We start from the raw sequence: 230,686 nt of genomic DNA, 5'->3' as shown, positions 1-230,686 counted from the left end.
AAGCTCCTCGAGATGGCGCGGGCGCTCATGAGCGATCCGACGCTGGTCATGCTCGACGAGCCCATGGCCGGCGTCAACCCGGCGCTGACCGAGTCGCTCCTCGACCACATCCTCGACCTCAAGGACCTCGGCATGACCGTGCTCTTCGTCGAGCACGACATGCACATGGTGCGCCATATCGCGGACTGGGTCGTCGTCATGGCCGAGGGCCGCGTCGTGGCTGAGGGTCCGCCCGAGACCGTCATGAACGACAAGGCCGTCATCGACGCCTACCTCGGCAGCCACCAGGACGTCGACCTCGGCGTCGTGACCGGCCGCGTCGCGGGCGAGCTCGACACCTCCGCGGTCGAACTGCTGGAGGAGATCAAGGAAGCCGAGGAAGCGGCGATCGCCGACGCCGAGGAGGAGAACAAGTGAGCAGTGCTTCGACAGCGGGCACCCCGTCGACCACGGGTGCAGGATCCGTCGAGGACGCGCGCACCGACCGCGTCGTCGTCGAGATCAACGACCTCTACGCGGGCTACCTCCCCGGCATCAACATCATCAACGGTGCGAACCTCATCGCCCGCAAGGGCGAGCTCATCGGCATCATCGGCCCGAACGGCGCCGGCAAGTCGACGCTGCTCAAGTCGATCTTCGGCATGGTGAAGGTGCGCTCGGGCGAGGTCAACGTCAATGGAGACAGCGTGATCGGGCTCAAGTCCGACAAGCTCGTCACCAAGGGCGTGGGATTCGTCCCGCAGACGAACAACGTCTTCCCCTCGCTCACCATCGAGGAGAACCTGCAGATGGGGCTGTACCAGGCTCCCAAGCAGTACGCCGAGCGTCTGGACTTCGTCACCGGCATCTTCGCCGAGCTGGGCAAGCGCCTCAAGCAGCGCGCCGGGTCGCTCTCGGGCGGCGAGCGCCAGATGGTCGCGATGTCGCGTGCGCTGATGATGGACCCCGCCGTGCTGCTGCTCGACGAGCCGTCGGCCGGGCTCAGCCCGGTCCGTCAGGACGACGCCTTCATCCGCGTCTCCGACATCAACAAGGCCGGCGTGACGATCATCATGGTCGAGCAGAACGCCCGTCGTTGCCTCCAGATCTGCGACCGCGGCTATGTCCTCGACCAGGGCCGCGACGCCTATGAGGGCAGCGGGCGCGATCTGCTCAACGACCCCAAGGTCGTGGGCCTGTACCTGGGCACCCTCGGCACTGAAGGAAACTGACCTCAGGCGCGACAGCGCCGCCGGAAAGGGATGAGCGGATGCCTCGGCATCCGCTCATCCCTTTCCTCGTTCCTGCGGGCCCGGCGGCGGCCGGAGAGAGCCGGCGGGGCAACGGGAAAGGGCCCCGGATCGCTCCGGGGCCCTTCCTGTCAGAACTCGACTCAGATGTCGATGCGGGTGAAGTTGTTGTCCGCACCGTACTCGAAGACACCGACGGTGGCTTCGGTCGGGTCGCCGTTCTCATCGAACGTGATCGGGCCCGAGAAGCCGTCGTAGTCGGCGACGCCGCCCTCGAGGATGATCGTGGCGCAGTCGGCGTAGTTGTCGCACTTCTCGCCCTCACCGCTGCCACCCGAGACCTCGGCGAGCTTGCCGGCGATGTCGGCAGCCTCGGTCGAGTTGGCCGCGAGCGACGCGAGCGCGAGCAGGATGACCGCGTCGTACGACTCGTTGGCGTACGAGAAGTCGGTCAGGTCGGAGTTGCCCTCGCCCGTCCACCAGTCGTTGAGCTCGGTCTGGAAGTCCTCCGGCGTCGCGGGGCCGGCGGGCGTGGTGCCCTTGGCGCCTTCGAGGCTGAGGTCGGCCGGCCACTTGTCGTCGGCGCCGAAGTTCTTCAGGTTGCCGTCGACGAAGTACAGGTCCTCGGCGGGGTAGCCCGCGGAGAGGAGTGCCGGACCGATCGTGAAGATCTCGTCGAACGTGATCAGCACGATGGCGTCGGGGTTGGAGGCAAGCAGCGAGCTGATCTGCGCATCGAACGAGGTGTCACCCGTGTTGTAGGACTGCTCCTCGACGATCGAGCCGCCGGCGCCGGTGAAGGTCTCCTGGAAGACCTCGTTCAGGCCGGTGCCGTACGAGTCGTTGAGGTACAGGACCGCGACGTTCTCGTGGCCGTCTTCGGCGACGACGTTGCCGAGGACCTCGCCCTGGAGCACGTCCGAGGGGGCGGTGCGCCAGTAGAGGCCGTTGTCGTCCCACGACGTGAAGTCGAGGGAGGTGTTGGCCGGCGAGAAGGTGATGATGCCCGCGGCGACGGCGTCGTCGAGGAAGAGCTTCGTGACACCCGACGACGCGGCGCCGATGGCGGCCGAGACACCCTCGGAGATGAGGGTCTGGATCGTGGTCGCGTAGGCCTTGTTGTCGGTGTCGCCCGAGTCGCCCCAGACGATGTCGTCGATCGTCAGGCCGGTGTCGGCAGCGGCGTCGTTGACGTGCTGCGCGGCGAGGCCGACGCCTGCTTCCTCAGGCGGGCCGAGGAACGACAGGCTGCCCGTCTGGGGCAGGATCGTTCCGATCTTGAGGGTGAGGTCGCGCTCCTCGGTGGGGGGCGCGGCCGTCTCGCCGCCCGTGCCGCCGCCGGCGCAGCCGGCGAGGACGAGGGCGCTGGCGCCGGCGAGCGCAACGACGCCGAGGACGGCGGTCTTGCGCGAGCGGGTGAAGACGCTCATGGTGCTCCTTGCTGTGAAATGAAAACGGGAACGGCTCGGGGACCGACCCAGTTCCCCTAACCTAACCGCGCGGAGAGTCACGGAGTGTTGCCATTCGTTAACGATGTGTAACGCATGACAGCGCTTGCCGATCATCCGTCGCCCTCCCTCCGTCTTGCGAAGGCCGGAATACCCCGCAAGGGTATAAAGTTGAACCCGGTGTACCCCTCTGGGGTATATCCGCTTCAGCTTCAGAAAGGGCAGACGCCATGACTCAGTCCACCGAATACAAGGTCACCGGAATGAGCTGCGGCCACTGCGAGGCCTCGGTGCGCGGCGCGGTCTCGAAGATCGCCGGTGTCGAGGAGATCACCGTCGACGCCAAATCCGGACAGCTGATCGTCGGCTCGAGCGTCCCGCTCGCCGACGACGACGTCCTCGCCGCCGTCGATGAGGCGGGCTACGAGGCGGTGCGGATCTGATGGACTCCCCCGCAGTGTCGCCGGCCGGAGCGCGCATCGAACTCGAGATCGGCGGAATGACGTGCGCCTCGTGCGCCTCGCGCATCGAGAAACGGCTCAATCGGATGGACGGAGTCGCGGCATCCGTCAACTACGCCACCGAGAAGGCGACGGTCACCGCGCCGCACGACTTCGACCCGAACGAACTGATCGCGGAGGTCGAGAAGACCGGGTACACCGCGGCGCTCCCCCAGCCCCCGGCGCCGTCCGGCCATGAGCACGATCACGACCTGACCGACCACGAGCTGGTCGGACTCCGCCAGCGGCTCATCGGATCGGTCGTGCTCGGCATCCCGGTCATCCTCCTCGCGATGATCCCGGCGCTGCAGTTCACCTACTGGCAGTGGGCCTCTCTCGCCCTCGCCGCCCCCGTCGTCATCTGGGGGGCGTGGCCCTTCCACCGCGCCGCGTGGATCAACCTGCGCCACGGCGCGGCGACCATGGACACGCTGATCTCGCTCGGCGTCTCGGCGGCCTTCCTCTGGTCGCTGTACGCCCTGTTCTTCGGGCACGCCGGCATGCCCGGCATGACCCACGCCTTCGAGTGGTCGGTGCAGCCCGGCGACGGAGCGGGCGACATCTACCTCGAGGTCGCCGCCGGCGTGACGATGTTCGTGCTGGCCGGCCGCTACTTCGAGGTGCGCTCGAAGCGACGTGCCGGAGCCGCCCTCCGCGCCCTGCTCGAGATCGGGGCGAAGGATGTCGCCGTCCTCCGCACCGGCGCCGGTGGCGCGATCGTCGAGACGCGCGTCCCCGTCGCGGAGCTGCGGGTCGGCGAGGAGTTCGTGGTGCGGCCGGGCGAGAAGATCGCCACCGACGGGCTGGTGGTGTCGGGCACCTCGGCGGTGGACGCCTCGATGGTCACGGGCGAGTCGGTGCCCGTCGAGGTCGGTCAGGGTGACGGCGTCATCGGCGCCACGGTCAACGCCGGCGGCCGCCTCGTGGTCCGAGCGACCCGCGTGGGCGACGACACCCAGCTCGCCCAGATGGCGCGGCTGGTCGAAGAGGCCCAGTCGGGCAAGGCCGACGTGCAGCGCCTGGCCGACCGCATCTCCGGCATCTTCGTGCCGATCGTGCTCGTCATCGCGGTCGCCACACTGGTGACCTGGCTCGCCCTCGGCTTCGACCCGGCCATGGCGTTCACCGCAGCGGTCGCCGTCCTGATCATCGCCTGCCCGTGCGCCCTCGGACTCGCCACGCCCACCGCGCTCCTCGTCGGCACGGGGCGCGGCGCACAGCTCGGCATCCTCATCAAGGGTCCCGAGGTGCTGGAATCCACCCGCACCGTCGACACGATCGTGCTCGACAAGACCGGGACCGTCACCACGGGACGCATGGCGCTGGTCGACGCGATCACCGCCACGGGAACGTCGCGCGACGAGCTGCTCCGTCTCGCCGGCGCTCTCGAGCACGCTTCGGAGCACCCGATCGCCCGAGCGATCTCGCAGGCCGCGGTGGCCGAGACCGGCGACCTGCCCGTCGTCGAGTCGTTCCAGAACGTCCCCGGCAAGGGCGTGTCGGGGGTCGTCGACGGCCACGCCGTGATCGCCGGACGCGCCTCGCTCCTCGCCGACTGGGCGCTCCAGCTCCCCGCCGAGCTCGCCGTCGCGCAGGAGGCGGCCGAAGCGGCCGGACGCACGGCCGTGCTCGTCGCGTGGGACGGTGAGGCGCGTGGAGTGCTCGTCGTCGCCGATCAGGTCAAGCCGACCAGCGCCGAGGCCGTGACCCAGCTGCGCGCCCTCGGGCTGAAGACGGTGCTGCTGACGGGCGACAACACCGCGGTCGCACGCACCGTGGCACGCGAGGTCGGCATCGACCGCGTGATCGCCGAGGTCCTCCCCCAGGACAAGGTCGCCGTGATCAAGGACCTGCAGTCCGAGGGCCGCGTGGTCGCCATGGTCGGCGACGGCGTGAACGACGCCGCCGCCCTCGCGCAGGCCGATCTGGGGCTGGCGATGGGGACGGGAACGGATGCCGCGATCGAGGCATCCGACATCACCCTGGTGCGCGGCGACCTGCGCAGCGCCGCCGACGCCATCCGCCTGTCGCGGTCGACGCTCGGCACGATCAAGGTGAACCTGTTCTGGGCCTTCGCGTACAACGTCGCGGCGATCCCGCTGGCCGCCCTCGGCCTGCTCAATCCGATGATCGCAGGCGCGGCCATGGCGCTGTCCAGCGTCTTCGTCGTCGGCAACAGCCTGCGACTCCGGTCGTTCCGCAGCCGGGCGGGCGCGTCATCCGTCCCTGCCTCGGCGTCCGCACCCCGCGAGGCACTGGCCGCTCCGGCCGCCCCCGTGCACCACGAGCACCACTGACAGTGAGGACGATGGCATGACCGACACCCTGATCGACGCCGACCACAGCCACCACGGCTACATCACCGACAAGGACAAGTACCTCAACCGCCTCAAGCGGATCGAGGGCCAGGCCCGCGGCATCCACAAGATGGTCGAGGACGAGAAGTACTGCATCGACATCCTCACCCAGATCAGTGCCCTCACCAGTGCGCTCGAGGCGGTCGCGGTGGGCCTGCTCGACGACCACCTGCGTCACTGCGTCGTGGACGCGGCTCGGCTCGGCGGACCCGAGGCCGACGCGAAGATCACCGAGGCCACGCAGGCCATCGCCCGCCTGGTGCGCTGATCGTCAGGACGCCGCAGCGCTTGTGGCGTCGCGAGCGTCGGAGATTCGCGTCGACGTCGGAGGATTCCCCGCAGATCCTCCGACGTCCGCGTCATTCTCCGACGGGACGGGGGATCGAACGCCTCATCCGGTGACGGTCAGGACGCCGCCGCCACGTGCGCGCGGCGCGCGTGCACCAGCGAGTCGACGGTGAGGATGATCAGCGCCACCCAGACGAGCCCGAACCCGATCCAGCGCTCGAGGGGCATCGCCTCGCCGAGCAGCCAGACGCCGATGACGAACTGCAGGATCGGCGCCACGAACTGCAGCAGTCCGATGAGGGTGAGCGAGGCGCGGCGGGCGCCGGCGGCGAAGAACAGCAGCGGGACGGCGGTGACCGCGCCGACGAGGCTGATGAGCACGAGATGCCAGGGGCCGGACACCCCCATCGTGAGGCCCGTGGTCGCGTTCACGACGACGAGCAGCACGCCGGCGACCGGGACGAGCCACAGCGACTCGAGCGTGAGGCCGCTCACGGCGTCGACCACCGGCCCGACGCGCTTCTTGACGAGACCGTAGAGGCTGAACGTCGCCGCGAGCGTGAGCGCGATCCAGGGGAACGACCCGTACCCGACGATGATCACCAGCACCGCGAGGGCGGCGATGCCGATCGCGACCCACTGGGTCGGACGCAGCCGCTCCCGCAGCACGAGCACGGCGAGCAGCACCGTCGCGATGGGGTTGATGAAGTAGCCGAGGCTCGTCTCGACCACGTGCCCGGTGAGGGCGCCCAGCATGAAGACCTGCCAGTTGATGTAGATGAGGCCCCCCGCGAGCACGGTGAGCCACACCACCTTCGGCCGCTGGAAGATCGCCGCGAGGCGCGACCACGAGCGCGTGACAGTCAGGAGGAACGCGCAGAAGACGAGCGACAGCAGAATGCGCCAGGCGACGAGCTCGAACGGACCGGTGGGAGCGAGCGCCAGGAAGTACAGCGGCAGGAAGCCCCACAGCAGGTAGGCCGAGAACGCGTAGACCCCGCCGAGCGTCTGCTGGCGCGAGAGATCGGCTTCGCCGCCCGCCCGAGCGGATGCCGGAGGCAGCGCGATCCCGGCGGTCGATGTCGCCGCGGCGCCGAGGTCGGAGAGACCGGCGGAGGCCGGAGGGGAGGCAGGGGACACGTCGCGGCTCACCTTTCCAGCCTAGGAGAGGCAGCGGTCCTCACGGTCGAGGCAGCCTTCCGCGGCCATCGCCGGACTGCCGACCATGGCGTGATCTCTGCCACCGGACGCGAAGAGAGGGCCGGATGACGAAGCATCCGACCCTCTCTTCGCGGATTACGCGAAATCAGCGAACGACGACTGCGAGGACGTCGCGAGCCGACAGCACGAGGAACTCGTCTGCGCCGAACTTGACCTCGGTCCCGCCGTACTTGCTGTACAGCACGCGGTCGCCCACGGCGACGTCGAGCGGGACACGGTTGCCGTTGTCGTCGATGCGGCCGGGGCCGACGGCGACGACTTCACCCTCCTGGGGCTTCTCCTTGGCGGTGTCGGGGATGACGAGGCCACTCGCGGTGGTCTGCTCGGCCTCGACCTGCTTGATGACGATGCGGTCCTCGAGCGGCTTGATGGAAACCGACACGGTTTACCTCTTCTTTCTTGAGACTGAAGACTCGTTAGCACCCGCACACTGAGAGTGCTAACTCAAGTCTAGAGAAGCGCTGGCACTCATGCAACGTGAGTGCCAGCCACGTGACGCTCCGCGGCACGGCCGTAGGCTGGGCCGGTGGAGATGGCCGAGCTGACAGCACTGCTGACCCCCGAAGGGCTGCGTCTGCTGGACGCGCTCCCCGCGATGGAGTCGGCGGGCGACGTCGCCCGTACCGTCACGCGGCTGCGCAAGGACGGCCACGCGCCCGACCTCGTCGCGGCGGTCGTCACCCAGGCCAGACTGCGAGCCCGTGCGGTCACGAAGTTCGGCCCCTTCGCCGAACGGATGCTGTTCACCCGCGCCGGACTGGAGCAGGCCACCCGCCTGTCCATCGCGGGCCGCCACGCCGCCCGGTTCCGCGACGCCGGGCTCGCGCGGGTCGCCGATCTGGGCTGCGGGATCGGCGGCGACGCCCTCGGACTCGCGGGTCTGGGCCTCCAGGTCGCCGCGGTCGACGCCGACGAGCTCACGGCGGCGATCGCCGCGTACAACCTCGCGCCGTTCGGCGACGCGGTGACGGTGCGCCACGGCACGGCGGAGGACGCCGACCTGAGCGAGGTGGACGCGGTCTGGCTCGACCCCGCACGCCGCACGGCCGGGCACTCCGAGACCACACGGACGCGGCCGGAGGACTGGTCTCCGTCGCTCGACTGGGCGTTCTCTCTGGCGGAACGCCTGCCGACCGGGATCAAGCTCGGCCCGGGCCTCGACCGCGATCTCATCCCCGGAGACGTGGAGGCGCAATGGGTCAGCGCAGACGGCTCGACCGTCGAGCTCGTGCTGTGGTCGAGATCGCTGGCCCGCGACGGGGTGCGGCGGGCGGCACTCGTCATCCGGGGCGACGCGGCGCACGAACTGACTGCGCCGGCGGATGCCGAGGACGAGCCGGTGCGTGAGCTCGGGGCCTTCCTGCACGAGCCCGACGGCGCCGTCATCCGCGCACGGCTGATCGGTGAGGTGGCTCGGTCGCTCCAGGCGGGCATGCTCGACGAGCACATCGCGTACCTGACCTCGGACGCCGCCCTCACCAGCCCGTTCGTCTCGTCGTTCCGCGTGCAGGAGTCGATGCCGGCGAAGGTGCCGACCATCAACGCGGCACTGCGTGCGCGGGGGATAGGACGCCTGGAGATCAAGAAGCGCGGAGTCGACGTCGACCCGGCGCAGTTCCGACGCAAGCTCGTGCTCGGCGGGACCGAGGAGGCGACGCTGATCCTGACGCGCCTCGGCACGCGGCGGATCGCGATCCTGGCGGAACGCGTCAGCCGCTGACGGTGATCCGGCCCGCGGCGTAGAGGAGCCAGCCGGCGCTGTACAGCAGCGAGACCGCCCCCACGACGAGCGCCCAGACCGCGACGGCGCGGCTCTCGAGAGGGCGTCGCAGCGCGAGGATGGCCGAGACCACGCCCACGAGGCCGATGGGGAAGCCCCAGCCCACGAAGAGCGACACGGCGAGACCGGCGATGGAGAAGGCCAGCGCCCACCCCGCCAGACCGCGGTAGGGCTCCGCCGGCGCGGGCATGAGCCACTGCGCGGTCGGGGTGGGCGCCTCGTCCTCCGTGCCCGGCTCGGCGGGCGCGGACTGCGAGGTCACGGGGACCGGCGCCGTCGGAAGGCGGAGGAAGCCTCCGCGGTGCGCCCCCGGAAGAGGCGAGGGCTCGTCGGCGAGCGCGACATCGGGCGACGGCGGTTCGACGGCCGGCGACGGCGGCCCAGACGGGCGCGGATCGGGCAGCGGCGGCTGCGGCATCCGCTCGTCCTCGCTCATCCGGCCTCCTCGGCGACCTGGATCTCGGTCACGGGGAGAGTCGAGTCGGCGCCGAACGCGAGGGTCGACGGCGGGCGGCCCGACATGACGAGCTCGGAAGCCAGGGCGGCGATCATGGCGCCGTTGTCGGTGCAGAGGGACAGCGGGGGGATGCGCACCGTGACGCCCTCCGCCGCGGCCCGCTCGAGCGCCACCTCGCGCAGCCGACGGTTCGCGATGACACCGCCGCCGAGCAGCAGGCGCGGCACGCCGTGCTCGCGGCAGGCGGCGAGGGCCTTGGTGACGAGCACGTCGATCACGGCCTCGCGGAAGCTCGCGGCGACGTCGGCGACGGGCACGGGCTCGCCGGCCGCCTCGCGCTGCTCGACCCATCGGGCGACGGCGGTCTTGAGCCCCGAGAACGAGAAGTCGTAGCGGTGCGCGGCCATGTCGCTCGCGCGCGACAGCCCGCGCGGGAACGGGATGGCCTTCGGATCCCCCGCGGCCGCGGCACGGTCGATCTCGGGCCCGCCGGGGTAGGGCAGACCGAGCAGCCGCGCCACCTTGTCGAACGCCTCGCCGGCAGCATCGTCCATCGTCTCGCCCAGGAGCTCGACGTCGGTCGTGAGGTCGCGCACCAGGAGGAGCGACGTGTGGCCGCCCGACACCAGCAGGGCCACAGTGGGGTATTCGAGCGGGGGCGCATCCGGATCGAGGATGTCGGCGGCGATGTGCCCGACGAGGTGGTTGACCGCGTACAGCGGCGTGCCCAGTGACACCGCGAGAGCCTTGGCTGCGCCGACGCCCACCATGAGCGCGCCGGCGAGCCCGGGGCCGGACGTGACGGCGACGGCGTCGATGTCGGCGAGCGTGACTCCGGACTCGGCGAGCGCGGCCTCGATCGCCGGCTCCAGCGCCTCGAGGTGCGCGCGGGCGGCGATCTCGGGCACCACTCCGCCGTAGCGGGAGTGCTCGTCCATCGAGCTCGCGATGGTGTTCGACAGCAGCGTTCGACCGCGCACGATTCCGATCCCGGTCTCGTCGCAGCTCGTCTCGATGCCGAGGATCAGGGGGTCGGTCCGGTTCACGTGCACACTCCCGCGTCCTCGGGCGACGCCGACGCGTGCGCCGACCAGCCTCGGAGGTCGAGCTTCATGACCACGGCGTCCACGCCGTCGGGCTGGTAGTACCGTGCACGGCGGCCGACCTCGAGGAAGCCCTCCGACGCGTACAGCGCCTGGGCGACGGGGTTGTCGGCCCGGACCTCGAGGAACACCTGGCGCACGCCGCGCCGGGCCGCCTCACTCAGCAGCGCCGACAGCAGGGTGCGCCCGCGACCCCGGCCGCGCGAGGCCTCCGCGATGGCGATCGTCTGGATGTCGGCATCCGTCGCCCCGCGCACCGCGCGCAGGCCGGCATAGCCCACGATGCGCCCGGCCTCGTCGTCGACCACGTAGAACCCGTGCGCCGAGGCGAGCTCCTCGCGCATCATGGCGTCGGACCACGCATCGGTCGGGAACGAGGCGCGCTCGAGCGACATGATCGCACCGAGGTCATCGGTCGTCACGGCGCGCAGGCTCATGCGCCGACCTTCTTCGGACCCGCCGGCAGGGTCACATCGGGCGAGCGGAGATAGAGCGCCTCGGCCGGACCGATCTCCCGGCCCGACCACAGCCCCCGCGCCGCCACGATGGCGAGGAGCCCGGCGGGGATCCGGTCGGCATCCTGCCGGGCGATCCCCCCGGCCTGCAGCAGTGCGTCGAGCTCGTCCCGAGGGGAGAGAGCCGGTTCGGCCTGACGGATGGGGAGCCCGTCGTCGTCGAGTCCCCGGTACACGGTGAAGGCGAACTCACGGCGACGCGCGTCGGTCACGACCGCGAACGGCCGATCGTCACCCTCGTCGAAGCCGCCGGTCAGCGAGTCGTGGAGGAGCAGCTCCAGCGCCACGGCATCGTGGCTCACGACGGGAAGCACCGGGATGCCGCGACCCAGCGCGAAGGTCCGCGCGGCGGCGATCCCGACCCGCAGCCCCGTGAAGGGTCCGGGACCCATGCCCGCAGCGACATGCGTGATGTCGGCGGGAGTGACGGATGCCTCGGCCAGCGCCCGCTCGATCAGGATGCCGATCACCTCGGCGTGGCCACGGGGGTCGCTGCTCTCGACCTGCGACCGCACGACCCCATCCGGTTCGACGACCGCGACGGCGGAGCCGAGAGAGGTGTCGATGCCGAGGATCACCCTCCCAGGGTAGTCGCGCGACGGTGTCGGGCGGTCTGGGACCGGGGGCGGACCGCTCTGTGAGGACCCTCAGGGGTGGCGGGAGACGGTGACCAGCCGGGGGGTGTCGGCGTCGAGCGCCTCGGTCGCGCGCGAGTACGTGCCGCACGCGGTGTCGACGCCGCGTCCGTGCCACTCGCGCTCGAGCTCGATCTCCCACCAGTGATCGCGGAGCCCGTCCACCATGCCCCGACCCCACTCCACGACCACCGCGGACGCCTCGAAGTCGATGTCGAGGTCGTCGAGCTCGGCCGGAGACCCGAGCCGGTACGCGTCGACGTGCACGAGCGGCGTCCCCCCGACGAGCGAGGGGTGCGTGCGGGCGATGACGAACGTCGGGCTCTGGACCGGACCGCGCACGCCGAGCCCGCCCGCGATGCCCCGGGTGAGGGTGGTCTTCCCGGCGCCGAGCGGACCGGTGAGCACCACGAGGTCCCCGGGGCGCAGCATCCGGCCGATCTGCTCTCCGAGCGCCTCCATGTCGTGCGGCGAGCCGATCTCGCGAGCGCCGACGAGGCTGTCGAGTCCTTCGAGCGTGTCCACGTCCGGGTCAACGCCCGACTCGTCGCGAGGCTTCCCGCTCATGCCGGGACCTCGTGGCGCGGCACGCGCCGGCCGATGCGCGTGACGATCTCGTAGTTGATGGTCCCCGCAGCGTCGCCCCACTCGCCCGCGGCCGGGGCGCCGAGCGTCGGGTCGCCGAACAGCACGACCTCGTCGCCGACCGCCACCGGGTGGTCGCCGACGTCGACGACGAACTGATCCATCGCGATGCGCCCCGACACGGTGAACCGCCGACCGCCGATGACCACGGGGCCGGCACCGGAGGCCTGGCGGGGCACGCCGTCGGCGTAGCCCAGGGGAACGAGCGCGAGCGTGGAGTCGGCGTCCGCGCGATAGTCGTAGCCGTACGAGACGCCCTGACCCGCCGGCACGCGGCGGACGGCGGCGACCGCGGCGCGCAGCGTCATGGCGGGCCGCAGACCCAGGTCGGACGAGCTGCGGTCGTCGAAGGGCGACAGACCGTAGATGCCGATCCCGATCCGCACGCAGCCGAGCCGCGTCTCGGGCAGCGCGATCGCGGCGTGGGTCGCCGCGAGATGGCGCAGCGGCGGTGCGAGACCGAGCGAGGCGGCGACGGCCACGCCCTCCTCGAACGCGCGCAGCGCCGCGAGGTCGTCCTCCGCCGAGGCGTTGGAGAGGTGGCTGAAGAGGGCGATGACGCGCACGCGGCCGATCCGCTCCAGGCGGGCGGCCTCGGCGAAGACGATGCGCTGATCGGCCGGGGCGATGCCGTTGCGCGACAGCCCCGTCTCGAGCTTGAGATGCACGGCGACGGGCCGCTCGCCGGATGCCGCGGCCGCAGCCTGCAGCAGCTGATCGAGGCTCGAGATGCCCAGCTCGATGCCGAGCGAAGCCGCCTCCGCGAACGAGGCGCCGGGAGCGTGGAGCCACGCGACGATCGGGGCGTCGATCCCGGCCCTCCGCAGGGCGATCGCCTCGCCGATGTCGGCCACGCCGAGCCGGGACGCGCCGCCGGCGAGCGCCGCGACCGCGGACCGCACGGCACCGTGGCCGTAGCCGTCGGCCTTGACCACGGCGATCACCTCGGAGCCGGTGAGACGCCGCAAGTGGCGGACGTTGTCCTCGATCGCGGCGACGTCGATGGTCGCCTCGCGCATCGCGCCCGCAGGGAGCCCGCTCACCGAGGCTCCCCCGTCAGGGGCGAGTCCGACGCCTCGGCGATGACGTACGCCGTGGCGAACCCGGCGTCATGCGACATAGACAGATGGATGGCGCTGATCCCCCGCGCCGCGACCACCTCGGCCGTCGATCCGCACAGCGTGAACCAGGGGCGGCCGGATGCCTCGGGCGTGATCTCGATCTCGGTCCAGTGGACGCCGTCCGAGCCGCCGAGCGCCTTGATGAGCGCTTCCTTCGCGGCATACCGCGCGGCGAGCGAGCGCGGTTTGAGAGTCCGCTCGGCGGGTGAGAAGAGCCGCTCCAGCAGACGCGGCGTGCGCTCGAGCGTGCGCTCGAAGCGGGGGATGTCGACGAGGTCGACGCCGATCCCGACGATCACGAAGCTCTCCCGTCACGCCGCCAGGTCCGTGAGCCCGTCATGGGCGCGGCATCCGCCACCCTACTCGCGGGCACCGGCTCTACTCGACCGTCACCGACTTGGCGAGGTTGCGGGGCTGATCGACGTCGAGACCCTTCGCCGTCGCCAGGCCCATCGCGAAGATATGCAGCGGGACCACGGCGAGGAGCGGCTCGAACAGGGGTCCGGCGAGAGGGATGCGCAGCACCTGGTCGGCCTTCGGCAGCACCGCGGCATCGCCCTCCTCGGCGATCGCGATGACGCGCGCGCCGCGCGCGCGGATCTCCTCGATGCTGGAGACGACCTTCTTGTGCATCTCGGCGGACTTGCTCGGCGACGGCACGATCACGAACACCGGCTGGCCCGGCTCGATGAGCGCGATGGGTCCGTGCTTCAGCTCGCCGGCGGCGAAGCCCTCGGCGTGGATGTACGCGAGCTCCTTGAGCTTGAGGGCGCCCTCGAGCGCGATCGGGTACCCCACGTGGCGACCGAGGAAGAGCACGGATCGGGTGTCGGCCATCCAGCCGGCGAACTGCTCGATGCGGGGCTGCTCGCGCTCGAGGATCTGCGAGATCTTGCCGGGGATGGCCTCGAGCTCGGCGACGTGCGCGGCCGACTGCTCGGCCGAGACGGTGCCCCGCACCCGGCCGATGTGGAGGGCCATGAGGTAGAGCGCGGTGATCTGGGCGACGAACGCCTTGGTCGATGCCACCGCGACCTCGGGACCCGCGTGGGTGTAGACGATCGCGTCGGACTCGCGGGGGATCGTCGCGCCCTGGGTGTTGCAGATGGACAGCGTGCGGGCGCCGCGCTCACGGGCGTACTTGACGGCCATGAGCGTGTCCATCGTCTCGCCCGACTGGCTGATCGAGACGACGAGCGTGTCGGCGCCGATCACCGGGTCGCGGTACCGGAATTCGTGGGCGAGCTCCACGTCGACGGGGACGCGGGTCCACTGCTCGATGGCGTACTTGCCGACCTGGCCGGCGTATGCCGCGGTGCCGCACGCGATGATGACGATGCGGGAGATGCCGGCGAACAGCTCGTCCATGCCGTCGAGCTCGGGGATGACGACCTCGCCGTCGCGGATGCGTCCGCGCAGGGTGTTCGCGACGGCCTCGGGCTCTTCCGAGACCTCCTTGGCCATGAACGAGGACCAGCCGCCCTTGTCGGCGGCCGAGGCATCCCACGTCACTTCGAAGGGCTCGACCTCGACCGCGTTGCCGGCGAAGTCGATGACCTCGACGCCCGACGGCGTGATCGTGACGATCTGGTCCTGGCCGATCGCAAGCGCGTTGCGCGTGTGCTCGACGAAGGCGGCGACGTCGGAGCCGAGGAAGTTCTCGCCCTCGCCCAGGCCGATGACGAGCGGCGAGTTGCGGCGGGCTCCCACCACGACACCCGGCTGATCCTGGTGCATCGCGAGGAGGGTGAAGGCACCCTCCAGGCGCGACACGACGGCGCGGAACGCCTCGACGAGGTCGCCCTTGGCGCGGTACTCGCGACCGAGGAGCACGGCGGCCACCTCGGTGTCGGTCTCGCTCAGGAACGTGTAGCCGTCGGCGAGCAGCTCTTCCTTGAGCTCGGAGAAGTTCTCGATGATGCCGTTGTGGATGACGGCGAGCTTGTCGTCGTCGGCCAGGTGCGGGTGCGCGTTGTCGTCGGTCGGCGCCCCGTGGGTCGCCCACCGGGTGTGGCCGATGCCGGTCGTGCCGTCCGCCAGGGGCGTCGAGACGAGGTCATCGCGGAGGACGGCGAGCTTGCCGGCGCGCTTGCGCATCTCCAGATCGCCGGCGCCGTCGATGACGGCGATCCCGGCCGAGTCGTATCCGCGGTACTCGAGCCGCGCCAGGCCGGCGAGAAGGATGGCCTGGCTCTGCCGCGGGCCCACGTATCCGACGATTCCACACATGCCTCCAATGGTAGGCGCGGGGTTATGCACGGAGCCTGAACGAAAGCCGATTGCCTGATCAGGGCGGGTTACAGCGTCGGCCCACCGGATTCAGGAAACGCGCCGCAGCGCCGCGTCCGGCGAGCTCGATCAGCGGCGTGTCTCCTGAATCTGTGACGCGCAGCCTGGCTGGCAGTGGTCGAGCGGCGTCAGAGCTTGCGGAGGAGGACGCGTTCCACCTTGTGGTCTGCGGCCTTCTGCAGCACGAGGCTCGCCCGATGCCGCGTCGGCAGCACGTTCTCCATGAGGTTGGGCAGGTTGATGTCGTTCCAGTAGCCGAGCGCGGTCTTCACGGCCTCTTCGTCGCTGAGGTGCGAGAACACGTTGAAGAACGAGCTGGGGTTGGCGAACGCGCCTGACTTGAGCGCCATGAACCGGTCGACGTACCACTGCGTGATGTGGGCCGGGTCGGCGTCGACGTACACGGAGAAGTCGAACAGGTCGCTCACGGCCACCTCACGGGGGGCGGGCGGCGGCTGCAGGACGTTGAGCCCCTCGACGATCACGACATCGGGCCGGCGCACCGTGGTGTGGGCGTCGGGGACGATGTCGTAGCGCATGTGCGAGTAGAACGGGGCCCGGACCTCGGGGGCGCCGCTCTTGACCTCGGTGAGGAATGAGACGAGGGCTCGGCGGTCGTACGACTCGGGGAACCCCTTGCGATCCATGATCCCGCGCCGCTCGAGCTCGGCGTTCGGGTAGAGGAAGCCGTCGGTGGTCACGAGCTCCACCCGCGGGGTGTCGGGCCAGCGACTCATGAGCTCGCGCAGCAGGCGGGCGATCGTGGACTTCCCCACGGCCACCGAGCCGGCGACGGCGACCACGAACGGCGTCGTGGAGTCGGCATCCCCGAGGAACGCGCTCGTCTCGGCGCCGAGCCGCTTGGTCGACTTCGCGTACAGCGACAGCAGCCGGGACAGCGGCAGGTACACCTGCGAGACCTCGTCCATGTCGAGCCGGTCACCGAGACCCCTGATCTGCACGATCTCCGTCTCGGACAGCGGCTGCGCCATCCCGGCGGCCAGCCGCGCCCAGTCATCGCGGTCGATCTCTCGGTAGAGCGAGAGAGACGGAGACAGGAGGGCGGCGTCGTCTGCGGACATCCCGATCATCGTATCGGGTGGCGGATGCCTCGGCCCCGCGGCCGGCTCCGCGCACGGAGACGGCCCGTCCCCCGGAGGGAACGGGCCGTCCGCAGACCGACCGGTTTCAGTCGGCGGTGCTGTGCCCGTGGTCGGGGTGGAGACCGCCGCCGCCGCCTGCCCACGTGCCCTCGGCCCCTGCGGGCTCGGACGGCAGCACAAGGCCGCCTGGCACGTCGACGCCGACGACGCCGTTGACCAGTTCGGTCGAGTACGCGTACGCGAGCACGGCCAGCGCGATGGCGTCGGAGTTGATCTCGAGCGCCTCCAGGCTGAGGTTGTCGATGTCGTCGCACGCCTGGTGGTAGCACGGGTCGAGCCACTCGCCGGCCTCGCCGCCCCAGATCTCGGCCTGCTCCGGCGTCTTCTCGTCCTCGGCGCCCGTGAAGAGGCCACCTGCCGGAATGCCGGCGAGGATGAACGCCTCATAGTCGCTGCGTCCACTGAACTCGGCGTCGTCATACGGCTGCCCGATGCTGGTGAAGTAGCGCTCGAACAGATCCTCGATCTCGATCGAGCCTTCCGGCACCACGACCGGCGCTTCGAAGGTCGACTCGTCACCGTCGTACACCATGTAGATGAAGTTCGGCGAGGCGATCATGTCGAAGTTCAGGTACAGCGCGATGCGGTCCTTCTCCGCCTGGGTGAGTCCGTCGACATAGGCCTGCGATCCGACGAGGCCGACCTCCTCGGCCGCCCACCATGCGAGTCGCACCGTGTTCTGCGGCTTGACCTTCGACATGTTCTGGGCGAGCTCCAGCAGCGCCGCAGATCCGGAGCCGTTGTCGTTGATGCCCGGACCCGCCGGAACCGAGTCGAGGTGCGCGCCGGCCATCACCACGTTGTCGGCGTTGCGGCCCGGCAGCTCGGCGATGACGTTCCGCTGCGGGTGGTTCTCGATGAACATGGAGACCGTGGCGGTCGAGCCGGGCTGTGCGAGCGCCGAGCCGGACGCGAACGACGTGTTCACCACGGGGATGTCGAGCGCGGTCGGGTTCATACCGATCAGCGTCACGTTCGTGATCACACCCGAGCGCTCCGGGGTGTTGCCCTGGTTCATGATGACCACGGCTTCGGCGCCGGCGTTCTGCGCGTTGCGCGCCTTGACGCCGAACTCGCAGACGCCGCGCTGCACGAGAGCGATGTCGGCCGTGCCCGAGAAGTCGAGCCCCGCGAAGTCGGCGACCTCGCAGCCGCTGGTGCTGGCCGCCGGGTTCGCGATCGCGAGATCGACGGGGATGACCTTGCCCGTGACCGTGCCCTCGGCCGATCCCTCGCTGAAGAAGCCCGCTGCGTGCGTGGTGTTCTGTGGCGTCAGCTGCTGGATCGTCGGGACGGGAACGAGATAGTCGAACTCGTCGATGGACACCTCCCAGCCGGCAGCCTCGAGGGTCTCGACGACGTAGTCGACGCTCGCGTCGTATCCGGACGTGTCCGCTGCGCGGTTGCCGCCGTTGGCTTCGGCGATGTCCTGGAACGCCTGCAGGTGCTCCAGAGTGCCGCCCGCCGAAACGCATTCGAGCAGCTTGTCGATCGTGTTGTTGTTCCGGCTGTCGCATTTGGCGGCGGGTGCTGCCGTCGCCGCGGTCGCAGGCGCGATCGCGAGCGCCAGCGCCGTCGCCCCGGCCGCCGCGAGCGCAAGTGCGCTCCGGGCGGTGATGCGGGATCGATTCATGTTCTCTCCTTCACGAGGGCGCTCCTCGTCGAGCGCCGTGCGCGCGGGCCTCCCCCTGAGGGGTCCGTGCGCGGGGACGGATGCCGGGTCGGCATCCTGCGCTGAGGCTAGACGGCGACCCCGGTCGGCGGTAGGGGGTGGCGCGAGTTCTCATTCGGCGCTCATACTGTGCGTCGACACGTGCCGACGCCGGGCCGGGAGCACCGGTACTGTCGAGCCGTGCGCCTGGGAGTCCTCGACATCGGTTCGAACACCGTCCACCTGCTCGTCGCCGACGTCAGGCCGGGAGGACGACCCCTCGCCGCCACCAGCCAGCGGACCGTGCTGCGGCTCATGCGCTACCTCGATGCCGACGGGGCGATCACTCCCGAGGGCGTGAAGGCCCTCGTCGACGCGGTGACCGAGGCGCGCAGGGTGGCGGCATCCGAGAGGGTCGACGAGCTGCTCGCGACCGCGACGTCGGCCGTGCGCGAGGCGGCGAACGGACCGGAGGTGATCGCGCTCATCGAGGACGCCCTGGGGCAGCCGCTCCAGGTCCTCGGCGGCGAGACCGAGGCTCGGTACACCTTCCTTGCGGTCCGTCGATGGTTCGGCTGGGCCGCAGGCCAGATCCTGCTGTTCGACATCGGCGGGGGCTCGCTCGAGATCGCGGCCGGAGCGGACGAACTGCCGGAGGCCGCGGCATCCGTCCCCCTCGGCGCCGGGCGGATGACGATCCAGTTCCTGCCCGACGACCCGCCGGGCGAGCGCGCCGTGGAGAAGCTGCGCGACCACGCGCGGGCGACGCTCGCTCCGATCGCGAAGCAGTTCGGCGCGCTCGACCGTCCCGACCACGTCGTCGGGTCGTCCAAGGCCATTCGATCGCTCGCGAAGCTCGTCGGGTATCCGGTGCCGGGCTGGTCGGGGATCGAGCGGATGCTGCTTCCCCGCGCCTCACTGAGCTCGTGGATCCCGCGCCTGGCCCGCATCCCGGCGTCGGCGCGGCAGGAGCTGCCCGGCATCACGCCCGACCGCACGTTCCAGATCGTCGCGGGTGCCGTCGTGCTGCATGAGGCGATGCGCGCCCTCGACGTCGACGAGCTCGAGGTCTCGCCGTGGGCGCTGCGCGAGGGAGTGCTGCTGCGCTACATCGAGTCGCTGCAGTGGAGCGCCGCCTCCGCGTGAGTTGTGCGCGGACGTTTACGTCTGCATGCCCCGTGCGTAACACCCCCGTCGAACGGCGCTGTTAGCGTCGCCGTCACGGAAGGGCGACGTCGCTTGGGAAGACGTCGCCCTTCCGTTCGCGGCGGCAGGGTCGTCGCGAATCGTCTACTGCTGCTGGGAGCACGTATGAAGATCCGCACGCCTCTGTCCATCGCTGCCGTCACGCTGGCGATCACCGCCGGAGGCCTGGTGGCCGCACCGGCATTCGCCGAGGGCGAGGCCATCACCGGTTCGGCGACCGTGACCCTCGACTTCTCCGTCGCCGGCCAGATCGACGTCACCGTGACGGGCCACAACACCTCGGCGGTCCCTGCCTACGGCTCGGCCGTGATCTCCGCTCCCGACGGTGCCGCGTACCTGTTCGGTCCGCGGCTGTACCAGGCAGGCGAGATCTGGACGTACGAGAAGACGCTCCTCGGCTACTCGTGCGCGGACCTCGGCCGCACGACGGCGATCGCCTACGGCGCCTCAACGACCACCCTCGCAGTACCCGAGTGGACGAGCGGCGTCGTCTCGCATCCCGATCCTCGCGTGATCGTGATCGGCTGTGTGACCGCGACGCCCACGCCGGTGACTCAGACGCCCACGCCGACCGTGCCGCCGGCACCGCCGACCCCCACGGTCACCGTCACGCCGGCGCCTGCCGCCGAGACGCCGACGCCGTCGACGTCTGCGACACCGGCGCCCGCCGCCGTTGTCGGCTCGGAGGGGACGGGTTCGGCCGACCCTCTGGCGAACGGAGAGCTTCCCGCCACGGGCTCCGAGACGGAGTGGCTCTTCGCCCTGGGCGTCGGCGCGCTCATCGCCGTGATGGCCGGATCGATGATCGTGATGAGCCGGCGCCGGGCCTGAACGACGGCGGGTGCGTCACGGCCGGACGCACCCGCCTCGGACTATGCCGAGGCGCGCGTCTGCTCCCAGGCCGCAGTCAACCGGAGCGGGCTGCGATGCCCCTAGAGCGCCAGGCGCTCCCGCACCACCGCGGCGAGCCGCTCGGCGTGCTCGCGCGCGTCTTCGGCGGACGCCGCCTCGACCATCACGCGGACCAGCTGCTCGGTGCCCGAGGGGCGCAGCAGCACGCGTCCGGAGTCCCCGAGCTGCGCTGCCGCCGCGGCCACGGCATCCGACACGCCCTCGTCGCTGTTCGCGCGCGAACGGTCGACGTCCGTGACGTTCAGAAGCACCTGCGGATACACCGTCATGATCGATGCGAGCTCGCTGAGGGGCTTCTTCTGCCGGGCCATCTCGCCCACGAGGTGGAGGCCCGTGAGCAGCCCGTCGCCGGTGGTCGCGAATTCGCTCATGATGACGTGACCGGACTGCTCGCCGCCGAGCGAGAAGCCGCCCTCGTTCATGCGCTCGAGGACATAGCGGTCGCCGACGGCGGTCTGCTCGACGTGGATGCCGTGATCGGCCATCGCCCGGTGCAGCCCGAGGTTGCTCATGACCGTGGCGACGAGCGTGTCCTTGACCAGGTGGCCGCGCTCCTTCATCGCCACCGCGATGATCGCCATGATCTGGTCGCCGTCGACGATGCGTCCGTCGGCGTCGACGGCGAGGCAGCGGTCGGCGTCGCCGTCATGCGCGATGCCCACGTCGGCACCGTGCGCGAGGACGGCCTCGGCGAGCTTGTCGAGGTGCGTCGAGCCGACCCCGTCGTTGATGTTGAGGCCGTCGGGATCGGCGCCGATGACGGTCACCCGGGCGCCCGCGTCGCGGAACGTCTCGGGAGAGACTCCGGATGCCGCGCCGTGAGCGCAGTCGAGCACGACGTGGATGCCGTCGAGCCGGTTCTGGAGCGAGGCCAGGAGGTGCACGACGTACCGGTCCTCGGCGTCGGCGAAGCGCCGGATCCGCCCGACGGCCGCGCCGGTGGGCTGGAGCTTCGGGCCCGCCATGGCCTCTTCGATGCGCTTCTCGACGACGTCGGGGAGCTTGACGCCGCCCCGCGCGAAGATCTTGATCCCGTTGTCGGGAGCGGGGTTGTGGGATGCCGACACCATGACGCCGAAGTCGGCGTCCATGTCGGCGATCAGGTACGCGGTCGCGGGCGTGGGCAGCACGCCGGCGTCGTACACATCGACGCCAGACGAGGCCAGACCGGCCTCGACGGCCGCGGAGAGGAACTCTCCCGAGACGCGCGGGTCACGCGCGACGACGGCGGAGAGACGCTTGCCGGCGGCGCGACGCGCCTCGGCGGTACGGCCCTGGCCCAGGACGACGGCGGTCGCCTGGGCCAGGGACAGTGCGAGATCGGCGGTGAGGGGGCCGTTGGCCAGCCCCCGCACCCCGTCCGTGCCGAACAATGGCATCGGATCGAGCTCGGTTTAGCGCTTCGAGTACTGAGGCGCCTTGCGGGCCTTCTTGAGACCGGCCTTCTTGCGCTCGATGACGCGGGCGTCGCGCGAGAGGAAGCCGGCCTTCTTGAGGGTCGGGCGGTTGTTCTCTTCGTCGATCTGGTTCAGCGCACGGGCGATGCCGAGGCGGAGCGCGCCGGCCTGGCCCGAGGGGCCACCACCCGAGATGCGGACGATGACGTCGTACGCGCCGGTGAGGTTGAGCACCGTGAACGGGTCGGTGATCAGCTGCTGGTGCAGCTTGTTCGGGAAGTAGTCCTCGAACTCACGACCGTTGACGGTGATGGTGCCGGAGCCCGGGATCAGACGCACGCGGGCGATGGCCTGCTTGCGACGACCGACGGCTGCGCCGGGAACCGAGAGCACGGGACGCTCGACGACGGCTGCCGTCTCGTCGGCCGGGGTCTCGGTCGAGTAGTTGGATTCGGTGGTTTCTTCGATGTTCGCCACGAGTATGTCCTTAAATCTGTACGGCGCTTACTGGGCGACCTGGTCGAGGGTGAACGTCTTGGGCTGCTGCGCGGCGTGGGGGTGCTCGGCGCCGCGGTAGACCTTGAGCTTCGACAGCTGCTGGGCACCCAGGCTGTTCTTGGGGAGCATCCCGCGGATCGCCTTCTCGACGGCGCGCTCCGGGTTCTTGGTGAGGAACTCGTCGTACGTGATCGACTTCAGGCCGCCCGGGTAGCCGGAGTGGCGGTAGGCCTTCTTCTTCTCGAGCTTCTGCCCGGTCAGAGCGACCTTCTCCGCGTTGATGATGATGACGAAGTCACCGACGTCGACGTGGTTCGCGAAGGTGGGCTTGTGCTTGCCGCGGAGGAGGACCGCGGCCTGCGAGGCGAGGCGACCGAGAACGACGTCGGTCGCGTCGATGACCAGCCACTCGCGCTGGATCTCGCCAGGCTTGGGGGTGTAAGTGCGCGTCACAATAGTGCTGCTTTCTTGATTCGAACGGAGAGGTTCGTGAATCCCACTCCGGGGTGGTTCCCCTGCCGAAAGCAGAAGGAACACGCCAGTGGAGGGCTCACGTTCGTGATGCCGGGTCAGCAGAGCCGGACACCAAAGATCGAGTCTACGGCATTCGGATGCCGCGTCCAAACGCGCGAGCAGCGAGACCCGCACCACGCCCGCAACAGCTCCGTCGCCCGGCGTTCACGCGAACGAAACGCCCTGTCGGTAGCGTCCCACCCATGGCCCGAGGCGCCGCCCGCAGACTCCGTGATTCCGTCGTTCAGCGCGCCCTCGGCTGGGAGGTCTGGGCCCGCCGATCCGGCGTCACCATCGGCTCCGGATGCCGCATCCTCTCGAACGTCGCGACGTCCGAACCGTGGCTCGTCTCCATCGGAGACCGGGTCACCGTCAGCAGCCGGGTGACGCTGATCACGCACGACGGGTCGGGCTGGCTGTGCAAGGACGAGCGCGGCCGGCGCTATCGGTACGCCCCGGTGCGCATCGGGTCGGATGTGTTCATCGGCGCCGGAGCCACGATCATGCCCGGTGTCGAGATCGGAGATCGCGTCGTCGTGGGCGCGGGATCGGTCGTCACCCGATCGGTGCCCAGCGAGACGATCGTCGCGGGGGTCCCGGCCCGTGCCGTCTCGACGTGGGACGAGTTCATGGACCGCGTCCGCGGATGGAGATCAGCCGACGACATGCAGGGGCAGACGTACCGCGAGCGCGTCGACTCGATCGTCAGCCCGCTGCTTCCGATGGTTCCCGGCGCGATGGAATCAACTCGGTCCCGTTGAGACGGCCCGTGCGCCCCGAGGCTCGGGGCGCCGAGGCATCCGCTCTCACAGGGGACGGCCCCCGGCCGGCTTTTGGGGAGGGAGCGCCTGGGGGAGCGCCCGACCGGGGACCTGTCCTGGTGCGCGCCGTTGCGACAATCCGAACCTAGGGCGCTCGGCTCCCGGCACCGTCACGAGCGTGTAAACGATGCGTGAAGCTCGGTGGCACCACGGAACGCCCGGCCCTGGATGTTCTCGCGCCGGGGGCGAGTCGCAAACCATCCGTAACTGTCCGGAAACCTCCGCGCGCTAGCGTCGGGCGTCTACGGACCGAACGAAGTGGTGACCGGTCCTCCATCGTCACGGAATGAGGCGAGATGGCAGCGCCAACGGTCACCAAGTCCAGAGTCACGAGCTTCGACGTGTCGAGAGGCTTCGCGATCACCTTCATGGTGATCGGCCACTCCGTCGTCGCGGTCTCGAACGGGCCCCTCGGCGAACACCCCTTCTTCTCGGTGTTCAACGACGTGTTCCACACCGTCCGGATGCCGCTGTTCTTCTTCCTCGCCGGGGTCTTCCTCATCCAGACGCTGCAGAAGCTCGGCTACCGCGGCTGGGTGGTCGACAAGGCGCAGTATCTGCTCTATCCCTGGCTGATCTGGTCGCTCTTCCCCGGCCTGCTCGAAGTCGCGCTGTACAGCGCCGGCATCGGCGCGCACATCACGGTGCCCGAGGTCATCTACGGCATCGTCTGGGATCCGAGGTTCTGGTACCTGCCGGCGCTCTTCGTCTCGTTCGTCGTCGTCGGGGGCGCGTACCGGCTGAGCCGGGGCTGGAGATGGTGGTGGGTCGCCGCGCTCGGCGCCATCCTGCTGCTGAACGTCGTCACGTATCTTCCGTGGTGGCCGCCGCTGCTGCACGTGCACCCCTTCACCGTCTACATGCTCGCCGGCGTCGTCCTGTACAAGGCGGCCCGCATGCTCGCGAACATGCCGCGCCTGCACGCACTCGGGCTCATGGTCGCCGCCGGAGCGGCCTTCGGCCTCGGCGTGTGGCTGCTCTGGCCGACCGGCCAGGTGGCCGACATGGGGACGCTCCCGTTCACCGTCTGCGCCATTCTCGGCGTCATCGCCCTGCTCGCCGCAGGACGGAGCATCGACGGCTTCCCCATCGGCCGGGCGATCGAGAAGCTCGGCACCTGGAGCCTGGTGATCTACGTCGCCCATGCGCTGCCGATGAGCGTCGTCCGCATCCTCATGATGAAGGCCGGCGTCACCGACTACACCGCACTCGTCCTGATCCCCGCGGCCTTCGGGGTGGCGGTGCCCGCACTGCTCGGCTGGATCATGGATCGCGGCCACGTCCGCTGGCTCGTCACCATGCCCGGCTATCGCCGCACAAAGAACACCCGACTGCCATGACCCCCTCGGTCGACAGAGAGAAGCACCAATGACGCACGGCATCCAGGAAGTCGTCGGCCGGGGCATGTGCGTCGGCTGCGGCTCCTGCAGCGCGCGCACGTCCGGCGCCATCCCCGTGACCATCGGGCGCTACGGCGTCTACCAGGCGTCGCTCGAGGGCGCGAGCGCGACCGACCTGGCCGCCGGATCACGTGTCTGCCCGTTCTCGGACGATTCCAAGAACGAGGACGAGCTCGCCGACTCGCGCTTCGCGCACCTCCCCCATGACGAGCGCGTCGGACGCTTCCACAGCATCTTCGCCGGCCGCCTCACCGACGACTCGCGGCTCATGGGGAGCAGCTCCGGCGGGATGACCTCCTTCCTGCTCGCGGAGCTGCTGCGCACCGGCCGCGTCGACGGCGTCGTACACGTCGGACGCGGCGACGACGATGCGATGTTCGAGTACATGGTGTCGACCACCCCCGAGCAGATCATCGAGAACCGCAAGTCCGCGTACTACGCCACCACGATCGCCGACATCGTCGAGCGGATCAGCGGCGACGGCCGCCGCTACGCCGTGGTCGGGGTCCCGTGCTTCGTGCGGGCCTTCCGCCTGCTCGCCGACGAGCTTCCCGCCCTTTCGGAGCAGCTGAGCCTGTACGTCGGGCTCGTCTGCGGGCACCTGAAGAGCAAGTTCTTCGCCGAGTCGCTCGCCTGGCAGGCGGGCGTGGCGCCCGACGACCTCGAGTCGATCGACTTCCGCGTCAAGAACCCGACGCGCCGCTCGTCCGACTACGACTACGCGGCCACCGCGAAAGCGCACAGCGAGCCCGCCGTGCGCGCCACCAAGAGCGCCATCGACGGCAGCTGGGGCTACGGCGCCTTCCAGCCCGAGGCCTGCAACTTCTGCGACGACATCTTCGCCGAGACGGCCGACGTGGTCTTCGCGGACGCCTGGCTCCCCCAGTACCTCGACGACTGGTCCGGGACCAACATCGTGCTGGTCCGGGATGCCGAGATCCGCGCGCTGTTCGACGCCGCGCGCGAGCGCGGGGAGATCACGATCGACGAGCTGACGGCCGACGACGCGGCGCGCTCGCAGGGCGGCAACTTCCGCCACCGCCGGGTGGGCCTCCGGGTGCGCCTCGCGGACGACATCAAGGCAGGGCTGAGCGTGCCGCGCAAGCGCGTGGAGCCGGGATACGACGGCGTGCCGCGCAAGCGCCTCGCGCTGATCCGCCAGCGCCGGAAGATGTCGGCGCTGTCACTGGAGACCTTCGCACGGGCGCGCGACGCAGGCAGGCTCTCGGTCTACACGACGCCGATGCGGCGAGCGATCCGCCGGTACGTCGTGCTCGACGGCTACGCGCGCGGGCTCGTCCCGCTTGCACGGGCCGTCGCGAAGGTGCTGCGCGGCAAGGCCTGAGCCCATGGCGTGGACGGCGGCTCTCACACGCCGGCGAGTCCGGGCGCTGAGCTGGACACTCGCCGGGGCGTTCACCGCGACGGTCGCACTCGCGGTCCTCGGGTACCCGCTGTACGTCGCGCCCCCGGTCGACGAGGTCACCGACGCCGACCTCATCTACGTCATCGGCCCGCCGAAGCCCGAACGCATCGCCGTCGAGCGAGCGCTGCGCGAGGGCGGCGTGGCCGACCTCTCCCTCTACTCCGTGGGGCTTCTCGGCATCTACACCGCCGACACCCTCGAGGTCTGCGATGAACCGGACGTGTTCTGCGTCCATCCCCGGCCCTTCACCACGAAGGGCGAGATCGCGTACCTCGAGGGCTTCGCGGAGGACCACGACGTCGAGCGCACCATCGTGCTCACATTCACGCCGCACGTGCTGCGCACGCGCTACATCCTCGACAAGTGCTACGACGGAGACGCCACCGTCATGGCGGTCGAGCAGGAGCTGAATCTGGGCGACTGGATCTACCAGTACGCCTATCAGTCCACCGCCCTCGTGAAGGCGTGGGCCACCCCGTGCGCCGAGCTGCGCACCGACTGAGGGCGGACCGGAAGTCGTCGCACAGGCGTTACGCGGACGACACCGCCGCGGAACGCCCCCCGCCTAGCCTGACGACATGCCGCACCACCACACGCTTCCGCGACGCCTGTCCACCGCCCTCGTCGCGACGACGGTCGCGGCCGTGCTCGCGCTGTCGGGCTGCACGGGCCAGCCACAGCCCCAGCCGACGAACGCGGGCGGGCTGACCGAGTCGAATCTGACCTACCGCGAAGTCGACGGCGAGAAGCTCGGCATGGACGCCTGCCTCCCCGCCGACGGCGACGGCGCCGCACCGGCGGTCATCCTCCTCCACGGCGGCGGATTCGTAGAGGGCAACCGCTCGAGCAGCGGCATGGACGACCTCTGCGTCTGGTTCGCCGAGCACGGCTACGCGGCGTTCCCCACCAGCTACCGGCTGGTCCCGGACTACACCTACCCCAGTCAGGTGGAGGACGTCGCCGCCGCTGTTCAGTACTTGCGGGACCCCGCCCAGGTGGAGGAGCTGGGCATCGACCCCGCTCGGATCGGAGTTCTCGGCTCGTCGGCCGGTGCGATCATCGCCCTGCAGGCCGCGATGGCAGGCGAGGGCGCGCTCGACCAGGGCTCTCGCCTCGGCGCCGTCGTCTCGCTGTCGGGCGTGGCGGATATGAGCGAGGACGCCGTCGACCTGGGTGAGCCGTCCCCCGAGGCGGTCTCGCTGATGCTGGCGTACCTCGGATGCCGCGCCATCACCTCCTGCGAGGGTGAGGCGGCGTCCCCGCTGACGCAGACAGACCCCACCGATCCGCCGGCACTGCTCGTCGCGTCGCAGCACGATCTCGTGCCCGTCGAGCAGGCGGAAGTCCTCGACTCCGCGCTGACCGCCGAAGGCGTCCCGCACGAGCTGATCGTGCTGCTCGGCAGCGGCCATGGCAGTCAGCTGCTGACCGAGAAGGTGCGCGGGTCGATCCTGACCTTCCTGTCCGACCACCTCTGACGCCGTCGCAATCCTGCTTGTCACTCGGCCGAAATCCCCCCTTCATCCGGCCTGGGTAGCGTCGGGGACATGACGAAAACCTCCATCAAGGCAGTGATCCCCGCGGCCGGCCTCGGCACGCGATTCCTCCCGGCGACGAAGGCGATGCCCAAAGAGATGCTCCCCGTGGTCGACAAGCCCGCGATCCAGTACGTCGTGGAAGAAGCGGTCGACGCAGGCATCGACGACATCCTCGTCATCATCGGACGGAACAAGAACGCGCTCGCCAACCACTTCGACCGCGTCACCGAGCTCGAGCACACGCTGGAGCAGAAGGGGGATGCCGCGAAGCTGGCGCGCGTCATGCACTCGAGCTCGCTCGCCGACATCCACTTCGTGCGGCAGGGAGATCCGAAGGGCCTCGGTCACGCGGTCCTGCGGGCCCGGAAGCACGTGGGCAACGAGACGTTCGCCGTCATGCTCGGCGACGACCTCATCGACGCACGCGACCCGCTGCTGTCGCGCATGATCGAGGTGTCGACGAGCCGCTCCGCCACCGTGGTCGCACTGATGGAGGTGGATCCGTCGCAGATCCATCTCTACGGCTGCGCCGATGTGGACCGCACGGACGAGTCGGACGTGGTGCGGATCAAGGCGCTCGTGGAGAAGCCGTCGGCCGAGGATGCCCCCAGCAACCTGGCGGTGATCGGCCGCTACGTCCTCAAGCCGGAGATCTTCGACGTGCTCGAGAACACCGCGCCCGGCAAGGGCGGCGAGATCCAGCTGACGGACGCGCTCGAGGAGCTGGCGGCGGACGAGGACATCGCGGGCCCCGTGCTCGGCGTCGTCTTCACCGGCCGGCGCTACGACACCGGCGACCGCCTGGACTACCTCAAGTCCAGCATCCAGCTCGCGCTCGACCGCGACGACCTCGGCCCCGAGCTCGCAGCCTGGATCAAGGAAGTCGCCCCCACCCTGGCCTGACCGCACATCGAGGCGCCCGCACGGACGATTCGTGCGGGCGTCTTCGCGTGCCCGACCGGCGGATGCGAGCGGGCCGTGGCGCCCGCATCCGCCCCGTCCCGCGGGCTGGTGCTGATAGAATCCCTACGCCAGCACGTCTCAGGGCGTCGCTGACAGCACTGGAAACCGCGCTCCACCGGACTCAATGGAGAGTCGCCTCGCCATGGATTCACCCGTCTTCGTCATCATCGCCATCGTGGCGGCCTGGCTCGTCCTCGCCGCTGTCGTCGCCGTCGTCATCGGCCGCACCGCGGCCGCCGGCGAGCACGCGCGCGAACTCGACATGATGCGACGTGAGCAGAGCGACGCGACCGTCCCGCCGGACGGTCAGCGGGTCCAGGTCAGTACGCGCCCTCGCTCTTGAGGACGGCCTTGACGGTCTTGAGAAGGATCGTCAGGTCGCCGGTCAGAGTCCAGTTCTCGACGTAGAAGAGGTCGAGTCGCACCGTCTCGTCCCAATCAAGGTCGCTGCGGCCGCTCACCTGCCAGAGCCCGGTGATGCCCGGCTTGACGAGGAAGCGGCGGTGCACGGCATCCGCGTACTGCTCGACCTCGCGCTCCAGCGGCGGCCGCGGGCCCACCAGCGACATGTCGCCGAGCAGCACGTTGAACAGCTGCGGGAGCTCGTCGATGCTGAAGCGCCGCAGGACCTTGCCCACGCCGGTCACACGGGGGTCGTCGCGCATCTTGAACATGATGTCGTTGCCGCGATTGGCCTGGGCGGCGAGCTCGGTGAGCCGGTCCTCCGCGTCGACGTACATGGAGCGGAACTTGAGCATGTGGAACCGCTCGCCGCCGAGTCCGATCCGCTCCTGCCGGAAGAAGACCGCACCGGGGCTCGAAGTGCGAACCGCGATGGCGACGCCGATGAGGACGGGAGCGAGCAGCAGGATCAGGATGCCGGCCGCCACGAGGTCGAAGGTGCGCTTGGCGTGCAGCTTGCCCCCGGTGTAGCGGGGCGTCTCGACGTGGACCAGCGGCAGGCCGGCGACCGGACGGGTGTGCAGCCGAGGGCCGCCGATGTCGGTCAGGCTGGGCGCGACGATGAGGTGGTGCCGGCCCGGCTCGAGCTGCCAGCTGAGCGACCGCACCATCGAGGGGCTGAGCTCGTTCGAGCTGCTGATGAGGACGGTGTCGGCGTCCACGCGCTGCAGCGCCTGGATCAGGTTGTCCACGGAACCGGAGACCGCGATGTCGGTGCCGGGGATGTAGTCCGCCACCCGGCCGGAGGGCGTGCACGCCCCGACGACGTGCAGGCCGGCGGCCGGGGTGCGCTTGAGGTCGCGGGCGGTGACGGCCACGGATTCCTCGGAGCCCACGAGGAGCACGCGGTTCGACATCGCACCCTGGCGCCGCTTGGCGACGAGCCAGCGCCGCCACAGCCAGCGCGAGGTGACCAGGCCCACCGTGACGGCGATCAGGCCGATGCCGAGGACGAACTCCAGACCGTCGACGTCGAGGATGTACGCCAGCAGCGCGGCGGACGTGAAGGCGAGGAAGGTGGACTGGACGATCGCCCGGTACTCCTGGCTGCCGACGCCCACCACGCGCGACGTCCGGCTGCCGGTGAGCGAGAGCAGCGCGAGCACCACGGCGCCCAGCACCACCACGACGGCCGAGATCGGCACCTCGGGGCCGAACGACTGCGCCTCGACGAGCTCAGGGTGGGGCACGCCCACGACCACGGCCGCCACGAGCGCGAAGACGACCGCGTTGTCGGAGATGACGAGGGTCCGCGCATAGCGCCGCGCCCACCTGGCCGACCGTGCCGGCGCGGGCGCCGCGACCTGCGGAACCGCCCTGTCGAGTCTGATCCGCTCGTTGTCGATCACCGTTGTCGCTGCCATCGCTCCACCACTTCCCAGTTCATCGGGTCTTGGAGAATGCGTCGAGAGGCGAAACAGGTCCGCCCCCCGTCGCACCCCAGAGACGGCCCCCGAGTTCATCTTGACGTTCTCATTCCAACTGCGGGTTACCGCAGTGTTACAGCAAAGGCAAACCTCGAGCCGCCGCGCCGGCGGATGCCGGCAACGGCCCGGAAAGACCCTCTTCCGGGCGTGCGAGGCCGTTCAGATTGCCCTGGGCGAGCTCGATCACGCGCGGCAGTGCTGCGCCGATCGCGGCCCGCGTCGGAGATCCGGCGGGGAGGATCGCCCTGAGCGCGGAGACGACCACGGCGCCGAACCCCGGCTCCGGGGCGACGCACAGCTCCGGAGCGGACATGAGCTCCATCAGCCCCTCCACCTTCCCCTGCGTCGCGAGGGTGATAGCGGGCGTGCCGTTCCACAGGCTCATGATCGCAAGGTGCATGCGTCCGGTGACGACGACGTCGGCGATCGCCGTCAGACCGCGCACCTGGGCGGGCGTGGGCAGCGTCGACGCCATGCGCACGCGCTCGGGACCCACCCGCTCGCGGACCGCCTGGCATGCCACAACATCGTCCGCGCTGGAGCGGGACACGTGCGGAAGGAGGAGGACCTCGTAGCCCCCGTCCCGCAGTTGGTCGATGATCTCCGCGTACTCCGCGGTCTGGTCGACCCCGTCGGAGATCAAGCCGCTGACGTTCACGATCGCGAGCGGGGCGGAGGTGGCGTACTCCTCGGCCCAGGTCGGGTCGACGGATGCCGCGGTGAAGACGATGTCGGCCACGAGGACCGCACCGGTGACGCCGTCGTTCTCGGCGCGCCGGAGCGAGACCGGGTCGCGCAGCAGCGGCACTGCGCCGCTTCGTGACGCTGCGACGAGCGCGCGCCGCGCCGGCGGACGGGCACTCCCGTTCCAGCTGAATCCGAGGATCCGGGTCGGGATGCCGGCCTCCGCTGCCGCTCCCGCGACCACCGACCGGTTGACGGAGGCGCGCAGCACGTAGCGGCCGTCCATGATGTCGGCGCCGACGATGGAGAAGTCGAAGGCCCGCGCGAGCAGTCGCGCGAGCTCGGCCACCTCCCGCCGGTGCGCGCCCCCCATGCCGTAGACGAGCTCGGGCATCGTGATGACCGTGATGCGGTCGGCATGAGCCGGAGGGATCGCGACGTCGTCGATCCGGCGTGCCACGACGGAGATGTGCCCGGTCGTCCCCTCGACGAAGGACTCGAAGAGCGCCTGGTCGCCGACGTTCCCCGCTCCGGGTGCCACCAGGAGCACATGGGTGTCCGCCGCAGCAGCCCCGGGGAACGCCCGCGCGAACGCCGCACGGTCTCGGGCTGCCGGGATGCCGCTGCGGATGACCAGGCTGCGCCAGGCCCAGCGGACGCGGGTCACGATCGAACTGCTCACGGATGCTCCTCCAACGGTCGTCATCACGCGGCGCACACGTCGGAGGCGCCGCTCCGTCGACGCATCTGGTCGACGGACAGGACGTCCACGGCCTGGCACCGAGTGTAGGCACCGCTCGATTTCCGCGACGTAAACAGTCGGTGCCGACCTCGTGAAGACGTCCGGGCGGCGAGCACGAGGTCGGTATCGTCGGCCACGGACAAGGTCGTCATTGCCCCAGCCCCTGATCCACGGAGAGCACACGATGACGACAACCGCCGCCCGTGATGCGCAGTCGATGCCCGCCGTCGACGAATCGGCCGCCAAGCTGGTCATCCAGCAGACGCTCGTCCCGCCCGACGGTCACACGAAGTTCGTCGACCAGATGGTCGGCATGGACAACCCCCGCGTCGAGCACCGCTTCTTCTCGTGGCCGCGCGCCATCCTCACCCGCTACGACGTGTTCCACGTCCACTGGCCCGAACTCACCATCCGAGCCAAGACGCCGACCAAGCGCTTCCTCCGCCGTCGATACCTGGACGTCTTCCTGCTCCGCGCGAAGATCCTGCGCACGCCGATCGTGCGCCACCTCCACAACGTGGAGCCGCACGAGCCGGGGAACGATGCGGAGCGCCGCTCGCTCGCACGGCTCGATCGGGCGACCGACCTCTACATCCGGCTGAACCCGACGACGGTGCCGCCTACGGACCGACCGGTGGTCACGGCCCTGCACGGGCACTATCGGCAGGCCTACGCCGCGCACCCGCTTCCGCCGGCCGAGCGCGGTCACCTGCTCTACTTCGGGATCATCCGGCCCTACAAGGGCGTCGATCATCTCGCTCGCGTCTTCTCGGAGATCCCGGACCCCGATCTCGACCTGCGGATCGTGGGATCCCCCAGCGTGGGGCAGCGCGAGATCGTCGAGGCGCACGTCGCCCGCGACCCGCGGATCTCCGCGCTGCTCCGCTACGTGTCCGACGCCGAGCTGACGCACGAGGTGGGCCGGGCCGAGCTCGCGATCCTGCCGTACCGCGAAATGCACAACTCCGGGGCCATCCTCGTCGCCATGTCGCTCGGCCGGCCGGTCCTCGCACCCCGGTCCCCCGCCAATTCGGCGCTCTCGGCCGAGGTCGGGCCGGGGTGGATCATCGAGTACGACGGCGACCTGACCCCCGCGACCATCCTGGACGCCCTCGCGGAGGTGCGCACCACTCAGCGGACCGCGCAGCCCGACCTCTCGGCGCGGGATTGGGATCACGTCGGGCGGATCATCGAGGGCGCGTACCGGACCGCCATCGCTCGAGCGCGCCGCCGATGACCGGAGGCACCACCACGGCGACGCTGGGCGAGTCCGCCTCGCGGGGAGCGGCCGTGACGATCGCCGGTCAAGTGATCCGGATCGTCGTGCAGCTCGGCGGCATCATGATCCTCGCGCGCCTGCTGACGCCCGCCGACTACGGGCTGCTGGCCATGGTCACCGCCATCATCGGGGTGGGCGAGCTGGTCCGCGACTTCGGGCTCAGCTCGGCGGCGATCCAGGTGAAGCACCTCACTGCCGGGCAGAAGAGCAACCTCTTCTGGATCAACAGCTCCATCGGAGCTGCGCTGATGCTGGTCACCATCGGCATGTCCTGGCTCATCGCCGCGTTCTACGGCGACGATCGCCTGCAGCCGATCGCCGCGGCGCTCTCGGTCACCTTCCTCCTCAACGGCCTCTCCACGCAGTTCCGCGCCGATCTGTCGCGATCGCTCCGCTTCGGCCGCCTGGTGGTCATCGAGACCTCGGCGCAGGTGATCGCGCTCGCGGCCGGGCTCGCGCTCGCCTTCGCCGGCGCCGGGTACTGGGCGCTCGTCGCCCAGCAGATCGCGCAGACCCTCGCGGCCATCGTGCTGCTCCTGATCCTCACTGGGTGGTTCCCCGGATGGGTCTCGCGGCGCGAGCAGATGCGCGGACTCCTCGCGTACGGGGTCAACATGTTCGGCACGCAGGTGCTGAACTACGCGAGCCGCAACGTCGACTCGATCGTGATCGGCGCGCGGTTCGGCGCCGCCGACCTAGGCCTCTACAACCGCGCCTTCCAGCTCATGATGCTGCCCCTCCAGCAGCTGAACGCGCCGTCCACCCGCGTCGCGCTGCCGGTGCTGTCGCGCATCCAGGACGATCGCGCGCGCTACGCCGCCTTCCTCACGTTCGGACAGTCGGCGCTGCTGACGGCGGTCGGGGCGCTGCTCGCGCTGCTGGGCGCACAGGCCGAGTCGGTCATCACCATCATGCTGGGCGACCAATGGCTCGAGACGATCCCGATCTTCCGCATCCTGCTGATCGCCGGCTTCTTCCAGGCCGCGGGCTACGCCGCGTACTGGGTCTTCCTGTCCAAGGGCCTGATGAGGCAGAACCTGCACTACGCGCTGGTGACACGACCGCTCATGATCGTCGCCATCATCGTCGGCTCGATCTGGGGCATGACGGGCGTCGCCATCGCCTATTCGGCATGCGCCGCGCTGATGTGGCCGCTCGTGCTCCTGTGGATCCATCGCACCTCCGACGCCCCGGCGGGCGCGCTCCTCGCCAACGGCGCCCGCGCCATCGTCGTGTACGGCACGGCGTGCATCGTCTCGTACTTCGCCACGATCGGCATCCCCTCCGGGCTGACCTGGATCCGGCTCCTCACGGGCACGGCGGTGCTGCTGGCATGGATGGCACTGGTCGCACTGATCTGGCCGCGATACCGCCGCGACCTCCTCTCCCTCCTCTCCGCCCGCAAGCTCCTCCGGCGTCGCTCCCGCACGGCGACGCCCGCCGAGCTCACGCAGCGCGAAGAGGACGTGGAGCGCGAGGACACCCTCGGCGCGCCGCACGGCATGGACCCGGGAGATGCTCCTCCACCCCCGGATGTACGTCCTGAAGGGACCGAAAGATGACTGAGAACCCCACACCCCCGCTCTCGCTGCTCTTCGTCGTGCCGTCGCTGCACGGCGGGGGTGCCGAGTTCGTCGCCCGGACCTGGATGGGATGGCTCGTCGAGCAGGGGCACACCGTGAGCGTGGTGACGACGGCCAAGGTCGCGGACGAGGCTCACCTCCCGGCGGGGGTCGCCGCGTACACCGTCCGCACCGCCAAGGGCCATCTGGCCAAGGCGCGGGCCGTGCAGGACCTCTTCGAAGTGACGGGGGCGGATCTCGCCGTCGGCCTCCAGGCTCACGCGAACCTCGTGCTGATCACGGCGGCCATGCTCGCTCGAGGCGCGGGGCCGCGCGTCATCATCAGCGAGCGCAACCTGGTGTCGCTGGGTCTTCCCGGCTCGAGCCGTGCTCACCGGGCCAAGGTGTGGATGGCGCGGCGACTGTACTCCCGCGCCGATCATGTCATCGCGATCTCGCACCCGGTGGGCGGCGAGCTGGTCGCCGGCTTCGGCGTGCGGGGTGACCGCATGACCGTCGTGGCGAATCCCGCCACGGCGAAGATCGGCGGGCGCGAGCGAGTGCCGCGGGAGACGGGCATCGAGAACGGCGTGCAGCTCGTCCTTCCGTGCCGGCTGGTGGAGCAGAAGCGACCGGAGCTGGCGATCGCGACGGCCGCCGAGCTCACCCGTCGCGGGATCCGGGCCGAGGTCGTCTCGTTCGGGGGCGGCCCGCTGCTGGACTCGATGGTCGCCGCGGCGAGCGCATCCGGCGTCACCTTCGTCAACCACGGGTGGGTGGAGGACTGGTTCGCGCACTTCGACGAGAACGCGGTCGTCCTGCTTCCGTCGGTGCGCGAAGGCTTCGGCAACGTCCTCGTCGAGGCGGCGGCCGTGGGCGTTCCCTCGGTCGCGGTCTCCGGCGCTCTCGGGGTCGCGGATGCCATCGTCCCCGGGATCACCGGGGAGCTGGCGCTCACGGAGCATCCCGCCGATCTGGCCGACGCGGTGATCCGGGCGAGCAAGCTCGAGGTCACCGGGATCGACGCCTGGCTCGACAGGTTCTCGGTCGAGTCGAGCGGACGCGATCTCAGTCGGGTCTTCGGTCTGGTGCTCGACCGGGCGGATGCCGCGTGACCGCGGGGTCGGGCATCGCCGGCGAGCGCGCGGTCTCCGTGATCGTGCCGTGCTTCAACGCCGAGGACTTCGTCGAGAGCGCGGTGGAGCGCCTCCTCCTGCAGAGCGACGTCGACATCCAGATCGTGATCGTCGACGACGGATCCTCCGATGGCACGGCGGCGATCGCCGCCCGCCTGGCTGAAGCCCATTCCGAGGTGGCTTTCGTGGCGCTCCCCCGGAACCAGGGAGTGGCGGCCGCTCGCCGGGCCGCGGTCACCGCGGCCAGCGCGGACTACGTCTGGTTCGTCGACGCCGACGACGAGTGGGCGCCCGACGCCGCCCGCGCGATGCTGACGGCGGCGATCGAGCACGACGCCGACGTGGTGTGCGCGAAGGCGACGGTGGTCGCCGAGCAGCGCGGCCCGAAGCCGGTCGGCGCGCTGCCGGCCGTGGCGACCACGTCGGGGGCGGCGGCCTTCCGGATGCTGCTCACGGGCGAGTTGACGGGACACCTGTGGAACAAGCTGTTCCGCCGGGACCTGCTCGACCGCATCGAGTTCACGCCGATCCGCCAGCACTCCGACCAGGCGATGGTGGCTCAGGCGCTCTCCCGTGCGACGACCGTGGCCTACCTCCCCAAGGAGGTGTACACCTACCGGCTTCGCACCGGCTCCATCATCCGTTCGGGGGCACGGCGCGCCGATTCGCTGCGCACCCTCGGGACGGTCGTCGGGCGGTGCATGGCCGCGATCGACGCGACGGCGCTGCGGAGTACGGAGTACCTGTACTACCGGGCGCGCTACGGCGCGCTGGCCCGGCTCAAGGACGCCACGAGCGGCGCGTACCTGGCCCGTGATGCCGAGGCACTCGTCCGCGAGGTGCGGGGCGACATGTCGATCGCGCAGTGGTGGGCGCTCGTCCGCCGCCGCGACGCGACTCGGATCGCCCTCTACACGCTGGGCTGGGCGAGCCCGAATGCGTACGCGCGCACGCTGGATCGCTTCGGAGGCCGGCTATGAGACCGACGCGCAAGCTTTCCGCGATCGTCGCTCATGCGTCATAGGCCAGAAACAGACGCCACCTACCTTTGGGACCACTGATCGCACGGACGATGACAGGCGACACCATGACCGAGACGACACGAACCCCGCTGATCACCAGCGATGTGCGCCCGAAGGCGTGGATGAACGTCGCCAAGGGTCTCGCCATGTTCCTCGTGGTGTTCTTCCACACGTATCTCTTCCTCGAGGCGGAAGGGATCACCGGGTTCCCCGGCCGGGCGAAGGCCGCGCTCGAGTCGTTCCCGATGCCGGCGTTCTTCCTCATCGCCGGGCTCTTCGCCGCGCGCGCCGGGAACTGGAGCTTCGTCGATTTGTGGAAGCGGCGTCTCGTTCCGATCCTCTGGCTCTACGTCGTGTGGTCCCTCATCAGGTTCGCGTTCTACGTCATCATCCCCGGCACGAACGGCGACCTGGGCGCCCTGGCCGCCACCGATCCCCTCAGCCTGCTCCTGCTCTTCGTGTGGCCGAGCAGCAGCTACTGGTTCCTCTACGCCCTGGTGTGGTTCACGTTCGGCGTGTGGGCGCTGAACCGGGTCCCGGTGTGGCTCAAGGTGTCGGCCGCGGCGCTGCTGTCGGCGGCGGTCACGTCGGGCTGGCTGAACTTCCACAACGTGGGCTGGAATCGGATCGCGGCGCTGTTCCTGTTCTTCCTCATCGGGGCGCTGTTCTCGCGCCAGATCCACGCCTTCATCGCGAACGCCCGGCCGTGGCAGCTGGGCGCCATCGCGACCGTCTACCTCGCGGGTGCGGCCCTCTTCGTGCTGCTGCCCGCCGTTCGCTCGGTGCCGTTCGCGGCCACCGTGATGCAGGTGCTCGCGGTCGCGGGCGGGTTCATCGCCTGCAAGTACCTCGCCCGCGTGCGACCGGTGGAGGGCGTGCTGTCCACCATCGGCGAGTGGAGCCTTCAGATCTACCTGATCCACCTGTTCCTCATCGGAACGATGGCCCTCATCATCGGCCTGCTCCTCCCGCCGGTCGACGGCGCGCTGGGCATGCTCATCACCGCCGGCTGCGCCGTCGCGGTCACCTACCTCTCGATCGTCCTCTCGAAGCTCACCACAAAGGTGCGGTGGCTGTACGTACCCCCCATGAGGAAGCGCTCGGCCACGCGGTCGCGCGCCGCGTCGAACTGACGCCCCTCCGGGATTCACGACATCCATCCCCTGAGCCGAAGCGAGAACCACCGTGAGCACCACCACCACCCGGTCCGATCGACGGCGCGGGGAGAACGCCCCGACCACTGACACCGCCTTCGCGACCGCGCCGCCGCGGCGACGCGCCCCGTACGGCGCTCGGCGCCCGGCGCCGATGGAGCGGCTCAACCGCCGTGGGACGGTCGTGCTCGGCGTGGGGATCGCCGCGCTCGTGGCGGGGGTCTCGCTGTCAGTCCTCGCTCCCCCGTCGATCCCGGATGCCGTGCTCGAGGCGCCGACGGAGACGGTCGCAGGAGTCGGCGTACCCGCCGGGGCCGCCACCCTCACGGCCACCCTCGATGGCCAGCAGGTGGTGCAGATCCTGCCCAGCGGCACCCCCGTCGGCGTGGCGGTGTTCTTCCACGGGCAGGGCGGCGACGCCGGATCGGCCGCCGAGACGGCGTGGATCGCACCGCTCGTCTCCGCAGGCTGGGTCGTGGCGACCGGCGATCTGCACGGTGACTCCTGGGGGTCGCCGACCGCGTCCAGCGATGTCATCGACATCGTCTCGTGGTTGACCGGTGAGACCGGGCTGGCGCCGCGCCTGCTCGTCTCGGAGGGGATGGGCGCGCTCGTCTCGCTCAACTCGCTGACACGCGGCGCCGTCGAGGCGGGCTGCTGGTACGGCGTCGAGGCGATGACCGACCTCACGGTGGCCTCGGACTATGCCGCCGCGACCGAGCTGATCGCCGACGCGTACCGCGGCCGACCGGGCGCGGCCGACAATCCCGTGGAGAGCACGGAAGTGCTCGGTGCCACCGGCAGCGCGTTCCGCTTCGTCGGGGCCGACGGCGAGGACACGTTCACCGCACGCAACTCCGGCGCTCTGGCCGAGGCGCTCACCGCCGCCGGCGCCTCGGTGTCCATGGGTGAAGTGGGCGTCGACGAGCTCGGCGCCGATCTGGTCGAGTTCGCGGGAGGGTGCGCGACGTGACCGGTGCGCGGAGCATCTCGCGTCGTACCTACGCGCTCCTCGGAGGCGCGGGGGTCGTGCTCACCGCGCTCGGCACCCTCGTGGCGATCCGGGCGGGCTTCGACGTCGTGTCGATCGTCGGCGCGACCTTCGCGCTCGGACTGGTCGTCACGCTGTTCCTCCTCCCGGTCCACTGGCTGCCGGCGACCTCGCTGCTGATCCTCGCCTTCGTCCCCAGCCGGTTCATCCCGAACGACGGCCCCTTCCGGGCGCTCACGCCGCTCACGCTGATCATCGTGATCTGGGTGTTCCGTCGCCTGGTGCTTCGCCAGGGGCCGCCTCCCGGCCGCTACGACCTGCCCGCGTTCGAGGGCCGCGGCATCCGCCTCTTCGTCTACATCCCGGCCGCCTTCGTCCTGCTCTGGGTGCTGTTCTCGCTGTCGACCACGATCGTCCCCTCCATCAGCATCAGCTGGAGCATGAGCTTCCTCACCGCGGTGATCGCCCCGATGCTCGTGCCGGATTCGAGAGCCGAGGGAATCCTGCTGCGCCGCGCGCTGGTGTGGTCGGGCGCGATCCTCGGCGGCTACGCGTTCATCGAGATGGTTCTGCAGAGCTCGCCGATCTACGGCACCCTGTACAACGCCATCGGCCGGCTGAACACCGAGCTCGACAGCTGGTCGGTCTATCGCGCGGTCGCGTCCTTCTCGCACCCGCTGTTCGCCGCCGCCTTCTTCACCATCCCCGCCTCGCTGTCGATCGCGGACTGGATGCGGTCCGGGCGGGTCCGAGACCTCGCCTTCGCCGGACTCGCGACGCTCGGAGTATTCGCCACGGTCTCGCGCGGCTCTCTGCTCGCCGTGGCGGCGGCGGCGGCCTTCGTGTTCGTCTGCTCGCTCTTCGACCGCGCGGTGCGGGTGCGCGCGCGCATGCTGGGGTTCGCGGTGATCGGCCTGCTGGGCGTCGTCTTCGCGGCCAACTTCGGCCCCCTGCAGGAGCGCGCCGACTCGATCGAGGCGGTCCGCTCCAGCGCGACGCGCGATCTCGGCGTCGTCATCGCGCTGAGGACCGCCGAGCACTTCGGCTGGCTCGGCTCCGGCCCGGGCACCTCGGGGATGGCGGCCGACATCTACGACGACGTCATCATCGAGAACTCGGCGCTGCAGCTGCTGGTCAGCCTCGGAGTACTGGGACTGCTCGCGATCGCGGCGCTCCTCGCCGGGCTGGTGGTCAACGCCCTGGGCCATCGCGACATCGGCGCCGGCGCGGCCACCATCGCCCTCACGGTCTCCTTCGTCGGATTCAACGTGATGGACGCCGTCTACTACCTGCATGCCCTCGTCGGCGTGATCGTGCTGCTGAGCGTGAGCTCGTACCGGCACCCCGACCCACTCGTTCCCCCGCCGGGCTCCGCCCTGCACCGCCCGGCCACCACACCGCTCTCGCCTGCTCTCGGCACCACCGGAGGATCACCATGGACCTGACACGCTTCTACCGCATGCTCAAGAAGAGCTGGCTCGTGCTGGCGGGGCTCGCCCTCGTCGGGGGCGCGATCGGCGCCGTCGCGGCCTACGCCACACCCGCGTCGTACACCGCGACGGCCCGCTTGTTCGTGTCGTTCGAGTCGCCCGCCACGGCGACGTCGGGCGACCTCGTCCAGGCCAACAACTTCGCCATCCAGAAGGTCTTCTCCTACGTCGAGGTGGTCGATTCGCCCGCCGTCCTCGGCCGCGTCGTGGAGGATCTTGGCCTCGCGGTGACCCCGGCCCAGCTGGCCATGAGCGTCAGCGCGACCGTGCCCATCAACAGCGTGGTGATCGAGCTGTCGGCGTCGGCGGCGAACCCCGCCGATGCGACCGAGCTGGTGACCGCGACGGCCGACAGCTTCACCGACTACGTCGTGAACACCCTCGAGTCCCCGGCGGGTGGGGGCCCCGGTCCTGTGAAGATCGTCGTACTGCAGCCCGCCGTCGATCCCCTCGCCCCCTCCAGCCCGAACCTGATCACCAACGTCGCGGTCGGCATCTTCGTCGGCCTGTTCGTGGCGCTTCTCATCGTGCTGCTGCTCACCCTCCGCGACAAGCGCCTGCACTCCCGAGCAGATGTGGAGCGGCTCGGGCTCGGGTACCTGGGTGGCGTGCCGGAGTTCGGCCGCGGCGCGGATGCCGACCACCTCGCTCTGCGAGATGCTCCGGACTCGCCGGAGGCAGAGGCCGTCCGGCGGCTGCGCACCCGGCTGGCGCTCACCGCGGACAGCGGGCGCACCGTGATCGGCGTCGTGTCGACCATCGGCGGAGAGGGCGCCTCGACACTGGCCGCGAACCTCGCCGCGTCGTTCGTGGAGAGCGGATCCTGCGTCGCCGTCCTCGACGCCGACGTGCAGTACGGCCGCCAGCGCGACCTGCTCGGCATCCCGACGCGCACCAGGGACGAGGCCCTCGTCGATGCCGGCGAGTCGAAGATCGTCCTCGTCGACGCCCTCGCCGACGCCCGCAGCGGCGACCTCGACCAGGAGGACTTCGCCCTCTCGGTCTCGGCGCTCGCGCAGGCGTTCGACGTGGTCATCGTGGACTCGCCGCCCGTTCTCCGGTCCGTCGATTCCCTGATCGCGGTGGTCGCTGTGGACCGCTGTCTGCTGGCCGTCGCCTCGGGACGCGTCGACACCGCCGAGGTCGCGTCCGCCGTGGAGACGCTTCGCGGCATCGGCGCGTCCCTCGAGGGCGCCGTCCTCACGCGCGTCCCGCGGGCGGGCATGGATGCCGACCCCGCGGTCGCCGTCACGCCGCACGCCCGCACGCTGACCTGACCTGACCACTCGTCGAGAGGACACGCCATGCCCCGCCCCCTCCCCCACCTGGCACCTGAGACGCCCCGGAAACTCCTCCTCGCCGCGTCGACGGGCGGACACATCGCCCAGCTGTCCCGTCTGGCCCCCGGCCTCGGGGCAGACGACGATTCGCTCTGGATCAGCTTCGACGCGCCACAGACCCGGTCGCTCCTCGCCGGGCGCCGCACGCTCATGGTCCCCTACATCCGGCCCCGCGACTGGCGCTCGACGGCCGAGGCGTTCCGCCTGATCAACGCGGCACTCGCGAGCGAGCGCTTCGATGCGGCCGTCAGCACAGGAGCCGCTCTCGCTCTTGCGGCGCTGCCCGCCGCTCGCATGCGCGGCATCCCCACCCTCTACATCGAGAGCGTGTCCCGGGTCCAGGGGCCGTCGCTCAGCGGACGGGCGCTGTACGCGCTGCGGACGACGGAGATGCGCACACAGCACCCCGGCTGGGCCCACGGCCGGTGGGGCGTTCACCCCAGCGTGCTGGAGACCTTCGACTCCGAGCCCCGTGGGACAGCTCCCGTGCAGCCGCTCAAGATCTTCGTCACGCTGGGAACCATCGAGGGATACCGGTTCGATTCGCTGGTCGACGCCGTTCTCGCCACCGGTCTGGCCGGCCCCGACACGACCTGGCAGCTCGGGTACACCCGACGAGACGACCTTCCGGGACGAGTCGTCCAGCAGATGGATGCCCAGGACTTCGAGATGACCGCCCGGGAAGCCGACCTCGTCGTCACGCATGCGGGGGTGGGGACCATCCTCGGTCTGCTCGAGATGGGGGTTTACCCCGTGGCGGCGGTGCGGCGCTCCGCCCGCAGCGAGCACGTGGACGACCACCAGGAGCAGATCGCGGCGCTCCTGCGCCAGATCGGCATCGGGTCTGCGCTGGAGGTCGAGGACCTCGACGCCGCGGTGCTGCTCGAGGCCGCGTCGCTGCGCATCGCGTCCGGCACGCAGACGCGCGATGAGGCGGGTGCCGGCCGGTGAGCGTGCTGACCAGCCGGGCGCGCCCTGTCGCGCCCGGCACCACGACGCCTCCGCAGGTGTGGCACGTCGGCCGTCGCGGTGAGGTGGCGGGCGGCATGACGCAGGTCGTCAACGCCTACCTCGATTGGCCGTTCGAGCACGTCGACGTCCGGCTCCTCCCCACGCGCAACGGCGGCATGGGGCCGGCCGCGCTCGCGCTCATGCTCGCGGCCGCGGTGCGGATGCCGTTCCTCGGGCGCCGCGACCGCACCGTCGTGGCGGTCCACCTGTCGCAGGGCGGCTCGTTCATCCGCGAGGGCCTGCTGCTGCGCTGGGCGTCGTGCCTGGGCTACGGGACGACGGCGCACCTGCACGGCAGCACCTTCGTCGACTTCGCCCAGCGCTCCCCGGCGCTCGTCGCCAAGACGCTGCGCCGCGCAGACGTCGTCGTCGCCCTCAGCCAGATCACGATCGCCGAGGTGACCCGTCTGGCACCGGACACGCGCGTCGAGTTCGTCCAGAACGCCGTGCCCGCCGGCGCGCCCTCGAGCAAGGAGCGGCTCGTCGTGTTCGCCGGCGCCGTCACCCGCCGCAAAGGCGTCGATGTGCTGCTGGAGGCCTGGCGGCGACGCGACCCGGCGAACGGCTGGACGCTGCATGTCGCCGGGCCCGCGGTGGAGCCCGAGCTGCTCGACGACCTGCCCGCGAACGTCGTGATCGCCGGGTCCCTGCCGCACAGCGAGCTGATGTCGCTGCTCGACAGGTCAGCGGTCGCCGTCCTCCCCTCCCGAGATGAGGCGATGCCCATGTTCATCCTGGAGGCCCTCGCGCGGCGCAACGCCGTCATCTCGACCACGGTGGGCGGGATTCCGGGGGTGCTCGGCGGCGGTGCCGGCGTCATGGTCTCGCCCGGCGACGTGGACGCCTTCGCGGCCGCGCTCGACGCCGTCACGGCGGACCCCGAGGGCCTCGAGCAGACCGCCGCGGCCGGTCACGCCCGTTACGTGAGCGAGTACGCGGCCGCGACGGTCTATCCGCGCGTCGAGGAGCTCTGGCTCAGCACACTCCGCGGAGCCTGATCGCTCACGGTCGGCATGTGACGTTCGACAGCGGGGTCGGCGAAACGACGGAGTTCGAGCAGTACACCGTCGGCGCGATGGCGGGCCAGGACGGCTTGTGCACCCAGATGCCGAGCGAGGGCGACCCGGTGATCGCGTTCCCGACGAAGACGTTGCCGTCGCCCGAGCCGTCCTCGCTGAAGATCACGGCCAAACCGTAGCCGCGGGCCGCCGCCACGCTGTTGTTGGAGGTGTACCACTCGTCTCCCTTCACCAGCACGACCCCCTTGGAGTACTCATCCATCCACGCACTGCCGCTCACCCGGTTGCCCGCGATGGTGCCTGAAGAGGTGCCCTCCTTGGCCTCGATCGGCTGTGCGCCGGTCTCCGAGATGCTGTTGTCGATGACGTGGACGCGTGTCGTGGTGTCGGTCTGGCAGGAGTTCTGGCTGCAGAGATTGTTCCCGGACGTTCCCACGTAGACGCCTTCGCCATAGCGCGGCTCCACCAGCCCGGCGCGCCGGATGGTGCTCCCGATGATGAACGAGTCGGCCGTCTGCGTGCGGAAGTGGACCGCCTCGTAGCCGACATCGGTCACGGTGATGTTGCGCAGGGTGATGCGCTTGCCGGTGATGACCATGACGCCCTTCTGCGAGTCGGCGAACGACAGTCCGTGGACGACCACGTTGGCATCGCCCGTCAGCATCAGCGCGGATCCGGTGTCCCTGGCGCCCGTCGTGAGGACGGCGGTGCTGGGACCGCAGATCCAGATGCGCTTGGCTCCACCGTCGACGCTTCGCAGCTTGAACTGGCCGACATAGCGTCCGGGTGCGAGCACGATGACGGCGCCGGGGGTCGCGTCGAGCAGCGCGGCGGTCAGTTGCGGGGCGGTCGAGACCCGGACCGTCGCAGCGGGGCAGCGCTCCGTCGCGGTGATCTCACTCGCCACGACGCCGCTGCTCGGAGCGCTGGCCGTCTCGGATGCCTGGGTCGTCATGGCGGACCGCGCCAGCCACGGCACCGCCGAGACACGGTACTCGTAGGGCTCTCCCACGACAGCGGTCTCGTCCCGGTACAGGGTGGTCGACAGCGGCACGGTCGCGACCACGGACGCCGCCCCGTCGGGGTCGACGCGCACGACGGAGTAGCCCGACGCGCTCGACGAGGTGATCGGATTCCACGAGACGGCATAGCCGCTGGCCAGCGCACTCACGCTGACGCGCGTGGGCTGCTCGCTCGTGCTCGAAGCGGTCGCACTCGAGGCGGTGGAGGTGTCGAACGAGGCGGTAGTGGTGTCGAACGAGGCGGTCACCGCGGTCGCGGCATCCGGATCCCCCTCGATCTGCCCGCGAGGCGCGGGAGACAGCGCGATGCTCGTCACCACGACGGCGACGACGGCAGCGCTTGCGGCGATCAGACCCAGGAGTTTTGGCGCGATGGGTGTCATGTGGCGAGCATTCCCTCTCGTCGACGTGCGTTCACTGATTGGTGCCATTGTGTCGGCGCGCGGGGTCGTGAGTGTAAATTCTCGGAGCCCGCTCTGTTAAGTCTTGTGGATCCGGCGCGATGACCGGCGGCCGCGCCGAGATAGTGGAAACGCGGCGGAACCCACTCCGTGGCCCGCGCGAATCACACGATTGGAGTCCAGTGGAATCTCAGGACAAGGACGGCCTCACCCGACGGCTCTTCCTCTCCGGCTCGGCGGCAGCGGCGCTCGGCGCGGCCACCGGAGCGCTCGGCGGCGGTGCGGCGGCGTCGGCTGCCGACTACTCGAAAATCCCCAAGCTCCCGGGCGAACTCACCCGGGCGGCCACCCTCTATACCCGGGCCGGCAACCCCTACGAGATGATCGACGTGGTCATCCAGGGCGACCGGACGCGGCTGTTCGTGCCCCACGCATCGAAGCCCAGCAGAACGGCGTGGGTGCCGGTCGTCTGGTTCTACCACTCCAACGGGAGCAGCTACTCCGCCCTCAACACGGCCTTCAACTCGGCCGCGGAGCCGACGGTGGACTTCGGCGCGATCTCGATCTGCCCGAACAACGGCGGCGCCTCGGCCTGGGTGTCGCCGGCCGCCATCGCCGCGCAGCGCAACGCCGTCGCGTACATCACGTCGCTCTGGCGCCCCTTCTACAACTTCCAGCGGGCGAACTCCGGGGGCGGCGCGCTGATGTCGTGGGCCTACTCGAACAGGATCATGGACCGGATGTCGGGCATGTACATGGCGAGTTCGGTCTACGACGTGTGGGACGCGTACGTCAGAGCCCCCGAGAAGGTCGGCCCCGCGTACGGCTACGACGAAGCCGTCATCCAGGCGACCAACCCCGCGAACCGTCCGCAGTCCTCGTGGACGGGCACGCGCATCCGTTGCTCGTACAATCCCGCCGACCAGGTGGTCCCGCCCGCGCAGAACGCTCTCGCGCTGATGAATCTCGCCGGCCCGGTGGCGACGGAGGTCTCGTCGTACATTCACGCGGGCGGGGAGACCACCGGCGGTCACGTCGTTCCGAGCGCGGTCGCCGGCGACATGCTGCTGACGTTCAAGCGATGGGCGGGCGTCTAGCCGCAGATCGACGCAGGAAGCCCCGGCTGCGCCGAGCAGCCGGGGCTTCCGCCGTCAGCGCGCCGCGCGCGCACCCATCCGCGACTTGAGCAGGAGCGCGGGCCGCTCGACGAGGAAGTAGCTGGCCGTCGAGAGCGCCAGGGTCCCCGCGAGGACGATCACCACGTTGGCCAGGAACGCGCCCAGGGTGTCGCCGGGAACCACCAGGCCGTGACGCAGCACGAGCCAGATCACGCTCATGTGCCAGAGGTACATACTGTACGAGACGAGGCCGGTGTACCGGATCGGGCCCCAGTCCAGCGCCCGGGCGAAGGCGCCGCCGGCTCCTGAGCGCGACGGGCAGGCCACGAAGAACAGGAGCGCTCCGCACGCGGCGGCGAAGACGGTGTCCTCGAACACGCCCAGGTCGAGGACGCGGGCGGTGATCGCGGCGGCGAGACCGCCCGCCAGGATGCCCCAGCGCCACGGCCGCAGGTGCGCCGGGGTCTCGTGGGTCTGCCGGAAGTACTCGAGCAGGACGGCGGCCGCCATGCCGAAGGCGAACTGGTCGGCGTGCATCAGGAAGCTCCGCGCGAGCACGGCGGACCAGGTGCCACCCCACCCGGCCACGAGCGCCTCGTCACCGGTCAGCCCGGCGTACAGCGGCGCGGACAGCGCTTTCGTCGTGACGCCGATCACGAGCATCACTCCCGCGGGGGCGAACGCCGCGAGCAGCCCTCCGCGGCGCCGGAGCGCCCAGACAGCCAGGAAGAGCAGCGGCATGACGACATAGAAGACGAGCTCGACCGTGAGGCTCCAGGCGACGCCGATGCCCGTCTGCACGCCGAATGGCACGAACGTCTGCAGCATCGTCGCGTTGAGCAGCAGCAGCAGGGGGTCGCCGAGATACCCGACCCGGTCGCCGCGGGCCGAGTCCGCCACCGTCAGCGGCGCGGTGTTGGCGGTGGCCAGCACGAGGGAGACGACGAGAAGCACCACGAGGTAGGCGGGGTAGATCCGAAGAGCGCGGTTGACCGCGTACTTCGCGAGGTCGGGCTTGCGGGTGCGGGTGAGGAGGGCCAGCGCGAAGGGCCGGTAGAGGAGGAATCCCGAGAGGGCGAAGAAGAGGGTCAGCCCGTAGGCGAGCAGCGGCAGAACCGGCGCGAGGGCGCCGAGGTCGGCATCCGCCGCCGTCAGACCCTTCACGTGGGATACCAGCACGGCCGTCGCGGCGATGCCGCGCAGCCCCTCGATCCCGACGATCCGCCGGCCCCACGAGGGCTCCACTTCGACGATGTCGAGGTGGCGCTGATTCGGATCGGTTCCGGCTGGCACGCTCCGCAGTCTAGGAAGGGCGCGTGTCGAGCATGTAACGCTCAGGGGCCGAGCGGTGAAACCTTTCGGCGACGCCACAACTACACCCGCAAGTAACCTCGCCGTAACAGCGGCTGGGTAGGAATGGACCTACTCAACGGGCGACGGCGCTCGGTCCCACTCACCCACTCTGAGGAGACCCATGCGTCTTTCTGTCATCGGCTGCGGATACCTGGGCGCCGTCCACGCCGCAGCAATGGCGTCGATCGGCCACGAGGTCGTCGGCATCGACGTCGACCAGCGCAAGATCGACGCGCTGTCGAAGGGGCTCGCACCGTTCTTCGAGCCGGGGCTGCAGGAGATCCTCACCGAGGGGATCGCCTCGGGCCGCCTGAGCTTCACGACGGACATGGGCGCCGCATCCGGCGCCCAGGTGCACTTCGTCGGCGTCGGCACGCCACAGCAGAAGGACGGGTACGCCGCCGACATGACCTACGTCAACGCGGCGGTCGACGAGCTGATCCCGCACCTCAGCCCGGGAGACATCGTCGCCGGCAAGTCGACCGTCCCCGTTGGCACGGCCGCCACGCTCGCCGAGCGGGTGACGCCCACCGGCGCGACGCTCGTCTGGAACCCCGAGTTCCTCCGCGAGGGCTGGGCGGTCCAGGACACCGTCGACCCCGACCGTCTCGTGGCGGGGGTCCCCGCTGGTCCGGACGGCGAGCGCGCCGCCGACATCCTGCGCGAGGTCTACCACCCCTCGGTGGCCAAGAACACGCCGTTCATCGTGACGGACTACGCCACCGCCGAGCTGGTCAAGGTGGCGGCCAACGCCTTCCTCGCGACCAAGATCTCGTTCATCAACGCGATGGCGGAGATCGCCGAGGTGACGGGTGCCGATGTGACGCAGCTCGCGGACGCGATCGGCCACGACGCCCGCATCGGACGTCGCTTCCTCGGAGCGGGGATCGGGTTCGGCGGAGGCTGCCTGCCCAAGGACATCCGCGCGTTCGCGGCCCGCGCCGAGGAGCTCGGGCGCGGCGAGTCGGTCGGCTTCCTGCGCGAGGTCGACGCGATCAACATGCGCCGCCGCGATCGGGCGGTCGAGCTCGTCGTGAACGCGATGGGCGGCTCGGTGTTCGAGAAGAAGGTCGCCGTCCTCGGTGCCGCCTTCAAGCCTCACAGCGACGACATCCGCGACTCCCCCGCCCTGGATGTCGCGGTGCGCCTGCACGGCCTCGGCGCCGATGTCATCGTGACCGACCCTGCCGCGATCGAGAACGCGCGCCGTATCCACCCTCAGCTGTCGTATGCCGAGGAGCGCGACGACGCCATCCGCGACGCCGACGCCGTCGTGCTGGTCACCGAATGGGACGAGTACCGCCGCGAGCTGCCGGCCGAGCACGCCTCCACGCTCACGACGGGACGCATCGTCGTCGACGGACGGAACGGGCTGGATGCCGACGCCTGGCGCGCCGCGGGCTGGACGTACTACGGCATGGGCCGTCCCTGACCGGGGCAGTGGTGCACAGCCCGATGTCGCGACGTCGAGCGGACCGATCCCGTGCAGCTTCTTGAAGCGATCCTCCTCGGCCTGGTGCAGGGGCTGACGGAGTTCCTCCCCATCTCGTCGAGCGCACATCTGCGGATCGTCGGGGAGTTCCTGCCGTCCGCGACCGACCCCGGGGCGACGTTCACCGCGATCACCCAGATCGGCACCGAGGTGGCGGTGCTCGTCTACTTCTGGAAGACGATCACCCGCATCGTCTCGACATGGTGGCGATCGCTGTTCGGGCGAGTGGACCGGGCGGACCCGGACGCGCGTCTCGGCTGGCTCATCATCATCGGGACGCTGCCGATCGTCATCCTGGGGTTCACGCTGCAGAGCGTCATCCGGGACGCCTTCCGCAACCTGTGGCTCACCGCGACGATGCTGATCGTCTTCGGACTCCTGCTCGGCGCCGCCGACCGGTGGGGCCGCCGCACCCGGGAGCTGACCCAGCTGACGTACCGCCACGGCATCGCCCTCGGGTTCGCGCAGGCGCTCGCGCTCATTCCCGGCGTGTCCCGCTCCGGGGCCACGACGACGCTCGGCCTCGCGCTCGGCTACACGCGCCCGGCGGCCGCGGAGTACGCGTTCCTGCTCGCGGTGCCGGCGGTCTTCGGCAGCGGGCTGTTCGAGCTGTGGAAGAGCTTCGAGGAGCCGGGCGGTCCCTACGGTCCGCTCGACACAGCGGTGGCGACCGTCGTGGCGTTCGGCGTCGGGCTCGCCGTGATCGCGTTCCTCATGTCGTACATCAAGAAGCGCAGCTTCCTGCCCTTCGTCATCTACCGCCTGGTCCTCGGCGGCGCACTGATCGTCCTGCTCGCGACCGGCGTCCTGCAGCCGCTCTGACCGGTCGGCGGAGCGCCCGCCGCCGCTGTCGCGCGGCGTCGCTATCGTGGCTGCATGGCGACCGCGGAATACACCACATCGCTCCAGCGCACCTATCGGTATCTCCGCATCGGCATCGCCGGCACGGTCGTGGTGATCTTCGTCTCCGCCGCCGTGGCGGCAGCATCCGTCGGCTGGCTCACCACGATCAGCGACTACTTCTACACCTCCGCGCGCAACGGCCTGGTCGGCGCTCTCGTCGCGGTCGCGCTCGCGCTGGTGGCCCTCTCCGGCAGCGGGGTGGAACGGGCGCTGCTCGACGCGGCCGCCCTCTTCGCGCCGCTCATCGCGTTCGTGCCGACGACCCTCGCACCCGGCAGCGTGCCCGGCGTGGCGGTGCCGTGCGCCACGCGCTGCTTCCCGCCGGAATTCGAAGCGGATGCCGCCAACGGCGTCATCACCTACCTCGTCGTGGGCGTGGTCACCGTGCTGATCGCGCTGCTGCTGGCCGCACTCCGGCAGATCTCGATCTCCGCGGTGGGCTTCTCGCTCCTCCTCACGTCCGTGGTGCTGGTCGCCGTCGGCGCGACGTGGCTGTTCGCCCGCGAGGCCTTCCTGCAGCAGGGGCACTTCGTCGCGACCATCGCCTTCTTCGGCCTGTTCGCGGCCGTGTCGGTGCTCAATGCGTTCCCTCGGCGCGGAGCCCCGCCCACGACGACCTTCCGCGTGCTCTACGTCGTGATCGCGGTCGGACTCGCGCTCGTGCTGGTCGTTTACGTGGTGCTGCTGCCCGGGGCGTCCGACCGCGAGTTCCCCGTCGTGCTGGTGGCCGAGGCCGCGGCGCTCACGCTGTTCTTCGCGTTCTGGGTCGTGCAGTGCGTCGAGAAGTGGAACGCCCCCGACCCGACACTGCGCGCCTGACGCCGCCGGGCGCGGGGGTTCGCGTCAGGACGCCTCGGCGTGCGACGCCCGAGCGCTGCGGCTCGTCGCCGGTGAGAGCCTTGCCGTCACGAGGATGGGCAGGTGGTCGCTGAGCCCCTGCGGAAGGGTGCGCACCCGGTCGATCTCGAACCCGACCGAAGTCGCGAAGTCGTAGTGGCCGCGGAAGAAGCGGTAGCGGGTGTAGGTCCGCGAGTCGCTGAGGTTGAGCTCGTACCCCTGCTCGCGCACCTTCTGCCCGAGGTGCTCTTTGAACACGGGGTAGTTGTAGTCGCCGACCATGAGCGCGGGCACGCCTTCGCCCAGGGTCTCGAGCTCGGTCAGGGCGGTGCGGATCTGGTGGCGTCGCAGCGAGTTGAGCGCCGTCAGCGGCGCGGCGTGGAACGACGCCACGATGAGGTCGCGCCCCTCGTCGATGTCGTGCAGCCGCACCCCGAGCAGTCGCTCCTCGGCGGGCTTGAGCACGCGGTCGTGCAGGGACTTCTTCAGCGCCAGCGCCCGGATGTCGAGGGCGCGATACGTGTTCTCGCGGTAGTACACCGCGAGCCCGAGGCGGTTGCGCTGCGTGGCGTCGGCCAGCCGCAGGCCGGAGATCGTCTCGGGGATGTCGGAGGTGTCGGCCTCCTGCAGGCACAGCACGTCGGCGCTGTGGGTCTCGACGAGGTGCGCGAGCTCGACGGCGGCGCGGTGCTTGCGCAGGTTGTAGGAGATCACCTTCATGAGGGCCCCAGCCTAGAGCCGGCCGGTTGCCCGGTGGTGTCCGTCGGATGGATCCTGCGCTCACTCACAGCAACCTCCTCATTCTTCGTCGGGGGACTCCGGATGCCGCGGATCCGGCACGCGGCGGGCCCGGGTCTGCTCCGCCCGGAGGGCCAGCAGGCCGTCGGCGGGATAGCCCACCTCCTGCAGCGTCAGCCCTCGCGCGGCGAGCACCTTGATCTCGGGAACGCGCTCGCGCGAGTCGCGGATCTCGACCACGTCCTCGACGTCGAGGCGACCGTCGCCGGCCGCGACACAGCCGCCGACGAGGGCCCGCACCATGCTGTGGCAGAAGGCATCCGCCTTGACGTTGGCGATGAGCACGCCGCCATGATCGCGGTGCCAGTCGAATTCAAGGAGAGTGCGGATCGTCGTGGACCCCTCGCGCGGCTTGCAGTAGGCGGCGAAGTCGTGAAGCCCGATGAGGGCGCGGGCTGCGGCATCCATCGTCCCCTCGTCCAGCGCCCCGCGGACCGTGGTGGTGCGATGGCGCTCGAGCGGGTCGTACCCCGAGACGGCGTCGGCCACGCGGTACTCGTACCGCCGCCACACCGCCGAGAAGCGGGCATCGAACCCCTCGGGAGCGACGGCGGAGCGGGTCACGACGACGTCGGAGTATGCCCCGAGCGTGCCGGTCAGGCGGGCGGCGAGCACCGACACCGGATCGGCGTCCGGAGCGCCGGCACGAGGGCGGCGGCCCAGCAGGCGCTCGCGCTGCGCGTCGTCGAGGTCGATGTGCGCGACCTGGCCCGTGGCGTGCACTCCGGCGTCGGTGCGGCCGGCCACCACCAGCCGCGGCTCGCCGCCGAGCACGCGTCCGAGGGCGCCCTCGACGGTCTCCTGCACCGTGCGGAGCCCTGGCTGACGCGCCCAGCCGCGGAAGTGCGTGCCGTCGTAGGCGATGTCGAGCCGGATGCGCACGGCCCCAGCCTATGCCCGCGGCCTCAGCCGAGAACGCTCCGCCCGTGGGGCAGGTACTCGCCCGCCGCCTGCAGCGCCATGCGCGCGAGGCGGCTGCGGTTCTCGCTCTCGCGCACGATCTCGCGCGCGACCACGGGGTGCATGCGCACGATCTCGTCGAGCACCGCCACCGGCAGCACGACGACATCGACCTCGCCCAGCGCGACCGACCGCGAGATGGTCTGCGACCGCGACAGCGCGGTGAGCCCGACGGCGTCGTCGGGTCCGAGCTTCGTGACCTGCACGAACCCCTCGTCGTCGGTGGGGATGCCCAGCATGACGTGACCGGCGAGGATGAACCGCGTCTCGGTCGGCACCATCCCGGGCTTGAGGATCGACTCCCCGGCGCAGTACCGCTCCAGCCGCGCGTGCGCGGCGAGTCCGTCGGCTTCGCCCGGCTTCAGGCTCAGCGTGGGCGAGATCTGCCGCAGCGCATCCTGGAGCCGGGCGGGGGTGCGCCAGTCGTCGGTCATGTCCCCGTCGAGGTGCAGCTCCGCCCGCCGCGCGGCGTACCAGACGCGGGTGGCGAAGGTGTCGAGCACCACGGCATGATCGCCGGGGTTGCGGAGCGGGATCGCGACGGCGTACATGCCTCCCGGGAGGGTGGCGGCGCTGGGCTCGCGGTCCGGCGCGACGAGGGGGATGTCACGCGCCGTCGCCACCAGCAGCTCGCGCACGCGCCCGGGAGGATCGTCGCTGCCGAACGACAGCTCGAGCACCGCCGCGTAGGGGTCGGGGCTGCGCGAGAGGTTGACGAACGACCCGCCGGCCAGTTCCGCCGTGGGCATCACGACGATGCCGTTGCCGGAGTCGAGGTGCACGGCACGCCAGTTGACCTCGACGATCTGCCCGCGCATCCCGCCCGTCTCGATCCAGTCGCCGAGCTCGAACGGCGCCTCGAACACCAGGAAGAGCCCCGACACGATCGAGCCCACGGCGTTCTGCAGCGCCAGGCCGACCACGATCGAGGTGATGCCGAGCGCGGCGAACACGCCCGCCACGTCCGCGTCCCACACCCACCAGAAGACCGCGGCGATGCCGAGGATGATGAACACGAACCGGATGAGATCGCTGAAGATCGTGGGGAAGCGGTCGCGCCACGAGCCCTTCTCCGCGCGGTGGAAGACGAGGTGGTTGACGGCGTTGATCGTGACGACGATCACGAGGAGCCCGAAGATCGTCCAGATGACGCGGGGCCAGGTGCCCTCGCCCTCCCAGGCCCCGGGCTGGCTGATGAGCACCAGGATGCCCGCCACCGGCACCAGGTAGTTGCGCACCATCAGCACGATCGGCGCGGCCCTGCTCCCCCGGCGCGCGAGCGCGTTGTGGAACTCGGTCAGGCCGATGAGCGCCAGCGGCAGCCCCACCGAGACGATGACGGCGGGCCAGAACCACGGCTGCGAGACGATGTCGGCCATCGGATGCCTCACCCCTCCACGATGATCGCGGGGGCCTCGACCTTCCACACGCGCTGGACGCCGCTCTGCGTGTCGACGTCTCCGGCCGGCATCACCGGGATCGAGTCCGGAAGGCGGTCCGCCACCCGCTGCGTGACGTAGATGCCCGGTTCGTCGGAGTCGCCCTGCACCCGGAAGGCGAGGTTCACGGCATCGCCCCACATGTCGTAGACGACGCGCGCCCGGCCGATGAGCCCGCTCGTGACCTTGCCCGAGTCCAGGCCCGCGCGAAGGCCGAGCTTGACGCCCTGCTGGGAGGAGTAGCGCTCGAGGATCGCGTCGAGCTCGAGTGCGAACTCCACCGCCCGACGGGCGTTGTCGACCCGCGGCGTCGCCAGGCCGCAGCTGGCCAGATAGCTCTGCCGCGTGGTGCGGACGCGCTCGACGCCGTGGCGCTCGGCGGCTTCGTCGAACGTGCGGATGAGGTCGTTGAGCCGAGCGATCGCCTCATCCGACGACATCGCCAGCGCCAGCTCCTCGAAGCCCACGATGTCGGCGAACACGACGGTGACGTCGTCGCTGTCCTGGGTGATGGCATCGTCGCCGTGCTTGTAGCGGTTCGCCATCCCCTCGGGCATGAACGAGAGGATCAGCTGCTCGTTGGCCTTCTCCTGCTCCTCGATGAGGTGCGACTTGATCTGGAGGCTGCGGCTCATGTCGTTGAACGCGTTCGCGACGTCGGCCAGCTCGTCGCTCGACCCCGCCTCTACCTGCACGCCCTCATCGCCGGCCGCGATGCGCTGCGCTGCCGCCTTCAGCCGCCGCAGCGGCCGGACGAACACCTGCGCGAGGACGAGCGAGAGCAGGCACACGAAGATGATCATCCCGGCGGTGGAGAGGATGAGGTTGCGCGTGAAGTCCTCGACCGGCACGAGAGCCTCGGCCGAGGTCTCCTGCGCCACGATGACCCAGTTCAGCCCGTCCACGTTGAGCGGCGCATAGGCGACGAGACTGTCGCGTCCGAGGTAGTCCCGCTCGAGCAGGGTGCCGGCCTCGCCGGAGAGGGCGAGGGCGACGGCCCCGCCCGAGATCGTCTGCTGCATCAGCGTGCTGCCGTTCTGCACACTCAGCGCCGCCGCCTCGGGCGCGAGTCCTGCGGCGACGGCGGCTCCCTCGTACGCGGCGGGGTCGTCCTGCAGCTGGCGCGAGATCGACCGCATCAGCTGGTCGCGGCCGACGAGGTAGGTCTCGCCCGTCCGGCCGAGGCCGTTCATGGCCCATTCGCCGCCGACCGTCATCACCTCGTCGATGCGATCGATGGGCAGCTCGATCGCGAGGGCCCCCACCACCTCGCCGTCATCCGCGATGGGCGTCACGGCCCACCCGGCCGGGTTCCCGAGGCTGGGGCTGTAGGGCGCGAAGTCGGCGATGACCACGTCGTCCACGATGTTGCGGTCCATGGCCTCGCGGTACGCGGCGGCGAGGTTGGACAGGCGATAGGGGCCGTCGAACAGATTCGTGCCGAGGTCGACGCCCTTGAACGCGCTGTAGACCACGTTGCCGTCGGTGTCGAGCATGAGGACGTCCTCGAAGCCCTGCAGCTCCGTCATCGTCCGGTAGTAGGGGTGGAAGCGCGCGTGGGCCGCCGACCACGCGCTGCCGTCCCCGGCGTCGTCGGAGACGATGGCCTCTTCCCAGTTCTCGTACGGAATGACGTAGTGGTACTGGAGGTAGCCCGCCGCACCGCCGTCGGGAGCGAACGCCGCGCCGTCGACGTCTTCGCCCGTCGCCTCGGAGAGATCGGCCGCGAAGGCGTCCCGGTAGTAGGCGTCGACCTGAGCGGATGCCGCGGCATCCGGCTCCTGCCGCTCGAGCTCGTCGAACCCCGCCGAGAACGCCCGCGCCGCCTGGGTGCTCGTCTCGTTCATGGCGCTGAGCCGCACCGCGTTCTCGATCGAGCCGAAGAGCTGCGCGACCTCGCGGCTGCGGTTCTCGCGGATCTCGACCAGTCGGTCGTAGGCGATGGTCCGGAGGGCCTCGGTGCCGTTGAGGTAGCCGATGACGCCGACGACGATGCTGGAGAGGACGCTGACCGACAGCAGCATGATCAGCAGGATCGAGTAGATCGAGAGCCCGGGGCGCTGCCGAGGGCGCGGTGTACCCACCCACTGCGTGGGTGCCGCCGTCGGCGTCGCCTGATCGGACACGTCGTCCCTCTCTGCGCCGCCATCGCGCAGGAAGTAACCCCAGTTCCCGGTGCCCCGGGATAGCGCCCACCCTAGCGCCCGGCCTCGCCCGGCCGGTAGAGGCGGGGTTGCCTCGCGGCGCAGTCGTCCGTCCGAGATTCAGGAGACACGCCGCAGTGCCCCTGCCCAGGGACCCGGGACTGCGCAGTCTTCCTGAATCTCGTCCGGGGGGCGTCTGCGGAGGCAGCGTTCAGCGGACCCCGCCCGGACGCAGCGAGACCCGCGGGCCCTGACGGGCACGCGGGTCTCGCGGTGCAAGGGTGGTCGGCGACCGGAGCCGCGACCTGCCGGGCGTGGCGCCCGGCGTTCCGATTACTCGGACTTCTCCTCGGCGGGGGCCTCGACGGCCTCCTCGGCTGCAGCCTCGGCGGCGGCGCCCTCTTCGGGCGACTCGGCGCCGGCGTCGGTCGCGTCCTCGGCCGGGGTCTCGTCGGCCTCGGTCTCGGCCGGCGCCTCGTCGGCAGCCGGAGCGGCCTTGGCCGCGGCGGACTTCTTCGCCGACTTCGGCTTCGGGGTCACGGGCTCGAGGACGAGCTCGATGACGGCCATGGGGGCATTGTCGCCCTTGCGGTTGCCGACCTTCGTGATGCGGGTGTAGCCGCCCTCACGCTCGGCGACGAGCGGCGCGATCTCGGTGAAAAGGACGTGCACGACTTCCTTGTCACCGATGACCGACAGCACCCGGCGACGGGCGTGCAGGTCGCCGCGCTTGGCGAACGTGATGAGCCGCTCGGCGAGCGGACGAAGGCGCTTGGCCTTGGTCTCGGTCGTCTTGATCGACTTGTGCGTGTAGAGGGCCGCTGCCAGGTTGGCAAGCATCAGGCGCTCGTGTGCGGGGCCGCCTCCGAGGCGGGGACCCTTGGTGGGCTTAGGCATTCTTGATTACTCCAGTGTGAAAGTCGATCGAGGGGGGATCAGACGGCTTCGTCGTCGTATCCGCCGTAGAAGTGCGCGCCGTCGAACCCGGGGACCGAGTCCTTCAGCGACAGGCCGAGGGAGACGAGCTTGTCGCGCACCTCGTCGACCGACTTCTGACCGAAGTTGCGGATGTTCATGAGCTGCGTCTCCGAGAGGGCGACGAGCTCGCTGACGGTGTTGATGCCCTCGCGCTTGAGGCAGTTGTACGAGCGCACGGACAGATCGAGGTCTTCGATCGGCATCGACAGCTCGTTGGAGAGGACGGTCTCGACCGGCGCGGGGCCGATCTCGATGCCCTCGGCCTCGACGTTGAGCTCGCGGGCCAGGCCGAAGAGCTCCGTCAGGGTGCGACCGGCCGAGGCGACGGCGTCGCGGGGGGCGATCGACGACTTGGACTCGACGTCCAGCACGAGCTTGTCGAAGTCGGTGCGCTCACCGGCGCGGGTGGCCTCGACGCGGTAGCTGACCTTGAGCACGGGCGAGTAGATCGAGTCGATCGGGATCTGACCGGCCTCGGCGTACTCGTTGCGGTTCTGGGTCGCCGAGACGTAGCCGCGGCCTCGCTCGATGGTGAGCTCGAGCTCGAACTTCGCCGTGTCGTTCAGCGTCGCGATGACGAGCTCGGGGTTGTGCACCTCGACACCGGCCGGAGCCGAGATGTCGGCGGCGGTGACCTCGCCCGAACCGGTCTTGCGCAGGTACGCCGTGATGGGCTCATCGCGCTCGCTGGAGACGACCAGCTGCTTGATGTTGAGGATGATCTCGGTGACATCCTCCTTGACACCCGGAATGGTGCTGAACTCGTGGAGGACGCCGTCGATGCGGATCGACGTGACGGCCGCGCCCGGGATGGACGAGAGGAGGCTGCGACGCAGCGCGTTGCCGATCGTGTAGCCGAAGCCGGGCTCCAGCGGCTCGATGACGAAGCGGCTGCGGAACTCCCCGACCTTCTCCTCGGTCAGAGTGGGACGCTGTGCGATGAGCACTATGTGTTCCTTTCGATCACGTGCCCGCTATATGACACGTGCGGTGAATGAGGTGTTGAGTTTTTCTCGGAGGATGCCTCGCGGCGAGGCATCCCGTGTCTATGGACGGCCGCTGCGCGGCCTACTCGACAACCGGACGGTTGGAGCAGGCCGCGCATCGGCGCGTGGAAACGTCAGACGCGGCGACGCTTGGGCGGACGGCAGCCGTTGTGGGCCTGCGGCGTCACGTCCTGGATCGATCCGACCTCGAGGCCGGCGGCCTGCAGCGAGCGGATCGCGGTCTCGCGGCCCGAGCCCGGGCCCTTCACGAAGACGTCGACCTTCTTGACGCCGTGCTCCTGCGCCTGGCGGGCGGCCGACTCGGCGGCCATGCCTGCGGCGTAGGGCGTCGACTTGCGCGAGCCTTTGAAGCCCACGCCGCCCGACGATGCCCAGCTGATGACCGCACCCGAGGGGTCGGTGATCGAGACGATGGTGTTGTTGAACGTCGACTTGATGTGGGCGTGGCCCAGCGCGATGTTCTTCTTCTCCTTGCGACGCGGCTTGCGCGCAGCACTCTTGGGGGTAGCCATGATTCTCCTAAACCTGAGCGCCGGCGGAGGCCTAGCGCGCCTTCTTCTTGCCGGCGACGGTGCGCTTGGGACCCTTGCGGGTACGCGCGTTGGTCTTCGTGCGCTGTCCGCGCACGGGGAGGCCACGACGGTGGCGGATGCCCTCGTAGGAGCCGATCTCGACCTTGCGGCGGATGTCGGCGGCCACCTCGCGGCGGAGGTCACCCTCCACCTTGAAGTTGGCCTCGATGTGGTCGCGGAGGGCGATCAGCTGGTCGTCGCTGAGGTCCTTCACGCGGATGTTCTCGTCGATCTCCGTCGCTGCGAGGATCTCGTTCGAGCGGGTGCGGCCGACACCGTAGATGTAGGTCAGGGCGATCACCACGCGCTTGTCGCGCGGGATGTCAACGCCGGCAAGACGTGCCATGCGGTTCTCCTAAGGAGTTGGTGGAGGTGTGGAACAGGATCGGTGCCCGGGCCCCCGCCCGAGGTGTCCCCCGCGAACGGGTTCTGATCCTGCTGTGATGTGTTCAGTTGTGGGGCTCGGATGCCGGCGGACCGGCATCCGGAAGCTCATTCAGCCCTGGCGCTGCTTGTGACGCGGGTTCGACTTGCAGATGACCATGACGCGACCGTGGCGGCGGATGACCTTGCAGTGGTCGCAGATGGGCTTGACGGAGGGATTGACCTTCATGATTTCCTGTTTCGCTGTCTTCACGACGGAGGGCACCTCTTCGGGCACCCGTCCGGGTGTTACTTCTCGACCGGTCTAGCGGTAGCGGTAGACGATGCGCCCACGGGTGAGGTCGTAGGGGCTCAGCTCGACGACCACGCGGTCCTCGGGGATGATGCGGATGTAGTTCTGCCGCATCTTGCCTGAGATCGTGGCGAGCACCTTGTGTCCGTTGCTCAGCTCAACGCGGAACATCGCGTTGGGCAGCGCCTCGGAGATCACGCCCTCGATCTCGATGACACCGTCTTTCTTCGCCATACGCTCGCTATCACTTTTGCGGACCAGTCGGTCTGCGGTGGATGGGATTGTGGTGCTCGGACACGCCGATAAAGGCGCAACGCACCAAAGATCAAGCATACGTGATATCGGATGCCTCGGCAAACCGACCTCGACCTGCTACTCGAAGAGCGTGGCGAGCTGTCCCGGCTCGGGGAGCGTGGAGTTCGCGATGACCTCGCCGTTCACGGCGATGGTCGGGGTGCCGATGCCGCCGGCGCCCGGCTGCACGGGAGTCTCCTCGGTCATCGCGGCGACGTAGTCCGCGTAGACCCCGTCGGTCACGCACGCGTCGACGTCGGTGACACCCACCGCGTCGGCGATGTCGAGGATCTGGTCGTCGGTGAGACCCGACGTGCCCTCGGCCGGCTGGTTCTGGAACATCGCGTTCATGAAGGGGACGGATGCCTCGGCATCCGCCACCGCCACGCAGTACATCGCGTTCGCCGCTCGCGTCGAGAACTCCGTGCCCTGCGACTGGTCGTCGAGGATCGCGATGGGGTGGATGCCGTGGGTGATCGCGCCGTCGTCGACCAGGCCATCGATCTCCGCGCCGAACACCTGCTCGAACTGATTGCAGATCGGGCACATGAAGTCGATGTAGGTGTCGAGCCGGTTCTCGCCGTCGCCGACGAGGATCGCGCCGGTCTCGGTCTCGATGTTCGAGGCCGATGGCGTCTGGCCCGGCTCGGGAGTCGCGGCGTTGTTGTTGAGCGACACCACGAGCCATGCGACGAGCACGAGCGCGACGACCACGCCCACGCTCACCCAGATCGGGAACCAGTTGACCCTGCGCGAACCCTCAGCCATGCCGTCTTCTCCTACGCGATCGCTGCCGGCGTCACTCCGAAGGGCGCGAGCCCCGCGGCGCCGCCGTCGGGTGCGGTGAGCACCCAGATGCCGCCATCATGCACGGCGACGCTATGTTCCCAATGTGAGCCGGCGGTGCCGTCGACGGTGGACACGGTCCAGCCGTCGTCTTCGACGAAGGTCTCCTGGTCGCCGATGACGACCATGGGCTCGATCGCCAGGACCAGCCCGGGGCGCACCTCCGGGCCGCGGTCGGACACGCGGTAGTTGAAGACCGACGGCGCCTCGTGCATCTTGCGCCCGATGCCGTGGCCCACGTACTCGCGCAGGATGCCGTAGCCCGCAGTGCCCGAGGACTCCGGCGAATTCGCCTCGATGTAGCCCTGCACGGTCTCACCGACCTCGCCGAGATGGGTGGCCTTCGCCAGCGCGGCGATCCCCGCCCACAGCGAGCCCTGCGTGACATCGGACAGGCGCTGCCGTTCGGCGACGACCTCGGGGCGCGACGGGTCCGCGAGCACGACGGAGAACGCGGAATCGCCGTTCCACCCGTTGTACTCCGCGCCCGAGTCCACCGAGATGATGTCCCCCGGAGCGAGCACGCGATCGCCCGGGATGCCATGGACGACCTGCTCGTTCACCGACGTGCAGATCGTGTGGCGATAGCCGCGCACCATCTGGAAGTTCGACTTCGCGCCGCGGGAGGTGATGAGGGCGGATGCCGCGGCATCCAGCTCGCCCGTGGTGACACCGGGCGCGATCAGCGTGCGGACGGCGTCGAGCGAGGCAGCGGTGATGAGGCCGGGCTCGACCATCGCCCGCAGCTGGGCGGGCGACTTGTAGATCGAGCGGCGCAGCGACACGGGCTCAGGCGGCGGCGGGCCGGATGAGCCCGCGCGCTTCGAGCGCCGCCACGATGCGGTCGGTGATCTCGTCGAGCGTGCCGATGCCGTCGATCTCGTCGACGATGCCGCGCGTGCGGTAGACGCCGAGGATCGGCGCCGTCTCGCGCTCGTAGATCGCCAGCCGGTTCGCGATGACCTCTTCGGTGTCGTCGGTGCGACCCTGCTCCTGCGCGCGCAGCGACAGGCGGGCGATGCTCTCGTCGCGGGGGACGCTGAGCTCGATCACCGCGTCGAGCGACTCGTCGCGGCCCTCGAGGAACTCGTCGAGATGCACGACCTGGCTCATGTTGCGGGGGTACCCGTCGAGGAGGAAGCCCCCCTGCGCGTCGGCGTGCGTCAGGCGATCGCGGACGACCGCGCTCGTCAGCTCGTCGGACACCAGGTCGCCGGCGGCGATGATCGCCTTGACCTGCTCGCCCAGCTCGCTGCCGGCCGCGACCGCGGCCCGGAACACGTCGCCGGTGGAGATGGCCGGGATGCCGAAGGCCTCGGCGATCCGCACCCCCTGGGTGCCCTTGCCGGAGCCCTGAGGCCCGATGATGAGCAGTCGCGTCGCCGCGCCCGGCTGGCCTTGCACCGCCGTCATCGCAGGAGCCCCTCGTAGTGGCGCTGCTGCAGTTGGGCGTCGATCTGCTTGACCGTCTCGAGACCGACACCGACGATGATCAGGATCGACGCGCCACCGAACGGGAAGTTCTGGTTGGCGCCGACCGCGGCCAGCGCGATGAGCGGCAGCAGGGCGATGAAGCCGAGGTAGAGCGAGCCGGGCAGCGTGATGCGCGTGAGCACGTAGTCGAGGTACTCGGCCGTCGGGCGACCCGCACGGATGCCGGGGATGAACCCGCCGTACTTCTTCATGTTGTCGGCGACCTCGACCGGGTTGAACGTGATCGCGACGTAGAAGTAGGTGAAGCCGACGATGAGGAGGAAGTACACCAGCATGTAGAACGGGTGGTCGCCGTTGGTGAAGTACTGCTGGATCCACGCGACCCAGCCCGGGATCTCGTTCTCTGCGTTCGGCTGCATGTTGAACTGCGCGATGAGGGCGGGGATGTACAGCAGCGACGAGGCGAAGATGACGGGCACGACGCCGGCCATGTTGACCTTGATGGGGATGTACGTGTTCGTTCCGCCGTAGGTGCGGCGGCCGACCATGCGCTTGGCGTACTGCACCGGGATGCGCCGCTGCGACTGCTCGACGTAGACGACCAGCGCCACGACGACGATGCCCACCGCCAGCACGAGGAGGAAGACCTCGAAGCCGCGCGACTGCGCGATCGCCCACATGGACGCGGGGAAGGCCGCGGCGATCGACGTGAAGATCAGCAGCGACATGCCGTTGCCGATGCCGCGCTCGGTGACGAGCTCGGCGAACCACATGATGAGGCCGGTGCCGGCGGTCATCGTGATGATCATGAGGAGCTGAGCCCACCACACGTCGTTGGTGAGGAGCTGCTCGCACTCGGGGATGCCCGTGGCGCCGAAGAGCTGACCGCTCCGGGCGACCGTCACGAGAGTCGTCGACTGCAGCAGTGCAAGCGCGATCGTGAGGTAGCGGGTGTACTGCGTCAGACGCGCCTGGCCCGACTGGCCCTCCTTGTAGAGGGTCTCGAAGTGCGGGATGACCACGCGCAGCAGCTGCACGATGATCGTCGCGGTGATGTACGGCATGACGCCGAGCGCGAAGATCGACAGCTGCAGCAGCGCGCCACCCGAGAACAGGTTGACGAGCGAGAGCAGTCCCTGCGTGCCGGCCGACTGCTGAAGGCAGGACTGCACGTTGGGGAAGTCGACGAACGGCGCCGGGATGTGCGCGCCGAGGCGATAGAGGGCGATGATCGCCAGGGTGAATGCGATCTTCCGCCGAAGGTCGGGAGTGCGGAAGACCCGCGCGATGGCGCTGAACAAGAGGATGCCTCCAGAGGGGATGCCGGCCGCACGGCGACGTGCCGACGTCCAGGGTAACCCAGTGGGGGCCGGAGCAAGCTCCGGCCCCCACTGTGCGGTATTACTTGACGGTGCCGCCCGCGGCGACGATCTTCTGCTCGGCGGAACCCGAGACCTTGTCGACCGCCACAGTGAGCTTCACCGAGATGTCTCCGGTGCCGAGCACCTTGACCTTCTCGTTCTTGCGAACCGCACCCTTGGCGACCAGGTCGACGATGGTGACGTCGCCTCCGGTCGGGTACAGCTCGGCGAGCTTGTCCAGGTTCACGACCTGGTACTCGACGCGGAACGGGTTCTTGAACCCGCGCAGCTTCGGGGTGCGCATGTGCAGCGGCATCTGCCCACCCTCGAAGCCGGCCTTGACCTGGTAACGGGCCTTCTGGCCCTTGGTGCCACGGCCGGCCGTCTTGCCCTTCGAGCCCTCACCGCGACCCACGCGGGTCTTGGCGGTGTTGGAGCCCGGGACCGGACGCAGGTGGTGCACCTTGAGGACACCGGGGCGCGATGCCGGGGCATCCGCCTTCGGGGCTGCCTTCTTGGCCGGAGCCTTCTTGGCGGCAGGAGCCTTCTCGGCCTTGTCCGCGACCTCGGCCTTGTCGGCCTTGGCAGCGGCGGCCTTCGCGGGCGCCTTCTTCTCGGCGGCCGGCTTCGCGGCGGCCTTCTTCTCGGCGGCCGGCTTGGCGGCGGCAGCCTTCTTCGCGGGAGCCTTCTTGGCGGGGGCCTTGGCCTCCGCCTCGACGGCGTCGTTCTTCTCGGCCTTGTCAGCCATTAGTCGATCTCCTCAACCTTCACGAGGTGCGCGACGGTCTTGACGTAGCCGCGCGTCTGCGCGTCGTCGGGACGGACGACCGAGTCGCCGATCCGCTTCAGACCGAGCGAACGCAGCGTGTCACGCTGGTTCTGCTTCTCGCTCACCTTGGACTTGACCTGGGTCACCTTCAGGCGCGCAGCCATCAGACACCTGCCTTCGCAGCCGCGGCCTCAGCCTCGGCACGGACCAGACGGGCGGGGGCGACCTGATCGAACTCGAGGCCACGACGTGCGGCGACCGCACGGGGCTCCTCGAGCTGCTTCAGGGCAGCCACCGTCGCGTGGACGATGTTGATCGTGTTCGACGAGCCGAGCGACTTCGACAGGACATCGTGGATGCCTGCGCACTCGAGCACGGCGCGAACCGGACCACCGGCGATGACACCGGTACCGGCACCGGCCGGACGAAGCAGCACCACACCGGCGGCCGCCTCACCCTGCACCGGGTGCGGGATTGTCGAGCCGGCACGGGGCACGCGGAAGAAGTTGCGCTTGGCCTCTTCGACACCCTTCGAGATCGCCAGGGGCACCTCGCGGGCCTTTCCGTAGCCGACGCCCACGACACCGTTGCCGTCGCCGACGACGACGAGCGCGGTGAAGCTGAAGCGACGACCGCCCTTGACGACCTTCGAGACGCGGTTGATGGTGACGACGCGCTCCAGGAACTGGCTCTTGTCGGCATCGCGCGACCCGCGGTCACGCTGGTTGGCGTTGCGCTCGCGACCGCCGCGACGCGGCTCGCGCTCACGCTCGGCGGGCGCCTCGGTGGTCGCAGCGGCAGCAGCCGGCTCGGTCACTTCGGTCTCCACGTTGTTGTTGTTCACTGATTCGCTCACAGGTTCAGACCTCCTTCGCGTGCGCCGTCGGCGATCGCCGCGACACGGCCCGCGTAGCGGTTGCCACCACGGTCGAACACGACGTCCTCGACGCCGGCGGCCTTCGCGCGCTCGGCGACCAGTTCGCCGACCTTGCGGGCCTTGGCGGTCTTGTCACCGTCGAACGTGCGGAGATCGGTCTCGAGGGTCGATGCCGAGGCCACGGTGTGGCCCTTGCTGTCATCCACGACCTGCACGAAGACGTGGCGGGCCGAGCGGGTGACGACGAGGCGCGGACGCAGCTCGGTGCCGACGACCTTCTTGCGAAGGCGGGCGTGACGACGCGAACGCGCCTGGGTCTTTGTCTTGACAGCCATGGTTACTTACCACTCTTTCCGGCCTTGCGACGAACGACCTCGCCGGCGTACCGCACACCCTTGCCCTTGTAGGGCTCGGGCTTGCGAATCTTGCGGATGTTGGCAGCCGCCTCACCGACGGCCTGCTTGTCGATGCCGCTCACGGTGACCTTGTTGTTGCCTTCGACCGTGAACGAGATGCCGGAGGGCGGCTCGACGAGCACGGGGTGCGAGAAGCCGAGGGCGAACTCGATGGAGCTGCCCTTCTGCGCGACGCGGTAGCCCGTGCCGACGACCTCGAGGCCCTTGGTGTAGCCCTGAGTAACGCCGATGATGTTGTTGTTGATGAGGGTGCGGGTCAGACCGTGGAGCGAACGCGAAGCGCGCTCGTCATCGGGACGGGTCACGACGACCTGGCCCTCTTCGATCTTGACCTCGATGGGGCGCGAAACGGTGAGCGCGAGCTCACCCTTGGGGCCCTTGACCGCGACATCCTGGCCGTCGACCGTGATGGTGACGCCGGAGGGGATGTCGATCGGGAGACGTCCGATACGCGACATGTCAGATCACCACACGTAGGCGAGGACTTCCCCACCCACGCCCTTCTGCTCGGCCTGACGGTCGGTGAGAAGACCGGAGGAGGTGGAAAGGATGGCGACGCCGAGGCCACCGAGAACGGTGGGGATCTCGGTCGACTTCGCGTAGACGCGAAGACCGGGCTTGGAGACGCGCTTGATGCCGGCGATCGACCGCTCGCGGTTCGGGCCGTACTTGAGCGTCAGCGTGAGGGTCTGGCCGACGCGAGCGTCGCTGACCTCCCACGATGCGATGTAGCCCTCCTGCTTGAGGATGGCGGCGATGTGCGTCTTGAGCTTCGAGTTCGGCAGCGACACGCTGTCGTGGTGCGCCGAATTCGCGTTGCGCAGACGGGTCAGCATGTCTGCGACCGGGTCTGTCATTGTCATTTGTTGATTCCTTTGTTCATGAGGTTTCGGCTGCCGTTACACGACAGACGACCTTCTATGAGTGCCCCGGGAGCCAGCGGCTCCCGGGGACTTCATCGGCTCAGGACTGAGCGTCCTCGTTGCGGAAGGGGAAGCCGAGGTGGCGCAGCAGCGCACGGCCTTCGGCATCCGTCTTCGCCGACGTCACCACGGTGATGTCGAACCCGCGGACGCGATCGATCTTGTCCTGGTTGATCTCGTGGAACACGGACTGCTCCTGGAGACCGAACGTGTAGTTGCCGTTCCCGTCGAACTGGGCGCCCGACAGGCCGCGGAAGTCGCGGATGCGGGGCAGCGCCAGGTTGACGAGGCGGTCCACGAACTCCCACGCGCGGTCGCCCCGGAGGGTGACGTGCGCGCCGATGGCCTGGCCCTCACGCAGCTTGAACTGCGCGATGGACTTACGGGCCTTCGTGACGATCGGCTTCTGACCGGTGATCTTGGTGAGGTCGTCGACCGCACCATCGATCACCTTGCTGTCGCGAGCTGCCTCGCCGACGCCGGTGTTCACGACGACCTTGACGAGACCGGGGATCTGCATGACGTTCGCGTAGCCGAACTCCTCCTGCAGGGCCTTCTTGATCTCGGAGTTGTACTTCTGCTTCAGGCGGGGCTGGATCTTGCCAGCCACCGCGGCAGTGGCGGTGCTCATATTCAGAGGTCCTTGCCTGACTTCTTGGCGAAGCGAACACGGACGGTGCGCTTGACGCCGTCCTTCGTCTGCTCCTCGACCCGGTGGCCGACCTTGGTCGGCTTCTTGGTCGAGGGGTCGACGAGCGCCACGTTGGAGATGTGGATGGGGGCTTCGAAGGTCTCGATGCCGCCCGTCTTGGTGCCGCGCTGGGTCTGGCCCACGCGGGTGTGCTTCGTGACGTAGTTCACGCCTTCGACGATCACGCGGTTCTGCTCGACAAGGATCTCGAGGACCTTGCCCTGCTTGCCGCGGTCTCCGCCGCGCTCGGGCTTGGCGCCCGAGATGACCTGAACGAGGTCACCCTTTTTGATCTTGGCCATGGGGTCAGATCACCTCCGGTGCGAGCGAGACGATCTTCATGAACTTCTTGTCACGAAGCTCACGACCGACCGGTCCGAAGATGCGGGTGCCGCGGGGCTCCCCGTCGCTCTTCAGGATGACGGCGGCGTTCTCGTCGAACTTGATGTAGGAACCGTCGGGACGACGGGTCGACTTGACGGTGCGGACGACGACGGCCTTGACCACGTCGCCCTTCTTGACGTTTCCGCCGGGAATTGCGTCCTTCACGGTCGCGACGATGATGTCACCGAGACCGGCGTACCGGCGGTGCGAGCCACCGAGCACGCGGATCGTGAGCAGCTCCTTGGCGCCGGTGTTGTCGGCCACCTTGATGCGGGATTCCTGCTGAATCATTAGTTACTCCTGGGGTTCCAAGCAGCCCGGGGGCTTACTTGGCCTTCTCGAGGATCTCGACCAGACGCCAGCGCTTGGTGGCGCTCAGCGGACGGGTCTCGTTGATGAGGACGAGGTCGCCGATGCCGGCGGTGTTGCCTTCATCGTGCGCCTTGACCTTCGACGTGCGACGGATGACCTTGCCGTAGAGCGGGTGCTTGACGCGGTCCTCGACCTCCACGACGATCGTCTTGTCCATCTTGTCGCTCACGACGTAGCCGCGACGCGACTTGCGGTAGCCACGGGCGTCGGCGTCACGGACGTCGTGCGCGGACGACTCGTGGCCGGCAGCCTGGACGTCGGCGGTCTCGGCGACCACGGCCTCAGCCTTGGGGGCTGCGGCCTTCTTCGCCGGAGCCTTCTTCTCGGTGGTCTCAGCCATCACTCGGCCTCTTCCTTCACGGCCTCGTCAGCGGCATCCGCCTTCTTGGCCTTCGTCTTCTTCGCCTTCGTCGTGGTCTCCAGCGGCGCGGGAGTGGCACGGATGCCGAGCTCGCGCTCACGGATCACGGTGTAGAGCCGCGCGATGTCGCGCTTGACCGCACGGATGCGGCCGTGGCTCTCGAGCTGGCCGGTGGCCGACTGGAAGCGCAGGTTGAACAGCTCTTCCTTGGCCTTGCGCAGCTCCTCGACGAGGCGCTGGTCTTCGAACGTATCGAGCTCGCTGGGAGCGAGCGTCTTGGTGCCGATCGCCATTACGCGTCGCCCTCCTCGCGCTTGATGATGCGTGCCTTGAGAGGCAGCTTGTGAATGGCACGGGTCAGTGCCTCGCGAGCGAGGCTCTCCTCGACGCCGGCGACCTCGAAGAGGACGCGACCCGGCTTGACGTTCGCGACCCACCACTCCGGCGAACCCTTACCGGAACCCATGCGGGTTTCGGCCGGCTTCTTCGTGAGCGGACGGTCGGGGTAGATGTTGATCCACACCTTGCCGCCACGCTTGATGTGACGGGTCATCGCGATACGAGCGGACTCGATCTGACGGTTCGTCACGTAAGCGGGCGTGATGGCCTGGATGCCGAACTCACCGAACGACACCTTGGTGCCACCGGTGGCCTGGCCCGAGCGACCCGGGTGGTGCTGCTTGCGGTACTTGACCTTGCGGGGAATAAGCATCAGGCAGACGCTCCTTCTGCGACGGGGGCGTCGTTGCGGGGGCCACGTCGACGGTCGCCACCACGGTCGTCACGACCGCGGGGTGCCTTCGGTGCGTTGGCCTGCTCGCGCGCCAGCTCCTTGTTGGTGAGGTCGCCCTTGTAGATCCAGACCTTCACGCCGATGCGGCCGAAGGTGGTCTTGGCCTCGTAGAACCCGTAGTCGATGTTCGCGCGCAGCGTGTGCAGCGGCACACGACCCTCGCGGTAGAACTCCGACCGGCTCATCTCGGCGCCGCCGAGGCGGCCGGAGACCTGGATGCGGACGCCCTTGGCGCCGGCACGCTGGGCGCCCTGCAGACCCTTGCGCATCGCGCGGCGGAAAGCCACACGAGCGCTGAGCTGCTCGGCGATACCCTGCGCGACGAGCTGAGCATCGGCCTCGGGGTTCTTGACCTCGAGGATGTTCAGCTGGATCTGCTTGCCGGTGAGCTTCTCGAGGTCGGCGCGGATGCGCTCGGCCTCGGCGCCGCGGCGGCCGATCACGATGCCCGGGCGGGCGGTGTGGATGTCGACGCGGACGCGGTCACGCGTGCGCTCGATCTCGATGTTGCTGACGCCGGCACGGTCGAGCGACGTCGTCAGCAGGCGACGGATCTTGATGTCCTCGGCCACGTAATCGGCGTAGCGCTGTCCGGGCTTCGTCGAGTCCGAGAACCAACGCGACACGTGGTCCGTGGTGATGCCGAGGCGGAAGCCGTACGGGTTGACCTTCTGGCCCATTACTTGCTCGCCTTCTTCGTCTTGGCAGCCGGGGCCGCCTCAGCGACCTCGGGAGTCGAGAGCACGACCGTGATGTGGCTCGTGCGCTTCTTGATCTGGAACGCGCGACCCTGAGCGCGGGGGCGGAAACGCTTGAGCGTCGTGCCCTCGTCGACGTACGCGTTGGCCACGTACAGGTCCTTCTCGTCCAGGAACTCGCCGTCCTTGTCGGCCTTCACGCGAGCGTTCGCGATCGCCGAGGCGACGAGCTTGTAGATCGGCTCGCTCGCACCCTGCGGCGCGAACTTGAGGATGGCCAGGGCCTCCTCGGCCTGCTTGCCCTTGACCAGGGCGACGACACGACGAGCCTTCTGAGGGGTCACGCGGATGTGTCGCACGCGTGCGATGGACTCCACCATTTCTCTCTCCTCTATCGTCCCCGCGTTAGCGGCGACGGCCCTTCTTGTCGTCCTTCACGTGGCCGCGGAAGGTGCGGGTGGGCGCGAATTCGCCCAGTTTGTGGCCGACCATGCTCTCGGTCACGAACACGGGGATGTGCTTGCGACCGTCGTGGACGGCGATGGTGTGACCGAGCATGACCGGAACGATCATGGAACGGCGCGACCAGGTCTTGATGACGTTCTTGGAGCCGGCTTCGTTCTGGACGACGACCTTGCGGAGCAAGTGCTCGTCGACGAAGGGGCCCTTCTTGAGACTGCGTGGCATCTTCCTCTACTCCTACTTGCGCTTCTTGCCGGCGTTGCGACGGCGAACGATGTACTTGTCGCTTTCCTTGTTCGCGTGACGGGTGCGGCCTTCGGCCTGGCCCCACGGCGAAACAGGGTGACGACCACCGGAGGTCTTGCCCTCGCCACCACCGTGCGGGTGGTCGACGGGGTTCATGGCGACACCACGGACGGTCGGGCGGATGCCCTTCCAGCGGTTGCGGCCGGCCTTGCCCCAGTTGATGTTGGACTGCTCGGCGTTGCCCACTTCGCCGATGGTCGCGCGGCAGCGCGCATCGACGTTGCGGATCTCGCCCGAGGGCAGACGCAGCTGGGCGTACGGGCCGTCCTTCGCCACGAGGCGAACCGACACACCGGCCGAACGCGCCATCTTCGCGCCGCCACCGGGACGGAGCTCGATCGCGTGGATCACGGTACCGGTGGGGATGTTGCGCAGCGGCAGGTTGTTGCCGGGCTTGATGTCGGCGCCGGGACCCGACTCGACGACATCGCCCTGCGACAGCTTGTTCGGCGCGATGATGTAGCGCTTCTCGCCGTCCGCGTAGTGCAGCAGCGCGATGCGCGCGGTGCGGTTGGGGTCGTACTCGATGTGAGCGACCTTGGCGTCGATGCCGTCCTTGTCGTTGCGACGGAAGTCGATGACGCGGTACTGGCGCTTGTGGCCACCGCCGATGTGGCGGGTGGTGATGCGACCCTGGTTGTTGCGACCACCGGTCTTGGACAGCGGGCGGAGGAGCGACTTCTCCGGCGTCGATCGGGTGATCTCGGCGAAGTCGGCCACCGACGAGCCGCGGCGACCCGGGGTCGTGGGCTTGTACTTGCGAATAGCCATATCTCTAGTCCTCTATCCCGACCGTCAGCCGACTGCCGTGAAGATGTCGATGGTGCCCGACTTCAGGGTCACGATCGCGCGCTTGGTGTCCTTGCGCTTGCCCGTGCCGAAGCGGGTGCGGCGGGCTTTGCCGACGCGGTTGAGCGTGTTGACCGCGGCCACCTTGACGCCGAAGATCTTCTCGATGGCGAGCTTGATCTCGGTCTTCGACGCACGGGGGTCCACGAGGAACGTGTACTTGCCCTCGTCGATGAGCCCGTAGCTCTTCTCGGAGACGACCGGCTTCAGGATGATGTCGCGCGGGTCCTTGTTGACGGCGGTCATGCCGAGACCTCCTCGGTGGCGCCGCTCTTCGACGCGACGAACGCGTCGTAGGCGGCCTTGGTGAAGACGATGTCGTCGGAGACGATCACGTCGTAGGCGTTCAGCTGGTCGACGTACAGCACGTGGACGTACGCGAGGTTGCGCACGCTCAGGATGCTGAGCTCGTCGTCACGCGTGATGACGACCATGACGTTCTTGGTCGGGGCGAGCGCGGCGAGAACCGCGGCAGCGGCCTTCGTCGAAGGCGCACCCTCGATGCCGAACGAGTCGACGATGTGCAGGCGGTCGCCCCGGGCGCGATCGCTGAGCGCACCGAGGAGCGCTGCGGCGATCATCTTCTTGGGGGTGCGCTGCGAGTAGTCGCGCGGCTTGGGGCCGTGGACGATGCCACCACCGGTCATGTGCGGCGCGCGGATGGAGCCCTGACGGGCGTTACCCGTGCCCTTCTGCTTGAAGGGCTTGCGGCCGGCGCCCGAGACCTCACCGCGACGCTTGGTCGAGTGGGTGCCCTGGCGAGCCGCCGCGCGCTGCGCGACGACGACCTGGTGGATCAGCGGGATGTTCGTCTTGACGTCGAACAGGGCGGCGGGCAGCTCGACCGAGCCGGCCTTCTTGCCGTCTGCCTTGAGGACGTCGAGCGCGAGAGTCGAGTCAGCCATGTGGTCAGGCCCCCTTCACTGCGTTGCGGACGTAGACGATGCGGCCACGTGCACCGGGGACGGCGCCCTTGACGAGCAGCAGACCCTTCTCGGCGTCGATGGCGTGCACCTTGAGGTTCAGGACGGTCACGCGCTCGCCACCCATACGGCCGGCCATGCGCATGCCCTTGAAGACGCGGCTCGGGGTCGATGACGCGCCGATCGAACCGGGCTTGCGGTGGTTGCGGTGCGCACCGTGCGAGGCGCCCATGCCCTTGAAGTTGTGACGCTTCATGACACCGGCGGTTCCCTTGCCCTTGCTGGTGCCGACGACGTCGATCAGCTGGCCGGCCTCGAAGACGCCGTCCACCGTGAGCTCCTGACCGAGCGAGTACTCGGCGGCATCCGCGGTGCGGATCTCGGTGAGGTGGCGACGGGGGGTCACGCCGGCGGCCTCGAAGTGGGCCGTGAGGGGCTGGTTGACCTTGCGCGGGTCGATCTGGCCGTAGGCGATCTGGACGGCCTTGTAGCCGTCCTTCTCGGGAGTGCGGACCTGGGTGACCACGTTGGGGGCCACCTCGATCACGGTGACGGGAACGAGCTTGCCGTTCTCATCCCATACCTGGGTCATGCCGAGCTTGGTGCCCAGCAGTCCCTTCGAAATCTTGTTGTTGATGTCAGCCATGTCGAACCTCAGAGCTTGATCTCGATGTTGACATCGGCCGGCAGGTCGAGACGCATCAGCGAGTCGACGGCCTTGGGCGTCGGGTCGATGATGTCGATCAGGCGCTTGTGGGTGCGCATCTCGAAGTGCTCGCGGCTGTCCTTGTACTTGTGGGGCGACCGGATGACGCACACGACGTTCTTCTCGGTCGGAAGGGGCACGGGGCCCACCACGGTCGCGCCGGCACGGGTCACGGTGTCGACGATCTTGCGCGCCGACGAGTCGAGCCCGGCGTGGTCGTACGACTTCAGGCGAATGCGGATCTTCTGTCCCGCCATTGTCTGCTCTCTCTCTTTACGCGTCTTACCGGCTCGAATTCTCCGAGGGCATTGGACGCACGATGGCGCTCTCGCGCCAGGGCACTTCTGCACTGCGTGCGCAGTGCGTTGCTGCACCGCTGTTCTGATGTCAATCCGGATGCCGCGCCGAAGCGCCGCTCCCGGCATCCGCCGCCGCCCGCGCACGAGAGCAGAACTCTCGATATGGAGGGGGTTTGAGATGTGGTGGTTCTGCTGCCTGCGGCCTAGGACCCTGCGCACTGTGGCGCCGCCTATGCACTGCCCTGGCAGTGATCCGGTGCCCACGCGAAGGCGGCCCCGGAATGTGGAACCTCACTAGTCTACGTGTCGCCCGGGCGTGTCGCAAACTCGGGCGTGTCGCGAGGCGACGATCCTCGGCGGCTTCCCAGGGGAGCGGATGCCCCGGCACCGCGAAGGGGCGACCGCGCTCGAGCGCGGCCGCCCCTTCTGCGAGCTGGCCCCTATTAAGAGGTGTGCACTCCACGGCGACGAGTGACGCCGAAGACCGTCAGTGCGATGCCGGCGAGCAGGGCTGCCGCACCGCCGCCGATCGCCCAGACCGGCACCGAGGAGCCGGTGACGGCAAGCGCGCCGGACTCCTCGCCCGCGGGGACGCCGGTGACCGGGTCCGTCGGGTCGCTGGGGTCGGTCGGGTCGGTCGGGTCGGTCGGGTCCTCGGGGTCCGCGAGCAGCGGGCTGGCGCACAGCGCGGTCGCCTGCGGGTACTCGATGACCGTCTCGTACGACGGGTTCACGTCGAAGCGGACCGTGACGCCCGCACGGGTCCACGCGAAGTTGCCGTCGGTGGGTACGTACTCGCCGTCGACGAGTGCCCAGCCGGGCCACATCTTCGGCTCGACCGCCGAGGCGCCCGGCCAGAGGATGCTGCCCGAGAGGGGCTGGTTCGCGATGACGAAGTCTTCACCGTCGGGGTTCACGAACGTGATCGTGACGGGGGTCGCGTTGTCCGCGATGTAGCCCTCGGGCAGGGTCACGCCGTAGGCGAGGTAGGGCACGTCGCCGACACAGGAGGACAGGATGCTGCCGGGCAGCATCGGGCACTCCGCGATCTCGGCCTGAGTCAGGTCACGCGTCTGCGTCTCGATCGCGACCGACGACTTCACCGTCGGGGTGGCCTGCTCGTCGTACTCGTAGACGGTCGTGGTGACCTCACGGGTCTGGGTGACCTGCGTGTCGCCGCACTTCCACTCGCCGTCGACCCAGCTGTCGTACTCGACCTTGGTGTCGGGAAGCGGGCAGTCCCGCTTCTCGGCCGCCGTCATCGGGCGCTCCGCTGTGGTGACGGTGTCGAAGGACTCACCGGCGACCCAGGACTTGCCGTCCCACACGTAGGGGATCGTCGTCGTGGTGGTCGTGGTGATCACGATGGTGGTCGCACAGTCGTTCTTGAACGACAGGACGCTGGTCTCGTCAGCCGGGGGCTGATCGGGGCGGCAGGCCTCGACGGCCGTGGTCAGTCGCTCCAGGCTCGGAACGGTCCACTGCGTCTGGACACCCTCGGCGAAGACGGTGCCGGCGAGCGGCTTGGCGGTCCACGTGGTGGAGCCGTTGGCGTTCAGGACGGAGGTCCACTCGACGCCGAGGCCCTTGATGAGCTCACCGGCTGCGAGGCAGGAGGGGACGCTGAACGTGAGCGTGGGAGTGACGACCGTCGGGGTCGCGGGCGTGGTGCCCTTGCAGACGATCCAGTGCGAGACCGTCGCCTGCTGGCCGCCGCCGTTCTCGGGCGATGCGTAGGCGACGCCGGCCGTCGGGTGCTGGATCACATTGTTGGTGTTGCCCGCCTTGATGATGAGGGCCTCCCAGTGATCACCGGGCCAGGAGTCCTGGTACGGCTTGAGCGTGATCGTCTTGCCGCCGTCGGTGACGGTGCCATGGCTCGAGCTGTTGGCGCCTTCGACCTTGTAGCAGTCGGCCTGGTGCTCCGCGAAGCGGGTCTCCCAGTACTCGACCGAGTTCTCGGTGGACGTCGCGGGCTCGAGCACGCCGACCGCGCCGATCAGCGTTGCGGCAGAGGCGCCGGTGGCGACCAGCGGAGCGACGACCAGCGACGCAGCGAGTGCCGCCCCAGCGATGGCCTTGAACATTGTCTTTTTCGTGCGCGCGTAAGGCACAGCGATTCCTTCCCCAGTTTTTCGGCGCGCGAGCGCACCGACCCAGCGGCGCGCTCGCGCACGCCGTACTCCCAGCGGCACGCTCCCGCGCGCCGTACTCCCAGCGGCACGCGCGAGGCGTGCCGTACTCCCTCGACGCAGAGCGTCGAACCCGTAGCCCCGGAGGGCATGTACGGTCTCCCAGCGTGCGGGTATCACGCGACCGAACCGCCGGCGCTTCGGGAAAGCGGGCGGACGACGGCGAACCGTCGTGTGTGCAAGCTACCAGGTGCGGCGCCATCCGAAAAATCGACAGGCCGACGCGCCGTCGGCGGACCGGGCACAGCGCTGAGGCCCCGCGCCCGGAAGGGCGTGGGGCCTCAGCGTCGCCTGATGTCGGCGAGGTGGGAGAGGGCGGGTCTTGGGGGCAACCCGCCCTCCCTCACGATCAGAGCGTCGGCTTCACCTCACCGCGGCGGCGGCGGACGATGAGCAGCGTGGTCGCTCCTGCGATCAGGGCCAGGAGGCCGAAGACCGCCAGCGGCCACGACTCACCGCCACCGGTGGCCGGCAGCTGCGACAGCGTCACCGTCGCGTCGTCCGAATCGCGGCCCGGGTCGTCGGGGTCACCGAAGGTGTGGTAATCGACGACCGCCACGTTGGTGATGACCGAGGACTTCGACGACGGGCTCACGGTCGCCGCCAGCGTGATGGTCGGGGCCGCGCTCACGGCACCTTCCAGCCCGGTCGGCTGAAGCGGTCCGAACAGTACGCACTCCAGGACTCCGCCGTAGCCGCCGCTGTCCTGACCGGACACGTCGCAGGTCTCCCAGTTCGGGAACACCGCGTCGTCATCCTCACCAGGCCACGAGACATCCGTGATCTTGATGTCGGCCGGGATCTCGTCCGTCACGACGACCGCCTCCGCGGCCGAGTCGTCGCTCACGTTCTCGACCGCGAGGTCATAGGTGAACGAGGCGCCCGGCTCGGTCTTCTCGACACTCGCCGTCTTCTCGATCTGCACCTCGCTGTGGCGAGCGACGAAGCACTCGGGCGAGGCCGGCGGGTACTCGAGCTCGAACACGAGCGTCGGGTTGACGGTGAAGGTCACCGTCGAACCGAGGCGCCACGAGTAGTCCAGCTCGCTCGGGTCGAGGATCAGCCCGTTGAAGACGAACTCCCGCTGCTGTTCGAGCGTCATGATGTCGGTCGTCCCTGGCAGGTAGTACTGCGTCGGGATCGATCCGCGCACGATGTCGCTCGCGACGATCTGCCGCCAGCCGGGGTAGTCGATCGAGACGCCGGACGGCGTGAACGCCGATCCCGGCCATTCGATCAGATCGCTCCACGTCGCCGTGCCACCCGGGTGGGTGATCGTGACGTTCGCCGGCACCGGGCTGACGCCCTCGATGGGGTCGGGCGTCCACACGAACTCGATCGGGTCGTCCAGCAGCGTGCCGGACTTGGAGATCGACCAGCCGAGCAGCGGAGCGTCACCCACGCACGACGTGTAGACGACCGCCGTGATCTCGCGGACCGGGATCTCGATCTCCGAGCAGTTGTTGTCGGGGTCCTCGTCGAGGAGCGCCTCCACGCACGCCTCGTTGACGAGTTCGTCGATCGCCGTCGGCGGTTCCTCCGCGCCCTCCACATACTCAGGGGCGAGGAACTCGACGCTGATCACGATCTCGACGGACTCGCCGACAGCCAACGACGGGATGCTGACGCTCACGACGTTGTCGCCGTCGACCAGGGCGGGGTCGTTGTCGTTGACCCATCCGGCCGGCAGCGAGATGCCCGTGACCTCGAGCCGCGCCGGGACCGGGTCGGTCACGACGACGTCCTCTGCGGGCCGGGTCCCGGTGTTCGTGACGGTCAGCACGTAGTCGAACGTGTCGCCGACCTCGACCGAGGGCTCCTCGCCCTCCGGGGCCTCCGGCAGGTTCGTCGCCGTCTTCACGACCGAGACGTCGTCGTAGTTGACCACGTTGCAGTCGCGAGCCTCCAGCTCCTGCTCGCCGTACACGAGGGCGACCGTGTTCCAGAGCGCGATGCCCTCGGTCTCCTCGTCCGTGCAGGGTTCAGGCGCCTCGGCAGCCGTCGCGGTGACTTGGACGTCGGCCCAGACCCGGAAGAGGTGGACGAGCTTCCCGGCCGAGCGATCGGCCGAGGAGAACACACCCAGATCCTTCAGGATCCAATCGCCTGTGCCATCCCACGTCGCCTGCGTGACAGCAGGCGCGTCGACGTTGAACGGCTCTGCGTGCCAGGTGCCGACGAGCTCCACGTTGTCAGGCAGCTCGTCGGGGCGCTCGATCAACGAGTAGAGGACGTTCGCGACCGGACCTGTGGCCGCTGCGCCAGGCGCCGTGACCGCGACGACGTACGAGACGCGCTGCAGGCCCGTCTCCGGATCGACGGTCGTCCCGGTGGCCACCTTGTCCACGTCGGCGTAGACCGGCGGGGCACAGGCCTCCACGACCTGAGGAGCGATGTCATCGGTGAACGAGAGTTCGGCCTTGTTGAAGAAGCCGAGTCCGCTCGTCTCGCCGACCCGGGTGCACCCGACGGTCCGCGTGCGGAGGTCGGTCGCATCCAGCGTCGCGACGACGGTCACCACGTAGGTGTGGATCGCGCCGGCCGCGATGGCCTTGCCCGTCGCGATGTCGGCGGACCATACGCCGCCGTCGACGTCGAACGGCACATCCGTCTGACCCTGGCCGCTCCACATGGCATCGACGACCTCGATGACGCCGTAGTCCAGCGTGTCGGAGAGGTTGTACTTGCTCGACAGGCCCTCCGGGTTGCCGGCACCGAGGCCGGCGAGCTCCACCTCGAGGGTGTACTCGATGGTCCACTCCTTGGTGGCGGCGTCGCGCGACAGGCCGCTGACGGTCTTGCGCACGACCGGGTAGACCTTCTCCGCGATCGGCATGCAGTCGCTGCTGGTCTGGACCACGTCGCCGACGGTGAGGATTCCGGTGTTGAAGAATCCGGTGTCGGCGCCCTCGCACTCCCGCTCGTCGGCGGGGATCTGGACGGGGACGCGCACCTGCCAGGTGACGCGGTACACGTGCTCCGTGTTGCCCTCGCCGCCGATCACGTCGGTGACGAACGGCGTGCCGTCCTGCGGAATGTCCTCGATCAGGGTTCCGGTCGTCGGCTCGATGCGCTGCGCCGTGCCCGACAGGATGTCCACGCCCGGTGCGAACGCCGGGTCGTCGCCGAGGTCGTACTCGCGCTCACCGTCGGTCAGCTTGACGGTGATGAGGTACGAGACGTTCCACACGTCGGGATCAGCCGACTGAACGGCCGACTCCTTGACCTTGAGGATCGTCGGAGAGCAGACCTCGACCGACGCCGAGTCCGACTTCGCCGACTCGAACGACGGGGTCACCGTCGCGGTGTTCGGGTAGGTCGTGCAGTCGCCCGCGGCGGTCGACAGGTCACGCGTGTAGGTGAACACCTTGGCGCCGTCGGCCGCGTTGAGAACGACGGGATCGCCGAACTCATCGGCCGTGTCGGACACCGTGGCGGTGGCATCCGTCGTCACCGGAGTCACCTGCGCGAAGTTCACCGTCGCCGCAGCGTCGGCCTCGCCGGAGGATCCCGGCAGCAGGTTCGCGTTCCAGGCGATGTCGACCTCGTTGGTCACCGACGTGGACGCCGTTGCCTGCGCCAGCGTGCACTCGTATGGGAAGACACTCGTCGACCCGCCTTCGATCGTGAGATCCCCGATGCCGCTGATGTCGCAGTCCCCACCGGGCAGCACGTCCACCAGCGTGATCGTGATGTCGATGTCGTTCGGGTTGGTGACCGTGATGCTGCCCGTGACCGTGAAGTTCGAATCCTGCGCCGCCGTCGGCGTCGCGGTCACGGTGTACTCGAAGGCCGACGAACCGCCGGGAACGATCGTCGTGGCGTCCTGGTCGACGTCCTTCGTGATGCTCCAGTCGTAGTCGCGATCGAACGCTCCGACAGCCGTCTTGCTCACCGTCAGATCCTGGTAGGCGCACACCTCGACGGTCTCTTCGGCGGACTGGTCCGTCTGCTCGATCCACGCGGTGTTGGTGTACTCCACGCATTCGCCCGGCGTGCCGTCGAGTTCGAGCGAGTACTCGAAGTCCTCCGTCGCGCCGTTGGCGGTCCAGGTGTGCTCACCCAACTCCACCTCCGAACCGGGGTTCGTCTTGTCGTCGAGCACCGTGATCGTCTTGGCGTTCAGATCCGTGATGACGGCGTTCGCGAAGGAGAACGCCTTAGAGCCCGATGCGGTGCCGCTGGTCCCGAGCAGCTCCTCCTCGTCCCACGTGACGCTCGCCACGTTGGTGCCGGACGTCGAGGATGTCGCGTTGGGAAGCGTGCAGGTGTAGTTGACCGTGAGCGTCCCGTCCGCCGGGACCTCGAGGTCGGCCGGCAGCACCAGCGCGCACGAGGTGTCGCCGATCTTGTCGGTGAGGGTGTCGAGCGGCACATCCACGGCGTTCGGGTTGGTCACCGTGATGACGCCCGAGACCTTGAAGTTGCTGTCCGTCGCCGCACCGTCGGTCACCGTCACCGTGTAGTTCGCGGTGGCCGTGCCGGTCTCCGCGTCGATGACGAGCTCGGTCTCTTCGGCGCTCTTGTCGATCGTGAACGCGTACCGGCGGTCGAAGGTCGGGTTGGCCGTCTTGGACACGGTCAGGTCGGCGTAGTCGCAGACGGTGACGGTGACCTCGTCGTCCTGACCGGTCTCGTAGATCGTGGCCGTGTTCGTGTAATCCACGCACTCACCGGGCGTTCCGTCGATCGTCACCGAGTAGGTGAACGTCTTCGGGCCGTCGGCCCAGTTCGCCGTGCCGAGGGTGACGGGGTTCGCCGGGTCGGTCTTGTCGTCGATCACGGTGATCGTGGCGTTGACCGGTGTCGTGTTCCACGTCGCCGCGGAGATCGCGACGGTGCTCTCGGCGCTGCCGGTCGGGCTGTACGCCGCATTCGCGTCCCACGTGACGGTCGCCTTGTTGGTCCCGCTGATGAAGGGGCCGGTGCCGGAGAACGTGCAGGTGTAGTCGAACACCTTCGAGGAGTTCGCGGGGATCGACGCGGCGATTCCGCCGGCGACGGTGCATTCCACCCCGGCGAACGACGGGAGGTCGGTGACGGTGGCGGCGACAGCCCAGTCGTTCGGGTTCTGAACGGTGATCTGACCGCTCATGACCCAGTTCGAGTCAGTCGGTGTGCGGGGGGTGACCTTGACGGTGTAGTCGAAGGTCGCCTCGCCGTTCTCGTCCACGGTGCGGACGGTGTCGTCGACGCTCTTCTCGATGTCCCACGCGTACGTGCGGGTCAGGCTCAGCATGACGTTCTTCTGAACGGTGAGATCGGCGCCGGTGCAGACCTGCACCTGCACGCTGTCAGAGAGCTTGCCCTGGTCGGTCGTCGCGGCGATCGACGCCGTGTTGTCGTACGTCTTGCACTCGCCGGCGGCGACGTCGGACCCGAGGCTGCGCGAGTACGTGAAGACCGTGGGACCGTCGAGCTTCGTGACCGTCTTCGGTCCGTTGAACGCCGCGGCTGTGTCGGACACAGTGACCGAGGCATCCGTCGTCGCCGACGGCGCCAGGCCCGCGAAGGTGAAGCCCGCAGTGGCCTGCGTGGATCCGGCCGGAATGGCCGTGTCGCCCCAGTTGACCGTGGCGGTGTTCGTTCCTGCCGTGCCCGACGGAAGCGTGCAGGTGTAGGCGATGTTCGCCGTTCCGCCGTTCTTCGGGACGACAGGCGTCGCGAGCCCGTTGATGACACAGGTCGCACCCGGAATCGAGTCCGTCACCGAGGTGACCGTGACATCGACGGGGTTCGTGTTCGTCACAGTGATGACACCGGTGACCTTGTGGCCCGTGTCCTGAGGTGCGAGGGGCGTGACGGTGACGGTGTAGTCGAATGTCGCGTTCTGACCCGGGCGCACCTTGGCGCTGGACTGCGCGACCGACTTGTCGATGCTCCAGTCATAGTCGCGGACGTACGACGGCGTGGCCGTCTTGGTGGCGGTGAGCGGAACACAGGTCGACGGCGGGGTGAGCGTGAGCGGGTCGACGAACCCCTTGAGGTTCTTCGACGTGCTGTCGATGTTGCCCGTGAAGCTGCGGATGTACGCCGTCGCGGCCGAGGGGGCGGGGCAGCCGGGCTTGACGACACCACCGGTCAGCTGTGTGACGTTCATGCCGACCTCGAAGAACTCTCCTGCCAGCACCTGCTCGCCGAAGGGGTTGGTGAGCACCTCGTTGCTGACGGCGCTGATGAAGCCGCCGCCGCCGTTGTACGGCGTGCAGGTGCCCGGGTAGTCGGCGATGCTGGTGTAGACGCACGTTGCACGGAGAACCGGTGCCGCACCTCCCTGCGTCGTGATGACGAAGAGGACGCCACCCTGCGTGCGGATGGGCTGCGGCGCCCCGTCCGGCCCGAACCTCGTTCCTGCGTTCGTGACCTCGATCAGGTATCCGCCTGTCCCGGCCTCCTGATTGCGCTCCCACCCGAAGTTGAGGTAGTAGTTCGCGCCGATCGTCTGGGCATAGGAGTACACGCGCTCGAAGTCGCCCTTGGGCGGCGTGCTGCCCGACTTGTCCCAGGCGATCGGGTCGGAGTCGTCCTTGTTGGCCGTGTTGTACGTTCCACCCTGCGTCTGTGAGCTGTAGGCGACGTTCGTCCAGTCCTTGTTGCCTCCGCAGTCGCCCGGCACATAGTTGCCGTCGATTTCGAAGCCGCCGTTGAGGCCGGCGCAGACCGCGGCGAGTGCCACGACCGCCTCGGACTCCTCCGGTGCCGCCACGCGGGCAGCGGGTGCATCGACGGATGCCTCCTCCGCGGGAGCGGCCTCCTCCTCAGCGGGAGCGGCCGGCTCTTCGGCGGGAGCCGCGGGCTCCTCGGCGGGAGCGGCCGGCTCTTCCGCGGGAGCCGCAGGCTCCTCGGCGGGAGCGGCCGGCTCTTCCGCGGGAGCCGCAGGCTCCTCCGCGGGCGCCGTCTCCTCTGCCGGAGCCGCGGTCTCCTCGGCGGTCGTCTCCGCCGTCACCGAGTCATCGGCGACAGCGGGCGACATGCCCGAGAAGACCAGCGCGGCTGCCACGACAGCGGACAGCGCACCGACGTGCCATCGCCGCTGGAGCGCGATCTTCCGCTCGCGATCACGTTCGTTCCGAATGCTTCGACGCAGTTCCCCAGATTTTGAAGCGCGCGCGAAAGTACGACCATCCATTGACTTCACCCTTGTCGTAATGACGTAGGGTGCCCCAAGTCGGAGCCCCTCCCAGCACGCGTCGACGCCGGTTCAGATAGTTCCCCAAGAGACGGGGCCGACACGTGTTCCCAGGAGAAAGGTAAGCCCGAGAACCGGTGCCGTCAAGTACCGGACAGATATCGGCCGGCGCGGCGGTGCGGCATCCTCGGGCGCTGCGGGGGCCGCGGGAGACATCCATGCGAGGCGGAAGTGACGTCCGGACAACGGAAAGAGGGCGGGTCCCCCTCGGGGAACCCGCCCTCTTTCACGATCAGATGGTCGGCTTCGGCTCCCCGCGTCGGCGGCGCATCACGACGACCGTCGTCACGCCGGCCAGCAGGGCGAGGAAGCTGAGCATCACCAGCGGCAGCGTCGGACCGCCTCCGGTCGCCGGCAGACCCGACAGCAGCACCGTCGCGTCGTCCGTGTCGCGGCCGGTGTCCTCCGGATCGTCGAACGTGTGGTAGTCCACGACCGCCGTGTTGGTGATGACGCTGGCCGTCGACGTCGGGTCGACCGTGGCCGCCAGCACGAGCGTCGGAGCCGACGTCGCCCCGCCGTTGTCGGAGTTCAGCGGCTGCAGCGGTCCCTGGAGCTCACAGGTGAGCGTCCCGCCGTAGCCGGCGGCATCCTCGCCCGTCACATCGCACGTCGTCCAGTTCGGGAACGTGTCGACGTCGCCCTTGCCGGGCCACGTGATGCTCGAGACCTTGATGTCACCGGGGATCGGGTCGGTCACGACCACGCCGTCGGCAGCCGAGTCCTCGCTCACGTTCGCCACCTCGATGGAGTACGTGAACGACTTGCCGGGCTCCGTCTTCTCGACGCTCGCGGTCTTCTGGACCTCGAGCTCGGTGTGACGTGCGACGAAGCACTCGGGGGTCGCCGCCGGGTACGAGGTCGAGAACGTCAGCTCGGGGTTGACGCTGAAGACCACCGTCGACGCACCACGCCAGGCGTAGTCGAGCTCGCTGTCATCCAGGATCAGACCGTTGAAGATGTTGTTCTGGACTTGGCCAGGCGTCATCACATCGGTCGTTCCGGGCATGTAGTAGCCACCGCCGGGCGCGTAGTCGCTCGCCTCGAGCGCCCGCCATCCCGGGTAGTCGATGCTGACACCCGACGGGCTGAAGGCAGCACCGGGCCACGGGATCAGGTCCGACCACTCCAGCTCACCGGCCGGCTGCGACATCTGCACGTTCGCGGGGACGGTCGTCGGCAGGGCGCCGTCGGGAGTCCACACGAAGCTCACCGGCTCGTCGCGGAGCGTCTCGGACTTCTTGATGATCCATCCGAGCAGCGGCGCGTCGTTCACGCAGCGCGTGTAGACGGTGGCCGTGATGTCGCGCGTCTCGATCGTCTCGTCGTCGCAGTTGTTCTCTGCGACGCTGTCGAGGTCGGCGTCGACGCACGCGGTGTTCTCGAGCGCCTCGAGCGGATCGGCGAACTCCGGCTCGCTGTCGCCCTCGAGGAGCGGCGGCGTGGCGGGCGTCTCGGCCGGCAGGAACCTGACTCGGATCGTCACGGTCGCCTCGCCATCGACCGCGAGCGGCTCGTTGATCGTGAGATCCACGTCGTTCCCGGTGTAGCCCGCACCCGTGAAGGTGAAGCCCGGCACCGAGACCGAGAGGATCTCGAGGCGGTCGTTGATCGTGTCGTCGGTCACCCGTACGTTCGTCGCTTCCCGCGTGCCGTTGTTGGTCACGGTCAGGACGTAGTCGAACTCGTCACCGGGCTCCACCGAATCCTGCTCGGCGGGCAGCACCGAGGTCTTCTCGAGGCTGACGTCGTCGTAGTCGACGTAGACGCACGCTTCGTCCTCGATCGACTGCTCGCCGATGCTGAGCGCCACCGTGTTCCACAGCGCGATGCCGTCGGAATCTCCTTCGTCACAGGCATCGGGCTGCTCCTCCGGGATCGACGAGACCTGCACGTCGGCCCACACGCGGTAGACGTGCACGAGCTTTCCTGCGAGGCGATCGGCCGCCGAGAATCCGGCGATGCCCTGGAGGTTCCAGTCGCCGATGCCGTTCCAGGTCGACGCGGACGGCTCGGGGGTGTCGGCCCCGACCTTCTCCGCGTGCCACTGACCCACGAGGCTCACGCCCGCCGGGAGCGCATCAGGCGACTCCTTGAGCGCGTAGATGACGTTCGTCACGGGCTGACCGTCGACCGGAGTCGGCGACACCACCGTCACGAAGTACTCGACGCGCTGCAGTCCCGTCTCCGGATCCTGCGTGACGGTGCCCGGCGTCTTCTCCATGGTCGGGTAGACCGGCGGGGTGCACGCGTCACGCACGACGGGCGGCAGATCCTCGTCGAAGCTCAGCGTCGCCCGGTTGAAGAACCCGACATCGCCGCCCTCCCCGAACGTCTGGCAGCCGATCGTCCGGCCTTCGATGTCGGCCCTGTCGATCCGGGCGTGCACGACCACGTTGTAGGTGTGGGTCGCACCCGCGGCGATGGCCTCGTCATCCGCCAGCGTCGCCATGGTGGCGCCGTCCGCGAAGTCACCCGAGTCGTGACCAGACCATGCGGCGTCGAGCACATCGATGCCGCCGAACTGGAACTGCTCGAGGAGGTCGTACTCCGACGCGAGGTTCTTCGGGTTGAGCGAGTTGCCCTCACCGTCCAGGTCCTCGCTGTCGCTGAGCGTGACGTCGATCTGGTAGGTGATCTCCCAGATCCTCGTCGCCGCGTCGCGGGAGAGTGCCACGACCTTCTTGGCCATGTCGGGGTAGACCTTGTCCTCGACCGGGATGCAGGCATCCGACGTCTGAGTCACGCCGCCGACCGTCAGCAGCGCCTGGTTGTCGAACCCGCCGCCCTGCTCGGTGCATTCGCGCAGCTCAGGAGGCAGGATGCGTCCTGGTACGTCCACGATCCACGTGACGACCCACTCATGCACCTCGGAGCCGCCGAGGGCGATGCCCTCAGCGAAGGGCACGGCGTCCTCGCCGTCGACCGGGAGCGGCACGATCACGGGGTCGCCTCCGTCGCGCGTCGCCGAGCCCGAGATCAGGTCGACGCCCTCGACGAAGTCCGGCACGTCGGCCAGGTCGTAGTAGGTGTCGGTGCCCTGACCGGTGACCGTCAGGTTGAAGGTCACAGCCCACCGGGACGGGTCGTCCTGCTGGACGGCTCCGCCGGCGGTCTTGTCGATCGTCGGCAGATTGGGCTCGGTGCAGCCGTGGTCGGTGTCGGACTCGCCGCCGGCCGTGGCCGTCGCCGCGTTCAGAAGACCGCCGTCGGCAGAGTCGTTCTGCTCCCAGCCGCGAGGGCAGGGCAGCGAGAGGATGTCGTCATCCCCCGCAGTCCAGGCCTCGGGGTCGACGGTCACCGCCACCTGCACGATGTAGTAGTCCACTCCTTCGTCGCCGACGTGCGGCAGGAGCGGCTTGTCGTTCGCGAGCGGGGTCGTGTCCGTCAGGTCGCCCTGTTCGAACTCGCCGGCCGCGTTGGACGGCGCCCACCGGACGGCATCCGCCGTCGCGTCGGAGCCGAACCGCGGAGCGTCCTCGAGGTCGTAGATCGCCACGAGCTCGCTGCTGTCGTTCGTGACCGAGACGAGGTACGTGACGGTCCACGTACCGTCCGCGTTCTGCGAGACGGACTGCGCGTCCTTCTCGACGGAGACCGTCGGGACATCGATCTCAGCACAGGCGTACGCATCCTCGGATGCCTCGCCCGACGAGACGATGACGCCGTTGATCAGGCCGCCCTCCTGCTCGCAGGGAGGGATCGGATCGGCGTCGGCGGCCGGCGTGAGCCGACCCGTCACCCAGTACGAGTAGTTGCTTCCGGCGGGGATCGCACCCGAGAAGATCTCGTGGGCGCCCGGCGCCAGCCGCAGCTCGAGCTCCGGCGTTCCCGCGCCATTCGTCAGCGCCCACTCGCCGCCGACCAGCGTCCAGCCGGCGGGGGCGGACGGGAGGTTCTCGGCCACGACGGTCTGCACCGCCGGGTCTCCTGCCTCCGCATCACCCGTGGTGGTGACGTCGATCTTGTAGGACACCGTCCAGTCGCCGGTGCCCATGTCCTGCGTGGGCGTCAGCGCGGTCTTGATGACACTCGGGAACTCCGGCTCGTCGCAGGCGTACGCCTCGACGGTCGAGCGACCGATCGTCAGCGCGGACTCGTTGAGGAATCCGCCCTGGTCCGAACCGAGCGGGGTCGCGCAGTCCTGCCACGTGGCCGAGTCGCCGGGGAACGCGTCGATGGTCGCCTCGACCGTGACGGTGTAGACGTGGCTGGCGTCGCCCTCCGCGTTCTGCGGCAGCGTCGCGCCGGTCGCGAGAGTCGTCGACCATGTGGCGGTGTCGGTGAAGCCCGTCGCTGCGCCGCCGCCCGGTCCGACCCACGACGCGCTCTGCACGTCGATGCCGGCGCCGAACTGCAGCTGGTCGGCGAGGTCGTAGGTCAGCGTCGAGGCCAGCGAGGTGTTGACGACCTCGATCTCGTAGACGATCGTCCACGTTCCGCCGGTGCCCTGCGAGATGCTCTTGACAGTCTTGACGTGTTCGCCCGTCGCCGGGATCGCGGTGTTGGTGATCTCGCACGTCACGTTCTGGCCGAGGCCGAGGGTGACGATGCCGGCGTTGACGACGCCTGCCGCGTCACACGTCCAGCCGCTGGCCTGGTACCCGTCGGGTCCGGTCTCGCTGAGCGTGTATGGAACGCCAGCAGTGACGGTCTGCGTTGCGGTGACCGAGGTCGCCGCTCCACCCGTCGTGTTCGGGTTCCACGGAGTTCCGCCGCCCGATGCGAACAGATCCCAGTCGGTGGCGGCGCTCGTGCCGCCGTTGGCGTTGACGACGTTCTTCTTCAGCGTGAGCTTCGGTGCGACGTCGTTGTTGGTGAACGTGCAGACCACGTCGGCACCGGCGGCGACCGTGACGGACGCCGGGTTCTGACCGGATGCCGGGGTCAGCGTGCCGCCCGTGCAGACGAGGCCCGTCAGCATGTAGCCGGAAGGACCGTTCGTCTCGGACAGGTTGTAGCTGCCGGTCGGCACGAACTTGTTCGTGACGTCGGCCGCGCCCTCGGCCCCGCTGATCGACACGATGCCGGCCGCGTTGAGCGTCCACGCCGTGTCGGCGGCCGTGCCGCCGTTGTCGTTCACCACGGTCTTCTCGAGCGTGATCTTGCCGCGGATGTTCGAGTTGGTGATCGTGCAGACCACATCGGCGTCAGGCATCGAGAGGGTGAAGCTCTTGTCCTGACCCGGCGTCGTGGCGACGGTCGGGGTGCAGGAGCTGCTCCAGCTGTATTCGCTCCCGCTCAGCGCCGACAGCGTCTCGGCGAGGAGCACCGAGTCGCCGACCCGCACGCTGGCGGTGGCCTTGTTGACGGTGTCGAGCCACGAGCCCGCGTTGCCGTTGGCCGTGCTGACGACGCCCGCACCGCCGTTGATGGCGAGGGTGGCCTTGTCGCCCTGGATGCCGTTGACCCACTGCTTCTGCAGCGTGATCACGTGGGTGCGTGCGGTGTTCTTGAACACGCACGTCACATCAGCCGTGGCCTTGAACGAGGGGATCTCGGTGCCGGTGGCGAGGCCCGCCGTGCCGCAGGCGTACTGAGAGTCATAGCGACCCTTGTTCGCGCCCGGCAGGGTCTCGGACACGACGACCTGGTCGCCGATCCGGACCTGCTTCACGACGACGCTTGTGTCGGTCTCGTTCGCCGCGCCGGCGTCGGAGGCCGCCGAGGTGCCGTTGACAGTGAGCGAGGCATCGTCACCGACGAACGCATCGACCCACTGCTTGTCCACCCGCACGCTGATCTTCTTGGGCGTGTTGGTCACAGTGCAGCTCAGGCCGCCCGCGGGAACGATGACGTTGCCCGTCGTGAGCGCGTTCGCGCCCGGCGCTGTGGCGCCGGTGCACGTCCAGCTCGTGCTGTACGAACCGGTGTTCGAGCCGCCGAGAGCCTCGGCGAGGTTCACCACGTCGCCGACCCGCACGGTGGCGTTGATCGTCTGCGAGGCCGGAGCCGTGGCCGTGGCCGACGCGAGAGACGATGCGCCGCGCGTGATCGTCAGTGCAGCGGTGTCACCGGCGAACGCATCGGAGGCCCAGTTCTTCGTGAGGGAGACCGTGACGGTGTTGGCGGTGTTCGTGTACGTGCAGGTGATGTCGGTCGCCGGCACGGTCAGCGTGTAGCTCTTGCCGCTGCCGGTCACGGAACCGCTCGTGCACGCGAAGGTCGTGCCGTAGGTTCCGGCGTTGCCGCCGGCGAGCGCCTCGGTGAGCGTGACCGTCGAGCCCTGCGCGACCGTCACGGACACCTGGTTGGCGGTGTCGATGAACTCCGGCGTGCCGTTCGCGACCGAGGTGTCGCTCGTGGAACCGGCCGTGATCGTGGCCTGATCACCCTGGATGGCGCCCACCCACTTCTTGACGAGCGTCACCTTGGCGGTCTTGACCGTGTTGGTGATCTGGCAGGTCACGTCGGCGCCCAGCGGCAGGGTGATCTTGCCGGCGGACACGGTGATGTTCGAGTCGCACGTCCAGCTGCTCGCGTCGTAGCCCGCCGGGCCCGACTCGGAGAGGGAGTACTCGGTGTTCGCCTTGACCGTCTGCTTGGCCGTGGAGGCCGTTGCCGCGGTACCCGTGGCCGTGCCGGACCAGCCCGCAGCGCCGCCGGCGGTCAGCGTCCACTCGGTGGCCCCGTGCGTGCCGATCCCGCCCTTGTTGTCGACGTTCTTCTTGAGTGTCAGCTTGGGCGCGACGGCGGTGTTCACGATCGTGCACGTGACGTCGTTGCCCGGGCTCAGCGTCGCTGACGTCGAGGTGCTCGAGAACGAGCCGACTCCCGTGTTCGCGCACGTCCATATGCCGTTCGTCGTATACCCGCTCGGACCACCGGACTCGGAGAGGTTGTACTGGCCGACCTTGACGACCTTCGCGGTCACCGCGGCCTGGCCCATCGTGCCCGTGACGCCGGACGTCTGGCTGCCCGAGTTCGGGCCGGCCGTCAGCGTCCACGCGGTGGGCTGCGCAGCGCCACCCGTCTGGCCGTTGTCGACCGTCTTCTTGAGCGTGATCTTCGGGTCGATGGCCGTGTTCTTGATCGTGCAGACGACGTTGGCGTCCTTGGCGACCGTCACCTTGCCGGCCGTCACGGTTCCGCCGGTGCACGTCCAGGCGCTCGCCGTGTAGCCGGCGGGGCCGGTCTCCGAGAGCGTGTACTCGCCCGTGAGGACCGTCTTGTTGGTGACGGCGGCGGATCCGGTGGCGCCGGAGACGCCCGCGGTGGGACCGGCGGCGGACAGGGTCCATGCGGTCGCTGCCGTGGTGGCGCCGGTGTTGCCGTTGTCGACCTGCTTCACCAGCGTGAGCTTGCCGGCCGTCTGCTTGTTGACGACCGTGCAGCTGATGATGGCGTTCTGGGTGACGTTGACCGAGAAGCTGGCGGCCGTGCCGGTCGCCTGGGCGCCGGTGCACGTGACGCTGTCGGGCGTGAACCCGCTCAGCACGGTCTCCGTCACGCTGAAGGTGCGCGACGTGACGCCGGAGAGATCGATCGGGAAGTTGACCGCACCCTCGTTGGTGCCGCTCGCCGGCGTGACGAGGGCGAGCGAGCTGACGTTGGACTGACCCTGGCGCTTGATCCACGCACCGGCGGTGGAACCCGTGAAGGTCCACCCGCCGGCGAGGTTGTCGATCGTCGTGCCGTTCGCGTCGACCGTCTTCTTCACGATGGTGACCGAGCCGCCGCAGTTCGCGAGAGCGATGTCGTGCAGCTTGGCGGAGAGGCCGGCGAAGTTGGTGGTGTAGAAGTCCTCGTTGGCGACGGGGCCGGAGATGGCCCGGAGGTTCAGATCCGAGTTGGCGGCGAGACCGATGCCGACCGCGACCACCTTGGTGCGGGAGCCCGCAGGTCCGTTCATGCTCTTGACGGCATTCGCGGAGAAGATGCCCTCCTCGAGGTTGCGGAAGCCGATGTCCGTCTCCTCGTTGGCGCCACCCGTGCCGCTCACCGTCGGGTCGCCGTCGGTGAGGAACAGGACGACGTCGTAGGCCTCGGTGCCGTTGAAGGCGACCTTGCGCATCGCGTCGTCCCAGTTGGTGAACCCGTCACCGCTGCTCGGAAGGGAGTTGATCGAGTTGTTCACCGCGGTCTGGCTCGCAGCGATCGACGTCAGGTTGAGCATCTTCGACGCGGTGGTGCCGAAGCGGTAGAGCGCGACCTGCGAGGGGGTGCCGCCGAGGCCGGCGCCTCCGACGAAGTTCAGCGCGGCGCTCTTCATGTCCGACATCTCGGTGGAATTGATCGACGTCGACGTGTCGAAGACGATGGCGATGCTCAGCCCGCAACTCGCCGGGAAGACCGGGTTCTCGCGGATGTTCGCGAAGCCGTTGTGCGCCGTCTTGGTGGTCGAGCTGGTTCCGCCGCCCACGTACGCCGTCGCGTCCTCAGGCATGAGGTGGATCGTCGTGTTTCCGCTGACACCGTTGGTGAACACGGAGTATGCCGTCGACGTCTTGCCCGACGCATAGTCGCCGAGGCCGAGGTTCCCTACCGGGTCCCATCCGGCGGGCGCAGCCGTTTCGTAGACCCAGTAGCCGTTGGTGTTCGCGTTGGTGCCGCCGGTGCGGTTCGGCACGATCAGCTCGCACTGTCCGGCTGCGTCGGTCACACAGGTGGCCGCCGGGGAACCGGTTCGTGCGCCGCCGCGCGTCGAGGCGTACGCCGCGAACGTCGCCCCGGCGAGCGGCTGCGGGACGCCGGCCGCCGTGCGGGCGCCGTATTTCTGCACCCGAAGGGTGGTGCTCCCGGCGGGAACCGGCGAGGGGTCGGGGATCGAGAGCGGCGCGATGGCCGCCTGCCGTGCCGCCTGCTTGCCGCCGGAGGTCGACTTCGTCTCGGACGGGGCAGGGGTCTCCTCCGCGGGAGCCTCCTCCGCGGGGACCTCCTCCGCGGGAGTCTCCTCCGCGGGAGTCTCCTCCGCGGGGGTCTCCTCGGCGGGCGCCTCCTCGGCCGGAGTCTCCTCCGCGGGGGTCTCCTCGGCCGGCGCCTCCTCGGTGGGAGTCTCCTCCGCGGGAGTCTCCGCCGCGGGAGTCTCGACGGCCGGAGCCGGTGTGACGACGTCGGCGACCGCGGGCGTGACGCCCGTGAACACCAGCGCGCCCGCCAGCATGGCCGCGACTCCGCCGACGTACCAGCGGTGCCGCATCATGATCCTGCTGTCGCGAGAACGCTCCTGCCGCAGCGTGCGGCGCAGTCCTGCGCGTGCCGAATCGTACTTTCCAGGGTCCCCAGACATCCCAGACATTTCCCCAACTTCGCTGAATCATGCAACGAGGGGACCCAGAGTTCTTTCGGGGCCCCCAAAGCATGTGCATTCCCAACCGATGCTCACTCCCCAGCTTGCATCGGACCGCACATAGCCCCACGCAGAACGTAGCCGCGCGCACAGGCTACGTCAAGTGCTCCGTTCCCCCGGGTGCAGGGTCGGCACTCAGCGGCCACGAACGACGAAGCGGCCCGGAGCATGCCCGGGCCGCTTCTGGACGGTGCTGCTACTCGTTGCCGACCGCCTTGTCGATGTGGTCGCGCGCCCCGTCGACGTGCTGGTCCACGCTGTCGGGAGCGACCTTCTTCACGAACTCCGCGGCCGCGTCGAGGACACTGTCGCTCACGCCCTCCGCCTGTTCGGACTTCACGGCGTCGTCGATCTTGTCCTTGTTCTGCTCGAGGAATTCCTTGCCCTGATTGACCAGGTCGTCGATACCCATCACACGCTCCTTCGCGCCCGCACCCGGGGCGGCTCGGGACCATTCAAGGGGCATCGCGAGGCATCCGTCAACCGCTCGCGGGAACGACGAAGGGGCCGGGCCCGAAGGCCCGACCCCTTGTCGGTGCGGATGCCGCGGCATCCGCTCAGAAGTGTCTTACTTCAGGATCTTCGTGACCGTGCCGGCGCCGACGGTGCGGCCACCCTCACGGATCGCGTAGCCGAGGCCCTCTTCCATGGCGATGGGCTGGATCAGCTCAACGGTCATGTCGGTGGTGTCGCCGGGCATGACCATCTCGGTGCCCTCGGGCAGCGAGATGACGCCGGTGACGTCGGTGGTGCGGAAGTAGAACTGCGGGCGGTAGTTCGTGAAGAACGGGTTGTGACGGCCACCCTCCTCCTTGGACAGGATGTACGCCGTGCCCTCGAAGTTGGTGTGGGGCGTGACCGAACCCGGCTTGACGACGACCTGGCCGCGCTCGACGTCGTCACGCTTGGTGCCGCGCAGGAGCAGACCACAGTTCTCGCCGGCCCAGGCCTCGTCGAGCTGCTTGTGGAACATCTCGATGCCGGTGACGATCGTCTTCTGCGTCGGGCGCAGACCCACGATCTCGACCTCGGAGTTGATCGCGAGGGTACCGCGCTCGGCGCGGCCCGTGACGACCGTGCCACGGCCGGTGATCGTGAAGACATCCTCGATGGGCATGAGGAACGGCTTGTCCTTGTCACGCACCGGGTCGGGGATCGAGGCGTCGACGGCCTCCATGAGCTCGACGATCTTCTCGGTCCACTCGGCGTCGCCCTCGAGCGCCTTGAGGCCCGAGACGCGGACGACCGGAGCGTTGTCGCCGTCGAAGTCCTGGCTGGAGAGCAGCTCGCGGACCTCGAGCTCGACGAGCTCCAGGATCTCCTCGTCGTCGACCATGTCGCTCTTGTTCAGCGCGACCAGCAGGTACGGCACGCCGACCTGCTTGGCGAGCAGCACGTGCTCACGCGTCTGAGCCATCGGGCCGTCGGTGGCGGCGACCACGAGGATCGCGCCGTCCATCTGAGCCGCACCGGTGATCATGTTCTTGATGTAGTCGGCGTGACCCGGGGCGTCGACGTGCGCGTAGTGGCGCTTCGGCGTCTCGTACTCGACGTGCGAGATGTTGATCGTGATGCCGCGCTGGCGCTCCTCGGGAGCGGAGTCGATCGACGCGAAGTCACGCTGCACGTTGGTGGCCGACGGGTACTTGTCGGCGAGCACCTTCGAGATGGCAGCGGTCAGCGTGGTCTTGCCGTGGTCGACGTGACCGATCGTTCCGATGTTTACGTGCGGCTTGGTCCGCTCGAACTTGGCCTTAGCCACTGGGTCCTCCTCAGGACGTTCATGTAGATACGCCGGGCACTGGTTTGCGACCGGGTCTCTACGGGGATTGGTTCCACTTTAGTGGAGAGAGGTAATGCGAGTCTGTGAAGTTGTGAGGTGATGGATGCCGCGACCGCAGTCGCGGCATCCATCAGGGCTACTCGCCCTTGGTCTTCTGGACGATCTCGTCCGCGACGTTGCGGGGAACCTCGGCGTAGCTGTCGAACTCCATGGAGTAGACGGCACGGCCCGAGGTCTTGGAGCGGAGGTCGCCGATGTAGCCGAACATCTCCGACAGCGGCACCAGAGCCCGGACGACCTTGACGCCCTGGGCATCCTCCATCGACTGGATCTGACCGCGACGCGAGTTCAGGTCGCCGATGACGTCGCCCATGTACTCCTCAGGAGTACGCACCTCGACCGACATGAGCGGCTCGAGGATGACGGGGTTCGCCTTGCGGACGGCCTCCTTGAAGCCCATGGAGCCGGCGATCTTGAACGCCATCTCGGACGAGTCGACGTCGTGCGACGCGCCGTCCAGGAGGATCGCCTTCACACCGACCATGGGGTAGCCGGCGAGCACGCCGACGTTCATGGCGTCCTGGAAGCCCTGGTCGACCGGCGCGATGTACTCGCGCGGGATACGACCACCGGTGACCTTGTTCTCGAACTCGTAGGTCTTGTCGGCCGTGACCTCGAGGGGCTCGAGCGCGAACTGGATCTTCGCGAACTGACCCGAGCCACCGGTCTGCTTCTTGTGCGTGTAGTCGTGACGGTCGACGTTCTTCTTGATCGTCTCGCGGTACGCGACCTGCGGCTTGCCGACGTTCGCCTCGACCTTGAACTCGCGCTTCATGCGGTCCACGAGGATGTCGAGGTGCAGCTCGCCCATGCCCTTGATGACGGTCTGACCGGTGTCCGAGTTCTGCTCGACGCGGAACGTCGGGTCCTCCTCGGCGAGCTTCTGGATCGCGAGACCCAGCTTCTCCTGGTCGGCCTTCGTCTTGGGCTCGATCGCGACCTCGATGACCGGCTCGGGGAACGTCATCGACTCGAGGACGACCTGGTTCGCGCTGTCGGACAGCGTGTCGCCGGTGGTGGTGTCCTTGAGGCCGATGACCGCGTAGATGTGACCTGCGGTGACCGAGCCGACCGGGTTCTCCTTGTTGGCGTACATCTGGAAGATCTTCCCGATGCGCTCCTTCTTGGACTTCGTCGAGTTGACGACCTGTCCGCCGGAGTCCAGGTGACCGGAGTACACGCGGATGTAGGTGAGGCGACCGAAGAACGGGTGCGTCACGATCTTGAACGCGAGAGCCGTGAAGGGCTCGTCACGGTCGGCGTGGCGCTCGATGACGATCTCTTCGTTCTTCGGGTCGTGCGCCTCGATGGCGGGCACGTCGAGCGGCGAGGGAAGGTAGTCCACGACCGCGTCGAGCATCGGCTGCACGCCGCGGTTCTTGAACGCCGAGCCGCACAGCACGGGGTAGATCTCCGAGTTGACCGTGAGCTTGCGGATCGCAGCCTTGATCTCGGCGACCGTGAGCTCTTCGCCGCCGAAGTGCTTCTCGAGGAGCTCTTCGTCGGTCTCGGCGACCGTCTCCAGAAGGATCTCGCGGTACTCGGCGGCCTTGTCGGCCATGTCGGCCGGGATCTCCTGGATCTCGTACTTGGCGCCCATGGTCACGTCGCCCTTGGCGTCGCCGGCCCACACGAGGGCGCGCATCTCGACGAGGTCGATGACGCCGACGAAGTCGTTCTCCGCGCCGATGGGCAACTGGATGACGAGCGGCTTGGCCTTCAGCTTGTTGACGATCGTGTCGACCGTGAAGTAGAAGTCCGCGCCGAGCTTGTCCATCTTGTTGACGAAGCAGATGCGGGGGACGTCGTACTTGTCGGCCTGACGCCACACGGTCTCGGACTGGGGCTCGACGCCCTCCTTGCCGTCGAAGACGGCGACGGCGCCGTCGAGGACGCGGAGCGAGCGCTCGACCTCGACGGTGAAGTCGACGTGACCGGGGGTGTCGATGATGTTGATCTGGTTCTTGTCCCAGAAGCACGTCACAGCAGCAGAGGTGATCGTGATGCCACGCTCCTGCTCCTGCTCCATCCAGTCGGTGGTCGAGGCGCCGTCGTGCGTCTCGCCGATCTTGTGGTTGGTTCCCGTGTAGAACAGGATGCGCTCGGTCGTCGTCGTCTTGCCGGCATCGATGTGCGCCATGATGCCGATGTTGCGGACCTTGGTCAGGTCGGTGAGCACGTCTTGTGCCACGGGGTGTCTTCCTTACGTTTCTGTCGGGATGTCGTTGGCCGATCGACAGGCCCAGGAACCCTGCTCAGGTGCCTGAGCCCGTCGATGCGGCGGTGCGCTGATTTACCAGCGGTAGTGCGCGAAGGCGCGGTTCGACTCGGCCATCTTGTGGGTGTCTTCGCGGCGCTTGACCGCGGCACCCAGGCCGTTCGAGGCATCCAGGATCTCGTTCTGGAGACGCTCGGTCATCGTCTTCTCACGACGACCCTTCGCGTAGCTCACGAGCCAGCGGAGCGCGAGCGTGTTGGCACGGTGAGGCTTGACCTCGACCGGCACCTGGTAGGTCGAGCCGCCGACGCGGCGCGACTTGACCTCGAGGGTCGGGCGCACGTTGTCGAGGGCCTTCTTGAGCGTGGCGACGGCGTCCTGGCCGTTCTTCGTCTCGACACCCTTGAGGGCGGTGTAGACGATCGACTCGGCGATCGACTTCTTGCCGTCGACGAGGATCTTGTTCACCAGCTGGCTGACGATCGGAGCGCCGTATACCGGGTCGTTGACGACGGGGCGCTTCGGGGCGGGTCCCTTGCGAGGCATCTAACTCAACCCTTCTTCGCGCCGTAGCGGCTGCGAGCCTGCTTACGGTTCTTGACGGCCTGGGTGTCCAGGGCGCCACGGACGATCTTGTAGCGGACACCGGGCAGGTCCTTGACGCGACCGCCGCGGACGAGCACGAGCGAGTGCTCCTGCAGGTTGTGGCCCTCGCCGGGGATGTACGCGGTGACCTCGGAGCCGTTGCGGAGCTTCACACGGGCGACCTTGCGCATCGCCGAGTTGGGCTTCTTGGGCGTGGTCGTGTACACGCGGGTGCACACGCCCGCCTGCTGCGGGTTCGACTTGAGCGCCGGCGCCTTGGTCTTGGTGACCTTGGGCGAGCGACCCTTGCGAACCAACTGCTGAATGGTTGGCACGTTCTCTCCTTCTCAGTGCTGCACGGTGACAGCATTCGTGTCTCCCCCGCTGGATCCGGATCTTTCGATTCGTGACGCGGCGGGCTCACATGTATCCACCGGCGCGCCATGATTGTGCCGCGCAGTTGTGTGGTGGATATGCCGTGGGGGTGGCCTGTTCGCAGGCCGTTCCCTGAGATGCGGCACCCGCGACCCTGCTCGGTGCCGAGGCACGTCGGAGGGCGCGCGCGAGCGCACACTGGATCAATGATACGCGGGATGCCGGGGCCCGGTCAAACGCGGGTGGATCAGCGACGCCCCGATCCCGGCAGTCGCCAGTTCATCGTGCTCATCATCAGGTCGCCGAGGGCCAGCAATCGCTCGGTCTCGGCGTCCGCTCCCGCGCCCGGCGTCACCAGCACGGTGAACTGGAAGCGAAGAGCGCGGCGCATCGCCGCCTCTTCGGGGACCGGCACGATGTAAGTGGATTCGCGGATGCCGAGCTCGACGCTGTCGTGGCGCAGCGTGTCGGAGCGCCGCCACACCCACATCCGGGTCTCGGTGAAGTCTGCCTCGTCCACGGCGTTCCCGCGGGCGAGCCGGACCAGCGCGGCATCCCAGTCGACGCCGGTGGGAAGGACCAGCGGGGAGACGAGCAGCGACGCCGGGATCATGACGCCGTCGACGAGCGGCGGCAGGTACATGTCGAACGCATTGAGGTCGCGGATCGAGCGGCGGTACTGCGAGAGCATCGTGCGCATCTCGAGGACGAGGTCCGCTCGACCCGCGCCTTTCATCGTGTCGAACAGCGCCTTGGACGTGTCCTCCTCCAGCAGCGCCGACGGAGCGACCCGCCGCCAGGCCGGCGGACACAGGATCGAGTACGGGGTGGGCGGCGGCACGCTCCCGCCGAGTTCCGCGCGCAGCGAGCTCATGCGCGGTCCTCGCGCCAGATGCTCCACGGCGGCACGGCGCCGGCGCCGGCCGCCTCGGCGCTGCTGATGGCGCCCTTCTCGTGCAGCACGGCGAGCGCCGAGGCGAACGCGGCCGAGACGTCGGACTTCTCCTCCGGCGTGAGCCAGGTCGGAGCCGCACGCCACCAGTCGTCCAGCGCGCGCCACAGGGCCGGCTGATCGTCGTCGACGACCAGGCGTGCGCCGGAGTCGACGCCGTGCAGGCCGAGCCGCTTGTCGACCGCACGCTCGCGCCGCCACAGCAGCAGGGCGCCGATCCCGGCGAGCACCATCAGCGCGATCCCGAGGAACGGGAGGAGCGGCTCGTACATGTCGATCTCGCCGCGGCGGAAGAGGAGGATCAGCGCGACGAGCCCCAGCCACAGGATGCCGAAGAACAGATACAGGCGCGACGGCACGTCGGTCACCGACCGCCCGGGCGAGCCGTGGCGGAAGCGTGCGAGCCACGCGAACAGTGCGACGGAGGCCAGTTCGAGCAGGCCGGTCCACAGCGCGCCGTCCTGCACGTCGAAGGCGTTGCGGCGCCCGCCCGCCACGCCCAGCACAAGGGCGGGGCCGGCGAGAGCCAGGAGCAGCGCGACGACGACCAGGACCTTCTGCAGCGTGCCGGGGACCTGTGGGCCGCCAACGGTGGCCGCGCGTTCCCGCAGCGATCCCTCGCGCGCGGCGTTGAGCTCGGTGATGGCCTGCTGCCGGATGAACTGGCGGCTGCGCTGGGCCTGGGGCACGGCGACGAGCAGCGCGACCCGGGCGGCATCCTCCACCGCCGCCTGCGACGACGCGTAGGGGCGCGACGCGGAGCGCTTCTCGAGGTGCCGACGCACATCCCTCTGGCCGGTGAAGGTCATGACACGCGCCGCGGGTCGAGCGTGCGGAAGAGCGCATCGGTGTCGGCGAGGCGGTCGTTCAGCCGCGCCACATCGTGGTCGCCCGAGACGGCGTAGCCGACCCAGCCGTCGCCCGCGCCGATCCACTCCGCCTTGGGCAGGAGCACCGGGTCGGCGTCGGCCTCCGGCAGGATCGCCGTCAGCGTGAGCCTGCGGACCGCGTCGCGGAAGACGTCGGAGGGAACCGGCTCGATCACCGGTTCGACCATCGTCATGCCGGGCTCAGGCAGCAGTTCGGCCGCCGGGGTCCCGTCGTCGTCGCGGGCCTCGACGTAGATGTCGACGAACCCGGCCGGAAAGCCGTCCACGGGGTAGTGCCAGAACCGGGCGCTGACGTGCTCGGCGGGAAAGAGCGCCGTCGCCATCGCCTGGTCGTGCACGAGCGGAGCGATCTCCTCGGCGTCCGCGCGTCCGCGCGTCGCCTCGTCGGCGATCCAGCGAGACCACTCCCCCGCGTCGGACCAGCTCGTGGCGAGGTAGTCCAGCGGAACGTGGATCCAGCGGTCGGGGTCGTACGGGATGCTGATGGGCGTAGCGGTCACGAGGTTCCTGGCTGACGTGGCGCGGGGCTGATCCCCGTCATCGACCGATCAAGAAGTCTACGTTCGGAAGGTGGTCCTGGAGGTCCGGTGCACCCGGGATGATCGGCTGCAGAACGCCGTCGTAGTTCCCGTACGCGGCGTTCCACACGTTCGCACCCTGGAAGACCGGCCCCGGCATGGCGCCGTTGAGCTGCATCCAGTTCTGCGAGCGCATCCCGGCGGTTCCGGCGCCCGGCCACGCGCCGGCCATGCGCTCGGACATGGTCCAGACCTGGCCGTCGACCCGGCCGCCGCCGCCGCGAATGGCGTTCCACGTGCCGCGCGCCCAGCTGCCGTTCACGCCGGACAGGAAGTTGTCGGCGATGCCGGGGGCGAGCGCCTCGCGCGCGGCCCGGTTGCCGCCGCGTCCGGCGCTGCTGATCGCGCGCATGTCGAGCGCGACGGCGTTCCGCCCGGCGGCGAGTGTGGAGCCCGACGCCGTGGCCGCACCGCTGGCGATGCGGAGCGAGCCGAGCGCGCCCTGACCGCCCTTGAGCGCCTTGCCGAAGGCCCCGAGGAACGGCACGACGCCCACGACGTCGAACAGGATGTCCCAGCCGCTGACGCGCCTCGATCCGGCGAAGGCCATGGTGAGATGCGCCACGAGGGCGACGATTGCGACGACCGTCGCGATCACGAGCGCGATGGCCGCGATCGGCCCGGTGACCACGAGTGCCACGACGATGGCGATCGCGCCGATGAAGGCCGCCACGTCGGCAAGCCCGTCCAGAGCGTCCTCCCACCAGGAGTCATTGATCCCCGAGGCGTCCAGCGCGCTCTGCACGCCGCTCACGGCGGCTTCGTAGGCGGTGTCCCAGACCCCGTAGCCGGACTCGAAGGATTCCCACAGGCTGGTGAGCGTGCCCTCGGCGGACGACTCGGCGCTCTCGGCACCCGAGAGCGCCTGGGCGGCGACCCGCTTCTCGGCGTCGGTCGCCTCGTCCTCCCACGGCCAGGTGCGGTCGAGGTCGTCGGCGTCGTTCTCGGCCTGACGACGAGCCTCGACGGCTTCCTGGTGCGCGGTGTGCGCGGCCTGGATCCGCGGCACATAGGGGTTGACGGTCGTGCGCTGGGCGAGTCGCAGCGCGGAGGCGTACGTGACGAGCACCGGGCCGGTCTTCTCGTAGCGCTCGGCGACCTTGTGAAGGTCGGCCTGGAGCTCTCGCGCGGATTCGCGGATCGCGTCGAGGCTCTCCGCCTTGTACTTCTCGTTGTTGCCGAGCCTCGCCAGCTCATCGGCCGTCGAGGTCATCTGCGCCCCGATGCTCTCGTAGGTGCGCCCGGCGGCCTCGATGGCTTCCGGGTCGCCCTCGAGCGGGCCGAGCGGGTAGTGCGCCTCCGGTGAGACGAGACCGTAGCCGGGGAAGCTCATGCCTCGCCGCCCTTCGCCATGTCGATGTCGGCCTGGCTGAAGCCCTCGATGACACCGGTGATGTGGTCGTGCACGTTCTGGAGCGACTCGAGCACCACCTCGCGGTTGCCGTCCCACCCCGATTCGAAGTCGCCGACCTTGTCGCGCAGCCGGCCGTCGCCGGCGGGCCGGCCGACGGCGTCCTGGACGCCGGAGGTGGTGTCTCCGATGTTCTCGAATTCGGTCACGAAGCGGCCGAGACTCTCGTTCATCACGAGAAGATCGGCGAGGTCGAGGTCGACGCCTGGCGCGCTCATTCAGTCATCCTTCATCGTCCGGGGCCGCACGCGGACCGCGGGTATCGACGAAGCCGAGCCGCCGTCATCGGCGACTCGGCTTCGTCATCCGTCAGTTGCCGGCGAGTGCCGAGTCGGTGTCCTTGATCGCCTGCTGCATCTTGCGCAGCGACTCGCCCATGTCGGAGATGCCCTCGATGGCCTTCTCCAGACCGGTGGTCAGCTCGGTGTAGCCCTCGCCGAACTTGCCCGACGCGTGCTGCGTCTTGAAGTCATCGCCCAGCAGACGGTCGACATCGCTCTTGAGGCGACGCAGCACATCGCCGATCTCCTCACGACCGGAGTCGAGCTTGCCCGACATCGCTTCCATCTCGCCGTAAGACGCCTTGAAATCCGCCATCACATCTCCTTCGTCAGGGGGCCGGGACCAACCCGGCACGAACAGGCTAACGCGACCTCGCACAGACTCCGATGGGGACTAATCCCCATGTGCTCCTACTCGGACACCAGCGGCAGCTGGACCGTGACGAACTGGCCGTTCTCCACGAACAGGCCGCGCCCGGCCGGGTACTCGTGCCGCTGCACCTTGGGGAACGCGACCTTGAACAGGGAGTCGCCGTCGTACGTCTCCGGACGAAGCGCGATCCCGTGCCGGCCGGCCTTGAGCTCGCCCACGAGACCGTAGCCGCTGCTCAGCTGCGCCACGTCGCCGTCGGCGATCAAGAAGTGGTCGCTGCGGTTGATGGCCTGGAACAGCTCCTTGAGCGGTCGCTCTGCGTCGGTGTCGCCGAACTCCGTGATGTTCTCCACCACCACCGCGATGCGCTTGCCGATCGACTCGTCGGCCACGATGTCCTTGAGCTCCCTGGCGAGGGTGCGCACGTCCTCGATGCCCGAGACCGCACGCCGCCACGGACGGAACTCACGCAGCGCCGCACGGCGCCCGCCGACGTGGAAGAGCTCGACCTCGGGGTCGAAGCGCTCGAGCGCCGAGATGATCGCCCGCACGGCCGTCGTCTTGCCGGACTGCGGCGGGCCGGCGACCACGAAGGTGCCGATGGGCTCGAAGCCCGTGGGGCCCAGGGTGTCGTCGCCGATGCCCAGCACCGGCAGCTCCCCCACGCGCGACGGCAGCTCGGCCGCGTCGAGCTCGGTGGGGAGTGCGCCGATGTTCTTCGCCTCGACGGCGCCGGCGGCCCGCAGCGCGTCCGCGAACGCCGCCGCGGCCGTGTTCTGCTCGGCCACGTTCGTCGTGCCGCCGATGACGGCGACCTGGGTCTCGAGCCCGTCGACGATGGCGCGTCCGGGGACGCTGCGCTCGTTGAGCACATCCTTGGCGACCCCGAGGATCGAGTAGGCCCCCTCGTCCGACATCCGCAGCACGATGCGCTTGGTGACGTTCGCGCTCACCGCCGTCGGGACGGCGCCGTAGCGGTCGGCCGTGGCCACGACATGCACGCCCAGCGGACGCCCCTCGCCGAGGAGCCGCATGAAGATGGCGTAGAAGGCCGAGCGGGTGGACGACGTCTCCCAGTCCTGCTTGAAGACGCCGAAGCCGTCGAGCAGGAGGAGGATGCGCGGCTCGGAGGTGTCGCCGGTGATCTGCCGGTACTCGGTGAGCGTGGCGGCGTTCGCGTTCGAGTAGCGCTTGGCACGGTCGTCGAGCACGCCGCGGAGCGTGCGGAACAGCCGCTGCACGCGCTCGACGTCGTCGCCGGAGACGACCGACCCGACGTGCGGCATGATCTCGAGCGAGCGCAGGGCGCCGGTGCCGAAGTCGATCCCGTACACGGCGACCCGGCCGAGGTCGGGCCGGGCGCCCGCGGCGATGCCGATGGTGCGCAGCGCCGCGCTCTTGCCGGCGCCGCTCGTGCCGTAGACGAGCATGTGGCCGTCGGTGTCGGGCTGGAACGTCACCGCTTCCTGCAGCTGGCGCTGGGGGATGTCGGCGAGCCCGATCGGGATGATGGCGTCGCCGGCGAGCGGCAGGTCGCGCAGGTCGATCGTCGTGGCGAGGTCGTCGAGCCAGGGCCGGCGAGGGCGCGGGATGCCGGCATCCGCCGATGCGCGCACGAGGTTCGCGACGAGCCGCTTCTGATCGTTGGGTCCGAGGTCCTCGTCGTGGGTGTCGGAGTCGTTGTCGCCCTCCGCCTCCCAGAGCGTGACCGAGCCGAAGCGCAGCTCGGCGACGCGCACCTCGGTGCGATCGGGCTCGTCCGAGGTCCAGCCTCCGGCGTAGCCCGACTGGAACGGCACCAGCCGGCCGGGGCCGGTCTTGGCGATCCCGCGACCGGGCACGGAGGGGTCGAAGGTGGAGGCCACCGTGTCGCCGACGACGTCGTTCGAGTCCGCGGCATCCGCCATGCGCAGCGCCACGCGCAGGTTCGTGTTGGCGCGCAGGTTGTCCTTGATGACGCCGGCGGGGCGCTGCGTGGCCATGATCAGGTGGATGCCGAGCGACCGGCCGCGCTGGGCGATGTCGACGACGCCGTCGACGAACTCGGGCACCTCGGTGGCGAGCGCGGCGAACTCGTCGATGACGAGCACGAGCGCGGGCGGGGTCTCGGGGTCCTGGCGCTTCTCGAGCTCGAGGAGATCCTTCGCCTTCTTGCGGTTGAACAGGTGCTCGCGGTGGTGCAGCTCGGCGCGCAGGCTCGTCAGCGCACGGCGCACGAGGTGCGGGCTCAGGTCGGTGACGAGACCCACGGTGTGCGGCAGCTCGACGCAGTCCGCGAAGGCGGAGCCGCCCTTGTAGTCCACGAACAGGAACGTGACGCGGTCGGGGCTGTACTCGGCGGCCATGCCGAGCACCCACGCCTGCAGGAACTCGGACTTGCCCGAGCCGGTGGTGCCGCCGACGAGCGCGTGCGGGCCCTGGGTGCGCAGATCGAGCGACATCGCGTCGGGGCTGCCCTGGCCGACATAGGCCTTGAGGGTCCCGGCGCGCTTGAGGCGGGCGCGGGGACCGCGGGTGCGGTCGATGATGGAGTTGTTCTGGCGCCACCGCTCGATCGCGGCCTGCGGCTCGGCGGCCATGTCAGAGCCGATGAGCCGCAGCAGCGACACGCTCGCGGGGAGGTCGGACGAGTCGGCGGCCACCGAGCTGGAGTCGACCACCGGGGCGAGTCGCTTGGCGAAGATCTCGGCGTACTCGCGCGAGACGCCCTCGATCGCGACGCTCTGGGCGCGATCGCCCGCGCGGACCCATCCGACCATGGCGTCGTCGAGGCCCTGGGTGACGTCGATGTACGTGCGGCAGGATGCCGGCAGCGACTCGACGGTGGGAGCCACGAAGATCGTGAAGACCCCGGCGTCCGGTCCGCGCTCGATCACCTGGGTGAGCCGGGGCCGGTCGACGGGCGCGTCGTGGGTGACGAACAGCACGAGCGAGACGTCGCCGACACCCGACGAGCCGCCTCCCGCCTGCTCGCCGACGAACTTGCCGAGCGTCATCGACACGTCCTTGGCCGCGAGCGGGCCGCGGTGGGCCGGCGAGCCCGACAGCCGCTCGAGGATCGCCTCCTCGAGCCCGTTGAGCAGAGCCGTCCCGGCCGACTGGCTGTCGGCGAGGGCCATCTCGGCGAACGGCGAGCGGGGGCTCGTGGTGTGCGGCAGCCACTTCATCCACTCCATGTCGCCGGTCCAGCCCGGGTCGACGATGGCGGCGGTGACGATCTCGTTCGGCGCGTGGAGCCCGAACAGCTGCACGCCGAGCCCGCGGACGACGTCGGCGGCGAGCTCGCGGGGGCCGGCGATGCCGATCGCTCCCGCCGACGGCAGCAGCTCGATGACGGGCACGTCGTCGATGCGCGCGAACCGGTCGCGCAGGCGGCGGACCTGCTGCGAGTACTGCGCGATGCCCCGCTGGTCGTTCGCCTCCTGGACGGTGTTGCGGCTCGCGCCGGCGCCCACTCCCAGCCGCAGCCCGAGGAAGTTCCAGTGCTCGGGCCGCCGGGTCCACAGCATCGGCCCGAGGGCCATGGCGTTCTCATAGACCGTGGCCGTCGCGGGCGCCTCGGCCCTGCGGCGTTCGCGCTCGACGGACTCCTCCGTCTGCAGCTGGTCCTCCAGCTCCTCGAGCTGGGTCTCGAAGGTCTCGATCTCGAGCTGCAGCTTCTTGCCCTGCTGCGTGCGCTGGCCGATGAAGTTGCCGAGCATCATGAGCGGCGCCATCGCGACGATGAGCAGCGACGTGGGCCGCTGCGTGACGGCGAACATGGCCAGGCCCAGCAGCACGGGGGCCATGATCATCGGCCACGGGAAGATCCGCGGGTCGGCCTCGTTCGGGATGATCGGATGCCGGAACTCCTGGCCCGCATAGCGGTCCTCGACGCGCGGCGAGCGGTTGAACATGAGAGCGCCGCCGCGCTCGAGCACGAGCGAGTCGTCGGTGATCACGCGCGGCACGAGCGAGAACGACACCTCCGTCGCGCCGATCGTGATCTTCTGCCCGGGGATCACGCGCACGCGCTGCACGAGGCCGCCGTCCACGACGAGTCCGTTGGCCGAGTTGAGGTCGACCAGCTCGATGCCCTGATCGATCTCGACGCGGGCGTGGCGCTTGGACACCAGCGGATCGTCGAGCACGACCTGGGCGGGCGCGACGCGGCCGATCACGCTCGTCCCGACCGGGAGCGGCACCGTGCGGCCGGCGTCCGGACCGCTGTGGATGCGCATGACGGCGGCCGTGACGGCGCCGTCGGCTCCCGCGCCGACCACCGCCGGGACGACGGAGGCGTCGAAGCCCGAGCCGATCGGGGCGTCCGCGATCGAGGCGGACGGGTCGAGGTGCACGGGCTGCCCCGCGGGCGAGGCCACCAGCAGCGTCGGCACGTCGCTCGCGTTCACCCCGCCGGGCGCCGCGAGGGCGTCGCCTTCGGCGAGTGCGCGCGCGACATCCTGTACGGTCGCCGTCGAGTCGGCGGTGACCAGCACGTCGACGGTCGAGCCCACGCCTCGGCGCAGTCCCAGCTTGAGCTTCACGAATCAGCACCTCTCGGAACGAGCTCGAACGTTCGGCCGCCGACCTGCACGGTCCATCCCAGGGGCACGCGCATGCGGTCGCCCACAGGCACATCCACCAGGTCGCCGCCCGGCGACAGGAGCTGCGTGCCGTTGCGCGAGCCGCGGTCGCTCACCCAGACGCCTTCGGCGTCCTGCCCGAAGGCCGCGTGGGTCTTCGACATGAGTCGCTGCGGATCCTCCAGACGCACGAGGGCGTCGGCGGTCTCGCCCGCAGCGGCGTCCGGGTCGCGGCCGATGAGAGCGAGCACCGGCACGCGCAGCACCGATCCGTCGTCGAAGCGCACCATCGCCTGCGCGCGGCGCAGGCCGGCTGCCGGCGCGGATCCCGCGGCCTGCACGACTTCGGCCGGCGGAGCGGCCGGGGCGGGAAGCGGGGCGACCCGAGGAGCCGCGGCGGGCGGCGCGGCGGGGGGTGCAGCGGACGGGGCGACGGCGGGCGGAGCGAACGCGGCGGAGACCGTCGCGAATCCCGCCTCGGAAGGGGCGAAGCCCGACGTCGGGGCCGGCGACGCGGGCGAGGGGCTCGCACCCGGCACCCCATCGATCACGCCGAGGTCCTGGGCGGAGTGCGAGCGCGCCCACTGCGCGCCCGTACCGCCCGGACCCACGACTCCGGCCCGGGAGCGGGCATCCGGAATCCGCAGCGCCGACTCGGCGTCCGCGCCGCTCGCCATCGAGGGCAGCGCCTCGGCGTCATCCGGCCGCCCGCGCAGGACGCGGCGCGCGTGGCGCAGCGCTTTGGCGTCGAAGGGGTCGAGGCCCGCGCGGGCATCGATCACCCAGCACCGGCCGGTGCGGTCCAGGATGCTGCGACCTCGCCGCTGCGGATCCCACCAGGCCGAGGCGAACAGCAGAGCCGGACCCACGACGACCAGCAGGATGGTGCTCGCCCAGAGCACGAGGATTCGCAGCACGACGCGCCAGAACCCGGGACGGCCGTAGTCGGAGACCCCGATGGAGCGGAGCCGCAGCGCGGCCTTGCCGACGGTGACACCGCGACGACCGTGGGTGATCAGCTGGATCAGGCCGAACACGGAGGCGAGAGCCCATCCGCCCACCATCAGCAGGACGGGCAGGAGGGAGGTGTCCCCGCTCACGGCCATCATCCCGCCGAGCACGACCGGCGAGGCGAGCAGCGCCCAGATCGAGAAGTCGATCGCGAAGGCGAGCGAGCGGAAGCCGGCGCTCGCGGGCACCATCCCGAGCCGAGCGGCCGAGACGGGGTCTGCGTCGTTCCAGTTCGCGGGGTCGTCCGCCCCCGGTGGGGTGGCGGCAGCGGCAGGGTCGGTCATCGTCATCCTCAAGTCACCGGTCGCTTCACGTCAGCAGGAGCACGAGCACGAAGGCGGCCGCCACGGCGACGACCACCGTGGAGAGCCCCACGATGAGCACCCGGCGTCGCTCGCGCCCACGGACAGCGCCCTCCAGACTCTCATGATCGGGCACGGCGGCCGAACGATCCGGGAGCGACGAGGGCGACGCCTGGGACGTGCGGACCACGGCGACGGTGGGCACGGCGCGCGGCGGGACCGGGACGCGGAGGGCCGCGGCATCCGGAACATGCGCGTCGCGCGCGGCGGTCGCCTGCTCCGCCGGCGCGGCCGGGGCGCCGATGGCCGGGCGCGAGGCCGGGGCGTTCGGACGCATGAGGGTGTCTTCGAGCTCGGGCACCGTGTCGGCCCCCGAGGGCGCGGGGCGACGCGAGAGGACGGTGTCGTCGGCGTCTTCCGCGAGCGCACGACGCCGGGGCGGCGCGATCACGGTGTCGGCGTTCACGTCGTCGGAGTGCTGGGGCTGACGGCGGGACGAGGGCGCCGTGTCGTCCGCCTCCGGCTCGAGCACCGGGCGCGGCCTGGTCGAGAGCGGGGTGACGTCATCGGCGGGCTCATCGACCCCGCGCCGGCGAGCGGAGAGCACGGTGGCTTCCTCGACGGGGGTCGCGCCTGCGTTCGCGCGAGGGCGGACCGAACGCGCGGTCTCCTCGTCGGGGAGATCAGCCGACGTCATCGGCTCGCATCGTCCGGCGCGAGCCGGAGTTCGGCGTCACCGATGAGGAAGCGTGCCGGCGCGCGGTGCGGAGCACCCGGCGGAATCTCGCGCTCGGCGCCGTCCGACGCGATCAGCACCGTGCCGTTCGTGGAATGCAGATCGGTGACCGACCACGCGTCTCCGTCGCGCTCCAGGCGCAGGTGGGTCTTGGACACCGTGCCGTCGTCGACCTCGACGAGCTGAGCGCTCGGATAGGCCGTGCTCGGCGCCGGGCGGCGGCCGACCAGCACCACGTCCGCGACGAGGTCGACGGGCGAGCCGGACGGCAGCGTGAGCGACCAGCGCGCCTTGCGGCGGTGTGCGATCACCGTCAGCTCGACGTCGTCGTCGGGGATCTCCGGCAGCACATGCTGAGCAGAGACCGACGAGCGGGCGGAGCGCGGGATGCCGGCATCCGGAGCACCGGCCACGGCGGACACCTCACCGGAGGCCTCCGGGAACGCGTCGGCCTCGGGCAGCGGCGACCGCGACGGCGCCCACGGCTCGGGCTCGGACGACGGCCGCGCGGCCGGGACGCGGGTGACGGCGGGCTGCGGCGCGGGCGCGTCGAGCTCCGGTTCCGCGGGCCCGGGCACCGCCGCGATGGGCTGCGGCGCTCCCTTCACCGCGGCGGTGACCTCGCCGGTCAGCTCGCCCACGGCGCCCAGGTCGAACCCGCCCCAGCGGTCGTCGGCGGCGGATGCGGCGCTCGGGCCGGCGGGGGCCGGCTCGGTGACCGGCACAGCGGCGCGCAGCGGCGAAGGAGCAGCGGGCGGTGCGGCGGAGGGAGAGAGCACCGGAACGAACGAGATCGGAGCCTCGGGGGCCACGGCTGCCGCCGGGGACTGCGCCGGGGCACCCGGAGGCATCGAGGGCATCGGCGGCACGGGGGGAAGCGCGGAAGCGGGAAGCGGAGCCGCCGAGGCCGTGGGCGCCCAGGCGCCCTGCGCCGACGAGACTGGAGCGGGGGACGGCGAGGGGCCGGGGGACGGCGAGGGCAGCGGCGGCGTGCCTGCGGCGGCGGCCGAGTAGCCAGGGAGCGGGACGTCGTCCTGGGACGAGCGGCGCACACCACCCGCGTGCTCGGCGCCGACCCAGCGCGACGAGCCGAAGCCGACGACGGTCGCCCAGACCGGGAACAGCACAGCCGCGAGCACGGTCATGCCCGCTCCGAAGCCGAACGCCAGGTTGATGCGGTAGCAGGCGATGACCTGAACGACCCACAGCGCGAGCGGGCCGAGGATGGGCACCAGCACGAGGAGGACGAGCCAGCCGGAGAGTCCGCCGAGCTGGAGCAGCGCGAAGACGTTGAGGACGGGAACCCACGCCTTCCACGCCTCCTCGCCCGACTTGCGGAACACGGCGGACAGCGCGATCGCCGTCCAGACGTAGAGGGCGGCGAACGCGATCAGTGAGAGCAGGATCGGTACAACGCTCGTGGAAGCATCGACTGTCATGGCATCGAACGCGCGGGCTGGGGGGCCCGGCGCTTCCCCCTCTCGGCGAAACGCGTGCGGGCACCCGAGGCGGGTGCCAGGTGTCGGACGAACGACCTCAACGATACGGTGACCGCGAGGCCCCGCCAGAACCCTCGCTCCCTCGCGAAGACCCGGCGCTGCACCTCGACCGCGCGCCAGTACTCCTCGGCATCGGTCGCCGTCACGTCTGTGGAAGAGAATACGGCCCTGTCGGCGGTCTCGGCGAGCGCGAGGCCGGCCTCCGACTCGAACGACGCGGCCAGCTCACGGCGGGTGTGCGTGCGCGGCGCTTCGCGGCGGGCGTCGACCGCGGCATCCACGAACTCGTCCCAGCCTCCGGCGATCCGCACGGCGGGGGCGCCGGCACGGCGTCGCGAGCGGCGCCTGGCGGCCTTCGCGCCGATGATGACCAGGAACGGACCGAACGCCAGCCCGAGCACCAGCACGACCACGCCGGCCGTCCGGAGCACCGGCCACAGCCACGCGAGGTCGGGTCCGACGGCGGCGTCGTCGGGCTCGCCCGCGGCGGAGTCCTCCTGCACGGGTTCGGGCGGCACGACCTCCTCGACCGAGTCGGGGCGCACCTCGGTGACGACCTCCGGGTCGCGCTGCTCGGTGACGTCCAGGCTCGGCGACTGCGCGTACTGCGGCGTGACGTCGATCGGGACCCACTCGCCCGCGGACGACTGCACCTCGGTCCACGCGGTGAGGTCCTGCGCACGGCACACGCCGCCGTCGCACGCCGCCAGCCCTGGCTCGGACTCGCCCAGTCGCGCGCCCAGCACCACCCGCGACGGGAATCCGAGCTCGCGGGCGATGAGCGCCACCGCGACGGCGAACTGCTCGTCGTCGCCCACTGCGGCGACGTAGTTGCCGGATGCCTCCGCCCGGGGGTCCGTCTCACGCTCGAGCAGCCGTGCGAACATCGTGTCGACGCGTGCCAGCGAGTGTCCCGAAGCACTCGGCTGGGGGGCGTAGTCGGCCAGCGCCTCCGCCCATTCCGGGGACTCCTTGCCCTGTGCCAGGCCGTGGCTGAGGTAGCCGCGCTCGCGCAGCAGCCCGACGAGCTCCGCGAGTGCCGCGCCGCCCGTCCCCGACGCGTGCTCGTCCATCCATGCACGGAGGCTCTCGGGCGCGGCCACACCGGGGCTGACGCCGCCGGGGGCCTCGATCTCCGCGAGGTCGGGAGCAGCCGGCTCGACACCGTCGACGACGTAGCGGTCGCCCTCGGTGAGCCCGCCGCCGGCCGTCTGGACCCCGGCGGCGGCCGCGGAGTTGTAGTAGAACCGGTCCGCGAGCGACGCGGCACGGTCGCCCGCGAACTCGACGGACGCGAGACGGCCGACGGTCGGCATCCAGATCCCCTGCAGGCCGTCGATCGCGATCTCCGCCTCGACCGGCGTGCCGGCTCCCGCGTCGAGCAGCGACGGCACGCGGACGAACCGCCCGGCGTCGACGGCGCCCTCGCCGCCGCTGCGGAACACCTCTCCGTCGTAGGCGTCGAGGGTCGCCAGCCGCACCCGGCTCGGGAGGCTCTCGCCCGAGGAGACGGCGAACAGCACCTCGTCGGCGCGGCCGTCGGCGAACAGCGCCCGATACTCGGCGAGCGGGCTGACGGACGCGGAGAGGTCGATCTCGGGCTCGACGGCGGTGCGGAGCACGTCCCGCTCGGCGCCGCGAGCGGCGAAGGGCACCACGGCGACCGCGAGCACGAGCGCGACGGCGACCATTCCGGCGCCCAGCGCGGTGCGCCGGCGGTCGGCGCGGGAGGGACGCCGGGAGATGCGCACGCCGCTGGACGCAGCAGCGCGCTGCAGCGCCTGCACGCGCTCCTCGTGGGTGCGCCACGCGAGCCACAGCAGGCAGGCCAGCAGGCTCGCGACACCGAGTGCCGTCTCGACGGGGGCGTAGAGCACCACCGGTCCGAGCGAGAGCGGCGCGCTCACCGTGGTCCGTCCGAAGAAGAGCCCGAACGACACCATGCCGAGCGCGACGGGGACCGCCCCGTAGGCGGTGCGGTCTTCGCGCCACGACAGCAGCAGCACGGCGCAGGTTCCGACCAGGAACACGATCAGGGCCGGGACGAGGAGGTTGCGGTACGCGCCCACCGGCAGCTCGACGGTGACGAGGTCCTTCCAGGCGAGGAGCGCACCGGCGCTGAGCTCGCCCAGACCTCGCAGCAGGTCGGCGGGTGCGCCCAGGCGTGACGGGACGGCGAGGGGCACGCCGATGAGCAGGAACGCGGCGGCCAGCACCCCGGCCACGAGCCAGCCGCTCCATCGACGGCGCCAGGCCACCGCGGCGATCGCGGCGGCCACGAGCACGCTCGCGGCGACCAGCACGGTGAGGTGCCACGACCGGTAGATCGGCCAGGCCGCGACGGCGGCCGTGACGACGACGACGGCGGCCAGCGCGGCGCCCGCGGCGATGCGCGGCACGAACCGGCGCGGACGGTCGGCGCTGCGCGCGGCATCCGTCGCCCTCGTCATGAGGTGGCCCCCCGGAGCAGGAGGCCCGACAGGTCGTCGAGCGTGCCGACGGTGAGGACGGTGATGCTCGAGAGCTGCTGCATGCGCGGATGGGCGCGCTCGTCGCAGATGACGGCGACGACGGCCGTGTCGCCGGGGAAGGCGAGAGCGGCCTGCTGCAGCCGGGTCAGTGTCACCCGGGAGCCCACGACGACGAATGCGATCGAGAGCCGGTCGCCCGACTCCGCGGTGAGCCGGCATACCTCGGTCACCGACATCGTGCTCTCCAGCAGCTCGACCCCGCTGAAGCCGTCCAGCATGGGACGCGGGGCCGCGGCCGGGATGTGACGGATGGCGCGGAGGCGTCCGCGGACCACGCGCGGGATCTCCGAGCCCGTCACGATCTCGACGTCGCGGGCGTCGCGCACCGCGCGGAGGCCCAGCGAGGCGGCACAGCCCACCGCGAGCTCGAACTCGTCGGCGTCGGCGTACTCCTGCACGGCCGCGCCCAGGACGACCGCCATGCGGGACCGGCGGGACTCCTCGTACTGACGCACCATGAGCCGGCCGGTCTTCGCCGTCGACTTCCAGTGGATCTGACGCCGCGAGTCGCCCGGGGCGTATTCGCGGATGGCGTGGAACGACATGTCGGAGTCGACGAGCCGTCGCGTCGGATTGCCCTCGAGGTCGCGGATGAGCCCGGCGCTCGTGGACGGGAGCGTGGTCGTGCGGGGATGCACGTAGACGTCGTGGACATCCTCGAACGCGTGCTCGCGTCGCAGGAGCCCGATGGGGTCGCTGCGGACCGTCGTGGCGGGGCCGACCGTGACGATGCCGCGACGCAGCCCCGGGATGTCGAGGGGCTGCGACACGGCGTGGCCCGGGCGCAGCAGGGGTACGCCGAACTCGACCAGCCCCGCGCCGACGGGGATGTCGAGCCGCCCGGGCAGGGCGATGCGGTGGCCGTCGTTGCGCACGACGATCTCGCCCGTCGCTCCGTCGCCGGCGACGATCCGCTCGTGGGCGAGCGACAGCACGACGTCGTACGACCGCGCGCCGAAGAGGAAGGGGACGGATGCCGCGAGCAGCACCAGAGCGGCCGCGCCGGCGACCATCCACTCCACCCAGCCGAACGCGATGCCGAGGCCGAGTCCCAGGGTCGCGGCGACCACGACCAGCACGCCGGCCGGGCGCACCGTGCGCGCCGCCCAGGCCGCCGCGGCGCGGATGCCCTCGGCGATCGCGCGCCACACCTCGGCCCACCACACCACGACGCGCACCAGCGACCGGCCGCGGCGCGAGGCGGTGACCGACGTCGCGGTGACGTGGGTGCGGCCGGTGGCGCCGGTGCCGGCGGAGGTGCGGGTGAGACGGGACTCGGTGAGGCTCATACGGCCTCGCGGCGACTGGGGGGAGCGACATCGAGCAGCACCTGGCCGACGACCGCTTCCTGCGTGACGCCGTCGAACTCGGCCTCGGGGTGGAGGATGAGGCGGTGCGAGAGCACGGCGACGGCGAGGCTCTTGACGTCGTCGGGGGTCGCGTAGGTGCGACCCTCCGAGGCGGCGCGCGTGCGGGCCGCGCGGGTCAGGGCGAGGGCGCCGCGGATGCTGACGCCCAGTCGCACCTCGTCGGCGGAGCGCGTGCTGTCGACCAGGCGCGCGATGTAGTCGAGCACGAGCGCGTCGACGTAGACCTGTCCGGCGAGGTCGGCCATGCCGACGAGCGCCTGCGGCGTGATGACGGGCGCGAGGTCGGAGACGGGCACGGCGGCGCCGTCGAGGATGCGCACGGTGGCGGCGTGGTCGGGATAGCCGAGGGATGTGCGCATCATGAAGCGATCGAGCTGCGCCTCGGGCAGGCGGTAGGTGCCGGCCTGCTCGACGGGGTTCTGGGTCGCGAGCACCAGGAACGGCACGCCGACCTGGCGCGAGACGCCGTCGATGGTGACGCGCCCCTCCTCCATGACCTCGAGGAGAGCGGACTGCGTCTTGGGGCTCGCCCGGTTGATCTCGTCGGCGAGCACGATGTTGGCGAAGATCGGACCGGCGTGGAACTCGAACACGCCCTCCTTCTGGTCGTACACGCTGATGCCGGTGATGTCTCCCGGGAGGAGATCCGGGGTGAACTGGATGCGGGTGTTCGTCCCCTGCACCGACTGCCCCATGGCCCGCGCGAGAGAGGTCTTGCCCGTGCCCGGCACGTCCTCCAGGAGCACATGCCCGTCGCTGAGCATGGCGGTGAGCACGAGCTCGACGACGTGCCGCTTGCCCAGCACGGCGCGCTCGACGTTGTCGGCGAGCTGGCTGAACGTCTGCGCGAACCAGGTCGCCTGCTCCTGCGTGATCGTCATGTGCTGTCCTCTGTCGTCAGATGGGGGAAGGGTGGGGGCAGCCGGCTCAGGGAGCAGGCGGTCCAGGTTCGTTGGGGTCGCACTCGGCGTCCATGGTCGACGCGGCGGGGGCGAGACCCCAGCCCTGGGCGCTCCAGTCCACCGAGACCGTGATGCCCGTCACGCGCACGGCGCCCTGCGGCACCGTCCAGGTGTCGGGCGTGCGGGTGAGAACCGCATCGTTCTTGTCGTAGAAGGTGAGCCCGGCGTTCCCGAACGCGATCGCGGCCAGTCCTCCGGTCGACTGGGCGGCGGCGACCAGATCGGATCCGCCGACGCAGCTCACCACGCTCCAGCTCGCCTGCACCTGGTACGGGGCGCTGCCGGGAGCGGGAACGACGGCCGCCCACGGCGTGGCGCTGTCCCAGAACCGGTGCACATAGCGCACCTGGATGTTCGGATCCTGGCCCACCACGCTCGTGGGCGGCCCGCCGCGGAACTCCACGCTGTTGTTGCGGGGCGGATTCTCGGTGGATGTCGGCGCCGCGCGGATGATCCAGTCGGCACGCCGGTCGACCACGTTCGGGGTCGCGTCCACGACGAAGGTCCAGCCCTGCGGCGCCCTGCCGGACTGCTGGGCGCGCACCGACTCGACGGTCTCGGAGCGACCGAACGACGAGTCGTCGCGCCACGACTCCACGCACATGACGAAGCGGTACTCCTCACCGTCCGCGAGGCCGCCGAAGGTCGCCTGCGAGCCGTCGGCGCTCGTCCGGCAGCGGTCGCCCTCTCGCGCGAAGCCGTACCGCAGGGTCGAGCCGTCGCCGTTGAGCAGTGCCGTGCCCTGCGCCGTGACCGTCGCCGTCCCGTCGCCGTTGGACACGGAACTGAGGGTGAGCCTGGGGTCGCGCGGTGCGCCGATGCCGTTGCCGGACACGGTGGCCGCCGCGCCGGAGACACTCCCACCCAGTCCTGGCGGCAGCGCGAACCGGGAGAAGGGCGTCACGGTGATCGGAGTCGAGGTGTTCGTGCCCACGCGGTAGGCCGGCACCTCCAGAGTGGTCTGGTTGCGCGCGACCGCGATCCGCACGCGTTCTCCGGTCGCGCTGCTGATCTCGACGCTGCCGGTCTCGGACGGCACGATCCCTTCGATGGTGAGCTCGACCACACCGCCCTCGCCGCCGGTGACGACGGCACGGCTCGTGACGCGGGACGGCGTCGGCGGCGTGTCGTACGCCCATGCGACCGTGCGGACGCCGGTGCGGGACTCTCCGACGCCGTTGACGGCGAAGGCCTCGTAGGTGCGCTCCTCGCCGTTGGGGGCGGCGATCGGCGCACAGGTGCCGTCGGCACCGCATTCTCCGACGTCCTTGCCGCCGGAGCGGATGACGAAGCCGGAGAGCGCGGGGTACGCCAGGCGCGCCTCCCCGGGGTCGACGCGCAGCGTCACCGTGCCGTTCGCGTAGGCGGTCTGCACGACGCTCGACGGCGACTTGGGGTAGCCGAGCAGGTCGAGCAGCAGTCGCCCGTCGCGCTCGGAGCTCGTCGTGCGGCCCTGGGCATCGCGCACCGAGAAGGTCGCGGTGCAGGTCGCACCGGGGGCATCCCCGGCCCACGCGGCGGCGACCGAGGTCGCGGAGGCGACGCGGAAGGTCACCCCGGCGCAGGCTCCCGCCGCGCGGACGTCGACGACCTCGAGCGGGGTTCCGGGCAGCGGGTTGACCTCGCCGCCGGCGCCGATCACCGACACCGTGCACGACGTGCCGGCGGCCTGCGAGCACTGCTGGGTCGTGGAGCCGCCCTGCGGCAGCGTCGACGGCGCGGCTCCCACCCGGAGGATGAGGCGCACCGGGCCCACCGCGGTGTGGCTGGTCACCGAGACGATGGCGGCCTCCTCGGAGCCGGGCACCGCGCTGTCCGCGCCCGTGACGGTCACGACCGAGCCGTTCAGCGACACCTCGAAGGCGGAGCCGGCGTACTCGACCGCGTACTCGATGCCGTCCCAGTCCTGGCGCAGCTGCCATGTCGTCATGTCGCGCAGGTCGAACGTCGCCGTCTCTCCGGGTCCGACCGTCATCGACCCCGGACGCAGCTCGGGCTGGGGGTCGAGAGCGCGCACGATGATGGGCACCGAGAGGTACGTCCAGTCGTCCTGGCCCTCCAGGCGCACCGGCACCTGGCAGGAGTCGACCCACGGCGCGCCCGGGCCCGAGTCGTAGCGCACGGTGGTGCCGGAGTCGACCGCGCAGGCCGCCTCGGCCCGTGCACCGGAGACGCGGACATCGGTGCCGACCTCGATGCGGCTGCCCCGCGGCTTGGCGACGAGCTCGGCCATGTCGAACGACACCGACTCCAGCTCGTCCACCTCGGGCGAGGGCGCTCCCGCGCGGATCGTCAGTGCGAGGTCGTCGTCGCCGGGGACGCGGAGGAAGGCATAGGTCGTGACTTCCCCCGAGTCGCCCTCGCCGGTCACGGCGAACGGGATCAGCCGAGTCCGCGCCGGCAGGTCGCCGCTGAGCTCCCAGCCGTCGACCTGGACGCCGTCCGCCTCCCCCCACAGTGCGACGTCGAGGCCCGACACGTCGCCGCCGGACCAGGTCGCCTTGTCGGAGAGCACATCGACGCCGGTGGTGAAGTCCTCGCGCGATTCCGCCGTGAGGATGGTGTCGGCGACGACGGGGTAGTCGGGCACGCTCTCGCGCACGACCCGGACGACGACGAGCCCGCGACCGGTGTTGCCGGAGCTCGACACGATGTCGTACAGGAACGACATCGTGGTCGGCTCGGTGCCCGCCTCGATCACGACGGTGCCGTCGTCGACGTCGAGGATGCGCTCCTCGAGGCGCGCGAACTCGGGGTTCTCGCTGCCGTCGAGGAGCGCTCGGGGAAGATCCGGGCGCACCTCGGTGATCGCGAGGGTGCCGAGCGTCGGGTCGACGTCGTTGGCGAGCGGGCTGACCCTGATCGAGTTGCCCTCGCCCGCCTGCACCTGCACGTAGTCGGTGAACGTCACCGGACTGGGATTGGACTGCCCGTCGAGCACGCCGAAGTGCACCGACGCCTCGCCGGTCTCGCCGAACGCGTCGACCACGCGGTACCGGAACGAGACCTGCCCGCGGTCGCCGGGAACGCTGGAGTAGAGGATGGACTTGCCGTCGGCGGAGATGGTCGCCGCGCCGCGCGCCGGCTGCTCCACGATGCGGTCGAGCGTCACCACGTCGCCGTCGGGATCCATCCCGAAGCCGTCGAACTCGACGAGGGCGGATTGTCCGCTGAGCACCCTGCCCTCGAGGGTGTCGGGCACCGGGCGGCGGTTCGTGTCGTCCGCCAGCACCCGTACGCGGACGTCGGCCGTGTCGGCGAGCGCGGGCGCCCCGGTCGTGAACACCGAGTACTTGATCCCGTACTCGCCGGGCTTGTCGGGGGCGAGGTAGCGCAGCACGTCGCCCGCCGCGAACGCGAGGGCGCCCTTGGTGGAGGAGACGACGGACGCGGGGTTGAGCGTGGGCCGCCCGCCCGCCGGGGAGATGTCGTTGACGAGGACCGGGATGTCGATCTGAGCGCCTGCGCGGACCACGACGGTGTCGTCGACGGCGATCGGCGCGAGCTCGGGTGCGGGCGGCAGCAGGTAGACCGTCGCCTCCCCCTCGACCCGGGATCCCTGGTCCTCGGTGCCGTCGCTGATCACGTACGACACGGTGCCGAGTCGTCCGGCGGCCCCGGTGGCGGTCGTGCCCGACACCCGCAGGTTGTTCTGCCCCACGGCGTCGACAGACAGGGTTGCGCCGTCGTCTGCGGTGGCGACCACGTCGCTCAGCAGCAGCACGCGGCGGGTGGGGTTCGAGACGGCGGCGAACACGTCGAGCGTCGCATCCTGCTGGGGGTGGACGAAGGCCACCACGGGCGAGGTCGCGAGCTCGGCGGGGGCGTCCGCGGGCAGCAGGGTGATGCGTGCGGTGCCGGTCGCGTCCGCCGATCCGTCCGTGACGGTGAAGTCCACACGGAAGGTGCCCGGCGCCTTCGCCGAGAAGTCGAACTCCGTGGTCCCGTCGACGATCGTCGCGGTGGCGGCGGCGTCGTCGAGGACCCGGACCGAGTCCAGGGAGAGCATGCCGGCCGTCCCCGTCACATGACGTGCCACATCGACGGTGAGCGCCGCGTCCACGGTGTCGACGACGGCGAACGACTGCACGTGCAGCTCGGGCTCGGGCGAGACCCGCACGACGAGGGACTTCTCGGTGGTCATCCCCTCGGTGTCGGCGACCGTGGCGACCAGCTCGACGAGCTCTTCGCCGCCGTCGCCGTTGTCGCTGTGCTGGTAGACGACGTCGCCGCCGGGGGTCGCCGCGACGCTGCCGACGCCGCCCGGATTCTCGACCTTCAGCAGCAGGAGAGGGTCCCCCTCGGGGTCGACCCAGCCGGGCAGGACGGGCACGGTGACCGTGCCGCCGCGGGCGACCTCGGGCTGCGGCCACTCGACGAGGCATCGCTCGACCCCGCACCACTCGGGGGCGGAGTCGGCGGATGCCGCGGCCACCGTGAGCACGACGGTCGTGGGCTCCGACAGCAGGCCGCCCTCCGAGGTGCCGTCGGTCACCCTGTACGAGAACGTGGCCGATCCGCTGGCGCCCGGAGTGGTGCGCACGGCGAAACGCTGGCCGTCATCCGTCAGCGACACCGAGCCGAAGCCGGGGTCGAGGCCGCTCACCGAGGCGGGGTCGATGCTCAGCACGTCCTCGTTCGGGTCGTGGTCGTTGAGGAGGACCGGGAGTGTGGTGAGGCTTCCGGTGCGCACGCCGAACGCGTCGGGTTCCGCGATCGGGGGCTTGGGGTCGAGGACGACCGGCAGCTGCTCCTCGCTCGGGACGGCGTCGGGGTCGGTGCGGTCATCGAGCGACCAGTCCTGACTCGACGTGATGAGGTCGCCGTCGGGCACCGTCCAGGCCCAGCCCGATCGGGTCTCGTTGAGGATGACGGCTTCGGCACTCGCCACGAACACCGGTCGACGCTGATCCGGCAGCGCCTGGGCACCGTAGTCCAGCACGGTCGTCGTCTCGGTGTCGGAGCGCCAGAGCAGACCTCCGCCCTCGCCCTGCGCGAGCCAGGCGGCATACACCTGCCCGTCGTGGACGATGGGCGTGGCGGGGGTTCCCAGCACGGTGGCGGTGCCGCCGGTCTCGGTGTCGAACTCCGAGCCGTCGACGGGCACCCGCACGAGCGCCGTCTCGCCCGCGAGGTAGACGTCGGCGCCATCGGCATCCGGCGCGCTCACGACGACGGTCCCCGTCGTCGGCGCCTGGGCCGGGGCATCCGCTCCGCGCAGCCAGACCTCCCCGTCGTCGACGTCGACGACCGCCCACGTGTCGCCCGCCGCCGTGATCGCCGGAGAGGCGAGGCCCTCGGCGTCGAGAGGATCGCGGCCGTTCACCTCCGCGGCGTCGATGTCGTAGCGCAGCACCGAGCCGTTCTGCTGCGAGTAGGCGAAGAGCACGCCCCGATCGTCGACCGCGATCGCGTCGGCGGTGTACTGCGGGGCGTCCTCGGCGTCGGAGGGGAAGGGATCGAGCTTGACCGGGTCTCCGGCCGACAGGTGGCCCGCGTAGAGGGCACCGGCATCCGTCAGATACGCGACGAAGTCCCCCGCCGTGACGACCTCGGTCGTGCCCGCGGGCGTCGACTGCGACGCCCGCAGCGCCTCCTCGTCCAGGTCGGTGGGCAGTGCCTCGTCGATCCGCGTCAGCTTGCTGAAGCTGTCGCTGAAGATGTAGGCGGCGTCTGCGGTCTGCACGACCTGGTCGGGGTTGCTGATTCCGCGGACGGTGTCGAGCTCGGCCACCGACGTGTTCACCCGCGCGTAGCGGCGGCCCTCACCGGTCTGCAGTGCCCAGACCGCGGTGTCGACCTCGGGCGTCTCCTGCGCATCCAGACCCGGCCAGACGACACTGGCCCCCACCACGACCGCGAGCGCGGCACCGGCGGCGACGAGGCCGATGGCGTTGCGGCGGCGCATCAGAGGGCGCCCGTCGCGAACAGCGTGGCCACGACGGCGCCGGCCGCGACGACGACAGCGCCGAGCACCCCGCCGATGATCCAGGGCAGCGGCGATCGCCGTGTGCGCGACGGAGCGGAGAAGTCGGTGTCCTCGTCGCGGGCGAGGCCGGACACCCCGGTCGATGCGCGGCGCTTGCGCGTGCCCTCGCGCTCGATCTGCGACCGCGCCGGCCCGCGGAGCGCGGAGTCGGAGAAGTCGACGGGATCGGAGGCGGGCGACCACTCGGCGTCGGGGATCTCGAGCGGCGTCGGTGAGAGGCCGAGCTCGGCCTGCACGGTGCGCAGCTCTTCGGCGAAGGCCCGCGCCGACGTCTGCCGCCGCCCCGGATCGCGGCTCATCGCGGTGGCCAGCAGCGCCTGCAGCGACGCCGGGACGTCGGCGCGCGGGATCTCGGTGTAGCTGGCGCGGGCGATGCGGCGCCGCAGCAGCTCCTTGGTGTTCTGCCCGCGCTCGCGCCGCTCGAACGGGCTGTGACCGGCGAGCAGGGAGTACACGGTCGCGCCGAGGCTCCACACCTCGCTCGCGATCGAGCCGGCGGTCTGCTCCGCCACGACCTCGGGCGCGCTCCACGGGATCGACATCGCGAGCACCTCGTCGGCGCTCTTCTGCAGCAGCGACGAGGAGATGCCGAAGTCGGCGAGCACCGGGGTACCGAAGGTCGTGATGAGGATGTTGCTCGGCTTGACGTCGCGGTGGACGAGGCCGGCGCGGTGGGCGGACTCCAGGGCCCCGGCCATCCTCACGCCGATCGCGAGCACCTCATCGACGGGAATCCGCTCGATGCGGTATCGCTGGGCGAGCGACCCCGGGCAGAACTCCATCACGATGTACGGGCGTCCGTCGGCAGAGATCCCGGCCTGGTAGACGGTCACGATCGACGGGTGCGCCGACAGGTGGGCGAGCACATCGGCCTCGGCGTTGAACATGCGTCGGAGGTCGGGGTCGCGCACGTCGCTCGGCATGACCTTCACCGCGACGTTGCGCCGCGGCATGTCCTGCTCGTAGAGGAACACGTCGGCGAAGCCGCCGGAGCCGAGGGGCCGGATGTACGCGAGGCCGGGGAGGATGGGCGGCGCGGAGGGGAGCCTCGTGGCCACGGCACCTCCCCCGATCGTTCGCCGGAGAGCCGGCGTGCTGGAACACACAGCAAACCTGGCAATGCTAACAAAGTCGGCTCTGTGAGCCTGGGTGGGACCTGGGGCTGTGAGAACCTATGCGGCCGCGTCAGCCGGCAGGCGGATCGTGCGGGTCGAACGGGGCGTCGAGGGACCGCGTCAGCTCTTCCAGCATGGCCTCGATCTGGGGCTCCACGTACTCGGTGACGGCCGCCTGGATGCGCAGCCGGTGGTGCAGGAGGATCGTGCAGACCTCGCGTCCGACCATGTTGGCGTAGTCGTCGGCGAGCCCGACCTCCTGCCGCAGCGCGGCCTTCGCCTCATCGCTCAGCGGCGGAAGGGCGGGGATGTCGGCGTTCGCCTCTTCGGCCATGCCCGAGATCGTGAAGAGGAACGGGGCGCCGGGCACCGGGTCGGGGTCCAGCGGAAGCCCCTCGTACTCGGGGTCGAGGCCGTCGGCCGGGCGATAGCTGCGGGAGCGGTTGCGCGCGGCCTGGTGGTCGAGCTCGCCCTGCAGCATCGGCAGGTTGAGCGAGGTGTACTCCGCCACGGCCCGGTCCACGATCGTCTTGATGCGGGTCGAGAGGCCGTGCTGCACGCCGTGCGGCACGTCCGCCCCGAGACCCGCCGCCGAGAGGACCGGCGACCCGAAGCAGCGTCGACAGGGTGCCACCCGGCCGCGGTGCGTCGCGGGCTCCCACCGGGGCAGCCACGCGAGCCAGGCGTCCACCGCCTGGCTGACCTGCGTCTCGAGCGAGCGCTCCACGGGTACCACGGTAGTACCGGGATGCCGCGAACGCCGGGATTCCGCGGATCCTGCCGGTTCGGGGAACGGATGCCGCGCTCGCGCTACTCGTCGAACTCGTCCTCCCACGGCCACCGAGGGCGGCTGGCGCGCGTGCGCACGAGCGCGATCCCGCTCCATGCCGCGACGAACCCCGACAGCGCGACCACCGCGCCGAACCACGACGTGGCGATCCGTCCGGCGACGGCCGTGGCCACGGCGAGATCGGTGCCGGTGGCGACCGCGCCGAACCAGACCCCTCCGACGTAGCCGAGGAAGCAGGCGGCAGCGGTCCAGGCCGAGCCCCAGTAGGACGCCGGCCGCCGGCGCACGGCGGTCCACAGCCCTCCGGCGAATGCGCCCGTGGCGAGGACCGTTCCCACGATGCCCGGCACCTGTCCGAGCCCGGGCGTCGCGATGACGTCCTCGGCGATGACCAGGCTCACCATCCCCAGCCCGAAGATCAGGAGGGCGATGAATCCGGCCGTGGCGAAGGCGAGCGCGGTGACGGGGCGGACCGGGCCGCCGCCGTCCCCCGCATCGCCGGCCATCTACTGACGGACGAGCTGAGGACCCGCCTCGAGCGTGCGCTCGTACTCGCGCTGCGCCTCGACGTTGAGTTCGGTGACCCTCCGGCCGCGGGCCGCTGCCCACGCGCCGAACCAGATCGTGATCTCGCGTCCGATGATGAACGCCGCGACCCCGAGCGGAGCGAGGAGGTTCTGCTCCATGAGGTCGGCACCCTGAGACGCCGTGATGTTCCAGAACTGCTCCTGGAAGAGGACCCCGAGCAGGTACCCGCCCCACGCCGCGAATCCGACCAGCAGACCGAAGATCACCCACGAGCCCCAGCGACCCCGGTTGATGATCGCCCCGAGCAGCCAGAAAGCGATGAAGAAGACGACGACAGGAAGCCACAGCACCCACGAGCCGAGCGCAGCGAGGGCCACGTTCGCCACATTGTCGACGGTGAGATCGCCCGTCAGTGCGGCCAGCACCAGCCAGACGGCGAGGTACAGCACGGCGAACGTGAGCGCCGCGACCAGGCCGATGGCGCCGGCGGCTGCGCGGTTGCCGCGAAGGCGCGGGGCCTCGGGCGCCTGGACGAAGATCGGCTGGGGCGCGACCGGGGCGACCACGGGGGTCTCGGAGACGGGCTCGCTGGGCGTGACGACCGGCGCGGCGACGACGGTCTCCGCGGCGGGCTCGTACGTCTGGGCGGCCGGTGACTCGTAGGCGGCGGTCGACGGCGCGGGCGCCGGGGCCGGCTCGTACTCGAGCGACGCGGCGTCGGGCGAGTCCCACGGGTCGTCCGCGGGAGCGGCGGTGGAGGCGGCGTCGGCTGCGGCCGGGTCGACGGGCTCCGCGGCGGGCTCCGAGACGGAATCGCGACGGGCGGCTTCGGCCTCGGCGAGACCCTCATGAGCGCGGCCGACGACATCATCGACGGGCTGGGGCTCTTCGACCGGCTCGCCGTAGGACGATTTCTGGTCACTCATCGCAGGCACTCCTCACGCGGGGGCACATCCCCGCAGTGCGAGGGTAACCCGCCGTCCGCCCCACGCCGGGGAGGCATGCCGTGGCGATTCGGCGCGCTGATCACGGCCGGAGCGTGCGCGCCCGTAGGGTGACCGCATGTCCCACCCAGTGTCCCGGCTCGCCGCCGCCGCGGCTGGCGCTCTCCTCGCCGTTGCGGTGCTCTCCGCGTGCGCCCCCGACCCGGCGCCGGAAGGGGTCGCCTCGACCTCCCCCGAGCCCACTTCCACGAGTTCGGCCTCGCCGGAGCCCATCGCCACCATCACCCCCGGCGCGACGCCGACGGCGCAGGCCGAGATCCCTGACGACTGCCGCGCGCTGCTGACCGCGGACGTGCTCGCCGAGCTCGAGGGCACCCCGCTCAACGACGCCGCGTTCGGCGAGTCGGGCCCGCAGCCCGACGGCAGCCTGATCTGCGTCTGGCGTGACCCGAGGGCCGACACGACCGGACTCGTCACGACGATCACCTACGTCTCGCGCGGCCCCGCGCTCGACCTGCTCAACGAGCTCGCCGACGACGAGGGCTTCTCCTGCTACACCCCGGAGGGCGGCACCCGGTGCGAGAAGACGTGGGAGAACGAGGAGTACCCGGTCACGGACGGGCGCACGCTGTTCTGGCGGGACGGCATCCTCATCGACACGCGGTTCTCGAACCTGTTCCCGTCGGACTACACCTCGTCGATCGTGGCGAGCATCTTCGCCTGAGTCAGCCGAACACCTGAAGCTCGAGCCGGCGGCCGTAGTCCTCGAGGTGCCATGCCCGCTCGCTGCTGGAGAGCCACAGGCCCTCTCGTACGACGTGGTCCTCGACGGTGCCCTCCTGCGTGCGGGCGCAGCGCAGCACGGCGTCGGTCACCTCGCACGCGAAGCCCTGTCCGCGCAGGGCCGCCTCGGCCAGCGCGGGGGCGTCGGACCCGACCACGGCGAGCGTCGTGACGATGGCGCCGTCGGCCCTGTCCGTCCAGGCACACGTCAGGCGCACCTCCGGGGCGAGCACCTCGGTCAGGGAAGTCACCGCGGTGGCGGGCGGATCGTACGTCTGATCGAGGATCGTGCGCCCGCGCCAGGTCAGCTCGTTCCACAGGCTGTCGGAGTACAGCGCGCGGCAGTCGATGTCGGCGTCCTCGAGCGCCAGTCTCGCCGGAGTGTCGGCCACGGGCGCCACCGGGCGCGGCGACGTGGCATTGCGCAGGGTGTCGCCGGCCCACGTGATCGTGACCGGCACCATGGGCAGCGCCAGCCACACCAGCGCCCCCACGACCGCCGCGCAGGCGAGTCCGGCGGGCACGGCGATCCACGAGTTGCGACCACCCACGCGTGCCACCGGCCCACCACCTCCTCCCCCACGGTAAGCCGAGGGGGCGGGATGCCCCGGCGCGGCGCGCAGCGGCGGCCCAGGCACGCGGCATCCGGTGCAACGACGAAGGGCCCCGGCGAACCGGGGCCCTTCGTGCGAGCGTCACGAGGTGACGGACGCGGATCGACTCAGTTGTAGTTGCCGCTGAAGTCGCCGTCGGTGGAGAAGCTGTCGAAGTCGACGTAGCTCAGGTCGGCGTCGCTGTACGCGCCGTCCGAGGCGAAGATGCGGTTGGGGTACCGCTCGCTCTTGGCCTCCTCCGTCGCCTCGACCGCGACGTTGCGATACTTCGCAAGTCCGGTTCCGGCGGGGATGAGCTTTCCGATGATGACGTTCTCCTTGAGGCCCATGAGCGGGTCGCTCTTGCCCTCCATCGCCGCCTGGGTGAGGACGCGCGTCGTCTCCTGGAACGACGCGGCCGACAGCCACGACTCCGTCGCGAGCGACGCCTTCGTGATACCCATCAGCTCCGGACGGCCCGACGCGGGGCGCTTGCCCTCGGCCACGGCCTCGCGGTTCATGTTCTGGTAGCGCTTGAAGTCCACCAGCTCGCCCGGGAGCAGCGTCGTCTCGCCGTGGTCGACCACGGTGACCTTCCGCAGCATCTGGCGCACGATGACCTCGATGTGCTTGTCGTGGATCGGCACACCCTGCGAGCGGTACACGCCCTGGACGCCGTTCACGAGGTACTTCTGCACCTCGCGGGCACCCATGACACGCATGACCTCCTTGGGGTCGAGCGTGCCCACCAGGATCGGCTGACCGACCGTGACGTGCTGGCCGTCCTCGACGAGGAGGGTGGCGCGCTTGAGCACGGGGTAGACGTGCGGCTCGTCGCCGTTGTCGGGCGTCAGGATGACCTTCTTGGCCTTGTCCGTCTCGTCGATCGTGATGCGTCCGTCGGACTCGGCGATCGGCGAGGCGCCCTTCGGGGTGCGCGCCTCGAACAGCTCCTGCACGCGGGGCAGACCCTGCGTGATGTCGTCGGCCGACGCGGAACCACCGGTGTGGAAGGTGCGCATCGTCAGCTGGGTGCCGGGCTCGCCGATCGACTGGGCGGCGATGATGCCGACCGCCTCGCCGATGTCGACGATCTTGCCGGTGGCCAGCGAACGGCCGTAGCACTTCGCGCAGACGCCGACAGCCGACTCGCACGTGAGCACCGAGCGGACCTTGATGGACTCCACTCCGCCCTCGACGAGCTTCTCGATGAGCACGTCGCCCACGTCGTCGCCCGCCTCGGCGAGGACCGCGCCCTTGGCATCGACGACGTCGGCTGCGAGCGTGCGGGCGAACACCGAGTTCTCGACGTTCGCGTCCTTGACCAGCGTGTTCTCGGCGCCCAGTGCGGCGATCGGGAGCTCGAGGCCCTTCGTGGTGCCGCAGTCCTCCTCGCGGATGATGACATCCTGCGAGACGTCGACGAGACGACGCGTGAGGTACCCCGAGTCGGCGGTACGGAGGGCCGTGTCGGCCAGACCCTTGCGGGCACCGTGCGTCGCGATGAAGTACTCCGCCACCGACAGACCCTCGCGGTACGAGGAGATGATCGGACGGGGGATGATCTCACCCTTGGGGTTGTTCACGAGGCCGCGCATACCCGCGATGTTGCGGATCTGCAGCCAGTTTCCACGAGCACCCGACGACACCATGCGGTTGATGGTGTTGTCCTCGGGGAAGTTGTCGCGCATGGCCTTCTGGACCTCGTCGGTGGCTTCGGTCCAGATCTTGATGAGCTCCTGGCGACGCTCGGAGTCGGTCGTCAGACCCTTCTCGAACTGGTCCTGCGCCTTGGCGGCCTTCTTCTCGTAGCCGGCGACGATCTGGCCCTTGTTGGGGGGCGTGAGGATGTCGCTGAGCGCCACCGTGACACCCGAACGGGTGGCCCAGTAGAAGCCCGCGTCCTTGATGCGGTCGAGCGAAGCCGCGACCTCCACCTTCGGGTACTCCTCGGCCAGCTTGTTGACGATCTGCGACAGCTTGCCCTTGTCGGCCTGCTCGCGGACGAACGGGTAGCCCTTGGGGAGCGTGTCGTTGAAGATCGCCTGGCCCAGCGAGGTGACGACGAGGCCGTTGCGCTCGTACGTCGCGATGGTCTCGGGCGTCTCGCCCTCCGACTCCAGGAACGTGAGTCCCGGGATGCGGATGCGGACGCTCGCCTGCAGGTCGAGGGTGCCCTCGTCCTTGGCCAGGATGGCCTCGCCGACGGAGCCGAACACGCGGCCCTCGCCCTTGGCGCCCGCCTTGACCGTGGTCAGGTGGTGCAGGCCGATGATCATGTCCTGCGAGGGCAGGGTCACCGGACGGCCGTCCGAGGGCTTGAGGATGTTGTTCGACGCCAGCATCAGGATGCGGGCCTCGGCCTGGGCCTCGACCGACAGCGGCAGGTGCACGGCCATCTGGTCACCGTCGAAGTCCGCGTTGAACGCGGCGCAGACGAGCGGGTGCAGCTGGATGGCCTTGCCCTCGACGAGCTGAGGCTCGAAGGCCTGGATGCCGAGGCGGTGAAGCGTGGGCGCGCGGTTGAGCAGCACGGGACGCTCGCGGATGATCTCCTCGAGCACGTCCCAGACCTCGGGACGCGTGCGCTCGACGGCGCGCTTGGCGGCCTTGATGTTCTGCGAGTGACCGAGGTCGATCAGGCGCTTGATCACGAACGGCTTGAACAGCTCGAGGGCCATCTGCTTGGGCAGACCGCACTGGTGGAGCTTGAGCTGCGGGCCGACGATGATGACCGAACGGCCCGAGTAGTCCACGCGCTTGCCGAGAAGGTTCTGGCGGAACCGGCCCTGCTTGCCCTTGAGCATGTCGGACAGCGACTTCAGCGCACGGTTGCCGGTACCGGTGACGGGACGACCACGGCGGCCGTTGTCGAACAGCGCGTCGACGGCCTCCTGCAGCATCCGCTTCTCGTTGTTCACGATGATCTCGGGCGCGCCGAGGTCGATCAGGCGACGGAGGCGGTTGTTGCGGTTGATCACGCGGCGGTACAGGTCGTTGAGGTCGGAGGTCGCGAAGCGGCCACCGTCCAGCTGCACCATCGGGCGCAGCTCCGGCGGGATCACCGGGACGACGTCGAGCACCATCGAGGCCGGCGACATGCCGGTCTGCAGGAACGAGTTGACGACCTTCAGGCGCTTGATCGCACGGATCTTGCGCTGGCCCTTGCCCTCCGAGATCTGCAGGTGCAGGTTCTCGGACTCGCCCTTGAGGTCGAACGCCTCGAGCCGGCGCTTGATCGACTCGGCGCCCATGTGCGCCTCGAAGTACTGGCCGAAGCGGTCCTGGAGCTCGTGGAAGATCTCGTCCTCGCCCTTCAGGGCGCCCACGTCGAGCGTGCGGAAGTCCTCCCACACCTTCTCGAGACGGATGATCTGGTCGTCCGCGGTCTTGCGGATCTGGCCCATCTCCTTCTCGGCGGCGTCCTTGACCTTCTTCTTCTGGTCGGCCTTGGCGCCCTCTTCCTCCAGGGCGGCGAGCTCGTCCTCCAGCTTCTGAAGGCGCTCGGCGATGCGCGCGTCGCGGCGGTCGCCGATCGTCTTCAGCTCGAGCCGGATGTTGTTCTCCTGCGTCGGGAGGTCGCGCTGGCGCGCCTCGACGTCGACGGAGATCACCATGTAGGCGGCGAAGTAGATGACCTTCTCGAGGTCCTTCGGCGCCATGTCGAGCAGGTAGCCCAGGCGCGACGGGACGCCCTTGAAGTACCAGATGTGGGTGACGGGTGCGGCGAGCTCGATGTGGCCCATGCGCTCACGACGCACCGAGGACTTGGTGACCTCGACGCCGCAGCGCTCGCAGACGATTCCCTTGAAGCGGACGCGCTTGTACTTTCCGCACGCGCACTCCCAGTCACGCGAAGGTCCGAAGATCTGCTCTCCGAAGAGGCCGTCCTTCTCGGGCTTCAGCGTGCGGTAGTTGATGGTCTCAGGCTTCTTGACCTCGCCGAAGGACCAACGACGGATGTCGTCGGCAGTGGCCAGGCCGATGCGAAGCTGATCGAAAGTTGTTGATTCGAGCACTAGTTCTCAGTTCTCCTGTGTCGGAATTCTGTCGTTGCCTGGCCGGATCAGATCTCGTCGATCGACGAGGACTCGAAGCGGCTGGAGATGTTGATACCGAGCTCTTCTGCAGCGCGGAAGGCGTCGTCGTCGGTGTCGCGGAGGTTGACAGCCGTGCCGTCGGCCGAGAGGACCTCGACGTTCAGGCAGAGCGACTGCATCTCCTTCATGAGCACCTTGAACGACTCGGGGATGCCGGGCTCCTGGATGTTCTCGCCCTTGACGATGGCCTCGTACACCTTGACGCGGCCGAGGATGTCGTCGGACTTGATCGTGAGGAGCTCCTGGAGCGCGTACGCCGCGCCGTAGGCCTCGAGGGCCCACACCTCCATCTCACCGAAGCGCTGACCGCCGAACTGCGCCTTACCACCGAGCGGCTGCTGGGTGATCATCGAGTACGGGCCCGTCGAGCGCGCGTGGATCTTGTCGTCCACGAGGTGGTGCAGCTTCAGGATGTACATGTAGCCCACCGAGACCGGCGCCGGGAACGGGTCGCCGGAGCGGCCGTCGAACAGCAGGGTCTTGCCGCTCGAGCCGATCAGGCGGTCGCCGTCGCGGGTGAGGTTCGTCGAGTCGAGCAGACCCTCGATCTCCGCCTCGGCGGCACCGTCGAACACCGGGGTCGCGACCTTGGTGCCGGGGGCGGCCTCGAAGGCCTCCTTGGGCATGTTCGCGGCCCAGGCCGGAGTGCCCTCGACCTTCCAGCCCTGCTGGGCGATCCAGCCGAGGTGAAGCTCCAGCACCTGGCCGAAGTTCATTCGACCCGGGATGCCGAGCGGGTTCAGGATGACCTGGACCGGCGTGCCGTCCGCGAGGAAGGGCATGTCCTCGACGGGGAGGATCTTCGCGATGACGCCCTTGTTGCCATGACGACCGGCGAGCTTGTCGCCCTCGGTGATCTTGCGCTTCTGGGCGATGTAGACCACGACGCGGCGGTTGACGCCCGAGCCGAGCTCGTCGTCGCCGTCCTCGGCGTTGAACTCCTTGACCGCGATGATCGTGCCCTGCTCGCCGTGGGGCACCTTCAGCGACGTGTCGCGGACCTCGCGGCTCTTCTCGTTGAAGATCGCGCGGAGCAGGCGCTCCTCCGCCGACAGCTCGGTCTCGCCCTTGGGCGTGACCTTGCCGACGAGGATGTCGCCGGGGCGGACCTCGGCGCCGATGCGGATGATGCCGCGCTCGTCCAGGTCCTTGAGCAGGTCGGGGCTGACGTTGGGGAGGTCACGGGTGATCTCCTCCTTGCCGAGCTTCGTGTCGCGGGCGTCGACCTCGTACTCCTCGATGTGGATCGAGGAGAGGGTGTCGTCCTTCACCAGGTCCTGGCTGAGGATGATCGCGTCCTCGAAGTTGTGACCCTCCCACGTCATGAACGCGACGAGGAGGTTCTTGCCGAGAGCGAGCTCGCCGTTCTCCGTCGCCGGTCCGTCCGCGAGCACCTCGCCGATCTCGATGCGGTCGCCCGCCGAGACCACGACGCGCTGGTTGTAGCTCGTGCCCTGGTTGGAGCGGTCGAACTTGCGCAGGAAGTAGTCCTGGGTGCCGCCCTCGTCGAGCTGCACGGTCACGACGTCGGCCGAGACCTCGAGGACCACGCCGGCCTTGTCTGCCGTGATCACGTCGCCGGCGTCGATGGCCGCGAAGCCCTCCATGCCGGTGCCGACCACAGGGGACTCCGAGCGCAGCAGCGGAACAGCCTGGCGCTGCATGTTGGCGCCCATGAGGGCGCGGTTCGCGTCGTCGTGCTCGAGGAACGGGATGAGCGACGTCGCGACCGAGACCATCTGGCGCGGCGAGACGTCCATGTAGCCGATCTCGTCGGCGTGGAACAGGTCGACCTCGCCACCCTGGCCGCGGCGGGCCAGGATGCGGTCCTGCACGAAGTGGCCGTCGTCCTTCAGCTCGGCGCCGGCCTGGGCGACGATGTAGTCGCTCTCCTCGGATGCCGTGAGGTAGTCGATCTGGTCGGTGACCTTGCCCTGGACGACCTTGCGGTACGGCGTCTCGATGAAGCCGAACGCGTTGATGCGCGCGAACGACGCCAGCGAGCCGATCAGGCCGATGTTCGGGCCTTCCGGGGTCTCGATGGGGCACATGCGGCCGTAGTGCGAGGGGTGGACGTCGCGGACCTCGACGCCGGCGCGCTCACGCGACAGACCGCCGGGGCCGAGCGCCGACAGGCGGCGCTTGTGGGTCAGACCCGCCAGCGGGTTGTTCTGGTCCATGAACTGCGACAGCTGGGACGTTCCGAAGAACTCCTTGATCGCGGCCACGACGGGGCGGACGTTGATCAGGGTCTGCGGCGTGATCGCCTCGATGTCCTGCGTGGTCATGCGCTCGCGGACGACGCGCTCCATGCGCGACAGACCGGTGCGGACCTGGTTCTGGATGAGCTCGCCCACCGCGCGGATGCGACGGTTGCCGAAGTTGTCGATGTCATCGACCGCGAGACGGATCTCGGCGGGCTTGCCCGCGCGGAGGCCGTCGAACGTGGTGTCGCCGCGGTGCAGGCGGACCAGGTACTTGATGGTCGCGACGATGTCGTCGACCGTGAGCACCGAGTCGCTCAGCGGCTTGTCGAGCCCGAGCTTCTGGTTGATCTTGTAGCGACCCACCTTGGCGAGGTCGTACCGCTTCGAGTTGAAGTAGAAGTTGTCCAGGAGCGCGCGGGCGGCCTCGGCGGCGACCTGCTCGCCCGGACGGAGCTTGCGGTAGATGTCGCGGAGCGCGTCCTCCTTGGAGAGGATCGTGTCCTTCGAGAGCGTCTCCTCGATCGAGTCGAAGCCGGCGAACTCGGCGAGGATGTCCTCGCTGGTCAGGCCGAGCGCCTTGAGGAATACCGTGACCGACTGCTTGCGCTTGCGGTCGATGCGCACGCCGACCTGGTCGCGCTTGTCGATCTCGAACTCGAGCCACGCACCGCGGCTGGGGATGACGCGGGCCGAGACGATGTCCTTGTCGGACGTCTTGTCGGGCGTCTTGTCGAAGTACACGCCGGGCGAACGCACGAGCTGCGAAACGACGACGCGCTCCGTGCCGTTGATGATGAACGTGCCCTTGCCGGTCTGGAGCGGGAAGTCGCCCATGAAGACCGTCTGCGTCTTGATCTCACCGGTCTGGTGGTTCATGAACTCGGCCTCGACGTAGAGGGGCGCCGCGTAGGTCTTGCCGCGCTCCTTGCACTCCTCGATGGAGTACTTCTCGGGCTCGAGGTACGGGTTCGTGAACGAGAGCTGCATCGTCTCGCTCAGGTCCTCGATCGGGGAGATCTCCTCGAAGATCTCCTCGAGGCCGCTGATCTCCGGGACGTCGGTGCGTCCCTCCTTCTTCGCCTGAGCGACTCGGGCCTTCCAGCCGTCATTGCCGACCAGCCAGTCGAAGGACTCGGTCTGAAGCGCCAGCAGGTCGGGGACCGTCAGCGTGTCGGAGATCTTGGCGAACGAGAGCCGAGAAGCTCCGCGGCCGTTCTTGGTGGTGGGGGTGGTAGATGCGTTGCGCGCAGCAGCCAAGGGGATTACCTCCGGTGGCCCGAGTAGGGCTCGTTTCCTTGTCGTCAGGTGTGGAGTGCTCAGTCGTCCCCGATAGCCCGCGCGTCACGCCTCGCGATGAAACGAGGGGGCGCAGGCACAGCCGACCACCATATGAGGGCAGGGGGAATCCAAGAGCGCAAGGACCTACTATACGTGACGCGACGCGCCATGTCCAGCGGGATCCTTGACGACTTTCGGATGCTGCGGTATAACCGGCCCGATTCGCCCCGGATTCCGCGAATTCCTGCGCAGAATGATGGCGTGATCCGCCTCGGCGGGTCCATGATGTGCACATGACTGGGGTCCAGCACCCCGTGATCCGCACGCCCGACCAGCGGATCCGGGTGTTCGTGAGCTCGACTCTGCGCGAGCTCGCCGATGAAAGACGGGCGGTGCGCGACGCCATCGAGCGCATGCGGCTGGCGCCCGTGATGTTCGAGCTCGGTGCGCGCCCGCACCCGCCGCGAGAGCTCTATCGGTCCTACCTCGCGCAGAGCGACGTGTTCGTGGGGATCTACGGCGCCAGCTACGGGTGGGTCGCCCCCGAGGAGGAGATCTCCGGCCTCGAGGACGAGTACAACCTCGCCCCGGCATCCATGCCGAAGCTCATCTACATCAAGGCGTCCGAGGCGCGGGACGACCGCCTCACCGAGCTGATCACCCGCATCCAGGCCGACGACACCGCGGCGTATCTCCACTTCCACACCGCCGACGAGCTGGAGGACCAGGTCGCCGGCGATCTCGCGATGCTCCTCGCCGAGCGCTTCGACGAGTCGCGCCTCGTCGAGGAGCCCGACCCGGAGGCCGCCGCGGCATCCCTCGTCGCCCGTGTGCCGGTGCCGTACACGCCCACCATCGGGCGCGAGCACGACATCGCGGCGGTGCGGGACCTGCTCGCCCGCGGCACCGATCGCGTGGTGAGCCTCCTCGGTCCGGGCGGCATCGGCAAGAGCCGCCTCGCCATCGAGACCGCGCTCGCCACCGACGACCTCTTCCCCGGCGGGACCTACTTCGTGCTGCTCGAGGGCGTGCTCGAACCGGGCCTGCTGCTGCCCACGATCGCGTACGTGCTCGGCATCCGCGACAACGGCGAAGCCGCGCTCGAGGAGCGCATCGCCCACGCTCTCGCCGACCGCAAGGTGCTCGTCGTGCTCGACAACTTCGAGCAGATCGTCGAGGCCGCGCCCGTGCTCGTGCGGCTGTACACGGTGGCGCCCACGGCGACCTTCCTCGTCACCAGCCGCATCGTGCTGCGCATCCGCGGCGAACGCGTGTACGAGGTGCCGACACTCACCACGCCTCCCGGAAGCGCGCCCGCCAGCCTCGACCGCACGACGCGCTCGGCGGCGGTCGCTCTCTTCGTCGACCGCGCGCAGGCCGCCAAGCCGGGGTTCGATGTGACTCCGGACAACGCGGCGCACCTCGCCGACATCTGCCGCCGGCTCGAGGGCCTGCCGCTGGCGATCGAGCTCGCGGCGGCGAAGATCCGCATCCTGACGCCGGCCGGGATCGCGCAGCGCCTGGAGCAGAGCCTGCCGCTGCTCACCGCCGCGGTGCGCGACCTGCCCGAGCGCCACCGGACGATGCGCGCGACCATCGACTGGAGCGTGAGCCTGCTGCCCGAGACGCAGCGTGAGCTGCTCGAGGATCTCGGCGTCTTCGCGACGCGCTTCACGCTCGAGGCCGTCGAGGCGCTCGGCGTCGGGCGCTCGTGGGAGCACGAGACGATCGACGCGCTGACCGCCCTGGTCGACGGCTCGCTCGTGAAGCAGACGGAGATGGGCGGACGGGCCGTGTTCTCGCTCCTCGCCATCGTGCGGGAGTACTCGATCGGACGCCTCAAGGCCCGAGGCGAGGCCGACCGCGTCCGGGCCGCGCACGCCGACTACTACATCGACTACGTGCGGCGCGTGGCGCCCGGGCTCGGCGGCCAGGCGCAGGCCGATGCCGTCGTGCAGCTGGGGCTCGAGCTGCCGAACCTGCGGGCGGCCGTACGCCACCTGGTGTACACGAACCGACTGGACGACGCCGGCGACTTCGCGTGGAGCCTGCTCATCTACTGGTGGATCTCGGGCTTCTTCGCCGAGGTGCGCCTGTGGATGCTCGAGCTGCTCGAGAAGCAGCACGAGTGCCCGATCACCCAGCACACCCGCGCGGTGGCCTGGTTCCTCGCGCTCTGGGGCGAAATGTGGCAGCGCCCGAGCGAGCAGGTGGTGGCCGGGCTGGGCGAGTGCGTGCGCCTGTTCACCGAGAGCGGCGATGCGGATGCCGCCGCCATGGCGCTCGCCGCACGCGCGACGGCGCGCGTGCAGCTGCCCGACCCCAACGCCGCCAAGGCGGAGAAGGAGCTGCGCAAGGCGGTCGCGCAGCTGCGACACCTCGGCAACGGCTGGGCCGAGGCGATCACCGAGGTCTCGCTCGGCCGGCTCGCCTGGGTGCGCGGCGCCACGGACGACGCGCTGGCGCACTTCGACCGCGCCGCCGAGGTCGCCTCGGCGCGCGGCGACCTGTTCACCTCCTCGGTGGCGGGAAACCTGCGGTCGCGTCTGAACTTCCAGCTCGGCAACATCGACGAGGCGGAGCAGGAGTTCGTGCGCACCCTCCTCCTGTCGGTGCAGCTGCACTACGAGGAGGGCGTGGCGTACGGCCTGGAGGGAGTGTGCGCGGTCGCCGCGGCGCACGGCGACGGGTTCCGCGCCGCCGCCCTCGCGGTCGCTGCGGGCGTGATCCGCCGGCGCATCGGCATCTTCGACGTCGAGGCCTTCACCGTCCACACCCCGTACCTCGAGATCCTCCGCGGGCGCGATCCCGACGCGGTGGCCGCGGGAGAGGCTGCGGGCGCAGACCTCACCGTGGCGGAGGCGGTGCTGCTCGCGCTTCCCGCGCCCGAGCACGACGGCGTGGCCGCGGCCCTGCGCTCCTGGTGAGCCGGCGCTACCCGTTCGTGCGGGCGTGGCGGAACCGGATGCGGGTGCCCGGCCGCGCCTGCGCGAGCAGGTCGAGCGCGGCATCCGTCACCACCGCGATGACGGGGTAGCCACCCGTCACCGGCCCGTCCGCAAGGAGGATCGTCGGCCGGCCGCTCGGCGGCACCTGCAGCGCTCCCGGAACCATGCCCTCGCTCGGCAGCTCATCGGTGCGGGCGCGGACGAGCTCCGGCCCGTCGAGGCGCATGCCGACCCGGTCGGCGTCGTTCGAGACCGTCCACACGGCCTCGTACAGCATCCCCAGCGCGGGGGATCCGAACCAGTCCGCGCGGGGGCCGGGGGCGAGCTCCACGACGAGCTCGTCGTCGTGCGGCGCTCCCCAGGGCGCGAGCGGCGCCACCGGAATGGGGACGGATGCCTCGGCCCGCAGCCCGACGGCGTCCCCGGCCCGCAGCGCCGCCGGTCCGATGCCCGCCAGCAGGTCGGTCGCGCGCGACCCGAGCGCCGGACGTGCGTCGAACCCGCCGCGCGCCGCGAGGTAGGCCCGCGCGCCGTGCTGGAACCAGTCCAGGTGAAGCTCGGCGCCGGCGGGCCATTCGTGGGCGGCGTAGGGGTCGACCTCGCGGCCGGCCAGGCGCACCGGACCCCAGGCGCCGGTCACGGCGAACCACGCGTCGACCGCGGCCACGGCGCGGAATCCGCCCATGGTCACCTCGACGCCCGTCGCATCCTCCGGGTTGCCGAGCAGCCTGTTCGCCGTGCGCAGCGCACCACGGTCGAGCGCGCCCGACACCGCGACGCCGAGGGAGGCGGCGCCGGGCCGGCCCAGGTCCTGCAGCGTGGCGAGCAGGCCGGGGTCGATGATCTCGATCCCGGCCGACGGGGTCGCGGCCGGGGACGGCGCGGTCGAGACGGGGGGCACAGAGGCGGGCGCCGTCGCCGATGACGTCACGGCGAGCGCTCGGACCGGCGTGAACCGCACGCGCGCACCCGGGGCGAGCAGCGCCGGGGTCGCGGCATCCGCGTCGAACAGCCGGGCATCCGTCGTGCCGATGAGCCGCCAGCCACCCGGAGTCTCGCGCGGGTACGCCCCCGAGAACCTCGCGGCCAGCCCCACGACGCCCGCCGGCACGCGGGTGCGCGGCGACGACAGTCTCGGCACGTCGTACGGCCAGTCCTCGCTCACGAGGTAGCCGAAGCCGGGGGCGAAGCCCGTGAAGGCGACGGTCCACTCGGCCGCGGAGTGCCGGCGCACGAGCTCGTCCGCGGTGAGCCCCAGCAGCCCGGCCGTCTCGGCGAGGTCGGCTCCGTCGTAGGCGATGTCGAGTTCGACCGCGGCGGTCGACGTCGGCGGAGTCCGCTCGGCCTTCGCCGCCGCCGCCTGCGCCCACGCCCGGGCAGCCGGCACCGGAAGCACAACCGGGTCGATGCGCACGAGCACCGTCCGCGCGGCGGGAACGAGGTCCAGGACCCCGGTAGGGCGCTCGGCCTCGAGCCCCGAGTGAAGGGCCAGCACCTCGTCGAGCGAGCCGGCCTCGAGCAGGAACGCCCGCTCGCCCATCGGGAGCAGCCGCACGCTCACCACGGCGCGCGCACCTCGACGCCCTCGCGATCCAGCGCGTCACGCACGGCACGGGCCATCGCCACCGCCGACGGCGAGTCCCCGTGGAGGCACAGCGAGCCCGCCTCGGTCACGACGACCGTCCCGTCGACGGCCTCCACCTGACCGTCCCGCACGAGCCGCACCGCCCGTGCGGCCACCGCCGCGGGATCAGCGAGCAGCGCTCCCGGCTCGGTGCGGCCGACGAGCCCGCCGTCCCGGGAGTACCCGCGGTCGAGGAACGCCTCCCGCACGAAGGGCAGACCGGCGGATGCGGCAGCCCCCACGATCTCGCCGGCCAGGCCGAGGAGCGGAAGGGCGCGGCCGAGCAGCTCCGACTGGCCGGCCACGGCTCGGGCCACGGCATCCGCCTGCCCCTTGTCTCGGGTGACGGCGTGGTACAGCGCCCCATGGGGCTTGACGTAGCGAAGGTCCGCGCCCGCCGCGACGAGCCGGCCCAGCTGCTCTGCGACCGAGGCCGCCAGTTCGTCCGGCGCCATCTCCATCGGCGAACGGCCGAAGTTCGCCGGATCGGGGTAGGACGGATGAGCACCGACGGCCACCCCGAACCGCGCCGCCCGCGCGACCGCCTCGCGCATGGCCGTGGCATCCCCTGCGTGTCCGCCGCAGGCGACGCTCGCGCTCGAGATGACCGCGAACATGGCCTCGTCGTCGGCGGTCGGGACACCGTCGACGGTCTCGCCGAGATCGGCGTTGAGGTCGATGGCCGCCATGGCTTCCACGCTACTGCGCCGCAACTCCGCCTGGCGGGGCGGGGCGTCGCTCCGCCGCCCGTCTTTCCGCCGGCGGCACCGTAGGCACTCGCGCATCAGGCGGAGTTGTGGCACGGCCACCGGCCGGACGAGTGCGGCGGTCCGGGCTAGGTTGAGGGCATGGCGCGCGGCAGGAACGAGGCATCCGCCCCCTCGGCACGCCTGGCGGACGGCACCATCGCGCGCGTCATCCCCTCGGCGTTCGGTGGCGGCTGGGAGCTCGACGTCGACGGCACCCCGCAGTCGCACGTCGACCTCGACGACCCGACCCACCTCCACTTCGAATACATCGCGCGGATGGGCGCGGTGATCGACAGGCTCCGGATGCCGCGCCAGCCGCTCACCGCGATCCACCTGGGTGCCGGAGCCCTCACGATCCCGCGCTACGTCGAGACGACCCGACCCGGTTCGCGCCAGCAGGTGATCGAGCTCGAGCCGGCACTGTGGGACCTCGTGCGCGAGAACCTCCCGCTGCCACGGGGGGCCGCCATCCGGGTGCGGATCGGCGACGCCCGCGAGGGCCTCGGCCGCCTTCCGGCCGGGCTCGTCGGCGCCGCAGACCTCGTCGTCTCGGACGTCTACTCCGGCGCCCAGACCCCTGCCCACCTCACGACCGTCGAGTTCTACACCGAGGCGGTGCGCTTCCTCGCACCCGACGGGGTGCTGCTCGTCAACGTGGCCGATGGCGCCGGACTCGCGTTCGCTCGGCGTCAGGTCGCCACGATCGCTGCGGTGCTCGAGCATGTGATCGTGCTTGCCGAGGTGCAGACGCTCAAGGGGCGGCGGTTCGGCAACCTCGTGATCGCGGCGTCCCGGGCGCCCCTTCCCACCGAGTGGCTGCCCCGGCTCATGGCGGCGGGACCCCACCCGGCGAAGGTCGCGCAGGGCGCCGAGGTCGTCGAGTTCGCGCGGGGCGCCAAGGTCGCCACCGACGCCGACGCGACCGCCTCGCCCCGGCCCTCGGCATCCCTCTTCGATCGCTGAGCCCGCCACCGCCGAGAGACCACGAAATCGTCTGCCGAACGGACGTCGCCACGGCGTGCCACGGCCGTGGAAGCGCGCGCGAGGCGGCACACTGGAGAGAGCGATCGAGCATGTGCGAAGGGAGTCGCTGTGAGCTACATCCGCGGGTACGACCCCGACACCCTCCGGGAAAAGGTCGACGCACGCCATTGCAAGGAACGCCTCGACGAGATCGGCGAGCAGCGCAGCCTTCCCGCCCTCCTCGAGCGCGTCTGGCTGCTCAAGGTGCTCGATCGCACCGAAGACGCCCTGGTCGTGTCGGAGCAGTCCGTGCGGGTCGCGCGCATGGCGGGCACACGCAAGGACCTGCTCCGCGCTCGGATCCTCCACGCCTCGGTGCTGCAGGCACGCGGCGCGTATGCGGCTGCCGACCAGGAGCTCACCACCTGTGCCGAAGAGGCCGAGGGCCAGGGCTGGGCCGGCATCGCCGCCTTCGCGTTGCAGCACCGCGGCAAGGTGCACTACGAGGCCGGCGACTTCGAGTCCGCCCGCCGGGACTTCAAGCGCGCGCTGTTCCTGCGCCAGGAGTCCGGGGCGCCCGACGACCAGCTCGAGTCGACGCTGCTCGCCATCGATGCCGCCGACCGGCGCCGGGCTGCGGCATCCGTCGCCAGCTGACTGTCGCAGGCACCTTCTACTGTCGCCCTCATGTCGGAACTGAATCGCGTGCGCCACTGGGCCGAGGCGCTCATCGCCGCCCACCTCGACGACTCGTGGACGTTCGGGTTCGACAGCGCCAAGCGCCGTGCCGGGCTGTGCGACTACACGCGCAAGCGCATCACCGTGTCGCGGTACCTCACCGCCCGCTACGACGACGACACCAACCACCAGACGCTGCTGCACGAGGTCGCCCACGCTCTCGCCGGCCCCGCCGCCGGGCACGGACCCACCTGGAAGGCGCTCGCGCGCGAGCTGGGCTACGTCGGCGGCACGACCCACCGCGGCGAGACGGCGACCGACCTCGCACCCTGGATCGGCGTCTGCCCTGCAGGGCACCTGGCCTATCGCCATCGCAAGGCCACCCGGCCGACGTCGTGCGCGAAGTGCGCGCCGCGATTCGACGAGCGTCACGCGTTCGCCTGGACCAGGCGCGAGATCACCCCGGCGACCCGCCTCGCCGCCATGACGCCCCGGGACTGACCGCGGCGCGGGTTCGCGGCGCGTCGCTCGGCAGGGTCAGAGCGCGATGAACGCGCCGTCCCGGAGGACGGGCACGACGGATGCCGCGTCCACCGCAGCGGCCGCGAGCACCTCGTCGCGTCGGCCGAGCGCCTCGAGCTCGAGGCCTGAGCCGCTCGCGGTGAGCAGGTGTCGCGCAGCGCCACGCAGGGCGCGGAAGCTCTCGCCCGCCACCGCCGCGTCGGGCGACGAGTGGTCGATCCCGAGGTCGGCGAGCGCGTCGATGACCGCTCCGGCGCCGAGCAGGTCCTCGACGGCGAAGCGCAGTGCCGCGCCCGGTTCGGCAGACGTCAGCTCGCCGCACGCGATGACCGCGATGCTGGTGCGCTCGCCGCGCTGCCGTTGCACGTCGAGCACGGCGCGGGCGACGGCGGAGGCGTTGCGCAGACCGCCGAGCAGCACGGTCGATGCGGACTGCCCGCCGGCGAGGGCCACCGCGGCGCCGTTGAGGGACACGGCGTGGGCCGCGGCATCCAGCGCCACCGTCTCACTGCGCTCGACTGCCTGGATCACCGTCGAGGAGAACTGCAGCACGTCGACGACGACGACGACATCGCTCGGTGCGAGGCGCGCGAGCCCGTCCGATCCCCAGTCGAGGCGCACCTGGTACGTGGACTGGTCGAAGGGTCCGGGCATCCGTCCAGCGTACGACGGGCCTTGCCCGGCTCATGCGCGTGTCACAACTCCGCCTCGCTGCCCGCCGCTCCTACCCGGCGCACCCGCGCTAACTCGAGTCCGCCGCCGCGGCCGGGGCCGTCCAGGCGGAGTTATGACACACGTGCCGGGCCCGCCGCTCCTACCCGCCGCGTCCCGATCCCGCCACCCCTGCGTCAGGCCGAGTCCGCGGTGCCACACTGAAGCATGCGCATCCTCCTCAAGCTCGTGATCGACTGCGATGCGGATGCCGCGTGGCGCGCCGTGCATTCCCCGCGCGCCGTGGCCGAGCTCTACGGGCCGCTCCTGGGCCTCGACCCGCTCATCCCCAGCGGCCTGCCGACGGCCTGGTCGCCCGGCGACGACGTGCCCGTGCAGCTGTGGGCGCTCGGCGGGATCCCGGCCGGCCGGCAGCTGATCCACGTGAGCGAGCGGTTCGTCGACGAGCCGGCCGGGCGCGTGCGCGTCTTCCGCGACAGCGGCATCCCGCTCACCGGACCCCTCTCGAGTCTCGACGTGTGGGACCACCAGATGGCGATCTCCCCGGCTCCGGGGGACCCGACCAAGACGCTGTGGCGCGACCGCCTCGTGATCGGCGGCGCGACCGCACCCGCGCTCTGGCCGGTGCTGTGGGCCACCTGGCAGTGGCGGGGGGCGCGCATCCGGGCGCTCGCGCCGACGTGGGCGCATGACCTGCCCGACGGCGCCGAGCCGGCCGCGGCCGAGTCGCCCGCCCACGCCGAGCCGGCGGACTGACACCGCCGCGCAACGCCCGCCGAACGCCGACGCACCGAACACGGCCCACCAGCGAGCCGACTGACACGGATGCCGCGGCCGAAGCCTGGCCGCGGCATCCGCTCTCTCCCGCCGGGATCAGTCGGCGAGCGCCTCGACGGGCGCGACCCTCGTCGCCAGCCGTGTCGGGACGACCGCGGCCACGAGCGTGAGCACCGCGGTCGCGACGACGATCAGCGCCACCGGCACCCACGGCACCGCGGGGGCCACCAGGGTCGGCGACTGCCACGCCGGCGGCATCGGGGCCGAGCCGAGCAGCGACTGGGCCCCGGCCCAGCCGTACGCGATCCCCAGCACGAGCCCCGTCGCCACGGCCGCGATCGTGATGTGCGCCGCCTCGAGCAGCACCATCCGCCGCACCTGGCCGGTCGAGACCCCGAGCGCCCGCAGCAGGCCGAGCTCGCGGCGGCGCTGCACGACGCCGATCGTGAGGAGGTTGACCAGCCCGACGGCGGCGATCACCGCCGAAACCCCGACCAGCCCCATCATGACCCCGGAGAACGTGTCGATGACGGTGTTGAGCTCGGTGTCGACCTCGCCGCCGGCGGACGCCGTGATGACGGACTTCACGGTCTCCAGCGCCACGGCGAACATCGTCACGAGCGTCACCCCGATCACGACCCCGATCGCCATGCGGCTGGAGCGCTCCGGGTACCGCAGGGCGTTCTCGGCCGCCAGCTTCGCCGTCGCCGAGCGTCCGAAGAGACGACCCACCAGCCGCAGCACGGGCGGCATGATCATCGTCGAGCCGACCACGAGCCCGGTGAAGGAGAGGATGCCGCCGACGAAGGCGACCACCACTCCGAGCGGCGTGAGCAGGCCGAGCAGGATGCCTCCGGCGAGCAGCGCGCCACCCGAGACGAACAGTGCGATGGCGGCGCCGTTGCGTCCGCGACGCCGGGCGAAGGAGTCGTGGGATGCCTCGACCGAGCCGCCGAGCGCCTGCAGCGGCGTCACGGTCAGGACTCTCCGGGAGCCCGCCCAGGCGGCGGCCCACGTCGTCAGGGCGACGATGACCGCCGGGATGAGCAGCACGCCCTGCACCACGGAGTAGTCGACGTCGTCGATGCCGAGCAGCGCCTCGGCCAGCGCGACGCCGGCCGCCGAGACGGCGGTGCCCGCCACCAGGCCGAGGAACGCCCCGATGATCCCGACCACGAGCCCCTGGCGCGCCACCTCGGTGCGCTGCGACCTCGCCGAGGCGCCGATCAGCCGCATCAGCGCGATGCGCCGCGTGCGTCCGGCGACGACGGTCGAGAAGGTGTTCGCCGTCACGATGGCGGCGACGTAGACGGCCACCCCGACGAGCAGCACCGTGAGGATCGCAAGCACGGCGGCCAGCATCTCGCTGTCGCCGATGTAGGGGTCGGAGCGCATGACGGCGGCGAGGAAACCGGTCGCACTCAGCAGCACGGCGCCGAACGCGGTCGAGATCGCGGCGACGAGGATGCTCGCGCCCATGCCTCGTTCGCGCAGCCATGCCAGCGGGGCGGATGCCGCAGGCCGAGGCATCCGCTCGCTTCTCGCCGGTGGGATCACCGGCGGTGAGACGCTCGAAGCGAGTGCGACGTCGGGAGAGGGTGCGGCGGTCATGACGCCACCGTCGCAGCCGAGTCCGCGCCGAGCTCGGTGGCGAGCATGTAGGCCGAGATCTCCTCGGCGCTCTGACGGGGCTTGTCCGCGACGATCCGGCCGTCGCCGAGGAACAGGACCCGGTCGGCGTGGCTGGCCGCGATCGGGTCGTGCGTGACCATCGCGATCGACTGGCCGTGCTCGCGGCTGGCCGCGGCCAGGAGGCCGAGCACCTCGCGGCCGCTGCGCGAGTCGAGGTTTCCGGTGGGCTCGTCGGCGAACACGAGATCGGGCGCCGTCGCGAGAGCACGGGCGATCGCGACACGCTGCTGCTGGCCGCCCGACAGCTGGTGCGGCCGGTGGCCGAGGCGCGAGGTGAGGCCGAGCGTCTCGACGAGCCCGTTGATCCGAGCCTGCTCGAGAGCCGTGGGGCGGCGGCCGTCGAGATCGAAGGGCAGCAGGATGTTGCCGATCGCGTCGAGGGTCGGGATGAGGTTGAACGCCTGGAAGACGAAGCCGACGCGACGGCGCCGCAGGATCGTGAGTTCGAGGTCGGAGAGACCCGTGATGTCGGTGTCGCCGATCCACGCGCGGCCGGCGGTCGGGGCATCCAGTCCCGCCATGATGTGCATGAGGGTCGACTTTCCCGATCCGGACGGGCCCATGATCGCGGTGAACTCTCCGCGACGGATGCCGACCGAGACGCCGTCCAGAGCGCGGACCGTGCTCTCGCCGGCGCCGTAGGTCTTGGTGAGCTGCTGCACCCGGGCGGCGAGCCCGAGGTCTGTCGATGTGAGTTCCATGCTTCGACGGTACGAACCGGGCCCGCCCCGTCGCGTCGGCCCCGGGACGCATCGGCGTACATCGCAGGGATGATCTGTGGGCCGCCGGCGCGAGGGCCCCCGACCGGCCGCCGCGTCGATGGCTCAGCCGCCCCGGTGCGATCGGGCCGGTACGGTGAGCCGACCGAGCAGCGCCACGACGGCGCCGATCGCGACGCCGCCGATCACGTCGGAGAGCCAGTGGGCACCGACGTGCATGCGTGAATACGCCACTGCGGCGGCGACCGGGGCGACGATGAGGCCCGCTCCCCCCGATTCCAGGGCCACGCCGGCGGCGAACCCGGCCGCGCTGGCCGAGTGCCCCGAAGGGAACGATTTCGTGGTCGGGTACCACCGGAGGCGCCGGCCGACGGGCACCTCGCCGGAGACCGGCCGCCTGCCGTCGAAGAATCGCTTGACGATGACGTCCGAGATCACGCCCGCGACGATCATCGATCCGACGCCGCGAAGGGCCGCGCGGGGGCGGCCGAACACCGCGAGAGCGGCCGCGATCGCGTACCAGAGCGCACCCCTGTCGGCCGCGTGGCTGAGGCGGCTGAACCCGCGGTCGTGGGCGTGCCACCGACGGGACGCGTTGATGCGGCGATTGACCGCCCGATCCACGCGGCGGATCCACGTCGGCATGATCCGTGCGGGGCGAGGCGCGGGGTCCGGCTGCCGGAGGGTCGCAGGGCGCATGGCCACGAGGCTAATCCCGCAGGGCTCCCACGCAGGATGCCTTGTCCCGCGAGGACGGAGTGGCTATGTTCAACACGCCGACGACGACGTGCTTGAACTCCTGAGGAGCCCGCCATGCCCGCCACTCCCCTGCCGCCCAGCGGCGATGTGCCCGTCGGCCCGAAGACCTGCGATGCCCGGGGGATGATCGAGATCCACCGCATGTTCCGACGCGGGTTCGGTGAAGCGCCCGACCTGGTGCGCCGCGTGGCCGACGGCGATGCCGCCCATGCCGCCGCGGTGGCGACGCAGCTCGAGACGCTGTCGCTCGGGCTCCACGCCCACCACGAGGGCGAGGACGCCAAGCTCTGGGATGCGCTCGACGAGCGCGCGCCGTCGTGCGCCCCGCATGTCGAGCGCATGAAGGCCCAGCATGCGGAGCTGCTCGTGCACCTCACCGCGCTGGACGGCGCCCTTCCGGCGTGGCGGGCCTCGGCCACTCGAGTGGAGGCCGAGCCCGTCCTGGCCGCGCTGGATGGCGTCAACGCGGCGATCGCCGTGCACCTGCCCGACGAGGAGACGAACATCGTGCCGGTCATGGAGTACACCATCACCGAGAGCGAGGTGGAGTGGTTCTCGGAGCACGGACGCCGCTCGATCCCGAAGGGGCAGACGTGGCAGCAGCTCGGCGAGATCCTCGCGTCGCAGCCCGACGGCGGTGACGAGTGGCTCCGCGCGCACATGCCCGCCCCGGGCCGGCTCGCCTGGCGCCTCATCGGCAAGCGCAAGTACACGCGGCACCGGGCGGCGCTGGAAGGGCGCTGACCCGGCGCGTTTCGTCTCGCTCCGCTCGCTCAACGACCGAGAGGACCGGTCGTTGAGCGAGGAGCGCAGCGACGAGACGAAAACGGCGTCAGGCCAGGCCGTGCTCGAACGCGAACACGACCAGCTGCACGCGGTCCCGCAGCCCGAGCTTGCCGAGGATGCGGCTGATGTGCGTCTTCACGGTCGCCTCACTGAGGTACTCGCGCGCCGCGATCTCGGCGTTCGACAGGCCCCGTGCGGCCAGGGCGAAGATCTCGCGCTCCCGCTCGGTCAGGTCGCCGTACGTCGCGGGCACCGGGCGGGGCGCGGCATCGGCGAAGTGCGCGAACAGGTCGCGGGTGGCGGATGCCGCGATCACGGCCGATCCGGCATGCACCGTGCGGATCGCGGCCAGCAGGAACTCCGGATCGGCGTCCTTGAGCAGGAACCCGCTCGCCCCCTGGCGGATCGCCCGGGCCGCCGCCTCGTCGAGGTCGAACGTCGTCAGCATGACGATGCGCGGGGGCTGCGGGTCCTGCAGCAGCTCTGCGGTGGCGGCGAGCCCGTCGAGGACCGGCATCCGGATGTCCATCAGCACGACGTCGGGGCGTGTGGCGCGGACCACGTCGATCGCCTCACGGCCGTCGGAGGCCTCGGCGACGACTTCCAGGTCGGGCTGAGAGTCGACGAGCATGCGGATGCCGGCGCGGAACAGCGCCTGGTCGTCGACGAGCGCGACGCGGATCGGAGTGTCGTGGGCCGTCATGCGGGTCTCGCTTCCGAGGTCTGGCTGCGGCGGGAAAAGACCTGAGCGGCGGTCACGCCGGGCTCCCGAGCGGCAGGACGCCCGACACGACGAACTCGGCCCCGCGGGGCTCGGCCGCGATCCGGCCACCGGCGAGCTGCGCGCGCTCGCGCATTCCGATCAGCCCGTGACCGGTGCCCGAGGGCTCGTGCCGGCGCTCCGAGCCGAGCGGGTTGCGCACCTCGATCTCGACGCGGTCGGGCAGCCACGCCAGCCGCACGGAGACCGGCCCGCCGGCAACGCCGTGCCGCAGGGCGTTCGTGAGCGCCTCCTGCAGCACGCGGTACAGGGCCAGCTGGACCGCGCCCGGGGGCTCGGCGGGCGGCATGGGGGCGACCTCCACGCGAAGGGTCACACCGGCCGTCCGGACCTGCGCGTACAGCGACTCCAGGTCGGCGAGCGTGGGCTGCGGGCCGTCGCCCTGACTGTGACGGAGCTGCGTCAGCAGCAGCCGCACGTCGCCGAGCGCGGATCGGGCCGTGGACGAGATCGTCTCGAGGGCGGTCGTCGCCGCGGACGGGTCGACGGCCGCGGCGTAGCGCGCCCCATCGGCCTGCGCGATGACCACCGCGAGCGAGTGGGCGACGACGTCGTGCATGTCGCGCGCGATCCGCACGCGCTCCTGCTCCACGACCGCCTCGGCCTCGGCCCTCTCCTGCGCCGTGCGGTTCTCCCTCGCCCTGACGGCGGTGCGCACGAGCGCGCCCACGGTCCACGAGAGCAGGAGCGCGAAGCAGGCCGCGACGAGCACGGCGAGGACGAGCGGGATCGTGCTCCACGTCACGCCGCCCGACCCGAAGTAGGGGCCGATCACCAGGTACACGGTGATGACCAGGGCCCCCACGAACGACGAGGCGAACCCGAGCCAGAACACCGTGCGAGACCCGTAGGCCGCGGTCACGTACAGCACCGCGAAGATCGCCACGTCGACAGGGCTCGGCGGGCGCCCGTACCCCATCTGGGCGATCGCGCCCGCCCAGGCCAGGCCGAGCGAGAGGCCGGGCGACAGCCGGCGCACCGCCAGGGCGGCTGTCATCAGCACCGTGATCACCACCGAGGAGAGCACGACGGCGCGCTGTCCGGTGCCATCGGCGAACTGGACCTCGAACGGCAGGGCGATGAGGCCGAACACCAGCGCCACCACGACGTCGACGACGATCTGCGAGGTCTTCAGGCGGCGGAACACCGCTTCACGCTACGCGAGAGCGGATGCCGCGGCATCCGTCTGGCGATGTATCCGGTGCGGCGAAGGCGACCGCCCCTATGGTTGGCTCAACCAACCATTGCACTGCGCAGTCAGAGGCTTTACTGTCGCGACACAGGCCGAAACCGACGAGAAATGTCGGATCGACAGGATCGGGAGCGGGGCTGCTCCCCAGGGACGGAGACATGATGACGACGGTACGCGCGGCCATCACGCAGACCACGTGGACAGGCGACAAGGAGTCGATGCTCGACAAGCACGAGCAGTTCGCCCGGGATGCCGCGGCCGACGGCGCGCAGGTGATCTGCTTCCAGGAGCTGTTCTACGGGCCCTACTTCGGCATCACCGAGGACAAGAAGTACTACCGCTACGCCGAGCCCGCGGACGGTCCCATCGTGCAGCGGTTCGCGGCGCTCGCCGCCGAGCTGAACCTGGTCATGATCCTCCCCATCTACGAGGAGGACATCACCGGCGTCTACTACAACACCGCCGTGGTGGTGGATGCCGACGGCACGATCCTCGGCAAGTACCGCAAGCACCACCTGCCGCACCTCGACCGGTTCTGGGAGAAGTTCTACTTCCGCCCCGGCAACCTCGGCTATCCCGTGTTCGACACGGCGGTCGGCAAGATCGGCACCTACATCTGCTACGACCGGCACTTCCCCGAGGGCTGGCGCGAGCTGGGCCTCAACGGCGCGCACATCGTCTTCAACCCGAACGCCACCAAGCCCGGACTGTCGAACCGCCTGTGGGAGGTCGAGGGCCCGTGCGCGGCCGTCGCGAACGGCTACTTCGTGCTGCAGCCCAACCGAGTCGGTCGCGAGGACAACGAGTACGGCGAGCTCGCCGTCGACTTCTACGGCACCAGCCAGGTCATCGACCCCCGCGGCAACTTCGTGGGCGAGCGCGGCTCCGGCACGCACGAGGAGATCCTCATCCGCGATCTCGAGATGAACATGGTGCAGGAGATGCGCGACGACTGGCAGTTCTACCGCGACCGTCGTCCCGACTCGTACACGTCGATCGCGAAGCCGTGATGAAGGACGCAGCCCGCACCGCGCAGCCCACTCGAGGACAGGAGACACCATGACCACGACACTGATCACCGGCGGGACGGTCGTCTCGGCGACCGGCCGCTCCGAGGCCGATGTGCTGATCGACGGCGAGACGATCGTCGCGGTGCTGCAGCCCGGCTCCGAGCTTCTCGGGACGGATGTCGCGGCATCCGTCGACGCGGTCATCGATGCGACGGGCAAGTACGTGATCCCCGGCGGCATCGACGCCCACACCCATATGGAGCTGCCCTTCGGCGGCACGGCGGCCATCGACACGTTCGAGACCGGCACCCGTGCGGCGGCGTGGGGCGGCACGACCAGCATCATCGACTTCGCCGTGCAGAAGTACGGCGAGCGCGTGCAGGACGGCCTCGCGTCGTGGCACGCGAAGGCGGCCGGCAACTGCGCGATCGACTACGGGTTCCACCAGATCATCGGCGGCGTCGACGACGGCGCCCTCGCGGCCATGCCGGGCCTGATCGACGAGGGCGTCACCAGCTTCAAGCTCTTCATGGCCTACCCGGGGGTCTTCTACTCCGACGACGCCCAGGTGCTCAAGGCGATGCAGGTCTCGCGCGAGACCGGGCTGCTCACGATGATGCATGCCGAGAACGGCCCGGTGATCGATGTGCTGGCGGCGCAGCTGGTGGCAGAGGGCAAGACCGACCCGTACTTCCACGGCATCGCCCGCGCCTGGCAGATGGAGGAGGAGGCGACCCACCGCGCGATCATGATCGCGAACCTCACCGGTGCCCCGCTGTACGTCGTGCACGTCAGCGCGAAGCAGGCCGTGGAGCAGCTCGCCGCGGCCCGGGATCGCGGCCAGAACGTGTTCGGCGAGACCTGCCCGCAGTACCTCTACCTCTCGCTCGAAGAGCAGCTCGGCGCCTCCAGCGACGAGTGGGGCCGGTTCGAGGGGGCGAAGTGGGTGTGCTCCACGCCGCTGCGCTCGCGCGCCGAGGGCCACCAGGACCACATGTGGCAGGCGCTGCGCACCAACGACCTGCAGATGGTCTCGACCGACCACTGCCCGTTCTGCATGAAGGACCAGAAGGAGCTCGGGCGCGGCGACTTCCGGGCGATCCCGAACGGCATCGGTTCGATCGAGCACCGCATGGACCTCATGTACCAGGGCGTCGTGACGGGGAAGATCACCCTCGAGCGCTGGGTGGAGCTGACTTCCACGACCCCGGCTCGCATGTTCGGCCTCTACGGGCGCAAGGGCGTCATCCAGCCGGGTGCCGACGCCGACGTCGTGGTCTACGACCCGAACGGGCACACCTCGATCGGCGTGGGCCAGCGGCCGGACGGCTCGCCTACGGGCAGGTCACATCACATGAACATGGACCACTCGGCCTGGGAGGGGTTCGAGATCGACGGCCACGTCGACACCGTGCTCTCGCGCGGCAAGGTCATCGTCGACGGCGGCGAGTACCTCGGCGCCAAGGGCGACGGCCGCTTCCTCAAGCGCGGCCTCAGCCAGTACCTGACGTAAGGATCACCGCATGGACTTCGGAGTCGTCCTCCAGACCAACCCGCCGGCGGCGCGCACCGTCCAGCTCGCGCAGCTCGCCGAGGCGCACGGCTTCAGCCACGTGTGGACGTTCGACTCCCACCTGCTGTGGCAGGAGCCGTACGTGATCCACTCGGCCATCCTGGGGGCCACCAAGCGCGTGACGGTCGGGCCGTTCGTCACGAACCCGGCGACACGGGACTGGACGGTCACGGCATCCGTCTTCGCCACGCTCAACGAGATGTACGGCAACCGCACGGTCTGCGGCATCGGCCGCGGCGACTCCGCGGTGCGCGTGACCAACGGCAAGCCCGTATCGATGTCGGAGCTGCGCGAGTCGATCCACGTCATCCGCGAGCTCGCGAACTCCCGCCCGGTCGAGTACAAGGGCGCGACGCTGCAGTTCCCGTGGAGCCGCGGCTCCGAGCTCGAGGTGTGGGTGGCCGCGTACGGCCCGCTCGCACTCAAGCTCACCGGCGAGGTCGGCGACGGCTACATCCTGCAGCTCGCGGACGTCGACATCGCCGCATGGATGATCAAGACGGTTCGGGATGCCGCATCCGCCGCCGGCCGCGACCCCGATTCAATCGCCTTCTGCGTGGCCGCCCCGATGTACATCGGCGACGACTGGGAGCACATGCGAGATCAGTGCCGGTGGTTCGGCGGAATGGTCGGCAACCACGTCGCCGACATCGTGGCGAAGTACGGCGAGCACGGCGCCGTGCCCGAGGCGCTGACGGAGTACATCGCCGGACGCCAGGGCTACGACTACAACACCCACGGCAAGTCCGACAACGACCACGTGGACTTCGTGCCCGACGAGATCGTCGACCGGTTCTGCATCCTGGGCACCGCTGAGGAGCACATCGCCAAGCTCGAGCAGCTGCGGGCGCTCGGGGTGACGCAGTTCGCCGGCTACCTCCAGCACGACAGCAAGGAGGAGACGATGCGGGTCTACGGCGAGACCGTGATCCCCGCGCTCTCCGCGCACGTCGCGGCCAAGGCATGACGGCTCCCCCTTCGATCGACACCCCCGTCGCGCTGGCCGCGCCGGGGGACCCCGCGCACCCCGCGCGCGCGCCGCGTCCGCGCGGCCGGCGTCCCGGGACGGCATGGCTGTGGGGCATCGTCGGCGTCGCCGCCGTGATCATCGTCTGGGAGCTCTACAAGCTCGTTGCGCCCGAGGACGGCGTCGTCGTCGGGGGTCTGCGCATCCTCCCCCGCACGACCGACCTCGCGATGCCGCACGTGTGGGACATGGCGGCACGCCTGCTCGCCCCCGTCACACGGCAGGAGGGCTCGCCCCCGCTGTGGGGCGTGATCGCGCTCGGCGCACTCACGACCCTCGGCATTGCGGCGGTCGGCTGGATCGTCGGGATGATCGTGGGCTTCGCGTTCGCGCTCCTCATGCAGCGCTGGCGTCTGGCCGAATGGGGCCTGCTGCCCTGGATCATCCTGAGCCAGACCGTGCCGCTCATCGCCTTCGCCCCCATCGTCAAGAGCTGGGGCTCGCGCATCGAGATCGGCGGCTGGGAGTGGCAGGACTGGATGTCGGTCGCCCTGATCGCGTCATACCTCGCCTTCTTCCCCATCGCGGTCGGCGCGCTGCGCGGACTGCAGTCGCCCGATCGCATCCACACCGAGCTGATGCACACCTATGCAGCGGGCTACTGGCCCACTCTCGTGAAGCTGCGACTGCCGGCATCGGTCCCCTACCTCCTGCCCGCGCTGCGGCTGGGCGCCGCGAACGCGGTGATCGGCGCGGTCGTCGCCGAAGTCTCGACGGGCCTCCAGGGCGGGATCGGGCGGCTGCTCATCCAGTTCGCCGGCCAGGCGTCGGGCGACCCCTCGAAAGCATGGGCGCCCATCTTCGGCGCCATCGCACTCGGGCTCGTCGCGGCGGGTTCCGTCGCACTGCTCGGCGTGTTCCTGAAGGACTATCGACGAGGAGAGGCCGCCTGATGACGCTTCAGGGATCCGACCAGACGACCGGCACGGCGACCGCGGCGGTGACGGTGCGGGGCGCATCGAAGGTCTTCCCGTCGAAGGCCGGGGATGTGACCGCGCTCGACGGCATCGAGCTGGACGTGGCCGAGGGCGAGTTCGTGTCGCTGATCGGCCCGTCCGGCTGCGGCAAGTCGACGCTGCTGCGACTCATCGCCGACCTGGACTCCGCGACATCAGGGTCGATCGAGGTGTTCGGCAAGCCCGCACAGCGCGCGCGTCGCGACCAGGACTACGGCATCGCGTTCCAGCAGGCCGGGCTGCTCCCCTGGCGGACGGTCGCCGCCAACATCGCGCTCCCCCTCGAGCTGCACGGCATGGCGGCGGGCGAGCGCAAGGCCCGCGTCGCCGAGCTCGCCGAGCTGGTGGGACTGTCGGACTTCGCGGAGCGGCATCCGGATCAGCTCTCCGGCGGGATGCAGCAGCGCGTCGCCATCGCCCGCGCCCTGGCGGAGCGACCGCGGCTGCTCCTGATGGACGAGCCCTTCGGCGCCCTCGACGAGATGACGCGCGAGCGGATGCAGGCCGAGCTGTCACGCATCGCCGCCGAGACCGGTGCCGCCGTGGTGTTCGTGACGCACTCGATCCCCGAGGCGGTGTTCCTCTCGGATCGCGTTGTCGTGATGTCGCCGCGTCCCGGTCGCATCACCACCGTGATCGAGACGGGCTTCGGCACGGACGTCGCCCGCGACGACTCCCTGCGCGAGACCCCCGCCTTCTTCGCGAAGGTGACGGCGGTCCGCGAGGCGCTGCACGGCGCCCCCGCGCCGTCCGCGCGCGGAGCGGAGGAGCGATGACCCTCCGGCAGGAACAGGCAGCCCGGCCCCGGCGGGCGGCACGTGCCGAGCGGGCTGGCTGGAGCCCTGCGGCCGAGCGCCGGCTCCGTGTCGTCGCGCCGATCGCGGTCGGCCTGCTCGGCCTGGCGGTGTGGCAGTTCCTCGTGACGGTCGTGGGGGTGTCGGACTACCTGCTGCCGAGCCCAGAGGCGATCCTGCAGCAGCTCGTGGAGTTCTGGCCCGCCATCGTGCAGGCCACGATCATCACGGGTACGAACGCGCTGGTCGGCCTCGTCGTCGGGACGCTGCTGGCGATCCTGCTCGCGGCCCTGGCGTCGCGCTGGCGCGCGGTGGACGGCATGTCGGCCCCTATCGTCGCCTCTCTCGCGGTCGTGCCGATCGTCGCCCTGGCGCCGGTCCTCAACTCGATGTTCGGCTACGACAGCCAGTTCGGGCGGCAGGCCATCGCGGCCCTCGCAGCCTTCGTCCCCGTGTTCGTCAACACGCTCCGAGGCCTGCGCCAGACCCGGCCGGTCCACCGGGACCTCATGCGGGTCTACGCTGCCTCCGGCAGCGAGACCTTCCGCAAGGTCACCCTGCCCACGGCAGTGCCCTACCTCATGACGGGCATCCGCATCGCGAGCTCGCTCGCGGTCATCTCCGCCCTGGTCGCCGAGTACTTCGGCGGACCGCGCGGCGGCCTCGGCACCTTCATCGCGACGTCGGCCGCCACGAGCGCCTACGCGCGCGCCTGGGCCTACGTCGCCGCCGCGATCGCGCTCGGCCTCGTCTTCTACCTCGCGACGGCGCTCCTCGAGTGGCTCGTGCTCCGCCGCATCCCGACCGAGGGCACGCGATGACGCGCGCCGTCACCCGCGTCCTCGTCCCGCGAGGCCGGCCATGCACCACCCGCAGCGAACCCCCGCACCGGGGACTGAAAGGAACGACATGAGACACAGCACACGTCGCGCGCTCGCGACAGGCGCGTTCGCCCTGTCGGCCGCGCTTCTGATCTCCGGATGCGCCGGCGGCGGTGACACCCCTTCCGAGAGCGGCGATCCCGAAGCCGGCGACCTCACGCCGGTGAAGCTGCAGCTCCAGTGGCTGCCGCAGGCCCAGTTCGCCGGCTACTTCGCGGCCATCGAGCAGGGCTTCTTCAAGGACGAGGGCCTCGAGGTCGAGATCATCCCGTCGGGCGGCGACATCGTCCCGCAGGACGCGCTCGCCAACGGCGACGTCGACTACGCCATCGCCTGGGTGCCGAAGGTGCTCGGCTCCATCGAAGCCGGGGCGAACCTGACCGACATCGCGCAGATCTTCCAGCGCTCCGGCACGCTCCAGGTCTCGTGGGCCGACTCGGGCATCGACTCGGTGGCGGACTTCGAGGGCAAGACGATCGGCTCGTGGGGCTTCGGCAACGAGTGGGAGATCTTCGCGGCCATGGCCGCCGAAGGGCTCGACTCGACCACCGTCCAGATCATCACGCAGGACTTCAACATGAATGCGTTCCTGCAGGGTGACATCGACGCGGCACAGGCCATGACCTACAACGAGTACGCGCAGCTGCTCGAGACGGTGGACCCCGACACGGGCGAGCTGTACCAGCCCGAGGACTTCAACGTCATCAGCTACCAGGACACCGTGGGCGCCATGCTCCAGGACGCGATCTGGGCCGACACCGCGCGGCTCGAGAGCGACTCTGAGTACGCCGACACCACCGTGGCGTTCCTCAAGGCCGTCGTGAAGGGGTGGGCGTATGCCCGCGACAACCCCGAGGAGGCCGCGGCGATCACGCTCGAGAACGGCTCCGCGTGGGGTCCGAGTCATGAGCTATGGATGATGAACGAGATCAACAAGCTCATCTGGCCGTCGCCCGACGGCATCGGCATCATCGACGAGGCTGCGTGGCAGCAGACGGTCGACGGCGCCCTCGCCGCAGTCAACGAGACCGGTGCGCACCTGATCACCGAGGAGCCGCCGGCGAGCGCCTGGACGAACGAGTACATCCAGAAGGCGCTCGACGAGCTCGAGGCTGACGGGGTCGATCTGACCGGCGACGGCTTCACTCCGATCGATGTCGAACTCCAGGAGGGCGGCAACTAGCCGGACGCTCCGTCTCGCTTTCGCCCGCTCGGCGGCCGGGTTGCCTGTTGACCCCCGGTCGCCGAGCGACGAGCGTAGCGAGTGAGGAAAACGCACGACCCCCGAGGAGCCCACACGATGTCCGATGACCTCGACGCCACCGCCAAGGCGCTCGACCGTGAGTACGTGTTCCACTCCTGGTCAGCGCAGGCGGGCCTCGACCTGCCGGTGATCGCCGGGGGCTCGGGCACCGTGGTGTGGGATCACGCCGGCAATCGGATGCTGGACTTCGCCAGCCAGCTCGTCAACGTCAACATCGGGCACCAGCATCCTGCCGTCGTCGCGGCGATCCAGGAGCAGGCGGCTCAGCTCGCCACGATCGGTCCCGCGACCGCGAACCTCACCCGCGGCCAGGCGGCCGAGCGCATCCTCTCGAAGGCGCCGGACGGGTTCGCCAAGGTGTTCTTCACCAACGGCGGCGCCGACGCCAACGAGAACGCGATCCGCATGGCTCGGCTGCACACCGGCCGCGACACCGTGCTGTCCACCTATCGCTCGTACCACGGCAACACCGGCGCGGCCATCGTCGCGACCGGCGACTGGCGGCGGATGCCGAACCAGTACGCCCGCGGGCACGCGCACTTCTTCGGCCCCTACCTGTACCGCAGCGAGTTCTGGGCGACGACCCCCGAGGAGGAGTCCGCCCGGGCCCTGCACCACCTCGCACGCGTGATCCAGTCCGAGGGTCCCGCGACCATCGCCGCGATCCTGCTCGAGTCCGTCCCCGGAACCGCGGGCATCCTGGTACCGCCGCCCGGCTATCTCGCCGGGGTCAGGGCGCTGTGCGACCGCTACGGCATCGTGCTGATCCTCGACGAGGTGATGTGCGGGTTCGGCCGCACCGGACGCTGGTTCGCGTTCGACGGCTTCGACGTCGTCCCCGACCTCATCACCTTCGCCAAGGGCGTCAACTCGGGCTACGTGCCGGTGGGCGGCGTGATCATCTCGGACGCGATCTCGGCGACCTTCGACGACCGGGTCTTCCCCGGCGGGCTCACGTACTCCGGGCATCCGCTGGCGGCGGCATCCATCATCGCCTCGATCGATGCCATGGAGAGCGAGGGCATCGTCGACAACGCCCGCCGCGTCGGCGCCGACGTCTTCGGCCCCGGGCTGGCGAGGCTCGCCGGCGCGCACCCGCTCGTCGGCGAGGTCCGCGGCGAGGGCGTGTTCTGGGCGATCGAGCTGGTCGCCGACGAGGCGACGCGCGAACCGGTGGGCCCCGAGGTGATCGGGCAGCTGAAGAAGGAGCTGACGTCGCGAGGGCTGCTGCCCTTCGCGGCGGAGAACCGCATCCACGTCGTACCGCCGTGCGTGGTCACACACGATGAGGCCGCACAGGCTCTCGCGATTTACGATGAAGCTCTGACGAGCGTCGAAGACGACCTCTTCTGACGCGTCTCGCGTCCTCTCACGAGGAGGGCTTCCCAATGAAGGGCAGGAACACGATGACCGACACGACGACCCTGGAGCGGACCGAACAGTCCGCGACGACGATCCTCGACCACTGGGTGGGAGGCACCACCTGGGCCGGGACATCCGAGCGCACGGGCTCGGTGTTCAATCCCGCGCTGGGCACCGTGCAGAAGAGCGTGCGCTTCGCATCGACGGCCGACGTCGCGACCGCCGTCGACAGCGCCTCGGCCGCCTGGGCGCAGTGGCGCGACGCGTCGATCTCCAAGCGGACCGCAGTGATGTTCGCGTTCCGCGAGCTCCTCAACGAACGCAAGGACGAGCTCGCGCAGATCCTCACGGCGGAGCACGGCAAGGTGCTGTCGGACGCGCTGGGGGAGATCGCCCGCGGTATGGAGGTGGTCGAGTTCGCCTGCGGACTCGGGCACCTGACGAAGGGCGCCTACTCCGAGAACGTCTCGACCGGCATCGACGTCTACACGCTCAAGCAGCCGCTCGGCGTGGTCGGGATCATCAGCCCCTTCAACTTCCCCGCGATGGTTCCGCTCTGGTTCTTCTCGATCGCGCTCGCCGCCGGCAACGCCGTGATCCTCAAGCCCAGCGAGAAGGATCCCACCGCGGCGAACTGGCTCGCCGCCCTCATGTCCGAGGCGGGACTCCCCGACGGCGTGCTCAATGTCGTCCACGGCGACAAGGAGGCCGTGGACGCCCTCCTCGAGCACCCCGACGTGCGTGCCATCTCGTTCGTGGGCTCGACGCCGATCGCCAAGTACGTCTACGAGACCGCGACCTCGCACGGCAAGCGCGTGCAGGCCCTCGGCGGCGCGAAGAACCACATGCTGGTGCTTCCGGATGCCGACCTCGACCTCGCCGCCGACGCCGCGGTCAACGCGGGCTTCGGTTCCGCGGGCGAGCGCTGCATGGCGATCTCGGTCGTGCTGGCCGTCGACACCGTGGCCGACGAGTTCGTGGCCAAGGTGTCGGAGCGCATGGCGACGCTGCGCACCGGCGACGGGACGCGCGGCTGCGACATGGGACCGCTCATCACGGGGCAGCACCGCGACAAGGTGACGTCGTACATCGACGTGGCGGCGACGGACGGGGCGACGGTGGTCGTCGACGGCCGCGACGTCGAGCCCGACGGCGACCCCGGCGGCTTCTGGCTCGGACCCACCCTCATCGACAAGGTGCCGACGAGCTCGACCGTCTACACGGACGAGATCTTCGGACCCGTGCTCTCGGTCGTGCGCGTCGAGGGCTACGAGGACGGCCTCGGCATCATCAACTCGAGTCTGTACGGCAACGGGACGGCGATCTTCACCAACGACGGCGGAGCGGCCCGCCGCTTCCAGCGCGAGGCGCAGGTCGGGATGATCGGCATCAACGTGCCCATCCCGGTGCCCGTCGCGTACCACTCGTTCGGCGGCTGGAAGGCCTCGCTGTTCGGTGACGCGAAGGCGTACGGCCCGCACGGGTTCGACTTCTTCACGGCCGAGAAGGCGATCACCTCGCGCTGGCTCGACCCGTCGCACGGCGGACTGAACCTGGGCTTCCCGCAGCACGACTGAGCGCGGCGGCTTTCACGCGGTTCCGGATGCCGCGGCCCTTCGGGGTCGCGGCATCCGTCGTCTGCGACGCGCGTTTCGTCTCGTCCCCACGCCCCCTCCACGGATCGCTGACGCGATCCGCGGAGCCTCTGGGCGCGTGGGCCCATCGCTCGCTCAACGACCGGGTACAGGCCCGGTCGTTGAGCGAGGAGCGGAGCGACGAGACGAAACGCCCCGGGCCGCCTAGGGCTCGGGCGCGTACACCGTGAGCGCGTCGGGCAGGGCCACGCAGCGCAGCCGGAACCCCTCGGGGGCGCACTCGACGAGCTCGCCGTCATGCACGAACACCGACGGACGACCGGGCTCGGGACGCACCAGCAGCTCGAGCTCGCGCACCACGAGCCGCTCGATGTCCGCGTCGCGCGGGAACAGGTGGACCGCGCGCAGCACGGCCGCCGTCCGCTTGCCGAACGCCAGGGACGCGAGGGCGCGGACCCTGGTTCCCCGCGCGTGGTGGATGCGCACGTCGAGCACCCCCGCGTCGACCTCCTGCCGCTGCATCGTGGCGACGCGCTCGGGGTCGTTTCGGCCGACGCTCACGAAGACCGACCACACCCGGGCGCGCCTGCCGTCGAGCACGATGGTGAGCGGCTCGGTGCGCCGCAGCGCCGTCCAGGTGGCGGCGACCCCGCCGAGCCACTTCCCGAGGGTGCTGCGCCGCTCGCGCTCTTCGATCAGCTCCGGGTAGGCGCCCACCGACACGACGTTGAGCACGGTGACCGGCTCGTCGCCGTCGGCCGTCACCTCGGCCACGCCGACCCGGAGTCCGGTGCCCGCCGCGAGGGCCGCGAGCCCGGCATCGATGTCGTCGATCCCGAGCGCCCGCACGAAGTGGTTGAACGTGCCGCCGGGGAGCGCGAGCAGGGGCCGGTCATGCCGGCGCGCGAGGTGCGCCATGCGCGACACCGAGCCATCGCCGCCGTAGACGCCCAGCACCTCGGGCGGGGCATCCGATTTCATCGCCTGGGCCACCGCCGTGGCGAGATCCTCGCCCTCGGCGAGCTCGTGGATCGTCGCGTCGGGAAGCTCGGCGGCGAAGACCGGCGACGGGTCTGCGCGCATGACCGACGCCCCCGAAAGCGCGTTCCGCACGATCAGAACTCCTCGACCGCTCGGCGATGCGGGCAGCGGGGTCGTGGGAAGGGGCATGGCCCGAGACTACCGATCCCGTCAGGCGGGAAGGATCGGGCGATTCTCGTAGAAGGTCTGCAGCACGACGGTCGTCCGGGTGCTGACCGATGCGGCGAGACGGATGTCGCGGATGAGTCCCTCGAGCGCTCGCGGCGACGCGACGCGCACGAAGAGGATGTAGCTCGCATCCCCGGCGATCGAGTGGCAGGCCTCGATCTCGGCCAGATGCTCGAGCATCTCCGGCGCGTTGTCGGGCTGCGTGGGATCGAGCGGCGTGATCTCGATCAGGGCCGAGAGCGGCTTTCCGACCGCTTCCGGATCGAGCAGCGCGCGGTAGCCGACGATGACACCGCGGGCCTCGAGGCGTCGCAGCCGGGTCTGCACCGCCGAGGCCGAGAGTCCGACGGCCGCCGAGATCTGGGCCAGCGTCGCGCGGGCATCGAGCGCGAGCACGCCGAGGATCTTCGCGTCGACGGGATCGTCGAGCTGCGCCCCGGGGCGCGCGGCCGTATCGGCGGGGATGTCGTCCGGAGCGGGCATGCGGGGAGAGTACCAGCATCGGAGGACTGAGACCGGTGATCCTCCGCCCGTTCGGTGTATCGACAGGAAATCCTCTCGTAGAATGGCCACGGCGCAGGCAGTCGGCCCGCGCGACCACCCTTATGTCGGATCGGAGGTTCCCATGTCATCGAGCCAGATGCAGCACACCGGTGCAGCGAAGGTCATCGTCGGAGAGCCCGAGGTCGTCGAGGACGGCCGCGCCCCCGGCGTCGAGCACACCGAGGCCTGGCGCCGACTGAAGGACTCCGCCGTGGCCCTGCAGGCGATCCAGGTGAAGGACGGCTCCGTCCCGGACGCCGCGGATCACGCCGATGCGCGCGTCGCGGTCGCGACGATCGTCGAGTCCCTCCGCGCCCTGACGCCCTGGTTCCCGCATGACGCGGAGTACCTCGCGGCGAGCGCTGTGGACTTCGAGCGGTGGGCCGACGGCGGCTTCGGCATCCCGGACTTCCACGACTCGCTCGTCGCCTTCCGGCCCGAGAGGCACCGGGTCGACGGCATCCGTCATCTCGTGGTCTTCCCGATGTATACCCAGAACGGCTCGTCCGACAGGCACGTCGAGGCGGTGCTCGTCGAGGTGATCTGGCCGGAGTTCATCGCCGAGCTCGAGACCCAGTACACGAACAAGCTGTTCGTGTCGCTGCGCTTCATCGACTTCACTCCGGGCTACGACACCAACTCCGCGGTGCTGTTTCCCGAGACGGTCGCGATGCGGGAGGTGCCCGCGTTCACGTGGGGCGCGATCTTCCAGGATCGCGAGGCCGCGCGGTACCGGCGCGTGGTGCGGGCGGCGTCGGAGATCACCAAGCTCGTCCTCCCCGAGCGCGCGGCGCGCATGCTGGAGGACCAGGAGCTCACCGAGAAGACGTTCGTGATGTGGGACATCATCCACGACCGCACGCACATGCGCGGCGACCTGCCGTTCGACCCGTTCATGATCAAGCAGCGGATGCCGTTCTTCCTGTATTCGCTGGAAGAGCTGCGATGCGACCTCACGGCGTTCCGCGAGTGCGTCGCGCTCGAGCGCGATCTCACCGAGCAGACGTCCATCGGCGCGCCGCTGACCCCCGCGCAGAGCGAGACGCTGCTGCACGCCGGGCTGGTGCAGTTCGCCGTGATCTTCGACCGCATCTTCCGGTTCGCGATCACCGGGTCGCGGGTGCGCAACTACGACGCCGTGGGCGGCCAGCTGCTGTTCGCGTGGCTGCACCAGCGCGGCGTGCTGCACTGGACCGACACCTCGCTCACGTTCGACTGGCCGAATGTGCCGGCAGCCGTGGTCGAGCTGAGCGACGCGATCGACACGCTCTACTGGCGTTCGATCGACCGTCCGAAGACGGCGCACTGGCTCGCGGCGTACGAGCTCGTGCGTGCCACGCTCACGCCCAACCCGGCGTCCTCGTGGGCGCGGGGCCTTCCGGATGAGGTGCTCGCGGGCGCGCCCAAGGGCTACACCGACGCGGTCATGGACGACGAGTTCCCGCTGTCGATGTTCTTCGAGGCGCTCGAAAAGAAGATGCGACCGGTGATCGAGTCCACGGCCGGCATCGTGGGATCGGATGCCTGACACCGCGTCGCAGGGAGTCGCCGACCGGCACGTGCTGGTCGCCGGCGCCACCAGCGCCTCCGGGCTCGAGGCGGCCCGCGTCCTGGCTTCGGCCGGGGCGCGGGTCGTCGCGGTCGGGCGGGACGCCGGCCGGCTCGACGACCTCGCCGCGGCGGTTGCCGGCGTCCGCACCGCGGTGTGCGATCTGGCCGACGAGTCCGAGGTGGCGTCGCTGGCCGAGCGCGTGCACGCGGCCGAGGGGCACGTCGACGGTGTCCTGCACCTCGTCGGAGGGTGGCGCGGCGGCGGCGGGCTGGCGGGGCAGAGCGAGGCGGACTACCGCTTCCTCGAAAGGTCGCTCACGGCGCTCCGGCACATCTCGCGGGCGTTCGACGCCGACCTGCGCGCCTCGAGCGCCGCTCGCCTGGCCGTCGTGTCGTCCACGGCGGTGGCGCGGCCGCTCGCCGGCGGGGCGAACTACGCCGCGGTGAAGGCGGCCACCGAGGCCTGGGCCCGCGCCGTCGCACAGGGCTTCGCCAAGTCGGCCCGGGATGCCGGCCAGCCGCTGGCGGCGGCATCCGTCGTCTTCCGGGCCAAGTCGCTGGACGGCCTGGAGGAGGCGCTCGCCCAGCGGTTCGCCGACCTCTGGGACTCCGACGCGGCCGACGTGAACGACACCATCGTCGAGCTCACCGATCCCACCCTCTGAACGCGTCGGGCGGGTGTGCCGCAACTCCGCCTGCAGCGCGCGCCCGCGACTGATCCGCCCGGGGATTCCGGGGCCCTTCGTGCGCAGCCAACCGACTCGGCCTGAGTCGTGACACAGCTAGATTGGAACACCGTGACCACGATCCACGACCCGAACCTGCGCGGCTTCGCGTCAGACAACTACTCCGGCATCCACCCCGAGGTGCTCGCCGCGATCTCGGCCGCCAATGACGGACACCAGGTCGCCTACGGCGAGGACGTCTACACCGAGCGGCTGCAGCAGGTCTTCGCCCGCCACTTCGGCGAGGGCGTCGAGGCCTACCCGGTCTTCAACGGCACGGGGGCGAACGTCGTCGGCCTGCAGTCGATGCTCCCGCGTTGGGGCGCCGTCATCGCCGCGTCGACGGCGCACATCAACGTCGACGAGGGCGGGGCGCCAGAGCGCGTCGGCGGCATCAAGATCCTGAACGTCCCGACCGACGACGGCAAACTCACCCCCGAGCTCATCGATCGCGAGGCGTGGGGCTGGGGCGACGAGCACCGGGCTCAGCCGCTCGTCGTGTCGATCACCCAGTCGACCGAGCTCGGCACGGTCTACTCCGTCGACGAGCTCACGGCCATCGCCGAGCACGTGCACGGCCACGGCATGCGCCTGCACATGGACGGCTCGCGCATCTCCAACGCCGCGGCATCCCTCGGCCTGCCACTGCGTGCGTTCACGCGCGACGTGGGCGTCGACCTGCTGAGCTTCGGCGGCACGAAGAACGGCGCCATGCTGGGCGAGGCGATCGTGGTGCTCGACCCCGAGGCGTCGCAGGGGCTGACCTACCTGCGCAAGCTCGACATGCAGCTGTCGTCGAAGATGAGGTTCGTCTCCGCGCAGCTGGTCGCGCTGCTCGAGGGCGACCTGTGGCAGCGGAACGCGTCGCACTCCAACGCGATGGCCCAGCGCCTGCGCGCCGGGGTCGAGGCCGGGCTCGCCGACGGGTCCATTCGCGGGGTCGCGTTCACCCAGCCAACCCAGGCGAACGGCGTCTTCGCCACCGTGCCCGACGGCGTCGCCGACCGACTGCGTGAGTCGTTCCGCTTCTACGACTGGGATGCCGCCAAGAACGAGGTGAGGTGGATGTGCTCGTTCGACACCAGCGAGGCCGACATCGACGCCTTCATCGCCGCGATCTCCCGCGAGACCATCCGCGACTGACCTCGTCCGCGGGCCGGCGAACCAGCTGTGCGCACGCGAAAGGGACCCCGGCACGAGGTGCCGGGGTCCCTTCGTCGTCGCGTGAGGCTCAGCCCTCGACGCGCTCGAGCTGCTCGTCCTGCTCCGGCTGCTCGGCGTTCTCCTGCAACTCGCCCTGCTCCTGCTGCTCGGCCTGCTCGGCCTGGTCCTGCTGCTCGGGCTGGTCCGACTGTTCGGCCGTGTCTGCGTCGGCCTCCGCGGCGGGGTCGTCGTCGCGGGGCTCTTCGTCGCGGCGCCCCCCGTCGTGCGTCTCCGACACCGTCTCCGCGGCCGCCGTGGCGTCGTGCTCGGCGTCGACGTCCTCGGTGTGGACCACGTGCTCGATCGGCGCGGCGTCCTCGAGGGTCTCGCCGAGAGACGCGGCGGGCGCATCCGAGATCTCCAGCGGTGCGCTCGGACGGATGAGGTCCTTGACCTCGGCCATGAAGCTGGTCAGCTGGTGCTGCTGCCAGCGGAGCGCCCGCGTGCGGTCCTCCGCGTCGCGGAGCACGGCCTGCGAGTGGCCCGTGACGAGGTCGATGATCTGCTGCGCCTTCGCGCGGGCCCGGTCGAGCTGCTCGCGGGCGCGCACGTTCGCGTCGGCCTCGACCTGCTGCGCCTGCGCGCGCACGAGGCGCTCGAAGTCGTCGGCCTTGGCGGCGACCCGCTGAGCGTGCTCGAGGGAGGCGCCGACCTGTTCGTTGGCGTCCTGGGTGATGCGCTCCGCGTGGGCGACGGCCTGGTTGTGCAGCACGAGGAACTCCTGCTGCGCGTCGTCCTGCCTGCGGGTGAGGGATGCCTCGAACTCGAGCGCGCGCACCCGCAGTTCACGCACCGCCTCCTCCGCCTCCGAGCGGGAGTGCGCCGTCTCGCGGGCGACCATCGAGCGCAGGGTCGCGACCCCCTTCTCGGCCTCGGAGCGGATGGCGGCCGCCTCGCGCTCGGACTGCGAGATCTTCTCGGCGGCGTGCGCCGTCTCCCGCTCGATACGCGCCTGGTGGGCGGTGAGCTCGGTCTCGATGCGCAGGCGGGCCTGCTGCGCCTCGCTCTGAGCCTGCGCGACGATCGCCTCGGCCTCGACCTTGGCGTCCTTGCGGCGGTTCTCGATCTCCTCGAGCGCAGCCCCGAGAAGTCGCTCGCCCTGAACCGTGGCGTTGCGCAGCACGACGCTGGCCTGCTCCTCGGCCACCCGGAGGATCTCTTCGAACTGCGGACGGTTCGGCGAGGAGGACTCCTCCGTCGCGCTGACGAGCTCCTCGGTGAGAGCCTGCACGCGGTGCTCGGCGTTCGCGAGCTTCGCCTGGGCGGCGGAGAGCTCCGACTCGAGGCGCGCGACCTCGTCGCGGTCGCGAGAGCCGGCCTGGGCGACGCCGGCCTCCAGGCGCTCGAGCGCCTCCTGGCGCTGCGCGGTCGCGGCCGCGAGCTCGGACTCGAGGCGATCGGCCTTCTCGCGGCTCTGCGAGACGGCAGCGCCGGCGCGGCGCTGGTTCTGCTTCAGGAGGGCGACCTGCTCGCTCGCCGCGCGCACACGTGCGTTCAGACCGGCGATGGCCGCGTCGACCTCGTCCTTGTCGTAGCCGCGGAAGGCGGTCGTGAAGGCCGCCTCTGCCGGGGTGGCGGGGGCGGTGCTGCCACCGCCGATCAGCCGGTCGAACGGATTGGTGCTGGTATCTTCTGCCGCGTCATGACGGGGCGAGGCGTTGTCGGACATCGGGTGTGTCTCCGCTTCTCGGGTCTCTGTGTCGGCGCGAGCATCGGGGGGATGGAGGCGACGGCGCCCCGATCCTCGGGCCGGCGGCGGATGTGTTCGACGGCTGCGGAAACGGAGGGACGACGCCTTCGGCGACACCAGGGGTGTGGGCGCAGCGGGCTGCGGCTCGGGCACGTGAAGAATACCCCGCCGACCTGTGTGGGAGAGGCGTTGTTCACAGGGTCTCGGCGCCGGTTTCCGCGTCAGCGGCGAGTGTCGAGGGCGCCGTCCTGCCCGGCGAGCCAGTCGCGGTAGGCGTCGAAGGAATAGGGGCGTCCGAGGAACGCCTCGACGAGGTCCTTGGCATCCCGGCTGCCGCCCGGCTCGAGGATCGATCGGCGGTAGTGGAGCGCCGTCCGCTCGTCCATCAGCCCCGAGTCGAACCCCGACAGCAGGTCGCGCGCGATCACGAGGCTCCACTGGTACGTGTAGTAGCACGCGCCGTAGCCGGTGAGGTGGCCGAAGCCGGCATAGGGGTGCTGGCCCGGCAGCGGCTGCACGGGCGAGGTGGCCGCGTAGATCGCCTCGGTCGCGGCCTGGAGGTCGGCCGGACGATCGACGTGCAGGCGATACGAGACGTGGGCGTGACCGAGCTGCCGGCGGACCTCGAGCGCTCGTCCGAAGGCATCGGCGACCCGCATCTTGGCCACGAGGTCCGCGGGGATCGGGTCGCCCGCCGCATCGGCGGTGAAAGACCGGAGCACGTCGGCATCCCATGCCCACTCCTCCAGCAGCTGGCTCGGCGCCTCGACGAAGTCCCACTCGGTCGAGACGCCGCTGAACCGCACCCACCTCTGGTGACCGCCGACGATGTCATGCACGAGGTGCCCGAACTCGTGGAAGAACGTCACCACCTCGTCGTGCTCGAGGAGCCCGCGCGAGAAGTTGCACAGCAGCACGGCCTCGGGGAGCACCCTGCCCGCGACGCCGGGAGCGAGCGGGAAGCACGCCGCGTGGTTGAACTTGCCGTCGCGCGGGTGCAGGTCGAGGTGGAAGCGCCCGATCCGCTCGGCGCCCCGGAACACCTCGTAGCTCGAGACATCGGGATGCCACGTCGGCACGTCGGCACGTCGGTACTCCAGGCCGAGCAAGCGCGAGGTGACCTCGAGCACACCCGGCAGCACACGGTGGAAGGGGAAATACGAGCGCACCAGCTGCGCGTCGACGTCGTACTGCTCGTGCTTGAGCGCGCTCAGCAGGTACCAGAAGTCGGCGACGGTGACGGTGCCCGCGTCGGGGCTCTCGCGGCGCAGGCGCTCCTCGAGCTGGGCGTACTCGAGCGCGGCGGCCTCGGCGGATGCGGCATCCAGTCGTGAAAGGAACGCGGGGATCTCGGCGCCCGACCCGATCATGCGCGTCTCGGTCTCGTACTCCGCCCAGTCGTCGTAGCCGAGGAGACGCGCGCGCTCCGCCCGCACCTCGAGGAGCTCCGCGAGCACGGCTTCGTTCTCGGGCCAGGCGAGGTCGTTGTACGCACTGATGAGCGCAACGCGGGTCTCGCGCACCGCGGCGTACTCGCGCACCGGCATGAGGTCGGTGTACTCGGTCGTGAGTGTGACGCGGCCGTCCGCATCGGCGGGATGCTCGTCGAGGAAGTCCTGCGGCAGCCCGGCGAGGTCCGCCGCCGGAACCGTGATCTCCCGCCTTCCGTCCCGGACGTTGCGGGAGAAGGTCAGCGACAGCTCGGTGTCACGATCGGCGAGGGCGCGCACGCGCTCACGGGTCTCGTCGTCGAGGTCGACGCCGCCACGGCGGAAGTCGCGCAGCAGGTGGGCGAGCACGCGGGCCGCGTCCTCGTCGAGCCCTCCGCTGTCGACATCCGCGAAGACGGCCCAGAGCTCGCGATCGAGGATCCGACGGCTGCTCAGCGCCTCGACCGCCTGCACCTGCGCCTCGGCCGCCTCGCGCACGCCCGCGTCGGGGTGCGCCTCACTCAGGAGATACGCCCCGCTCAGTGCTTCGGCGAGCGCGATCTCGGTGTCGTTCCAGAGCTCGAGCCGCTCGTCGGCGCTCAGCCCGGATTCGGCCTTCAGCCGGGCGTCGATCGCGGCGACGCGTTCCAGTCGCTCGGCCGGCCGGTCGGCGGCGAATGCCAGCCAGCCTTGCAGATCGGCGGGGAACGACAGGGGCTCGGGTGCGGCGCTGCTCACCCGACGAGCCTATGACGCCCGTCCTCCTCAGCGAAGCGCGCCGACGCTGGCGAGCGCAAGGCGGACGAGCGTGCCGCGGCCGCCCTCCATCTCGTCGGAGAGGGCATCGGATGCCGCTTCCTCCGGTGCCATCCATGTCACTTCGAGCGCGTCCTGGCGGGGCTCGCACGTCCCGGTCACGGGGACGACGAAGGCGAGCGAGACCGCATGCTGGCGGTCGTCGTGGAAGGCGCTCATCCCGGGCATCGGGAAGTACTCCGCCACGGTGAAAGGCGTCGGCTGCGGCGGCAGCAAGGGGAAGGCCATCGGGCCGAGGTCGTTCTCGACGTGGCGGAACAGGGCCTCGCGCACGGTCTCGCCGTAGCGCACCCGGCCTGACACGAGGGTGCGGGTCATCTCGCCGAGCGGGGTCGCCCGAAGGAGGATCCCCACCTCGGTGACAAGCCCCACGCCGTCGGTGCGCACCGGCAGCGCCTCGACGTACAGCATCGGCAGGCGGCGGCGAGCCTCGGCGAGCTCGACATCGGTCAGCCACCCCGGGTTGTCCGCACTCCCGGGCCGAGGCGAGCCGAACGATCCGCCGCCGAGCGGACGCCCGCGCTGACCGAACGACGCGCCGACGCCGCCGAGCGGATCGCGGGGCGTGCCGTCGTCGTCGCGCTCGTTGGGATCGGGGTCTGGCGTGCGCACCGGCATGACTCCTGTATACCCTTCCGCCGCCGTGAGGGCATCTTGTCGCCGCCGTCGCGCGGGCGTACGGTGCCACGCAGGAAGACAACTCGATAAGGAAGTGAGGGAATCATGCACACGGCAGCACGTGCCGCACTCGCCGCAACGGCGACGGCGGCACTGGCTTTGGGAGGGGTCGCCGCGGCACACGCAGTACCCGCAATCCCGGTCAACAACGGTCAGGAGACCACCGGCGCCACAGGCGGCGCCCGCGGATTCTTCTCGTACGACATCGAGGGTGATCAGTTCTGCTACACCCTCGAGGTCGAGGGGCTCAGTGCCCCCACCACCGCCGCGCACATCCACATCGGCGATCGCAAGGTCGCCGGTCCGGTGGTCGTCCCGATCAACGTCCCGAACGAGACGAGCTTCGAGGTCAGCGACTGCGTCACCGCGTCGACGACCGTGCTCCAGGCCATCGAGGCGGACCCGAAGGCGTACTACGTCAACGTCCACACGCCGACATATCCCGGTGGGGAGGTGCGCGGCCAGCTCAAGTGAGGGGAGGATGGACGGGTGAGCCTCCACGCGCCCCTCGACGCCGACGCCGTGCTGTGGTCCGTCTCCGCCGCTGAACGCGAAGACCGCCCGCTGCTCGTGCTGCTCCACGGCTACGGGGCGGACGAGCGCGACCTGTTCGGACTCATCCCCTACCTTCCCGACGAGTTCGTGATCGCGGCGGTGCGGGCTCCGCTCGCACCGCCGTTCCCCGCGCCGGGATACTCCTGGTACCCCATCGAGGGTCTGGAGAGCCGAGACGCCGCGCACGTCACGGCTGCGGCCACGCGGCTGATCGAATGGACGGATGCCGCGGCCGGCGCTGATCGCCCCGTCGGTCTGCTCGGCTTCTCGCAGGGCGCCGCCGTCGCCCTTCAGGCGATGCGCCTCGCCCCTGAGCGGTACGCGTTCGCCGTGAACCTCTCGGGGTACGTCACGCCGGGCGAGCTGCCCGGCGACGAGGAGCTGGCACAGCAGCGCCCGCCGGTGTTCTGGGGCCGCGGGACCAATGACGACGTGATCCCCGACTTCCTCGTCGCGCACACCACCGAGTGGCTGCCCGGCCGCGTCGAGCTCAGCGGCCGCGTCTACGCCGGCCTGACCCACAGCGTCTCCGAGCAGGAGCTCGACGACGTGCGCGTCTTCCTCGGCAAACAGCTCGAAGCGTTGCGGGACGGCGGCCCGGCCTAGGGCTCTGCCGCCGGATGCGGAGGTTCCCCGGACAAGCGGCCGAGGCATCCGCTATCCTGGCTCTCGTCCTGTCCCCTCGGTGAGGAACTCCCGTGAAGCTGATCGTCGCGACCGCGCTGTAATCGCGCCGCTTCCGTCGATCGCTCGACGTGCCGGCGCTCCGATTCCGCGCTGACCGTCGATCCTGCCGCTCCTCCTCGGCCTCTGCCGGCTCTGCGCCGGCGCCGGGTGATCGGCGTCTTCTGTGTCAGCGCATGTCCGACACCTGGAGGCCTCATGCCCGCACACACCCTCACCCCGTCCATCGTCCTCGACCGCCTCACCTTCGCGTGGCCCGACGGCAGCACCGCCCTCAGCGACGTCTCCGGCTCGTTCGGCTCAGGTCGCACCGGTCTCGTCGGCCGCAACGGCTCCGGGAAGTCCACCCTCCTGCGGCTCATCGCCGGAGAGCTCACGCCCGCGACAGGGCACATCACCACCTCGGCGGATGTCGCATACCTCCCTCAGCGGCTCACCCTCGACGTCGACCGCCCCGTCGCCGAGCTGCTCGGCGTGGCCGAGACGCTCGCCGCGCTGCGTGCCATCGAGTCGGGCGACGTCGACCCGCGCCACTTCGACGCGGTCGGGTCCGACTGGGACGTCGAGGCGCGCTCGCAGGCGGCGCTCGCCGAGGCCGGACTGGCGCCCGACATGCTCGACCGCCGCGTCGGAGAGCTCTCCGGCGGAGAGGCCGTGCTGACCGCCATCGCCGGCATCCGGCTGCGCGGGGCGCCGATCGCGCTGCTCGACGAGCCGACGAACAACCTCGACCGCGAGGCGCGCGCCCGACTCGGCGACATGGTCCGCAGCTGGCGGGGAACGCTCGTCGTGGTCAGCCACGACGTGTCGCTGCTCGAGCTGATGGACGACACGGCTGAGCTCTATGTGAACGAGCTGTCGGTGTTCGGCGGCCCGTACTCGGAGTGGCGGTCGTGGCTCGACGCCGAGCAGGACGCCGCCCGGCGCGCCGAGAAGTCGGCGGCGCAGGCCGTCAAGCGCGAGAAGCGCCAGCGGATCGAGGCCGAGACCACGATCGCCCGGCGCCAGGCGATGGGCCGGAAGGCGCAGTACGAGAAGCGCGTGCCGCCGATCGTGGCCGGCAACCTCGAACGCGCGGCGCAGGTCTCGGCCGGCAAGCTGCGGGGAGAGAAGGCCGATCGCGAGGCGTCGGCGCGCGAGGCGCTGGACGCCGCCGAGCGACGCGTGCGCGACGACGACACGATCAAGATCGACCTTCCCGATCCCGGCGTGCCGGCCGGGCGTCGCATCGCCACGCTCGGGGATGGGGAGCGGTCGTGGACGATCCAGGGACCCGAACGGGTGGCCCTGGTCGGTCCGAACGGCGCGGGAAAGACGACGCTGCTCGAGCGGCTGATCGGCGGGGTGACCGGGTCGGCGGCCGGAGTTTCCGGATCGGCCGGGGCGCCTGCGGCAGATTCAGGAGACACGCCCCGCCGAGAGGCCGACACACCGCCGAGCACCGCCGTTCTCCTGAGTTCGGTCCGCGGCTTCCTGCACACCGACCGCGCCGGCTACCTGCCGCAGCGGGTCGACGGCCTCACCGAGGACGCCTCGGTGCTCGACAACATCCGCGCGTCCGCGCCCGCCGTGCCGGTGCCAGACCTCCGCAACCGGCTGGCGCGGTTCCTCATCCGCGGCGCGGCGGTCGACCGGCCGGTGTCGACGCTGTCGGGCGGGGAGCGGTTCCGCGTCGCGCTCGCCCGGCTGCTGCTCGCCGACCCCGCGCCGCAGCTCATCGTGCTCGACGAGCCGACGAACAACCTCGACCTCGACACGGTCGCGCAGCTCGTCGATGCCCTCGCCGCCTACCGCGGCGCCGTGCTCGTGGTGAGCCACGACGAGGCCTTCCTGGGACGCCTGAGCATCGACACGACTCTCGAGCTCGGGCACGACGGCACCCTCACCGAGCTCTGACGGTCGCGCCGGGACACCCGCTCCGTTCAGCGGAGCGGGTGTCCAGCGCGGGCGTGATCGGCCATGATGTGCACATGAACCAACTCGTCCGGCCCCGCGAGGGGCGCATGATCGCCGGCGCGTGCCTCGCGGTGGCCAACAGATTCGGCGTGAACGTGGCGGCGGTGCGCATCCTCACCGTCCTCGCCACGGTCTTCTTCGGCCTGTCGATCTGGATCTACCTGCTGCTCTGGGTGCTCATCCCGGCTGAACGCTGACCAGGCCGCGCGTCAAGCCCGCCCCGATGTCGCCGCCAGCGACCAAGATGGGGGGATGAGCGATGTGCTCGAGCGCTTCGGGCCTGCCACGCAGGACTGGTTCCGCGGCGCCTTCCCGCGGCCGACCGATGCGCAGATCGGGGCCTGGGACGCCATCTCGCACGGCAAGCACGCCCTGGTCGTCGCTCCGACGGGTTCGGGCAAGACCCTGTCGGCGTTCCTCTGGGCCATCGACCGCGTCTTCCGGGAGAAGGACGCGGCGGCGCCTCCCGCGGCGCAGAACGGCAGAAAGCGCCGAGCGGATGCCGCGGCCCCGCCGACCCGCATCCTCTACATCTCGCCGCTCAAGGCGCTCGGCGTCGACGTCGAACGCAACCTGCGTTCGCCGCTCGTCGGGATCGGGCAGTCGGCGCGCCGCCTCGGCATCGCCGTGCCCGAGGTGACCGTCGGGGTCCGCTCGGGCGACACGACCTCGAGCGACCGTCGCCGCCTCGTCACGGCACCGCCCGACATCCTCATCACGACCCCGGAGTCCCTCTACCTGATGCTCACGAGCCAGGCGGGCGAGACGCTCAAGGGCGTGCACACCGTGATCGTCGACGAGGTGCACGCGGTCGCCGCGACCAAGCGGGGCGCCCACCTCGCGGTCAGCCTCGAGCGGCTCGACGCGACGCTCGAGAAACCCGCGCAGCGCATCGGGCTGTCGGCCACGGTGCGGCCGATCGACGAGGTGGCTCGATTCCTCGGCGGCTCCGCGCCGGTCGAGATCGTGGCACCGCGCTCGACCAAGGCCTTCGACATGAAGGTCGTCGTGCCGATCGACGACATGCTCAACCCTCCGCCGCCGCCGGGCACGGCCCCGCTGCCCGACGACTCGGGCACTCCCGGCGAGGAGCCCGTCGACGAGGACTGGTTCGCCGACGGCTCGGCGAGCGGGGGGAAGACCCGGGCTTCTGGCGCGGGTGAGACCGAGGTGACCGGTTCGGTGTGGCCACACGTCGAGGAGGCGATCGTCGATCGCATCGTCCAGCACCGGTCGACCATCGTGTTCTGCAACTCCCGGCGCCTGGCCGAGCGGCTCACCGGACGGCTGAACGAGATCTACTCCGAGCGGCTGGGGCTCGACCTTCCCGATTCGACCGTTCCGGCGGGCATGATGGCGCAGGCCGGCGCGACCGCCGGCGCCGATCCGGTGCTCGCCAAGGCGCACCACGGCTCGGTGTCGAAGGAACAGCGCGCCCAGGTCGAGGAAGAGCTGAAGTCGGGGGTCCTCCGGTGCGTCGTGGCGACGAGCAGTCTCGAGCTCGGCATCGACATGGGCGCCGTCGACCTCGTCATCCAGGTCGAGGCGCCGCCGAGCGCGGCATCGGGGCTGCAGCGCATCGGGCGCGCCGGGCACCAGGTCGGCGAAGTCAGCCGCGCGGCGCTCTTCCCCAAGCACCGCGGCGACGTGCTCCACACCGCCATCGTCACCGAGCGGATGCTGGCCGGGCAGATCGAGGCGATCGCGATCCCGCAGAACCCGCTCGACATCCTCGCGCAACAGACGGTCGCGGCATCCGCTCTCGGTCCGGTCGACGTCGAGGGCTGGTACGAGACGCTCAAGCGCAGTGCGCCGTTCCGGTCCCTCCCCCGCTCGGCCTACGAGGCCACGCTCGACCTGCTCGCAGGTCGCTTCCCGTCCGACGAGTTCGCCGAGCTGCGTCCGCGCCTCATCTGGGACCGCGATCACGGCACGCTCACCGGCCGCCCGGGCTCGCAGCGGATCGCGGTCACGAGCGGAGGGACCATTCCCGACCGCGGACTGTTCGGGGTCTTCGTCGCCGGCGAGTCCCAGAACGCCCGCGTCGGCGAGCTCGACGAGGAGATGGTCTACGAGTCCCGTGTCAACGACGTCTTCACTCTGGGCACGACGAGCTGGCGCATCGTGGAGATCACCCACGACCGGGTGAACGTCGTCCCCGCCTTCGGGCAGCCGGGCAAGGTGCCGTTCTGGCACGGCGACGGCATCGGCCGGCCGGCCGAGCTCGGCGAGGCGCTGGGCAAGTTCTCGCGCGAGGTGTCGACCGCCAAGGCGGACACGGCCGAGCAGCGACTGCGCGACGCCGGCCTCGACGACAACGCCCAGGGCAACCTGCTGGCGTATCTCGCCGAGCAGCGCGAGGCGACGGGCACGCTTCCGACCGATCGCCAGCTCACGGTCGAGCGCGGCCGCGACGAAGTCGGCGACTGGCGCGTCATCCTCCATTCCCCTTACGGCATGCAGGTGCATGCGCCCTGGGCGCTCGCGGTGAACGCACGCATCCGTGAGCGGCTCGGCGTCGAAGGATCGGCGGTCGCCAGCGACGACGGCATCATCGCGAGGATTCCGGATGCCACGGCCGAGCCGCCGGGTGCCGAGCTCTTCGTCTTCGAGCCCGATGAGCTCGAGCAGATCGTAACGGACGAGGTGGGCGGCTCGGCGCTGTTCGCCTCGCGCTTCCGGGAGTGCGCGGCACGGGCGCTGCTGCTCCCGCGGCGCAACCCCGGCCGGCGCAGCCCGCTGTGGCAGCAGCGCCAGCGGTCGGCCCAGCTGCTCGAGGTCGCGCGGCGCTATCCCACGTTCCCGATCATCCTCGAGACACTCCGCGAAGTGCTCCAGGACGTCTACGACGTTCCCTCACTTCTCCGCCTCGCGAAGAGCATCGGCGATCGCCGCATCCGGCTGATCGAGACCGAGCCGTCCCAGCCGTCGCCGTTCGCGCGCGACCTGCTGTTCGGATACGTCGGCGCGTTCATGTACGAGGGCGACTCGCCGCTCGCGGAGCGGCGCGCCGCCGCGCTGTCCGTCGATCCTGCCCTGCTGTCCGAGCTGCTCGGCAAGATCGAGATGCGGGAGCTCCTCGACCCGGAGGTGATCGCGCAGTTCGAACGCGAAGCGCAGCGGCTCGACCCCGAGCGACGCGCTCGCGGCCTCGAGGGCGTCGCCGACCTGCTGCGGATCCTCGGCCCGCTGGATGCCTCCGAGGTCGCAGAGCGCCTGCAGCGGGCGACGGCCGACGATACTGCGGCCACCGAGGCTGAGGCGGCCGAGCTCCTGGACGCTCTGGTCGCGGCTCGACGGGCCATCCCGGTCACCGTCGCCGGCGCCGCCCGGGTGGCCGCGATCGAGGACGCCGGACGCCTGCGCGACGCCATCGGCGTGCCGCTGCCGGTCGGCATCCCCAACGCCTTCCTCGAGCCGTTCCCCGATCCGCTCGGCGACCTGGTGGCCCGCCACGCCCGCACGCACGGCCCCTTCAGCGCGGACGCCGTAGCTCAGCGCCTCGGCGTGGGCGTTGCCGTGGCACGGCACACGCTGCAGCGGCTGGAGTCCCAGGGACGCATCACGAGCGGGTTCTTCCTCCCCGCCACGTCGGCCGGCCCGAGCTCGGCGACGGCCGGCGACGACACAGAGTGGTGCGACACCGAGGTGCTGCGGCGCCTGCGCATGCGATCGCTCGCCGCCATCCGCGGGAGCGTCGAGCCGGTCCCCCAGGATGCCTACGCCCGGTTCCTCCCGGTGTGGCAGCACGTCACGCGACCGCTCGAGGGCATCGACGGCGTGGCCGCGGTCATCGAGCAGCTCGCCGGCGTGCCGATCCCCGCGAGCGCCTGGGAGTCGCTCATCCTGCCGGCACGCGTGGCGGACTACTCGTCGTCGATGCTCGACGAGCTGACCGCGACGGGCGAGGTGGTGTGGTCGGGCAACGGCAGCCTCGCGGGGCGCGACGGGTGGGTCGCGCTGCATCCGGCCGACACTCTGGCACTCACCCTCGCCCCACCCCAGGACGAGGTCGCGCCCGGCTCCCTTGACGAGCAGCTCCTCGCGGCGCTGAGCGCGGGCGGCGGGTACTTCGCGGCGCAGCTGCGTCAGGTCACCGGCGCCGAGAACGAGCTCTCCGTCGTCGAGGCGCTGTGGCGGCTGACCTGGGCAGGCCGCGTCACCAACGACACGTTCGCCCCGATCCGCACGCTCGTCGGCGGCGGCTCGCAGGCGCACCGCGTCTCGCGCAAGGCTCCGCGCACGCGGCTGTACCGGGGCGCCGCAGTGCGGACGGTCGCGGCATCCGTTCCCCCTCGCCCTCCCGCGATCGGCGGTCGCTGGTCGCTGCTGGCCACCCCCGAAGCCGACGCGGCGCTGCGCGCGACGGCCGCGGCGAGCCTGCTGCTCGACCGGTACGGCGTCGTCACACGCGGGGCCGTGCAGGCCGAGGGTCTGCCCGGCGGCTTCGCACAGGCCTACCGGGTGCTCGCAGGGTTCGAGGAGGCCGGCCATTGCCGGCGCGGCTACGTCATCGAGAAGCTCGGCGCGGCGCAGTTCGCCGCATCCGCCACCGTCGATCGCCTGCGCGAGTTCGCGGGCCTCTCCGATCCACCGCCGCTGCGCGCGGTGACGCTCGCCGCCACCGATCCCGCCAATCCCTACGGCGCGGCGCTGGCGTGGCCCGCGCTCGAGGGGATCGGACACCGTCCGGGCCGGAAGGCCGGGGCACTCGTCGTGATCGTCGACGGCGCGCTCGTGCTCTACCTGGAGCGCGGCGGCAAGACGGCCCTGGCGTTCACCGGGGACGAGGGTGCCATCGCCGCGGCGACGCGCGACCTGGCCGCCACCGCCCGCGCCCGGCGCCTGGACACGCTGACGATCGAGCAGGTCAACGGCGCTTTCGTGCACGGCACCGGGTGGGGCCGGGCGCTGCGGGATGCCGGATTCGTGGAGTCCCCGAGAGGCCTGACGCTGCGTCGCCTCACGGCGGGTGATGCCCAGCGGGCGCTCCGGCAGGCGCAGGCATCCGGCGCGCAGACGTCGGGCCCGGGGGCAGGATCGCCGCGTGCCTGAGGGCGACACCGTCTACCGCACCGCGCGCCGGCTGAACGAGGCGCTGGCGGGTGCCGAGGTGACGAGATTCGAGCTGCGCGTCCCGCAGGCGGCGACCGTCGACTTCCGCGGCTTCGTCGTGCGAGACGTGGTGTCCCGCGGCAAGCACCTGCTCCACCACATCGGCGACTTCACGCTCCACTCCCACCTGAAGATGGAGGGCGAATGGCACGTCTACCGGGGCGGCGAGCGCTGGCGCGCGGCGGCGTTCCGGGCGCGGGCGGTGATCGGCGCGACGGCACCGTCCGGCGAGGCCTGGGAGACGGTGGGGTTCGACCTCGCCGACATCTCCGTGGTGCCGACGCGCGACGAGGAGCAGCTGGTGGGCCACCTGGGGCCCGATCCGCTGTCCCCTGCCTGGGATCCCGTCGAAGCCGCCCGACGCCTCGGCGCGGACCCCCGGCCGGTGCACGTCGCCCTCCAGGACCAGCGCAACGTCGCCGGGTTCGGCAACGAGTATGCGAACGAGATCCTGTTCGTGCGCGGCATCCTCCCCACGGCTTCGGCGAACGAGATCGACGCAGCCGCTGTCATCGACCTGGGAGCACGCATGATCCGGGCGAACCGCGACCGGAGCGGTCGCATCTTCACCGGTGACACTCGGCCCGGGCGGAGCACATGGGTGTACGGGCGCGAGGGGCGGCCGTGCCGTCGCTGCGGAACCTCCATCCGCCGCGGTTCGCTGGGCGCCGACCCCACGCGCGAGCGGATCGTGTTCTGGTGCCCGGTGTGCCAGACGGCGCCGAGCGGCGCGTAGCGAGCGTTCGCGATCCGCGCGACAGACGATCTGTCGGCTCGCGCGCGCGGGCCGGGGGCGGTTGGCCGTGAGCGCCCCGAAACCCCGCGGTTTCCTGACCGTTACACAACTCCGGACGAACTGTCGGACGGGAGCCTCGCACACCCCTAATCGTCCGGTTCGGTGACCGACCCGTTGCGGGGGGCGAACCCGCCGATATTGAATACCCCACACATCCCACCCCGGCCTCGCGACGCTGCGAGGCCCGCGAGCAGGAGGACCTCACCAGGTGACCACGGCGACTGACGCGGAGACGGCTCCGGCGACCACCCCGGGCTCGACGGAGAGCCGCGGTGCGGTGCTGCTCGAGGGGATCACCAAGCGATACGGCGACCAGCTCGCGGTCGACGACCTCTCGCTGACGATCCAGCCGGGCGAGTTCATCTCGCTCCTCGGCCCGTCGGGGTGCGGCAAGACCACGACGCTGCGCATGATCGCGGGATTCGAGCATCCGGATGCCGGTGACATCAAGGTGTCGGGACGATCGGTGCTCAACGCCCCGCCGTATCGCCGTGACGTCAACACCGTCTTCCAGGCCTATGCCCTCTTCCCGCACTTCTCGGTGGCCGAGAACGTCGCCTACGGCCTGCAGCAGCGCCGCACGCCCAAGTCCGAGATCCGGGAGAAGGTCACGAACGCGCTCGATCTCGTGCAGATGCGCCGATTCGGCGACCGCAAGCCCACCCAGCTGTCCGGCGGCCAGCAGCAGCGAGTCGCTCTCGCCCGTGCACTCGTCAACCGTCCCGCCGTCCTGCTGCTCGACGAGCCGCTCGGCGCGCTCGACCGGCAGCTGCGCGAGGAGATGCAGCTCGAGCTCAAGCTCCTGCAATCGCGGCTGGGGATCACGTTCGTCTTCGTGACGCACGATCAGGGCGAAGCACTCTCGATGAGCGACCGCATCGCGATCATGCGCGCCGGCCGCATCGAGCAGCTCGCGGACGCCGACACGGTCTACGCGCGGCCCGCCTCCGCCTACGTCGCGGCGTTCGTCGGCCAGCAGAACTTCTTCCGAGGACCCGTCACCGAAGCCGGCGCCGCGATCTCGTCCCCGCACGCTCTCGTGCGGGCCTCCGAGCCGCTGCTCCCCGGAGCTTCCCTCGGCGAGGCGGCCGTGCGCCCGGAGTACATCCGCATCGAGATCGACGATGCCGCCGTGTCACTGCCCGGCGCCAACGCCACCCGCGGTGAGCTCATCGGCGTCTCGCACCTCGGCGACACCATGCAGTACCTGGTCCGACTCGGCGACGACCAGAGCCTCATCGTGCGGCGCCCGACGCCGGACTCGCCCGCCCTTCAGGTCGGCGACACCGTCGTCTGCACCTGGGCCGCCCATCACGTGCTGCTCTTCCCCGAGGACGAGGCGGCTCGCGAAGGCGGCTACGTCCCGCCGCCGACGCTCTGACTTTCCGCAACAGCACAGCCGCAGCATCCGCTCGACCCGGCTCCCGACCCGAACCAGGAGACTCCGATGACCGAATCCCGCAACCCCATCAGGATCCTCGCCCCCGAGGAATCCGTCCCGACGATCGTTCGAGAGCTGTCGCGCCGCCGCTTCCTCAGCATCGCCGCCATCGCCGGCAGCGCCGCCGCCCTGGCGGCATGCGCCCCCAGCGGCGGCGGGGCCCCGAAGCCTCAGGCCACCGGCGGCGACCTGGAAGACAGCGTCTCGGTCTATACGTGGGCGGAGTACGACGCACCCGAGGTCGTCGAGGCCTTCACCGCCGACCTCGGACCGAAGGTCACCCTCGACTCGTACGGATCGAACGAGGAGCTCATCTCCAAGCTCGTCGTGGCGAAGGGCACATCGGGCTACGACATCGTGGTGCCCACGGGCGTGTTCGTTCCGCAGATGATCGAGCAGGGACTACTGCAGAAGCTCAACAAGGATCTGCTCCCGAACATGTCCAACATGGACCCGGCCTTCCTCGGGCGGGCCTGGGACCCGACCAACGACTACTCGGTCTGCAAGGCGTGGGGGACGACGGGCTACGTCTACGACAAGAACGTCATCACTCGCGAGCTGACCACGTGGGCCGACTACTTCGACGCCGCGCAGAACGAGGCGAGCGGGAAGACGGCGATGTCGGACGACCCCGCCGGCGTCGTCGGATCGTACTTCTGGGCCAACGACCTGGACTGGAACACCGAGGACCCCGATGAGCTCGAGGCGGCACGCGCCTTCCTCGTCGACGAGATCGCTCCCCACATCGCGGCGTTCGACTCCGCCGCCGGCGCGAACACGATCCCGCAGGGGACGCACGCCCTGCTCATGGCCTGGAACGGCGACGCGCGGCTCGGCATCCAGGAGTCCTCGGAGCCCGACCGCTGGCAGTGGGTGCTGCCCGGCCCGCAGACGGAGCTGTGGATGGACAACTGGGCGATCGCGACAGGCGCACCGCATCCCGAGGCCGCTCACGCCTTCATCGACTTCGCGATGGTCCCCGAGAACCAGCTGGCGAACCTCGAGTGGGTCGGCTACAACGTCGGCGGCAAGGACATGCAGGCCGCGGCCGAAGAGGCCGAAGTCGACCGGCTCGACATGATCTTCTTCACGCCCGAGCAGCTCGACACCATGCACGAGCAGGTGCTCAACGACTCCTTGGGCACGCGCGTGGAGATCTACAACGAGGTGAAGGCTGCCGCGGGTGCGTAATCGCCGTGCCGGCGTGGTGGGGCCTGCGCTCGCCGTCCCGGCATGGGCGTGGCTCCTCGTGTTCTTCGTCGCGCCCGTCGCGATGGTGGTGTGGTTCAGCTTCGGCTACAAGCCCGGTGTGTTCGGCACGCACGCGAACGACGTCCTCTCGTTCGACCGTTATGCCGAAGCCATGTCGCCGACGTTCTTCGCCACGTTCAGCAACACCCTGTGGGTGGGCGTCATCGGCACGGTGCTCTGCTTCGCCATCGGCGCACCGGTCGCGTACTGGATGGCGTTCAAGGTGAAGCCGGAGCGCCGTGGCATCCTGATCGCCCTGGTGCTGGTGCCGTTCTGGACCAACTTCCTCGTGCGCACGATCGGCTGGCAGGTGATCCTGGCGCCGGAGGGCTGGCTGTCGACGATGCTGCAGGGCATCGGCGTGCTGGACGGCCCCCTCGATCTGCTGTACACCCGCACCGCGGTGATCATCGGCGTGGTCTACAACTATCTGCCGCTCATGATCCTCCCCCTGTTCGTGGCGTTCGACCGCGTCGGTCCTGCTCTCCGCGAGGCGTCGAAGGACCTCGGCGCCGGGAAGGTCGCCACCTTCTTCCGTGTCACGCTGCCGCTGTCGCAGCCGGGCATCATCGCCGGCGTGCTGCTGGTCTTCATCCCGCTCATGGGCGACTACATCACCGCGACCGTGCTCGGCGGGGCGAAGGGCAACATGGTCGGCCAGCTCGTCGCCGGCCAGTTCCAGACCGCTCAGAACTGGGCGCTCGGCTCCGCGATGGCCGTGCTCCTGATGCTCGTCATCACGCTCACCATCGCCGTGTTCGCGGTGATCATCTGGCTGATCTCACTGCCCTTCCGCTCCCGCAACCGGCTGGTGCTCGGTCCCGCTCCTGAGCAGGCGGCGACGGGTGCCCCCGCCAACACCCCCGTAGAGGTGGCGTCATGACTCAGACGACGACCGAGACGATGCTGCGTGCTCAGCCGCGCAAGGGCGAGGGTGTGAAGGCCCCGCGGGCGAAGCGCGCATGGTCGGACATCGCACTCAGCGTATGGGGCGTGATCGTCATGCTCTTCCTCTTCCTGCCGATCATCGTCATCGTCATCCACTCGTTCAACACCGGCCGTCTGCTGGCGGTGTGGGACGGGTTCGGCTTCGACGCCTTCACGTCGATCGTGGTGAAGCCCGTGATCCAGAACGCCGTGAGGGTGTCGCTGGTCACTGCGCTCATCGCGGCGATCATCGCGACGGTGATCGGCACACTCGCCGGAATCGCGATGGCCCGCCACCCCGGCAAGTGGGTGTGGTGGTTCCTCGGACTCCTGCTGCTCGTCTCGGTGACGCCGGAGATCGTCGACGCCGTGGCGCTGCTGCCGTTCATGGTCTTCCTCGGTCAGGACCTCGGCATCTCGATGTTCAACGACGGCATCGTCCGCCTGTCGGTCGGGTCGTCGCTGTTCGCGACGGCGGTGGTGTCGTACATCGTGCGCGCGCGGATGGTGGGTCAGGACGCGCAGCTCGAGGAGGCATCGGCCGACCTGTACGCCAACCCGTTCACGACGTTCCGCCGCGTGACGCTCGCCCTCGCGATGCCGGCAGTGCTGGCCGGCTTCCTCCTGGCTTTCACGCTGAGCCTCGACAACACGGTCGTCGCCGCGTTCGTGCAGGTCTCGGGCACGACGCCCTGGCCGGTGTACGTGCTCAGTGCGTTGCGCACCGGCTTGCGTCCCGAGATCGCGGCCGTCTCGACGATCATGCTGCTGCTGACCCTCGTCGCCCTGGCATTGGTGGCCCTCGTGCTCAGGCGCGCCGGCGACTCGGCGACGCAGATCGCCCGCACCATGACCGGCGGCTGAGCTCCCGCATCCGCCGACCAACCCAGCTCCTCCGCGAGAGCAAAGGATCCGCCATGCCCCACGCCGACCTCGTCTTCACCGGCGGTCCGGTCTTCACCGCGAACACGGTGCGCTCGCGCGCGAGCGCCGTGGCCGTCTCCGGCGGGCGCATCGTCGCCGTCGGGGGCGACGAGGTGAACGCGCTCGTGGGCCCCGCGACCGAGCTCGTCGACCTGCGGGGGCGGATGCTGATCCCCGGGTTCCAGGACGCGCACGTGCATCCGGTCTGGGGTGGGCTGGACCTGCTGCGCTGCGACCTCTCCCCCTTCGCGACCTCGAGCGAGTACCTCGAGGCGATCGGCGGCTTCGCCGCCGCGCACCCCGATGACGACTGGATCCTTGGCGGCGGGTGGCAGATGTCCGCCTTCCCCGGCGGGACGCCGACCGCGCAGGCGCTGGACTCCGTGGTGCCTGATCGCCCGGCGTTCTTCCCGAACCGGGACGGGCACGGCGCATGGGTCAACTCCGCGGCGCTCCGCCTCGCAGGGATCGACCGTGACACCCCCGATCCGGCCGACGGTCGCATCGAGCGCGATGCCGACGGTCGGCCGTCGGGCACGCTGCACGAGGGGGCTATGGGCCTGGTCAACCGGCTGCTCCCCGAGGAACCACTGGAGCGCCTGACCGAGGCCCTGCTCGTGGGGCAGCGGTACCTGCACTCCTACGGCATCACGGCGTGGCAGGACGCGATCGTCGGCTCGTACGGCGACGCCGGCGACCCGGGTCCGGCGTACCTCGCCGCGGCGGCGGCCGGCACGCTCACCGCCCGCGTCGTCGGCGCGATCTGGTGGGACCGCACCGCGGGCCTCGAGCAGATCCCGTCGATCCTCGAGCGCCGCGAGCGGTACCGCGGCGGACGCTTCGCCGCGACATCCGTCAAGGTCATGCAGGACGGCGTCGCTGAGAACTTCACCGCGTCGATGCTCGAGCCGTACTGCGACGGGCACGGCCACTTCACCGAGAACTCCGGGATCTCATTCGTTCCGCCCGAGATCCTCAACGAGGCGGTCCCGCTGCTCGACGCCGAGGGGTTCCAGGTGCACTTCCACGCGATCGGCGACCGCGCCGTGCGAGAGTGCCTCGACGCTGTCGAGCATGCCATCGGCCGCAACGGCCGCGGTGACAACCGCCACCACATCGCGCACATCCAGGTGGTGCACCCGGAAGACATCGCCAGGTTCCGCGAGCTCGGCGTCGCTGCGAACATGCAGTCCCTCTGGGCGACCCTGGAGCCGCAGATGATCGACCTCACGCTGCCGTTCCTGGGCGAGCCCCGGAGCGCCTGGCAGTACCCGTTCGGCGACCTGCTCCGGGCGGGCGCCGTGCTCGCGGCCGGAAGCGACTGGTCGGTGTCGACCCCGAACCCGATGGCCGCAATCCATACCGCCGTCAACCGCACGGCGGCGCCCGGGTACGAGGAGGGGGACTACGAGGCCTTCCTTCCCGAGCAGTCCATCGACCTGGCGACCTCGCTCGCCGCGTACACGGCGGGCTCCGCCTGGGTGAACCACCTCGACGCCGATACCGGCACCATCGAGGTCGGGAAGTTCGCCGATCTCGCCCTGCTCGACCGCGACCCGTTCGACCGCCCGGCCGAGGAGATCGGCGCCACCCGCGTGCTGCAGACGTTCGTCGAAGGACGGCGCGTGTACGCCGCCGCCGACGCCTGACACCCCGTCCGGCCGGGGCCCGGGTTCCCGACAGGACGGGACTCCCCTCTGCGCACCGAGACGGCGAGGATGGACAGACGACAGCAGACAGGGAAGTGATACCCGTGGGCACGACCGTCTTCGAACGACAGCGGCCGGCAGCATCCGTCATCCGACACTCGCTCGGCGACACCCGTCACTCGGTGTTCTGGCGCGACGACCTCCCCGAGAGCCTCGCTCCCGACCGCCCGGCGCTGACCGGAACGCAGCGCGCGGACCTCGTCGTCGTCGGCGGCGGCTACACCGGACTGTGGACCGCCCTCCTCGCCACGGAGCGCGACCCGGGCGCACGGGTCATCGTGATCGAGGCGCAGCGGGTCGGCTGGGCGGCGTCCGGCCGCAACGGTGGATTCTGCGAGGCCAGCCTCACCCACGGACCCGAGAACGGCACGGCGCGGTGGCCGAAGGAGATGCCGCTGCTCGAGCGCCTGGGTCGCGAGAACCTCGACGCGATCGAGGCCTCCGAGGCTCAGCACGGCATGGACTTCCACTTCGAGCGCACCGGTCAGCTCGCGCCCGCCACCGAGCCGCACCAGGTCGAGTGGCTGCAGGAATGGGCGGCCGAGGGAGAGGACGGCGTGGTCTACCTCGACCAGGCCGAGGCGCGGGCATCCGTCAACTCGCCCACGTATCTCGCCGCCGTGTGGGAGCAGCGTACGTGCGGCATGCTCCACCCGGCTCGCCTGGCCGCCGAGCTCGCCCGGGTGTGCGAGGGGCGCGGGGTCCAGATCTTCGAGCGCTCCCGCGCCACGGGCATCGAGACCCCGTCCGGCGCCGGCGTCACGGTCGTGACGGACGGAGGCCGGGTCGAGGCGTCCCGCGCCGTCCTCGGCACGAACGTGTTCCCGTCGCTGCTGAAGCGCAACCGCCTCATGACGGTGCCGGTCTACGACTACGTGCTCATGACCGAGCCGCTCAGCGACGACCAGCTGGCCTCGATCGGCTGGCAGGACCGCCAGGGCATCGGCGACCTGGCGAACCAGTTCCACTACTACCGGATCTCGAAGGACAACCGCATCCTCTTCGGCGGCTACGACGCGATCTACCACTACGGGCGGCGCGTGCGCCCGGAATACGAGAACCGCCCCGAGACGTGGGAGCGGCTCGCGAGTCACTTCTTCACGACGTTCCCGCAGCTCGACGGTCTGCGGTTCTCGCACAAATGGGCGGGTGCCATCGACACGAGCACGCAGTTCACCGCCTTCTTCGGCACGGCGCGCGACCGTCGCGTGGCCTACGCCTCGGGGTTCACCGGACTCGGCGTCGGCTCCACCCGGTTCGCGGGCGAGGTCATGCTCGACCTGCTGGACGGCGTGTCGAACGAGCGCACCGAGCTCGAGATGGTCCGCAAGCGCCCGCTCCCCTTCCCGCCCGAGCCGGCCGCCGCGCTCGGCATCAACGCGACGCGCTGGTCGCTCGATCGCGCCGACCACAACCGCGGGCGGCGCAACGTCCTGCTCAAGACGCTCGACGCGCTCGGGCTGGGATTCGACTCGTGACCCGCCTCGCCCCCGGTGCGGTGACGGATGCCGCGCACCTGCCGGCGCCGTTCGAGCCCGTGCCGTCCGACCAGGTGATCGCGGGCTCCCCGGCGACCCGCTACATCGACCTGGACGAGGCATCCGGCCGCTCCGTGGGCGTGTGGGAGATGACTCCCGGCGCGATGCGGGACGCGGAGGCGGACGAGGTCTTCGTCGTGCTCGCGGGCGAGGCGACCGTCGAGTTCGCCGATCCCGCGCTGCCGGCGATCGAGTTGCGCCCCGGGTCGATCGTGCGGCTCGAGGAGGGGATGCGCACGGTGTGGACGGTGCGCGAGACCCTTCGCAAGGTCTACATCGCGCCGTAACCGCGCTTCGGGGCGCAAATGCCCGCTCAGCGCCCCGCGCTGCGCCGCACCATGAGCGCCAGGTGCAGGGCGGTCTGGGTCTCGCCGTCGTCGAGGTCGACGCCCAGCAGCTGCTCGATGAGAGCGATGCGCTGGTAGAACACGGAGCGGGACAGGTGCGATGCGGATGCCGCGGCCGTGCGGTTGCCCGGATGCGCGAGCATCGCCTCGAGCACATCGAGCAGGTCGCCGGTGCGGGTGAGGTCGTGCACGATCAGGGGCGCGAGCATCCGCTCGCCGTGCTCGAGCACGCGATGGTCGTCGCGCAACGCGGTCACGAGCTGTACGAGCGGCCGGTTCTCGGCGCGGCGCAGGTGCGGGCCCTTGCCGGAGCGGCGCCGGCGTCCTCGGGCGAGATCGACGGCATCGTGCAGCGAGGTGAGCGCCGCGTCGAGGCCTTCGGCCGCACGGCCGACGGAGACCGTCGCGCGATCGGCGTCGCCGCCGGGCTCGACCAGGGATTCGGCGAAGGCCACCGCCGCCGTGTCGTCGAACACCGTGTCGGCCGGGACGGACAGCAGGATCGCCGTGGCCGGTGCCGCGACCCCGTCGGGGGCGGAGCCGGCGACCGCGCGGCCGCGAAGGGCGCGGGCCGCGGCATCCGCTCGTTCGGCGGGCACGGCCGCACCCGAGACCACGATGCCGTACAGCGTCGCGCCCCGCAGCGGCAGTCCCGCGGCCTCGAGCCGGGCGGCGGCCCCGCCCACGCCGGCGAAGCGGCCGGCGAGCAGCCCGTCGACCAGGCGGCGGCGACCGATGCGCCCCCACTCGTCCGACTCGCCGTCGGCCAGGCGACCGACCGCGAGCGCGATCGCACCCTGCTCGAGCACGGCTGTCCGGCCGGCCGGATGGTCGGGCCCGGGGAGGGCGATGAGCGTTCCCCAGCGGATGCCGCGTGCCTCGACCGGCACGATGAGCCAGTCCTCGGGTCCCGGCGCGGCACCTCGCTCGCGCCGCTGCTCGGAGCGGCGGTGGGCCGATCGCGATCGCAGCTCCCACTCGGTGAAGAGCTCCTCCTCCAGTGCGAGCGGCACCTCCGCCGCGACGACCTCGTGGCCGCGATTCTCGAGGATCACCGGGGCGCCGAGCGTCTGGGCGAGCTGGTGCACGATGAAGTCGGCCGGTGAGCCTCGCAGCACCAGCGCCGTGAAGCGCTCGCGCACCTCGTCGCGAGCGCGGAGCGCGTCGGTCTGCCCGGCGATGATCCGGCCGTGCACGGCTTCGGTCAGGGTGACGAACTTCATCTCGCGGTGCAGGATGATGAGCGCCAGCCCGCCGTTGCGCGCCGCCTCGACGACGACGGCCGGAACGTAGCGGTAGTGGGTCCCGAGCTCGAGGATCAGGCCGGAGAGTCCGGCTTCGACGAGCTCGCCGATGAACCGGCGGAGGTCGGCGGGGTCGGCCGGCCACGACGATCCGGTCGAGAGCAGCAGCTCGCCGCCGTCGAGCAGACGGGCGACGCCGGCGCTGTCGGAGACATGCAGCCATCGCACTCGGGCGTCGAGCGCCTCATCCCCGACGAGCACCTCGGGAACCCCCTGGACGACGGCGTCGAGGGAGATCACCTCGCGCACCGTGGGGAGGGTCTCCTGGGCTGATCTGTCGATCGGACGATCCGTATGGATCATCCGATCTTCGCGACGGTCGGGCACCGTTCTCGCTTCTTCTGCTCTGACAGGCTGGGTCGCACACAGCCTAGACCACGTCCGGTCGATCTGTCCGGACAGCACCCGCGAACCTCCCTCGCCTCCACCGCCCCCTCCTGGAGCCGCTGCCATGACCGATACGCTCTCCCGCCCCGCCGCGTACTCCGATCCGAGTGGCGCGTCGCATCCGCTCCCCGATCCCGAGGCCGATGCCCGGGTGCGCGCCGACGACCGTGGTCACGTCTTCCATTCGTGGAGCGCCCAAGCGCTCATCGACCCGCTGCCGGTCGCGGCCGGCGAGGGCTCGACGTTCTGGGACTACGCCGGCAACTCCTACCTCGACTTCAGCTCGCAGCTGGTGAACCTCAACCTGGGCCACGGGCACCCTGATCTGGTCGAGGCGATCCAGCGCCAGGCCGGCCGCCTGGCGACGATCCAGCCGTCCATGGCCAACGACGTGCGCGGAGAGCTCGCGCGCCGCATCGCCGAGGTCGCGCCCGACGGCATGGAGAAGGTGTTCTTCACCAACGGCGGCGCCGATGCGAACGAGAACGCCGTGCGCCTGGCGCGGCTGGTCACCGGCCGCCGCAAGGTGCTGTCGATGTACCGCAGCTATCACGGCAACACCTCGACCGCCATCGCGCTGACGGGCGATCCCCGTCGCTGGCCGAACGAGCCGGCCGACGGCTCGGTGGCGAAGTTCTTCGGCCCGTACCCGTACCGATCCGCTTTCCACTCCACGTCGCCCGAGGAGGAGACCCAGCGGGCGCTCCAGCACCTCGAGCAGACCATCATCCTCGAGGGCGCCTCGACGATCGCCGCCCTCGTGATCGAGACCATCGTCGGCACGAATGGCGTCCTCGTCCCGCCGCCGGGCTACCTTGCCGGCGTGCGCGAGCTGTGCGACCGGTTCGGGATCGTCTTCATCGCCGACGAGGTCATGGTCGGCTTCGGCCGCGTGGGCGAGTGGTTCGCGTTCCAGGCGTTCGACGTCGTGCCCGACCTCATCACCTTCGCGAAGGGCGTGAACTCGGGCTACGTGCCGCTCGGCGGCGTCGTCATCTCGGACCGCATCGCCGCTCACTTCGACACGATGCCCTTCCCCGGCGGTCTCACCTACTCGGGTCATCCGCTCGCCTGTGCCGCCGGCGTCGCGACCTTCGAGGTCTTCGCGCGCGACGGCATCCTCGAGCGCGTGCGCGACCTCGGCTCACGAGTCGTCGAGCCGCGCCTGCGCGACATGGCGACGCGGCATCCGTCCATCGGCGACGTGCGCGGCATGGGCCTGTTCTGGGCGATCGAGCTGGTCAAGGACCGCGAGACCCGCGAGCCGCTCGTCCCGTTCAATGCGAGCGGAGCGGATGCCGCGCCCGTCGCCGCGGTCGCCGCCGCGTGCAAGCGAGACGGCGTGTGGCCGTTCACGCACTTCAACCGGCTGCACGTGGCCCCGCCGCTGGTCATCACCGAGGAGGAGCTCATCCGCGGGCTGGACGTGATCGACCGTGCCCTGTCGCACGCCGACGAGCACGCCCGCTGAGCCCCGCGAACGCGGCGCTCGCGCGAGCCTCCGTCAGCGCTCAGCCCGGACGCACCGCGTCACCCACGGCGATGACCGATCGCGGCGGTGCAGCGGCGTGGTCGGGCACGAGCCACACGCCGAACCACGTCTTGCCGTTCCATCGGCGGTGCTTCGCAAGGGTGCGGATCGGCTCCTTGCCGCGCACCAGCGAGGCGGGGTCGATCGTCGTCATGACGCATCGATCGCAGGTGCCGCTCACCCGGAACCGCACCTCGCCGAGCTGCACGAACGGCCAGGTGTCCTCCGCGAAGGGCGCGTCGGGCTCACCGTCGACGACCACGTTCGGCCGGAAGCGGAGCATGTCCAGCGGCGGTGTGTCGTCGTCGGTCCACCGGTCGAGCTGAGCCAGCGAGGACTCGCTGGCGAGCAGCAGCGGCGCCGCGTCGGCGAGGCTCACGCGGTCGCCGTCGAGCCCTCCGACCGACGGGTTCATCGCCCGCAGGCGGGGATCGGGCTGCCACACCAGCCGTGCCGGTCTCCCGAGCCGCGTGCTGAGCCACGCGTCCGCCTCCGCGCCGGCCGGCAGCGCCTCACCCTGACGGGAGTGGCCGACCGGGACGGGGCTCGCCGTGGTGGGGACGGCGACCCGCATGGGCTCCGCGTCGCCGTCGCGCTCGGCCAGCAGCAGACCGCCGTCCTCCAGCACCGTCGCGGTGAGGCCGAGGAGTGCGTTCGCTTCCCGCGCCGTCACGGGCTGGCCCTGCGGATCTACGACGGCCCAGCGCCGGTCACCCGCGAGTCCCCAGGTCAGCACCTGCGCGGAATCGACGTCGACGCCGGCGAACGACTTGACGGGATAGACGCGGAGTCGGGTCACCTGCATCCGAGAACGCTACCGCGGCCGGACGCGGCTGCCGACAACCCCGGAAAAAGTCCAATCCGCGTCGACGAGGGCGCCGAATAACCGATACATCCGAGAAACGGATGCGCGGGAATGAATGTCCCGCAACCGTCGTTATTCCTGTACTCAGCACCATTCGGAGCTGTAGGAGGGGACTGTGGGCAAGAACTACGTCGACATCGAGAACGACCGTGGCGAGATGCTGCGCTACCGCAAGCACGTCAACGGCCGAGGCCTGATCGCGCACGGCGCGAAGGTGCACCCGAGCGCCGTCATCGAGGCCGGGGCCTATGTCGAGCCCGGAGCACAGATCGCCGCGGGCGCGCACGTCGGGCGCGGCGTGTGGGTGGAGACGGATGCCGTGATCGGCCCCGATGCCGACATCGCGCCCCACGCGCACATCGGTCCGCGCGCCGCCATCGGCGCAGGCGCCAAGATCGGCGTGCGCACGCACGTCGGCAGCGAGGCTCGCGTGGCCGTCGGCTCCCTCATCGGCGACGACCAGACCATCGCCGACGGCGAGCGGGTTGCCACCGACCGCCGGGGGCTTCACCTGGCGGCGTAGGCGTCCGACCGCACTGCTACGGTGCGACGGTGAAGAGGCTCGTCACCGTCGCCATCGTCGTGGTCGCAGCGGCCGCGCTGGCAATGGTGGTCTGGCTCTCCTCGACCACCGACGAGGTGGGCGATGCGACGGACGGTGCTCCTGCGCCGACCGGCGAACCGGGCCTGCCGACGCACCCGGCCGGCGCATTCCCCCTCACCGTGGACCACGTCTTCGACGGCGACACGATCGAAGCACGGACGCTGGCACCCAACGACCTCGTGACGACGTCTGGTCCTATCCGCATCCGGCTCATCGGCATCGACACCCCCGAGGGAGCGCCGTCCCCGGAGTGCTGGGCCGACGAGGCGAGAGCGCACCTGCGCGAGCTGCTCCCCGTGGGTTCGACCGTGTGGGCGGCCCCCGACGCCGAGGCCCTGGACGACTATGGGCGCCACCTGTTCAACCTGTGGACGGACGACGGCACGTTTCTGAATCACGAGCTCGTCGCGGCCGGAGACGCCGAGGCGATCCGGGTGTGGCCGAACGTCGCCTTCTACGACCTGCTCAGCAACGCGCAGGCGCAGGCCGAGGCATCCGGTGCCGGCCGGTGGGGTGCGTGCGGCTGAGTTCAGGCGAACAGGAAGAGCACGAACCCGATGAGCGGCAGCGTGCCCTGAATGAGTGCGGCGCGCAGGTACTTCATACCGGTGGTGAGCAGCACGAGGGCTGCCGCGACCATCGAGCCGAGGCTGAACAGCACCAGCGCGAGGCCTGCGGCGCGCAGCGCCGAGTCATCGCCGCCCGTGGCGTAGAGCACCAGGCCGAGCGCCGTCCCGATCGCCAGGAAGAGGTTGTAGAACCCCTGGTTGTACGCCATCGGCTTCGTCACCTCCGCCGCCGCCTGATCGGCGACCCCGAATCGTTTCCAGATCCTCGGCTGCGTCCACTGCACGCTCTCCATCACGAAGATGTAGACGTGGAGGAGTGCTGCCAGCGCAGCGAAGACCGAGGCGAGGATGGCGACCATGAGCGAACGATAGCGCCCGGCTACGCTGAACCCATGGGCAAGGGCGGTGGTTCGCAGGCGCGGCCGGGAAAGTCGGGCCGGGGTGCGGCATCCCGTCGCCCGATGAGGCCCGGGCGCAAGACCCAGCCCGGCCCCGCACCGAAGCAGAAGCCGAAGGTCAAGGCGGAACCCGCCGTCGAGCCCCCCGCTCCCTCCGGCCCGTTCCGCCTCGGCGTCATCCCGGGAGCGACCCCGGGCAAGTGGGCCGACGCGTGGGAGGAGCGGATGCCGCGCAGCCCGCTCGACCTCGTTCCCCTGGAGGTCGCCGACCAGCGCCGCGCCCTCGTGGAAGGCGAGGTCGACGCCGCGCTCATCCGGCTGCCGATCGACGTCGAAGGGCTCCACGTCATCGCGCTCTACGACGAGGTCCCTGTCGTCGTGGTCTCCGCCGACTCGCACCTGACGGCGGCGGAGGAGCTCGGGCTCGAGGACCTCGCGGGCGAGGTCGTCATCGTTCCCGCGGACGACGTGCTCGGCATCCGCGTTCCCGGCGGCCTGAGCCCCGCGTTCGCACCGCCCGCAGACACCGCCGAGGCGATCGCCACGGTCGCCGCCGGCGTCGGGCTCGTCATCGTGCCCATGTCGCTCGCGCGCCTGCACCGGCGCAAGGACACCGAGTACCGGCCGCTGCGGGACGGCGTGGTGTCGACCGTGGCCCTGGCCTGGGTCGTCGAGCGCACGACCCCATCGGTCGAGGCGTTCGTCGGCATCGTGCGCGGACGCACGGCCAACTCGTCACGCGACTGACCTGGAAGACGAGTGCGGGGGATGTCGCCGACCTGGGTCTCTGCGACATCCCCCGTGGAACCTGCTCTGAAGACCCGCGCGTTCCCAGACGCGCCCCCAAGACTGCGATCCTCCGCCCCCAGTGGACGACACCCCCAGGTGTCGCCCTGCGTGAGCAGTTCCGATGATCTAGAGGACCCGGCACCCGCCCTGATACATCGAATCCGAGAAAGTTCTCCGACGGGTCAGAAGCCGGCGCCGTGCACCTGGAACGGTGCGGTGATGCCGGTGCTCTCCGCCGCCTGCGCCAGGGCCACGGCCGGTGCCACGCCGGATGCCAGCCCGGCGTGCATGGCGCCCAGCAGCTCGCACGCGACGTCGTCGGCCACGATCACCGGCGCGGCGATGACGCAGCGAGTGCCCGCGTGCAGCCAGATGCGCGTCATCCCGATGGCCTCCTCGCCCCACCGGACCGAGGAGCGTCCGACCTCGCAGGCCGACAGCACGACCGTGTCGGGAACGTCGGGCATGAGGTCGATGTCGTAGCCGAAGAGCGTGCCGTCGGCGAGCTCCAGGCCGGAGAACAGCGGGTTGTCGACCGCGTGGCGGCCGTGCGCGGCGATGTGCAGCACGTCCACCGCCGGGCCGAGCGAGGTCACCCCCGCGACCGACGCCTCGGTGCCGCGCAGCACGGTCGCTCCATGCCACGCCGCCGCGGCGGCATCGACCTCCTCCTCGCCACGGGCGACACGAGGGCCGACGGCGAAGCCGGCCGAGGCGTGCGGAAAGGACCCGGGCGCGCGCATCCGCGCCCACCGGGTCGCCGACATCGCGAGGGTGAAGACCTTGCCGCGCATCGCGGGCAGCATCGCCCAGGGGATGGCGTTGAGCAGGCCGGGAGCGGTGATGACGAGCCGGCTGGTCCCCGCGATCGCCGCGAGGTCGTCCAGCAGCACGGCCGACAGAGCGCGCAGTCGATCGTCGAGGGCTCGCCGCACCACACCGACCATCGGGGGCGTGCGGATCGACGCCGACATGTCGAGGTCGGCGCGCAGGCCCGCCTGCAGCCTGCGCACGGTGGCGCCCGAGGCGACCGGCACCACCGTCGTGCGGTCGGCCGTGCACACCAGTGCGACGAGCGCGGTGCCCGAGTACACGTAGGCGATCAGGGCGGTGTCGTCGGCCAGCTCGGCGCGCAGGCGCTCGAGGTCGAGCCGTTCCTCGCCGTCGACGGCCCCCGTGGAGGCCCATTGCCGCTGCCGCGCACGCTCGCGGAGCGCCGCGGCCCGGGGCACCGACAGCCAGTCTCCGCCGGGATTCTCGGCGCGGAGCATCCGCAGCTCGGCGAGTTCGGACGCGAGGGCCGGATCGGGGGGCGGGCGCAGTGGAAGCACCTGCTGGCTGAGGTGACGGGCGCGCTCGGACCATTCGAACAGCACGTCGGGACGCCCCGACCGCACGGCAGACTCGAGACCGGCGAAGATCAGGTTCGCGCCGTGCATCGCCACCGAGGTCTGGAGGTCGAGGCTGCCGAAAGATCGCTGCCAGGCACCGAGCACGTCCAACCCGCCCGCTGCCCGTCGCCGCGCCTCGGCCGCGCGTCCCGCCGCTTCGGCCCGCGCCGAGCGCAGCTCCGCGGCCATCAGCTGCACCTCCATCGGTGAGGACACCGGGACGCGGATGGCGTGTCCCACGGCCTCGCCGCGACGCGCGCGCGCCAGTGCCGCCGCGATCCGCAACGCCGCTGCCTCGCCGCGGAAGCCGCTGCGGATCAGCTGATCGGCGACCTCGTCGATCTCGGCGGATGCCGGAAGACGGCGCGAATGGTCGTCCTGGGTGCTTTCGACCCGCAGGCCACCCAGAGCCGCGCGCAGGCGCACCGCATCCGATCGCGCGGCCCAGGCGGTGTTGCCCAAGGCGCGGAAACGCCGCGCCGCGGATGCCGCGACCTTCCGGGCTCGCGCACTGTCGTGGGAGAGCAGCGAGCGGGCCAGATGGAACTCGGCCTCCGCGCGGGACTGCGGCATCCGGTGCGAGCCGAAGATGACGGCGGCTCGCGCCAGGATCTGCTCCGCCTCGGTCGTCAGCCCGGCGTCACGCAGCACCTCGGCGCGGTCGACGTCGCCGATCGCCTCCGCCACCGGCGTGGATGCCGCGCTGGGCCGGGCGGCCAGCATCTCCTGCAGGGCGGCGACGAGGTCGCCGGCCAGGAGGGAGGCATAGCCGAGGTTGTGGCGCGCCTGCGCCTCATCGGTGACGAGCTGGTGGCGCGCGAACGTGTCGGCCGCCCTCTCGAGATCGTCCGCGGCATCCGGGAGGCTTCTGCGCTGCATCCGGACCAGGCTCCGGTTCACGCGCACCCGCGCCGCGGACACGGGATCGTCGTCGAGGCTCTGGATCGCCCGGGTCAGCCATCGCTCCGCCTCGTCCAGGCGACCCCCGTAGTTCGCGATGGCGCCGAGCTGCCCCAGCAGGATCGCCTTGGTGTGCGGTGCGAGACCGCGGCCGCCCACGACCGCGGTCAGCAGCTCCTCGGCCTCGCGAGGGAAGCCGGTCCGCTGCAGAGCGAGCGCGCGCGTGCCGGCGATCCGCGCCCGGAGGTCGGGATCGTCGGTGCGCTCCTCGGCTCGGGACAGCACCCGCTGAGCGAGCGCGTACTTCCCGTTGATGCACAGCTCGACAGCGCGCTGATGCAGCTCCGTCGCGCTCCGGGTCATCCCCTCATCTTGGCGCAGACCGCCGCCGGAGTCAGGCGGGGGCGCGCGTGAGCCCGTCCCAGTCCTTCAGCAGGGTCGCCCCCGCCTTCGCGAGCGCTTTGACGCGGGCCTTCGCGTTGTCCTTCGAGACCCCGTCGATCAAGCCGACGCCGACGATCTCGGCGAGGGCGCCGGCGATGTAGGGCGCGGCGAACGAGGTTCCGCTCCAGATCACGAACCCGCCGGTGAAGTCGTCCGGGTCGATGGTCTCGCGCCTGAGGCCGAACCGGTCGCTGCGTGTACCGGCCTGCGTTCCGCCGTTCAGCGGCGGAGCGGCGCTCACGATCGCGACACCGGGGGCGTACACGCGCACCCAGTCGCCGATGTTGCTGAACAGCGCCACCGACTTCCCGTTCGGGTTGAGCGCCCCCACCGAGAGATGCGGTGCCGCGTCGGACGGGTCCTCGACCTCGAAGTCGGAGTTCGGCCAATTCCACAGCGCGGCCGGGAACGACGGGCGGTTCGTCGCGTCGTTGCCCGCCGAGCAGACGATGGCGCACCCGTGACGACGGGCCGCGAGCAGGTACTTGACGAGCGTGAGATCGAACTGCCCGTCCTCGGGGGTCTCGTGGTAGTACCCGAGCGAGAGGTTGAGGACGTCGATCGGGCGTCCGCCCGTGCCCTTCGCATACCGCACGACGAGCACTGCGACCGAGCGGACCGCCTCGAGGAATTCCCCCTCGAGCAGCGCGCCCTGGCTGTCGGCGACGCGGATCGAGATCAGGTCGGCGTCCGGCGACACCTGGCGGACGATGCCCGCCACGAACGTTCCATGGCCCGCCGCGCCGTCGAGGAAGCCGTCGAATGGCCCCGCGAGGTCACCGATCCACTCCGGATCCGTCCCGGGGTCGCTGATACCGACCGGCTCTCCGTCTAGTTCGCAATGGCGGTCGACGATGGAGTCCGGGAGCCACGCGTGGGTGCCGCATCCGGTGTCCATGAAGGCCACGACCGGTCGTCGACCCTTGATGGAAGCGTCGTCACGCCGGGGTGGGTCGCCCACGAACGACACGACCTCACGCCCGCCGGAGCCGGGATAGGCGTACGAGCCCGGTCCAGGCGCGTTGGTCGAGCCGTACGGGTTCGTCGAGCCGTACGGGTTCGTGGAGCCGTAGGGGTTGGTCGATCCGTACGGGTTCGTGGAGCCGTACGGGTTGGTCGATCCGTACGGGTTCGTGGAGCCGTAGGGATCGACGGTGATCACGTGATCGAGGCCGACGCCCGCGATGTCGCGGCCCCGTCGGGCGCGAGCGCGCTGCAGCAGCCGCCAGGCGTCGATCGGAGGCACCGGCTGATCGTCGCGGTCGGGGCTCGGCTGCGGGAAGATCACCGCGAGGAGGATGATCGGCAGGCCCAGCTCGTCCTCTTCGCGCCTCCCGCGCTCGAGCGCCTCGTCCTCGCTGATGGGCTCGCCCTTGACGGTGGTGAGGCGCACGCCCCAGCCGAAGTCGGCGGCCGCTTCGCGCAGCTCCTCGAGGATCTGGAGGAGCCTGCCGGTATCGGTGACGAGCAGGTGGTCGGGCGCATACGAGGTGGGATACGCCCTCACGCCATCGACGGGTTCGCTCGTCGGGTCCAGTGGCACTCCGCGCGGTCGTGCCGCGTCGACTCGACTCCGCCAGCCAGGCGCCCCAGGTTCTTCCATCAGTCACTGCCTCCTTGCTCCGGGCGGCGTCCCTCGCCGCACCGCGATGCCGGGTCCGGCACCGTCACACTTCGAACTGCGGCGTCTGGAAGTCGTGCAGCTCGCCGCCGGCGTCGCGCACGACGAGGCGCAGCCGCGATACTCCGGGCGTGATCCCCTCGAACGCGAAGCGGCCGTGCTCGCCCGGCTCGGCCGACCATTCGCGTTCGCCCTGCGCCAGCCGGATGGCGAGAGCCGAGCCGTCGACCCACCCATCCACCCTCCGGTCGCCGTCCTCGGTGGCCGACACGTGCAGCAGGACGCTGGTGCTGCCGTCGCTGAACTGCAGCGTCGCGGTGTCCGTCTCGCCGCGGACGGCGGCGAGCGCCCCCTCGACCAGGGTGAGCAGCGCGTACTCCCTCGACAGGTCCTCGACGGCGACGGCGGCGACCATCCGGTCCACCAGGTCGGCCGGCTCCGGGTCGACCTCCTGCCACATGCGGCGCATCTGCGCGAAGAGCGCCGCATCCGCGGCGAAGTCCTCAGTCTCCATCTTCGTCTCCTCCCCATCCGGCGCCCTCGAGTACGGCGCGGAGTTTGGCCAGACAGCGCTGACGGGTCGGCCCGATGGACCCGATCGGCATCGCGAGATCCTCGGCGATGCGCGCATAGTCGGGCCGTTCCTCGAACGCGACGATCCGCAGCAGGCGCTGGCATCTGTCGTTGAGCGCCGCGACCGCGACCCACAGCCGACGGGATTCGTCGTCGTGCTCGGCGGTCTGCTCGGCGGATTCGTGGACGGGCAGATGGGGTTCGAGCGCTTCCGCCTCGGTCGGGTCGGCCTTTCGCTGCAGCTTCCCGACGCGCCACGCCTCGCGGCGCGCGCACATCGTCAGCCATCCCGAGATCGCCTGCGGTTCGAGAATCGTCTCGTGCCGGCGCACGAGCGTCAGCCACGTCGTCTGGACGACGTCCTGCGCCAGCGCGGCGTCGAGTCCGTACGCGCGCACGACATGCCACAGTGACGGCGTCATGAGGCGCACGAGATCGTCCATGGCGCGGCTGTCGCCCTCACGCCATCGCACGAACAGCGCAGCAGCGCGCTCCCATCGCGGCGGCTCGACGGAGCCGACGGATGCCTCAGCGCCCGCATGCGTCATAGGGCCCATTGTGTCCACACCATGGCAGAGAGCGATAGTGCGCGGCTGATACACGACGTCGCACCCGGATTCTCGAATCGCGCCGAGGGAGGCCGCGACCTAGAATTCACCGCATGACGACCGCGCCGCTCCTGTACGTGTGCGTGCGGCCGCAGCAAGGCGCGGCAGCGGCGGAGTACGAGTCGTTCCGCACGGCGATGAAGCTCGACGAGTCCGCCGTGGGCCACCTCGACCTCGTCCGCGAACCCCTCACCGACGACATCCTCGAGCGCTACAGCGGCTTCCTGGTCGGGGGCAGCCCCTTCAATCTCGCCGACCCGGAGTCCACGAAGACCGACGTGCAGCGGCGAGTCGAGGCTGGCCTCGAGCGCATCGCCTCCCACGTGGCCGCGGGCTCCTCTCCCGGCTCCGAGGGTCCGGCAGCGATGTTCACCTGCTATGGGATCGGGGTCGTCACCCGCATGCTCGGCGGCGAGGTCAGCCGCGCCTACCCCGAGGACACCGGACCCGTCGGCATCGAACTGACGGCGGACGGACGCACCGATCCCCTGTTCGGCGGTCTCGCCGCTCGGTTCACGGCGCTGACCGCGCACAAGGAGGGGACCGCGTCCGCTCCCCCGGGAGCGACCCTGCTGGCCGTGAACGAGGGATGCCCCGTTCAGGCGTACGTCGTGGGCGACCGCCTGTATGCGACGCAGTTCCATCCGGAGCCCACCACGAAGGCGTTCACCGAGCGGATGGCGGTGTACCGCGACGACGGCTACTTCGAGTCCGACCACTACGAGGTCGTCGCCGGGCGCGTGCTCGCGGCATCCGTCACCGAACCGGCGAGGCTCCTTCAGGCCTTCGCCCGGCGGTTCGGCCCGGCCGCCGCCTGATCACGCCTCGGCGTTGCGAACGTTGATGGCACGGTCGACGAGCGTGCCGATGACGGGCACGGCCAGGACGATCACTGCCACCACGATCGCGGTCACGCCGATCGCCGTGCTCGACGGCTCGAACGCGAGGCGCCCGACCGCGAGCCACGACAGCCCCCACGCCATCGCGAGGCCGGGAGCCACGCGCCACCCGCTCGCCCACGCGATGGCGATTCCGATGAGCGCCACCACCACGAGCACGGCGATGCCCCACAGCGCTGCCGACTCCTCGGCCTCAGGGGGCGCGATCGTCGTGAGCCAGGCCGACGTGTTGGCGACGCTCGCCAGGGTGACCCAGCCCAGATGCAGGCCGGTCACGCCGTCGATCAGCACCGCGTCGAGCACTCCCCGGCCGGGCTCCACCACGGTCCGCCGGAAGGTGACCCCGAGTGCCGCCAGGAGGACGAAGATGGCCAGCACCGTCAGGGGCAGGGTCGCGAACTGGGCCGTGACCAGCCACAGGCCGTTGAGCACCATGGTCAGCGCGATGAGCCAGCCCACGGCACGCTGCCTCGACCGCTCCCGCTGCCGCGGGAAGGCCTGCCAGACCGTGTAGGCGAACAGCCCGACGTAGATCGCCGTCCAGATCGAGAATGCGGGACGGGCGGGCGCGAGGTACGAGCCGTCGGCGTCGAGCGTGCCGTTCTGCAGGTCCTGCACGGCAGTGCCGCCGAACAGCCCGGTGCCGACCATCGCGGCGATGATCATGAAGCAGAAGGCGCTGATGACGACGATCTGGCGGAAGAGGTCTTTGGCGGCCATCGCTCCACCGTACGGAACCGGCGCCGGTGCCGCACCTGATTGACAGCCCTGCGCGCCCCGGCTAAGCCCGGTCAGGCGCCGCCCGGCGGATCGAGCAGCAGGGTGACCCGTTCGTCCAGATACCGTGCCAGCGGCATGAGGCCGCCGGCCGCGCTCCATCGGATGGCGACCACGCCGTCGTTCAGAACCAGGGGACCGGATGCCTCGCCCCGCTCGACGGCGTCGGGATCCAGCATCCGCCACCCGATGTGCACGGTCGCGCCCTCGTCGAACCCGCCGCGGCGTGCGGCCGCGGCGAGTTCAGCCCGGCGCCGCTGCGACTCGGCGGTGAACCCCCGGCGCGCCTCGGCCCGCGCCCGCACGATGTCGCCGGTGGCGAGCACCGCGTCGTCGGTGAGCAGCAGCGCGCCGAGGTGCCACGCCGTGCCGCGGGGCACGATGCGCGGCGCCCGGGCGATGCCCAGCATGCGCCGCGGCTCGACCAGCTCGCCCAGGCCCTCGCGTGGCACCCCTGTGAGCCGCTCACGCGCGTGGTCGAGGAGGGCCGACGTGCTCACGCCGCGTCGTCCTCGACCGGCTCGGAGGCGGTCACACGTTCGCCGCGGATGCTCATGGCGACGAGCGGGAACAGCAGCACCGAGAGCATGCCCGCCCCGACGAGGAGCGCCGATGCCGCCGACGACAGGATGCCCTCCTCGACACCGATAGCGGTGACGGCGACGATGATCGGCAGCCCTGTCGCCCCGAGCAGGGCGATGGAGAGCCGGTCGCGCCCCGTCGATCCCTCGGGCGCCGCCAGGGTCGAGGGCAGGCCGCGCACCAGGAACATGACGATCAGGACGACGGGCAGCAGGAGGAAGAGGATCGGCTGCGCGAGCAGCGCCTCGAGGTCGAAGGTCACGCCGGTGTAGATGAAGAACACCGGCACGAGGAATCCGAAGGCGACGGCCTCGACCTTGCTCTCCACGGCCTCACGATCGGGCTCGGCCGCGTCCCTCATGATGAGGCGCCACACGATTCCCGCTGCGAATGCGCCGAGCAGGATGTCGAGGTCGAGGACCACGCTGATCGCGATGAGCCCCGCGAGGATCACGAGCACGACCCGGATCGCGAACTGGCCGGAGGTGTGCAGCGTCGAGTTGACGAACCGGTGCATCGCGCCGCGCGGGAGCCGGACCGCCAGCCAGATCGCCAGGCCCGCAATGAGCCCGAACAGCACGAGCACGATGGTGGACAGTTCAGGGTTGCGACCGCCGAGGAAGATCGAGATCGCGATGAGGGGCCCGAACTCGCCGACCGCGCCGATCGCCCCGAGCGCCCTGCCGAACGGGGTCTTCAGCTCGCCCGCGTCGCGGAGGATCGGCAGGATCGTGCCGAGCGCCGTCGAGCACAGCGCGATGCCGATGATCACGGCCTCCTCGCCGGGGACGAAGAACCACGCGGCGCCGACGCCGATGACCAGGCTCAGGAGCCAGCCGACGGTGGCGTTGCGGCCGGTACGGCCCCGGAAGGCGGCGAACTCGATCTCGGAGCCGGCGACGAAGAAGAGCATCGCGAGGCCGAACTCCGACAGGACGTCGATGAAGGCATCGGGCTGCGCCCAGCCGAGCACACTCGGTCCGACCAGGATGCCGAGAACGAGCTCGAACACGACGATCGGCACCCGCACCCAGCGGCCGAGACCCCGGGCAGCCAGTGGTGCGAGCACGCCCAGAACGGGAATGATCAGCAGCGTCGGCTCGAGGTCGTCCACGGACTCACCCTAGCGACGGGCGCGGGGTGGGCTGTTGGCGGGGGGCGGGGGGCTCGGCCGTTGGCGCTCGGCCATGCGGGGTGCGGGTGCGGGCGGGTCTGTGCGAGCTCGTGTGCATCTCGCCCCGGGGCAGGTTGGTGTCGCGCGGGTCGGCTCACGCTTGCGCGTCGGCGGGGTCGCCCCGGGGCAGGTTTTGCTCGGAGGGGCGGGGCAAATCACGCCCCGACGTGCAGAATCCGCCCCAAGCCTGGGCGGCGGCAGCCGTGGGCGTTGCGACCCCGGTCAGCCCGCCTCAGGCCCGCATCAGCCGGGGCGGGCGCGCCGGCCCCGGCGCCGGCGCGAACGCTGGCGCCGGCCCCGGCGCGACGATCCCCCCACCCCGGATCTCGCCGTGCAGCCGTTCCATGCGCTCGTCGAGCTCGGCGGCGGTGTCGGCGGCATCCTTCAGGCTGTCGAGCAGCTCCGCCGGGACGTTGGTGTCGTACTTGTAGTAGATCTTGTGCTCGAGGCTGGCCCAGAAATCCATGGCGATCGTGCGGAACTGCACTTCGACCGGAACCTCGACCCGCCCGCTCGAGAGGAAGACCGGCACCGCGACGATCGCGTGCAGGCTCTTGTACCCGTTCGACTTGGGGTTCGCGATGTAGTCCTTGACGGTGATCACGCGGATGTCGTCCTGCGCCGTCAGAAGGTCGTACAGACGGTACGCGTCGGCGACGAAGCTGCAGGTCACACGCACGCCCGCGATGTCGGTGATGGACTCCCGGATCGACGCGAAGTCGGGCTCGACGCCCTTGCGCTGCACCTTCTCGACGAGGCTGTCGGGCGACTTCACTCGGCTGGAGACATGCTCGATCGGGTTGTAGTCATGCACCAGCTGGAACTCGTCGCGGAGAATCCCGAGCTTGGTCTGCACCTCCTGCATGCCGAAGCGGTACTCCATGAGGAAGCGCTCGAATTCGTCGCGGAGCTCTCGGAGCTCCGCGGCGGAGACGGTGATCGAGGTGTCGTCGGGTGTCGCTGCGTGCGCCGGGGGCGCCGTGTTCGCCATGCCCCCACGCTAGGCACGAGGTCTACGAGTCTGCTGTGAGACGACGCCTATTCGCTCACGGCGTCGCGAGCGCGCTCGGCTTCCTTCGCCGCCGCCTGCGCTCGGGATGCCGCCGCCGTCCGCTCCGCCTCGATCCCGGTGAGCTCCTCCACCGCTTTCGCCTGCTCGGACTCGAGGCGTTCGAGATCGCGCCGCAGGTCGCCGATCCGCTCCTCGACGTGGTCCACGCGCTCCTGGAGCTTCTGGCGCTGCGCCTCGATGCGGCCGAGCTCTCGCTCGGCCTCGTTCGCCGCCCGCTCCGCCTCGCGCGCCGCTTTCTCGGCGGCCTTGCGGGCACGACGCTCGGCCAGATCGTCCCGGACGGCCGGCTCGGCCACCCCGGGCACGGACCCGCCCACGGCGTCGGCGAGGTCGGCCTGCTCGAAGGCTCCCGCCTCGAGCGGAGTCACGAGCCTCGCCGTCATCACGGCGGCGGCGGCCGCGGCATCCATCACCGCCGCATTGATGGTCTTCTCGATGTCGCCGCGAGCCGCCGTGCTCACCGTCACCCCGGCGTCCTCGGCGAGGCCCACAGCCTGCGTGGCGAGCGCAGCGACGAGCGCGCGGCGCTGCCGACCGAGGCGCGAGAGCTCTGCGGCGTCGAGGTCTTCCTGCGCTTCGCGCAGCGCGGCCGCGAGTTCGAGCGCGTCGCCGAGCTGGCCCTCACGGGCGAGGAGGTTCACCGCCCACGCGGAGACGGAGGGTTTGCGCAGCGCCTTGACATGGGCCGCGATCGGCCGCTCCGCCATTCCGGCGCGGGCGTTCCGGGCCGCGGTGAACTGCGCGGGTGGGAGCGCGTAGAGCTCCTCCGCGATCTCGTCGAGGTCGTTCCGCGAGGCCACGGGCCCATCCTCCCCCACCGCATCCCCCGACGCGACGGGACGCGCTCGGCTTCGTCTGTGGTCCTCGGTCCGCCTCGGGTCGTTGCTCCGGATGCGTCCGGCGGCCGTCGTTCGCCTGCCGGAGTCAGGAGATCTGCCGTGTTCAGGACGAAAACGGCCCCTTGGGTCCTGATGCCGGCAGATCTCCTGATCCCGGCGGATGCCCCGGCTGGCGCATCGGCAGCGGCCCGGTCGAGCGCCGGGCGGCGACGGTCGGCCAGCCGTCGCACCGCCGGTTCCCACCGCCCCCGGCATCCGTCAGCCGCAGTCAGGCGATCTGCCGCGTTCAGGACGAAAGGGTCAGTCGGGTCCTGTTGCGGGCAGATCTCCTGATCTCGGCGGATGCCCCGGCCGGCGCATCGGCGACGGCCAGGTCGAGCGCCGAGTACCGACGGTCGGCCAGCCGTCGCACCGCCGAGCTCCCGCGGAGGCGCGATCCGTCAGCCGCAGTCAGGCGATCGGCCCGGTTCAGGACGAAAACAGCCCGTTGCATCCTGATGCCGGCAGATCTCCTGATCTCGGCCGGATGCCGCGACTGCGCGTCGTCAGCGGAGAGCACGAGCGCCGGGCGCCGACGGGTCGGCCAGCCGCCACACCGCCGATTCCCGCAGAGCCTCGATCTCCGGCCGCAGTCAGGCGATCTGCCGTGTTCAGGACGAAAACAGCCCGTCGGGTCCTGATGCCGGCAGATCTCCTGATCTCGGCCGGCGGGACTCCATGCCGCGAGAGGCGGCCCGGGCGCACCGCGCCTCAGGCCGAGCCACCCTCACACCGACAGCACCGCCGCGGCCTGGCGCGCCGCGCCCAGCGCGACGTACTCGCCGGGAGCGGGAACCTCGACATCCAGGCCGAGGACGAGCGGCGCGATCACGCGCACCGCCTCGGACTGCGCGCCGCCGCCGACGAGGAGGGCGCGCTCGAGCGGCACGCCCAGTGCGCGCAGCGCCTCGAGGCCGGCGGCGAGGCCCGACAGCATGCCCTCGACGGCGGCCCGGGCGAGGTTCTCCCGCGTGGTCGAGGCGAGCGTCATCCCGCTCAGCGACGCCGTGGCATCGGGCAGATTCGGAGTGCGCTCGCCCTCGAAGTACGGGACCAGCGCGAGGCCCTCGGCACCCGGCTCGGCGGCGAGCGCCAGCCGGCTGAGCTCGGCGTGGTCTGCGCCGAGCAGGCGGCCGATCGCGTCGAGCACGCGTGCGGCGTTCAGGGTCGCGACAAGCGGAAGGAAGCGCCCGGTGCAGTCGGCGAATCCTGCCACTGTTCCGGTGGGGTCGATCGTGCGCTCCTCGCTGACGGCGAAGACCGTGCCGCTCGTGCCGATCGAGACCACGACGTCGCCCGGTCCGGCCCCGAGTCCGAGTGCCGCCCCGGCGTTGTCGCCCGCACCGCCGCCGACCCGGCGTCCGGCCTGGTCCTCGACCCACTCGTCGGGGCCGAGCACGCGTGGAAGCACCGCATCATGTCCGAGCGCCGCGGCGAGGAGGGCGCGGTCGTAGCCGCCGGTCGCGGGGTTCCAGTAGCCGGTGCCCGAGGCATCCGATCGGTCCGTCACGAGCTCGTCGAGGACGGGCCCGCGCGGCGACTCGCCCTCGGGCCCGAAGCCCCGCAGTCGCCACGTCAGCCAGTCGTGCGGGAGCGCGACGGCCGCCACGCGCGCCGCGTTCGCCGGCTCGTGGTCGCGCAGCCAGCGGAGCTTCGTGATCGTGAACGAGGCGACCGGCACGAGGCCGGTCCGCTGCGCGAGCGCGTCGGCGCCGAACTCCGCGATCAGGTCGGCGGCCGCTCCGGCCGAGCGGGTGTCGTTCCAGAGCAGGGCGGGACGGATGACGCGGCCCGCGTCGTCGAGCACGACCATGCCGTGCTGCTGCCCCCCGATCGCCCAGGCCTCGACGTCGTCGAGTCCGCCGGCGCTCGCGATCGCGGCCTGCAGAGCGATCCACCACGCGGCGGGATCGACCTCGGTGCCGTCGGGGTGCGAAGCACGTCCTTCGCGCACGACGGCCGGGCCCACGCGACCAGAGGCTCCGCCCCGCGCGCCAGCGGCCTGTGGAGAGGCCGTGGGGACGGTCGCGGCATCCGCGCTCGCGCTGAGCTCCGCCGAAGTGATCACGACCTTGCACGACTGCGTCGACGAATCGACACCCATCACGAGCGCCATGGCTTCTCCTTCATGCTCATCCGGCCGCCGCAGTTCCACGCGACTCGCCACAACACGCCGAGCATCGCATCCGGATGTCGGCGTGTCTTGGCGACTCGGCACGGTGGGCGCGCGGGCGGCGCACCCACCGTGCGGGTCGAGCGGGCTGTGTCAGCGGGCGCCGAGCAGGTGCTCGGTCGCGAGCTGCTGCAGCCGCACGAAGCCGCCGCCCTTGCCGCCGAGGTACACGTCGGTGTCGAAGTCCTCGTATGCCGAGCGGTCGGCGAGGAAGTCGTCGTACGACTCACCGGGGTTCAGCGTGGGCGTCGACAGCTCGAAGACCTTGGCGGCCTCGAGTGCCTCCTGCACCTCGGGGTCGGCGCGGAACGCCGCGGCCCGCTCTTTGAGGAGGAGGTAGGTGCTCATGTTCGCCGCTGCCGACTCCCACACGCCCTTCTCGTCCTCGGTGCGGCTGGGCTTGTAGTCGAAGTGGCGCGGACCCTCGTACGCCGGCACGCCGCCGGGGCCGCCGTTCTCGAGCAGGTCGACCAGCGCGAACGCGTTGTGCAGGTCGCCGTGGCCGAACACGAGGTCCTGGTCGTACTTGATGCCGCGCTGGCCGTTGAGGTCGATGTGAAAGAGCTTGCCGTGGTACAGCGCCTGCGCGATGCCGGCGGCGAAGTTGAGGCCCGCCATCTGCTCGTGGCCGACCTCGGGGTTGAGGCCGACGAGCTCGGGGCGCTCGAGGGAGTCGATGAAGGCGATCGCGTGACCGAGGGTGGGCAGCAGGATGTCGCCGCGGGGCTCGTTGGGCTTGGGCTCGATCGCGAAGCGGATGTCGTAGCCCTTGTCGGTGACGTAGTCGCCGAGCAGGTTGACGGCCTCGCGGTAGCGCTCGAGCGCCTGGCGAATGTCCTTGGCGGAGTCGTACTCGGCGCCCTCGCGGCCGCCCCACATGACGAACGTCTTGGCGCCGAGCTCGGCGCCGAGGTCGAGCTGACGGAAGACCTTGCGCAGCGCGAAGCGGCGCACGTCGCGGTCGTTGGCGGTGAACCCGCCGTCCTTGAAGACCGGGGCGGAGAAGAGGTTGGTGGTCACCATCGGCACGATGAGGCCGGTGTCGTCGAGCGCGCCCTTGAGGCGGTCGATCTGGTTCTGGCGCTCGGCGTCGGTCGAGCCGAACGCGAAGAGGTCGTCGTCGTGGAAGGTGAGGCCGTACGCGCCGAGCTCCGACAGCTTCTCGACGACGTGCACCACGTCGAGCGGGTGGCGGGTCGGGCCGCCGAAGGGATCGGTTCCGTTGTAGCCGACGGTCCAGAGTCCGAAGGAGAACTTGTCGTCGCGGGTGGGGGTGGGCATGACGCTCCTGATTCTTCGTTGAACACGATTCGGGCAACATTCGAAATGTTGTTGAAAACAACCTATACCATTCAGGATGCCGCGTCCAGCGGCGAGGGCATCGAAAGTTGCGGCGGTCGGAACATAAGATCGCCTCATGGCCAGCACGTCACGCGTCACGCTCGCCGAGATCGCCGCCGAGGCGGGCGTCTCGCTCGCGACGATGTCCAAGGTGCTCAACGGGCGGGCCGACGTCGCGCCGGCGACGAGGCTCCGCCTCGAGGAGCATCTCCTGCGGCACGGCTACACCCGCCGCTCCGCCACTCCCCGCAGCGAGCTCCTCGAGCTGGTGTTCCACGAGCTCGAGTCGAGCTGGTCGATGGAGGTCATCGAGGGCGTGGAGGACGTCGCGCACGCCGCCGGCCTCTCGGTCGTGCTCACGGTGAGCGGCGACCGTCACGCCCCGGCACCGGACTGGATCGAAGGCGTCCTGCGGCGACGGCCGGCCGGCGTCGTCCTGGTCTTCTCGGACATCGGCGGGCCGCACCGCGACATGCTCCGCTCGCGCGGCATCCCCTTCGCCATCGTCGACCCCGCGGGCGACCCTCCGCCGGATGTGCCCAGCGTCGGCTCGGCGAACTGGTCGGGCGGACTCATGGCGACGCGGCATCTGATCGAGCTGGGCCACCGCCGGATCGCCGCGATCACCGGCCCGGAGGACATGATGTGCTCCCTCGCCCGGGTCGACGGATACCGCTCGGCGATGAATGCGGCCGGCCTTCCCATCGATCCCGCGTGGATCCGCTTCGGGGACTTCCATCCCCTCGGCGGCGAGGCACGCGCCCGCGAGATCCTCGCGCTTCCAGACCCCCCGACGGCGATCTTCGCGGGCAGCGACCTCCAGGCCCTGGGGACCATCGCGGCGGCTCGCGAAGCCGGGCTCTCCGTCCCGGACGATCTTTCGGTGGTCGGCTATGACGACATCGCCCTGTCGCGATGGATGAGCCCTCAGCTCACCACCGTCCATCAGCCGCTCAAGCGCATGGGCGAGGAAGCCACCCGCTTGGTGCTCCGAATGGCGGAGGGCGAGGCACCCGACACCCTGCGCATGGACCTCGCGACGCACCTCGTGGTGCGGGGCAGCACGGCGCCACCGCCGACACGATAGTTTCGAAGAACTTTCGTAACTTAACGGTAACGGTCGCGCCGCGCTTCGACGCACGGAACATATGTTGGCAAAAGCCACATATCCCCCGCGCAAAGGAGCGCCTAGATGCGTCATTCCATTCGCCGTCTGATCGCGATCGCCTCGACGGCGGCGGTCACGGCCGCCACGCTCGCCCTACTACCGGCGGGCATGGCCTCGGCCGAACCTGTCACGGTGTCGAGCGTCGACTTCGAGGACGGCACGACAGGAACCTGGACCCAGAGCGGTGCCGGCACTCTGTCGGTTGTCGACGTCGAGGGCGGCAAGGCGCTCCTCGTGAGTGATCGGGCCGCGGACTACGTGGGTCTCCAGAGCCCGGCGGGCATCTATACGCCGGGCGAGACCTACACCTTCTCGATGCGTGCTCGGCTCGCCGAGGGCACCGCCGGCACGGCGGGCGTGCGCTTCGTGATGAAGCCCGCCTACAGCTGGATCGGCAACACGACCATGACAGCGGATGCCTGGACCACCGTCACCGGTCAGTTCGCCGTCCCGGCCGACGCCGATCCCGCCGCGCTGCAGGTGTACATCGGCACGGCCGACCTGGCCGGCCCCTACAGCTACCTGGTCGACGACATCTCCGTCACGACCGAGGACTCGGACCTGCCCGACCCGGACGTCGTCCCCGGTGGCGCACCCAACCCCGTTCCCACGCCCGTGAGCCTCGCGCAGGGCACCGGGAACGTGGCCGCCCTGACCTTCGACGACGGCCCGAACCCCGGCACGACTCCGGCGCTTCTCGACTACTTGAAGGCCAACGACCTGCAGGCAGTGTTCTGCGTGATCGGCCAGAACATCACCGCGCCGGGCGGTGCGGACATCCTGAAGCAGATCGTCGCCGACGGCCACACTCTCTGCAACCACTCGACCACCTACGACGACATGGGGTCGCTGTCGGCCGCCGACGCGCAGCAGCGGATGGCGCAGAACCTGCAGATCATCCGCACGGCGCTCGGCGACCCGAACGCGAAGGTCCCGTTCTTCCGTGCACCCAACGGCAGCTGGGGCCAGACACCCGGCGCTGCCGTGTCGCTGGGAATGCAGCCGCTCGCCGTCATCAACACCATCAACGACTGGGCGACGCAGGACATCCCCACCCTCACGGCCAACCTTCGTGCGGCCATGAAGCCCGGCGAGGTCGTGCTCGCGCACGACGGCGGCGGTGACCGCTCCGGCACACTGGCGGCCGTGAAGACCGTGGTCTCCGAGCGCCTCGCCCAGGGGTGGACGTTCACCCTTCCAGTCGGAGCACCGCCCGCGGGCGGCACGACCGCGCTCAGCACCGACTTCGAAGACGGACTCGACGGCTGGGCTCCCCGCGACTCGGGCTCCGGCGCGCCGACCGTGGCCCTCACTTCGGCCGAGGCGCACGGCGGCGTCCAGGCAGCTGTGGTCACGGGCCGCACGTCGCAGGGAAGCGGCATCGGCCGCGACGTGACGGGGATCCTCGAGCCCGGAGTGACCTACGAGCTCTCGGCCTGGGTGCGCTTCGGCGCCGGCCAGCCGGTGGACGCCGTCTGGCTGAGCATGGCCCGCACGGTCGAAGGCGCGACGAGCTACTCGACGCTGGGGCAGTTCACCGGCGTCACCAACACCGGCTGGACCGAGGTGACCGTCACCTTCACCATGGGCGAAGCCGACAGCGCGCTGCTGTACTTCGAGACGAACTACAACGGCACGAACACGTCCGACCTCCTGATCGACGACATCGTCGTGAGGACGCCGGACCCCGCGGTCATCCAGGATCTCCCGCCGCTCAAGGACACGGTCGACTTCCCGCTCGGCGTCGCCATCGACAGCCGCGAGACGGCGGGCGCGGCATCCGAGCTCCTGCTGAAGCACTTCGACCAGGTGACCAGCGAGAACTACATGAAGCCGGAGGCCTGGTACGACGCGAACGGCGTGTTCACGCCGCACCCCGAGGCCGACGCGCTGATGGCGTACGCCCAGGAGAACGACCTCGGCGTGTACGGGCACACCCTCGCCTGGCACAGCCAGACGCCGGCATTCTTCTTCCAGGATGCCGCGGGCCAGCCGCTCACCACGAGCGAGGCCGACCGGCAGATCCTGCGGGACCGCCTGCGCACGCACATCTTCGCGGTGGCGGAGCACCTCCGCGACACGTACGGCGCGTTCGGCAGCGACACCAACCCGCTGTACGCGTTCGACGTGGTCAACGAGGTCGTCTCGGACAGTGCGGACTACGCCGACGGCTTGCGCCGCAGCGAGTGGTACCGGATCCTCGGCGAGGAGTTCATCGACCTGGCGTTCCGCTATGCCGACGAGTCGTTCAACGGCGTTTACGCGGCCACGGGCGCGGACCGCCCGGTGACGCTGTTCATCAACGACTACAACACCGAGCAGACCGGCAAGCAAGCCCGTCTCCACGCGCTAGTGGAGCGACTGCTGTCGCGCGGCGTGCCCGTGGACGGCGTGGGGCACCAGTTCCACGTCAGCCTGTCGATGCCGCTCGGCGCCCTCGAGGACGCGATCGTCGCGTTCGAGGACCTGCCCGTCACGCAGGCGGTGACCGAGCTCGATGTCACCACGGGCACACCGGTGACTCCGGCGAAGCTCATCGAGCAGGGCTACTACTACCGGGACGCCTTCCGGGTGTTCCGCGAGCACACCGACGACCTGTTCTCGGTGACGGTGTGGGGGCTGACCGACGGGCGCAGCTGGCGCTCCTCGTCGGGCGCGCCGCTGCTCTTCGACGACGGGCTCCAGGCGAAGCCGGCGTACTACGGCGCTGCCGACGGCGAACTGGCGGCGCGACTGCGCACGGCCAACGTGTTCCAGGGCGACGTGCCGATCGATGGCGAGGCGACCGGGTCGCTCGAGTGGCGCAAGCTGCCGCTCAATGTCATCGACGACGCCGCGGCGTTCCAGCTGCGCTGGAGCCCGGACCATCTCACCGCGTTCGTGCGCGTCGAGGATGCGACGGCCGATGCGACGGATGCCGTGGCGTTCGAGTACGGCGGGGCCGTGGTGACGGTGAGCCGTGACGGCACGAGCACGACGACCGGCGTCGCAGCCGTGGCGACCGAGCGCGCCGGCGGGTACGACCTCGTCGTCTCGCTGCCGCTGGCCTCTCCCGCGTCCGAGGGCGGGACGCTCGACCTGGACGTCCGCGTCACCGACGGCACAACCGTGCACGGCTGGAACACGCCGGGGCAGGTCGGCACGCTGACCCTTGTCGAGCCGCTGTCGTACCTGGAGGTCGCCGCCACCGCGGAGGCTCCGGCGATCGACGGCACGATCGAGGGACTGTGGGATGCCGCGGGCTCGGTCTCGACCGACAAGCAGGTCGTCGGCACCGACGGGGCGACGGCGACGGTCCGGACGCTCTGGAAGGACCAGACGCTCTACGTCGTGGCGCAGGTCGCCGACCCGGTGGTCGACGTGAGCGGGTCGGATCCCTGGATCCAGGACTCGGTCGAGATCTACGTCGATCCGGGCAACGCGAAGAACGGCTCGTACCGGTACGACGACTCGCAGATCCGCATCAGCGCCGCCAACGTGGTGTCGTTCGGCACCGGCGACGAGGCCTTCCAGCGGGCGCACGTGCAGAGCGCCACCGCCCTGGTGGACGGCGGGTATGTGGTCGAGGCGGCGATCAGCCTGCTCGAGTACGGCGGAGCCGACACGTTCCACGGCCTCGACTTCCAGGTGAACGATGCGGCCGACGGCCAGCGCACCTCGATCCGCAACTGGGCGGACCCGACGGGCGCGGGCTACCAGTCCACCGCACGCTGGGGCGTCGGTCGCCTGCTGCCCGAGGTGGTGGTTCCGACCGCTCCCGTGAACCTCACCCCGCCAACGATCGAGGGCGACCCGCTCGTCGGGCAGCGCCTGACGGCAACACCCGGCACGTGGGACACGGAGGGGCTGACCTTCACCTACCGCTGGCAGGCCGACGGGGTCGACATCCCCGGCGCGAAGAAGGCCGAGTACAAGGTCAAGCCGAAGGACGCCGGTGCGGCGCTCACCGTGCTCGTCACCGCGACGATCGAGGGATTGGATGCGGCCACCGCGACCTCCGACCCCGTGACGGTGCTCCCCCGGCAAGAAGAAGGCGACGGTACCCCCGGCAAGATGAAGTGATCACGGAGGAGGGCCGGGCGCCGCGCGAGCGGCTCCCGGCCCTCCTGCGTGCCGCCTACTGCCGAACGTCCTGTCGAAGATCCGTCGTCGCGGGACGGGCGAGGACGGCGGGGATCCGCGGCCAGGTCCACGCGGAGCGCAGGATGAAGGCCAGGAGCAGCACCTCGATCCCGATGGAGAGCACGTAGAAGAAGGCCCACTCCCAGGTCGCGCCGGCCGCGTTGAACACCGAGTACGGGATGAGAAGCGATGCCATGACGAGATTGGCGGCGCGGTTGCCGCGGGCGGGCAGCGTCATGGAGAGCGTCACCATCAGGGCCGGGATCGCCACGGACGCGAGCATCATGGTCAGCAACGTCGAACTGACGTCGAACTTCCAGACGAGGCCGTTCAGGATGCCGTCGACCACGCCGGGCTTGTAGAGGTTGAAGAAGTCGACGTAGATGTACAGGAACATGAAGCTCGTCCATGCGGCGGCGAGCTTCGCCTGCACGGGGACGGGCGGGCTGTTCAGCTGGGTCGGGGTTTTCGTTGGGATGGTCATGGATCCTTCTCTCAAGGGTTTCGTACACCGTACGTCGTACGCTGTACTATGACCGTACGCTGTACGATTGTCAAGCCGTTTCAGCCAGCGAGGAGACCCGTGAAAGCACAACGTCAGGTCGCGCCGGACGCGGGTCTCAGCAAGCAGCGCGTGGTGGTGGAGGCGGTGCGGATCGCCGACCGCGAAGGGGTCGCCGGGCTCAGCATGCGCCGACTCGCCGGCGAGCTCGGGGCGGGCGCGATGTCGCTCTACCACTACGTGGCGAACAAGGAGGAGCTGCTCGACGGCATGATCGACCTCGTGTTCGAGGAGATCGAACTGCCGCCTGAAGAGACCGACTGGCAGTCGGCGATGCGACGGCGGGCGGCATCCGCCAGACAGGTTCTCGCACGCCATCCGTGGGCGATCGGTCTGCTGGAGTCGCGGACATCGCCGGGCCCCGCCAACCTGCGCCACCACGAAGCCGTCACCGCGTGCCTGCGAAAGGCCGGCTTCCCGGTCCTGATGGCGACGCACGCCAACTGGCTGCTCGACAGCTACGTCTACGGGTTCGCCCTGCAGGCAGCCAGCCTGCCGTTCGACACCCCGGATGAGTTCGCCGACACGGCGGAGGACGTCTTCCTGCCCCAGCTCCCTCCCGACGAGTTCCCCTACCTCAACGAGTCCGCTGCGGCGCTCGTCGCTGCCGGCTACGACCCGGCGGACGAGTTCATCTTCGGCCTCGATCTCATCCTCGCCGCGCTCGAGCCACTCAGAGACTCCGCGTAGCACTCGTCCGCGACGCTGGCAACCCCACCGAGATTTCGTGCTCGCTCTCGGCTGGCGCGCGTACGATTACGCGACCGCAGGACGAGGGGAGACGACAATGACCGACATCCAGGGCAACTCCGAAGCCATCCAGCCGGCGCGAGACGCCGCCGATAAGGCGCGCACGTCCGCCCCCGACGGCGCAGAAGCGTTCGGCGCCGCCGCGGAACAGATCGCTGACAAGGTCTCTGCCGGCGCGGAAGCAGGCAAGGGCGATGTCGCAGCAACGGTGAGCCACATCACAGACAAGGTGACCGAGAAGGTCGGCGACGTCGATGAAGCCAAGAGCGCTGCGTCCGAAGTGATGGCCGCGGCCCGAAAAGCCGCCGATGCCGCCGTTGATGCCGCGAAGGCCGCAACCGCGAGTGTCAAGGATGTCGCCGCCGACGTCGATTTCGACAGCCTTGTCGCCCAGACCAAGACGGTCACGGCGGAATGGACTGACAAGCTGAAGCAGACCTATCGCGAGCGTCCCGGTGTCGTGATCGCCGCAGCCGCGGGCGCCGTGGTGGTGCTGGGCGCGCTTGTGCGCTCGATCGGTCGTCGGTGACGCTGACGGTGATCGGGTTCTCGTCGTCAATCCGGGCGGGCACGTCGTGAGTCGGCGAGTCGCGACGTCGCCCACGCTCGGGCCAGCGGCAAGCCGGTCGTTTTCACGGCGGGGCGACCTTTAGACACGCTCTCGGGTTGTGCGCGCGTGACGGTGCGCGCTACCCGTCCTTCAGCGACCGCCTACAAGCTCAGCTCGAGTTGCCCGATCGTGGATCCAAAGCGCACCCGAAGCCCCCTCCACCGTTCGACACCCGGCTGGGAATCACGTCTGACAGGCTGTCGGATCCCGCGTGAGGGTGAGGATAGAGGTGTGGAGTCCCCGGCCGCCGCCTTCATCGACCGCACGCTGCGCGCCGAGGCGTCGGAGTGGCGCACCTGGGCGGACGGTGATGCATCGGTGGGTGGCCTACGTGTGTACGGCGCGTCGGCCGGCGCCGTCCGCGGCACCGTCCGCGATGCGCTTCGACGCCATCGAGACCTCGAACACGACGACATCACCGCACTCGCTTCGGAACTGTGGGTGGCGCCCGTCTTCGAGCGTCGCTTTGCGGCGATCGTGCTGCTGCAGGGGCAGGTCGACGTGCTCACCGGGAAGGACCTCACCCGCATCGAGGGCTTCCTTCGAGATGCCCGCGCGCCCGGTCTCATCGAGCCGCTGGCCCTCGACGTGGTGCGACCTCTCCTCGCCGGTCTGACGGGCACGGAAGCCGATCGCGCCCGACGCATCGTCACGCGCTGGGCCACAGCGGATGCCGAGGGCCTGCGCGCAGCCGCCGCCCTGCTGTGACGGTGCGGCGTCCCCAACCACCGCGCACTGTCCGTTCAGGGATCGCGCTGCGGGCGACGAGTTTGAGCAGTCACGTGCGGGAGTCGCCTGCGAGCGGGATCCACGTGCTCCGTCGAGGGTGACGACGGTTGACGACCCATGCGAAAGGAACTGCCATGGATATGAGGGCGGCTGTGACTGTCCGTGCGGTCATGGACGTGCTCCTTTCGATCGATTAAGTGAGGGCTCTCTCAACCTTGTCGGGTCCTCCGCAAACCCCGGGGTGCTTGACAACAGAATCGGGGTGTGCAGGGCCTGTCGTGTGCGGTGTGTGTCCGTCAGGCCCCAACCAGACGTCGAGGACGCTCGGTTGCGACGGTGCGGCGGTCCGCGGCCCTGCCAGCTACTGCCCCGGGCAGCGGGCCGCTCGACGGCGGAAATGCTGGGGGTCGACAGACGCGTACTGCCGTAGGGACTCGGAGTCCGCGCTAAACCATGACCGTCTGCCGTTGGCAACCCCCTCGCCGGTGCCGCGTCGCCGCCCGAGGCTCGATACATGAGCCATCCAGATGACATCAGGCAGCCCCTGGACCACCTTCCGCCGCTCGAAGAACGCGATAAGGCGATCGAGATCGAAGAGCCGCAGTACCCGGGTACGGATGCGCCTGCCAGCTCCCCCACCGTCAGCCCGGCGACGGCCGCAGAACCCGACCGACCTGGGCGACACGGCCTCGACAAGCCGCCGACGAGCGGGGCCTGAGGGCCGCCCGCACTAGATCCAGAGGTGTGCCGCATCGACCGATCGCCCCGCGCTGGTGCGCCCCAAGCCGGTCTTTCGTCGTGTCAGAATTGACCGCCGTGAGACGATGGCGTCATGGCCGAACCAGTTCGATTCGTCGTCGATGGTGAACAGTTCGACGTTGTGAGAGATGGCTGTTCGATTCACCACACCTGGGTGAGCGGCCCGAACGCGAGTTACGGGTTCTCGGTCGGAGGATCGAGCGCCCTAGCGCGCACAGGCGAGGAGATTCGCTCCGAGATCCGCGCGTTCTTGTCTGGGATCGACCCGGGCACTGGCTACCTGGCCGAATGACGGTCCTCCACTGCGACAGATCATCCCGCAGCAGGATTCACGACTGGTTCAGTACCTCGCGGAGTTTGGCGGCGAAGGCCTCGGGCTGGCCGGCGTAGCCGAACTCGCCGCCCATGAAGCCGCCGTGGTGGCTGGGGAAAACCGTCGCCTGCTGGCCAAGCTGTTCGGCCAATGCGATCGCGGTCCGACCGGTGTAGACCTTCACAGACTCCTCCCCGACCGCGACCACGATCCGGGTTGGCGCCGCCTTCAGGGCCTCTAGATCTGGCTGGTAGAGGGGGACCGCCCAGGATCGCTCTGACAGCAGCGGGTCCTCGCGCGTGCCGTCGTCCTCGGTCGGCATCCCGAACGCAGCGGGGTCCGGCGCCGGCTGGGCGAGGTGTTCATCCGTGACCTCGCCCTCCCACGAGGTCATCGCGATGAACGCGGCCATTCCGGCGCCCCAGCCCTTGTCCTGATACACCTGGGTGTACGCCGCCCGGGCCCGCTGGACAGCCTCCGCATCCGGAAGCACGCAGTCGATCGGGGGCTCGTGTGCGACCAGGGTCGACAGGTCGTCCGGGTGCGCCGTGACCAACGCGAGCGCGGTGACCGCGCCGCCGCTGCTGGCGAGCATTTCCACCGGGCCGGCGCCGAGCGCCTCAATGATCGCGTGGACGTCCTCGGCCTGGGTGTCCGGTTCGTTCGTGACCCCGCCGTCCTTGCGCTTGCTCCGGCCCAGGCCGCGGGGGTCGTACGTCACGACAGTGCGGTCCTCAAACAGCTTCACCTGGGCCTGGAACCCGCTCGCATCCATCGGCTGGCCGATCATGACCAGCGGCGGCCGGCCATCCGCAGTCGGCAATGGCCCGTGGACGTCGTAGACCAGGTCGACCTCTGGTAGCTCGAGCGTGTGCTGCGTCACTGAGGCCTCCTCCTTCGCGAACAAACTCACCGAATGGTAGGACGCGGCAGTCGCGGTGCGCTAGCCGGTCCCTAGCCGCGCAGTTGGTTTCCGATACCAACGATTGCCCAATCGTGGATCGTCAATCGATCTGATGGTGCGGTGACCAGACGCCCAGCCATTGCTCGGCACCCCAGTCCTGGTATCGCTCGGCCTCAGTGAACCCGAGCCTGGTTGCAAGGCGCATCGACGCCTCGTTCGCCGTTTGAGTGGACAGCAATAGTGGCTCACCCGGGAGAACGGCTGCGAACCAATCAAGGGCGGCCCGGCACGCCTCTGTGGCATAACCCTTCCCCCACGCGCCTGGCAGGAAGAGGTAGCCCAGGGCGGCTTCGTTGCCGTTCGGGCGGATGTGACCCTTCTGGTCAGGGTCGAGCCGGTCGAGAGTGACGATGCCGATCATCGTCCCGTTGAGTTCGACCGCCAGAAGGCCAGGACGCCGATTGTCCTCGGGGAGCCCCAGCTCGAAATCGTCGCGGGGTCTTGCGCCACCGATGTACGTGCCGACCTCGACGGAGGTGAACAGATCGATGAGTGCCTGACGGTCTCTCGGCTCGGGCTCTCTCAGTACGAGCCTTTCCGTCCTGATCGGAGGCGGCGGCCACGGGGCGGGCACGAGGTGAGCCATAGCGGCGATCCTAGGCGCGCCCAGTGCACGAGCGGGGTCCCTAAGCGATCTTTGGTTTCCGGTACCAACGTTTCGTGCGTCGACGGATCGTCCGGTGCACAGCTCGCCCGCGAGCGGTCGTTCACCGAGTCAGGCGCTGCGCTTTCATGTGCTGTTCGTGCCACCACGTCTTACCGTGGTCGTTGGAGCACCAGCCGTCCCAGGTGAACGCGTCTGTCGCGATGGTGCTGAACATCCATCTCACGCGCCGACCGTCGGCCTGCACACCCGTGAGCTCGATCTGGTCACCTTGACCTTCCGCGGTCAGAACGACATGTTCTGCAGCTCGAGGGCAGAACCACACCACTCGCCAACCGGCACGCTCATCCCACGTGCGCACGGTGGTCCCGAGCGCTGTCCCGGTCTCATCGACGAGGACGTCCTGGATGCCCCGGCCGGCGATGATCCAGTCGAATGTCCACAGCAGCTCGCTCTCGGACCAGGTGCCGGCTGCCTCGCTGTACAGCGAGTTGCGAACATGCCAGTCGCCCACGAGGCGCCCGAACATCGCAAGCTCGGACGCCACTTCCGTCGCTGGACCACTCGCCAGGAGACTCCGGTTCAGATTCACGCGGACAAGCTACCTGCCATCTCCGACAGCGCTCGGAGGCGGGTCCTCGAGCGGGCGTCGGCGAGTTCAGGTTGCAGGACGGCTGCCCGGTCGCTCGTATCAAGCCCACCCTCATGCTGAGGCCCGAGCGCCGGCCGTTGATCGCGTCACCACGCGCTGATGATCAGGTACCTTTCATCTGCGATGGGTCCACCCCAGTAGGACGGGTCATCCAGCGTGCGGACCTGCACGTTTTTGCGATGATCACTGACGAGTCGGAAGCACTCGTCAGTAGTCAGGCCGACTCCCGTGTGCCAACGACCTTCAATGAGGATCAGCACTCCGTTCGGTGTGAGGAGTTCGATCCACTTCTTCAGAGCTGCAGCAGGATCGTCCATCGCCCACAAGACATGGCGGCACAGAACAACATCGAATGTCCCCGCCGGCAGCGGTGGTTCGGCCGCATCGGCCACGACGAACACCGGCTGCGGGATCGTGTGTTCCGTCTTTGCGTGCGCTCGGCGAATCATCTCGGGCGAGAAGTCGACACCGCTCACGAGGTGCCCGCCTTCCGTGGCCAGGAGGAGCGACAGGGTGCCTGTGCCACACCCGAGGTCGGCGACCCGAAGCCCGCGACCGTTGATCAGGGGAATCAGCAGATCTGCCCAGGCTCGGCGCACCTCGGGTTCCCGGAGTCCGTGATCGGCCGCATCATCGAAGGCCACCGCTTCCGCATCCCACAGGGCGCTCGAGTCGTCCGTCATCCCCCCATGCTTCCACCGGACAGCGACCATACTCAGGGGAATCAACCTGCGTCCGTGCCGACCGTCGCCACAGCCAGGTAATTCGCCACCATTCATGCCCCCACAAGCCTCCTTTAGTAGGCAACGACGTTTCCAGGACCCGTGTAGGTCCGCCGATCGCGGAGCGCTCGTAAGACCCGTCGATGAGAATGCACGCACGGGCCCTCGACTGGCGCGCCGGAAACGATCGCTTTCGGGAGGCGGCGGCCCCTGAAGCTCGTCGACCGGATCGCACGCCGGCAGTTTGCTTGCCCGAGGCCTGTGTAGACCCTTAGCGGGCGACACAGCTCACTCGCGCGCAGCTGCTCCGCGGCTGTCGTTCGCCGGCTGAGACCTGCGGTCAGACCAGTCGCACCTCAACGCCCGCGTCCTGACTCTCCCGACTAAGGGTCACCCCGGCCGAGGATGCTCCCCGGCGCACCGCGTAGTCCCCGGCGAAGCCGGCCACAACCACCTGGCCCTCGGCATCCGTCCTCATCGTCGTGGGCGGCAGCCACCACTCGCCTTTGATGAGCCGGTGCAGTGCGTCGTAGGCGGGCTTGCGGGAGCCGTCGGCGCGGAGCAGCCCGATCGGAGCCCCCAGCCACGCCCCGCGGTCGGTGATGCCCCAATAGGTGATCGACTCCACCGCGGGGTGCGAGACCAGGGCGCGGTAGTGGCGCTCGATCTCGTCCGCCTGCCGGGCCTCGCCCTCGGGAGTGCTCGGCCAGTCGTCGACGCGGTAGTCGTTGAGGTCCTCGATGTCGGGCGGCATCAGCGCGCCCGAGACCAGCGAGTTCTCGGTGAAGTGCAGCGGCAGGCCGTACCGCGCGAACCGGTCGGCGATCGCGAGCACCTCGTCCTCGCCGCGGTAGCCCTGGTGCATGTGCGTCTGCAGCCCGAGCGCGTCGATCTGAACCCCGGCCTCGAGCAGCCCCTCGATGAGGCACTCGTACGCGGTGCTCAGGTCGAAGTCGTTCAGCAGCAGCGTCGCTCCCGGATCGGCGGCCCGCGCCTCCTCGAAGGCTATCTTCGCCATCGCAACCCGTCCGCGGTTCCAGGCGAGGCGCGTCACCGCGTTGTCGTCGCGGTCGAACACCGGCATGATCACGAGCTCGTTAATGGCGTCCCAACTTGGGACGACGTCACGCAAAGCCGACACCTCGCGCCGCACGCGGTCGCGCAGGCGCTGCTCGATCCCGTCCAGGTCGTACGCGCGCAGCCAGTCCGGCTGCACGGTGTGCCACACGAGCGGATGCCCCTTCACGGCCACTCCGCGATCCCCGAACCATCGCGCCGCGGCGCGCAGGCGCTCGGTCTGCGGGGCGCCCTCGGCCGGCTCGAAGTCGCCCCAGTAGAAGGGGAGCGTCGCCGTGTTGAACAGCTCGAGCCAGTCGGCGGCGAGCTGCTCGTCGTCCGGACCGCCCCGGCCTTCGGCGAGGTCCATCAGGTCGAACCCGATGTTGCCGAAGCCGAACGCGTGGCCCACCTGCTCGACGACCACCTCGGTGTCGCGCAGCGGTGCGCCGTCAGCGTCGAGCACGCGCACGAGCGCGCTCCCCCGCCGGTGGCCGAACCGGTCCTCAGCGGTCATCGGAGATCCGCCTCACGGCTCCTGGCCCGCGACCGATTCGATGTCGACCCGCGTATCTGCGTGCAGACGCCGAGTGTGATCGACCACGCGGGTCTCTCCGACCACGCGGACGGCCGACGTCAGCGGGATGTCGCCGCTCGAGCGACCGAAGCCGAAGACGACATCGCCGGGCTCGACGATGCGCCGGCCGCCGGCGCCCGTGAACGACAGCAGGTCGGCGGCCACCTCGAACGACACCTGAGCACGCTCTCCGACGCGCAGCGGCACCCGGGCATAGCCGATGAGCCGCTGCACCGGACGCACCGCCGAGGCCACCGGGTCGTGCAGGTAGAGCTGCACGACCTCGACCCCGTCGCGGTCGCCGGCGTTGCCCACGTGCATCGACACCGTGACGGACCCGTCGACGGGCAGCTCGGATGCGGAGGCCGAGGCATCCGACCAGACGAAGTGCGAGTAGCCGAGACCGTGGCCGAACGGGAACGCGGCGGTGGGATCGATGTTCGAGACCTCGTTGCGGCGCGCCAGAGTCGCGGCGAGGTAGGTCGACGGCTGGGCGCCGGGATCGCGCGGCACGCTGACGGGAAGCCGTCCGCTCGGGTTCACCCGGCCGCTGAGCACGCCGGCGATCGCACCGGTGCCCTCTTCGCCGGCGAAGAACGTCTGCACGATCGCCGCAGCACGCTCCGGGGCGGAGCCCAGGGCGTACGGCCGGCCGGCGAGCAGCGTCACCACGGTGGGCGTCCCGGCGTCGAGCACGGCGTCGAGCAGCGCCTGCTGAGACCCCGGGAGCGAGAGGTCGGCGACGTCGCAGCCCTCGCCGCTGGTGCCGCGGCCGAACAGTCCTGCCCGGTCGCCGAGGGCGAGCACGACGACGTCGGCAGCGGATGCCGCGGCCACCGCCTTCGCGAATCCCTCGGTCTCCCCGCCGTCGACCGACGTGCCGCGGGCGAAGACGATCTCGGCATCGGGAAACTCGGCCGCGACCGCGTCGCGCAGCGTCGGCAGCGTGAGGCCGATCGGGACCTCGGGATGCCGCACCCCGACATGCGACGGGAACGAATAGCACCCGAGCACCGCGTACGGGTCGGCGGCGACGGGCCCGACGACCGCGATCCGGCGAGGGCGGCGCAGCGGCAGCGCGCCGTCGTTGGACAGCAGCACGATCGCCTCCTCGGCGAGTCGCCGAGCGAGGTCGCGGTTGGCCGGCGGATCGAGATCCACGCTGCCACGGACGTCCTGCCCCGCGGCGCCGCGGCGCACCGCGGCGAGCGCCGGGGGCACCGGCGACCAGTCGGGATCGAGCATCCCGAGCTCCGCCTTCTGCCGCAGCACCCGGGTCAGAGCCCGGTCGATCAGAGCTTCGTCGACCGAGCCGTCCTCGACGGCCCGCACGAGCGCCGGGCCGAACGTCTTGACGGTCGGAAGCTCGACGTCGATCCCTGCCGCGAGAGCGTCGCGCGCGGCATCCGTCCACCCCTCGCTGTAGCCGTGCAGCTGCTTGAGGAAGGCGATCGAGAAGTAGTCGGCGACCACGGTGCCCTCGAAGCCCCATCGGTCGCGGAGAAGGTCCGTGAGGAGGGAGGCGTCGGCCGCGGTGGGGATGCCGTCGAGATCGGTGTACGAGTTCATGACCGAGCGGACGCCGCTCTCGCGGATCGCCATCTCGAACGGGGGCAGCAGCACGTCGGCGAGCTCGCGAGCGCCGACCGACACGGGCGCGAGGTTTCGTCCGCCCTTGGAGGCGGAGTAGCCGACGAAGTGCTTGAGCGTGGCGATCACGCCGGCGGATTCGACGCCCTGGATGTAGGCCGTCGCGACGGTGCCGACGAGGTACGGGTCCTCGCCGATGGTCTCCTCCACGCGGCCCCAGCGGGCATCGCGCACCACGTCGAGCACGGGAGCGAGGCCCTGATGCACGCCGACGGAGCGCATGTCGTCGCCGATCCGGCGGCCCATCTCGCGGACGAGATCGGGGTCGAAGGACGCGCCCCAGCTGAGCGGCACGGGGTAGGCGGTGGCGCCCCAGGTCGCGAAACCCGCCAGGCACTCCTCGTGAGCGAGCGCCGGGACGCCGAAGCGATTGGCCGCGACGATCTTCTGCTGTGCGCGCAGCAATGACAGCGCCCCGACCGCCGGGTCGACCGGCGCGGTGCCGAACGGCCGTGTGAGCTGGCCCAGGCCCCACGGGAGGATCGCGTCCAGGTCGATGTGATCGTCCATCTCGTGCTGGTGCGGCGCGACGTCTTCACCGTCGTCGGATGCCCCGACCCACACTCCGTAGAGCTGGGCGACCTTTTCGGCCACGGTCATCACTGCGACCAGCGCGTCGACGCGTTCGCCGACGGGAAGCGAGACATCGCGCCACGGCTCGGCCGCCGCCACGGGGCGCTGCGTGCTCTCCGAGAGAGTCATCCCTTCACCGCCCCCGTGAGTCCGCCGACGATCTGCTTCTGCATCGTCAGGAAGAAGATCAGGGCCGGCACCATCGCGAGCGAGGTGTACGCCAGCACGGCGCCGGTGTCCTGCGAGTACTGCGACGAGAACTGGGTGACCCCGAGCGGCAGCGGCCACAGCTCTTGCGGAAGCGTTCCGGTGCTGATGACGAGGAGCGGCAGGAGGTAGCCGTTCCAGCTCGCGACGAACGCCAGGATGCCGACCGTGACCAGGCCCGGCCTCGCGAGCGGCAGCAGGATCCGCCAGAAGAACCCGATGCGCGTCGCGCCGTCGATCATGGCGGCCTCCTCGAGCTCGGCGGGGATCGCCCGCAGGAACGGCACGAGGATGATGATCGTCGTCGGCAGTGCGAAGGCGATGCCCGGGATGATGACGCCGAGGTAGGTTCCATGCAGCCCGAGGGTGCGCAGCAGCAGCGTCAGGGGCAGTGCGGCGACCGTCAGCGGGAACATGAGCCCCGCCGCGAACAGCGTGTACAGCCCCTCGCGGCCCTTGAAGTTGTAGCGCGCCAGCACGTACGCCGCCATGATGCCGGCGATGACGACGCCGACGGTCGTGGCCACGGCGAGCACCGTGCTCGCGAACACGTTGCCCCAGAACCGCGGAGCGCTGAGGACGGCGATCCAGTTCTGGAGCACCCAGGGGTCGGGCATCCCGGCGGGGTGGGCGTTGAGGTCGGCGGTCGTGCGGAACCCGCCGATGAAGACGTACAGCACCGGTCCGATCGCGACGGCGGCGATCACCAGCGCGAGCAGATAGACGAACGGCTGGCCCCAGTCGAAGCGGCGGCCCGCGGGCTCGGCTTCGCGTGGTCCGGCGCTGCCGGTGACGATGGTCGTGGTGGCCGACATGTCAGCGCACTCCGCTCGTGATGGCGCCCTTGAGGTCGCGGTGGAGCGCGAAGCGCTGGTATCCGAGGGCGACGACGAGCGAGATGAGGAACAGGATGACGGCGATGGCACTGCCGTAGCCGGGCTGACCGGCGAACTGGCCCTGCTGGACCATATAGGTCGCCATGGTCTCGGTGGCCATGCCGCGCACCGTGGGGGCGACGGTCACCCACACCATGTCGAAGACCTGGAGCGAGCCGATGATCGAGAGGAACGCCCAGATGCGGATGGTGGGGGCCAGGAGCGGGATGGTGATGTACCGCTGCACCTGCCACCACGTCGCGCCGTCGATCTGAGCAGCCTCGGACAGCTCGTCGGGCACGCCCTGGAGCCCGGCGAGGAACAGCAGGATGGCGAACCCGATGTACTTCCACGTCAGGATGAAGAAGATCGTCCACAGCGCGATGGCGGGGTCCGCGAGCCAGTTGCGGGTGAGCGCGCCGAGACCGAGGGCCTCCAGGGTCGCGTTCACGGCGCCGTTCGGCTGCAGCAGGAGCTTGAAGGACAGACCCGCGATCACCTCGGCGAGGACGTACGGGACGAAGATCAGCAGCCGCAGGGCGCCGCGTCCGCGCATCGCGCGATTGAGCAGCAGGGCGACGCCGATCGCGATGGGGCCCTGGACGAGGAGCGACATCACGAGGATGAAGAAGTTGTTGCCGATGGCGCGGATGAACTCGGGCGTGTTCAGCGCGCGGACGTAGTTGTCGAGGCCGACGAACCTCTCGGGGTCGGCGAGGTCGTCCCACTGGAAGGCGGGCGGGAGGTTGTAGAAGCTGTACACCCCCGCGAGGAGGACCGGGAGTATGACGAACCCGAGGAACAGGAAGAGCGCGGGCCCGACGAACAGCAGGATCTCGAGGCGCTTGCGCCCCTGTCCACTGCGTCGCCTGCGGCCCGAGGCCGGGGAGGGGCCCGGGCCCGCGGTGACCGCGGGCCCGGGGGTGATGAGTGCTGTCATGGCTAGAGAGTCGCTGCCGCGTCTTCCATCTTGGTGACGATGTCGTCGGCTGTGCCGGCGCCGCCGAAGAGGTTGACGATGCCCTCGTTCATGGCGTTGCCGACGGTGGTGCCGTAGGCGGTGTCGAGCCAGAGCTGGACGAACGACGAGGCTGCGAGGCCTTCGGCGACCATCACGAGGTTCGGGTCCTCGAGCGAGCCGACGGCTGCCGGCACGGTCGGGATGCCCGAACCGCTGGCCGCGAAGCGCGCCTGGACGTCCTCGCTCATGATGTACGCCAGCAGTTCGGCGCACTCCGGCGGAGCGTCGGCCGAGCAGCCGAAGCCGTCGCCGCCGCCGAGCGAGGCGGTGGGGTCACCGGCCGAGCCCTCGATGCCGGGGAAGGGGAACCAGCCCAGGAACTCCGGGACCTTCTGGTCGGGGGTGAGCCCGCCGATGGTGCCGGCGTTCCAGTGGCCCATGAGCTCCATGGCCGCCTGGCCGTTGGCGACCAGACCCGCCGAGCTGCCGGCGCCGGTCTGAGCGGGCGTTCCGAGGAAGCCCTCCTGGAACGGCTCGATGCCGAGGAACTCCTCGAGCTGCTCTCCGGCTTCCACGAAGCACGGGTCGGAGAAGTCGAACTCGGTCTCGGCGGTCTGCAGCGCCTCGGGCGAGCAGGAGTGCAGCGCGAACTGGTACCACCAGTGCGCGGCGGGCCACTTGTCGCCCGCTCCGACGGCGATGGGCGTGATGCCCGCGTCGCGGAGGGCGCCGACGGCGTCGACCAGCTCGTCGAGCGTGGTGGGGGCCTCGTCGATGCCGGCCTGCTCGAACAGCTCGGTGTTGTACCAGAAGCCCTCGATGCCGAACGTGAACGGAACGCCATAGGTGGCGCCGTCGACCTGCCAGGGGTTGACGGTCGCCCCGACGCTCTCGATCGTGTCGCTGATCTCGTCGTCGAGGGGCATGAGGTAGCCGTTCTCGACCTGATCGCGAAGCTCGCCGCCGGGCCACACCTGGAAGAGGTCGGGCGGGTCGCCCGCTGCCAGCGCGTTCGGGATCAGCGTGCGCTGCAGCTCCTCGTTCTGGTAGCCGGTCTGCTCGACCGTGACGCCCGGGTGTGCCTCCTCGAACTCGGCGGCCACCTCTTCCCAGACGGCCGGGAGCGGTCCGGAGGTGGCGTTGTGCCACCAGGTGAGCGTGACGTCTTCGCCGTCGCCGCCGTTTTCGCCGCTGTCGCCGGTGCTGCCGGCACAGCCGGCGAGCGCGCCGATGGCGAGGCCGGTCGCGGCGAAGCCCGCGACGAGCCGCATCCTGCTGCGTGTGTTCATCTTCGAACCTCTCGAAAGTTTCGACATCTACGTCGAAAGTGATGTGGACGACCTAAGAGTACGTCCCAGGCGATTTGCGGTCAAGAGCAACAAATACGCCATCCGCAGCGCCGTCGCCCGTACAGTGTGAGGGGTGACCGATCCGCTTCCCGCCGAGGGCGTCCGCCAGCGCAATCTCGCCCGTCTGCTGCGCCTGGTCCACGTCGAAGGCCCCCTCTCCCGGGCCAACCTGACCGAGTCGACCGGCCTCAACCGGTCCACGGTCGCCGATCTCGTCGCCGAGCTCGTCCGCGAGGGACTGGTCATCGAACGCGCCCCCGACCCGTCGCGCCGCGTCGGCCGCCCCTCGCCTGTCGTCGCCGTCGACCCGAGCGTGCTCGCGATCGCGGTCAACCCCGAGGTCGACGCGCTGACCATCGCCGCCGTGGGCCTGGACCGAGGCATCCCGCTGCGCGAGCGCATCGAGGTGGACCACCTGCTGACGCCCCAGGAGACCGCCGACCTCGTGGCCGCGCGCATCGCCGCCTGGCGCGACGACGCCTTGTCAGGCGCTCGCATCGTCGCCGTCGGACTCGCCGTCCCCGGCCTGGTGCGAGCCGCCGACGGACTCGTTCGCGACGCACCGCACCTCCGGTGGACCGACGCTCCGCTGCGCGACCTGGTGGCCTCCGCGACCGGGCTCCCCGCCGTCGTGGGCAACGACGCGACCCTGGGCGCCCTCGCCGAGCACCTGTACGGCGCCGCCCGAGGGATCGACGACGTCGTGTACCTGAACGGCGGAGCGAGCGGCATCGGCGGCGGACTGATCGTCCACGGGATGCCGGTCTCCGGCGCCGGCGGCTATGCCGGCGAGTTCGGCCAGAACCGGCCGGGCATCCCCTCCGACGCCGACCGGCACGCCGACGGCGGGGTGCTCGAGGACGAGGTGAGCCGCGCCCGGCTGCTCGCCGCCGTCGGGCTGCAGGCCGCCGACGAGCCCACGCTCGCCGCCGCCCTCGCCGCCTCGGCCGATCCGGGCGTCGCCACCGAGCTCGCGCGGCAGCGCCGCATCCTCTCGACCGCGCTCGCGAATGCCGTCAACGTGCTCAATCCGTCGGTGGTCGTGCTCGGCGGGTTCCTCGCCACGATCGCCGATCACAACTCGGACGGCCTCACGAGCGCCGTCGCCGCACAGGCGATGCCGGCCAACATGGAGGGCCTCGACATCCGCGTCGCCTCGCTCGCCGAGGACCGCCTGCTCATCGGTGCGGCTGAGGCCGCGTTCGCCGAGCTGCTCCGCGACCCCGCCGCCTGAGACCTACACCGGCTGGTTCGGACGGTCAACGGGGGTGAAGGATCCCGGCCCCGGGCGCATGCTGGAGGCTTCGAGAGAGGACTGCCATGAGCGATCCGAACTACCCGGGCGAGACGCCTCCGCCGCTCCCGACGGAGCCGAACCCGCCCTCGCCGGACGAGCCGCTCGCGCCCAACCCGCCGGAGCCGACGTTCCCGTCGCCCTCCGAGCCGAGCGTGCCGGCACCGACCCCGCCCTCGGAGCCTTCGGCGCCGACGCCGTCGGGCCCGTCGACTCCGGCGCCGTCGGCCCCCATGCCGGACGTCGGCCCGGGCGTCTGACGCGGGCGGACGGTCCGCCGCATCCGTCCGCCGAACCGGACGAACCGTCATGGCCGACGGGCGGGCGCGCGGGTATCGTCGGGGAAAAGCCCGACGGAAGGTCCCCCATGTCGACGACGACCGAACGCCACGCCCGCACTGAGGCCGAGCTCCAGCAGATGGCCAAGGACCACCTGTGGATGCACTTCGCCCGACAGTCGACGATGGAGAGCAGTGGCGTCCCGATCATCGTCAAGGGTGAGGGACACCACATCTGGGACTCGCACGGCAAGCAGTACATCGACGGCCTCTCCGGCCTGTTCGTCGTCAACGCCGGACACGGCCGCCGACGTCTCGCGGAGGCCGCCGCACGGCAGGCCGAGCAGCTCGCCTTCTTCCCGATCTGGTCGTACGCCCACCCCGCCGCGATCGAGCTGGCCGACCGCATCGCCGACTACGCGCCCGGCGACCTCAACCACGTGTTCTTCTCGACAGGCGGCGGCGAGGCCGTAGAGACGGCGTTCAAGCTCGCGAAGTACTACTGGAAGCTGCAGGGTCAGCCCTCCAAGCACAAGGTGATCTCGCGCGCCGTCGCCTACCACGGCACCCCGCAGGGCGCCCTCGCGATCACCGGCATCCCGGCGATGAAGGCGATGTTCGAGCCGCTCACGCCCGGTGGCTTCCGCGTTCCCAACACGAACTTCTACCGCGCCGGTGATATGGGCGGACCCACGGGGAGCCTCGAGGAGTTCGGAGTGTGGGCGGCCGACCGCATCGAGGAGATGATCCAGTTCGAGGGGCCCGAGACGGTCGCGGCCGTCTTCCTCGAGCCGGTGCAGAACTCCGGCGGCTGCTTCCCGCCTCCCCCCGGCTACTTCCAGCGTGTGCGCGAGATCTGCGACAAGTACGACGTGCTGCTCGTGTCGGACGAGGTCATCTGCGCGTTCGGACGCATCGGCGAGTACTTCGCCTGCGACGCCTACGACTACAAGCCCGACATGATCACCTTCGCCAAGGCCGTCACGAGCGGCTACTCGCCCCTCGGCGGCACCGTCATCAGCGACCGGATCTACGAGCCCTTCCGCACCGGCGACACGACGTTCTACCACGGGTACACCTTCGGCGGGCACCCGGTCTCGGCCGCGGTGGCGCTCGAGAACCTCGACATCTTCGAGGAGGAGCGCCTGCTCGAGAACGTGCGGGAGAACTCGCCCGTGTTCCGCTCGACGCTCGAGAAGCTCACCGACCTGCCGATCGTCGGCGACGTGCGCGGCGACGGGTACTTCTTCGGCATCGAGCTGGTCAAGGACAAGGCCACCAAGGAGACCTTCGACGACGACGAGTCCGAGCGCCTGCTGCGCGGCTTCCTCTCCAAGGCCCTGTTCGATGCCGGACTGTACTGCCGGGCCGATGACCGCGGAGACCCGGTGATCCAGCTCGCTCCGCCCCTGACAATCGGGCCGAGCGAGTTCACCGAGATCGAGCAGATCCTCCGCTCGGTGCTGACCGAGGCGTGGACGCGCCTCTGACGAAACGGCGCGTTTCGTCAGAGGCGCAACGCAGGGACATCGCGGGAATGGTTCCAGCGTCATCGCGTTTCCCCTCGGCATGACACGAGTCGGAATCATCGGAGCAGGACACATCGGATCGACCCTCGCGCGCGGTCTCGTCGACCGCGGCTACGAGGTCGTGATCAGCAACTCCAGGGGGCCCGAGACGCTGACCGCACTGGTCGAGGACCTCGGGCCGAACGCCACGGCGGGGACGGTGACGGATGCCGCGGCATCCGGTGACATCGTCATCGTGACCGTGCCGCTCAAGGCGCTCGACCAGGTGCCGGCCGAGCCGCTCGCCGGGAAGATCGTGCTCGACACGAACAACTACTACTGGGAGCGCGACGGCCGCATCGCCGACCTCGACGAGAAGCGCACCACCACCACGCGGATGGTGCAGAGCCACCTTCCCGAGTCCAAGGTCGCGAAGGCGTTCAACCACATCCTCGCGGCCGACATCCTCACCACGGGCTCGCCGGCGGGCCCCGAGGATCGCCGCGCGCTCGCGACGGCGAGCGATCATGCGGATGCCGCGGCCCTCGTCACCGCCCTCTACGACGAGTTCGGCTTCGACACGGTCGACGTCGGCTCGGTCGACGAGAGCTGGCGCGTCGAGCGCGACCAGCCGGCATACGTGGTGCGCCAGACGGCGTCCGAGCTCGAGCAGAACCTGGCGCGCGCGACCCGCTGAGACGGTGGGTTCGGGGCGCGGCCTGCTCCGCCGCATCCGGTTCGGGGCGCGTTCCGCTCCTTGGGGCGTGCAATCCAGCGCCCCGAACCGCGGAACGCGCCCCGAACCCCACACATCCGGCGCCGGGCACGAACCCGGCGCCGGGCGGCGGTCGCAGTACTAGAGCGTCGCCGCGAAGGGATCGAAGTCGGCGGGGATCGAGCCCACCTCGTCGACAGAGCTCTGCACCGGGACGAAGGCGCGCGACTCGACGGACTCCTCGATCGACAGCAGGGTGTCGAGCACGTGGTATCCGAAGCGTCCTGTGGCGACGTGAGGACGACCGGCGCGGATCGACCGCGCCATGTCGAGCAGCCCGAGCCCGCGTCCGGCGAGGACGCCGTCCTGGGGCACGTCGATGATCTCCTGCTCCACGGGCGCCGGCGGCACCACCATCTCGCGCAGCGGCCGCGTGATCGTGATCGCTCCGCCGAACGTGTTCGGGTCGGGGATCACCAGCGTGCCCTCGGTGCCCGTGATCTCCACGATGCCCTGGCGCAGCAGCGGCGAGTCAGTGCTGTACAGGCTCTGCGCCTGCCCGCCCTCCTCGAACTGGATGAGCGCCGACACGGTCGACGGCACCTCCACCGGGAACTCCTGGCCCGCCTGGGGCCCCACCTGCACCGCGCGCGACTCGCTCCCCCTGAGGCCGAGCGCGGCGACGGCCGAAACCGGGCCGAACACGTGGATCAGCGCCGAGACGTAGTACGGCCCCATGTCGAGCAGCGGTCCGCCGCCGAGCGCGTACAGGAACGCCGGGTTGGGGTGGAAGATCTCCGGCCCCTGCCACTGGAAGGTCGTCTGCGCGAACAGCGGACGCCCGATGTCGCCGCGGGCGATGGCGCGCTTGGCGGTCTGCACCCCCGGGCCGAGCACGGTGTCGGGCGCGACGCCGACGCGCAGGCCTGCGGCATCCGCCTTCTCCAGCATGCCCAGCGACGACTCGCGGTCCACGCCGATCGGCTTCTCGGTCCACACGTGCTTGCCCGCGGCGATGATGGCCTCGGACACCGCGATGTGCTCGGCGGGGATCGTGA

197 protein-coding genes and 1 pseudogene (2 of these 198 running past the window's edge) are annotated in these 230,686 nt (G+C 70.2%); 76 read left to right on the top strand and 122 right to left on the bottom strand.

All coding sequences use genetic code 11. The features are described from left to right. Positions 1 to 417: the 3' end of an ABC transporter ATP-binding protein gene (locus SOM19_RS13085; protein WP_320487736.1), read on the top strand. 459 nt of this gene lie to the left of the window's left edge; the window shows 417 of its 876 coding nt (coding positions 460-876); its start codon lies beyond the left edge, outside the window; its stop codon occupies positions 415 to 417. A gap of 83 nt (positions 418 to 500) precedes the next feature. After that, entirely contained in the window at positions 501 to 1,211 is a 711-nt protein-coding gene (locus tag SOM19_RS13080) for an ABC transporter ATP-binding protein (protein WP_320487735.1), read from the top strand. Positions 1,212 to 1,372: 161 nt separating this feature from the next. On the opposite strand, the gene SOM19_RS13075 is transcribed toward SOM19_RS13080, so the two are convergent. Then, on the bottom strand, positions 1,373 to 2,659 hold the full coding sequence (locus SOM19_RS13075; protein ID WP_320487037.1) for an ABC transporter substrate-binding protein: 1,287 nt from the start codon (positions 2,657 to 2,659) through the stop codon (positions 1,373 to 1,375). A gap of 248 nt (positions 2,660 to 2,907) precedes the next feature. Here SOM19_RS13075 and SOM19_RS13070 point away from each other — a divergent pair, with 248 nt between their 5' ends. From SOM19_RS13070 to SOM19_RS13060, 3 genes are read left to right on the top strand one after another with little or no spacing between them, the layout of a single operon-like run. Continuing rightward, complete coding sequence (locus tag SOM19_RS13070) at positions 2,908 to 3,120, top strand: heavy-metal-associated domain-containing protein (protein ID WP_320487036.1); 213 nt, start codon at positions 2,908 to 2,910, stop codon at positions 3,118 to 3,120. Next, positions 3,120 to 5,474, top strand: a complete 2,355-nt coding sequence (locus tag SOM19_RS13065) for a heavy metal translocating P-type ATPase (RefSeq protein ID WP_320487035.1) — start codon at positions 3,120 to 3,122, stop codon at positions 5,472 to 5,474. Before SOM19_RS13070 ends, SOM19_RS13065 begins: the two co-directional genes overlap by 1 nt. A 16-nt stretch (positions 5,475 to 5,490) precedes the next feature. Continuing rightward, the gene (locus SOM19_RS13060) at positions 5,491 to 5,802 is read left to right on the top strand and encodes a metal-sensitive transcriptional regulator (protein WP_320487034.1); all 312 of its coding nucleotides are present in this window, start codon (positions 5,491 to 5,493) and stop codon (positions 5,800 to 5,802) included. 137 nt (positions 5,803 to 5,939) lie between these two features. Here the strand turns inward: SOM19_RS13060 and rarD are convergent, their stop codons facing one another. After that, positions 5,940 to 6,884 carry an EamA family transporter RarD gene (rarD, locus tag SOM19_RS13055; protein ID WP_320487734.1) on the bottom strand — a complete coding sequence of 315 codons (945 nt, stop codon included), beginning with the start codon at positions 6,882 to 6,884 and terminating at the stop codon, positions 5,940 to 5,942. 244 nt (positions 6,885 to 7,128) lie between these two features. Then, entirely contained in the window at positions 7,129 to 7,425 is a 297-nt protein-coding gene (groES, locus tag SOM19_RS13050; RefSeq protein WP_017203655.1) for a co-chaperone GroES, read from the bottom strand. Positions 7,426 to 7,569: 144 nt separating this feature from the next. On the opposite strand from groES, the gene SOM19_RS13045 reads away from it, so the two are divergent. Beyond that, the gene (locus SOM19_RS13045; RefSeq protein WP_320487033.1) at positions 7,570 to 8,763 is read left to right on the top strand and encodes a class I SAM-dependent methyltransferase; all 1,194 of its coding nucleotides are present in this window, start codon (positions 7,570 to 7,572) and stop codon (positions 8,761 to 8,763) included. On the opposite strand, the gene SOM19_RS13040 is transcribed toward SOM19_RS13045, so the two are convergent. The 10 genes from SOM19_RS13040 to SOM19_RS12995 form a co-directional block, all read right to left on the bottom strand. Continuing rightward, entirely contained in the window at positions 8,753 to 9,259 is a 507-nt protein-coding gene (locus SOM19_RS13040; RefSeq protein ID WP_320487032.1) for a hypothetical protein, read from the bottom strand. The genes SOM19_RS13045 and SOM19_RS13040 overlap by 11 nt on opposite strands. After that, positions 9,256 to 10,332, bottom strand: coding sequence for a tRNA (adenosine(37)-N6)-threonylcarbamoyltransferase complex transferase subunit TsaD (tsaD, locus tag SOM19_RS13035; protein WP_414683653.1), 1,077 nt, complete (start codon positions 10,330 to 10,332; stop codon positions 9,256 to 9,258). The genes SOM19_RS13040 and tsaD overlap by 4 nt, the downstream gene beginning before the upstream one ends. Next, complete coding sequence (rimI, locus tag SOM19_RS13030; RefSeq protein ID WP_320487030.1) at positions 10,323 to 10,820, bottom strand: ribosomal protein S18-alanine N-acetyltransferase; 498 nt, start codon at positions 10,818 to 10,820, stop codon at positions 10,323 to 10,325. Before rimI ends, tsaD begins: the two co-directional genes overlap by 10 nt. Further along, positions 10,817 to 11,476 (bottom strand): tRNA (adenosine(37)-N6)-threonylcarbamoyltransferase complex dimerization subunit type 1 TsaB, encoded by a 660-nt coding sequence (gene tsaB, locus SOM19_RS13025; protein WP_320487029.1) that lies wholly within the window; start codon positions 11,474 to 11,476, stop codon positions 10,817 to 10,819. Before tsaB ends, rimI begins: the two co-directional genes overlap by 4 nt. 69 nt (positions 11,477 to 11,545) lie before the next feature. Further along, positions 11,546 to 12,100: a tRNA (adenosine(37)-N6)-threonylcarbamoyltransferase complex ATPase subunit type 1 TsaE gene (gene tsaE, locus SOM19_RS13020; RefSeq protein ID WP_320487028.1), complete on the bottom strand. Its 555-nt coding sequence runs from the start codon at positions 12,098 to 12,100 to the stop codon at positions 11,546 to 11,548. Next, a complete protein-coding gene (alr, locus tag SOM19_RS13015) occupies positions 12,097 to 13,221 on the bottom strand; it encodes an alanine racemase (protein ID WP_320487027.1) in 1,125 nt (374 codons plus the stop codon). The genes tsaE and alr overlap by 4 nt, the downstream gene beginning before the upstream one ends. Further along, entirely contained in the window at positions 13,218 to 13,598 is a 381-nt protein-coding gene (locus SOM19_RS13010) for a holo-ACP synthase (protein WP_320487026.1), read from the bottom strand. Before SOM19_RS13010 ends, alr begins: the two co-directional genes overlap by 4 nt. Before the next feature lie 79 nt (positions 13,599 to 13,677). Continuing rightward, a complete protein-coding gene (gene glmS, locus SOM19_RS13005; RefSeq protein ID WP_320487025.1) occupies positions 13,678 to 15,528 on the bottom strand; it encodes a glutamine--fructose-6-phosphate transaminase (isomerizing) in 1,851 nt (616 codons plus the stop codon). A gap of 188 nt (positions 15,529 to 15,716) precedes the next feature. Continuing rightward, positions 15,717 to 16,679 carry a type I pantothenate kinase gene (coaA, locus tag SOM19_RS13000; RefSeq protein WP_414683652.1) on the bottom strand — a complete coding sequence of 321 codons (963 nt, stop codon included), beginning with the start codon at positions 16,677 to 16,679 and terminating at the stop codon, positions 15,717 to 15,719. A gap of 97 nt (positions 16,680 to 16,776) precedes the next feature. Further along, complete coding sequence (locus SOM19_RS12995) at positions 16,777 to 18,384, bottom strand: M28 family metallopeptidase (RefSeq protein WP_320487023.1); 1,608 nt, start codon at positions 18,382 to 18,384, stop codon at positions 16,777 to 16,779. 219 nt (positions 18,385 to 18,603) lie between these two features. On the opposite strand from SOM19_RS12995, the gene SOM19_RS12990 reads away from it, so the two are divergent. Both SOM19_RS12990 and SOM19_RS12985 read left to right on the top strand, forming a co-directional pair. Next, positions 18,604 to 19,548: a Ppx/GppA phosphatase family protein gene (locus tag SOM19_RS12990; RefSeq protein ID WP_320487022.1), complete on the top strand. Its 945-nt coding sequence runs from the start codon at positions 18,604 to 18,606 to the stop codon at positions 19,546 to 19,548. A gap of 165 nt (positions 19,549 to 19,713) precedes the next feature. Beyond that, a complete protein-coding gene (locus tag SOM19_RS12985) occupies positions 19,714 to 20,439 on the top strand; it encodes an LPXTG cell wall anchor domain-containing protein (protein WP_320487021.1) in 726 nt (241 codons plus the stop codon). A gap of 101 nt (positions 20,440 to 20,540) precedes the next feature. Here the strand turns inward: SOM19_RS12985 and glmM are convergent, their stop codons facing one another. Genes glmM through rplM form a run of 3 tightly spaced genes read right to left on the bottom strand, consistent with a single transcriptional unit; the run spans position 20,541 to position 22,868 of the window. After that, positions 20,541 to 21,899 (bottom strand): phosphoglucosamine mutase, encoded by a 1,359-nt coding sequence (glmM, locus tag SOM19_RS12980; RefSeq protein ID WP_320487020.1) that lies wholly within the window; start codon positions 21,897 to 21,899, stop codon positions 20,541 to 20,543. Between the two features lie 15 nt (positions 21,900 to 21,914). After that, positions 21,915 to 22,394 (bottom strand): 30S ribosomal protein S9, encoded by a 480-nt coding sequence (gene rpsI, locus SOM19_RS12975; RefSeq protein WP_320487019.1) that lies wholly within the window; start codon positions 22,392 to 22,394, stop codon positions 21,915 to 21,917. Between the two features lie 27 nt (positions 22,395 to 22,421). After that, positions 22,422 to 22,868, bottom strand: a complete 447-nt coding sequence (gene rplM / locus SOM19_RS12970) for a 50S ribosomal protein L13 (protein WP_320487018.1) — start codon at positions 22,866 to 22,868, stop codon at positions 22,422 to 22,424. A 263-nt stretch (positions 22,869 to 23,131) separates the two neighbouring features. On the opposite strand from rplM, the gene SOM19_RS12965 reads away from it, so the two are divergent. The 7 genes from SOM19_RS12965 (at position 23,132) to SOM19_RS12935 (ending at position 29,419) form a co-directional block, all read left to right on the top strand. Continuing rightward, on the top strand, positions 23,132 to 23,689 hold the full coding sequence (locus SOM19_RS12965) for an acyltransferase (protein ID WP_320487017.1): 558 nt from the start codon (positions 23,132 to 23,134) through the stop codon (positions 23,687 to 23,689). A gap of 356 nt (positions 23,690 to 24,045) precedes the next feature. Next, a complete protein-coding gene (locus tag SOM19_RS12960) occupies positions 24,046 to 25,089 on the top strand; it encodes an acyltransferase family protein (protein ID WP_320487016.1) in 1,044 nt (347 codons plus the stop codon). 28 nt (positions 25,090 to 25,117) lie between these two features. Beyond that, the gene (locus tag SOM19_RS12955; protein WP_320487015.1) at positions 25,118 to 26,494 is read left to right on the top strand and encodes a Coenzyme F420 hydrogenase/dehydrogenase, beta subunit C-terminal domain; all 1,377 of its coding nucleotides are present in this window, start codon (positions 25,118 to 25,120) and stop codon (positions 26,492 to 26,494) included. A 4-nt stretch (positions 26,495 to 26,498) separates the two neighbouring features. Then, entirely contained in the window at positions 26,499 to 27,077 is a 579-nt protein-coding gene (locus SOM19_RS12950) for a hypothetical protein (protein WP_320487014.1), read from the top strand. A gap of 76 nt (positions 27,078 to 27,153) precedes the next feature. Beyond that, complete coding sequence (locus tag SOM19_RS12945) at positions 27,154 to 28,053, top strand: alpha/beta hydrolase (RefSeq protein WP_320487013.1); 900 nt, start codon at positions 27,154 to 27,156, stop codon at positions 28,051 to 28,053. Between the two features lie 69 nt (positions 28,054 to 28,122). Further along, positions 28,123 to 29,016 (top strand): UTP--glucose-1-phosphate uridylyltransferase GalU, encoded by an 894-nt coding sequence (gene galU, locus SOM19_RS12940; protein ID WP_320487012.1) that lies wholly within the window; start codon positions 28,123 to 28,125, stop codon positions 29,014 to 29,016. Positions 29,017 to 29,218: 202 nt separating this feature from the next. Beyond that, a complete protein-coding gene (locus SOM19_RS12935) occupies positions 29,219 to 29,419 on the top strand; it encodes a hypothetical protein (RefSeq protein ID WP_320487011.1) in 201 nt (66 codons plus the stop codon). On the opposite strand, the gene SOM19_RS12930 is transcribed toward SOM19_RS12935, so the two are convergent. Together SOM19_RS12930 and SOM19_RS12925 are read right to left on the bottom strand one after the other, a co-directional pair. After that, on the bottom strand, positions 29,397 to 30,902 hold the full coding sequence (locus tag SOM19_RS12930) for a sugar transferase (RefSeq protein ID WP_320487010.1): 1,506 nt from the start codon (positions 30,900 to 30,902) through the stop codon (positions 29,397 to 29,399). The genes SOM19_RS12935 and SOM19_RS12930 overlap by 23 nt on opposite strands. A 136-nt stretch (positions 30,903 to 31,038) precedes the next feature. Beyond that, on the bottom strand, positions 31,039 to 32,331 hold the full coding sequence (locus SOM19_RS12925) for a polysaccharide pyruvyl transferase family protein (RefSeq protein WP_320487009.1): 1,293 nt from the start codon (positions 32,329 to 32,331) through the stop codon (positions 31,039 to 31,041). A 244-nt stretch (positions 32,332 to 32,575) separates the two neighbouring features. Here SOM19_RS12925 and SOM19_RS12920 point away from each other — a divergent pair, with 244 nt between their 5' ends. The 10 genes from SOM19_RS12920 (at position 32,576) to SOM19_RS12875 (ending at position 44,374) form a co-directional block, all read left to right on the top strand. Continuing rightward, entirely contained in the window at positions 32,576 to 33,628 is a 1,053-nt protein-coding gene (locus SOM19_RS12920; RefSeq protein ID WP_320487008.1) for a glycosyltransferase, read from the top strand. Continuing rightward, complete coding sequence (locus SOM19_RS12915; RefSeq protein WP_320487007.1) at positions 33,625 to 35,232, top strand: lipopolysaccharide biosynthesis protein; 1,608 nt, start codon at positions 33,625 to 33,627, stop codon at positions 35,230 to 35,232. Before SOM19_RS12920 ends, SOM19_RS12915 begins: the two co-directional genes overlap by 4 nt. Then, entirely contained in the window at positions 35,229 to 36,347 is a 1,119-nt protein-coding gene (locus SOM19_RS12910) for a glycosyltransferase family 4 protein (protein ID WP_320487006.1), read from the top strand. The genes SOM19_RS12915 and SOM19_RS12910 overlap by 4 nt, the downstream gene beginning before the upstream one ends. Further along, on the top strand, positions 36,344 to 37,348 hold the full coding sequence (locus tag SOM19_RS12905) for a glycosyltransferase family 2 protein (protein ID WP_320487005.1): 1,005 nt from the start codon (positions 36,344 to 36,346) through the stop codon (positions 37,346 to 37,348). Before SOM19_RS12910 ends, SOM19_RS12905 begins: the two co-directional genes overlap by 4 nt. A gap of 107 nt (positions 37,349 to 37,455) precedes the next feature. Beyond that, positions 37,456 to 38,523 carry an acyltransferase gene (locus tag SOM19_RS12900; protein ID WP_320487004.1) on the top strand — a complete coding sequence of 356 codons (1,068 nt, stop codon included), beginning with the start codon at positions 37,456 to 37,458 and terminating at the stop codon, positions 38,521 to 38,523. A 52-nt stretch (positions 38,524 to 38,575) separates the two neighbouring features. Then, positions 38,576 to 39,517 (top strand): hypothetical protein, encoded by a 942-nt coding sequence (locus SOM19_RS12895; protein ID WP_320487003.1) that lies wholly within the window; start codon positions 38,576 to 38,578, stop codon positions 39,515 to 39,517. Further along, a complete protein-coding gene (locus tag SOM19_RS12890) occupies positions 39,514 to 40,980 on the top strand; it encodes an O-antigen ligase family protein (RefSeq protein WP_320487002.1) in 1,467 nt (488 codons plus the stop codon). Before SOM19_RS12895 ends, SOM19_RS12890 begins: the two co-directional genes overlap by 4 nt. Then, positions 40,971 to 42,302 carry a Wzz/FepE/Etk N-terminal domain-containing protein gene (locus SOM19_RS12885; protein WP_320487001.1) on the top strand — a complete coding sequence of 444 codons (1,332 nt, stop codon included), beginning with the start codon at positions 40,971 to 40,973 and terminating at the stop codon, positions 42,300 to 42,302. The genes SOM19_RS12890 and SOM19_RS12885 overlap by 10 nt, the downstream gene beginning before the upstream one ends. 27 nt (positions 42,303 to 42,329) lie before the next feature. Next, the gene (locus SOM19_RS12880) at positions 42,330 to 43,316 is read left to right on the top strand and encodes a glycosyltransferase (RefSeq protein WP_320487000.1); all 987 of its coding nucleotides are present in this window, start codon (positions 42,330 to 42,332) and stop codon (positions 43,314 to 43,316) included. Further along, the gene (locus SOM19_RS12875; protein ID WP_320486999.1) at positions 43,313 to 44,374 is read left to right on the top strand and encodes a glycosyltransferase family 4 protein; all 1,062 of its coding nucleotides are present in this window, start codon (positions 43,313 to 43,315) and stop codon (positions 44,372 to 44,374) included. Before SOM19_RS12880 ends, SOM19_RS12875 begins: the two co-directional genes overlap by 4 nt. Before the next feature lie 4 nt (positions 44,375 to 44,378). On the opposite strand, the gene SOM19_RS12870 is transcribed toward SOM19_RS12875, so the two are convergent. Next, positions 44,379 to 45,800 (bottom strand): right-handed parallel beta-helix repeat-containing protein, encoded by a 1,422-nt coding sequence (locus SOM19_RS12870; RefSeq protein WP_320486998.1) that lies wholly within the window; start codon positions 45,798 to 45,800, stop codon positions 44,379 to 44,381. A gap of 200 nt (positions 45,801 to 46,000) precedes the next feature. Here SOM19_RS12870 and SOM19_RS12865 point away from each other — a divergent pair, with 200 nt between their 5' ends. Then, entirely contained in the window at positions 46,001 to 46,915 is a 915-nt protein-coding gene (locus tag SOM19_RS12865; protein WP_320486997.1) for a hypothetical protein, read from the top strand. Positions 46,916 to 46,969: 54 nt separating this feature from the next. On the opposite strand, the gene SOM19_RS12860 is transcribed toward SOM19_RS12865, so the two are convergent. After that, entirely contained in the window at positions 46,970 to 48,229 is a 1,260-nt protein-coding gene (locus SOM19_RS12860; protein WP_320486996.1) for an acyltransferase family protein, read from the bottom strand. A 181-nt stretch (positions 48,230 to 48,410) separates the two neighbouring features. On the opposite strand from SOM19_RS12860, the gene SOM19_RS12855 reads away from it, so the two are divergent. Genes SOM19_RS12855 through SOM19_RS12845 form a run of 3 tightly spaced genes read left to right on the top strand, consistent with a single transcriptional unit; the run spans position 48,411 to position 51,503 of the window. Beyond that, complete coding sequence (locus SOM19_RS12855) at positions 48,411 to 49,721, top strand: UDP-glucose dehydrogenase family protein (protein ID WP_320486995.1); 1,311 nt, start codon at positions 48,411 to 48,413, stop codon at positions 49,719 to 49,721. A 51-nt stretch (positions 49,722 to 49,772) separates the two neighbouring features. Continuing rightward, a complete protein-coding gene (locus SOM19_RS12850; protein ID WP_320486994.1) occupies positions 49,773 to 50,603 on the top strand; it encodes an undecaprenyl-diphosphate phosphatase in 831 nt (276 codons plus the stop codon). Positions 50,604 to 50,657: 54 nt separating this feature from the next. Further along, entirely contained in the window at positions 50,658 to 51,503 is an 846-nt protein-coding gene (locus tag SOM19_RS12845; protein WP_320486993.1) for a hypothetical protein, read from the top strand. A gap of 24 nt (positions 51,504 to 51,527) precedes the next feature. On the opposite strand, the gene SOM19_RS12840 is transcribed toward SOM19_RS12845, so the two are convergent. From SOM19_RS12840 to SOM19_RS12545, 60 genes are all read right to left on the bottom strand, one after another. Beyond that, the gene (locus SOM19_RS12840) at positions 51,528 to 52,241 is read right to left on the bottom strand and encodes an endonuclease/exonuclease/phosphatase family protein (protein ID WP_320486992.1); all 714 of its coding nucleotides are present in this window, start codon (positions 52,239 to 52,241) and stop codon (positions 51,528 to 51,530) included. Positions 52,242 to 52,319: 78 nt separating this feature from the next. Continuing rightward, positions 52,320 to 53,201: a tRNA pseudouridine synthase A gene (locus tag SOM19_RS12835; RefSeq protein ID WP_320486991.1), complete on the bottom strand. Its 882-nt coding sequence runs from the start codon at positions 53,199 to 53,201 to the stop codon at positions 52,320 to 52,322. 23 nt (positions 53,202 to 53,224) lie between these two features. Beyond that, entirely contained in the window at positions 53,225 to 54,658 is a 1,434-nt protein-coding gene (locus SOM19_RS12830) for a mechanosensitive ion channel domain-containing protein (protein ID WP_320486990.1), read from the bottom strand. 8 nt (positions 54,659 to 54,666) lie between these two features. Beyond that, positions 54,667 to 56,844, bottom strand: a complete 2,178-nt coding sequence (locus SOM19_RS12825; RefSeq protein ID WP_320486989.1) for an adenylate/guanylate cyclase domain-containing protein — start codon at positions 56,842 to 56,844, stop codon at positions 54,667 to 54,669. 351 nt (positions 56,845 to 57,195) lie between these two features. Continuing rightward, complete coding sequence (rplQ, locus tag SOM19_RS12820) at positions 57,196 to 57,759, bottom strand: 50S ribosomal protein L17 (RefSeq protein WP_320486988.1); 564 nt, start codon at positions 57,757 to 57,759, stop codon at positions 57,196 to 57,198. A 38-nt stretch (positions 57,760 to 57,797) separates the two neighbouring features. Then, positions 57,798 to 58,787, bottom strand: a complete 990-nt coding sequence (locus tag SOM19_RS12815; protein ID WP_320486987.1) for a DNA-directed RNA polymerase subunit alpha — start codon at positions 58,785 to 58,787, stop codon at positions 57,798 to 57,800. A 173-nt stretch (positions 58,788 to 58,960) separates the two neighbouring features. Next, on the bottom strand, positions 58,961 to 59,359 hold the full coding sequence (gene rpsK, locus SOM19_RS12810; RefSeq protein ID WP_320486986.1) for a 30S ribosomal protein S11: 399 nt from the start codon (positions 59,357 to 59,359) through the stop codon (positions 58,961 to 58,963). Between the two features lie 31 nt (positions 59,360 to 59,390). Beyond that, complete coding sequence (gene rpsM / locus SOM19_RS12805; RefSeq protein ID WP_320486985.1) at positions 59,391 to 59,765, bottom strand: 30S ribosomal protein S13; 375 nt, start codon at positions 59,763 to 59,765, stop codon at positions 59,391 to 59,393. A 150-nt stretch (positions 59,766 to 59,915) separates the two neighbouring features. Beyond that, positions 59,916 to 60,032: a 50S ribosomal protein L36 gene (rpmJ, locus tag SOM19_RS12800; protein WP_005050492.1), complete on the bottom strand. Its 117-nt coding sequence runs from the start codon at positions 60,030 to 60,032 to the stop codon at positions 59,916 to 59,918. A 75-nt stretch (positions 60,033 to 60,107) separates the two neighbouring features. Further along, positions 60,108 to 60,329, bottom strand: a complete 222-nt coding sequence (gene infA, locus SOM19_RS12795) for a translation initiation factor IF-1 (protein WP_017201569.1) — start codon at positions 60,327 to 60,329, stop codon at positions 60,108 to 60,110. Positions 60,330 to 60,467: 138 nt separating this feature from the next. Beyond that, positions 60,468 to 61,157, bottom strand: a complete 690-nt coding sequence (locus SOM19_RS12790; RefSeq protein WP_320486984.1) for a DsbA family protein — start codon at positions 61,155 to 61,157, stop codon at positions 60,468 to 60,470. A gap of 11 nt (positions 61,158 to 61,168) precedes the next feature. Beyond that, positions 61,169 to 62,020 carry a type I methionyl aminopeptidase gene (gene map / locus SOM19_RS12785; protein ID WP_320486983.1) on the bottom strand — a complete coding sequence of 284 codons (852 nt, stop codon included), beginning with the start codon at positions 62,018 to 62,020 and terminating at the stop codon, positions 61,169 to 61,171. Positions 62,021 to 62,024: 4 nt separating this feature from the next. After that, positions 62,025 to 62,648 carry an adenylate kinase gene (locus SOM19_RS12780; protein WP_320486982.1) on the bottom strand — a complete coding sequence of 208 codons (624 nt, stop codon included), beginning with the start codon at positions 62,646 to 62,648 and terminating at the stop codon, positions 62,025 to 62,027. Beyond that, a complete protein-coding gene (secY, locus tag SOM19_RS12775) occupies positions 62,645 to 63,970 on the bottom strand; it encodes a preprotein translocase subunit SecY (protein WP_320486981.1) in 1,326 nt (441 codons plus the stop codon). Before secY ends, SOM19_RS12780 begins: the two co-directional genes overlap by 4 nt. Positions 63,971 to 64,070: 100 nt before the next feature. After that, a complete protein-coding gene (rplO, locus tag SOM19_RS12770; protein ID WP_320486980.1) occupies positions 64,071 to 64,778 on the bottom strand; it encodes a 50S ribosomal protein L15 in 708 nt (235 codons plus the stop codon). Next, the gene (gene rpmD, locus SOM19_RS12765) at positions 64,778 to 64,963 is read right to left on the bottom strand and encodes a 50S ribosomal protein L30 (RefSeq protein WP_023954062.1); all 186 of its coding nucleotides are present in this window, start codon (positions 64,961 to 64,963) and stop codon (positions 64,778 to 64,780) included. The genes rplO and rpmD overlap by 1 nt, the downstream gene beginning before the upstream one ends. Next, complete coding sequence (gene rpsE, locus SOM19_RS12760; RefSeq protein ID WP_320487733.1) at positions 64,963 to 65,616, bottom strand: 30S ribosomal protein S5; 654 nt, start codon at positions 65,614 to 65,616, stop codon at positions 64,963 to 64,965. The genes rpmD and rpsE overlap by 1 nt, the downstream gene beginning before the upstream one ends. A gap of 35 nt (positions 65,617 to 65,651) precedes the next feature. Next, positions 65,652 to 66,011, bottom strand: coding sequence for a 50S ribosomal protein L18 (gene rplR / locus SOM19_RS12755; protein WP_320486979.1), 360 nt, complete (start codon positions 66,009 to 66,011; stop codon positions 65,652 to 65,654). A 2-nt stretch (positions 66,012 to 66,013) separates the two neighbouring features. Then, positions 66,014 to 66,550 carry a 50S ribosomal protein L6 gene (gene rplF / locus SOM19_RS12750; protein ID WP_320486978.1) on the bottom strand — a complete coding sequence of 179 codons (537 nt, stop codon included), beginning with the start codon at positions 66,548 to 66,550 and terminating at the stop codon, positions 66,014 to 66,016. A gap of 6 nt (positions 66,551 to 66,556) precedes the next feature. Next, on the bottom strand, positions 66,557 to 66,955 hold the full coding sequence (rpsH, locus tag SOM19_RS12745) for a 30S ribosomal protein S8 (RefSeq protein WP_320486977.1): 399 nt from the start codon (positions 66,953 to 66,955) through the stop codon (positions 66,557 to 66,559). A gap of 100 nt (positions 66,956 to 67,055) precedes the next feature. Continuing rightward, entirely contained in the window at positions 67,056 to 67,646 is a 591-nt protein-coding gene (gene rplE / locus SOM19_RS12740) for a 50S ribosomal protein L5 (protein WP_320486976.1), read from the bottom strand. A 2-nt stretch (positions 67,647 to 67,648) separates the two neighbouring features. Further along, complete coding sequence (gene rplX / locus SOM19_RS12735; RefSeq protein ID WP_320486975.1) at positions 67,649 to 68,008, bottom strand: 50S ribosomal protein L24; 360 nt, start codon at positions 68,006 to 68,008, stop codon at positions 67,649 to 67,651. Positions 68,009 to 68,012: 4 nt separating this feature from the next. After that, a complete protein-coding gene (gene rplN / locus SOM19_RS12730; RefSeq protein ID WP_320486974.1) occupies positions 68,013 to 68,381 on the bottom strand; it encodes a 50S ribosomal protein L14 in 369 nt (122 codons plus the stop codon). A 34-nt stretch (positions 68,382 to 68,415) separates the two neighbouring features. After that, a complete protein-coding gene (rpsQ, locus tag SOM19_RS12725; protein ID WP_320486973.1) occupies positions 68,416 to 68,802 on the bottom strand; it encodes a 30S ribosomal protein S17 in 387 nt (128 codons plus the stop codon). Beyond that, the gene (gene rpmC / locus SOM19_RS12720) at positions 68,802 to 69,116 is read right to left on the bottom strand and encodes a 50S ribosomal protein L29 (RefSeq protein WP_127474112.1); all 315 of its coding nucleotides are present in this window, start codon (positions 69,114 to 69,116) and stop codon (positions 68,802 to 68,804) included. Before rpmC ends, rpsQ begins: the two co-directional genes overlap by 1 nt. Continuing rightward, on the bottom strand, positions 69,116 to 69,535 hold the full coding sequence (rplP, locus tag SOM19_RS12715; protein ID WP_320486972.1) for a 50S ribosomal protein L16: 420 nt from the start codon (positions 69,533 to 69,535) through the stop codon (positions 69,116 to 69,118). The genes rpmC and rplP overlap by 1 nt, the downstream gene beginning before the upstream one ends. Next, positions 69,535 to 70,296, bottom strand: coding sequence for a 30S ribosomal protein S3 (rpsC, locus tag SOM19_RS12710; RefSeq protein WP_320486971.1), 762 nt, complete (start codon positions 70,294 to 70,296; stop codon positions 69,535 to 69,537). Before rpsC ends, rplP begins: the two co-directional genes overlap by 1 nt. Further along, positions 70,296 to 70,694, bottom strand: coding sequence for a 50S ribosomal protein L22 (gene rplV / locus SOM19_RS12705; RefSeq protein WP_320486970.1), 399 nt, complete (start codon positions 70,692 to 70,694; stop codon positions 70,296 to 70,298). Before rplV ends, rpsC begins: the two co-directional genes overlap by 1 nt. A 25-nt stretch (positions 70,695 to 70,719) precedes the next feature. Continuing rightward, positions 70,720 to 71,001, bottom strand: a complete 282-nt coding sequence (gene rpsS / locus SOM19_RS12700; RefSeq protein ID WP_127474109.1) for a 30S ribosomal protein S19 — start codon at positions 70,999 to 71,001, stop codon at positions 70,720 to 70,722. A gap of 12 nt (positions 71,002 to 71,013) precedes the next feature. Beyond that, complete coding sequence (gene rplB, locus SOM19_RS12695; protein ID WP_320486969.1) at positions 71,014 to 71,853, bottom strand: 50S ribosomal protein L2; 840 nt, start codon at positions 71,851 to 71,853, stop codon at positions 71,014 to 71,016. A 24-nt stretch (positions 71,854 to 71,877) separates the two neighbouring features. Further along, on the bottom strand, positions 71,878 to 72,177 hold the full coding sequence (gene rplW, locus SOM19_RS12690; protein ID WP_127474107.1) for a 50S ribosomal protein L23: 300 nt from the start codon (positions 72,175 to 72,177) through the stop codon (positions 71,878 to 71,880). Then, positions 72,174 to 72,836: a 50S ribosomal protein L4 gene (gene rplD, locus SOM19_RS12685; protein ID WP_320486968.1), complete on the bottom strand. Its 663-nt coding sequence runs from the start codon at positions 72,834 to 72,836 to the stop codon at positions 72,174 to 72,176. Before rplD ends, rplW begins: the two co-directional genes overlap by 4 nt. Positions 72,837 to 72,840: 4 nt before the next feature. Beyond that, complete coding sequence (rplC, locus tag SOM19_RS12680) at positions 72,841 to 73,500, bottom strand: 50S ribosomal protein L3 (RefSeq protein ID WP_320486967.1); 660 nt, start codon at positions 73,498 to 73,500, stop codon at positions 72,841 to 72,843. Between the two features lie 8 nt (positions 73,501 to 73,508). Beyond that, the gene (gene rpsJ / locus SOM19_RS12675; protein WP_013584016.1) at positions 73,509 to 73,817 is read right to left on the bottom strand and encodes a 30S ribosomal protein S10; all 309 of its coding nucleotides are present in this window, start codon (positions 73,815 to 73,817) and stop codon (positions 73,509 to 73,511) included. A 485-nt stretch (positions 73,818 to 74,302) separates the two neighbouring features. Beyond that, positions 74,303 to 75,946: a hypothetical protein gene (locus SOM19_RS12670; protein WP_320486966.1), complete on the bottom strand. Its 1,644-nt coding sequence runs from the start codon at positions 75,944 to 75,946 to the stop codon at positions 74,303 to 74,305. 454 nt (positions 75,947 to 76,400) lie between these two features. Beyond that, the gene (locus tag SOM19_RS12665; protein WP_320486965.1) at positions 76,401 to 83,051 is read right to left on the bottom strand and encodes an LPXTG cell wall anchor domain-containing protein; all 6,651 of its coding nucleotides are present in this window, start codon (positions 83,049 to 83,051) and stop codon (positions 76,401 to 76,403) included. A 421-nt stretch (positions 83,052 to 83,472) separates the two neighbouring features. Beyond that, the gene (locus tag SOM19_RS12660) at positions 83,473 to 92,382 is read right to left on the bottom strand and encodes a VWA domain-containing protein (RefSeq protein ID WP_320486964.1); all 8,910 of its coding nucleotides are present in this window, start codon (positions 92,380 to 92,382) and stop codon (positions 83,473 to 83,475) included. A 343-nt stretch (positions 92,383 to 92,725) separates the two neighbouring features. Beyond that, a complete protein-coding gene (locus SOM19_RS12655) occupies positions 92,726 to 92,941 on the bottom strand; it encodes an Rv0909 family putative TA system antitoxin (protein WP_320486963.1) in 216 nt (71 codons plus the stop codon). A 156-nt stretch (positions 92,942 to 93,097) separates the two neighbouring features. Continuing rightward, positions 93,098 to 94,291 (bottom strand): elongation factor Tu, encoded by a 1,194-nt coding sequence (gene tuf, locus SOM19_RS12650; RefSeq protein ID WP_320486962.1) that lies wholly within the window; start codon positions 94,289 to 94,291, stop codon positions 93,098 to 93,100. A 157-nt stretch (positions 94,292 to 94,448) separates the two neighbouring features. Next, entirely contained in the window at positions 94,449 to 96,563 is a 2,115-nt protein-coding gene (gene fusA / locus SOM19_RS12645) for an elongation factor G (RefSeq protein WP_320486961.1), read from the bottom strand. Positions 96,564 to 96,665: 102 nt separating this feature from the next. Continuing rightward, on the bottom strand, positions 96,666 to 97,136 hold the full coding sequence (gene rpsG, locus SOM19_RS12640) for a 30S ribosomal protein S7 (RefSeq protein ID WP_320486960.1): 471 nt from the start codon (positions 97,134 to 97,136) through the stop codon (positions 96,666 to 96,668). Positions 97,137 to 97,141: 5 nt separating this feature from the next. Then, positions 97,142 to 97,510 (bottom strand): 30S ribosomal protein S12, encoded by a 369-nt coding sequence (rpsL, locus tag SOM19_RS12635; protein ID WP_056223944.1) that lies wholly within the window; start codon positions 97,508 to 97,510, stop codon positions 97,142 to 97,144. A 287-nt stretch (positions 97,511 to 97,797) separates the two neighbouring features. Continuing rightward, positions 97,798 to 98,424 (bottom strand): hypothetical protein, encoded by a 627-nt coding sequence (locus SOM19_RS12630; protein ID WP_320486959.1) that lies wholly within the window; start codon positions 98,422 to 98,424, stop codon positions 97,798 to 97,800. After that, positions 98,421 to 99,311, bottom strand: coding sequence for a hypothetical protein (locus SOM19_RS12625; protein ID WP_320486958.1), 891 nt, complete (start codon positions 99,309 to 99,311; stop codon positions 98,421 to 98,423). Before SOM19_RS12625 ends, SOM19_RS12630 begins: the two co-directional genes overlap by 4 nt. After that, a complete protein-coding gene (locus tag SOM19_RS12620; protein ID WP_320486957.1) occupies positions 99,308 to 99,892 on the bottom strand; it encodes a hypothetical protein in 585 nt (194 codons plus the stop codon). Before SOM19_RS12620 ends, SOM19_RS12625 begins: the two co-directional genes overlap by 4 nt. Positions 99,893 to 99,929: 37 nt before the next feature. Next, positions 99,930 to 101,303, bottom strand: a complete 1,374-nt coding sequence (locus tag SOM19_RS12615) for a coiled-coil domain-containing protein (protein ID WP_320486956.1) — start codon at positions 101,301 to 101,303, stop codon at positions 99,930 to 99,932. Beyond that, the gene (locus SOM19_RS12610; protein WP_320486955.1) at positions 101,300 to 101,599 is read right to left on the bottom strand and encodes a hypothetical protein; all 300 of its coding nucleotides are present in this window, start codon (positions 101,597 to 101,599) and stop codon (positions 101,300 to 101,302) included. The genes SOM19_RS12615 and SOM19_RS12610 overlap by 4 nt, the downstream gene beginning before the upstream one ends. Positions 101,600 to 101,690: 91 nt before the next feature. Then, positions 101,691 to 101,978, bottom strand: a complete 288-nt coding sequence (locus SOM19_RS12605) for a WXG100 family type VII secretion target (protein WP_320486954.1) — start codon at positions 101,976 to 101,978, stop codon at positions 101,691 to 101,693. Between the two features lie 95 nt (positions 101,979 to 102,073). Further along, positions 102,074 to 106,561 carry a type VII secretion EssC family protein gene (locus tag SOM19_RS12600; protein WP_320486953.1) on the bottom strand — a complete coding sequence of 1,496 codons (4,488 nt, stop codon included), beginning with the start codon at positions 106,559 to 106,561 and terminating at the stop codon, positions 102,074 to 102,076. Further along, positions 106,558 to 107,895 carry an RDD family protein gene (locus SOM19_RS12595; RefSeq protein ID WP_320486952.1) on the bottom strand — a complete coding sequence of 446 codons (1,338 nt, stop codon included), beginning with the start codon at positions 107,893 to 107,895 and terminating at the stop codon, positions 106,558 to 106,560. The genes SOM19_RS12600 and SOM19_RS12595 overlap by 4 nt, the downstream gene beginning before the upstream one ends. Positions 107,896 to 107,920: 25 nt before the next feature. After that, complete coding sequence (locus SOM19_RS12590; RefSeq protein WP_320486951.1) at positions 107,921 to 108,610, bottom strand: hypothetical protein; 690 nt, start codon at positions 108,608 to 108,610, stop codon at positions 107,921 to 107,923. Then, positions 108,607 to 110,088, bottom strand: a complete 1,482-nt coding sequence (locus SOM19_RS12585; RefSeq protein WP_320486950.1) for a DUF5684 domain-containing protein — start codon at positions 110,086 to 110,088, stop codon at positions 108,607 to 108,609. Before SOM19_RS12585 ends, SOM19_RS12590 begins: the two co-directional genes overlap by 4 nt. Further along, positions 110,085 to 112,598: a transglutaminase-like domain-containing protein gene (locus tag SOM19_RS12580; protein ID WP_320486949.1), complete on the bottom strand. Its 2,514-nt coding sequence runs from the start codon at positions 112,596 to 112,598 to the stop codon at positions 110,085 to 110,087. The genes SOM19_RS12585 and SOM19_RS12580 overlap by 4 nt, the downstream gene beginning before the upstream one ends. Then, a complete protein-coding gene (locus SOM19_RS12575; protein WP_320486948.1) occupies positions 112,595 to 113,968 on the bottom strand; it encodes a DUF58 domain-containing protein in 1,374 nt (457 codons plus the stop codon). The genes SOM19_RS12580 and SOM19_RS12575 overlap by 4 nt, the downstream gene beginning before the upstream one ends. Beyond that, positions 113,965 to 114,930, bottom strand: a complete 966-nt coding sequence (locus SOM19_RS12570) for an AAA family ATPase (RefSeq protein ID WP_320486947.1) — start codon at positions 114,928 to 114,930, stop codon at positions 113,965 to 113,967. Before SOM19_RS12570 ends, SOM19_RS12575 begins: the two co-directional genes overlap by 4 nt. Positions 114,931 to 114,976: 46 nt before the next feature. Beyond that, positions 114,977 to 120,919 (bottom strand): Ig-like domain-containing protein, encoded by a 5,943-nt coding sequence (locus tag SOM19_RS12565; protein ID WP_320486946.1) that lies wholly within the window; start codon positions 120,917 to 120,919, stop codon positions 114,977 to 114,979. After that, positions 120,919 to 122,058 (bottom strand): serine/threonine-protein kinase, encoded by a 1,140-nt coding sequence (locus SOM19_RS12560; RefSeq protein ID WP_320486945.1) that lies wholly within the window; start codon positions 122,056 to 122,058, stop codon positions 120,919 to 120,921. The genes SOM19_RS12565 and SOM19_RS12560 overlap by 1 nt, the downstream gene beginning before the upstream one ends. Before the next feature lie 127 nt (positions 122,059 to 122,185). Then, positions 122,186 to 122,842 carry a spermidine/putrescine ABC transporter substrate-binding protein gene (locus SOM19_RS12555; protein WP_320486944.1) on the bottom strand — a complete coding sequence of 219 codons (657 nt, stop codon included), beginning with the start codon at positions 122,840 to 122,842 and terminating at the stop codon, positions 122,186 to 122,188. 83 nt (positions 122,843 to 122,925) lie between these two features. Beyond that, a complete protein-coding gene (locus SOM19_RS12550) occupies positions 122,926 to 123,411 on the bottom strand; it encodes a DUF6121 family protein (RefSeq protein ID WP_320486943.1) in 486 nt (161 codons plus the stop codon). Then, positions 123,412 to 124,359, bottom strand: coding sequence for an ABC transporter (locus tag SOM19_RS12545; protein ID WP_320486942.1), 948 nt, complete (start codon positions 124,357 to 124,359; stop codon positions 123,412 to 123,414). A 136-nt stretch (positions 124,360 to 124,495) separates the two neighbouring features. On the opposite strand from SOM19_RS12545, the gene SOM19_RS12540 reads away from it, so the two are divergent. After that, positions 124,496 to 125,101: a DUF3558 domain-containing protein gene (locus SOM19_RS12540; RefSeq protein ID WP_320486941.1), complete on the top strand. Its 606-nt coding sequence runs from the start codon at positions 124,496 to 124,498 to the stop codon at positions 125,099 to 125,101. Between the two features lies 1 nt (position 125,102). Here SOM19_RS12540 and SOM19_RS12535 read toward each other — a convergent pair whose 3' ends face one another. The 3 genes from SOM19_RS12535 to rpoB all read right to left on the bottom strand — a co-directional run bounded on the left by SOM19_RS12535 (position 125,103) and on the right by rpoB (position 133,317). Further along, positions 125,103 to 125,720 carry a hypothetical protein gene (locus tag SOM19_RS12535; protein ID WP_320486940.1) on the bottom strand — a complete coding sequence of 206 codons (618 nt, stop codon included), beginning with the start codon at positions 125,718 to 125,720 and terminating at the stop codon, positions 125,103 to 125,105. A 161-nt stretch (positions 125,721 to 125,881) separates the two neighbouring features. Continuing rightward, positions 125,882 to 129,772 carry a DNA-directed RNA polymerase subunit beta' gene (rpoC, locus tag SOM19_RS12530; RefSeq protein WP_320486939.1) on the bottom strand — a complete coding sequence of 1,297 codons (3,891 nt, stop codon included), beginning with the start codon at positions 129,770 to 129,772 and terminating at the stop codon, positions 125,882 to 125,884. A gap of 47 nt (positions 129,773 to 129,819) precedes the next feature. Then, complete coding sequence (rpoB, locus tag SOM19_RS12525; RefSeq protein ID WP_320486938.1) at positions 129,820 to 133,317, bottom strand: DNA-directed RNA polymerase subunit beta; 3,498 nt, start codon at positions 133,315 to 133,317, stop codon at positions 129,820 to 129,822. Between the two features lie 314 nt (positions 133,318 to 133,631). Here rpoB and SOM19_RS12520 point away from each other — a divergent pair, with 314 nt between their 5' ends. Further along, the gene (locus tag SOM19_RS12520; RefSeq protein ID WP_320486937.1) at positions 133,632 to 136,265 is read left to right on the top strand and encodes an ATP-binding protein; all 2,634 of its coding nucleotides are present in this window, start codon (positions 133,632 to 133,634) and stop codon (positions 136,263 to 136,265) included. Positions 136,266 to 136,272: 7 nt separating this feature from the next. On the opposite strand, the gene SOM19_RS12515 is transcribed toward SOM19_RS12520, so the two are convergent. Together SOM19_RS12515 and SOM19_RS12510 are read right to left on the bottom strand one after the other, a co-directional pair. Further along, complete coding sequence (locus SOM19_RS12515) at positions 136,273 to 137,850, bottom strand: 5-oxoprolinase subunit B/C family protein (RefSeq protein WP_320486936.1); 1,578 nt, start codon at positions 137,848 to 137,850, stop codon at positions 136,273 to 136,275. Further along, entirely contained in the window at positions 137,844 to 138,599 is a 756-nt protein-coding gene (locus SOM19_RS12510; protein ID WP_320486935.1) for a 5-oxoprolinase subunit PxpA, read from the bottom strand. The genes SOM19_RS12515 and SOM19_RS12510 overlap by 7 nt, the downstream gene beginning before the upstream one ends. Positions 138,600 to 138,758: 159 nt before the next feature. On the opposite strand from SOM19_RS12510, the gene SOM19_RS12505 reads away from it, so the two are divergent. From SOM19_RS12505 to SOM19_RS12495, 3 genes are all read left to right on the top strand, one after another. Next, positions 138,759 to 139,622, top strand: coding sequence for a spermidine synthase (locus SOM19_RS12505; protein ID WP_320486934.1), 864 nt, complete (start codon positions 138,759 to 138,761; stop codon positions 139,620 to 139,622). 129 nt (positions 139,623 to 139,751) lie between these two features. Then, positions 139,752 to 140,279 (top strand): hypothetical protein, encoded by a 528-nt coding sequence (locus SOM19_RS12500; RefSeq protein WP_320486933.1) that lies wholly within the window; start codon positions 139,752 to 139,754, stop codon positions 140,277 to 140,279. A gap of 30 nt (positions 140,280 to 140,309) precedes the next feature. Next, a complete protein-coding gene (locus tag SOM19_RS12495) occupies positions 140,310 to 140,801 on the top strand; it encodes a SprT-like domain-containing protein (protein ID WP_320486932.1) in 492 nt (163 codons plus the stop codon). 36 nt (positions 140,802 to 140,837) lie between these two features. Here SOM19_RS12495 and SOM19_RS12490 read toward each other — a convergent pair whose 3' ends face one another. Next, positions 140,838 to 141,476 (bottom strand): 2-phosphosulfolactate phosphatase, encoded by a 639-nt coding sequence (locus SOM19_RS12490; RefSeq protein ID WP_320486931.1) that lies wholly within the window; start codon positions 141,474 to 141,476, stop codon positions 140,838 to 140,840. Between the two features lie 225 nt (positions 141,477 to 141,701). Between SOM19_RS12490 and SOM19_RS12485 the strand changes: the two genes are divergently transcribed. Continuing rightward, entirely contained in the window at positions 141,702 to 142,250 is a 549-nt protein-coding gene (locus SOM19_RS12485) for a hypothetical protein (RefSeq protein ID WP_320486930.1), read from the top strand. Between the two features lie 117 nt (positions 142,251 to 142,367). On the opposite strand, the gene SOM19_RS12480 is transcribed toward SOM19_RS12485, so the two are convergent. From SOM19_RS12480 to SOM19_RS12470, 3 genes are all read right to left on the bottom strand, one after another. After that, on the bottom strand, positions 142,368 to 143,801 hold the full coding sequence (locus tag SOM19_RS12480) for an ABC transporter permease (protein WP_320487732.1): 1,434 nt from the start codon (positions 143,799 to 143,801) through the stop codon (positions 142,368 to 142,370). Positions 143,802 to 143,878: 77 nt separating this feature from the next. After that, the gene (locus SOM19_RS12475) at positions 143,879 to 144,664 is read right to left on the bottom strand and encodes an ABC transporter ATP-binding protein (protein WP_320486929.1); all 786 of its coding nucleotides are present in this window, start codon (positions 144,662 to 144,664) and stop codon (positions 143,879 to 143,881) included. 123 nt (positions 144,665 to 144,787) lie between these two features. Next, positions 144,788 to 145,381 carry a phosphatase PAP2 family protein gene (locus tag SOM19_RS12470; RefSeq protein WP_320486928.1) on the bottom strand — a complete coding sequence of 198 codons (594 nt, stop codon included), beginning with the start codon at positions 145,379 to 145,381 and terminating at the stop codon, positions 144,788 to 144,790. Between the two features lie 114 nt (positions 145,382 to 145,495). Between SOM19_RS12470 and SOM19_RS12465 the strand changes: the two genes are divergently transcribed. Continuing rightward, entirely contained in the window at positions 145,496 to 146,185 is a 690-nt protein-coding gene (locus SOM19_RS12465; RefSeq protein WP_320486927.1) for a hemerythrin domain-containing protein, read from the top strand. Positions 146,186 to 146,273: 88 nt separating this feature from the next. Here SOM19_RS12465 and SOM19_RS12460 read toward each other — a convergent pair whose 3' ends face one another. Continuing rightward, the gene (locus SOM19_RS12460; RefSeq protein WP_320486926.1) at positions 146,274 to 146,930 is read right to left on the bottom strand and encodes a response regulator transcription factor; all 657 of its coding nucleotides are present in this window, start codon (positions 146,928 to 146,930) and stop codon (positions 146,274 to 146,276) included. A 52-nt stretch (positions 146,931 to 146,982) separates the two neighbouring features. Further along, on the bottom strand, positions 146,983 to 148,155 hold the full coding sequence (locus SOM19_RS12455; protein WP_320486925.1) for a histidine kinase: 1,173 nt from the start codon (positions 148,153 to 148,155) through the stop codon (positions 146,983 to 146,985). Positions 148,156 to 148,361: 206 nt separating this feature from the next. On the opposite strand from SOM19_RS12455, the gene SOM19_RS12450 reads away from it, so the two are divergent. The 9 genes from SOM19_RS12450 to SOM19_RS12410 all read left to right on the top strand — a co-directional run bounded on the left by SOM19_RS12450 (position 148,362) and on the right by SOM19_RS12410 (position 158,644). Further along, entirely contained in the window at positions 148,362 to 149,210 is an 849-nt protein-coding gene (locus SOM19_RS12450) for a nitrilase-related carbon-nitrogen hydrolase (RefSeq protein WP_320486924.1), read from the top strand. A 49-nt stretch (positions 149,211 to 149,259) separates the two neighbouring features. Next, positions 149,260 to 150,723 carry a dihydropyrimidinase gene (gene hydA, locus SOM19_RS12445; RefSeq protein ID WP_320486923.1) on the top strand — a complete coding sequence of 488 codons (1,464 nt, stop codon included), beginning with the start codon at positions 149,260 to 149,262 and terminating at the stop codon, positions 150,721 to 150,723. A 10-nt stretch (positions 150,724 to 150,733) separates the two neighbouring features. Then, positions 150,734 to 151,750, top strand: coding sequence for a TIGR03842 family LLM class F420-dependent oxidoreductase (locus tag SOM19_RS12440; protein ID WP_320486922.1), 1,017 nt, complete (start codon positions 150,734 to 150,736; stop codon positions 151,748 to 151,750). Then, complete coding sequence (locus tag SOM19_RS12435) at positions 151,747 to 152,703, top strand: ABC transporter permease (protein ID WP_320486921.1); 957 nt, start codon at positions 151,747 to 151,749, stop codon at positions 152,701 to 152,703. The genes SOM19_RS12440 and SOM19_RS12435 overlap by 4 nt, the downstream gene beginning before the upstream one ends. Further along, positions 152,703 to 153,542, top strand: coding sequence for an ABC transporter ATP-binding protein (locus tag SOM19_RS12430; RefSeq protein WP_320486920.1), 840 nt, complete (start codon positions 152,703 to 152,705; stop codon positions 153,540 to 153,542). The genes SOM19_RS12435 and SOM19_RS12430 overlap by 1 nt, the downstream gene beginning before the upstream one ends. Continuing rightward, on the top strand, positions 153,539 to 154,381 hold the full coding sequence (locus SOM19_RS12425) for an ABC transporter permease (protein ID WP_320486919.1): 843 nt from the start codon (positions 153,539 to 153,541) through the stop codon (positions 154,379 to 154,381). Before SOM19_RS12430 ends, SOM19_RS12425 begins: the two co-directional genes overlap by 4 nt. A gap of 88 nt (positions 154,382 to 154,469) precedes the next feature. Then, entirely contained in the window at positions 154,470 to 155,624 is a 1,155-nt protein-coding gene (locus tag SOM19_RS12420) for an ABC transporter substrate-binding protein (protein WP_320486918.1), read from the top strand. Positions 155,625 to 155,741: 117 nt separating this feature from the next. Beyond that, positions 155,742 to 157,058: an aspartate aminotransferase family protein gene (locus SOM19_RS12415; protein ID WP_320486917.1), complete on the top strand. Its 1,317-nt coding sequence runs from the start codon at positions 155,742 to 155,744 to the stop codon at positions 157,056 to 157,058. 53 nt (positions 157,059 to 157,111) lie between these two features. Further along, the gene (locus SOM19_RS12410; RefSeq protein ID WP_320486916.1) at positions 157,112 to 158,644 is read left to right on the top strand and encodes a CoA-acylating methylmalonate-semialdehyde dehydrogenase; all 1,533 of its coding nucleotides are present in this window, start codon (positions 157,112 to 157,114) and stop codon (positions 158,642 to 158,644) included. Between the two features lie 222 nt (positions 158,645 to 158,866). Here SOM19_RS12410 and SOM19_RS12405 read toward each other — a convergent pair whose 3' ends face one another. Continuing rightward, positions 158,867 to 159,832 carry a diacylglycerol/lipid kinase family protein gene (locus SOM19_RS12405; RefSeq protein ID WP_320486915.1) on the bottom strand — a complete coding sequence of 322 codons (966 nt, stop codon included), beginning with the start codon at positions 159,830 to 159,832 and terminating at the stop codon, positions 158,867 to 158,869. Positions 159,833 to 159,853: 21 nt separating this feature from the next. Continuing rightward, positions 159,854 to 160,354, bottom strand: a complete 501-nt coding sequence (locus SOM19_RS12400) for an Lrp/AsnC family transcriptional regulator (RefSeq protein WP_320486914.1) — start codon at positions 160,352 to 160,354, stop codon at positions 159,854 to 159,856. A gap of 142 nt (positions 160,355 to 160,496) precedes the next feature. Here SOM19_RS12400 and SOM19_RS12395 point away from each other — a divergent pair, with 142 nt between their 5' ends. The 3 genes from SOM19_RS12395 to SOM19_RS12385 all read left to right on the top strand — a co-directional run bounded on the left by SOM19_RS12395 (position 160,497) and on the right by SOM19_RS12385 (position 163,833). Next, positions 160,497 to 161,942, top strand: coding sequence for a DUF6421 family protein (locus SOM19_RS12395; protein WP_320486913.1), 1,446 nt, complete (start codon positions 160,497 to 160,499; stop codon positions 161,940 to 161,942). Further along, complete coding sequence (locus SOM19_RS12390) at positions 161,935 to 162,630, top strand: SDR family NAD(P)-dependent oxidoreductase (RefSeq protein WP_320486912.1); 696 nt, start codon at positions 161,935 to 161,937, stop codon at positions 162,628 to 162,630. Before SOM19_RS12395 ends, SOM19_RS12390 begins: the two co-directional genes overlap by 8 nt. A gap of 132 nt (positions 162,631 to 162,762) precedes the next feature. After that, entirely contained in the window at positions 162,763 to 163,833 is a 1,071-nt protein-coding gene (locus SOM19_RS12385; RefSeq protein ID WP_320486911.1) for a threonine aldolase family protein, read from the top strand. Positions 163,834 to 163,921: 88 nt separating this feature from the next. Here the strand turns inward: SOM19_RS12385 and SOM19_RS12380 are convergent, their stop codons facing one another. From SOM19_RS12380 to SOM19_RS12370, 3 genes are all read right to left on the bottom strand, one after another. Beyond that, the gene (locus SOM19_RS12380) at positions 163,922 to 165,562 is read right to left on the bottom strand and encodes a DivIVA domain-containing protein (protein ID WP_320486910.1); all 1,641 of its coding nucleotides are present in this window, start codon (positions 165,560 to 165,562) and stop codon (positions 163,922 to 163,924) included. A gap of 242 nt (positions 165,563 to 165,804) precedes the next feature. Then, positions 165,805 to 167,751 carry a M3 family metallopeptidase gene (locus SOM19_RS12375; protein ID WP_320486909.1) on the bottom strand — a complete coding sequence of 649 codons (1,947 nt, stop codon included), beginning with the start codon at positions 167,749 to 167,751 and terminating at the stop codon, positions 165,805 to 165,807. Positions 167,752 to 167,778: 27 nt separating this feature from the next. Continuing rightward, positions 167,779 to 168,447, bottom strand: a complete 669-nt coding sequence (locus SOM19_RS12370; RefSeq protein ID WP_320486908.1) for an NUDIX hydrolase family protein — start codon at positions 168,445 to 168,447, stop codon at positions 167,779 to 167,781. A gap of 105 nt (positions 168,448 to 168,552) precedes the next feature. Here SOM19_RS12370 and SOM19_RS12365 point away from each other — a divergent pair, with 105 nt between their 5' ends. From SOM19_RS12365 to SOM19_RS12305, 13 genes are all read left to right on the top strand, one after another. Continuing rightward, positions 168,553 to 168,981, top strand: a complete 429-nt coding sequence (locus SOM19_RS12365) for a CHRD domain-containing protein (RefSeq protein WP_320486907.1) — start codon at positions 168,553 to 168,555, stop codon at positions 168,979 to 168,981. A gap of 15 nt (positions 168,982 to 168,996) precedes the next feature. Next, entirely contained in the window at positions 168,997 to 169,668 is a 672-nt protein-coding gene (locus SOM19_RS12360; RefSeq protein WP_320486906.1) for an alpha/beta hydrolase, read from the top strand. A 276-nt stretch (positions 169,669 to 169,944) separates the two neighbouring features. Continuing rightward, positions 169,945 to 171,642: an ABC-F family ATP-binding cassette domain-containing protein gene (locus SOM19_RS12355; RefSeq protein WP_320486905.1), complete on the top strand. Its 1,698-nt coding sequence runs from the start codon at positions 169,945 to 169,947 to the stop codon at positions 171,640 to 171,642. Positions 171,643 to 171,716: 74 nt separating this feature from the next. Beyond that, positions 171,717 to 171,899 (top strand): PspC domain-containing protein, encoded by a 183-nt coding sequence (locus tag SOM19_RS12350; protein WP_320486904.1) that lies wholly within the window; start codon positions 171,717 to 171,719, stop codon positions 171,897 to 171,899. Positions 171,900 to 171,954: 55 nt separating this feature from the next. Further along, complete coding sequence (locus tag SOM19_RS12345; protein ID WP_320486903.1) at positions 171,955 to 176,757, top strand: Lhr family ATP-dependent helicase; 4,803 nt, start codon at positions 171,955 to 171,957, stop codon at positions 176,755 to 176,757. Further along, positions 176,750 to 177,553 carry a DNA-formamidopyrimidine glycosylase family protein gene (locus tag SOM19_RS12340; RefSeq protein WP_320486902.1) on the top strand — a complete coding sequence of 268 codons (804 nt, stop codon included), beginning with the start codon at positions 176,750 to 176,752 and terminating at the stop codon, positions 177,551 to 177,553. The genes SOM19_RS12345 and SOM19_RS12340 overlap by 8 nt, the downstream gene beginning before the upstream one ends. 268 nt (positions 177,554 to 177,821) lie before the next feature. Then, on the top strand, positions 177,822 to 178,994 hold the full coding sequence (locus tag SOM19_RS12335; RefSeq protein ID WP_320486901.1) for an ABC transporter ATP-binding protein: 1,173 nt from the start codon (positions 177,822 to 177,824) through the stop codon (positions 178,992 to 178,994). Between the two features lie 66 nt (positions 178,995 to 179,060). Beyond that, positions 179,061 to 180,245, top strand: a complete 1,185-nt coding sequence (locus SOM19_RS12330) for a polyamine ABC transporter substrate-binding protein (protein WP_320486900.1) — start codon at positions 179,061 to 179,063, stop codon at positions 180,243 to 180,245. After that, positions 180,238 to 181,188 carry an ABC transporter permease gene (locus SOM19_RS12325; RefSeq protein WP_320486899.1) on the top strand — a complete coding sequence of 317 codons (951 nt, stop codon included), beginning with the start codon at positions 180,238 to 180,240 and terminating at the stop codon, positions 181,186 to 181,188. The genes SOM19_RS12330 and SOM19_RS12325 overlap by 8 nt, the downstream gene beginning before the upstream one ends. Continuing rightward, positions 181,185 to 182,096 carry an ABC transporter permease gene (locus tag SOM19_RS12320; RefSeq protein WP_320486898.1) on the top strand — a complete coding sequence of 304 codons (912 nt, stop codon included), beginning with the start codon at positions 181,185 to 181,187 and terminating at the stop codon, positions 182,094 to 182,096. The genes SOM19_RS12325 and SOM19_RS12320 overlap by 4 nt, the downstream gene beginning before the upstream one ends. A gap of 53 nt (positions 182,097 to 182,149) precedes the next feature. After that, a complete protein-coding gene (locus tag SOM19_RS12315) occupies positions 182,150 to 183,805 on the top strand; it encodes an amidohydrolase (RefSeq protein ID WP_320486897.1) in 1,656 nt (551 codons plus the stop codon). Positions 183,806 to 183,909: 104 nt separating this feature from the next. Next, the gene (locus SOM19_RS12310) at positions 183,910 to 185,343 is read left to right on the top strand and encodes an NAD(P)/FAD-dependent oxidoreductase (protein WP_320486896.1); all 1,434 of its coding nucleotides are present in this window, start codon (positions 183,910 to 183,912) and stop codon (positions 185,341 to 185,343) included. Beyond that, the gene (locus SOM19_RS12305; protein WP_320486895.1) at positions 185,340 to 185,690 is read left to right on the top strand and encodes a cupin domain-containing protein; all 351 of its coding nucleotides are present in this window, start codon (positions 185,340 to 185,342) and stop codon (positions 185,688 to 185,690) included. The genes SOM19_RS12310 and SOM19_RS12305 overlap by 4 nt, the downstream gene beginning before the upstream one ends. A 26-nt stretch (positions 185,691 to 185,716) precedes the next feature. On the opposite strand, the gene SOM19_RS12300 is transcribed toward SOM19_RS12305, so the two are convergent. Next, complete coding sequence (locus SOM19_RS12300; protein WP_320486894.1) at positions 185,717 to 187,357, bottom strand: PucR family transcriptional regulator; 1,641 nt, start codon at positions 187,355 to 187,357, stop codon at positions 185,717 to 185,719. Positions 187,358 to 187,505: 148 nt separating this feature from the next. Here SOM19_RS12300 and SOM19_RS12295 point away from each other — a divergent pair, with 148 nt between their 5' ends. Next, complete coding sequence (locus tag SOM19_RS12295) at positions 187,506 to 188,912, top strand: aspartate aminotransferase family protein (protein WP_320486893.1); 1,407 nt, start codon at positions 187,506 to 187,508, stop codon at positions 188,910 to 188,912. A gap of 40 nt (positions 188,913 to 188,952) precedes the next feature. Here the strand turns inward: SOM19_RS12295 and SOM19_RS12290 are convergent, their stop codons facing one another. Next, positions 188,953 to 189,777, bottom strand: coding sequence for an MOSC domain-containing protein (locus SOM19_RS12290; RefSeq protein WP_320486892.1), 825 nt, complete (start codon positions 189,775 to 189,777; stop codon positions 188,953 to 188,955). Between the two features lie 175 nt (positions 189,778 to 189,952). Between SOM19_RS12290 and SOM19_RS12285 the strand changes: the two genes are divergently transcribed. Together SOM19_RS12285 and SOM19_RS12280 are read left to right on the top strand one after the other, a co-directional pair. Further along, on the top strand, positions 189,953 to 190,360 hold the full coding sequence (locus SOM19_RS12285; protein WP_320486891.1) for an LbetaH domain-containing protein: 408 nt from the start codon (positions 189,953 to 189,955) through the stop codon (positions 190,358 to 190,360). Positions 190,361 to 190,389: 29 nt separating this feature from the next. Continuing rightward, positions 190,390 to 190,968: a thermonuclease family protein gene (locus SOM19_RS12280; protein ID WP_320486890.1), complete on the top strand. Its 579-nt coding sequence runs from the start codon at positions 190,390 to 190,392 to the stop codon at positions 190,966 to 190,968. 2 nt (positions 190,969 to 190,970) lie between these two features. Here the strand turns inward: SOM19_RS12280 and SOM19_RS12275 are convergent, their stop codons facing one another. Then, the gene (locus SOM19_RS12275) at positions 190,971 to 191,369 is read right to left on the bottom strand and encodes a DUF1304 domain-containing protein (protein WP_320486889.1); all 399 of its coding nucleotides are present in this window, start codon (positions 191,367 to 191,369) and stop codon (positions 190,971 to 190,973) included. Positions 191,370 to 191,402: 33 nt separating this feature from the next. Here SOM19_RS12275 and SOM19_RS12270 point away from each other — a divergent pair, with 33 nt between their 5' ends. Beyond that, positions 191,403 to 192,155 (top strand): LysR family substrate-binding domain-containing protein, encoded by a 753-nt coding sequence (locus SOM19_RS12270; RefSeq protein ID WP_320486888.1) that lies wholly within the window; start codon positions 191,403 to 191,405, stop codon positions 192,153 to 192,155. Between the two features lie 224 nt (positions 192,156 to 192,379). Here the strand turns inward: SOM19_RS12270 and SOM19_RS12265 are convergent, their stop codons facing one another. The 4 genes from SOM19_RS12265 to SOM19_RS12250 all read right to left on the bottom strand — a co-directional run bounded on the left by SOM19_RS12265 (position 192,380) and on the right by SOM19_RS12250 (position 197,674). Then, positions 192,380 to 194,851, bottom strand: a complete 2,472-nt coding sequence (locus SOM19_RS12265; RefSeq protein ID WP_320486887.1) for a CHAT domain-containing protein — start codon at positions 194,849 to 194,851, stop codon at positions 192,380 to 192,382. A 31-nt stretch (positions 194,852 to 194,882) separates the two neighbouring features. After that, a complete protein-coding gene (locus SOM19_RS12260) occupies positions 194,883 to 196,439 on the bottom strand; it encodes a S8 family peptidase (RefSeq protein ID WP_320486886.1) in 1,557 nt (518 codons plus the stop codon). A gap of 160 nt (positions 196,440 to 196,599) precedes the next feature. Further along, positions 196,600 to 197,067, bottom strand: a complete 468-nt coding sequence (locus SOM19_RS12255; RefSeq protein WP_320486885.1) for a hypothetical protein — start codon at positions 197,065 to 197,067, stop codon at positions 196,600 to 196,602. Continuing rightward, the gene (locus SOM19_RS12250) at positions 197,057 to 197,674 is read right to left on the bottom strand and encodes an RNA polymerase sigma factor (protein WP_320486884.1); all 618 of its coding nucleotides are present in this window, start codon (positions 197,672 to 197,674) and stop codon (positions 197,057 to 197,059) included. Before SOM19_RS12250 ends, SOM19_RS12255 begins: the two co-directional genes overlap by 11 nt. A 113-nt stretch (positions 197,675 to 197,787) precedes the next feature. Here SOM19_RS12250 and SOM19_RS12245 point away from each other — a divergent pair, with 113 nt between their 5' ends. Continuing rightward, a complete protein-coding gene (locus SOM19_RS12245) occupies positions 197,788 to 198,552 on the top strand; it encodes a glutamine amidotransferase-related protein (protein ID WP_320486883.1) in 765 nt (254 codons plus the stop codon). Here the strand turns inward: SOM19_RS12245 and SOM19_RS12240 are convergent, their stop codons facing one another. From SOM19_RS12240 to xylA, 7 genes are all read right to left on the bottom strand, one after another. After that, positions 198,553 to 199,353: a TspO-related membrane protein gene (locus tag SOM19_RS12240; RefSeq protein WP_320486882.1), complete on the bottom strand. Its 801-nt coding sequence runs from the start codon at positions 199,351 to 199,353 to the stop codon at positions 198,553 to 198,555. Positions 199,354 to 199,424: 71 nt separating this feature from the next. Continuing rightward, positions 199,425 to 199,910 carry a glutaminase gene (locus SOM19_RS12235; RefSeq protein ID WP_320486881.1) on the bottom strand — a complete coding sequence of 162 codons (486 nt, stop codon included), beginning with the start codon at positions 199,908 to 199,910 and terminating at the stop codon, positions 199,425 to 199,427. Continuing rightward, positions 199,907 to 201,106, bottom strand: a complete 1,200-nt coding sequence (locus SOM19_RS12230) for a cation:proton antiporter (protein ID WP_320486880.1) — start codon at positions 201,104 to 201,106, stop codon at positions 199,907 to 199,909. Before SOM19_RS12230 ends, SOM19_RS12235 begins: the two co-directional genes overlap by 4 nt. A gap of 292 nt (positions 201,107 to 201,398) precedes the next feature. Next, positions 201,399 to 202,157 carry a GTP pyrophosphokinase gene (locus SOM19_RS12225; RefSeq protein WP_320486879.1) on the bottom strand — a complete coding sequence of 253 codons (759 nt, stop codon included), beginning with the start codon at positions 202,155 to 202,157 and terminating at the stop codon, positions 201,399 to 201,401. A gap of 47 nt (positions 202,158 to 202,204) precedes the next feature. Further along, on the bottom strand, positions 202,205 to 203,038 hold the full coding sequence (locus tag SOM19_RS12220; protein WP_320486878.1) for a transposase: 834 nt from the start codon (positions 203,036 to 203,038) through the stop codon (positions 202,205 to 202,207). Between the two features lie 805 nt (positions 203,039 to 203,843). Continuing rightward, positions 203,844 to 205,232, bottom strand: a complete 1,389-nt coding sequence (locus SOM19_RS12215) for an FGGY family carbohydrate kinase (protein WP_320486877.1) — start codon at positions 205,230 to 205,232, stop codon at positions 203,844 to 203,846. 150 nt (positions 205,233 to 205,382) lie between these two features. After that, positions 205,383 to 206,570, bottom strand: a complete 1,188-nt coding sequence (gene xylA, locus SOM19_RS12210; RefSeq protein WP_320486876.1) for a xylose isomerase — start codon at positions 206,568 to 206,570, stop codon at positions 205,383 to 205,385. Positions 206,571 to 206,706: 136 nt separating this feature from the next. Between xylA and SOM19_RS12205 the strand changes: the two genes are divergently transcribed. Together SOM19_RS12205 and SOM19_RS12200 are read left to right on the top strand one after the other, a co-directional pair. After that, complete coding sequence (locus SOM19_RS12205) at positions 206,707 to 207,717, top strand: LacI family DNA-binding transcriptional regulator (protein ID WP_320486875.1); 1,011 nt, start codon at positions 206,707 to 206,709, stop codon at positions 207,715 to 207,717. A 105-nt stretch (positions 207,718 to 207,822) separates the two neighbouring features. Beyond that, entirely contained in the window at positions 207,823 to 211,860 is a 4,038-nt protein-coding gene (locus SOM19_RS12200; RefSeq protein WP_320486874.1) for an endo-1,4-beta-xylanase, read from the top strand. 55 nt (positions 211,861 to 211,915) lie between these two features. Here the strand turns inward: SOM19_RS12200 and SOM19_RS12195 are convergent, their stop codons facing one another. Then, positions 211,916 to 212,404 (bottom strand): DUF6326 family protein, encoded by a 489-nt coding sequence (locus SOM19_RS12195; RefSeq protein WP_320486873.1) that lies wholly within the window; start codon positions 212,402 to 212,404, stop codon positions 211,916 to 211,918. Between the two features lie 150 nt (positions 212,405 to 212,554). On the opposite strand from SOM19_RS12195, the gene SOM19_RS12190 reads away from it, so the two are divergent. The 5 genes from SOM19_RS12190 to SOM19_RS12170 all read left to right on the top strand — a co-directional run bounded on the left by SOM19_RS12190 (position 212,555) and on the right by SOM19_RS12170 (position 215,622). Continuing rightward, positions 212,555 to 213,172 carry a TetR/AcrR family transcriptional regulator gene (locus tag SOM19_RS12190; protein ID WP_320487731.1) on the top strand — a complete coding sequence of 206 codons (618 nt, stop codon included), beginning with the start codon at positions 212,555 to 212,557 and terminating at the stop codon, positions 213,170 to 213,172. Between the two features lie 97 nt (positions 213,173 to 213,269). Beyond that, positions 213,270 to 213,761 carry a hypothetical protein gene (locus tag SOM19_RS12185; RefSeq protein ID WP_320486872.1) on the top strand — a complete coding sequence of 164 codons (492 nt, stop codon included), beginning with the start codon at positions 213,270 to 213,272 and terminating at the stop codon, positions 213,759 to 213,761. A gap of 312 nt (positions 213,762 to 214,073) precedes the next feature. Beyond that, positions 214,074 to 214,550: a DNA alkylation repair protein gene (locus SOM19_RS12180; RefSeq protein ID WP_320486871.1), complete on the top strand. Its 477-nt coding sequence runs from the start codon at positions 214,074 to 214,076 to the stop codon at positions 214,548 to 214,550. A gap of 535 nt (positions 214,551 to 215,085) precedes the next feature. Further along, positions 215,086 to 215,289 carry a hypothetical protein gene (locus tag SOM19_RS12175; RefSeq protein WP_320486870.1) on the top strand — a complete coding sequence of 68 codons (204 nt, stop codon included), beginning with the start codon at positions 215,086 to 215,088 and terminating at the stop codon, positions 215,287 to 215,289. A gap of 114 nt (positions 215,290 to 215,403) precedes the next feature. Beyond that, complete coding sequence (locus SOM19_RS12170) at positions 215,404 to 215,622, top strand: hypothetical protein (protein ID WP_320486869.1); 219 nt, start codon at positions 215,404 to 215,406, stop codon at positions 215,620 to 215,622. 37 nt (positions 215,623 to 215,659) lie between these two features. Here the strand turns inward: SOM19_RS12170 and SOM19_RS12165 are convergent, their stop codons facing one another. The 9 genes from SOM19_RS12165 to SOM19_RS12125 form a co-directional block, all read right to left on the bottom strand. Further along, positions 215,660 to 216,526, bottom strand: a complete 867-nt coding sequence (locus SOM19_RS12165) for an alpha/beta fold hydrolase (protein WP_320486868.1) — start codon at positions 216,524 to 216,526, stop codon at positions 215,660 to 215,662. 121 nt (positions 216,527 to 216,647) lie between these two features. Continuing rightward, positions 216,648 to 217,193 (bottom strand): GNAT family N-acetyltransferase, encoded by a 546-nt coding sequence (locus SOM19_RS12160; protein ID WP_320486867.1) that lies wholly within the window; start codon positions 217,191 to 217,193, stop codon positions 216,648 to 216,650. Between the two features lie 121 nt (positions 217,194 to 217,314). Continuing rightward, complete coding sequence (locus tag SOM19_RS12155) at positions 217,315 to 217,758, bottom strand: hypothetical protein (RefSeq protein WP_320486866.1); 444 nt, start codon at positions 217,756 to 217,758, stop codon at positions 217,315 to 217,317. 191 nt (positions 217,759 to 217,949) lie between these two features. After that, the gene (locus SOM19_RS12150; RefSeq protein ID WP_320486865.1) at positions 217,950 to 218,546 is read right to left on the bottom strand and encodes a class I SAM-dependent methyltransferase; all 597 of its coding nucleotides are present in this window, start codon (positions 218,544 to 218,546) and stop codon (positions 217,950 to 217,952) included. A gap of 379 nt (positions 218,547 to 218,925) precedes the next feature. Continuing rightward, positions 218,926 to 220,158: an endo-1,4-beta-xylanase gene (locus SOM19_RS12145; protein WP_320486864.1), complete on the bottom strand. Its 1,233-nt coding sequence runs from the start codon at positions 220,156 to 220,158 to the stop codon at positions 218,926 to 218,928. Between the two features lie 12 nt (positions 220,159 to 220,170). After that, positions 220,171 to 222,570 (bottom strand): beta-xylosidase/alpha-l-arabinosidase, encoded by a 2,400-nt coding sequence (locus tag SOM19_RS12140; RefSeq protein WP_320486863.1) that lies wholly within the window; start codon positions 222,568 to 222,570, stop codon positions 220,171 to 220,173. Beyond that, positions 222,567 to 223,463 carry a carbohydrate ABC transporter permease gene (locus SOM19_RS12135; protein ID WP_320486862.1) on the bottom strand — a complete coding sequence of 299 codons (897 nt, stop codon included), beginning with the start codon at positions 223,461 to 223,463 and terminating at the stop codon, positions 222,567 to 222,569. The genes SOM19_RS12140 and SOM19_RS12135 overlap by 4 nt, the downstream gene beginning before the upstream one ends. A 1-nt stretch (position 223,464) precedes the next feature. Then, complete coding sequence (locus SOM19_RS12130) at positions 223,465 to 224,463, bottom strand: carbohydrate ABC transporter permease (protein WP_320486861.1); 999 nt, start codon at positions 224,461 to 224,463, stop codon at positions 223,465 to 223,467. Positions 224,464 to 224,465: 2 nt separating this feature from the next. Beyond that, a complete protein-coding gene (locus SOM19_RS12125) occupies positions 224,466 to 225,773 on the bottom strand; it encodes an ABC transporter substrate-binding protein (RefSeq protein ID WP_320486860.1) in 1,308 nt (435 codons plus the stop codon). A 133-nt stretch (positions 225,774 to 225,906) separates the two neighbouring features. Here SOM19_RS12125 and SOM19_RS12120 point away from each other — a divergent pair, with 133 nt between their 5' ends. Then, positions 225,907 to 227,067 (top strand): ROK family transcriptional regulator, encoded by a 1,161-nt coding sequence (locus tag SOM19_RS12120; protein ID WP_320486859.1) that lies wholly within the window; start codon positions 225,907 to 225,909, stop codon positions 227,065 to 227,067. A 100-nt stretch (positions 227,068 to 227,167) separates the two neighbouring features. Here the strand turns inward: SOM19_RS12120 and SOM19_RS12115 are convergent, their stop codons facing one another. After that, complete coding sequence (locus SOM19_RS12115) at positions 227,168 to 227,410, bottom strand: hypothetical protein (RefSeq protein ID WP_320486858.1); 243 nt, start codon at positions 227,408 to 227,410, stop codon at positions 227,168 to 227,170. Positions 227,411 to 227,494: 84 nt separating this feature from the next. Between SOM19_RS12115 and SOM19_RS12110 the strand changes: the two genes are divergently transcribed. Together SOM19_RS12110 and SOM19_RS12105 are read left to right on the top strand one after the other, a co-directional pair. Beyond that, positions 227,495 to 228,895, top strand: coding sequence for an aspartate aminotransferase family protein (locus SOM19_RS12110; protein ID WP_320486857.1), 1,401 nt, complete (start codon positions 227,495 to 227,497; stop codon positions 228,893 to 228,895). Beyond that, positions 228,879 to 229,610 (top strand): annotated as a pseudogene (locus SOM19_RS12105) (NADPH-dependent F420 reductase); the annotation flags it as partial. The gene SOM19_RS12110 and the pseudogene SOM19_RS12105, both read left to right, overlap by 17 nt. 159 nt (positions 229,611 to 229,769) lie before the next feature. On the opposite strand, the gene SOM19_RS12100 reads toward SOM19_RS12105, so the two are convergent. Then, positions 229,770 to 230,686, bottom strand: the 3' portion of a protein-coding gene (locus tag SOM19_RS12100; RefSeq protein ID WP_320486856.1) for a Gfo/Idh/MocA family protein. Its footprint extends 214 nt past the window's final position; only the last 917 of its 1,131 coding nucleotides appear in the window; its start codon lies off the right edge, out of view — the gene reads right to left on this strand; it ends in the stop codon at positions 229,770 to 229,772.

The organism is Microbacterium sp. CFBP9034 (genome assembly GCF_034045255.1).
In the GTDB taxonomy this organism is placed as follows: domain Bacteria; phylum Actinomycetota; class Actinomycetes; order Actinomycetales; family Microbacteriaceae; genus Microbacterium.
This window is presented reverse-complemented; position numbering and strand designations above follow the sequence as displayed.

What these genes read in the sequence shown, in the direction of transcription:
- SOM19_RS12540 (WP_320486941.1), top strand. Translation starts at nt 124,496, where the DNA reads ATGTCCCACCCAGTGTCCCGGCTCGCCGCCGCCGCGGCTGGCGCTCTC.
- SOM19_RS12475 (WP_320486929.1), bottom strand. Translation starts at nt 144,664, where the DNA reads ATGGAACTCACATCGACAGACCTCGGGCTCGCCGCCCGGGTGCAGCAG.
- SOM19_RS12450 (WP_320486924.1), top strand. Translation starts at nt 148,362, where the DNA reads ATGACGACGGTACGCGCGGCCATCACGCAGACCACGTGGACAGGCGAC.
- SOM19_RS12200 (WP_320486874.1), top strand. Translation starts at nt 207,823, where the DNA reads ATGCGTCATTCCATTCGCCGTCTGATCGCGATCGCCTCGACGGCGGCG.
- rpsG (WP_320486960.1), bottom strand. Translation starts at nt 97,136, where the DNA reads ATGCCTCGCAAGGGACCCGCCCCGAAGCGCCCCGTCGTCAACGACCCG.
- SOM19_RS12915 (WP_320487007.1), top strand. Translation starts at nt 33,625, where the DNA reads ATGACCGGAGGCACCACCACGGCGACGCTGGGCGAGTCCGCCTCGCGG.
- SOM19_RS12610 (WP_320486955.1), bottom strand. Translation starts at nt 101,599, where the DNA reads ATGAGCGCGCCAGGCGTCGACCTCGACCTCGCCGATCTTCTCGTGATG.
- rpmJ (WP_005050492.1), bottom strand. Translation starts at nt 60,032, where the DNA reads ATGAAGGTCAATCCCTCCGTCAAGCCCATCTGCGACCACTGCAAGGTC.
- SOM19_RS12390 (WP_320486912.1), top strand. Translation starts at nt 161,935, where the DNA reads ATGCCTGACACCGCGTCGCAGGGAGTCGCCGACCGGCACGTGCTGGTC.
- rplC (WP_320486967.1), bottom strand. Translation starts at nt 73,500, where the DNA reads ATGGCTGACATCAACAACAAGATTTCGAAGGGACTGCTGGGCACCAAG.
- SOM19_RS12595 (WP_320486952.1), bottom strand. Translation starts at nt 107,895, where the DNA reads ATGACCGACCCTGCCGCTGCCGCCACCCCACCGGGGGCGGACGACCCC.
- SOM19_RS12425 (WP_320486919.1), top strand. Translation starts at nt 153,539, where the DNA reads ATGACCCTCCGGCAGGAACAGGCAGCCCGGCCCCGGCGGGCGGCACGT.
- SOM19_RS12135 (WP_320486862.1), bottom strand. Translation starts at nt 223,463, where the DNA reads ATGTCGGCCACCACGACCATCGTCACCGGCAGCGCCGGACCACGCGAA.
- SOM19_RS12565 (WP_320486946.1), bottom strand. Translation starts at nt 120,919, where the DNA reads ATGCGCCGCCGCAACGCCATCGGCCTCGTCGCCGCCGGTGCCGCGCTC.
- rplP (WP_320486972.1), bottom strand. Translation starts at nt 69,535, where the DNA reads ATGCTTATTCCCCGCAAGGTCAAGTACCGCAAGCAGCACCACCCGGGT.
- SOM19_RS12470 (WP_320486928.1), bottom strand. Translation starts at nt 145,381, where the DNA reads ATGCGCCCTGCGACCCTCCGGCAGCCGGACCCCGCGCCTCGCCCCGCA.
- SOM19_RS12185 (WP_320486872.1), top strand. Translation starts at nt 213,270, where the DNA reads ATGACCGACATCCAGGGCAACTCCGAAGCCATCCAGCCGGCGCGAGAC.
- SOM19_RS12240 (WP_320486882.1), bottom strand. Translation starts at nt 199,353, where the DNA reads ATGGCCGCCAAAGACCTCTTCCGCCAGATCGTCGTCATCAGCGCCTTC.
- SOM19_RS12215 (WP_320486877.1), bottom strand. Translation starts at nt 205,232, where the DNA reads ATGGCGCTCGTGATGGGTGTCGATTCGTCGACGCAGTCGTGCAAGGTC.
- tsaE (WP_320487028.1), bottom strand. Translation starts at nt 12,100, where the DNA reads ATGAGCGGGAAGCCTCGCGACGAGTCGGGCGTTGACCCGGACGTGGAC.
- SOM19_RS12605 (WP_320486954.1), bottom strand. Translation starts at nt 101,978, where the DNA reads ATGGCGGATTTCAAGGCGTCTTACGGCGAGATGGAAGCGATGTCGGGC.
- SOM19_RS12845 (WP_320486993.1), top strand. Translation starts at nt 50,658, where the DNA reads ATGGCGACCGCGGAATACACCACATCGCTCCAGCGCACCTATCGGTAT.
- rpmC (WP_127474112.1), bottom strand. Translation starts at nt 69,116, where the DNA reads ATGGCGATCGGCACCAAGACGCTCGCTCCCAGCGAGCTCGATACGTTC.
- SOM19_RS12110 (WP_320486857.1), top strand. Translation starts at nt 227,495, where the DNA reads ATGTCGACGACGACCGAACGCCACGCCCGCACTGAGGCCGAGCTCCAG.
- infA (WP_017201569.1), bottom strand. Translation starts at nt 60,329, where the DNA reads ATGGCGAAGAAAGACGGTGTCATCGAGATCGAGGGCGTGATCTCCGAG.
- SOM19_RS12250 (WP_320486884.1), bottom strand. Translation starts at nt 197,674, where the DNA reads ATGACGCATGCGGGCGCTGAGGCATCCGTCGGCTCCGTCGAGCCGCCG.
- SOM19_RS12520 (WP_320486937.1), top strand. Translation starts at nt 133,632, where the DNA reads ATGACTGGGGTCCAGCACCCCGTGATCCGCACGCCCGACCAGCGGATC.
- rpmD (WP_023954062.1), bottom strand. Translation starts at nt 64,963, where the DNA reads ATGGCTGCGCGCCTGAAGGTGACCCAGGTCAAGTCCAAGGTGAGCGAG.
- SOM19_RS12320 (WP_320486898.1), top strand. Translation starts at nt 181,185, where the DNA reads ATGACTCAGACGACGACCGAGACGATGCTGCGTGCTCAGCCGCGCAAG.
- SOM19_RS12880 (WP_320487000.1), top strand. Translation starts at nt 42,330, where the DNA reads ATGCCCCGCCCCCTCCCCCACCTGGCACCTGAGACGCCCCGGAAACTC.
- SOM19_RS12440 (WP_320486922.1), top strand. Translation starts at nt 150,734, where the DNA reads ATGGACTTCGGAGTCGTCCTCCAGACCAACCCGCCGGCGGCGCGCACC.
- SOM19_RS12855 (WP_320486995.1), top strand. Translation starts at nt 48,411, where the DNA reads ATGCGTCTTTCTGTCATCGGCTGCGGATACCTGGGCGCCGTCCACGCC.
- rplO (WP_320486980.1), bottom strand. Translation starts at nt 64,778, where the DNA reads ATGGCTGACAAGGCCGAGAAGAACGACGCCGTCGAGGCGGAGGCCAAG.
- SOM19_RS12225 (WP_320486879.1), bottom strand. Translation starts at nt 202,157, where the DNA reads ATGGCGAACACGGCGCCCCCGGCGCACGCAGCGACACCCGACGACACC.
- SOM19_RS12900 (WP_320487004.1), top strand. Translation starts at nt 37,456, where the DNA reads ATGACCGAGACGACACGAACCCCGCTGATCACCAGCGATGTGCGCCCG.
- glmS (WP_320487025.1), bottom strand. Translation starts at nt 15,528, where the DNA reads ATGTGTGGAATCGTCGGATACGTGGGCCCGCGGCAGAGCCAGGCCATC.
- SOM19_RS12355 (WP_320486905.1), top strand. Translation starts at nt 169,945, where the DNA reads ATGCCCGCACACACCCTCACCCCGTCCATCGTCCTCGACCGCCTCACC.
- rpsJ (WP_013584016.1), bottom strand. Translation starts at nt 73,817, where the DNA reads ATGGCGGGACAGAAGATCCGCATTCGCCTGAAGTCGTACGACCACGCC.
- SOM19_RS12295 (WP_320486893.1), top strand. Translation starts at nt 187,506, where the DNA reads ATGACCGATACGCTCTCCCGCCCCGCCGCGTACTCCGATCCGAGTGGC.
- rplE (WP_320486976.1), bottom strand. Translation starts at nt 67,646, where the DNA reads ATGAGCACCGCCACTGCCGCGGTGGCTGGCAAGATCCAGCCCCGCCTG.
- SOM19_RS12585 (WP_320486950.1), bottom strand. Translation starts at nt 110,088, where the DNA reads ATGACAGTCGATGCTTCCACGAGCGTTGTACCGATCCTGCTCTCACTG.
- SOM19_RS12370 (WP_320486908.1), bottom strand. Translation starts at nt 168,447, where the DNA reads ATGCCGGTGCGCACGCCAGACCCCGATCCCAACGAGCGCGACGACGAC.
- SOM19_RS12415 (WP_320486917.1), top strand. Translation starts at nt 155,742, where the DNA reads ATGTCCGATGACCTCGACGCCACCGCCAAGGCGCTCGACCGTGAGTAC.
- SOM19_RS12490 (WP_320486931.1), bottom strand. Translation starts at nt 141,476, where the DNA reads ATGCCCGGACCCTTCGACCAGTCCACGTACCAGGTGCGCCTCGACTGG.
- SOM19_RS12885 (WP_320487001.1), top strand. Translation starts at nt 40,971, where the DNA reads ATGGACCTGACACGCTTCTACCGCATGCTCAAGAAGAGCTGGCTCGTG.
- SOM19_RS12580 (WP_320486949.1), bottom strand. Translation starts at nt 112,598, where the DNA reads ATGACGAGGGCGACGGATGCCGCGCGCAGCGCCGACCGTCCGCGCCGG.
- rplX (WP_320486975.1), bottom strand. Translation starts at nt 68,008, where the DNA reads ATGGCCAAGATCAAAAAGGGTGACCTCGTTCAGGTCATCTCGGGCGCC.
- rpsS (WP_127474109.1), bottom strand. Translation starts at nt 71,001, where the DNA reads ATGCCACGCAGTCTCAAGAAGGGCCCCTTCGTCGACGAGCACTTGCTC.
- SOM19_RS12160 (WP_320486867.1), bottom strand. Translation starts at nt 217,193, where the DNA reads ATGGCTCACCTCGTGCCCGCCCCGTGGCCGCCGCCTCCGATCAGGACG.
- SOM19_RS12480 (WP_320487732.1), bottom strand. Translation starts at nt 143,801, where the DNA reads ATGCCTCGGCCTGCGGCATCCGCCCCGCTGGCATGGCTGCGCGAACGA.
- SOM19_RS12935 (WP_320487011.1), top strand. Translation starts at nt 29,219, where the DNA reads ATGGATTCACCCGTCTTCGTCATCATCGCCATCGTGGCGGCCTGGCTC.
- SOM19_RS12625 (WP_320486958.1), bottom strand. Translation starts at nt 99,311, where the DNA reads ATGACCTTCACCGGCCAGAGGGATGTGCGTCGGCACCTCGAGAAGCGC.
- rplF (WP_320486978.1), bottom strand. Translation starts at nt 66,550, where the DNA reads ATGTCGCGTATCGGACGTCTCCCGATCGACATCCCCTCCGGCGTCACC.
- SOM19_RS12410 (WP_320486916.1), top strand. Translation starts at nt 157,112, where the DNA reads ATGACCGACACGACGACCCTGGAGCGGACCGAACAGTCCGCGACGACG.
- rplR (WP_320486979.1), bottom strand. Translation starts at nt 66,011, where the DNA reads ATGGCTGTCAAGACAAAGACCCAGGCGCGTTCGCGTCGTCACGCCCGC.
- SOM19_RS12780 (WP_320486982.1), bottom strand. Translation starts at nt 62,648, where the DNA reads ATGACGGCGGTGCAAGGCCAGCCGGGCGCGGCGACGCGACTGCTCATC.
- SOM19_RS12995 (WP_320487023.1), bottom strand. Translation starts at nt 18,384, where the DNA reads ATGAATCGATCCCGCATCACCGCCCGGAGCGCACTTGCGCTCGCGGCG.
- SOM19_RS12380 (WP_320486910.1), bottom strand. Translation starts at nt 165,562, where the DNA reads ATGTCCGACAACGCCTCGCCCCGTCATGACGCGGCAGAAGATACCAGC.
- SOM19_RS12170 (WP_320486869.1), top strand. Translation starts at nt 215,404, where the DNA reads ATGGCCGAACCAGTTCGATTCGTCGTCGATGGTGAACAGTTCGACGTT.
- SOM19_RS12955 (WP_320487015.1), top strand. Translation starts at nt 25,118, where the DNA reads ATGACGCACGGCATCCAGGAAGTCGTCGGCCGGGGCATGTGCGTCGGC.
- rpsC (WP_320486971.1), bottom strand. Translation starts at nt 70,296, where the DNA reads ATGGGCCAGAAGGTCAACCCGTACGGCTTCCGCCTCGGCATCACCACG.
- SOM19_RS12300 (WP_320486894.1), bottom strand. Translation starts at nt 187,357, where the DNA reads ATGATCCATACGGATCGTCCGATCGACAGATCAGCCCAGGAGACCCTC.
- SOM19_RS12945 (WP_320487013.1), top strand. Translation starts at nt 27,154, where the DNA reads ATGCCGCACCACCACACGCTTCCGCGACGCCTGTCCACCGCCCTCGTC.
- SOM19_RS12400 (WP_320486914.1), bottom strand. Translation starts at nt 160,354, where the DNA reads ATGCCCGCTCCGGACGACATCCCCGCCGATACGGCCGCGCGCCCCGGG.
- SOM19_RS12510 (WP_320486935.1), bottom strand. Translation starts at nt 138,599, where the DNA reads ATGGCGGCCATCGACCTCAACGCCGATCTCGGCGAGACCGTCGACGGT.
- coaA (WP_414683652.1), bottom strand. Translation starts at nt 16,679, where the DNA reads ATGATCGGGATGTCCGCAGACGACGCCGCCCTCCTGTCTCCGTCTCTC.
- SOM19_RS12930 (WP_320487010.1), bottom strand. Translation starts at nt 30,902, where the DNA reads ATGGCAGCGACAACGGTGATCGACAACGAGCGGATCAGACTCGACAGG.
- SOM19_RS12435 (WP_320486921.1), top strand. Translation starts at nt 151,747, where the DNA reads ATGACGGCTCCCCCTTCGATCGACACCCCCGTCGCGCTGGCCGCGCCG.
- SOM19_RS12350 (WP_320486904.1), top strand. Translation starts at nt 171,717, where the DNA reads ATGAACCAACTCGTCCGGCCCCGCGAGGGGCGCATGATCGCCGGCGCG.
- rplN (WP_320486974.1), bottom strand. Translation starts at nt 68,381, where the DNA reads ATGATTCAGCAGGAATCCCGCATCAAGGTGGCCGACAACACCGGCGCC.
- SOM19_RS12630 (WP_320486959.1), bottom strand. Translation starts at nt 98,424, where the DNA reads ATGAGCTCGCTGCGCGCGGAACTCGGCGGGAGCGTGCCGCCGCCCACC.
- SOM19_RS13070 (WP_320487036.1), top strand. Translation starts at nt 2,908, where the DNA reads ATGACTCAGTCCACCGAATACAAGGTCACCGGAATGAGCTGCGGCCAC.
- rpsM (WP_320486985.1), bottom strand. Translation starts at nt 59,765, where the DNA reads ATGGCACGTCTTGCCGGCGTTGACATCCCGCGCGACAAGCGCGTGGTG.
- SOM19_RS12125 (WP_320486860.1), bottom strand. Translation starts at nt 225,773, where the DNA reads ATGAACACACGCAGCAGGATGCGGCTCGTCGCGGGCTTCGCCGCGACC.
- SOM19_RS13060 (WP_320487034.1), top strand. Translation starts at nt 5,491, where the DNA reads ATGACCGACACCCTGATCGACGCCGACCACAGCCACCACGGCTACATC.
- SOM19_RS12590 (WP_320486951.1), bottom strand. Translation starts at nt 108,610, where the DNA reads ATGACGTCGGCTGATCTCCCCGACGAGGAGACCGCGCGTTCGGTCCGC.
- SOM19_RS12205 (WP_320486875.1), top strand. Translation starts at nt 206,707, where the DNA reads ATGGCCAGCACGTCACGCGTCACGCTCGCCGAGATCGCCGCCGAGGCG.
- rimI (WP_320487030.1), bottom strand. Translation starts at nt 10,820, where the DNA reads ATGAGCCTGCGCGCCGTGACGACCGATGACCTCGGTGCGATCATGTCG.
- SOM19_RS12505 (WP_320486934.1), top strand. Translation starts at nt 138,759, where the DNA reads ATGGCGCGCGGCAGGAACGAGGCATCCGCCCCCTCGGCACGCCTGGCG.
- SOM19_RS12255 (WP_320486885.1), bottom strand. Translation starts at nt 197,067, where the DNA reads ATGGAGACTGAGGACTTCGCCGCGGATGCGGCGCTCTTCGCGCAGATG.
- SOM19_RS12870 (WP_320486998.1), bottom strand. Translation starts at nt 45,800, where the DNA reads ATGACACCCATCGCGCCAAAACTCCTGGGTCTGATCGCCGCAAGCGCT.
- SOM19_RS12150 (WP_320486865.1), bottom strand. Translation starts at nt 218,546, where the DNA reads ATGACGGACGACTCGAGCGCCCTGTGGGATGCGGAAGCGGTGGCCTTC.
- SOM19_RS12960 (WP_320487016.1), top strand. Translation starts at nt 24,046, where the DNA reads ATGGCAGCGCCAACGGTCACCAAGTCCAGAGTCACGAGCTTCGACGTG.
- SOM19_RS12910 (WP_320487006.1), top strand. Translation starts at nt 35,229, where the DNA reads ATGACTGAGAACCCCACACCCCCGCTCTCGCTGCTCTTCGTCGTGCCG.
- SOM19_RS12420 (WP_320486918.1), top strand. Translation starts at nt 154,470, where the DNA reads ATGAGACACAGCACACGTCGCGCGCTCGCGACAGGCGCGTTCGCCCTG.
- SOM19_RS12315 (WP_320486897.1), top strand. Translation starts at nt 182,150, where the DNA reads ATGCCCCACGCCGACCTCGTCTTCACCGGCGGTCCGGTCTTCACCGCG.
- rpsK (WP_320486986.1), bottom strand. Translation starts at nt 59,359, where the DNA reads ATGGCTACCCCCAAGAGTGCTGCGCGCAAGCCGCGTCGCAAGGAGAAG.
- SOM19_RS12130 (WP_320486861.1), bottom strand. Translation starts at nt 224,463, where the DNA reads ATGACAGCACTCATCACCCCCGGGCCCGCGGTCACCGCGGGCCCGGGC.
- rplQ (WP_320486988.1), bottom strand. Translation starts at nt 57,759, where the DNA reads ATGCCTAAGCCCACCAAGGGTCCCCGCCTCGGAGGCGGCCCCGCACAC.
- SOM19_RS12670 (WP_320486966.1), bottom strand. Translation starts at nt 75,946, where the DNA reads ATGTTCAAGGCCATCGCTGGGGCGGCACTCGCTGCGTCGCTGGTCGTC.
- SOM19_RS12615 (WP_320486956.1), bottom strand. Translation starts at nt 101,303, where the DNA reads ATGAGCTTCCCCGGCTACGGTCTCGTCTCACCGGAGGCGCACTACCCG.
- SOM19_RS12195 (WP_320486873.1), bottom strand. Translation starts at nt 212,404, where the DNA reads ATGACCATCCCAACGAAAACCCCGACCCAGCTGAACAGCCCGCCCGTC.
- SOM19_RS12275 (WP_320486889.1), bottom strand. Translation starts at nt 191,369, where the DNA reads ATGGTCGCCATCCTCGCCTCGGTCTTCGCTGCGCTGGCAGCACTCCTC.
- SOM19_RS12790 (WP_320486984.1), bottom strand. Translation starts at nt 61,157, where the DNA reads ATGGCTGAGGGTTCGCGCAGGGTCAACTGGTTCCCGATCTGGGTGAGC.
- rpsQ (WP_320486973.1), bottom strand. Translation starts at nt 68,802, where the DNA reads ATGGCTGAGACCACCGAGAAGAAGGCTCCGGCGAAGAAGGCCGCAGCC.
- SOM19_RS12495 (WP_320486932.1), top strand. Translation starts at nt 140,310, where the DNA reads ATGTCGGAACTGAATCGCGTGCGCCACTGGGCCGAGGCGCTCATCGCC.
- SOM19_RS12115 (WP_320486858.1), bottom strand. Translation starts at nt 227,410, where the DNA reads ATGCGGCGGACCGTCCGCCCGCGTCAGACGCCCGGGCCGACGTCCGGC.
- SOM19_RS12365 (WP_320486907.1), top strand. Translation starts at nt 168,553, where the DNA reads ATGCACACGGCAGCACGTGCCGCACTCGCCGCAACGGCGACGGCGGCA.
- SOM19_RS12430 (WP_320486920.1), top strand. Translation starts at nt 152,703, where the DNA reads ATGACGCTTCAGGGATCCGACCAGACGACCGGCACGGCGACCGCGGCG.
- SOM19_RS12545 (WP_320486942.1), bottom strand. Translation starts at nt 124,359, where the DNA reads ATGAGTGACCAGAAATCGTCCTACGGCGAGCCGGTCGAAGAGCCCCAG.
- SOM19_RS13065 (WP_320487035.1), top strand. Translation starts at nt 3,120, where the DNA reads ATGGACTCCCCCGCAGTGTCGCCGGCCGGAGCGCGCATCGAACTCGAG.
- SOM19_RS12460 (WP_320486926.1), bottom strand. Translation starts at nt 146,930, where the DNA reads ATGACGGCCCACGACACTCCGATCCGCGTCGCGCTCGTCGACGACCAG.
- SOM19_RS13075 (WP_320487037.1), bottom strand. Translation starts at nt 2,659, where the DNA reads ATGAGCGTCTTCACCCGCTCGCGCAAGACCGCCGTCCTCGGCGTCGTT.
- rplD (WP_320486968.1), bottom strand. Translation starts at nt 72,836, where the DNA reads ATGGCTGACTCGACTCTCGCGCTCGACGTCCTCAAGGCAGACGGCAAG.
- SOM19_RS12290 (WP_320486892.1), bottom strand. Translation starts at nt 189,777, where the DNA reads ATGCAGGTGACCCGACTCCGCGTCTATCCCGTCAAGTCGTTCGCCGGC.
- SOM19_RS12465 (WP_320486927.1), top strand. Translation starts at nt 145,496, where the DNA reads ATGCCCGCCACTCCCCTGCCGCCCAGCGGCGATGTGCCCGTCGGCCCG.
- rplW (WP_127474107.1), bottom strand. Translation starts at nt 72,177, where the DNA reads ATGACCGCCGTCAACAAGGACCCGCGCGACATCATCCTGAAGCCGGTC.
- SOM19_RS12985 (WP_320487021.1), top strand. Translation starts at nt 19,714, where the DNA reads ATGAAGATCCGCACGCCTCTGTCCATCGCTGCCGTCACGCTGGCGATC.
- SOM19_RS12145 (WP_320486864.1), bottom strand. Translation starts at nt 220,158, where the DNA reads ATGACCGCTGAGGACCGGTTCGGCCACCGGCGGGGGAGCGCGCTCGTG.
- SOM19_RS12660 (WP_320486964.1), bottom strand. Translation starts at nt 92,382, where the DNA reads ATGATGCGGCACCGCTGGTACGTCGGCGGAGTCGCGGCCATGCTGGCG.
- rplV (WP_320486970.1), bottom strand. Translation starts at nt 70,694, where the DNA reads ATGGTGGAGTCCATCGCACGCGTGCGACACATCCGCGTGACCCCTCAG.
- SOM19_RS12840 (WP_320486992.1), bottom strand. Translation starts at nt 52,241, where the DNA reads ATGAAGGTGATCTCCTACAACCTGCGCAAGCACCGCGCCGCCGTCGAG.
- SOM19_RS12570 (WP_320486947.1), bottom strand. Translation starts at nt 114,930, where the DNA reads ATGACGATCACGCAGGAGCAGGCGACCTGGTTCGCGCAGACGTTCAGC.
- SOM19_RS12920 (WP_320487008.1), top strand. Translation starts at nt 32,576, where the DNA reads ATGACGACAACCGCCGCCCGTGATGCGCAGTCGATGCCCGCCGTCGAC.
- SOM19_RS12550 (WP_320486943.1), bottom strand. Translation starts at nt 123,411, where the DNA reads ATGGCCGGCGATGCGGGGGACGGCGGCGGCCCGGTCCGCCCCGTCACC.
- SOM19_RS13040 (WP_320487032.1), bottom strand. Translation starts at nt 9,259, where the DNA reads ATGAGCGAGGACGAGCGGATGCCGCAGCCGCCGCTGCCCGATCCGCGC.
- SOM19_RS12485 (WP_320486930.1), top strand. Translation starts at nt 141,702, where the DNA reads ATGCGCATCCTCCTCAAGCTCGTGATCGACTGCGATGCGGATGCCGCG.
- galU (WP_320487012.1), top strand. Translation starts at nt 28,123, where the DNA reads ATGACGAAAACCTCCATCAAGGCAGTGATCCCCGCGGCCGGCCTCGGC.
- SOM19_RS12965 (WP_320487017.1), top strand. Translation starts at nt 23,132, where the DNA reads ATGGCCCGAGGCGCCGCCCGCAGACTCCGTGATTCCGTCGTTCAGCGC.
- SOM19_RS12140 (WP_320486863.1), bottom strand. Translation starts at nt 222,570, where the DNA reads ATGACTCTCTCGGAGAGCACGCAGCGCCCCGTGGCGGCGGCCGAGCCG.
- rplB (WP_320486969.1), bottom strand. Translation starts at nt 71,853, where the DNA reads ATGGCTATTCGCAAGTACAAGCCCACGACCCCGGGTCGCCGCGGCTCG.
- SOM19_RS12830 (WP_320486990.1), bottom strand. Translation starts at nt 54,658, where the DNA reads ATGGCCGACATCGTCTCGCAGCCGTGGTTCTGGCCCGCCGTCATCGTC.
- SOM19_RS12265 (WP_320486887.1), bottom strand. Translation starts at nt 194,851, where the DNA reads ATGACCCGGAGCGCGACGGAGCTGCATCAGCGCGCTGTCGAGCTGTGC.
- hydA (WP_320486923.1), top strand. Translation starts at nt 149,260, where the DNA reads ATGACCACGACACTGATCACCGGCGGGACGGTCGTCTCGGCGACCGGC.
- SOM19_RS12270 (WP_320486888.1), top strand. Translation starts at nt 191,403, where the DNA reads ATGGGCAAGGGCGGTGGTTCGCAGGCGCGGCCGGGAAAGTCGGGCCGG.
- SOM19_RS12950 (WP_320487014.1), top strand. Translation starts at nt 26,499, where the DNA reads ATGGCGTGGACGGCGGCTCTCACACGCCGGCGAGTCCGGGCGCTGAGC.
- SOM19_RS12405 (WP_320486915.1), bottom strand. Translation starts at nt 159,832, where the DNA reads ATGCCCCTTCCCACGACCCCGCTGCCCGCATCGCCGAGCGGTCGAGGA.
- glmM (WP_320487020.1), bottom strand. Translation starts at nt 21,899, where the DNA reads ATGCCATTGTTCGGCACGGACGGGGTGCGGGGGCTGGCCAACGGCCCC.
- SOM19_RS12655 (WP_320486963.1), bottom strand. Translation starts at nt 92,941, where the DNA reads ATGGGTATCGACGACCTGGTCAATCAGGGCAAGGAATTCCTCGAGCAG.
- SOM19_RS12245 (WP_320486883.1), top strand. Translation starts at nt 197,788, where the DNA reads ATGACGACCGCGCCGCTCCTGTACGTGTGCGTGCGGCCGCAGCAAGGC.
- SOM19_RS12575 (WP_320486948.1), bottom strand. Translation starts at nt 113,968, where the DNA reads ATGAGCCTCACCGAGTCCCGTCTCACCCGCACCTCCGCCGGCACCGGC.
- SOM19_RS12175 (WP_320486870.1), top strand. Translation starts at nt 215,086, where the DNA reads ATGAGCCATCCAGATGACATCAGGCAGCCCCTGGACCACCTTCCGCCG.
- SOM19_RS12395 (WP_320486913.1), top strand. Translation starts at nt 160,497, where the DNA reads ATGTCATCGAGCCAGATGCAGCACACCGGTGCAGCGAAGGTCATCGTC.
- rpsH (WP_320486977.1), bottom strand. Translation starts at nt 66,955, where the DNA reads ATGACAATGACAGACCCGGTCGCAGACATGCTGACCCGTCTGCGCAAC.
- SOM19_RS12330 (WP_320486900.1), top strand. Translation starts at nt 179,061, where the DNA reads ATGACCGAATCCCGCAACCCCATCAGGATCCTCGCCCCCGAGGAATCC.
- SOM19_RS12345 (WP_320486903.1), top strand. Translation starts at nt 171,955, where the DNA reads ATGAGCGATGTGCTCGAGCGCTTCGGGCCTGCCACGCAGGACTGGTTC.
- xylA (WP_320486876.1), bottom strand. Translation starts at nt 206,570, where the DNA reads ATGCCCACCCCCACCCGCGACGACAAGTTCTCCTTCGGACTCTGGACC.